Source organism: Paenibacillus mendelii (assembly GCF_024498075.1).
GTDB lineage: Bacteria > Bacillota > Bacilli > Paenibacillales > Paenibacillaceae > Paenibacillus_Z > Paenibacillus_Z mendelii.
Genome location: NZ_JANHOF010000001.1, coordinates 749,730 through 980,415 on the forward strand (window position 1 = coordinate 749,730; position 230,686 = coordinate 980,415).

Here is a 230,686-nt window from a genome sequence, read left to right on the forward strand (position 1 = left end):
TATACGTTCACTGCACGACGATCTTGACGATTCCCGCTGACGAATATCACTATTGCGTCCGATTGTGTCGACTCCTGCGCTTTCCCGGGAAATCCGTATTCATTCAGCGATTATTCCCCGCAGCTTCCGTTATGAATTAGTGCTATTGCCAATGACATCCGAGCAGGTACTATGAAAAATTGGTACTGTCTAAAATTCGCCAGTCTTGTACAATGAAAACGAGCCTTCAGAAAACTGCGCTGGTCAGACGAACAGGAGGGATATCATGAAGCAGCGTAATATAATCGTGCTCGGCACGGGCAAGTATTTACCGAAGAAGCGGGTAACCGATACCGATATGGATATACGTTTAGGGGTTAAGAAAGGTTGGGTTCGCAAAAAATCCGACGTTCACGTTCGCTACTTCGTCGAGGATGAAACCGCATCGGAAATGGGAGCGCGGGCAGCATACGACGCGCTTGAGGCAGCCGGACTTGCCTTTTCCGATATCGATTGCCTCGTCTGTGCAAGCGGTACGATGGAACAAGTCATCCCTTGCACCGCAGCACTTATTCAGAAAGCAATGGGCCAAGAAGCCTCCGGGGTCCCTTCATTCGATATCAATTCCACCTGCCTTAGCTTTGTCGCTGGGCTGGATGTTATGTCTTACTTGCTCGATGCTGGCCGATATCAGCGGATTCTGCTTATTTCCACGGAAATTGCGTCCCTCGGCCTGAACTGGAGCCAGAAAGAGAGTGCCGCCCTCTTCGGCGATGGCGCTGCAGCCGTTGTGCTCGGGCGGACCGAGCCGGGCGGAACATCAAAGCTTGTCCATGCCGATATGCAAACGTTCAGCGAGGGCGCACATTTATCGGAAATTCGCGGCGGCGGATCGAAGCAGCATCCGAAGTATTATAACGCGTTGAACATGGAGGATTATTTATTCGATATGAACGGAAGCGAAATTTTTCGCTTAGCATCGCGAAAATTGCCGGATTTCGTCGATCGTTTGCTTCAAGCTGCAAATACGCGAATGGAGGATTTCAAGCTTGTTATTCCCCATCAAGGCAGTGCGATGGCGATGCGGCTTATTAGCAGGAAGCTCGGGATCGCCGAGCATCAGCTGATGTACATTACGCCGGATCACGGCAATACCATTGCCGCCTCGATCCCGATGGGGCTCCATGAAGCTATACGGCAGAAGAAAATCGACCGCGGCGACCGCATCTTACTCCTCGGAACATCCGCCGGCGTGTCGCTTGGAGGCGCCATCCTTGATTACTAAGCCGCGCCCGGCAAGCAGCGGGGCTCGATTAAATATATTACTAACCGGTGGACGGGCACCGGCTGCCCTTGAGCTTGCACGGCAGTTCGCGGATGCGGGACACCGGGTATTCGTCGCGGAGAGCGCACCCTATCATCTGTGCCGGGTATCACGCGCCGTCGTGCACAGCTTCCGGGTTCCGATGCCCAGCCACGAACCCGAAGCCTATGTGGATGCGCTCAGGACACTCATCCTAACTTATCGAATCGATGTCCTGCTTCCGACTTGCGAGGAGATTATGTATATTTCGAAGGGGCTGGACCGGCTGCAGGATGTTTGCCGCGTATTCGCCGAGCCTATTGAAGTATTGAACCGGCTCCACAATAAACACAAGTTTATTCAGCTGGTCGAGGAGCTTGGGCTGCCGGCTCCGGCCACACAGTTGTTAACCTCCGGAGAGGAGCTGCAGCAATTGGTGTCTGCTTGGCGGGATGAAAGCTTCACCTTCTCTCCAGGCAAAATCGTGCTGAAGCCGGTTTATTCCCGCTTCGCAGCTCATGTCATCATACTGGATGCTGCGGACGATCCCGCCTTGATGGACAAGAAGCTGGCCGGTCTTGTACCCGGCCTATCCACCGCATATCCTTGGGTTGCGCAGCAGTTTATCGACGGTAGACAAATCTGCACCTATAGCGTAAGCCATAGTGGAACCGTAACCGCACATGCCGCCTATCAGACCTCTTATAAAGCCGGTCTTGGTGCCAGCATTTATTTTGAACCGATAGAGCATCCCGGAATTCGTCATTGGGTGCAAGCATTCGCTGGGCAGCTGCAGTTTAACGGGCAGCTTGCCTTCGATTTCATCGAGACGAATGAGGGCGTTCTGTGTCCAATAGAGTGCAATCCGCGAACCACGAGCGGCGTCCATTTATTCGGACCCGGGCAAGGGCTGGTAACGGCTCTTCTGGAGCCGGCAACAGCTGCAGCCATGCCTGCCGAGCCCCTTCCCGCAACCCGAACTATGCTTGCCATGGCCATGCTTTCTTTCGGTCTGTGGAGCGACCGTTCACTGCGGGGATGGAAACGATGGCATCGGGACTTCCGGCAGGCACGAGACGTCATCTACCGGCGTCATGACTCGCGCCCCTTTTGGGAGCAGCTTCGAACGTTTGGAGAAACCCGCCGCATTAGCAAGCAGCGCGGCGTCTCCCTGCTCGCCGCAACAACTTATGATATCGAATGGAATGGTGACTATGACAGAAGCTAGAGCACTCGTTACCGGAGGTACCGGATTTCTGGGCGGTCATCTCGCCCGCCGGCTGCAGACATCCGGTTGGGATGTAACGGCGGTTGGGCGTAATACGAAGAACGGAGCAGCATTAGCCGCGGATGAAATTCGCTTCAGAACTGTCGACCTGAGAGATCCGCAAGCTGTTGAAGCGGTTTGCTCCGGCATGGATACCGTGTTTCATTGCGCAGCACTTTCTTCTCCGTGGGGCCGGTACCAAGATTTCTTCGCGAGCAACGTCGAAGCAACGCGGCATATCATTCATGCTTGCCAGCGTCAAGGCGTCCGCCGTCTCGTGAACGTCTCGACACCCAGTCTCTACTTCGACTTCTCCGACCGGCTTGGGATCCGTGAGACTGACCCGCTCCCCGCCTCGGCCCCAAACGCTTATGCGGCTACCAAGCGGATCGCTGAAGAAGAAGTGCTCGCAGCCCATAACCCAAGCTTCGAGAGTGTAAGCCTAAGACCCAGAGCTCTATTTGGACCTGGCGATACGGCTATTCTGCCGCGGTTGATCCATGCTAACGACCGGATTGGCGTCCCCCTGTTTCGCAGAGGCGAAGCCATCCTTGACCTGACATACGTCGATAATGCCGTAGATGCGCTTCTCCTTGCTGCCGAAGCACCTCCGGCTGCCATGGGCAGGACTTATAATATTACGAACGGGGAGCCCGTCCGTCTTGCCGACGTTCTGCATAAGCTGTTTGATCGGCTTGGCGTTCCAATGAGAGGCCGGCCTATCCCTTATTCAGCCGGATACATGCTCGCCGGTGCCATGGAATTGGCGGCACGGCTGCTGCCCGGCCAACCCGAGCCGCTGCTGACCCGATATACGATCGCCTTGCTTGCCAAGAGCCAGACGCTTGACATCTCTGCTGCTCGGCAATGGCTGCGTTATTCGCCGCGCATTCCTAACGATGAAGGCATTGCGCGTTTCGCAGATTGGTGGCGAAACCCTCGATGACGAATCAGAAGCAAGTCGAGTTAACGCTTCACGCCACCGGTTATTGCACACATCCGGAATGGATCACCATGCGGGGAGGCTCCGTGCGGAGCATTCGTATTCCTGCCGGCTTTGCCCGGATCGTCCATCCCGAGCACGGTACAATCTTGTTCGATACCGGCTATGCCGCCCGCTTCTTCGACGCTGCATCCCGCTTTCCTTATTCCATCTACAGACGGGTGACACCTGTTGTACATGATCCCAGCGAAGGCGCAGCAATGCTGTTGAAACGGCAATTCAATCTCGATGCCGGTGAAGTGAATCTGATTATTCTATCGCATTTTCACGCCGATCATGTGGCGGGATTGTGTGATTTTCCTAATGCCCGCTTCATCTACCTTCCAGAGGCCTATGAAGCCGTTCGCGGACTCCGGGGGCTTGCAGCCGTGCGGGCCGGCTTTCTGCCTGATTTAATGCCGGAGGATTTCGGATTTCGATCATCGCCGGTCCCTCCTTCAGCCCGCGTGCCTCTGCCGGAAGGCTGGCCATTCCCGGATGACGGTTATGACCTGTTAGGTGACGGCAGCCTTATCGGTGTCGATGTTTCCGGACATGCCACTGGACAGATGGGGCTGTTGTTGTCCACCGCAGAGCATGAATACTTTCTATGTGCCGATGCGGCCTGGTCCGGTCAAGCCATACGGGAGAACCGTCCCCCTCACCCATTGGCAGGCCTGATCATGCCGGACCGCCGGCAATATCTTCAAACCTTCACTAGGCTGCGCCTGCTTGCGGAGCGGTTTCCCCAACTGCGCATCATTCCCTCCCATTGCGGCGAGGTGTGGAGAATGTATATACAAAGGAATGAGCGGCTATGAGCAGACTGAATCGAATCATAACGTTCCTGCGGCACTATTCCGCAGCGCGCTACTTCCGCCGCTGGACGGACCGGGAAGCATTCGAACGCTGGCAGGAACGCCGGATCGTCCGGCACCTGGACATCGTACGTAAAGATTCATCATTCTATCGGAATCATTGGAAGGATCTACCTACCAGCAGATGGCGTGAATTCCCGCTTATCGATAAGAAGACGATGATGGCACACTTTGATCAATTGAACACCGTAGGCGTCCGCAAGGAAGAGGCCTTTGCCATCGCCTTGAAGGCGGAGACCACACGGGATTTTGCGCCTACGCTAAGCGGTATAACCATCGGGTTGTCCTCGGGCACCTCCGGCAACCGCGGTCTCTTCCTCGTCAGTCCGCAGGAACAGCATGCGTGGGCGGGTACGATGCTCGCCAAGCTGCTGCCAGGCTCGCTCATGCAGCGTGAGCGCGTCGCTTTCTTTCTGCGCGCCGACAGCAATCTATACCAGTCCGTTCAAGGGCGGAGGCTGCAGTTCGCGTTCTTCGATTTGCTTGATCCGCTGGAACAGCATCTTTCCCGCCTTCAACGGTACGGACCCACGCTGCTAGTGGCCCCCCCGTCTATGCTGCGTATGCTGGCGGATAACATCGCAGCCGGCATGCTTTGTCTGCCGGACATGCCGCGCAAGGTCATCTCGGTCGCAGAGGTGCTTGACCCGCTCGACCGGCAGCATATCGAAGCCGCCTTCGGGCAGCCGGTCCATCAGGTGTACCAATGCACAGAAGGGTTTCTGGCGTCCACCTGCCGGTACGGCACCCTTCATCTGAATGAAGATCTCGTCGCCATTCAGAAAGAGTATGTAGACGTCAAGGCTGGCAAGTTCGTGCCCATCGTAACCGATTTCTCACGCTCCGCGCAGCCGATTGTCCGGTACCGGCTCGATGATCTATTGACCGAAGCGCCGGCCTGCCGATGCGGATCCGTATTTACCGCCATCCAGTCCATTGAAGGGCGCTGCGACGATTGTTTCTATCTCCAGGATTCGCTTGATCCAGAACGATTCGTACCGGTCTTCCCGGATTTCATCGCTCGGACGATTATTGCCGCTTCAACAGAGGTGACGGCCTATAAGGCCGTGCAGCACGCTTCGAGCCGCATCGAGGTGAGGCTCAGCGTCGCAGATGCGGCATGGCCGCAAGCGGTACAAGCCGTACATGCAGCTCTGGTTTCCTTATTCGAGCGGATAGGCTGCCGCCTGCCCGAGATTCAATTTCCCCCCTGCGAAGCCGAAGAAGCTACGGCTTCCTATCGGAAGCTGCGTCGGGTTGAAAGGAGATTCACCATCCATGACACCATCATCAGCAGCAACCGCGATAGCGCATCCGCAGGTTTCAGCGAAGAAATCCCGTCAAGCTTCCCGCATACAACTCTATGACCGTCATACGATTCATGACCTTCATTGGCCGGATACGGAAGCCGGAAGCTACGCCATGCGCTATCTGCTGCCTCTGATGACGCAATCCCCGGATGCCTATATTGCGAATGCCCATACGGAGCTTTATGCTCTCGTCCTAGATGACCTTGTCATTCCGGTGACCGTGAACGAGGATGAATACGACAATTCCTACGTCTGCTCCCCCTATACGCATTATGTCAGCTATGCGAAGGAAGAGCTTAACGTGCTTAACAACCGGATCCTCCGGAATACACTTTCGGGTCTTCTGTCCTGTACAGGCCTGCTGCTCAAGGCATCCAAAATAAACAAGACGGTCCACTTCAACAATTGGCTGCTCTCTACGAACCTGTATGCGAATCTGACGCCTGAACAAACGACAGCAGTGCTGCATTTTCTGAAAAAAAGGTTCCCGGCACATGCCATCGTGTTCCGTTCGCTTAACGCGGCTACGACCGGCATCATGCTGGAAACGCTTCGCAACGAGAGCTGCCGGTTGGTGCCTAGCCGACAAATTTATTTGCTCCGGCCCCATGATCCGGCCTCCATGAATGCCAAATCGCGTTGGCTGATCAAGAGAGACTACAGTCTATTGCGCAAGCATGGCTACGAAGTTTCAGGACCCGCCGCAATGAAAGAGAGCGATATCCCGCGGATATTGGAGCTATACAATGCCCTGTATTTGCATAAATATTCTTTCTATAACCCTCAGTTCCAAGAGTCCTATATTCGCCTGGCTTTGCAGGAAGGGACATTAATGCTCTATGGGCTGCGCAAGAACGGACGACTGGACGCCGTGCTTGGCTTCTTCAGCCGTGAAGGTGTGATGACAACCCCGCTATTCGGCTATGATACCTCGCTGCCTCAGCAGCTTGGCTTATATCGGATGCTCTCCGCCGTCCTGCTGCAAATTGCCGCCGAGAGGGGCCATCTTCTGCATGAGAGCTCTGGTGCCGCGCAGTTCAAACGCAATCGGGGCGCAGTCGTTGATATTGAATACAGTGCCATCTACGACAAGCATCTCCCTGTTCTCCGGCGATCAGGCTGGATACTGCTCAGCATGCTGCTCGAGGGCGTCGGTGTGCCAATCATACGAAGATTTAAATTGTAGCTTTTTGAATTGAAGAAGAAGAGGGGTTGGTCGAATGCAGGGCTTCAAGCAAGAGCCGAGAGGAATCGAGGGCAAAGTCGCTTTCGTAACAGGTACATCCAGCGGAATCGGGCTGCTGTCCGCCGTGGCTCTCGCACATGCGGGTTACCGGGTAGTGGCGTCCATGCGGGATTTGGACAAAAGCGGTCCGCTTTTGGAATCCGCTTCCAGACAAGGTGTTGCAGAGCGGCTAAGCTGCGTCCAGCTGGATGTGACCGACCATGCTGCAATCGATCAGACAATAGAGGAAATTGCCGGCAAGCTCGGCGGAATCGATCTGCTTGTTAACAATGCAGGCTTTGCCGTCGGCGGCTATGTGGAAGAGGTGCCCATGGAGGCTTGGCGGGCACAGATGGAAACAAACTTCTTTGGGCTTGTAGCGGTAAGCCGGTCCATCATCCCGATCATGCGCAGGCAGAGAAGCGGTCACATCATTAATATCAGCAGCTTGAGCGGCCGCTTCGGCTTTCCCGGCTATGCCCCTTATGCGGCGTCCAAATTTGCGGTCGAGGGCTTCAGTGAAGCTCTTCGTCACGAGCTGCTGCCTTTCGGCGTGCATGTGATTCTGGTCGAGCCAGGCGCCTTCAAAACCTCCATCTGGCAAAAAGGCTTTGAACAAATCTACGCTCAGCCGGATTCCCCTTATCAAGCCGGGATGGAGGCCGTGCTCCGCTATTCCAGGAAAGCGGCCGAGACATCTCCCGATCCACAGCAGGTCGCGGAGCTTATCGTGCGCATCGCCCGCACTGAAGCACCCCATTTGCGCTATCCCGTGGGCAATGGAGCGAGAATGTCTCTGCTGGGCAAAGCGCTGCTGCCTTGGAAGTGGTTCGAGAGAGTTACCGGCCGGATGCTGCGATAGACGAATTGCTGCAGCTATTCACCTAATAACGGATAACTGATGTTGCGCAAGATACTCCAAGCCGATTTATAGCAATGAGCAGCATCGAGCTCCCCGATGCCGGCCTGCTCGATCAGCGCCTCCGCGCGAGCCAGGTTATCCTCGAGCCCTGGATAATCCATACGGCGCGGCGATTGCTTGCACCTCTGCAGTAAATCCATCAGCTTGGCAAGGACCTCGCTTGCCGGTGCCGCCGGCGCTTGAGCTGCCGGAGCCGGCAGGCTCGAGGCAGCTGCTGCTTGTTCGGCTCCACTCATCGAACTCAAGCTAATCTGCGGCCGGCTCGCCTCCCGCAGCACGCGAATACGCTCCTCGAGCGCTGCCTGCCGCGCTTCTTCCTCAGCCCGTTCCTGCTCATCTTCCTGCAGAATCAAGCGCAGACGCTCGCAATAGTCCCGGATCGTATTCTGTTCCCGCGCCTTAAACAATTGGAGCATCGCCTGACCGTTCATATCCAGCCATTGTCCATCCACAGCGAGCAGATGATCCAGCGGCAGCTCTTGCGGTTCGAACAACAACCGTCCCCACTTGTCACCGCTCATCTGGAATCGGGCCAGCACGGCCTGCTCCTGGGGCACGTCCAGATAGATAAGACTGCAAACCGGCTCCCGCATCAGCAGCGGAGGCATAGCTAGTTCACGCTGCCATAACTCATCATAAGGATTTGCAGGCGCACGCATATCGAGCTCGGAGTGGTTGAACGAAATATAGGCCGATTCCGTTACCGCGAGCCAGAAACGATCGATGAGAAAGAGAGGCTTGAAGCCATGCGATCTGTAGCAGGCAAGCCGGTTCCGAAGCCGCTTGCGATAGGCCGCGTCACCTTTCAATGAAACGATATAGTCAATCGCCCATCGTTCCCCGTTCCTTGCCGTCAACAGAAAGTCAGGAACGAACCGCAGCTCCTTCTTGTACAAGTAACCGTCCTCTGCTTGATCTCCCTCATCCTGAAGCGATAGAAAGATGCGCCGCAGCAGCTCCTTGCCTTCCGAATGCTTGATGGCAAGCTCGCGAGCTTTTTCACGTCCGGCTGTATAGTTGATGTAATTCCTTTCCCCTGCGCACGCTTCGCTATCATAGTGACGGAATATCGCTCTGTCCGCATACAGCACCATCACGACACGGCTGCTGCAGCAGGCACAGACGAAAGCACCCTTCTCACGCGAATAAATCCGGTATTTGTCCTCCAATCGTTCACGAGCCGCTTCCGGCGTAAGTCCTTGCCGGAGCAGCTCCGATCTCTCCCGTTCCACTTCGATGACCTCGCTATGCAGCAGAGCTGATTCCATCCCCGTTCCCTCCGTCTGTCATCCTATCTTTGTTCTATTATATCATGGAAAGCACGGACCGCCCCACAGGAACAATTCAGCTAACCGGTGAAAAGAGACGATATGCGGAAGAAACAATCCCATTGCTTCTATATAGCAAACAGGCGCTCCCCGACTTGCGTCTTGGGTGCGCCTGCTGCTGTTCTTATTCGTTGTGTTCATGATCCGATTAATCTATGTTGCTGATACTTATGCTTTACTTCATGCGATTAACCGATTACCAAGCAGCCCCGTTCGCTGCTTCCGTGGTCACAACGGAAATTTTGCCCGTCATGCCTTCCGGTAGTTGAATATCAAGCTCGATATTAGCCGGAGCGGACACATCCAACTTCATTACGCTGTCTTCTACGCGCCAGCTCACTTCGATTAATCCGCCCTGCGGCAGCGGCACCTTGCCTCTTGCCCAGCTTAACCCGCACGGCTGCGGCTTGATCGCCGCATGGCTCCAGCCTTCCCCAGTCCTCGTAACCCCTAGTACACTCGTTCCGAGGAAATAGCCCGGGGCCGCCGACCAAGCATGACAATGGCTGCGCGAAAGAAGATCGGCATTCGCGCGATTTTCGGTGAAATTCGCATACATCTCCCAGCAGGTCGTCGCGTCATGCTCGATCATGAATCCGTAATTTTTGCGGATATCGGCCAGCATATGCTCATAGTTCCCCGTTTGTACCAATGCTTCGTAATAGAAGAATGACATGAACGGACTGCCGATTTGAACGAACGATTGCGGCGGGTTCAACAGATAGGATTGGATACGTTCCATACGCTCCGCTTCCGCAACCTCGCATAATACAGCGACAACCTGTGTCTGCATGCTAAAGTTATCCGATCTTCTGCCGTCTGCATGGATACAATCCAAGTAAGCTTGGCGCTCCTCATCCCACAGGTGCGTGTTGATTGCTTCCGTAAGCGCTTGGGCTGCTTCCTTGAAGCCTGCTGCCTCTGAAGCGGCGCCAGCGGTTTCGGCAAGCTCCACAGCTTTGCGCAGCGATTTGGCCAGGAACAAATTCTGATGGGTAACGATGCCGTCGCCAGGTTGATCGATCGGCGCCCAATCGAGCAGGTTCCACCCCTTCATGTTCAATAAGCCTGATCCGTCAAGCTTCTCAAGATAATGGGTTAGCGTGTGCTGGACCGCCGGCCAAATCGATGCCGCGAACGCTTGGTCACCCGTATGCTCGACATATTCTTCACAGGCAATCACCCAGAAGAACGTCCAGTTCGGAATAACGCTGTTCCATGCGCTCGGCACTTGATTGACGTACAGGGACGTCATGTCCTTGGAGCCCGGCACTAAATTCAAGCATCGTTTGACGATATCCAAGCTGCCGAATACATAATAATTGACCAGGGCTTCATTCCGGCTGTCGCCGACCCAGAAGACTTGCTCATAGGCAGGACAGTCCACGAAGGTGTCTTCCATACAGAGCTTAGTCGTATGACGGCTAATCTCCCAGATTTGATTCAGTAACGGATCGGAGCTTTGGAAAGCACCCGCCTCCGTCACAGGATAATTGCTTTGATTCACATATACTTCGAACAGCTTCACCGGCTTTACGGCACCCCGTATGGTCATGACCAAATATCTGAAGCCCCGGCGAACCGGAGAAAGATAATGCTGTCTTCCACCCTTGGCCACATAGCCGATCGTATTGTCCAGTCCGTACGTGTGCTGACGGAAGTCATCTCGCACATACTCCAGTCCGTATAGATCGATGGTTGTTCCAGCCTCGGCTTCGAGCTCGAAACCAATAAATCCGGACCATTCCTTACCGAAATCGATGAGCAGCTCGGTATCGTACCCTTCAGCAAGCGGAATAACCGCCGCATCAGGTGATGCCGTAATCCCGCGAATCAAATCAGGCGTTACATTCCCATTGATCGCTTCAGGCAGCCATATATTCGAGCCCATCACATCATGCTCGCAATACAATGCAGCGGATAAAGGCTTCGCCCAAGCCGCGAAAGGCTGCAATTCTTTGACATTGGCAATTCCAGCGGCTGCAAGATAGTCCGGCTGCTGCAGGTTAAGCGGAGGTTTTTCGATATAATCGATATCCATGGTTTCGTGGAAGGGCCCGATGATTGCAATCGGCGTCTCCGTTGGATGTTCGCCGGCCAGCGGCGATACAAGCTCGAACTCCCCTCTGCTGTCGATTGCGAAATGAAAGCTGCCTCCATGATCGTTCGCCGTGATATCCGCTAAGATGAAATGTTCGCCGGCCGTCAGCTCCAGATCGCAATAACGCTCCGGCAAGACACCATACCATTGTTCACATTTCACTCCATCTACCCATACCTTGCCCGTTCGAGCTCCTGTTGGAAACCCGATCGATACATGAGCCGCTTCTTTCATAATCAGTTTGGTTGCAATATAACCGGAATAGTTGACCTGATTCGCATGATTAGCCGTATCGGGCATGAAGGCTGCACGCAGATCTATTGCAGCTGTCCATGACGGCGCCTTCACTTTCCGTATGGATTGGATCCGGGAAGGATACACCTTCTCCTCGGTCAAGAACGGAATATCCCGCGGAACGAGCGATTTCCACGGTCCAGTTCCAACTGCGCCAATGGATTCTGCGCTTGCCCAGTCCGAATCGTCATAATCGGGTTGAATCCACTCCTCATCCCACTTCGAAGCGTCGATGACTTCAGCAAAGCCTTGCTGACACGACATTCTCGGGGAGCCCGTAAATTGCCCATCGGATTTCATCGTTTTCCATGTGGCATCGGTCGCTGTAAGCAGCTTCCTTCCGGTACCCTTATCATCAATCGTCAGCTCAGCAATTAATCCGCCGCGCCCACGGAGATAGTAGAAGTTTGATACGCCAAAATGGATGACAAGAACGGCTATGGCATTCTTCCGTCCTGGCCTCAGCAAATGCCCGATTTCATACGTGTCGTAGAACTGCTCGGCCGGCCATGATCTTACCGGGCCGCGGCCAACTTGAGTTCCGTTCACGTAGAGGACGTAACGGGAATCCGCGCTTATGCGAAGCTGCGTATCCTCCAGCTCCTGCGGCACGTCAAATGTTTGCCGGAACCACCGCCACTCGTTGCGCGGGCTTTCGACCTGGCCTCCCCATATCCATTCGGCCATCCATTGTCTTGTCACGATTAACACAACCTCTCCGTAGTATCCTGATTAGTGTAATGAAATAGGTTATAGGAACAATTTTAAGGGATTATTAGTGAGATTAAACGGTTGTTCCTGCCACATATAAGGGGGTATAATGACATACGGAATGCTACTTAGCCGCTTAACTCCATTGATTACCTCAAATGGCAGCAAGCGGCGGTCATTGGAGGCGTATGACTATGATTCAAACACCGGTGGACTTAACCTCGTGGTCTGTATTCGACGAGGCGTCGCTGCCCTTCTTTTTCAATCGCGTAAGCGAATCCTTTCACCTGCAGCTGCACCGTCATGATTTTATGGAGCTGGCTTACGTTGCCGAAGGATCCGGCTTTCATTATATCGATGAGTGTATACTCCCCGTCGCCAAAGGCGATTGGTTCATTGTGCCGCTCGGCACTTCACACGTTTTTCGCCCCACAAGTACCGGACCCAGCCATCCGCTTATCGTCTACAACTGTATCTTTCAACCCGACCGGCTGGCCGCTGAGCTGTCTTTCATGCCAAGCGCGGCATCCTTGACTCATGCGATGCGGCTTCTCCAGCTCACCCCGGACTCGGAACACGGCTGGCATCAGCTTAAAGATCGGGACGGGCAATACGGGGATTGGTTCCGTTTAGCTGAGCGCGAGTATATGCAGCGCAAGCCCGGCTTCGTCCCCCGCTTGTACGGGTTGTTTATCGAGCTAGCCGTTATGCTGGAACGGCAGCTTGCAGGGGATGCCGGAAAGTCAGCGGATCATAGCTTTGCAGCATCCGATTCGCTCGACGAGGCTATTCGTTATATAGATCGCTTGATCATGGAGCCAATAACTGCAAGCACAATTGCCAGTGCATTTCAGATGAGCGAAAGACATTTTCACCGCGTATTCAAACGCCAGATGGGTATGACCTTCACCACCTATATTCAAAACAAACGGATTGAAAAAAGCTGTAGGCTCTTGTTGACGACTCAACTCCCCATACAGGATATCGCCCAGCAAGTCGGCTATCAGGACAAGAAATTTTTCCTGTCGGTGTTCAAGAAGAAGACCGGACTGGCTCCTCGGGATTACCGCCGGCAGAACGGACAGTCCTGATCACATAAGAAAGCCCGCCTCATCCAAGGATGGGCGGACTTTCAGCTTAAAGCGTCATGTGAATATCATGAACGCGGCCGTCGTCGATCAATGGTACAATCGCTCCGTCACCTGCATCCGCTTCGTTCCGGCCGGTGTCGCGGCCATCGATAACAAGCCTCGAAAGACCGGTCGATCGCCGATCGGGATTCTCGACTGTAATGCGGTATTCCGCAGTGCCAAACCGGTAGTTCACCTTAAACGCTGGCCAATCTTGCGGGATACATGGACGGATGTGAAGCTGCCGGTCCCTTCGCTGTATGCCCAGAATCCATTCAAGCCCTACCTGGTACATCCAGCCGGAAGCCCCTGTATACCACGTCCAGCCGGCATGTCCTTTGTTCGGCGATGACGTGTAGACGTCGGCGGCCATCACGTAAGGCTCCGCTGCGTAACGCCGGACTTCACTAGGCGTCAGCGTATGCGAGATCGGGTTCATCATATGAAACAGCTCGAATGCCTTATCTCCTTCTCCGAGCCCGCACCAGGCCGCAACACTCCAGATCACGCCATGCGTATACTGGCCGCCGTTCTCGCGAATTCCGGGCGGGTAGCCCTGAATGTAGCCCGGACTTGGGTCACTTGTATCAAAAGGCGGCGTTAGCAGCGCAATGAGCGAATAGCTGCGGTCGACAAGCTCACGGTCAAACGAATGCATCGCCGTAACCGTTTTGTCCCGCGGAGCTGCGCCCGATATGACCGACCAGGATTGGGCAATCGCATCGATACGGCATTCAGCCGCTTGAGCCGAGCCCAGCCAGACGCCTCCATCATGAAATGCGCGGCGGTACCATTGCCCATCCCAGCCATGCTTGTCTTGAGCGGCAGCGAGTTTCTCGCAAACCGCCCTGTAATGGCTCGCAAGCCTATCATCGCCCCGCTTCTCGCAAACGAGGGCAAACCGTTTCAGTACATCGATGAGAAACCAGCCCAGCCAGACGCTCTCGCCGCGTCCTTCGACGCCGACCCGGCTCATTCCATCATTCCAGTCGCCTCCTCCAATCAGTGGAAGTCCATGCTCCCCGAACTGGAGACTCCGGTCCAGAACGCGCAGGCAATGCTCGTAGATGGAGCCTTCGTTGCCGGATCGAACAGTCGGTTCATAACGCTCATGTTCATCTAAAGGGCCGCTGTACAAATAAGGAGCAACCTCATCCAGTAAGCCTTCGTCCCCTGTATGCTCGACATATCGCGATACTGCATAAGGAAGCCACAGCAGGTCGTCCGAGAATCGTGTTCGGATGCCCCGTTCGGTCTCCTCATGCCACCAATGCTGCACATCCCCTTCCTCGTACTGATGCGAGGCATGGAGAATGATTTGCTGGCGAGTCAGCTCCGGCCGGCTGTGAAGCAGGGCGAGCGAGTCCTGCAGCTGGTCGCGGAAGCCGAATGCGCCCCCGGCTTGATAGAAGGCGGTTCGTGCCCACATCCGGCAAGAAAGGGTCTGGTACAACAGCCAATTGTTCAGCAGCAGGTCCATCTCTGGATGCGGCGTCGTGACCGTCACCTGATCCAGTAAGCTGCCCCAGAACTGTCCCAGCTTATCGTAAGCCTGCTCACAGGCTTCATTCAGCCTGTACTTATGAACAAGCTCTACGACTGCTTCATGGGAAGCCTCGCAGCCCAGCAGGATATACACCGTTTGTTCCGCATCGGGAGCAATTGTCAGCTCTTTACGAACGGCGCCGCAGCTGTCGTACATCGGTCCGGACTTGTTCGACAGGTGTGGCCTGCCCATAGCCGCAGGACTGTCCATAGAACCGTCCCGTCCCAAGAATTCGCGCCGGTTGCTCGTATAGGAGCAATCACCCGCAGGCGGCGTGCCGAAGGCCAAGAATGCCGTCGCATCGCGGAACGTTTCTTGGTAATGATTGCGGGCCGTCATGATGCCGTTCTCTTCTTCCCACTCCGACACAACGAACGGCGCATTGCCCTCGCGCCTAACCCCCATTACCCATTCGGCATAGTATGTGAGAGATAAGCGTCTCTCCTCCGAAGTCTGATTGCGCAGCCTCAGCCGTATGATTTTGATCGGGTCATCGACCGGAACATAGACGGTCATCTCCTGCTGCAGACCATGTGTTTCATGACTAAATCTCGTATAGCCACGGCCATGGGCAAGCTGGTAGGCCGGGATGCCTTCTCCTCGTTCTGTCGCAAACGGCCAGTATTCACCGCTTTGTTCATCCCGAAGGTAACAAGCCTCTCCCGGCCGGTCCAGAGCAGGGTCGTTCGACCATGGGGTAAGTTTACATTCGCGGCTGTTTCGCCACCATGTATAACCGGTATTCAGCTCCGATACCAAGCAGCCGAAGCGCGGATTAGCCATCACATTGATCCATGGCGCCGGCAAATAATGCCCATGCTTGATCGATATCCGGTATTCACGGCCGTCCTCCGTAAACCCTCCCCAGCTATTGAAGAACTGTAGCCCTTCCATCTCGTCATGCTGCGATGCAGCCTTGTGGACAGAAGCGCCAGCATGCCTCGATTCCGAAGAAGACTGTTCCTCGCCCGTGCCCGGCGAGTCCGCTGTCTTCCCCGCTTTTGCTGCTGAATTCGAAATCGATGACACCCCGGCAGGACGCAGTTCCACGACATTGTCGAGCGGCTCTGGCGCGGACTGCGAATCGTCCGGCAGCGGAGAGCGGAGCTGCGCTTTCAAGCTTGGGCCATCTGCTCTCAAGCTAACGCGGGCGACAGCGGCGAACAGGATTCGCTCTTCTTGCGTTAACTGGCTGGCAGGAACGATTGTGATCGTCCCCTGCCGTCCCTCTTGTTGGCCGCTAATGCGCTCACGCGCCCGCCGGAGGTTTTCTTGCAGATCCTGCTGATAGCCTTCTTCGGATTCATTGAGCACGACAAGATCTAGGAACAGCCCCATGCGGCGTAAATATTCATGACCTTGAAACAACTTGACGATAAAAGACAGTCCGACCGCATCTTCGATCCGGACAAGCACGATCGGACGTTCTCCTGATACACCGTGAGCCCAGAGGCCGGATTGCCCTTTGCGGTTCTCCAGAATACTAGCGGCACGTTCCGGACGGAAAGGCGCTGTAAACAAAGCTCGACCGGCCAGCTGCTGGTAGGCTAGCGCATCTGCAGCCGTTATTTGCAAGTGCCGCTGCTCAATCTGATTGCGTGTCCAAGCCAGCTGAAATGCCCGCTCGATTTGATGCGGCTGCGACAGAAGGCTTGCGGTTTCCAGCATATCCTCTTTGCTGATGCCCGCTCCCGTGAGTGCAAACAGCTGTACCGTTTCGCCTGGTGCAATTGCAATGCTGCGGCGCATCACGAATGCCGGATCTGCTACTGCACCTACCATCCCGGTCAGACGATGATCGATACCTGCCGGACGGGACAGCTTGTTTCCCCGGCCGATAAAGCGGCTTCTGCTCGTTTCGAATTCTGCCGGACCCAGCGAATCTCCAAAGGCCATCAGCTTATGAAACGCCCACACCGGCCGCTCCCCGTCATCGCGTGGACGTCTTCGTGCCAGCAGCAGCTCTTCGTCAGCTGAATACTCCGTTTCCACGAACAGCTTGCTGAAAGCCGGATGCGACTCATCGGCAATTGGGCTTGTCAGTACGATTTCTTGAAACGTCGTCACTTCCAGCCTTCGCTCTTCACTACCGGTATTCGTTAGTGTTATTCGGCGGATTTCTGCATTCGATTCTGTCGATACTCCAACATCCATTGACGTCCGAATAACGCCGTCCACCCGCGTGAAGGTCGCTTTATCGAGTGAAAACTGAACATGCTGCTCCGGTGAAGTCACGCGGCATGGCTGGAATGACGGGGACCACACACGATCCTCCAGAACGTCGCGAATGTACAGGAAGCTTCCCCAGTTATCCGCTATGGGATCTTCCCGCCAGCGGGTAACCGCAAGCCCTTCATACTGACTGAAGCCGCCCCCGCTGTTCGTGACCATCGTCATAAAACTGCCGTTTGCATATACGCCTACCTCCGGGGTCAGCGTATCCGGACCAGGATATTCCAAGGCGGGTTCCAGCTCGGACGGCCTCTTGCGCGGCAGCGTACGAAGGGGAACACGGCGTTTCATGAAGGCATCACGAGCAGGAATACGCTCTTTCAGCAGCAGCTCAGCAGCTTGAACACGCTTATCGCTGTGGAAGCGGTCGTACATCTTCTCTGGCAGCAGCAGATTGGCAAGCGTTAATAAGCTCATCCCTTGATGATGCGCCATATAGCTGCGGATCATCATGTAATGCTGGCCTTCGGGCAGCCGCTCCGGCGTATAATCAATCGCTTCGTAGAAGCCGTACTTGCCAAGGGCGCCGATGGCCTCCATATCCTTCAACGAATCGATCCCTTGCTCAATCGCAAAGGGGAGCGACATCACGGTTGCGTAAGGGGCTACAACTAAATCCTCTTCCAATCCCCGCTTGAATCCAAGCCCGGGCACGCCGAACGCCTGGTATTGATAATTCATCTGATGGTCAAACGCGTAATAGCCGGATTCCGATATGCCATACGGCACGCCGCGGTCGCGGGCATACTCCATCTGCCGCTTTACTACGCCGCGGTAAGTGCTGTCCCATATGGTGTCCCGGTAAGTCCGCATAAGCAGCCAAGGCATCAAATATTCGAACATGGTTCCCGACCAGGATATCAGCGTCGGGTAAGGTCCCTGCCTCATAACGGATCGACCTAACCGGAACCAATGGGAGACGGAAATTTGACCGAGCGCAATGGCAACGAAGCTGGTCTGCCTCGCTTCCGAGGCCAGAAGATCATACAGGATTTCGTCACGTCTGCCTGAATCCCCTTGATAGCCCAGTACAAACAGCTTTGCCCGTTCGTCATAGAGCGGACGAAAATCCGTTTCGACGATCAGCGATTCGATTCGCTTGACCAAATTTTCTGCGCGCTTCTTCATGTAGCCTTGCGGCAGATCCGCCGTCTGAGCCTGACCATGCACCAGCTCCACGGCAAATTCTGCGTTCGCCATTCCTCGAATCGGTGTTGCACCTCCGTTGAATGCCGCTCCGATCCAGTCAAGCAATCCCTGTTTAACCGCAATCAAGCTTGCCACAAAATTGCCGGAGTCCACCGTAGACACGTAGCGGGGCGGAAGAGGGGCCAGCGAGACCGTATCGTACCAGTTGTACAGATTGCCGTTCCACTTGTCCATGCGTTCTATGGTGCTAACCGTCTTCTCCATCCGGTCAATCATCTCGGGAGTGTCGATGAACCCAAAATCGCGTGCGCTCAAGATCGACGTCAGTAAGAAGCCGATATTCGTCGGGGAGGTGCGATGAGCTACCCCGTTCGGCGGATCGAGCTGTACATTGTCAGGCGGCAGATAATGATCCTGAGGACCGGCATAATCAGCGTAGAACTGCCAGATCTGTCGTGCCAATTGTGTCAGCTTCTCCCTGTTCTCCGGGGCTATCGGCTGTTCCTCATGAACGATCGGCTGATCCAGCCAGCGCGCGCATAGTGGCGCTAGCAGCCAGATCAGACAGAGTGCCCACCCCGTCCACCGCCAGCCGGCATGATCCTGAAGCGCAACCAGAAGAGCAAAGGCAGCGATCAACATATACCCGCCAGGCATGCCCAGCAGCACGGGATTGCCGGATTTTCGATTCTGCCTTTCGACATCTGCTGAGCTGACCCATTCTAGCAGCTTGCGTTTACTGACAAACAACCGGTATAGCGTTCTGCCGATTGCATCGATGAGCATCACGCTTTGGAACGGCAGTGTCCAGAATGTCACGGCCGCATGCGATAGACTCGCCGCCATATGGCGCGAGCGCCACGCACGGCCTGGTGATTGGGCCAACTGGCGAAAGACCGGCAGCAGGAGCGACAGCAGAATGAGCAGCAGCCAGCGGCCCGGAGTTCCAGGCAGAACGGTCAGCCCGAGCGCCAGCAGAACAAAGTATACGATTGGAAGTACGCTGCGGCGTAAATTATCGATCAGCTGCCAGCGTGCAACCGCAGACAAATCGACTGGCTGCGGCTTACCCTGACGGTCGCAGACGTTGGGCAGCAGCCAGCATAGCAGCTGCCAGTCTCCGCGGGCCCAGCGGTGCTGCCTTTTTTGATAGGAGCTGAATTTGGCTGGATGATCATCAATCAGCTCGATGTCCGACAGTAACCCCGTGCGCAGAAAACCGCCCTCCAGCAAGTCATGGCTGAGTACACGGTTCTCCGGAATGCGGTCGCAAAGCAGCTCGGCAAATGTGTCGACATCGAATATGCCTTTCCCTGTAAAGATGCCGTGCCCGAGCGCATCCTGGTACGGATCCGAAACGGCAAACGCGTAGGGATCGATACCCGGGGTGCCTGACCAAAGCCTGGTCAGCCTGGATTGCATCGCCCCCTCATAGCTAATGGCAATTCGAGGCTGAAGCATGCCGTACCCATCCGTTACCCGGGTTCGCGACTTATTCAATCTCGGACGGTTATAAGGCAGATACATCGTCCCGATCATCCGCTGCGCGCTTCCGATCGGAAGCTGTGTATCAGCATCCAGCGTAATAACATAGCGAATGGCAGCAAGCTCAGATACGCCGGCTGTGCGATAATGATAGCTCGTCGTATTACTGCCTGTAAGCAGCTCCACGAACTCAACAAGCTTCCCGCGTTTTCGTTCCCATCCCATATATACGCCTTCGGATTCATTGCGCTGCCTCTTACGCATAAACAGATGAAAGAGCGGTTTTCCATCGCGCGGATATGCGGCATTGAGCGCTTCGATTCTCTTCTTAGCCGCGTCAAGCAGCCACTCGTCTCCAGGCATGACAGCTTCAGGGGCATCCGCGTAATCTCCCAGAACAGCGAACTGCAGATTCTCATCCCGGTTGGCCAAATAATGCAGCTCCAATCGGTCTATCGTTTCCTGAACATCCTCGATTCGCGTCCAGATGATCGGAATCACAACCATCGTCCGCGCATCGTCCGGTATTCCGGCAGAAAAGTCATATCGAAGCAGCGGGCGCGGACGCGTAATGCAGCCAATGGCGTAATGCAGCCAGGTGACGGCCCACTCGCTTGCGGGTATCAGCAGGGCGATCAGGACGACCAATGCTCCTGCCAACGTATAGCCTATTCCACTGCCGATCCAAGCGGCAAAGATGGCAATGGCTAACACGGTCAGAACAGCAAGCATGGAGAAATAGGTTCCGGCCGCCCTTTCAGACATAGCGGAGCCGCGCAACCGGCGAGGACTGCTGCAGGATTGAAGGGATTGCTGCAGCTTCCTAAGACCAGCAGGCTCGCTCAGATAATAAGCCAGGAAGGCTTCGCGCGGCAGGGATTCCGCTAAGCTTGCCGCTTCCAGCCGATCAGGATCCGTTGTAAGTTCCCCTGCCTTCTCCTGCTCATGTCCTTGAGAAGCCCGAGCAAGCATGGAAGCCTGCTTGACCACAAGCGATTCCGGTACGTGCATCCGTCTGGCGGCCAGCTCAACGCGTTTTCTTATCACTTCCCGGCTTGATCCGTCAAGAAGCGGATAAATGCCCGAACTCTCACGGATGAGGGTCTGCTCAACCAAGCTGATCTGGCCGAGCAGCTCGCTCCAATCCAGCCGCTCCAGCAGCCGTAACCCCGTTATCAGGCTGCCGGCCTTTGTCTGATAGCTGGACTGAAGCCTAAGCTCATAGGTCATAATCCGGTTCAGATCGTCAGTGCCGTTCTCCAGCTTGCACAGCAGCCACTCGTGAACTCCGGAGGAATCCTCCGCCCATTCCCGCAGGTGACCGATCAAATGAACGATCCAAGGGCCGGACAACGGCGCCTGCTGCCCCGCTTCCTCCAGAGCTGCATTGATCTTGCCCTGGGCCATGTCAGCAGGATCAAGCCGTTTCAAGAAACGGTCGACCTCCATGCACACTTCCCGTCGTTCTCTTACAAGCGCCATTATGCCGGCTAATTGCCGGATTATCGTGACACGCATCATAAGCGGCAGCGACCAAGTCTCAGCCAGTGAAAGAACCGATATTTCCTGATAAGCATTCATATAGCTGATGAACGTATGCTCCGTAAACGTGTCATCGACCGATTCCAGATAGGCATCGCAAACCGACCCCACCCGCAGCATGGTCCCGCTCTGGCTGCGCAGGACGGGCAGATCGCGATGGGGCAGGTCGGCTAGCTCATCCTTGATGCCGATAGCCTGTTCCTCCAGAAACTCAGCATTGTCGAGCAGCCATTCTTCGGCAGTTTGGGCGCAACCCGGAGGACTTTCCTGCAGCAAGCGTACGAACGATTGCAAGCGATTCATGTCCTCGTCAAATACGCCGAACAGCTTTCTTGATAAGTTCCTGTGTTTAGACGGGGTATATTCCAGCGCTAGCTCTCTCGCTTTTTGACAGAGCTGTTCATTATAAGAAACCATAGGACCTCCGATAAAAGTGGTTTAAGGAAATATTAAGCAGTCTGCTTGATTGTTTCCTTTATGGACCGCTTTTATTCGATCGGAGGGGTTTTTACCCGTTCTCATACAGGTTTGGCGCTGGACGCAAAGAGGCCGTCGGTTCGAAACCGACGGCTTGCTTCCTACCCCTTCAGCGTGTTGAAAATCTGGTTATTGCCCTTTTTTAATCATGTCCGCAACCGATAATAGCCGCTTGGTTTGGTGTATGACGGCGCCCTTAACGTCTCCCTTGATGTTGCCGTCCTGATCGACGGTTGCGCTTGTCCCGTATGGGTTGCCGCCTGCCGCATAGATCGAATTATCGGTATAACCCGGCGATACGACAATAGCTCCCCAGTGAAACATGGACGTGTATAGGGACAGAATGGTCGCTTCTTGCCCGCCATGCTCGTTCTGCGCGGAGGTCATTGCAGACACTGCTTTATTGACCGTCTTACCTTGGAACCAAATACCTCCGGTCGTATCCAGAAACTGCTTCATCTGCGAAGCCATGTTGCCGAATCGGGTTGGCGTGCTGAACATGATCGCATCCGCCCATACGATGTCGTCATTCGTAACAACAGGAATATTCGCAGTCGCGTCGACATGAGCCTTCCAAGCCGGGTTAGAAGCAATAACCGATTCTGGAGCGAGCTCTTGCACCTTGAGTATTTTGGCCTCTGCGCCGAATTGCTGTGCGCCTTCTGCTGCCATCTGAGCCAGCTTGTAATTCGTTCCCGTCGAGCTATAATACACAATTGCCAGTTTTACATTGCCCATCGCTCTTCGTCCCTTTCTGAAATAAATTCATTCAACCGGCATATTGTTTCACATCAAACCTGATATTATGTTTGGCGGTTTACAGATCAGGACAACAGGGATCCCACGAAGAAACGTCGAAGAGCATTAATAACCTGACAAGCCGAATAAATGCAGGATTTACTCATTCCCCTTAAAGACGTCGTTCATTTTCTTGCGGCCATGAATGGCGACCTCTAAGGCACTTAATCCTTCATAGTCCTCCTTAAATAGCTCCAGCGATAAATACCCGACGTACTCCGCCCGCTCCAGCTGCTCTCTCAGTCTCTTCAGAGGAGCTTCGCCGTCGCCGGGGAACAATCGGTCCTTGTCGGCAACATCCGCTCTGGCAGGAATGGCTGGATAATCATTAATATGAACGATGCCGATTTGATTGCCTTGCAATTGTTCCAATGTGCTCCAATCGCTTCCCCCCTTGTACATATGGAAGGGATCCACCAGAATTCGCGAATCGTCAATCCCGCTCGCAGCTGCCACTGCCAATGCGGTTTCAAGCGTCGACAGCTGCTCTGCCATACCCCAGAACTCCAGGTAAGTCTCGATCCCGAGGGAACGACCAAGCTGAACTAATCTGTTGAAATGATCTCCCATCGTTCCAATCGAGACATGCTTCACTTGACCGAACGGAGGTGCGGCCACGGCCCGGCAGCCTAAGCTTGCCAGCATCCGCATTTCCTCCTCGGCCTGGCGAAAGCCCTCCTCCCTAACGTTCTCATCCTCGTCCGCCCATTTGAAGAAGGCGATCGCATTCACAAATTCAACCCCTGCCTCATGCAGCGCGTCCTTCAATTGCTCAGAGGTTCCCCCGCTGCTTAGGTAGCTCTGGATATCTGAGACCCACAGCTCAATGCCTTCGTAGCCGGCTTCGCCGGTGATCCGTATTTGTTCCAAGACAGGCAAACGAAAGGACAGCAAGGTAGAAGTATTCAATGCAAGCTTGAATGAATTCAATGAAAACACTCCTCTTCTCTCCATTATCCTGCAGCGTTCAGCAGGTCCATGTTTTCGTGTGAAAGGGTTACCGACGAAGCGCCTGCGCTGCTGGCAATACTTACGCCTCGGCTTGCGCCCGGAATAGGAATCATGACCGGGGAAAGCTGGAGCAGCCACGCGAGAGCCGCTTGCTGAGGGGAAATACCGTGTTCTGCCGCGACACGTGATAGAAGGTCATTCTCGCCGATCTGACCGGCCTTCCCCATCCCGTTCAAGGGACTATACGGCAAGAAGGCGATGCCAAGCTCTTCGCAGCGCTTTAGCACTTTCATCGAGGAACGGTCGAATACATTCATCCGGTTCTGAACGCTGGCAATAGGCACGATAGCGTTCGCTTCCTCCAGCTGCTCGACCGTAATGTTAGATAGGCCGACATGTACGATTTTCCCTTCCTTCCTCAATTCGGCCAGTAAGCCGATCGATTCTGCGAAAGGAACTTTCGGATCGTGTCGATGATATTGGTACAAGGTAATCGCATCCCGTTCTAACGCCCGGAGACTGGCTTCGCACGCCTCTCGAAGACGTTCCGGGCGACCGTCACACTCCCATCTGCCCTCCGGGCGGATCATCCCTCCTTTGGTCGCCACGACGATGTTGGGGTGCCCTCTGAGCGCCTTCGCGATGACGCGTTCATTATGGCCCATTTCGGATGTCTCCAGACAATAGGAGTCGGCCGTATCCAGCAGCGTAACGCCTGCTTCCAATGCGGCATGAATCGTTCTGATTCCCTCTGACTCGGAGGGCCGTCCGGTTACCGATATCGGCATGCAGCCCATTCCTATTTCTCCAACGCTAACTCCTGTATTCCCGAGATCTCTCTTCTTCAAGGCACTCATCCTCTCGTATTCGATATCACAGGCGCTTCCATATATTTCCCAACCTTATTCCATTTCGCTTTGACTGGCTGATTCTCCTGCTCGAGCATTCTTTCTCATTCGGTCTTATGCCTGAACAGCCTCCGGATACAAGTAACAAAAAAGACAGGCGCCGATCTCACCTGTCTGATTATATCGAGTATCTGATCTGATCAAAGCGGCATCAGCAAAGCGATATAAGCAACCTTCCCATCATCGAAATAGAGATGGAATTTCAAATAATCGCCGAGCCGATAGCTCCACTTGCTTGTCGTCTTGCTGTTCGGCTCTCCCAGCTTATCGATCACCTGGTCCGGTGTTAAACCCACCTTAACCCCGTCCTTCGTCGTATGGCGATCGCTTTCGAAGAACACATAACCGCCCAAGGCGATGATGTCGTCATCCTTCTCCTGTACGGATTCGATCTTCTGCAGGCTGTCGTCATAGTAGCTCAAGCTACTCCCGGCCTGCTGCTTGGACAGCTCTGCTTCCCATCCGTTGATGTCTTTCCCGTCTACGGCAAGACGATCACTCTTATAATTCACTTCGCTCTCCGTTGTCCCCTGCTCCATCTCCATACGCGCCTGTTCTTCCAAACGGTCTATTCGGCCAAGACGGGATTCCGGAGCAAGCAAGCCTTGCATCAATCGCAGCACCTGACTATCGGCATAGAAGTGGGACCCCCGCCATTCGAACGTATTGGTATTCGGCCAGTAGGGAATTTCGAAGGTATCGTCATTCTCCTGAATGCGTATGATTACACTGCTGTCCGAACGGGCAGCATCCGCCGTGGAATCCAGCCCTCCCGCTTTGGATTTCTCAAGATCCAGCCAATTAAAGTTTTGCAGGATCACATACTGCCGATTGGAAGGGATGGTGATGTCCTTATTGTTCAATTTGTCATGAATCGTAAGCGATAATGCGGTGCTCTCCGTACTGAAAGGCAGTTGATCCTTGAGATACCCAGTCAGCGGAACCTCCTCGTTTGGCTCTGGTTTATCATCCGGCTCCGGATCGGTCACAGGGGGTTTGGGCTGCGGAGTCGGCTTCGTCGATACAATGGGGTCTCCAGTCTTATCGAGAATGCCTCGAATCCATCCGGTGTAGGAGCCCTGCGGCAGGAGCCCCATCACGACAATGAGAACGGCAATGCCCGCAGTGATTGCAGGTATCCAGCGGGTTCTCCTTCCGGTTGTCTTCATTGTCATGCCGGCGGCCTCCTTCTCGATGGCTTGCATCTTTGCAGCTGTGAATGTTTTCTCCTTCAGCGGTTCAGTCTTTAATTTCGAGTACCATTCCGGTTTAAAATCATTCATATGCGGCCTCTCCCTCCTTCCAGTGAGCCGACACCCTTTGGCGCGCGCGCGACAATCGGGACTTTACCGTTCCCTCCGAAATACCAAGCGTATCCGCAATTTCTTTGACGGACAAATCGTATTTGCCATGAAGGATAAGCACCTCTCTGAATTTAAGCGGGAGTTTAAGAACGGTTCGCCAGATATCGTCTGATAGCGATTGCTCCACGACTTCATGCTCCGCCGAAGGGCTCGTCGCTTTGCTGCTGATCCAAGCGGTCAGCGTCACTCTTCGCATGAATGCCGTTCGCATATAATTGACCGATGTGTTGCGCGCCATGGACAGCAGCCATGTTTTTACAGAGGATTCGCCTCGGAATGATTCAAAATTCCGGTAAGCGTTCAAGAATACATCCTGCGTAACGTCATCAGCCAGATCATGACGCTTCGTCATTATATAAGCCAAGCTCCAGACATCCTGCCCATACTGCTCCATCAGGTTTCGCAAGAGCCCGGCATCCAGGTTCGTTAGATGCTTCCAATGGGATTCCTCCAACTCCAACATCATCACCTCCATAGATTAGACAATGCCTCCTGCAGATTAGTTCCCCCTTTTATGAAAGGCTATGTTAAACTTTATTGTTGATATTTGATATATACGAACAAACGTTCTATAATGAGGGTAATATCACTGTTCGGAGATGATTTATCCATGGATTTAAAGGAACTGAAAAAGTTTGCTGCTACGTTGGACGATAATGGTAAGCGAGAGCTTATTTACTTTTTGCAGTCACGAACCCAGGGAGTTTCGGTTCCAGTTCGAGCGATTGATGAAATTCAAGAGCAGAAGCATAAAGATGGGCTTGTTTGCCCGCATTGTAAAAACCATTCTGTCGTGCGATTTGGAAAGTACGCTGTAAAAACACGTACTGGAGAGGTTAAACGTCAACGTTACCGTTGTAAGTCCTGTTTCCAAACGTTCAATGACCTTACAAATACCCCTCTGCAACGAACGAGGAGACCTCATATTTGGGTTCGTTTTATTGAATGTATGATTGAGGGCTTCTCTCTGAGAAAATGTGCAGAGCAGTTAAACGGTGAAGTCACGCATGTCACTTTGTTTTACTGGCGGCATAAGATTCTTGCCGCTCTGAAGCAGATTCCAACCGAAGCATTTCAAGATATTGTTGAAATGGACGAGACCTACTTTCTGTACTCGGAAAAGGGCAAACGGAATATTGTCGAAGTAAGCCATGTAAACGTGGCGGGAAAGCCAAATATCGTGGCATTAGTAATGACCAAGTATGTGTACTCGTTGTCCGTGACCGTCAGAAAATGACGTACTCTGGCGTACTTGGGCGTGGACGTATTCGGACTACAAAATTGGATGAAGCGATTGGTGGTCATCTATCTGACTCAAACGTGCTATGCACTGATTCATGGAGAGCTTTCAGTTCCTATGCGAATTCAAAAGGCTTGGCTCATTACCGATTCAAGTCCGACGGAAAGCAACGTGTTAAAGGCGTGTACCATATCCAAAACGTAAACAGCTACCACAGCCGTTTGAAGAAATGGATGGATCGCTTTAATGGTGTTGCAACTAAATATTTGCAACATTATTTGGCTTGGTTTCGTTACTTAGACAGCAAGGAATATGAGAATACCGCATCGAATAAGAAAAATATGTTGGTCAAATCGTGCCTATTTACTGTGACCGACACGAACACCAAGCTTCGGCTTTCTGCTTATTCTTGTTAAGCTAAACGGAGTTTACTTCAATCCGCAAGTTTTATTTAGAACAATTTGATAAATGAACGGAAGTGACTAATGAACATTCGTCTGTTAAATGACTCTGATGCCCAAGTGTACAAGGAAGTAAGGTTGCGTGCATTGAAAAATGATCCTGATGCATTTGGATCAACGTATGAGCAAGAAGAAACTAAACCCCTGGGGCACATTATAGAAAGGATACACCATACAAAAGATCAATTTGCATTGGGATGTTTTGACGACAATAACACATTAGTTGGCATTGTCAATTTTTCACGTGAAAACAGGCTTAAGACGGCACATAAAGGAAATATTTACGGCATGTACGTAGAGCCTAAATTTCGAGGACGGGGGTTAGGTAAAGCCCTTCTATTAGCCTTGATTGAAAGAGCAACAAAAGAATGTGAAGGGTTGGAACAGATTCATTTGACGGTTGTGTCTAATAACAAATCAGCAAAACGCTTATATGTCTCGCTGGGGTTTGAAGTTTACGGTGTAGAACCACGTGCATTAAAGTTTGATGAACAGTATTTCGATGAAGACTTAATGATTTTAAGATTGCGACTTTAAACTAAAGGGCACGATAGCTCAATGAACCGCCTTTTCAGCAAGGCGGTTTTCTTATGGTTTATTATCAACATTAGAATTTAACATAGCCTTATGAAAAAAAGAAAAAATGGCTGAACAGGTTTGAGAGCCTGTTCAGCCATTCTACATCACAATCACGATTTATAGTTCGTGCCTCCATAAACCGATACAAACCGGTACGTTCCCGATGCGATACGATATACCGAGCAGCCATCCTCGCGGCCCAGAAGCTCGACGTTCCGGGCGGCAATAGCCAGTGTATCGTCTTCCAGCACATCCGATCCTTCTACGGAAGGAATATAGACCAGTGCCGATACATTCGCGGGGATGATGACTTCCAGTCGAAATTCACCCTGAATTAGCTGCCAATCCGTCTTAACCGGACCATATAACGAATCATACGTACAGCGTGCCGAAGTCAACCTGCCATTGATTCGCGGGCGAATGAGCAGCTTCCGGTATCCCGGCTCCGAAGGATCGCGGTCGATGCCTCCCACGTTCCGGTAGAGCCATTCGCCAACCGAACCGAAGGCGAAGTGGGAGAACGAGTTCATCCCGGGATCCTGGAATCCGCCATCCTTGGTCCAGCCATCCCATCGTTCCCAGATCGTCGTCGCACCTTGATTCACGGAATAGAGCCAGGAAGGGTAAGCTTCCCGAAGGAGCAGCCGGTAGGCAAGCTCCGCATGTCCGTTCTTCGTAAGCACGCTCATAAGGAATTTCGTTCCATGAAAGCCCGTTGTCGCCATACCGCCTGCCTGCTCGATCTTGGAGACCAGCTTCTCAAGTACGGCTGACCGCAAATAATCCGGAAGCAGATCCATCTCCAGCGCCATCGCATAGGCCGTCTGGGTATCGCCCTTAATGCTGCCTTGCTCATCGACGAATTGCTCGATAAAGGATTGACGAATCATAGCAAATCTCTTCGCATACAACGCTTGGTCTGCCGTCATGCCCAGCACGCCGGCAATGTCCGATAACAGCTTCGCATTATAGGCCATATAGGCGGTGGAGAAAATATCATAGGGCGTCGTTGAATGATGGCTGACCATCCGGCCGAACTCGGCGATCACTTCTTCAAAGGGACGTTCGTTCACCGACAGCCAATCCCCATATTGAGGAACGTCTTTACGAATCCCACCCGGAAACTGCTTCCAATTGAACCCGACCCACTTCTTCATCGCCTCGTAGTGCTTGCTCAATATCTTCTTGTCGCCATAGGTTTCATACATCGACCAGGCGACAATAATAGGCGCATCCGCCCAACCGGAAGATGCCGTATGGGTATACGTGAAATCATTATCGAATTCCGTCTTCGGCCCGAAGATGAATGGAGCGAAGTCGGTGAAAGCGCCTGTCGGCTGCTGGGCGTCTTCAAGATCGACGAGCCACTTGGCAAAGAAGGCTGCAACATCCATATTATATGCCGCTGTGGGGGCGAAGATCTGAGCATCTCCCGTCCAGCCATGCCGCTCGTCCCGCTGCGGGCAGTCGGTCGGCACACTCATGAAGTTGGCGCGCTGCGTCCAGCGGATGTTCGATATCAATTGGTTTACGAGCGGATGCGAGGTTTCCAGCTCGCCCGCCACAGGCAGGTCGGAATGGACGACGATACCCATGACATCGTCGATCGCAAATCCGGCTCCGCTGGCTTCTACATAACGAAACCCGTGGTATGTGAATGTCGGCTCGAAGGTTTCCGCCGTTCCGCCCCTGCACACATACGTATCGATCTGCCGAGCCAAGCGGAGATTATCCGTATACAATTGTCCATTGTCATCCAGTACCTCGCCAAACTTGAACGTACATCGCGCTCCCGGCTCACCAGTTAGGGTAACGGCAATCCAGCCTGCCATATTCTGTCCCATATCGATGATAACGCGCCCATCTTGAAGCGGGCGAATTTCGACGGGCTGACGTGTTTCTGTTACCCGGATCGTGCGGGACATCTGCGAAACGAGCCATCCCCGGTAATCGTACATGATATCAACGCAGACCCATGCCGAATCGTCGAAGGATAGCCCGTTCCAGCCCGGCATCTCCAAGCGCGCGTCTACGGTCTCGCCCATCTGCAGATCCGAGGAGACGATTGGACCATGAGAGGCTTTCCAATCTTCATCGGTGACGAGGCAATCTGTCGTCCCGTCCTCGTATTCAATGTTCAGCTGCAGCAGAAACGAGGGATCCATGCCATACTTTTGAAACCCGTACATCCCGATATAGCCGGCATACCAGCCTTGGCCGAGAGTGGCGCCTGCGGCGTTGTCGCCCTCCTGCAGCAGCCCTGTCACGTCGTAGGTCTGGTATTGCGTGCGGACATGGTAATCGGTCCATTCCGGCGAGAATACATCATTCCCGACCCGCTTTCCGTTCAGATACAGCCGATACAAGCCTAGCGCCGTTGCGTAGGCCGTTGCCCGCTTCACGCCCTTCCTCACCTGAAAATCACGCCTCAGATAGATGGAAGGCTTGGGCTGTTCCTTCGTCGGCTTATGGTCGTTCTTCAAGCCGATCCAGCTGCCCTGCCATTGATCCCGAGCCAGAAGCCCCATCGACCACATCGCCGTGCTGCTCCAATTTCCACCGTTTCCCGCTTCATCCCAAAGCTGAACCTTCCAATAAGCGCATTGCCCGGATACAAGCTCCGTACCCTCGTAGACAATATGCTGCGATTCCTCGGATTCTATCTTCCCGCTATCCCATAGGTTTCCCAGATCGAGGTCGAGTGTCTTCTGATCGGTTGCCACAAGCAAGCGATATGCGGTTTGCTTCGCTCCGCGGTGATTTGCAACTGCAATCCAGCCTAAGCGAGGTGCGCTCACATCAATGCCAAGCGGATCATCCAAGTATTCGGTGCGCAGCCGCCCTGCAGTTAATCGTTCCAAGTCTATCCCTCCATATCCATGAATAACGAAGCTCTTTCTTTAACCTTTGACGCCTCCGGAAGCCATACCTTCAAGCACCTTACCGGAGAAGATGAAGAATAGGATGAGGATCGGCACCGTGGCCATCACGGATCCGGCCATAGCCAGATCAAGGTTATACATCAGATTGTTCGAGAATTTCATAATCATCAGCGGTATCGTTCGATTACTGTCGCTTTGCAGCATAATAAGCGGCACGAAAAACTGATTCCAAATTTGAACCGACATAATAATGCAGATGCTGTAAATAACCGGACTCGCCAGCGGGAACATGACGCGGATAAAGGTGGTCCACTCGCCAGCTCCGTCGATTTTGGCTGATTCGTACAAGTCCTTCGGCAGCTTCTCGAAGAAGGTCGTCAGCAGAAATACCGGCAGCGATATGCCTGAGGCCAGTACGAGGACAACCCCCCACTGGGAATTAAGCAGCCCCAAATCGCGAATAAGCAGGAAGATCGGCACAATCCCGAGCTGCACCGGAAACATGAGTCCAATTAAGAAATAGAGCAGCACGACGCTCTTGAATCGGAATTGATAACGCCCGATTCCATAGGCGACCGTCGAGGACAGCAGAATCACGATGACGAGCGTCGCAACCAGAATCCAAGTGCTGTTGGCAAAATATCGTAGAAAGTCCGCTTCCACGAACAGCTTTTTGAAGTTGGCGAAATTAAACGTCTCCGGCAGGCCGAACGTATTCGACAGCAGTTCTTTCTTGGACCGGAACGCCTGATAGGTCATATAAGAGAGCAGGAATAAAGTGAATGATGAATAAACCCACAAAATGGTTGAGCTTACGTAAGTTTGCTTCGGTCTCAAGTTCATGTTCAGTCCTCCGTCCTGCGGTAGGTGAGAACCACCTGTATAAGCGCCACGATAAAGATAACGGCGAACATCACGCAGGCAATCGTCGTACCCATTCCCATTGCATTCACATTCATGGTCCCTCCGACGGCGCTGTTGTCGCCAAAGGCAATCCGATAGAAGAACAAGGCCATCACATCGACGCTGCGATTAATGCCGCCGGCAACGCCGCCTAATATAAAGCTGAAATCAAACATGGTCATGGCGAAAATATAAGTCAGAATCAGCATATTCAAGACCGTCGTCTTGATTTGGGGCAGGACGATGCTGAAAAATCTGCGCCAGTACGAAGCCCCTTCCAAATAGGCGGCTTCCATCACTTCATGAGAAATCATCTTCATCGCGCCCAGGAAGAAGATCATACCGACGCCGATTCCGGACCAGGCTACCATCATCCATACGACGAAGATCCCGAGCTCCGGCAGTCCCAGCCATGGACGGGTCCAAGACCCCAGCCCCACCGTCTCCAGCAGCTTGTTGAATACCCCGATATTACCGTCGAAGATCAGCGTGCCCATAAATACGATGACAGGCGTGGCAATGAATTGCGGGGAGAAGATCATCGCTTGGAAGAAGCGGTGCCCCCGGATTCCGCTGTACAGCAGATAGGCCATATACAGCTGTGCCGGAAGAACGGCCAATGCGTTAAGCAGGAATAATGTAACGCTGTTACGGAACGCGCCCGTCAGCTGGCCGAACAGCTCCTTGTTCGTGAATAGCTCGATATAGTTGTCAAACCCGACAAACGTTTTCTCGCCAATCCCATCCCACCGGTTAAAGCTGATCTGCAGCGCCGAAAAGATCGGATAGACGGAAAACAGGGTGTACAAGACGAATCCCGGTAATATAAACCATAGAAACGGCCTCTTCCTCATCCAAGTCAAACCCATGCACCCTCTTTGTTAGGAGAAACGGCCAAGCGACGTCAAACTCGCGTCTCTTGACCGTTTCTTCGTATTCTGTAGTCGTTTATTTCGCCGGGTAATTGGCCGCTTTGTCGAGAACAGCTGCCGCTTCTTCACCCGTTGTGGCTGCAGTCATCAGCTTCGGAATAACATCCTTCATCAGAATGTCAGCCGCATTCGATTCTTGCGTCGAAAGCGCCGTCAGCACCGAGTAGATGTTCACGCCGGCTTCGTCGAATACAGCAAGCTCTTTAATGCCTTCGTCTTTAGGCGTGATATCTTTAATCGTCGGCACCAGACCTACGGAATCTTCCAATATTTGTTGAGCTTCCAGCGAGTTCAGGAACTCCAAATATTTGACCGCTTGATCCGGGTGCTTCGATTCATTCGAAATCGCGTACGTCATGAAGTTGCTGTAGCTGGATTGAACGATCTTCTTGCCTTCTTTGTTCGGAATCGGGAAGCGGCCCAGATTCATGCCTGAATCGACATAAGTCGCATTCGCCCAAGTACCGTCAATGATGGCAGCAGCTTTGCCGTTCGTGAAGGCCAGCTGTGCTGCAGCATAATCCTGTGCCAGGAAGTCTTTGCCGAAGTAGCCTTTATCCGTGAAATCACGGAAGGTTTGCAGCATATGCGCGATCGCTGGATCAGTCAATTTGCCTTCGCCTTTCTGAGCTTTTACAAGCGCTTCATTCGACAGGGCAGGAGCCAAGGCGAAGATCGGCCATGCACGATCCCATTCGCTCTTGCCGGCAAGCGCGATCGGCGTTAAGCCGGCTGCCTTCAGCTTATCCAGCCCTTGGACGAATTCATCCCAGTTAGCTGGCGCTTGAACACCGTTCTTCTCGAACAGGTCCTTGTTGTAATACACGACGTTCGTATCGAAGAAAGAAGGAAGAGAGCAGTATAGCTTGCCGTCGATCGTGCAGTAAGCTTTCTCTGCATCGGCGAACCTTGACAGGTCCATGTTATACGGCGTCAAATCTTTAAGAAACCCGTTCTTAACCATTTCGGCCATCTTGGATGTCTTGTCGCCTTGTACCCAGAACAGATCCGGCAGCTCGTTCGCTTGCAGAGCAACGTTCAAGCTTTGATCGTTCTGCGCGAAATCGTATTCCAGTTTGATGTTCGGGTATTTGTCTTGGAAAGCCGCGTTTATCTGTTTGAACGACTCTTCCAGCGTTGCCTGGTTGCCCAGATCGCCCCAAACCTTAAGCGTGACTTTCTCGTCGCTAGGCTCTTCGCCCTTATTATTCGTCGTGCCGGCCGGCTCTTTCGTGCCGCTGTTTCCGTTGTTGTAACCGCCGCAGCCTTGCAGCAGTGCTCCGAACATGGCGACAAGCGCCAGCACAAGCACGAATCTCCGTAGCTTCACTTATAACCCCTCCAATATTCTCGGTTGTTAACTAGCTTCTTACGATCGCGATCAATTTCTATTGTAAGCGATATTATGAAGCAGACCCATGCAGGATGAAATGAAGAAGATGCCAAAAGAAACGGAAGACATCGCTGTCTTCCGTCCTATGTTCCATATCCTACGATCTTGATTCCATTACTTACGGCCTAGAAGCGCTGCTTGAATTGCTTGACCGTTTGTCCCGTTGCTTTCTTGAATACCTTAATGAAATAATTCGGATTGGTATAACCGACCCGGGCGGCGATTTCCTCCGTTGAATAATCCGTCTCGCGATACATGCGTATCGCTTCGCGAATCCGAATCCGCACGACATAATCCGAGAACGATTCACCGGTTTCCTGGCGGAAGCGTTGGCTGAAATGATTGGCGCTGAAGTTCACCTTCTCCGCCATCTCCTCCAAGCGGATCGGCTCCCCATAGAAGCTCTCCACATACTTCTTGACGACGAGCACCCAACCTCGGCTTGTCTGAATCGACGCGATCGTATCCTGGGTCTTTGCGGTCATGTCATATATAACCGCCATAAATTCGTGATGGCTGCGGACCCGCTTCATGGCCTCCGGCAGCGGCCATAAGGAACCGAAGCGGCTCCTGATCTGGTCGATGTCCAGATCATATCGCTCGATAAGCAGATCCGTCAGCTGAACAGCCACGGTTTCGCCCACACGAAGCCACTCGGAAGGGTACCAGCGGGTTCCCGGATCTTCTAATCGAGCTTCGAGCTCATCGGTTAATTCGGTGAAATTCAAATATTGAATGCGGTTCTTGATGCGTTTATACCATTCCAGCCATTCCTGCTCGGCAATTATTCCGAGATCATACTCTTCTCTGACATAGATGCCGGCTCCATGATAGAAAGATAGCGAAGCCGCTTCCTCCGCCTCATGCCTTAATTGCCCCATTCGGGTAAAAGGCGCGCTGGAGCTAATACCCGCAATAAGCCCGATGTTCAAATTTTTGGCCCAAGCCGCTTTCAATTCCTCCGCCATTTGCTGCAATCCCCACAGGCCTTCCTTTAACGAATCCGCAGCCGATACCACGCATATGCCATGAATGAAACCGGAGTCCTCTCCGATAAACTCCATATGCTTCAAGCGGCGGAATATCTCTTCTGCCTGCAGGGCCATGGCCTTCAGTTCGGCTTGTGAATACAGGACATCTCTTGGAATGGGACGAAGACATATCCAGCGCACGGTATCGCCCCACCGGTCGAATCGGCCGCTAATGGCGGGATAGTCCGATGCGGCCCGGAAGAGCCGTTCCCCGGCTGTCTGCTTGAGCAGCTGCTGCTTCTCTTCCAGCAGCCGCTCAGCCTCCTCCCGCACCTGATCCTGCTTTTCGTTCTGATCGCCTGAAGCTGCGGATGGTTCTGTGAATTGAAGGGAATCGAGTACCCGAAGCAGCTCCTCCGGTTCCATTTCATACTTAGAGATGTAGTCCTTCACGCCCAATTGAATCGCTTGCCGCATATAATCGAAATCGTTATAGCTGCTGAGAATAATGAATTTGAGCTGAGGATCGATGAGCTTCAGCTCCCTGATTAATGCCAGTCCATCCATGCCGGGCATCCGAATATCCGTCAGCACCACATCGAAGGCCTGCTGCCGCGCCGCGGCTACCGCTTCCTCCCCGCTCTTGAATACGCCGGCAATATGATAGCCGCGCAGCTCCCATTCGATAATGGACTGAAGCCCGATACGGACCAGCGATTCGTCATCGACGATCATTACTTTACGCATGCTGTTCTCCCCCGTTGTCATCTGCCCGAATCAGCGGGACCTTCACTGTAATTCGTGTACCCTCGTTTGCATCACTCTGTATGATTAGACCATATTGGGGTCCATAATGAAGCTGAATACGCTCATGAACGCTGTGAAGTCCAAAGTGCTGATCCGGATTCATCAAGCCGTTCGTCATTTCTTTCAATCGTTCCGGTGTCATTCCAATTCCGTTATCGCTGACCATGACCATCAATTTCTCGTCTTCTTCCCAGGCTTCGACGATAATTTCGCCGGGATGCTCGGATGGAGACAAACCATGAATCAAGGCGTTCTCGATCAAAGGCTGCAGTAAAAATTTCAACACAAGCGCCTTCTCTAAAGAAGCTGGAATAGATGTCGTGAATCCAAAATGCTGATAGCGCACCTTCTGAATCGCCACGTAATTGGATAGCATGGCGATTTCGTCTGCCAGCGTGACCGGATCACCCGACCTGCGAAGCGCATAAGTCAGAAGCTGATTGAGCGAATCCACCATCTCTTTGATGTTATCCTGCTTTTGAATCATGGCCATCCAACGAATCGAATTCAATGTATTATATAAAAAATGCGGGGACAATTGATTCTGAAGCACCCGGATTTCCGCATCCTTCTTCTTCTTCTCCTGCTTGGCGACCTGATCGATCAGATGCTCGATTTCATACATGACAGAGATGAACGTGTCGTTCATCTCCACCACTTCCACAGCCCCCTTGAGGTGCTTCAATTGCCCGGGACGGACACCCCTGATGCCCAATTTCATATTCACCATCAAACGGCGGATCGGAATAACCAGGTCCAGTGCCAGCAGGTGGGTCACGATGAGCCCGAGCAGGATGCAGACCAGGACAAAATAGACGGCTAGCCGCACATTATTATAGATCGGCTCGTACAGCTGCTTGAGCGGCAGCTGGGCTGACAATGTCCATCCATTCTGCAGCTTATCCTCCGAGAAGGTCAGCAGCTGCTTCTCCTCGGGGGCGATCACGACGCCGTTATCAATCAGAACGCCGCCGTCCTTCGCGAGCAGCTTGAGCGCGGCATCCTCTTGGAATCTCGTTTGGTTGAAAATATCCGTAAACGCTTCCACCTGAATCACGATCGTAAGCGTGCCAAGTTCATTCAGCTTGGAATCCCGGATGGTCCGCCCTAGCCGGAAGGCCTGAAATTCAATGTAACCGTCACCATATGTCTCCGGCTCGAACCACCGCGCAGCCCCTTTCATATCGCCGACCTGGCTGCGATATTCGGAATGGTTCACGCCATAATCGCCGTAGGCCGACTTGCCGTAAGTAAACAAGCTCTTCGGGGTTTCAACCATGATGGAGCGGATATATTCGTTCTGGTCGGCACCCAGCCATAAGACATTCAGCTTCTCGTTAATAATGCCCTCGAGCTGGAATCTGTCGTAACTGGAGACGGGATCGGCTTGAATGGCCCGTATAAGATCGCCATCGGTCATGATTTGTTTGCTTAGCTGCTGATAGCTGCTCATGCGGTCATTGATCTTCTGCCCCATTAGACTGAGCAGATCTGTCGCATATTCAGCCGTTCTCATTTTGGAGGCGGAGGTATAGCTGTCGGTGACATAGTAAATTCCTGCGAGTGCAGGCAGCAGAATAAGCGGCGTATAGACAAGCCCCAGCTTATACGGCAGGCGCAGCTTGCGCCAGATTGAGGATATCCGTTTGATCATCGATGTGCATTCCTTTTTCAGCCGAATGAGGTTTTTCCCATTCTAACACAAATCGCCGCCGCCATCTGATAAATTACCAGAGTGGCGGCGGCGATTGAACGGTGACTTAATCGGCCCTATTCATAACGGAGTTAATGGATTTCCATACCTTTACAATTCCGTCTACGATCTCCGTCACATCCTGATCCGTCAGCACCGGACTGACAGGCAAGTAAACGGTCCGCGGCATGAGATCGACGGCGGTCGGGCACATATCCGCCGTATAAACGACCGGATTGCGGAAGGGATAATCGAAGGGGAAGCCCGTTTTATCGACTGTTTTCTGGTGAAATATTTGCGGAAGCATATAGACCGGACGGCCCCCATAGAGCAGATAAGTGCCGATGTTCTCCGCATTCAGTGCCTGAATGAATCGTTCAGCCACAGCGGCGCTTGGCAGGAACATCCCCAGATTCGAGCCGATATCGCCATCAGGATCGCTTGATCTGCGAAACCGCAGGTCGGGCAGCTCGGCGGACAGCATGGATCGAATCGCTCTACACCGCTCCCTCATGCGGGTAATGACGCCCTCCAGCTTATTCCACTGTTCGACGAGAACGGCTCCGCTCAGGTCGCTCATCCGGTAATTTTGTCCAAGAAAGGCATGCGTCTCCTCGGGAGACTCCATTCCATAACGATCCTTATCGCGAAAAATCCCTTGGTCATGGTAACGAACGGCACGATCGAATAGGACCGGATCGCTTGTTACCACCGCGCCCCCTTCACCAGCGGTTAATATTTTGTTCATCTGGAAGCTGTATACGCCAATATCCCCGAGCGTCCCGGCATAACGGCCTTTGTAAGTCGTGCCAAGGGATTGCGCCACATCTTCAATGACCGCGATTCCGCGTTGCTTTGCGAAGGCAAGAATGGGATCCAAATCAACCGGGCTGCCCAGGATCGGTACCGTGATAATGGCTTTCACTTCGTCGTCCATGATCCGCTCCAGATCGTCTGGATTCATATTCAAGGTATCGTCGACATCGACAAAGACCGGTACGGCATGGCTTGCTACGACCGCGCCGGGCGTAGCCAGAAACGTATTGGCCGGAACGATAACTTTATCGCCGTAGCCAATTCCAAGCGCTTTGAGCGCGACCACGAGGGCGGCCGTACAAGAAGATACGCCGAGTGTGTACGGTACGCCGAGATCCCTTGCCATCAGCTCTTCCAGCTGCCGCACCGCGTTCTGAGGATGAGGGCCGTAATATCGGAACGGCGATTGGGCCTTTAGCGTTATCCCGGCCCGATCGGCTTCTTCCACGCCCATTACGGTTGCACCGGGATAGTTCGGCGGCAAAGGAACGCTGCGAGCGGGGGTGCCCCCGTCAATTGCCAGTTTGTTCATTGCTAGCATTCTCCTTTGTTTCGCCATGGGCAAGGGTCGTCATGCTCCCTTGCACATGCGCGTTTCTAGTCATCCTGAAGCTGCTTTAGACAGGGTTAGCCAGCTTTGCCGCCGATAATTTGCGGCATGTCACACCATAGTGAACCGCGAGCTCTTCGCCTTCCAGTTGTGTGTACGACTCCGGAACCGGAATCCAGATCACAGCTCCTTCCGGTGCCTCACCGGTCAGCATAATCGGATTGCCCCGGTCATCTGAAGGGCACAGGGCTATGTTACGCCGCACCCGCTCCCAGTTATTGATCTGCTGTCCTGTCCAGAAGACGAAGCCACGGTCTTGCGCTTCCTCCACCACCCGGCGGAAAGCAGCACGCACGGTCTCCGAATTATGAATATGAACCTGATGAAACAGAAAGTGGGCCACCCCGTTCACTCGGGCCACACCATCCAAGAAAGGCTTGATAATGCTGCTATCCGCCCAATACGAAGCGAGGTCGAGATCCTGTGTCAAGAATCCGATCTCGAGTACGTCATACATCCGGTTCCGATCCCCTGACCATGCAATCGGGAAGAAGGGGTGACAGGTTCCGAATAAGAATCCGACATTCCCCTTCTTGCTTGGCCCTCGCGTCTGGTCGCTCTGGATGCCGCCCTTCTCGCACCACGCGAACAGCTCCCCCCATCCCTCGAATCGCGTGTAATGATTTTTATTCGAGGCGACGGTCTCGAGTGCTGCGGCTTCTTTCAACCAGGCAAGCTGCCGATCGAATTCATTCTCCTCCCATTTTCCACCCTGCTCGTCGAGTGCGTTATAATGAAAAGCCAGCTCATGACCGGCTTCTTTCACTTGGTCATAGATAGCCGCAGAATAACCGGGCTCGATCATGCACCAGGTCGAATGGATTCCGCATTCGGCAAGGAGCTTCAGCGTAGATTCGGCATGGATGTCTTCATTAAGGTCGCTGTCATGGGAAATCATGGCGACCCGCTCGACACCCTCCGGCCATAAACCGACTACCGGCAGCGCAAGCCCCTTATCCAGAGCCGCTTGCAGCAGGTGTCCGATAAACAGCTCCCTCCAATAATCGGCATATGGATACGCAATGTAAGGCTGGCCTGTTTCCGTCAACAGCCGATCATGTCCCCAATCCACCGCCATCCGGTCGTCTGCCTTCAAGATTCCCTCGTTGATAGCAGCGGAACCGTCCGGAGCCGGCTCTCCGTCGCCCAGTACAGGGCCTGTGCCCTGCTGTAATTCGACGATCGTGCTGCACAGATCAATCGCCCAGCGCTCCAGCAGTCCCTTGCCGATCCGAAACGTCTGTTTGGCCGCCCCATGGACGGTACCGTCTGGCCGTTCCTTCCGCAGAACGCCGGTTTCGTCAGCGACATGCTCGTTATCCGTTCCCACCTGCCATGGATAAGCCCTTGAATAACGGATTGACGTAAGGTCCCCCTTCTCAAAAAACGCATAGCCTGGACCTGTTGGGGGGAGCGGTACCGCCCCAAGTCCAGCGGCCAGCACATTCAATCCCGAGCAGGCGATTACCGTCCCCCCTTGCTCCATATAGGATCTCAGCAGGGAAGCTGAGGCCGCATCGTCTGGGACGAGAGCCGCGATCACCAAATCATACGCTTGCTCCGGAAGTGATTCGATCTCATCCATGCGTTCGAACGGAATACCCGCATGCTGCAGCACTTCCTCCATATAGTAAGCAAAAGAGTTCAATCCGTATTGCCAGCGGCGCTCGGCAACCCGGCGGTCCAGTATGACACCAACGCGAGCCATTCTCATATCATCTGTCGTCCTTTCATATTCGGGTATCGTTACATCGGGCTTCTGCTATAGGTATCGTACTTGTACTTTCACAGTCCATCTTCCTGCTATATAATAAGTCTAGTCGTGAACCTGCGCTTTCTTATACTAGCAACGAATGGATGAATGATGGATGAGAAGAGAGAATGAATTTCGTTATTCCAAATTGGCGAACATCTTGCGTGAACAAATCTTGTCAGGCTACATCAAGCCCGGCCAGTATTTATTATCCGAGAATGAGCTGTGCAAGCATTACGGCGTGAGCCGCACCTCCGTCCGCAAATCGCTCGACGAGCTGTTGAAGGAAGGGCTCATCGTGAAGAAGATGGGACAGGGTACGATTGTCTCCCCGGATGTCGTCGTTCCGGATAATCCGCGCCGAACGCTTCGCATTGTAGGCACGGCCCCTTCATACTTTGCGGACCACTGCATGCAGATGATGATCGATGCCTTCCACCGGGAGAATCCGCAGGTTGAGGTCAAGTATTTGAGCTTGCCTGCTTATGATTTCTGGGATTCCGTCCAGGCAAGCATCGAGCTTGGGCTTCAACCGGATCTTATCTTCTTAGCAGACCGGCAATGCTTGGAAATCCACCATCCCGAGTCGTTCGTCGATTTGCGCGAACCGCTCGCAAGCAGCTTTGCCAAGCAGTATCCCCGGATCATGAGCGCCTTCCGCCGCGAGGAATCGGTTCTCGCCGCTCCGGTTACGTTCTCGCCCGTATATTTGGCTTACAACCCCGGGCTGTTCGAGAAGTGCGGGATAGCCTTACCGAAGCCTGGATGGACCAAGGAGGATTTCATCCGTACCGCCCAGAGGCTGACCGTCGATACCGACGGAGACGGGATCACGGACCAGTATGGGCTTTCCATGTCCTCGGCTTTCAGCAGATGGACCGTGTTCGCCCTGCAGAACGGCGTCCGTTTTGACGGCCCGACAGACCGTCAAGCTATCTTGAGCACATTGAACTTTCTTCATGATCTCCTGTATCGTTACCGGATTGCCAAGCTCTCTCCCATGCACCGGCATTCGTCGGAGGCATTCGTTCACGGGAAGGCCGGCATGGTTCTCACCACCTCCATCGAGCTGGCCGGTTGGCGGAATGAAGGATTGGGTTTCGAGCCTCAGGTTGCTGCGCTCCCCTTCGGAGACCATCAATCGACGCTGCTCATCGCGAACGCCTTCATGCTTCCCGCGGCATGCAGCGATAGGGAGCTGGCGCTCCAGTTTCTCGAATTTACACTCGGCGATTCAATTCAAGCCGCGATAAGCCGGGACCGGTACTTCCTGTCCGTCCAGCAATCGGTCAACGAGAGCCTCTGGGACAAACCTGCACTCGACTCGCTGAATATCGTCAACGACAGAATCGAGAACAGCCATTTCTTATCTGAGGTATTCGCAGCTCCCAGCCTTATGGATGACATGCATGCCGAGATGGGCTTGTTCTGGCTTGGACTGGAGTCCGCCGAAGCGACGACGGACCGAATTCTAGGCCTGCTTCATGATCAAGACCCCTCTTCTGCATAGCTCGGCTTATGCAAGGCAGCGAAGAAACTCTTCGCTGCCTTATTTATGTTTGCCGGTTATGAAAGTGATTCGCGACCTTCCGGATCGCCGAGCCGACTTCATCTATATCCTGATCGGTATAAAATTCGTTGATGGAGATCCGAACCGCCGTCCGAAGAATCTCCTCCGCATTCGGGCATATCCCGCTTTCATAGGTAACGCCAGTAAGGTCGAACGGGAAATTCGAGCCGGCATAGGCTTCCCGCCTCTGGAACATGGGCTGCATGTATACGACCTCCGGTATGTAACCGGGAACATTGGGAATACCTTCTGCTGCCAGCGCCTGGCAAAATAGCTCCCTGGGCGCGCCGAGACTTCCTTCATCCACACGCAGCATATAGAACCAGTAAGAGCTCTCGTTTCCAAGATGGACTCTTGGGGCGGCGATACCTCTCAAGCCTTCTATTGCCTCCGTCAGCCGCTGTCCATGCCTGCTTCGCGATTCGCAAATCGCGGGCAGCTTGCGCAGCTGTGCGATTCCGACTGCGCCTTGAAGCTCGGTCATCCGGTAATTGGGCGCAAGACCATGCAGATCGCGAATGACTTCAAGACCGAGACGCCGATAATTTTTGTCCGCAAAGGCATGAACGGTGTGATAGTCGGCTTCATTGCCGGAATTCACCGTCACAATGCCTCCGTCGCCGGTCGAGATATGCTTGAAGTCATTCGTGCTGAAACAGCCGTAATCCCCGATCGTACCGGCCAGCCTACCTTTATAACGGCACATATAGCTTTGCGCGCAATCCTCGATCACCTTCAAGCCGTGTTTGCGGGCGATCGCCATAATGGCATCCATCTCGCAAGGATTTCCGGCCAAATGAACCGCAATAATCGCTTTCGTCCGCGCGGTGATCCGCGATTCGATGGAAGCTGGATCCATGTTATACGTGTGCGGATCCAGATCGGCGAAGACCGGGATCGCGTTCTGGTACAGGATGCCAACGACCGTTCCTTGATCTGTGATCGGACTTGTGATGACTTCGTCGCCGACGCTGATCCCCGCCGCACCGAGGGCAATATGAATTGCAGCGGTTCCCGAGGATGCCGCGACACTATAGCGTACCCCGTACAGATCATTGAAGCGGGACAGGAAGGTCTTCACCTTCTGACCGTAATGATAGAACAGCGTGTTCTGTTCAAGCGCTTCCTTCAGCTCCTTCAGCTCTTCATCGCCGAATCGTTGACCGGTCCCGAAGGGGATTGTTTTACTCTTCGGTCCTCCATACATCGCAAGCAAGCTCTCCTCCACCGTCAATACCTCCTTGAGATTGCAAATACTTGTATCTAACTTGTATTATATTATGTAATCGATGATCTGAACAGAGAAATGTTTCTACCGCACCGTTCCGCCGCATAATTCAACCTCTAATTAAACAGGAAGAATCCCTGTGCGCTTCTCTTGCGAGGCGGCAAAGGGATTCCTGGTATCTTCCTAGTAGATCAACGTATTCATGTCATAATTCTCTAGTGTATGCTTGACGCTGTTCAGAAAAGAAACGCAAACCGGCGGATCGTGCATGTGATGATTCGTCGATAAACAGAGGTTGACGATAAACCGCCCGCCAATCATATCATTCTTGATAACCGGCCTTTGAACAACCGTGCCAATGAACAGAAGGGCCGATTGCGGCTCCTGCATAGCCGGATGTGCAATGACCGGCCCGGAAGGACCCGCAGCTTGGAACGCGAAGGTTCCTCCCGCAACCGCTGCCGGTTGCGGAACATCGTTCCTTCTCCCATTCGCCGCTTGCCGCCCAAGCTTGAACGCGAAGCCGGCAATGCTCATGCCGTCCGCATGCTCGATGAGAGAGGTGACCCCGCTATCTGCCGTTATCGTAATATGAATATCCTTCTTAATCGCGATCATACCGGATTCCCAGACGGCATTCATCGCCGGATATTCTTTCAAGCCATTCACGATCGCCTTCAGGTAGAACGGAACTTGGGAAAGCTTCACCCGCTCTTTCTGCCAGAAGGTCTCTTCCATCCCACGAAGCAGCTGCACCAGATTGGTAACATCTGCTTCGATCAGCATAGTTGCAGCCGGATTTCCCGATGGCACCTGAGGATTGTGAAACCCCGGCTGAGAGGATGACCCCAGATCCGCTTCGGCAGCCTTCATCAAGCTTCCCGAATCTGCTGGAATCTTCCCGGCTTCGCGCTGCCGGATCAGATCCAGCACATCCTTTCTCGTGATCCGGCCGTACAGTCCGCTCCCCTTAACCGCCCGCAAATCAATACCATGCTTCGCCGCTAGATGCATAACAGAGGGCGAGTAATACGGAATCCGGTTCTGTGCGTTCCCGACCTCCTGGATGATGGTGCCGCTCGGCTTCGGGAGAGCTTCCTTGCTGTCATACACATGAAGAAGCGCATCCTCAGGCTTCGGATATGCGGCCTGCTCTGCATAACGGGTCGACTCATTGAGCTCGTTCTTAATGGCATCATGCAGCAGAAGCTCCTGCTCCTCGTTAAGAATTCCACATTCCATTAAGTAGCTGCGAAACTTCTGTATCCCATCATTCTTCTTATTCCGCTCCACTTCTTCCTTAGATCGGTATGCCAAATCGTCATCTGACGTAGAATGTGGTGATAACCGGTACATCTTCGCTTCAATGAGCGTTGGCCCCCCGCCCTCCAGAGCGCGCTTCTTGGCCTCCTTTGTTACACGGTAGACGTCCAGCGCATCGCTGCCGTCGACGAGAATACCCGGAAATCCGTATCCGGACGCACGCCCGGCAACACTTCCGGAGACCTGCTTATGGGCAGGTATGGAGATCGAATATTGATTGTTCTCACACATGAATAAGACCGGAAGACGATAAATCCCTGCAAAATTAAACGCCTCGTGGACATCCCCCTGGCTGCTGGCGCCTTCCCCGAAGGTAACAAAGGAAAGGCGATCCTGCTGTTTGATCTTCATCGACAAGGCGATTCCAGCTGCATGAGGCAATTGGGTGCCCACCGGACTTGAGCCGGTCACGATCCGGAGCCGTTTGCTTCCGAAGTGTCCGGTCATTTGCCTTCCCCCGCTGTTCGGATCCTCTGCTTTCGCAAAGGCGGAGAGTATGAGCTCCTTCGTAGTCATCCCAACGGCTAATACGAATGCGTAGTCGCGATAGTAAGGCAAATAGTAATGGAGCTCTTGCCCCAAGGCAAAGGCTGCAGCCGTTTGAGCCGCCTCCTGTCCGATCCCGGACACATGGAAGACGATCTTTCCCGCTCGCTGCAGCAGGAGCAGCCGCTCGTCGAATTTTCTGGCGAGCAGCATGCAGCGGTACATCTCTAACGCTTGGTCGTCCGTTAACCCGAGCAGCCGGTGCTTCGGGAGATTCGTCTGGTCCGACATGGGGAATCCCCACCTTCACTTCGATCTGGATGAGAAGCCGAAAGAATCAGAGGCATCAGCTTATATGGCAAACAGATCGGTAAATGCTTGAACCGGCGTCTGTGACAGCCGCTCCCCGCTGCTCATGAGCTTGAATATTTCCTCTGCTTGTTTGGCCGGCAAGCGGCTCATTACATTCGATTCAAATTTCTGCTGCAGAAGCGGCAGGGCTTCAGCGCGTCTACGTCGATGACCGATCGGATATTCAACTTCAATTGGATCGGTTGCCGTGTGATCCTTGAACAAGACTTGAACCGCATTCGCAATGGAGCGTTTCGACTCATCCAGGTAATCGAGAGAGTAACGCTTCTCCTCTATGGTGACCATACGCTGTCTAAGTGCATCGATACGAGGATCCTTCGCGGCGGTATCCTCATAATGATCGGCGGTCAACGTCCCATACAGGAGCGCGATGGCTACCATATACTGCAGACAATGATCGCGGTCCGCCGGATTATGAAGCGGTCCCGTCTTATCGATGATCCGCAGTGCAGACTCATGCGTCGTGAGCTTGATATGGTCGATATCCTCCAGCCGGTCCTTAACGAACGGATGAAGCTGCATGGCGCACTCAACAGCCGTCTGAGCATGAAACTCCGCAGGAAACGATACCTTGAATAGGACATTCTCCATCACGTAGCTTCCGAATGAACGGTTTAATGTAAGTGGTTTCCCATGGAAGAGCACATCATAGAAGCCCCATCCCGGCGTGCTTAAGGCCGATGGATAGCCGGCTTCCCCCTTGATCGCCATCAGAGCTAGCCTCACCCCTCTGCTTGTCGCATCACCAGCAGCCCAAGACTTGCGAGGACCCGTATTGGGAGCATGGCGGTAAGTTCGAAGCGGATGGCCATCGAGCCAAGCGTTCGAAACAGCATTCATGATTTCATTCTTCGTGCCTCCGAGCATATGGGCAACCACGGCGCTCGTGGCGACCTTCACGAGTATGACATGATCCAGTCCAACGCGATTAAAGCTGTTCTCAAGTGCAAGGACACCTTGAATTTCATGAGCCTTGATCATGGCCGTAAGTACATCCCGCATGGTCAAAGGGGGCTTCCCTTCAGCGATGCTCTTCCTGCTTACATAATCGGCTGCCGCAAGAATGCCGCCTAAATTATCCGAAGGATGACCCCACTCTGCGGCCAGCCAAGTATCATTATAATCAAGCCAGCGTATCATGCAGCCGATGCTGAAGGCGGCGGTAACCGGATCGGTCTGAATCATTGTCCCGGGAATGCGCGCTCCGTTCGGTACGATGGTTCCGAGCACGATCGGCCCGATATGCTTCGCGCATTCCGGATAGCGAAGCGCCAGAAGCCCGCACCCAATCGTGTCCATCAAGCATAGACGCGCCGTTTCATAGGCTTCCATGCTTACGACTTCACCATGTACGACGTATTCGGCAATATCATCGAGCAGCTGATCGGGTTCCGGCCTGTCGTTGCTCACGCGCAAAGTCATAGGGGAATCTCCTTCCTAGCGTAATGGGCGGCTTAGCTGGCAATCCATCAAGGCCGCCTCCTGGCTGTGGGAGCACACGCATGCATCAGGTTCGCATGTCGGGCGAAAGCCACATCTTGGGCTCTGGACCGGAATAATAGGCATTCGGCCGAATGAGGCGATTATTGGCACGCTGCTCGATAATATGGGCCGACCACCCGCTTAGGCGTGCAAGGACGAATATCGGAGTAAACAAGCCGGTTGGGATACCCATCGACCGATAAGCCGACGCGCTGTAAAAGTCCAAATTAGCAAAGAGCTTCTTTTCCCTCTGCATGACCTGTTCGATGCGTTCGGAGATGACATACAATCTCTTATTCTCCGCATCAAGAGCAAGCGTCCTCGACCATTCCTTGATAATATCGGACCGCGGATCCGAGACCGAATAAACTCTGTGACCGAAGCCCATAATCCGCTTCTTCATGGCCAGCATCTGAAGGATGCCCGTCTCGGCATCGTCAGGATGCCGGTATCCTTCGATCAGCTCCATAGCCGCCTCATTCGCGCCGCCGTGCAGCGGACCTCGAAGCGTGCCGATGCCGGTTGTAATCGCCGAATAAAAGTCAGAGCATGTGGATGCCGTAACACGTGCTGCGAAGGTCGAGGCATTGAACTCATGCTCCGCATACAAAATAAGTGATACGTCGAGCGCCTTCTCATGGAGCTCGCTTGGCCGTCTGCCATGCAGCAGATGAAGAAATTGTCCGGCAATGCTCTCGCTGCTTGTCTCCGCTTCGATCCTTGCACCGCTCGCTTGATAATGATGCCAATACAACAGAATAGATCCACAGCACGCGAGCAGCCGGTCAGCTATATCCGCCTGGGTTCGTCCCTCTTCTTCCGGTTCAATCGCTCCAAGCGCTGAAATCCCGGTACGCAGCACGTCCATCGGATGGGTCGTGTCTGGCAGCAGCTCCAATATCGTGCGCAAACGGGGCGGCAATGACCTCAATCCGGCCAGCTTCGACCGATACTGCCGCAGTTCCGGCTCATTGGGCAGCTTTCCGTGGATAAGGAGATAAGCGGTTTCCTCGAAGGTGGCGAAGGCTGCCAAATCCTGAATGGAGTAGCCCCGATAGGTGAGGCCTATACCCTGCTTTCCCACCGTTGAGATCTCCGTCTGCCCGGCAATAACCTCGGCAAGCCCGCCGTCTTTTTTGATCGCCATTTACAGATCCCTCCGATCCGTACCGAACAGCTGATCCAGCTTCTGCTCATAGTCGTAATAGTGAAGAAAGTCATACAGCTCATCCCGCGTCTGCATGAGTCCGATCGCGTTTGTTTGCGTCCCTTCCCAGCGAACGAGCCGATAAACCTGCAAGGCGGCCTCGCACATCGCCCGGAAAGCCGATAACGGATATAAAGCCATACGAACGCCTGCGCCTCCCAATTCCTCCACCGTAAACAAGGGCGTCTTCCCGAATTCCGTAATATTGGCAAGCACCGGCACTTTCACCGCTCCAGTAAAGCGCTTATACTGCTCCAGATTCAGAACGGCTTCCGGAAAAATCATATCCGCACCGGCTTCGACGCAAGCGCATGCCCGGTCGATGGCCGCCTCGATGCCCTCTACAGCCAGCGCATCCGTGCGGGCCATTATGACAAACTGCGGATCTTCCCTTGCATCCGAAGCGGCTTTAATGCGGTCTACCATCTCACCCTTGCCGACGATCGCTTTATTCGGCCGGTGCCCGCATCTCTTGGCCATCACCTGGTCCTCGATATGGACGCCCGCAGCTCCCGCCCGCCCCATCTGCCGAATCGTACGCGCAATCTGGAGAGCGCCGCCAAACCCGGTATCGGCATCGACAAGCACCGGAAGCTCCGTCACGCTCGTTATCCGGCGGACATCCTCAAGCACATCCTGCAGGGTCGTCATGCCCAGGTCCGGCAGGCCGAACGAAGCGTTCGCGACACCCGCACCGGAAACGTACAAGGCACGAAACCCGACGCGCTCTGCCATGATTGCCGTATAGGCATTTATCGTACCAGCCACCTGAAGCGGCTTTTCCACCTCTAATGCTTCACGAAACCGCATACCCGGAGATTGATTCATATCGTCACCGCCTTCTTCTATCCCTTGCCTAGCAGCTTATTTCCGATTACAATCCGGTGAATTTCGTTCGTGCCTTCATAAATCTGGGTCACCTTGGCATCACGGTACAATCGTTCGGCCTTACGTTCCTTGGAGCATCCAGATGCGCCTAACATTCGGACAGCTTCTCCAGCTGCCGCGACAGCCGTATCCGATGCGAACATCTTGGCAATGGAAGCCTCCTTGGTGCAGGGGCGTCCTTCCTGACGAAGCCATGCCGCCCGGTAGACAAGCAGCCGCGCCGCTTCAACCTGGGCCATCATGCCAGCAAGCCTGTCATGGTACGGCTGCAGCCGCGTACGCGGAGCCATTAGCTTCAAGGATGAAATCAGATGCTGCTTCATCTCCTGAAGCGCCGCTTGGGCAATCCCGAGCGCTTGAGCGGCGATGCCGATTCTGCCGCCGTCGAGCGTTCCCTTGGCAATCGTAAGTCCTTCGCCTTCGGCACCCAGCCTGCGGCTTGCGGGGATCGCCATATGATCGAATATCAGCTCACATGTATTCGAGCCGTGGAGCCCCATCTTCTTTTCCTTTCTGCCAATTAGCAGCCCTTGCGTGTCCTTATCGACAATAAAAGCAGACATTCCGCGAGAACCCTTAGCAGGATCCGTCACGGCAAACGTAATATAGGTATCTGCTGCACCGGCGTTCGTAATGAACACCTTCGTTCCGCTAAGAATGTACTCCCGTCCGTTCCAAACCGCCGAAGTTCGTATGGATGCGGCATCCGAGCCTGCATGGGGCTCCGTTAAGGCGAAGGCGCCCAATGCTTCGCCGGAGGCCAGCCTACTTACATAGGTCATTCTCTGTTCATCCGTCCCATACTGTACAATCGGCAGCGTACCGACAGAGGTATGAACCGACAGAATCACCCCCACTGCCGCACTGATGATGGAGATCTCATGAATCGCGATAATGTAGGAGATGAAATCCGCACCTAAGCCGCCCAAGTGCCGCTCTATGGGAATGCCCATCAGACGATGCTGCGCCATGGCTCTAACAAGCTCGGAAGGGAATTCGTCACTGCCTTCCATCCGTGACACAGCAGGGGCGATCTCATGCTCCGCAAAATGACGAACCTTCTGCCGCATTGCTTCCTGTTCCTTCGTAAAACGGAGCTCCAACGTCCGACACTCCTTTTCCCGCCAGTTCGCCGCCGATCTTAATCGTATGCGAAAAAGCCCCGGCCCGCCTTGCGTCCCAGCCAGCCTCCCCTAACGTACTGCCGCAGCAGCGGGCACGGTCTATATTTGGAATCGCCGAATCCTTCATGCAGCGTTTCCATTATCGCCAAGCACGTGTCCAGGCCGATGAAGTCGGCGAGCGCAAGCGGTCCCATCGGATGGTTCATCCCGAGCTTCATCACTTGATCTACAGCTTCGGGAGACGCTACCCCTTCGTAAACCGCGTAAATCGCTTCATTAATCATTGGCATCAGAATACGGTTGGACACGAAACCCGGAAAGTCGCTCACCTCCACCGGAGTTTTCCCCATCGCCTGCGCCAATGATTGCACGCTGTTAAGCACTTCGCCTGACGTTGCCAGTCCCCGAATGATTTCCACAAGCGGCATAACTGGGACGGGGTTCATGAAATGCATCCCGATTACACGCTCCGGCCGCCTCGTCGCCCCTGCGATTTCCGTAATCGACAAGGACGAGGTGTTCGTCGCCAGGATGGCGCTGGGCAAGCAGATGCGGTCAAGCTCTTGGAAGATGGACCGTTTAATCCCTTTATCCTCCGGAGCAGCTTCGATTACCATGTCGGAATCCCGGGCCTCTTCCAAATCCGTTATCAAGCGGATCTGGGCAAACGCGCGATCCATCGCTTCTTTCGTTATGCGCCCTTTAGCGGCGGAACGTGTCAGGTTCTCGAAGATCAAGGCTTGCCCCCGCTTCGCAGCTTCCGGATGGGAGTCATATAACGTAACCACGAGTCCGCTCTGAGCAGCCGTTTGAGCAATGCCGCTGCCCATTTGTCCGGCGCCGATGACCGACAATGCCCGTATTTCCACCAACCTCACCTCGGTTTTGGCTAACTATCCACCCGAATCAATATCGCATCGCCCTGCGCGCCACCACTGCATATCGCAGCTATGCCGAGCCCCCCGCCCCGGCGCCTCAGTCCGTTGATCAAGGTAAGCAGGATTCGAGCTCCGCTTGCCCCGATGGGATGGCCTAAGGCAATGGCCCCGCCATGTATGTTGACCTTCTCATCATCCCAGCCGAGCATTCTGCCGGTTATAAGAAGAACAGCCGCAAAAGCTTCATTCACCTCGAATAAATGGATGTCTTCCATTGCAAACCCGGTTTGCACCAGCAGCTTGCGAATCGCCATAGCCGGCGTATCGGCAAGCTCCGGCGCCTCTGAACCGACGGCGGCGTGCCCGATAATCGTCGCGAGCGGCCGGTGTCCGCCCTTGACCGATGCCTCCCTCGACATCAGGATCATGGCCGCCGCTCCATCATTTACACCAGGGGCGTTGCCTGCCGTTATCGAGCCGCCCGGATCAAAGATCGGCTTCAGCCGCGCCAGCTGACCGGCATCCGTATCGGCACGGGGACATTCGTCGGAATCGATCAACAAAGCATGACCTGCGGAAGGACATGGAACGATTTCATCCTTGAAAATCCCCTGCTCAATAGCGGCCACTGCACGCAGATGGCTTCTTAACGCCCAGCCGTCCTGCTCTTCCCGGCTGATTCCGTATTTCACCGCACTGCGGCTGCCATGAACTCCCATGGGAACATTCGCGAATGCGCACCACAAACCGTCCTTAATCATGAGATCAACCAAGCTGGAGTCTCCCATCCGGCTTCCCCATCTCGCAGCAGGAACGGCATACGGCGCGCTGCTCATGCTTTCCATACCACCAGCCACCAGGGTATCTGCATCGCCTGACCGGATGATTTGATCGGCTAACGTAATGGCCCGCAATCCGGAAGCGCATACTTTATTAATCGTTTCCGACGGGACGCTCCAGTCCAGGCCGGCAAGCCTTGCGGACTGACGCGATGGAATTTGTCCTGCTCCTGCCTGAAGAACCATTCCCATCAGAGCGCCTTCGACCTGAGCGGCATCGACTGCCGCTTTATGCAGCGCACCTTGGATGGCGGCCGCACCAAGCTCGGCAGCACTCACGCCTTTAAACACGCCGCCGAACCTGCCAAAGGCCGTTCTGGCTCCTTCCACGATAACCGTCTCGCGCATAGCAAGCCTCCTGTACCCCGATACGTGAGGAATGCGGCCGGCGGTTCAGGGCTGACATTCCGCCAGCATCCGCTCAATCTCTTCAGCAAACCATCCGCCCATTCCGAAGTCTGCTTCCAGACATTTGGCATCCCGCATATAACGCTCTACCTGATACTCCTGCATATAACCGTAGCCGCCGAGCACTTGAACCGCGTCGACGGTTATGGCTGCCGCCATTTCTGCCGTGAATTTCCAAGCCAGTGCGGCTTCCTTGCGATACGATAGGCCCGATTGATGACACCATGCCGCTTGATAATTCAACAATCGTCCGGCTTCGACGCGCGCGGCCATATCCGCTAGTTTGAATAAAATTCCCTGATGACGGCCAATCAGCTGTCCGAATTGCTTGCGTTCCAGCGCATAGCCGGCCGCCGCTTCCATCGCCCCCTGAGCGATCCCGACAGCTTGAGCGGAAGCGCTCAGATGGGCGAGATCCAGAATTGATAAAGCGATCTCGGAGCCCTGACCGGCCTTGCCAATGCGATTCTGTTTCGGGATGCTGCACTGGTTCAGCCGGATGTCACCTGAGCTTCTTGACCGAAGCCCCAATGTACGATCCTTGCTCCCGATTTCCAAGCCCATTGTTCCTCGTTCAACCACGAAAACGCTGGTTCCCTTTCCTCCCCTCCTCCCTTCCCCTTTTGCGAAGACGACATACAGATCCGCTTCCTCCACATTCGGAACATGCCGGCATTCCCCATTCAAGACATACCGGCCATCCTCCGATCGATACGTAATACAACTAAAGTTAGCCGTATCATGCCGCCGAAATGATGGGAAGACGCCGGAGCCCAGCTTCGTTCCCCGTGCCAGCTCACTCAAATGCGCCAGCTTCAGCTCTTCTGAGCCAAATGCGAGAATGGGCCAGGCAGCGAATCCGACATGTGCGGACAAGATCGCCCCGGTCGATGCGCAGGCCTTGGAGATTTCCTCCATTGCTACCGTAAAGGTAAGCAAGTCGCTGCCTGCCCCGCCGTACTGTTCCGGCCATGGTATACCCACTAAACCCAGCTCGCCCAGCTGCGGCATCAGCCTACGGTCAAACCGCTCTTCCTCATCACGCTGGGTGGCTGACGGCGCGATTCTCTTCGCTGCAAAATCCGAGACCATGGAGCGGGTTAATTCCAATTCCTCGGAACAATGATAATCCATCTCCATCCCTTCTCTTCCGTTGAATGAAAGCCTGAAGCTGTTGGACAAAGTTCGACGATATCCGCGCGTACCCTAGTATATGAGCGGCATTGAGACTCCATGATACCTGTGGATGGGAGAAATAAAGCGCTTGTCATAAACGGGGGATCAATTCGTGAGCAAAGTGCCGATAACGAATAATGGCTGAACAGCCTTAAGGGCCTGTTCAGCCATTTCTTTATGTAAAGCTCTGTAAACAATTCATGGTCATGCCGTACCTTTAACTTCTTGAACCGTTCCGATTTCTTATGATTGAACATCTATTCCCAAATTATAACATTAACATTATACTGGGATAGGCAATTCTCAGTTGCATGACATCGAATAAGGGGGATGATTGAGTATGGAAAAAATCAGACTTCGGGCCGCCGCGCTCATTATTGAGAATGATGCTATCCTGCTCGTAGAATTTAACAATGACGCCGGCCAGGAAGAAGGCGTGCATTACAATCTCCCGGCAGGCGGAGTTGAACCCGGTGAAACCTTAGTGGAGGCCGCCATTCGGGAAGCCAAGGAAGAGGCTTCCGTTGATATAGAGGTCGGCCCGGTTGCCTTTGTTTATGAGTATCAACCCGCCAAGAATAATGGCCTTTACGGCGACGTCCACTCGGTTGGGATTACGTTCGAGTGCAGACGGAAGAATGGCTCGGTACCAAGGCAGCCGGACCATCCGGACTCCAATCAAACCAATGTGAAATGGATCCCCCTCTCGCAGCTGCCCTCCGTTCAGCTGTATCCGGAAATCACACAGGATATTCTAGATTACTGTGCCGGCGTGAAGTACAGGAACTATGTGGAAGAGCATGAAATTCAAGAGGAGAAGCGCTAATGCGCCCCTCCCCTTATCCTTCACCGGTCATCCTCTACGTCGCGCCGATTGCATCAAATGCTGCTTGCAGATCCGCCCTGATATCTTCGGGCTCCTCCAAACCGATATACAGCCTGACGTATGAGCCCCCCTCTTGCGACGACGCTGCATGAACAAGCGCTAAGCTCTCGTACCCTCCCCAGCTCACGCCTATCCGGAACAACGTAAGATGACCCGCCCATGCCTTCATTCGTTCCAGCGAAATATCCGTTTCGAAGGACAGCAGACTGCTGAAGCCGCTCATCTGGCGCTGTGACAGCTCATGCTGGGGGTGCGATAGGAGACCGGGGTGAAGCACCCGGCGGATGAAGGGCAGCCCCTCCAAGTACTGTGCGATCAACAGCCCGCTTGCTTGATGCTGCTTCATCCGGACCGGCAGCGTTCTTAAGCCCCGCATGACCAGCGCTGCCGACTGCGCGGTCATAATCCCCCCGATCAAGCTGAACTCATTCTGGAATATCCGGTCCATTAGATCTGCCTTTCCGGCAATGAAACCGCCAAGCGCATCGCTGTGTCCGGATATATACTTGGTAATCGAATGAATGACCAAGTCGGCTCCAAGAGCCAGCGGGTTCTGATACATCGGCGTCGACCACGTATTATCGATCAGCACCAGAGCACCCGCTTCATGGGCTATGCCTGCGCAGGCACTTATATCCTGCAGCTGGAAAAACAGGCTTGACGGGCTCTCCAAATAAAGCAACGTTGTATTAGGCCGGATTGCCGCGCGAACCGCATCAAGCGAGGTGCCGTCTACAAAGCTCGTTTCGATTTGAAACTTGTTCAGATAAGTGCCCATGAAGGCTCGCGCAGGGCCATAGGCTTGATCGACACATAGGATATGGTCGCCGCTTCGGACTGCGGATAGAATCGCAGCGCTGATCGCAGCCATTCCCGAAGCGAAGCATCTCGCTTTCTCTGCGCCTTCAAGCATTGCCAGCTTCTTCTCCAGCTCGTTTACGGTCGGATTATTGCCTCTCGTATACAGATGACGGTTCAGATGATCGGCTGAAGCCCGTTCGTATTCATCCATTCCGGGGAACGTAAATAAACTGTTCTGATAAATTGGAAACGTCACTGCGCCATGATGCCGTTCATCATGGACGTCGTGAACGATAAGCGTTTGCTTCGATGGTATCTCTTTCTTCACCCCACCCAACCTCCACAAATAAATTTTAGAACATCCGATAACAAGATCTGACGTGAAGAGGAACGCTTGTGATACAATAAGAAAATTAACTTGCAACCGCATGTCGAATATTGAGCAGACACAGTCATCCTGTTATAGGCAATTCCCGTGTCACCGGCTCCAACGGAGGAAACCTTCATTATGTATCATGCACAATCCTTGAAACAAAAACTGTTCTTATTCTTATCTATTCTCGGACCGATCATCGTAACCCAAATTAGCTATATCGCGATGAATGTCCTGGACACCATGATGTCCGGCCGCGCAGGTACGAATGATCTTGCCGGCGTCGCGATGGGCTCCAGTCTCTGGATGCCGCTCATGACTGGGATAAACGCGATATTGCTGGCTGTCACGCCGATTATCGGCCACCTCATCGGCCAAGGCAATAAAGACAAGATTGCGAATCCAGCCACGCAAGCCATTTATCTATCCACCTTGTTGGCTGTCCTTATTATTGGTATAGGGGTATTCGCCCTTGATCCGATACTTGCTGCGATGAACCTGGATCCAAGCGTCAGCTACATCGCTAAGCATTACCTTATCGGTATATCGTTTGGACTCGTTCCGTTGTTTGCCAGCTACGTAATCCGGTATTTCTTCGAGGCGCAAGGTTATCCGCGCATTACGATGATCATTATGCTCATCTCGGTCCCGATCAACGGGCTCCTGAATTACGGGCTCATTTTCGGCCATTTCGGGTTCCCCCGCTTAGGCGGTATCGGCTCCGGTTATGCAACGGCCATCACGTATTGGTTCATATTAATCGCTAGTATCTGGATGACGTTCAAGAAGAAGGAAATCCGGCATCATCAGTTATTCGTCCGCTGGTACAAGCCCTCTCTCAAGCTATGGAAAGAGCAGCTTGCCATCGGCATCCCAATGGGACTCTCCACTTTCTTTGAAGCGAGCATATTTGCAGTTGTAACGTTATTCATGGGCATGATGTTCAACACGGCGACAATCGCGGCTCATCAAGCGACCTTGAACTTTACATCCTTGCTCTTCATGATCCCGCTCAGCATCTCAATGGCTTTGACGATTCTCGTCTCCTATGAAGCCGGCGCTGGTCGCCGGGCACATGCCAAGCAATATGGCGTTCTTGGCGTCAGCATGGCCGTAGGTCTGATGGGTTTAGGCGCCATCCTGCTGTATTTCATGAGAGGTCCCGTAGCTTGGCTGTATACCGAGCAAACGGATGTCATGGAGATGATCAAGCACTTTTTATTGTTCGCGATATTTTTCCAGCTGTCGGATTCGGCCCAGGCCTCCCTGCAGGGCGTGCTTAGAGGCTATAAGGACGTGACGATTCCCTTTATCGTTGCCTTTGTATCCTATTGGATTATCGGAATTCCAGCCGGTTACGCGCTATCTGCCTACACGGACTTGGGTCCTTACGGTTTTTGGGTCGGCATTACGGCAGGGCTCACCTTTGCGACGATCGGATTTTTCATACGTCTGAGGAAGATACAGAAACGGCCATTGCCGGAATCTGTTTAGCAAGACTCAACAAAGCCGATGCCCCCTCGAGAGTGCATCGGCTTTCTTCATTCATGTTATCGATTATAGCAGCTGCTTTAAATTGCGCAGGCTGATTGCCAGACTTTCGAATGGATCGCGCTGGCAGGTATCCTGCTCGACTACGTACCATTCAACGCCCGTTTCCCGGCATGCTTGTATGATGTTGCGGAAGTTCATGCTGCCTTCCCCAATCTCCGCAAACACCTGTGTATCATTCACGATAGCCATATCCTTCAGATGAATGACGCTCATGCGCCCCTTCACATGGTGGATCCATTCCACGGGGTCGGCTCCTCCGGCTTGAACCCAGTAGGTATCCAATTCAAATCCGAATGCCTCCGGATCGCTCTCATCCCGCAAAATTTCCATGCCGCTTTTGCCGTTATACTTCTCATACTCGAATTTATGGTTATGATAAATGAACTGCAAATCATACTCCTTCAGCCGCTTGGCGACTTCCGATGCTTCCTTGGCAAACGCCGCATAGCCTTCGCCGCTGCGGAATTCGCCCGGGATCCCGCCAAGGCCGACATACCGGCAATTCCACAGCCTGTGCTGCTCTACGACGCTTTCGATATTGTTCTTCATTTCATCATAGCCTACATGCGTTGCGCAGATCGTCAGCCCGGCTTCATCGGCAAGCGCCTTCACAGCCGCCGGCTCGATCGGTCCGATTCCGGAAAGCTGCACAGATTCATAGCCGATCTCTCTCACTTTGTGTAACGTCTTCTTCAGGTCCTCTGCCGTTGTACAATAATCTCTCAACGTATAAAGCTGGGCAGCAATGTTGGATAATTTCATGGGACACCTCCATAGGAATCTGTTAATGATCGATTGCTCTGCCCTACCATTATTAACCTTATCCGCCTATTAGTAAAGCGCTTTCGATATAAATCCTAACAAAAAGAGCACCGCCCGGTGCCCCCTTTGCGAGATTATTTGGATTGATCCAGCACACGAATCAGTACTGCTTCGATCTCTTGCGCGACTGTCGTTAATTCCGCATCGTCCAGCATGCTCATGAATGCAGTCGGTTTGATTAAACCGAGCTTCGTGATCCCGGCAGATTTATAGACGGTAATTTTGCAGGGGAGAAAATAACCTGCCAGCTCATTGTGATTCAAGACGCGGGCAGCTTCCCTTGGGTTGCACACTTCAAGAATCCGGTACGGATTGGTGTAGGTGTCCACACCCTTTTCCTGAAGCTTTGAGGGGATATCCATTTGCCACAGAATGCCGAAACCTTCTTCCTTTAAATTCCCCTCCAGCGCCAAGATCGCTTCATCGACGGACTGAACGGTTTCTACCGTATAATGCTCGAGCATGCGCTTCGCCTCCTTGATTCATGTGAGCTTTCTAGCATGAGACGCTTATTTCGAAAGCGGCCCTTCCCATGACAGGATTCCACTTTGAAGGTTCGTTATATTCGCAAATCCGTTTTTCTTCAAAACCGCAGCAGCCTGCCTGCTCCTCATTCCGCTTCGGCAATATAAGAAAATCTGGCGATCCTTCGGAACTTCAGCCGACCAGCTTCTAATTTGCGATAAAGGGATGTTGACGGCTCCCGGAATGTAGCCGGACTTATATTCATTCTTCTCTCGAACATCCAGGAGCAGCTTATCGGTGCTGCTCGATAATTGTTTCTGGAACGCCGCGGCATTCACATTGTTGAGTCCTTTAACAGGAGCCATTCTCTTGTATACAAACCATGCCAGCGCCACGATGAAGATCGCGGTAATCCATTGATTGGTGTCCATGCATGTCCTCCTGTGCGATAATTACCGGCTCTTCACCAGCAGCTCGATGGCTTCTTGCACCATCTTGCTCGAATCCCTGCCGGCCGCTTGCTCTTCCAGAATGCACTGCTGCAAATTCTCGGCTACGATCTGCGCGATCGCCTTATCTGCTGCATTACGAACAGCAGACAATTGACTGACCACGTCCTTGCATGATTTCTCCTCCTCCATCAAGCGAAGAACACCGCGAACCTGCCCTTCAATTCGGCGAAGTCGTTTTTTAACATCGTCTGTGTAGTTATAGCTCATCCGAATCAAACCTCCTATAAGTTTTGTGGAGCGATGCTTCCATGAGTTTCTTCGCAACAAAACTCAATTCGGAAGCATAACTTCGTCTTGTGCTGCCAGGCCACGCAGATGTTCATCGCTATAATCGACATCGGAAGCGCGACTCTTATAATTCCTATACCTGTATAGGTATACTTTACACCAAAAAATAAGAGCCGAACAAGTTTATATGAATAAGTTCACTTTTGCGTCAACCGCATCGCCCAAATAACCGGCAACTCCGGCGTATTCCATTCCCGGTATCAACTCCTCCTGCTGGAGGCCAAGCAGATCCATCGTCATTGTACAAGCGACGAGCTTGACGCCCTGCTCCTGAGCAAGCTCAATCAATTGGGGCAATGTGAGCGCATTATGCTTTTTCATGACATGCTTGATCAATTTGGGCCCCATTCCCATGTAGTGCATATTGGAGAGCCCTAATTTCTTCGCTCCGCGCGGCATCATCCAGCCGAATGCCTTCTCGAGGAATCCCTTCTTCACCTTCACGACTTCATCTCTGCGCATCGTATTCAATCCCCAGAAGGTGAAGAAGATCGTCACCTCATGGTCGTAAGCGGCGGCACCATTGGCAATGATAAATGCTGCGATCGCTTTGTCCATATCGCCGCTGAAGAGAACAATGGTCGTTTTTTCTTTCTGCTCTGTCATGTTCGTCGCTCCTTATCCTAATATAGAGAACCAAATTTTAATTGATGTTGCAGCAATGAGCACAATTAAAGCGTAACGCAATAGCTGTACGTTCAACCTGGCACTCATTCGTGACCCTAATGGCGCTCCCAGCAAACTGCCGATCACCGTAAACATCGTGGGCATAATCGGAATGTGACCTGCTGCGATTTTTCCGAATATGCCACCGACTGCCGAAATAAAAACAATCGCCAGTGAAGAAGCTATAGTCGTCCGGGTTGGAATTTTCAATACGGTCAGCATGATCGGAATGAGAATGAATGCGCCGCCGGCGCCGACAATTCCGGAGACGATCCCAACCGTGAAGGCCGAAACAATCGCGATTATTTTGTTGAACGGCATATCCCCTTGGGGTTGAAGATCCTGGCCCTTATTCGGGATAAGCATTAGAATGACGGCTATGATCGCTAAGACGCCATACACGACATTAATGGCTGCGCTGGATAGAAACTTGGACACAACACCGCCGAACAAACTGCCGACCAGGATGCTGCTGCCCATATAGATGACGAGCCCTCGATGAATCAAGGCGCCGGATCCGGGATCCGCTTTCTTCCTTCGCTGGAAAGCCAGCATGCCGGCTAATGATGCGAAGAACACTTGAAACATACTGATCGAAGACACCTGCTGCCCCGTAAATTCCGCCAGATTGAGTGCCGATGGGACAAACAGAAGCATCGGATAATTGATGATGGCACCGCCTATGCCGAGCAACCCGGAGAAGAAGGAGCCTACGAACCCGAGCAGCACCATGACAAGATCGAGCATCCAGTCCATAACACCCTCCTTACCCTGCTTAGATATGGAGCACGACCCATCTCGATGGGAAAATTAACATTTGCATTTAATGAAAAAAGGCCTATAATCAATACCAAGTAAACTAATTGGATATAGAGGTGTTGGCGATGCTGTCTTACGTGAAACGTCTCCTTACGAATACTTGCCCGTGCTGCAACGATCCTCTTGCGCATGAACATCATCCGCTCGGTTACGTAAAGTCATGTGCCCGCGGCCATTATAAAGAAGAAACCTTCAGCTATCTGGGCGTTCGGATCGTATACAAGGATTTGGAATAAACGGACACGGGAGGTGTCCGAATTCCCTCCACTACTTCTTTCTTACGAAAAATTTATAAACGCCCTGTTCTTCCTCATGCTTCACTAATTCATGGTTCGTTTGCTTCACCCATGCTTGAAAATCATTCAATGATCCTTTATCCGTCGATTGAACCTCCATGACCTGTCCCGATTCCAGCGTATCCAAAGCCTTCTTCACCTTGACGATCGGCATTGGGCAAGCCATACCTTTGGTATCCACTACTTTTGTAATCTCCATGTGTAAACTCCTCCTTATTTATCATGAACCGCACAGCGGTTAGGTCCGATTTCCATCTCGCGCTGCTCTTCGTCATCCGGTGTAATCTTGCCCATATTCGTTTGGCGAATTTCCTGATAGGCATTCGGCTGCGGCGGCAGCTTCTCCGTTACGGCACTTCTGAACTCGGTTTCACTTGTCATGTTCAGTCCAGGGTTGTTGCGGAACAAGTCTGCCAGTTTTGCCGATACGCTCCCATCTTGCCCTAACTCAGCTATGCTGCCAAAATGGGCAGGAAGCACCGTCAAATCATCCGGCAGCTGCTTGTAACGCTCATAAAGCGTTTCGCGAAGATCGCCGACCCAATCCTCTGCTTTGCCGGCCAAATCCGGACGGCCGATCGAGGCCACAAACAGGATGTCGCCCGAAAGCAAATACTTTCCGTCTACGATCAAGGAAGTGCTTCCGATCGTATGCCCCGGGGAGTATAGCGGCTGAATGGTGATCCGGGTACGGCCGACGGTGATGTCTGCGCCATCCACAAGAGGATTAAAGTCGAATACCACTTCATCTGCATCCTTGGGCGGCAGCCAATACATAGCTCCAGCATCTTCCGCAAGCTTGCGTCCGCCAGAGATATGATCCGCATGGAGATGCGTATCCAGCGTGTGCTTGATCACAGCTTGATGCTCGGCGGCGAATCGTTCGAATTCACCGGTCATCCGCAAGGTATCGACAACAACCGCTTCACCTTCGGAGATAATCATATAAGAAAGGCATCCTTTACCGATGCGCACGAATTGATAGATCGAGCCTCCATCCGACAGATCGCCGATCTTGACCGGCTCCAGATGCTCACTCCACGCCTTCATACCGCCCAGCAGATAGGAAACCTTGCTTTTTCCTTGTTCAACCAGCTGCTCGGCAACAAATTGGGACGAGCCCTCTTTCGCACAGACGACCAACACTTCGGTTTCGTCCGGAATTTGATCGATGATCTCATCCACGCTTTCCAGCAATTCAAAATACGGCTTATTCAGGATTTGAATCTGCTTGCCTTCAATCTTCCAATTCATGAAATCGGACTCGTTCCTAACATCCAGTATAAATAACGGCTCATGATGAAATACCTTCACGGCCAATTCCCCTGCAGTCATTCCTTTAAGCTCGGTCTGATTCATCGATTTCACTCTCCATGAGGTTAGTTAGAAACGTAACGATGCGTCGGCATCGTAGGCAAAAACCAAGAAAGTCGCTTCTCCTGGCAGACCCCGTTAGCGGCAATAATTTGTACGATTAGTTTTTCTCTGTTGGACCGTTCCATTCCGACATGCCCGGGATCACATTCATGACCTTGTTGAAGCCTCTTGAGGACAACAGCTGCGCTGCCATGTCGCTGCGGTTTCCCGTACGGCAAACCATATAGATTTCTTGCTCCGGATTTAGTTGGCCAATATGCTGCTCCAGCTCTCCGAATGGAATCGATATCGCACCCGGAATACGGTTGAAAGCATATTCGGCAGGCTCGCGTACGTCGACTATGACCGGAGCGGTATCATTCGCTAGCTTCTGCAAGAGTTCGTCATTCGATATGGTATGGGGATAAGCTTTAGCTTCCTTCACTTCATTCGGATTGGACTTTCGTATGAAGTGATGAAGCACATCCTCTTCATGAGTGGATCCCAAATACTGATGACCGGTTGTCTTCGCCCAGCTTTGGATATCAGCGAGCGATCCTTTGTCTGTGGCCTGCAGCTCCAGAACTTGTCCAGCCTCCAATTCATCCAGTGCTTTCTTCGTTCGAACAATCGGCATCGGACATGCAAGACCTTTGGCATCCACCGTCTTGTCTACTCGGATCGACATCTGCGCAACCTCCTGTAATGTTCTTAGTCAATTTCGTTATACTAATACCCGTATGGGTATATGGATACTATAAATTGATTTCATGCTCGCGTCAAGTGCCGTATCAGATCCGGTTACGTTTACCAATTGAATTTTCACTTTTTCTCCAACTCATCTCCGCAACCAAAAGTTCTACTCCCATTCATCTCATGTGTCATCTCAAATTAACAACTGCGGGCTTATACCTTTCATGACGTCTTACCTCTTCGAAACGCAAACAAACCGCCTCCCCAATCGATAGGAAGGTCGGTTTGTTGAAGCTGATATCACTAGGTCTTCACTTTATTATTTCTTGTTATCGTAAGCGGCTTGGTAAATTTCCAGATAACGATTCAGGTTTAACCCGTCGAAGCCCTTCACGTATTTATCCCATTCGCCGTCATTCAATTTCCTGGATCCAGTCACGAATTGAGCCATGTTGGAACGGACGTATTCATTGATTTGAGTACGAAGCAGGTTGGCTTCCTTAGCGTCTTTGTCATCCATGAATATCGTTAGCGGGAATGTAACTTCCGGCTGCTTGTTCTCATAATTGTTCGCCGTCTCCATATACAGACGGTACTCATAGCCCACCTGCGAGAACGGATCTTCCGGCACAGCCCATGACTCACGGATATCTCGCGTTCTGCGGGTGATGCCCATCTGATCCCAGGTGTCGTTGAACGTCGTGCCAATATCCCAGTAAGCGGGCTTCAGACTGTACTTGGCCTGATTACCATGCACGTCCTTCTCGCCTTCCTTGGCTTTCTCCCAATACTTTCCTTCAAGTCCGTACTCGTTCGTGATCGCATGCTCCTCGGAATACAAGTAATCCGCGAGCTTGATCGCCGCAATCGCTTCTTTCTCTGAAGCTTTATTCGTAATCGCGAATTGACCGCTGCCATAAGCTTTATAGTACCCTGCGTAGGCGACTCCATTAGGCCCTTTGAGCGGCGGTACGGTGATATATTCTTTATGCCGGTTCTGGCCCTCCACCATGCTGAAATACATGCCGATATGTCCAGCAGTAACGCTTCCGGAAATATTGTCGCCCTCTTTGTTTCCGACTTGCATCATCTGATCGTTATTTTGCGTGAAGGCTTCTTTGTCAATCAGACCCTCAGCGTACAGCTTGTTTACGTACTCCAAGCCTTGACGCCACTCCGGCTGATTGGCAGCCAATTGGACCTTACCATCCTTCATATAGAAGAAATCCTCGTCATTGTTGTAGATAAAGGAGTTCATTAAGAAATTGGACGGTATACCGTGCCAGGTATTGAATGCGCCGGAAAGTGGAACCTCGTCCGCTTGCCCGTTGCCATTGGGATCCAACGTTTTGAACTTCTTTAATACTTCGTAGTATTCTTCCGTAGTAGTCGGCATTTCAAGGTTTAATTTTTTGAGCCATTCTTTGTTAATCCACAGCTTCTGCGAATACCAGCAGTGGAAGCAGTCGTTGATGTGCGGAAGCGCGTAAATGTTGCCGTCCGGCGCTGTTATCGCTGCTCTTAGATCAGGATCCTCATCGAATGCTTTCTTGATTTCATTGCCGTACTTATCAATCAGGTCGTTCAGCGGGACGAGAATGCCCTGCTTACCGTAATCGATTTGTTCCGCTTGGGTGAATCCTCCCGAGAGAAAAACGTTCGGATAATCGCCGCTGGCCATGATCAACTTCTTCTTATCATCCGCATTGGCTTGAGGTGTAGCATCGAACTTAAACTTAATATTCAACCGCTCTTCAATAAACTTCGTCACGGTATTCGTACTAATATCTTCAATACGTGGAGGAACGACAATATAGGCGTTAATCGTGACGGCGTCTTTGCTGTCTCCACCCGCATTTTCTGAGTTTCCTTCATTGCCGCCATTACCTGAATCGCTGCCGCTGCTGCAGGCGGACAATAGCATGGATAATGTAAGAACCATTGCAAATACGATTTTTCTAGTCTTTTTTCTCAACGCTGACTCCTCCTTCAAATGGTGTGCAGACATACGTAATCTTCATCGTTGTGATGGAAGCGAAAACGATTCCTCATCACAATCCATATGGTTCAACCACCCCCTTGACATAATGAAGCTTGGATCGATTCGGGAGCAGGACACATCATCCCTTGAGCGATCCGATCATGATGCCCTGGACAAAATACTTTTGCACAAAAGGGTACAGCGCCAATACCGGCAGCGTAGCAACAACGATTAGCGAGAATTTCAACAGGTCACGCAGTCCTTGCATAGCCGCCATCTGGTTGGCGTCGACCATCATGCTCGCATCGATCGAATTCAAGATGAGTATGTTGCGCAAAATAATTTGCAGAGGATACAGCTCCTGCGACTTCAGAAAGATCAGTGCATCAAAATAGGCGTTCCAATGCCCAACCGCATACATGAGAACCAGTACGGCCAAAATGGGCTTGGACAAAGGAAGCACGATCCGCCAGAGAAAGCCAAGGTCTGTGCAGCCATCCAATTCAGCGGCTTCTCCAAGCTCCTTGGGAATGGTGGATTGAAAGAATGTACGGGCGATAATGACCTGCCATACCGCCAGAGCGCCAGGGAGCAGCATCGCCCATCTTGTATCCAATATGCCAAGCGATTTGACTGTGAGATAGTATGGAATCAAGCCTCCGCTGAACATCATCGTAATGACGAGGAGCAGCATGATGAATCCACGTCCGTAGAAGGTGCTCTTGGATAGCGGATACGCCAGCATCACGGTCATGGTCACATTGATCAGTACACCGAAGAACGTATAGAATAATGAATTGGCATACCCCGTCAATATTTGCGGATTGTTGAAGATCGCCCTATATCCTGCCAAGCTGGGCTCCACCGGGAACAGCCAGACCTTCCCGCTAATGACGGCACGCGGAGAACTGAAGGATGAGCTTACAATATAGATGAGCGGATAGAGCACAATGATAAGAACGACGATCAGGAAGGCATATACCAGAAAGAGAAAAAATTTATCGCCGAACGATTCTCGGATTGCTATCGATTTATTCATATCGTTTCCCTTCCCTCCGTTACCATAGACTGTTGTCTGAAACGCGTCTGGCGAAATAATTGACGGTTAGCAGCAAAATGAGATTGATGACGGAGTTAAATAAATCGACTGCCGCAGAGAAACTGAAATTGGCTCCAAGCAGCCCTATTTTGTATACATAAGTCGAGATTACTTCTGAAGTGCTCGTATTCAATGGATTCTGCATCAAAAAGATTTTCTCGAAACCGACATTCATGATCTGCCCGACATTAAGAATAAGAAGAATAATGGCTGCCGGCATGATCCCCGGTATATCGATGTTAATGACCTTCTGAAATCGTGAAGCTCCGTCAACCTTGGCAGCTTCATATAACTCTGAATTGACTCCGGCAAGTGCAGCAAGGTATATAACAGCACCATACCCGATGCCCTGCCACACATTGGACAGCACGAAAATACTGCTGAAATAGCTCGGGATTCCCATAAAGTTTATCGATTCCATACCGAGCAGCTTCACGATCAGATCCACGAAGCCTAGACGAGGCGATAAGAATAGGATGATCATCGAAACCATGACAACCGTAGAAATGAAATACGGCGCGAACGTCACCATTTGAACTGCTTTTTTAAATCGCATACTTCGAATTTCATTCAACGCGAGCGCAAGTATAATCGGTGCCGGAAATCCAATAGCAAGCGAATATAAGCTAATAATCAAAGTGTTCTTAATGAGAACCCAAAAATTCGGAGAGTTAAAAAAGTCAGAGAAATTTTTGAGCCCGACCCATTCGCTTCCGGTGAATCCCTTGACCGGACTAAAGTCGCGAAAGGCGATCTGCGCTCCGTACATCGGTATGTACTTGAAAATAATGAGGTACGCGAGAGGCAGTAAAATAAGTAAATACAGCTGCCAATGCCGCTTCATTTTTTTGGATGTACCTTTCATTAGAAGCGGCTTGTTACTCCTCGCTAGCTTCGGCTTCTTTGCTTCCAGCGCCCCTGTTGACTGCATCCCTGAAAACTCACTCCCTTTCCAATATTTCGCCTTAAGATGTGGATTGGTGATAACGATAAGGGAACGCCGGAAGAGGGTCAACGATCAGTATTCAACCAGGAGACGATATTCTGTAATCGCTTACTTTTCAGGCGAGCGGACGGAACGCGCATTATTCTGTCAGCGCTCAAAATTCCGCCATCGCCCAGGAATGGGTTAAGCGCTGTTCCCCTAATATGAAAACGGCAAAAAAACCGATTTCCGGAATTATCGGAATCGGTTGTTGGAGCTGCCGCTAATTCATCTTCATGGCAGGACTTTGATGGTTCTCGTATAGTTGTCATACGCCTTCTGATAGATGTGTAAGTAACGATCCAGTTTCAATCCTTTGAAGCCCTCCAAATAAGCTTCCCATTCCTGATCAATCTGCTTGGCGCCCGTAATAAACTGAATCATGTGGGCTTCGATATATTCATTCATCTGTACCCGGAGGCGCGCTGCTTCGAACGCTTCCTTCGGATCGACATATACATTCTCGGGAAAAACCTCCGGAGGCTCCTTTCCCTGATAATTCTCCACCGTTTCTAAATACAGGCGATGCTCGTACCCTTCCTTTGTATTCGGATCCTTCGGCACGGCCCATGATTCACGCAGATCCCGGTTGCGATACAGAATTCCCATCTGGCTCCAGCCTTCATTCTGGGTCAGATGATCCCAATATTCCGGGTTCAGCTTGAATTTGGCCTGTCTGCCGTGTTCGTCAACCTCTCCCTGCGTTCCTTTCCGCCACCACATATTCTCAGGTCCGAATTCATTGCGGATCACCGCTTCCTCGGAATAGAGAAAATCAGCCAGTCGGATGGCCGCAGCCGCTTCGGTTTCCGTTGCTTTATCCGTTATCGCAAACTGCCCATTCCCTACCCGGTTGAAATAACCCGCAGCCTGGTATCCATCCGGACCGATTAACGGCGGGATTGTGCTGTATTCTTTATTCCGCTCATTATCCAATCCGCTGAATGCCATACGGATATGTCCCACCGTCGCGCTGCCTAGTATATTAGCTTCCGGATGGCTTGCCAATTGGATCATGCCATCCAGCGTCTGGGTAAACGAGGAGGGATCGATCAGCCCTTCGCGGTAAAGACGATGGATATAAGTGATCCCTTCCTTCCATTCCGGCTGTGCGGCAGCCATCCCTACCTTGCCGTCATCCATGTAAAAGTAGTTCTCGTCCGTGTTATAGATAAATGCGCTCATCAAAAATCCAGTAATTTTGGTATGCCAGGAATCGGTGGCACCAGACAGCGGAATTTCGTCCTGTATGCCGTTCCCGTTCGGATCCATCGTCTTGAAGGCCTTCAGCATCTGATAGAACTCCTCAGCTGTACGGGGCTCCGGCAGCTGCAGCCGTTCCAGCCATTCCGTGTTGACCCACAGCTTCTGGGAATACCAGCAGTGAAAGCATTCATTAATATCCGGCAAGGAATAAATATGATTGTCCGGGGTCGTAATCGCTTGCCGCAGCTTGGGATTCGCTGCGAAAATTCGTTTCATATTCACCCCATACCGGTCGATTAATTCATCCAGAGGCTGAAGAACCCCAGACATGCCATACTTGATTTGTTCATCCGGCGTGAAATCGCCGCTTAGAATAATAGCGGGATATTCACCGCTGGCAAATAGCATTTGCTTGCGTTCTTTTTTGGCTGCCGGGCTCGCGGTAACGAACTCTAGTTTGATATTCAGCCGTTCTTCTACATATGTGGTGAATAAATTCGTATTAATATCCTCCACTTCCACCGGAGGAACGGCATAGATCCTGAGGGTGACTGGCTTATCCGCAATCGGAAATTCTCCAGCAGGCCGTATATCAACCGCCTCGCTTGTTCCTTGATCCTTCAGAATGGGATTTACGAACAGCTGGGTGCAAGCCGCAGCGACGAGCGCCATAACGATAAGAGGTATCCCAATCATCCATGAAGCCTTCAATGGCTCATTTCCCCCTTCATTGACGAACAGGCTGACGATAAACACGAAAGGATCAACCTGTTTGTTCACTGGTATGATGCTTGCGATAATCCATAGGCGAGATGCCCTCCACCCTGCGGAATACTCTTCGGAAGGTAGCGGCATTGACATAACCTACACGCTCACCGATATTCTGAATGGAGTCTGACTGCTCCAGCAGCCACCGCTTCGCATGCTGAATTCTGACCTCAGCGAGAAAATCCAGAAAGTTCTCCCCGAATTCATCCTTAAACAGCTGGCTCAAATATTTGGCATTAATCGAGAATTGGTCGCTTAAATAATCGAGTGAAAGCTCGGGATTCGCGTAATGATGCTCAATATATTCCCGCACCTTCTTCATCGATTGATGATATTGCCGCCCTTCGCGAAGCACGGCCAGACGTGTGGAATAATCCTCTAATATCCCGCGGAGCACCTGCTGCAGCTCATCCAGCGTATCGAACTCTCCGATGATTTGCCGCACATACGGCAGTGCGGATGCCGTCCAGTTCTCATAGTAGTCCTTGGAGATCTGTGACATGTTCAGGTCCATATGCGCAATAAAATAGCGGCCTTGCTCAATAATTTCATTCTTGGATAAGCAGCACTTCCGAATCCCTTCGAACCAATGATCATAATTCGCAAGCCATTCCTGGTCATTGCAGCGGAAGGATTGCACGAATTGGTGGATGGCCTTCAGATGCTTACTCGGTTCTTTGTTGGAGAAATTGCGCGCCTCCTGGAGCCGGATGATCCGGTTGTTGCCCAGAACAGCTTTGAACTTCAAGGATTCCAGCGCTTCGATATAGGATTCCGGCACCCCGAGTCGCGAATCCGTTGATTCCCCGATTCCGATCGTGACCGTAAAGGCCAGGTTTTTATTTAGCCATGCCACGAGACCTTCGCAAACCTCGTCAACATCGGCCTCTGGATTCTCCAAAAAGACAATGCCGGTCAGCTGCAAGGAGGAGGTCCACTCCAGCCATAGGTGAGTGGTCGGCTGGGTCATCATTTCATGGGTGACGCTGCTGAGCACAAATTTAAATAAGGCTTGATCTCTGGTTTGATACCGGTAAAAGGATTGTTCTGCATGATCAATTTCGATAACGAGAACTTTAATGAGGCTGTGGGGAGGCAATGTCCATTCGGATGAACTCTCTTCACCGGAAAGCAGCTGTGTAAAGAAGGTTTTTCTTCGTTCGAGCGCAGCTTTCTCGGATTCTTTCTTGAATACTTTCGATTGCTCGGCAAAATTGTTGATGGCAGATTCAATAAATGCGAATTCGTCAATAGCCACCCTTCCTAGCGTGTGCTTCTCCTGAAAGAGGTTGTCATTAATCCGAACAACAAGCTCCTCCAGAGGTTTGTAATTTTTTCTGGTCACATAAATAATGGAGATGACGCCGGCAATAAACACTAGCAGTCCAAATAACAGCCATACGCTGGAAAAGTTCGAAACCACGCTAACAAGCTTGCCATTATATACGCCGCTCTCCGCGGTCCAGTTCGTATACTCCGATGCAACGCTAGCGAGAATTTCCTTTTTCCCGGGTAGATCATCCTGCTTGAAGAATGGATTCCCGTTTCGGTCATATAGGTTCACGAAAGCCGTCTGAGGATCGTACATATCCATGATATTGTCCTGCAGCGACGACACGTTGATATTGACAACGAAAAGACCTTCCGATCCAAGACTTACCGGAACCTTATGTACGAGGCTAACTACTTCTTTCTTCTTCTGAAAGGAAAACTCGCGGTACATCCTGACGTCCGTCCAAGGCGATTTGGAGTCGCTGCTCTGCATCTCGCGTATAAACGCAGCATCCTCGAATTCATCCAGGTTTCTAATCAGATTGCCGCTGTAAACCAATTGATCGCTGTATCGGACCAAATAGAACGAGGCTATGAACGGAACCTCCTGCTTCAGCTTCTCCAGCTTTTTGACCACCTGATAGTTCAAATAAACATTGCTGTCGTCCTTCTCGTCGAAGAAATCGCTAATCAGCTTATTGTTCATAATCTCCCGGATAATCATATAATCCACGGACTTCAAGGACACGTCGATGGATTGAAGCAGCTGACGCGTGAAGACTTTGCTTGATTCCTTCGTATTCTTGTTGTTCTGCTCTACCAGAGATTGAAAAAACATAAAAAAAACAAATGAGAAAATGATGAAGAAAATCGGGATATACGACCAGATCATTTTGCGCAGCCACGTTCTATTCATCGGAATCATCCCTTAACAGGCTATTTCGAACAAATAATGTAAGCGCATTCATAAATTTCTCTTCTTCATAGCTACACCTGATATTAAAACAAATGCACCTTTAAAAGACATGCAGGATATTATTATGTTTTTGTACAAAATTAAGATGATATAGGCAGGTTATAGATTGGTCCGATATTCGGTGGGGCTGTAGCCGATCTCACGGCGGAACGTTTTCGAGAAATGATTCGCGTCATCGAAGCCTGTCCGGGCACCGATTTCTTTGATGCTGAGCGAAGTCGTTTTCAAGAGAACCTTGGCCTTCTCCATCTTTTTGCGGATCACATACTTGAGGGGTGAAATACCGAAATGCTTTTTGAAATATTTAATAAAATAATTCGGATGCAGGTGCAAATGTGCCGCCATCCCCTCCAGGGTTACCTCGTCATGGAGATGGGAATCGATATACTGCTGAATGACAGTCAGCCGCTCGATCTCCGGCGTCCGGTTCTGATGGATCAGCAGTGGCGCTGCTGTAAGCAGCTGTGACAAAATATCCAGCAGGATGGCTTTCTCCTTCAACCTTGCAGGTATGGAGGCCTCTTGGTGGAGCAGGAACAGCTCATGGAACAACGCGGTCATCTGTGTTTGATCCAGCGAATCAAAGCAATAAGGGACGTCCAGCCATTGGAAAAAGTCCAGATCTCCCGCAGTCGCGGTGAAGTGGCACCAATACTTCAGAAAAGGCCGGTCGCTAATGGCGGAGTAAGACTGCTCGACATGGGCAGGCATGAGAAAAAGCTGTCCCGGCGTTGGCCAGAACGGTTGTCCGTTAATTTTTAACCAGCCCTCCCCCTCTACGATGTAATAGAGCTTGCTGTAGCTTGGCGTATAATCAAGCTCTCTCCACTCCGGCCAGCATTGGGTATACTGAGCATTGAGCACGTGAACCTGCATATTGCGAATGATATCGTGAATGGCGGTCTGGTTAGTAGGATCGGTCTGTTTGGGATTCATGGATTATCACCTGCAGAAGTTAATTTTATACCCGTCTAGGTTAAGAGTGGATCTGTTTATTATAGCATATCATTGATAAACTTTATTGCAGTTAGTCAAGCATTCCACGCATTGGAGGGTATTTAATGGAGAACATTCAACAAGATCTCATACAAGAACGAACCGAGCGCACGCGCTGGTTTCAAAACGACCGATTCGGCATGTTTATCCACTGGGGACTGTATGCCATACCAGCCAGAGGCGAATGGGTACGCAGTGTCGAGCGAATAAGCGTCGAGGACTATCAGCCATACTTTGATCAATTTGATCCCGATCGTTACAATCCCAAGGAATGGGCTAAAGCGGCCAAGGAAGCCGGCATGCAGTATGCGGTATTGACCGCGAAGCATCATGATGGTTTCTGTCTGTTCGACAGCAAGCTGACTGACTATAAAGCAACCAATACCAAAGCAGGCCGCGATCTCGTTACCGAGTTTCTGGAAGCGTTCCGCGCGGAAGGCATTAAAGTCGGTCTTTATTATTCCATCATTGACTGGCATCATGAAGATTACCCCGCTTACGGGGATAGGCATCATCCAATGAGAGAGAACGAAGCATTCAAGCGTGATCCCAATACATTCCACCGTTATCTCGATTATATGCACGGACAAGTCCGCGAGCTGTTAACCAATTACGGCAAGCTTGATATCATGTGGTTCGACTTCTCCTACGACAATATGGCCAGCGAGACATGGAAAGCAACCGAGCTTATGACGATGATTCGTTCGCTGCAGCCGCATATTCTGATCGATAATCGTCTAGAAGGTAGTGGTGAACAAGGCGGCAGCCTGTATACAAGCAACCCTTCCATCTATGCCGGCGACTTTGCTTCACCGGAGCAGATCATTCCTCCTGAAGGGGTAACCGATGATAACGGCAATCCTATTCCATGGGAAGCTTGCATCACATTGAATAATAACTGGGGCTATGCAGCTGCCGACCATTCCTACAAGACGGCAACAACCGTCATTCGGAAATTAGTGGAATGTGTCAGCAAGAACGGCAACATGCTGCTGAATGTCGGCCCGACAGCCAGAGGCGAGATTCCTCAGGAATCGCTCGATATATTGGCCGAGGTTGGTCAATGGATGAAGCATAATGGGGCAAGCATATACGGCTGCAGCAATGCGGATCTCCCTAAACCGGAATGGGGCCGCTACACGCAGAAAGGCAACCTCCTCTACGCGCATGTTTTCGAGGAAAGCATCGGTCCCGTCAATCTCAACGGACTTGCTGGAAAGGTCAAGAACGCTCGTCTATTGGCTGACGGATCTGAACTGTTCTTGATCAGACCTTGGAGTGCAGCGCTCTTCGAGAAGGATGCCTTTGTCAGCTTTGCCCGTCCCGAGCATCTAACCTACCCGCTGCCGGACAAGAGGAATACGGTCATTGAGCTTGAATTGAATTCATAATATAGCGGTCAAAGAGAATCCCGCCCTTCCCCGATGGTTATCGCTGAAAGGGCGGGATTCTCTTGTCTGATGCAAGCAGCCGATTGACACGGCCGTTTTCTGGTTGCAAGAGATAGCTTGCTAGCGCAGCCTTTGCTCGGATAAATTCCATGATGGCCATTGATCTCTCGACCGGGACCGCTCTTTCAATTGGTCGACTACCTGATTCAAGGACTCGATGTCCGGCTGCTTCTCCTGCAGCTTGAGCAGAGCTGGAGCCGCATCGGCCGATAACGTTCCCAGGTATGCTATATCGATGATGCCCGTCCGTTCATATCGGGCAATATTATTAGATGCGATTCGTGCATCAAGATTCACGTAATTCATCACCACGTAGGCGATAACCGCACAGCAGATATATGCTTTTGACAAAGACAGGCGCTCCTGCCAAATCCGGATGAAGGCTGTCACGAGCAGAACGCCAAGAAACAGCATAAAGCCATGTGCCAGCAGCCTCGTTTGCGTATAGCCATATGCGTCTTCGTATAAGGAAAGGCGGCTGTAGGCCGATACCAGCATGATGACTGTGCAGATAACCAGCATACTGAGCGAGACCTTGCGGACTCTTTCCATCCATACCCCTTCACGGCGAACGAAATGCAGTCCGCACAGCAGCAGTACCAGATTGATAAGCGCGACGAGAACCAGCTCTGTAAACCCCCTTCGCGCATATTCCGCATAGGCGGCTCCCTCAGGCAGCAAGCCGTTCGCCGCGCCGAACAAGTAAGAGAATTGAATGACTGCAAATAATATGTAGACCAGATTTACGCTTATCAGCAGCGTTCCCGCCGATATGGGATCCAGGGCCATCTGTGCCTTCTGCTGCGCCTCATTGCCTTCTGCCGAATTCGAGCTGTTAACAGCAGCAGAAGAGCCAATCGTTGAATCCGCCGGCTTATGAACTAATAATCCCCATATGTAGCAGAATGTATAGAGTGCAATACCTCCTGCAGTCATCACGCGTACAACACCTTCTCCAACGGAAAGCCCTTGGAACCATCCGGGGATTTCAGTCAACCAGGATTGAAAGATCCGGTCAGCTGAAGCCAGCAGCGCAATAACGACAATGAGGATCGGCGCAGCAAGCAGCAGACCCAGGGAAACTTTGCGTAAAGTCCCTCTGGCTGTACGGATGCCTTCACTGGGCAGCACCAAATTGCTGACAATGCCGAACGGGACGGACACATAAGTGAACGGCTTCACGATGCAGCGATGAACGAGATCCGGGAAAAATCCGGCCTTGTGCCAAGGCTGCGAGCCGCTGCGCGTAAGCAGGATCGTCTGGGCAGCGACTAAGATCATGATGGCCACCCCGTTCAGCAGATGGAAGAAACGGTTGGCGAATATGGCGTATGTCATGACAAGCAGCCCGATTGGCACCATAAGCAGCCACCCTGAACGCGATTGTCCCTGCCACTTATCGAAACCGCCCATCCTCCCATTCGCGGCATAGAAGAACAACCCATAGAAACCGAGTATGAATATAACAACCGAAATCCCAGCCGCATTCCCTACAAATAAATATTGACTCACGATGCCCAAAGCAAGAGCCAGAATCCACATTCTTACGTACCTCTTTTGCCATGGCGCTGGATCTCTCAAGAAAGCTCACTCCCGTGTTTAATATCATCGTCACATTTGTTTACTGCGCCTATTTATTGTAACCTAGAAAACAGGAAGAAAAAGTGCAAGTTCTTATGATGAAATTACATGTTTTATTTAGGAGGTCGCGTCCATGAAGATTCGCCGCCACTATTTGACTCTTCGGAATTCCTACCCGCTCATCTTGGAAGACGCCCCGTTCGAGGTTACCGTCGAGGAGCTCTCAGGCATGGTGGATTGCACCCATCGCAATATGGTGCTGCTGTTGAAACGAATGCAGCTTGAAGGCTGGATAAGCTGGACGCCAAGGAAAGGCCGCGGCAATCGGTCAAGCCTCGTCTTTCTCGCCCGCCGCGAACAGATTGCCCTGCAGGAAGCGCAGGAGCTGGTCGCCAAGCAGGATTTGCGCGCAGCCCTGGAGCTCGTTCAATCGATGGAACCGTCTGCTCTACTGAAGGAGCAATTTCAGGAATGGCTGGCCGGACGGTTTGGTTTCCATACGGAGCTCCAAGGCGCGCGGCGAACGGATACTCTGCGCTTCCCATTGCAGCAAACGATTCACACGTTAGATCCGGCAGCCATTCATTACACAGGGGAATCACATCTCGTTAACCAGCTGTTCGACGGATTAGTTCGCATGGACCCCAAAGGAGCCGCCATACTGCCGCATCTCGCCCATGCTTGGGAGGTGGACGCTTCCCGGACGTTATGGACATTTTATTTGTGCAAGGGCGTTCTATTTCATCATGGCAGGGAAATGCGTGCCGCGGATGTGAAATATTCGTTGGAACGTCTAAAGGGGCTTGCTCCGCGAGGATTATACAGCTGGGTTTATGCGGGTATTGCATCGATTGAAACACCGGATGACACGACGATCCATATTCGGTTGACCGAGCGCAACGAAGCCTTTCTAGCTTTCTTAACGACTAATCGGGCATCCATCGTCCCCCAAGACGTGTGCGAGGGTTCCGGTTTACAATTTGGACAGACTCCTGTCGGTACAGGACCCTTTCGTCTAACTAGCAAGGAGCAAGGCGTGTGGATCCTGGAAGCTTTCGATCGATATTTTCACGGCAGAGGATTTCTCGACCTTGTTGAGGTCTGGACGCTGCCCGAAGGGAATTCGAACGGACCTTCCGCCGAGCTCCCTTCATTCCAAGTCATGCACAATGTGCGAATGACCGATAACGCATCCGATCAATGGCAGCAGGTCCGGCAATCCGGCATGACATGCAAATTTGTAACCGTCAACGAATCGAAGAACGGCCCTCTTGCGGATGTCTCTCTGCGCGAAGCGATCGATTATGCGATTGACCGGCAATACCTCATGGAGCTGCTGTCCGGTGATGTCATCGAGGAAGCGAACAGCTTCTGGCCGGAAGTAGAAGGCGTACATGAGCACCGGACTCCAAGAGACTTGAATGATATCGCAAGGAGATTGCAGGCAGCCGGTTATCGGGGGGAGACGCTTATCTTGGCGACCATCCCTCAGTATGAGGCCGACGCTAAGCTGATCCAGGAGGTATGTGCGAGATCAGGTATAGCGCTTGAGCTTCAGCTCATTCCTGCGGAAGAATTCAAGGGTCATGCGCGCATGTCAGCAGATTTGCTGCTATTTGCGATCATGCTGGATGAGCACCGGGAGCTGCGGCTGGTGGATCTCTTCAAGAGCATGCAGCAGCATGCGCTGCCGGGCATGCAAACATTCTTAGACCACCATATTCGTCTGCTTCTTGCGGAGCCCGATGTCCACAGCAGAACGGCGATTTTCAACCAGCTTGAGCAGGAATTAACGCGCAGACACAGCTTATTATTTCTTTATCGGAAGCATCTAAAAACGGCATTTCATCCTTCGATTCGGGGAATTTCACTTGAATCCTTGGGGTGGGTGCGGTTCAAGGATCTTTGGTTTACTTAAAAGCAGGCAAAATAAAAAGGACATCCATATGCAGGACATCCTTGTGAATCGTATGTGACAGTGTTACTTGCGAGACTTGATCGCTTTGTTGGAATTCGCAAGCGAGGGAAGCATCTTAAAACTGCTCACCATCTGTGAATGGCATAACGGACAAGTCGGCATAAATTCGAATGCAAAATCATCCCGTATCCAGCCATTGCATTCATCCTGCGTACAAGTCCAAATCGCTGTGTTTTCTTGAGGGAGATCCTCTACTGATTTTCTTCGAAAATACATAGTTAACCCCTCCTGCTTGAAATAAAAAACTGCCCTTAACACTAGTTAAGGGCAGTGCATGTTGCGTAAGCTTACAGTTTTACAACGTTCTCAGCTTGTGGTCCGCGGTTGCCTTGTACCACGTTGAATTCTACACGTTGACCTTCGTCAAGCGTTTTGAATCCGTCGCCTTGAATTGCGGAGAAGTGTACGAATACGTCGTTTCCGCCTTCAACTTCGATAAAACCAAAGCCTTTTTCTGCGTTAAACCATTTTACTGTTCCTGTTTCCATTTGAAATGACCTCCAAAAATTTATTAACATGTTTTTTTTGATACAAACAAAAAATCACACATTGAGAAAGGTACCATCAGACAAATGATCACCTTTTTCAATATGTGAATTTAAGGTTAAGATTTGCTATAAACGTATCATAACACATCGATAATCATAAAGCAACTCGAATGCTCCATTATAATTAAAATATCATTCGATCGTGGACTAACATAAATAAGAAGAGACGCTGATAATAATGGAGCGCCCCTTCCTATTGCTGCGTGTCGGGTCGAGCAAGGACTTCACCTGTATCAAGCATCAATAAGCTGATGGATGAGCTCCTCAAGCTGCACATCCTCCATCGAGCTTAGCCGCCGTCTTACCTCCGGGAACGTTAACGCGCTCGTGGTCAAATTCGGCACAATGACGCAATGCAGCCCTGCTCTTACGGCCGCCAAGGCGCCCGTCGGCGAGTCCTCGAAAGCGATGGCTTCATTCGGCCGGATATTGAACTCGGCGATTACTTGTTCATATAGCTCTGGATCCGGTTTGGCTCTGCGAACATAGTCAAATGTGCGAATGCACTCGAAGAAGGGCGTGAGCTCCAGCCGATCCAGTATCGGCATCACCCAGTCCAGTGAAGAGCTCGATGCAAGACCGATTCGGAGGTCCAGCCGCTTGGCTGTATCTAAATAGTGCAGGACACCGGGTCTTACTTGCTCGCAGCTGAAGCGTTCGTTAAACAAGCTGCGCCTGAATTCCGACAGCACCCCGCGATCCATGCGGGGCTCTCCTTTGCGAATAATGAGGTCCTCGTAAGGATCGAAGTTGTCTCTTCCGCCTATTCGACCCAAGTAGACTTCAGCGGGGAAAGGTACGCTGTGCTCGGTGTACAATTGACGGTAGGACTCCATTTCGCATGTTTCCGTATCGATAATTAGACCATCAAAGTCGAAAATTACCGCCTTTATCATACCAGATCATCTCCCCTGCTGAACGGTTGTCAGCCTTCGGTTCAGTCCAATATTCCGATCGTCTCTTCCACCCTTGCTTTCAATAATTCAACAAGCTCTTCATCCATGTATCGATAATCGTCCGGAATGTCCAAGCAGACCATCTGCTTCTCGCTCAGTATGAAATCGAATTTACTACGAAGGCGGCGCAGATGCTTTCGTTCCATGACTAGAATCATATCCGCCCAGCCGATATGTCCGGCTGTCACTTTGATTCTCGCCTGCTCTTCCGTTCCGGCGGATCGCACGTCAAGGCCGTTCAAGCCGTGAAAGATATGCTCGGCTGTTAAGCTCCTCCATTTGTTCCGGCTGCATACAAACAATAGCTTTATGGGTCAGCACCTCATTATTTTATTTATTTCAAAGCTTGTTTAACGGGAGTTTGCCGCTATCCGGTACGTAGAACCGAAACGGTTCCCCCTCATGGAGTCCCAGCAGCTGCCGTCTTACGGGATCGGTGATTTGGCGCATTGTATCAGACACAGCATGATAATCGATCGGACGCAGCCACAAATAGCCATAACCCATAAACAGCTGACGACGCGTGAATTCAGAATAATTATGCGTAGGCGCATGCCATAGATTTTGTGCAAAGAGGCAGACGTCACCCGGCTTGCCGCAAACGTCGACACCCTCGGTCTGCGGGTCACTTCCGCTAAAGCCCGGATGGTAATGCGGAATTTTGTGGCTCTTCGGCATGACACGGGTGTTGCCCCGGCCAGGCTGTGACATATCGCTTAAGAAATATAAGGCTTTCATATAGAAAAGTGGTGTCAGTCCATTTACCGCCGGGAAAGAAGGCACCGGTCCGTCGGCATGCCAGCCGATGGGCGGCTGCGGCTGCCCGTTAAGACGAGGAAGCGGCTTCCGCACGGTCAGGTGGGACGTATGAAGCTGGATATTGCGGCCGAGGATATCCATGACGATCGGTAGAACCGTCGGTTCATCGATCAGCTCCAGAAAAGCTGCATGTCGTTCAATGGCATTGCGGATATCCAAATTCGGCTCACTGTCTGGATGTCCCTCCCCAACTTCATCGATCGCTGCGTTTAAGCGGTTTACTGTTTGGGAAGAAAGTACATTTTTCACGATCACATAACCGTACTCACGAAACTGCTCGACCAGCCGGTCACGGTCGAGTGTCTCTGTATCGAATGATTGCATCCGCCAGGCACCTCCAAATTTCTATGTATATATATGTTACATTTTACCTATACAATGAGTGAATAGAAATGAAGAATACAATCATTCTTGTATCTTCTATTTCATTTTGGGAGGCGTTATGGCGATGGAAGCTCTTCGATGGAATGCAACACACAGAATTGAAGTGCTCCATCATTTTGTATGGCATTTAGGAGATCGATTCGTGCATGAAGCCGATACGTATGAGCATATGATGATTTTCGCCGTCGAAGCCGGCATGTTTGCCTATCGGATGCAGGATCTGGAGGGCGTAGCATCCGCCGGAGACCTTGTCTGCTGTCCGCCAGGTATTACGCTGCATCGCAGAGCGTTGAACGATCTTACCTTCCATTATATACTATGCGATGTCGTGGATGAGCAGGGAGTGACTATACGCGATGCCGCATGCTTGCCGCTCGGGCGGATAAGCGTCAAGCATAATCAACGTTTGCACAATACATACGAGCTGCTGCGTGAAGCAAGCCGCATCCCTGCACCACAGCAGCCGTGGGTCGATCACCTTGTTAATGATATATGGCAATTAATCTGCTTCGAGACCTCTTCAGCGGTCACTCAGGGTGGGACCATATGGAGCGATCGGTGGAAGCGCCGGCTTCATGAAGCGGCATTCAACGGAGAGAGTCTGTCTGCCCTCGCGGATGAGGCTGGTCTAAGTCCTGTTCAATTTTCGCGGAAATTCTCGGCTGCAGCAGGGGTTTTGCCTTCCGAATACATATCCGGCCTGCGAATACAGCGTGCATGCGACCGCCTGCAGAATAGTGATGCCAGTATAGAGGATATTGCGGCAGATTGCGGACTATCCAACCGATATTACTTCACAAGGCTGTTCACCCGGCAGATGGGCATTCCGCCTGCGAAATACCGCAAGCTGCACCGGATATGAAACAGACATACCGTTCCCAAACTTAATAACCATGCACCCTGGCGATGGACGTTGGAATAGGAAGTTTCCCCATTCCATCCTTCATCGTCTGAGGTGCATGGTTTATTTGCGTTCGATTATTCAGGCTCCACTGTGCAGCGTTTTCTGGCCTCCTCCGAAATGAACGGACTCCAGTCCCCGATCGTATATAGATGCAGCTCATGCATTGCACGAGTACAAACCGTGTAGAACAGCTTTCTCTCTCGTTCCCTCCCGTAACCGCTAACCGAACCATCGTACACGATGACCGCATCGAACTCGACCCCTTTAGCTAAGTAGGAAGGAATCACGACAACGCCCTGTTCGAAATCAGACGTTTCTCTCTCCATCAGACGGATATCGATGAACTGCTGCAGCGCATCGTGAGCCGTTCGGCTCTCAGCAGCCGTCTTGCAGATGACCGCGATCGTCTGATAGCCCTCTTCCTTCAGCGCCGTAATCCGTTCAACTATGTGTGCATGAAGCGCTTGGCTATCTTTCACGGTTGTGAGCGTCGGTTTCTCGCCGCTCCGGTTAAACGGCTCGATACTCTCTCCTCCAGGAATGAGCATACTGGTAAATTCAACGATCGGCCGGGTCGATCGATAACTGCGAGTCAGCATGACTCTTTCCGTTTCTTCCGGATCATACAGCGCTTCGACTGCAGAGAACCCGCTGCCGCCGCTAGATGTATGCGCATTGATCGATTGATTCATATCACCTAGCGCAGTAACTTTGGCCCTCGGAAACAGCCGCTTCAGATAAGCGAATTGAAAAGCTGTGTAATCCTGCGCTTCATCGATAAGAATATGACGCACGGACACATTCGTCTGGAATCCGCGGATCCGTTCTACCGCATACAGAAACGGTGTTGCATCCTCGTAGGCCATCTCGCCTTCATCCAAACGTTCCAACGTCCGTGTGCAGATTTGGCTCCAGCGGGCCGGCAGCGAATCGCCTTCCTCCAGGTAAGCTTGAGCGAACGTCGGATCAGCAAACAATTGACGGTATACCGCCTTTAAATTGATAAAATTTAATCGTTTTACGCGATTACGCAACGGCTTAAACCGTTCGCGGACGACATACTCGGCCAGCATAGCCCTCTCCGCCTCGAAATCGTCGAAGGAATCCTTATTGAAGCGTTTCTTCCTTCTTAGCTGCTGATAAATCCTCAGATACGTATCCTTATCCAGCAGTTCGATATCATCTTCTACCCAACGTTCTTCAAGTGCGGCCGTTTGACGTTCCTTCAATCTCTCCATTAACCGCTCGGCAACGAGACGAAGCCGGTTCGGAATCGGAATCGAATGATCGAGTGAGTAGAAGTAGTCATGAATATCATCCGCTTGAATGAAAGGCTCCCCGCGAAACGACAGGCTTCGGAAGATGAGCCCCCCGTCTTTTAGAGAGGTTAGATAACGCTCCATCAACTCCACGAACGTGCCGGATGCTTTGTAGCGAATGCTCTCCATCCGGGCTTCATAGCCCGGATCTTCCATCGCGGACAAAGCGTACTCGAGCTGCTCGTAAGGGTTCTCCAATCGAAATGACTTGCTTAAGCGAAAATGCAAATAATCCTGGAACGTGGTTTGTTCCATATTATCTTCGCCAAGCTCTGGAAGCACGGTCGACACATAGCTATTGAACATCGGGTTTGGCGAGAAGAGGACGATCTGATCTGCGCTCAACGTCCCTCTATGCCGGTATAACAAATAAGCTACCCGCTGCAGTGCTGCAGATGTCTTGCCGCTCCCTGCGGCGCCTTGAACGACAAGCAAGCGGCTGCGGTCATTCCGGATAATTAAATTCTGTTCACGTTGAATCGTCGCGACGATGCTCTTCATCTGAGCATCCGAATGCTTGCCGAGAACTTCCTGCAGCATCTCGTCACCGATCGTAACACCCGTATCGAATAGGCTCGCAATGACACCATCCCGTATGACAAACTGCCGTTTCAGCTTCAGCTCGCCGCCGATCATGCCCATGGGTGTATCATACCGGGCCGGTCCCGGCGGATAATCATAATACAGACTCGAGACCGGCGCACGCCAGTCATAGATGAGATAATCCGTATCAGTGGCGTCACGCAGCGAGGCAATGCCAAGATAGATGGGCTCGGAGGCAGACTCCCCATTCTCCACAAAATCGATCCGTCCAAAGTACGGCGATTGTCTCAGCTTCTTCAGGGTCCGCAATTGCTTATCGCTTTGCCTGTGCGCATGCTCGCGGTCGAAGAGCATCTCGGCCTGCTGCCTTAAGCTTGCTGCAGTCTCGGCCAGCTCAGCTGCATCCTCGAAGTTGACGGTGACATCATCCCAGAAATTTTTGCGGATTTCGACCATTTCACTTCTGGCCTCAGATGTCTGGCGCTCTAATGTCGCCATTTGGCCGTCAATTTCTTGAACAACCTGATCGACCCGCAGCTGTTCACATTTCCAATCTTGAGCCGGTTCAGACATTCGACAACGTTCCTCTCACTATAATGTACATTCCTGAATTAACGGTTAGCGGGCATAACGGAAACCGTATGGAAATCAATGTTGACATCCCCGGATTCATTGTGCTATAATTATTTTGGGAAATTACGTTTTTTTCACACATCTTTGCCGACCATTTTCTATTGTACCAAACCTTTTACTAAAGTTCAATCTCCATATTGGATTCCGTTTGATCCATTATTCAACCTACGCGCCCCCTCAAGTTCATCACAGGAACTTGGGAGGGCGCTTCCTTTTTAACAGTAACACCACGAAAAGCAATGCAATAGCTGCTTCAACCGCGTTTGACCATGTATCGGTTCTCATCTAAGTCGGAGTCTTTTCCCCTACGCCGCTTAACATGAGTCCGCTGAGAAACAGCACGATTGAACCCAAGTAGAACATGACATCAAGCGTAAATAGATCGATAAGAACGCCTCCGGCCATAACGGCCAGCCCTGAACAGATCGACACGCCAATATGATAACGGCCGATCTGTTCGCCCCTGCGGCCTTCCTCAGTCATATCGGCCAAGAGCGCTTTCTCGCATGTTTTCTGCATGGCGCCGAAGACACCCATTAAGATTTGCAGTGCATAGATCTGCCAAATATCCGTCACGATCGGAAACACCAAGAACAGCAGCGCCGTTCCCCAAGCGCTAAGCAGCAGAAACCGCTTGCGCCCGTAACGATCCGACGATTTGCCAAACACGCCGTTCAAGTAAGCCGAGCATAGCGTGAACAAGCCGTATGCAATGCCGTACTCCGTGAAGTCCCCGCCAATTTCCTTCACGAATATCAGATAGAACGGAAATACGATGCCTCCGCCGAATGTCATCATGCTCTGTGAAAGCATCATCCATCTCAGCGCCGAGCGCTCCCGGCCTTCGTGTATCTGTTTTCTCATCGCCCATACCTCGCATAAAGTTCATTCATAAACAGCAGCCCCGGATCCCATACACGCTTCGCAACGTAGAATGCATCTATATTCGGATAGGCTTCCTTGATCTGCCGGGTCGTTCCATACAGCTGATAGGGCAAGTAATACGTTCCCCCTTGTTCTAATGCCAAGTCGATCAGCCGCCTGGTGGACAGCTCCATACGTTGAAGGGCTGGCGCCGTCCGCTTCGTGTTGAACAGCAAGACGAATGCATAGCTGTCATGGCCAGCATATGAGAGCATCGCTTCTTTGTTCTTAGGTACATAACGGATGGTTACGTTGAGCAAGTTCAATTCATCTTCACGAACAATACGACGCAATCCGTCCACGAAGGGCAGGAAGCGGTCCACCGGGATGAAATATTCCTGCAGAAGGTCGGTTTTCTGCGTGTCGGCATACTCCATGAAGGATGCAGCCGGACGCATCGCATTGTTCCGGGAGATTCGCTCTTCCTCCTCCACCAGATAGCCCTTCTTCTGCAATCTCCATACGGCCCCCTTCCCCCAATCGAATTTGCGGGACAAGCCGAATGCAAATTTAGTGATACCGACGAACCGCTCATCGTTAAGCTCCGCCAAGTCTTCCGTTAAAGCCTCGTCTGTCTTCAAATAGGCTGTTACGAACATGTCCTTCAAGAAAGAATCCGGGGCAACCGACATCCGTGCGATCGCCATCACCGAATCCGGGCTTCGAAGCACCTGCTCTCGAAAATACTCCGGAAAAGCTTGATAATCGAGGGGTACAACATGCTTCTTGTATACCGCATCGTCCGTTAGGCGCAAATCAGCATCGAGAATTATACCAAACAATCCGTAACCGCCTATCACAAGCGGGAACAGCTCCGCGTTCTCTGTCCGGCTTATCTGCAGCTTCTCTCCGCTTGCCAGCAGAAGACGGAACGATTCCACCGAATCGATCAGCGGCCCTTCTCCGAGGTCGCGGCCATGCGCGTTCACACTCATCGAACCGCCAACCGTAAACAAATTTTGCGATTGCATGATGCGCATCGCCAAGCCCAGCGGCTGGATCGCCTTCTGGATCTTCTCCCAGGTTGCGCCGCTCTGCACGCGGATCAGCTTCCGGTCTTCATCAATATGGAGAATGCGGTCATAACCCTTCATATCCAGGACGATTGCATTCTCGTATAAGGTTTGTCCGCCTTGACTATGACGCGCGCCTGATACCGATATCGGAAGCTTCTTGCGTTTCGCCTCCGCAAGCGCATCGACAATGTCATCCGTCTGTTCGATATGCACGACCTTATGAACGCGAATCTCCATTAAACGGCCCACATCGGATGCATACTCTCCTGCCGGCATCTTCATGCGCGTGAATATCGACAAGGCCAGCAGCAGCGCATAACTAACAATGGCGAGCCCCCATACACGGCGTCGCATCAAAATGCAGTCCCATCTCCGGTAATTTGCCTGGCAAAATGGGCGGCAATCGGAGGAAGCGGATCGTCAGCTCGCCATACGAGCACGATTGGATTAACCAATTTCGCATCGGTGACATCAACGCGGGCGATCTCCCCCCGGGCTGCAGCATCTTTCGCCTCCAAGGAGGAAACATACGCTGCGCCGAACCCAGCTGCCACATGGCGTACGGTTTCTTGCACACCGTCTACCTTTAATACTGCGGTTGGCTGTCTTACACCGCGAACCCTGCATAGGGAGAGCAGTCTGTCCATTGCGGCGCTCCCTGTTTCGCGCATCACAAACGGCTGCTCGATCATCGAAGACAACGCGAGGGATAGACCGGCAAGCGGATGCGCAGCCGGCACGACGAACCATAGTTCATCCTCAAGCAGAAGGCGATGTGACAACCCTTGAAATTCCTCCGAGCTGCCGCCGATCACCGCCAAATCTGCTTCATAGTGCAGCAAAGCGCGCCTGGCATCACGCGCATTGCCTGTGACCAGCTTCGCAACTACAGATGGATAAGCCTCCCGGAAAGTCATCAGCCAGCCGGGCAGCAGAAAGTTCGCAGGAAGCGATGTAGCCGCTATACGTATAACACCACTCTCGCCGGAACGGAAGGCATCGACATCCCGCTTGATATCCCGCTCCAATGCGGCGACTCTAGCCGCGTGGGCTGCAACCCGTTCTCCTGCGGCAGTAAGCAAGATCCCTCTGCCCCTCGGAGCGAGCAAGGTCAATCCAAGCTCATGCGATAAATTACGCACATGAGCGGTTACGGCAGGCTGGCTGATACGCAGCTCTTCGGCTGCCTTCGTCACGCTGCCCATAACAGCTACATGATGAAACACAATAAGCCCGTATAAATTCACCCAGCACCTCCGGCCAACAGATTCATAATTTAAAGTTATGATTAACGTAATTATTGGTATTAGAATTATGATTCAACTACCGTTATTGTAAAGCTAACCCACATGTGGAACAAGCGAACACATAACAAAATTAGGTTAAAGCAAGGAGTGGAATTAGGCCATGAAAGCAGTATGTTCAGAGTGTCGTAAAGAAACAGAATTGAAGTCTCCCATGCGTTACGAATGCGAATGCGGGGGGCTGCTCGAGATCGTCCATGATTTCAGCGGATTAGACCCGGATAAGCTTAAACGGCTTTTTCATGAGCGCCGTTCGGAGCGGAGCACGATCTACGCCAGCGGTGTCTGGCGGTATAAGGAGCTCATCGCGCCAGAGCTTGGGGAGCAATCGATTATAACGAAGCAGGAAGGCAATACGGGACTGTATGAGTCGAGACGGGCTGCGGAGTATGCATCGGTACGCAGGGTTTGGTTGAAAGCGCAAAGTGAGAACCCCAGCGGATCGTTCAAGGACAACGGGATGACGGCTGCCGTCTCGCACGGTTATGAGCTGGGCTATCGCCGATTCGCTTGTTCCTCTACGGGCAATACGTCCTCCTCGCTTGCCATGTATGCCGCAATCGGCAGTCAAGCTTCCGTCGTGCTTGTCCCTCGCAACGGCGTGTCGGATAATAAAGTGCTCCAATCCATCGCCTATGGAGCGGAGCTCCGCACATTTGAGGGTACGTATGATGACGGAATCGCTTTCTTGAAAGCCCATGCCGAGGAGCTCGGTCTATATGTGTGCAACTCGATTAATCCTCTGCGCATCGAAGGCCAGAAGAGCATCATCTTTGAAATCGCGCAGGATATGGACTGGAAGCTTCCCGAATGGTTCATCCTGCCCGGCGGAGCGCTCAGCAATGCGGCTGCGCTTGGCAGAGGGTTGTATGATTTGTTCTCACTGGGCTTCATTGATAAGCTGCCCCGCGTGGCCGTTGTTCAGGCCGAAGGCGCAAGTCCTTTCCACCGTCTAGTCGCCAGCTTGGCGGGACATGATACGCCGCACAGCCAACATGCCGCTTCTCCTCGTATTCAGCCGGAGCCTCAACCGCACACCCGGGCTTCCGCACTTAATATCGGCAACCCTCCCAGCTGGCGCAAGGCCCTGCATACACTGAATTTAACTCATGGCGTAACCGTATCCGTATCGGATTTCGATATTATGGAAGCCAAAGCGGTTATCGATCGCAGCGGTATCGGCTGTGAACCCGCATCCGCCGCTTCGCTTGCCGGTCTCCGCAAGCTGGTTCTGGATGGAATTATTCATCCGGAGCAGACCGCCGTATGCTTGCTTACGGGCCACCTGTTAAAGGACACGGAGGCGATTAAGGAATACCACATCGGGCAAAGATGGGGCAAATTCATGGCGAATGCACCCAGACATGTCGATTTGAACCGGATAAGTGGTTTGGAGATTCTTTAAAGCCTATTACAGATATTAGCCCACATCCGATTAATGTTTCCACAATCATGCATAATACCCAGGACACTTTGGAACAATATGACAACGTCATAATAATAATCCGGGTGATTGTGCAATGATAAACGCCGTAACTAAAATCAGTTTTTTTCAAGCCTGCTTGATTCTGATGCTCGCGATCGGATTGACGAATCATGTCATCATCAATCCCATGCTCTTGGATGCGTCCGGAAGAGATGCTTGGATTGCGGTGCTCTTGGCAGGAGCATGCTATCTTCCTTGGTGTGCGCTTCTTGTGCTGTTCATGCGCAACTCAGGCGGGCAGAAGCTTCAGCCTTGGCTGGCAAGCCGGACAGCCTCCTGGATTTCGTGGATTCTTGTTTTTCCGCTATGCGTCCAGGTCTACCTGATCGGATGTACAACCATTATCAATACGGAGACCTGGACCTTGACTTATTATTTGCCGGATACGCCTAAGTTTGTGCTGGTGATCACGTTAAGCCTGGTTTGCTTTTATTATGCCCGCTCAGGCATTCGCATGATTGCATACAGTTCCGGAATCCTGCTTCCGATCGTCATCGTTCTCGGTTATTTCGTTTCTTTCTCCAACAGCCCCAACAAGGATTACACCCTGATGAAGCCCATACTGGAACACGGATGGCAGCCCGCCTTGAACGGGATGCTATACGCTGGAGGGGGGTTCATCGAATTAGTGCTGCTGCTCACGATCCAGCACCGGTTAAAATCAAGGCCTAAGGTATGGCAGCTCGTATTATTAGCGGCCATTCTTGTCTATATCACAGTCGGCCCGGTTATCGGTGCAATTACGGAATTTGGCCATAAAGAAGCCGCCAAGCAGTTCGAATCTCCTTATGAGCAATGGCGCCTTGTCAAGCTGGGTAACGATCTCGAACACGTCGACTTCTTGTCTGTTTTTCAATGGATGTCCGGCGCTGTGATCCGGGTCAGCTTTGCCCAGTATATTCTGGCCGAACTCCTTCCCTTTCGCTCGGCCAAAGCACGTGACTGGTTCATCCTCTTCATTACGGTAAGTTACATCACCATCGCCATGTACCCGATCGAACAGCACGACTTCTACCGATGGATGACACTGTATTACTTCCCGGTATCTCTGCTTGTGGCTTTCTTTGTGTCTGCGGTGTATATTGCCATCTCACTAATAAGGAAGAAGAAGGGGAAGGAGCAGGTATGAACGATTCTATGCTTTGGCAAGGCCAACCTGAGAAATGGACATTTGAGAAGCTCGAAGAACTGTTCATTGACGCAGTAGATGTCAATATCAAACGAATACAGCTGAGCGCGGAGGCATCCTCAGAGGTTGTCCTGCTATATGGCGAAGGACTGACTGACACGTCCATGATCAGCAGAGTCGTTCTTCCGGAGCTGGAGCAGCTGTTTCGTAAGCAGGGCTTCTTGGAGCTGCTTGACAATCCGGTGCACGGCACCCTTCCGCTTATTTCAACCCCGGCGAAGGTCACAGTCAATGATCTGTCGGAATGGATCTTTCAGGGGGATCTTCTTCTCTTCTTTCCTGCAGCCGACAGCGCACTGTTCCGATTGAGCATCTGCCATCGTCCCGAACGCACGCCCGAGGAATCCAGCACGGAAATTACGATCAAAGGTCCAAAGGACGGATTTACAGAGGATATCCTGACCAATGTGGGCTTAATCCGCAAGCGGATTCGCAGCCAATCCCTGTGCAACGAAAATTTTGTGGTGGGACGGCGCACGAGGACGAAGCTGAGCTTAATCTATTTTCAGGATATCCTTAACCCCGGTATTCTTAATGAGGTTCGCAGTCGGTTAAATAAGATTGATATTGACGGATTGTACAGCATCAACCAGCTTGAATCGTTCATAAACGATACCAAATACTCGTTATTTCCTTTGCTTGACTTCACCGGACGTCCCGACAAGGTTGTCGCCAGCCTGCTTGCCGGCCGATTCGTCATCATCGTCGACGGCAACCCGATGGTCATGATCGGGCCGGGAAGCTTCTCTCTCTTAATGAAGTCGCCTGAAGATCTGCATTTCAATTTCGAATATGTGTCGTTCGCGCGCCTCATCCGATTGCTCAGCTTTGCTATATCGGTCCTGCTGCCGGGCGCATGGGTTGCGCTCTCTTCCTTCCACCCGGATCAGCTGCCCTTTCGATTGATGGCGACGATCGCCTCCTCACGCTTAGGACTTCCTTTCTCCGGGCAGCTGGAATTGTTTATCCTGCTCGTCCTGCTGGAAATCTTCCGGGAAGCCGGCCTTCGCTTGCCGAGCTCGATCGGCCAGACCTTGACTGTAGTCGGCGGATTGATTATCGGCGATGCCGCAATCCGGGCCGGTCTTGTTTCTCCGAGCGTCGTTGTCGTAGGCGCATTGACCGCTGTGGCCGGTGTCACGCTCGTCAATCAATCACTCAGCGGTACGGTGAGCGTTATTCGATTTGTCCTTTTCTTCATTGCTTCTTTTCTCGGGATGTACGGCCTGCTGCTTGGCATAGTCGTCCTTGTCGGTTATATGTGCAGCCTTCGCTCATTCGGTATTCCTTATATGGCTCCCGTATCGCCTATGTACAGCTGGAGCAGTATGTTTAAATCTGTTCTGCGATTCCCATGGCGAAAGATGAACAATCGGCCTGAAGGACTGCAGCCAATCGACAAGGACCGGTATAAGGAGGAGTAGCATGCATCGGATAATCAAGTTATATCTCGGATTGCTTCTTCTCTTCGTCCTATCCGGCTGCTGGAGCTCGAAGACGATTCAGCATATGGATTACGCAACGGCGATCGGCCTGGATTACAAGGATGGATTCTATATAACGTATATACAAGTATTAAGCTTCTCCCAGGTGGCCAAGACCGAAACCATGGAAATCGGGAAAAGCATTCCGGTCTGGGTCGGTAAAGGGCAAGGAAAAACCGTATCCGAAGCGTTATCCTCCCTTTATCGAACCTCACAGCTCCGCGTATATTGGGGGCACGTTAGAGCTATTGTGTTCAGCGATGCATTTGCCAGAAATAAGCAAGCCTTACAGCAAGCTTACGATTCAATCAACCGATATCGGGAGATCCGCTATAACATACTAGTCTATGGCACGAAAGAACCGCTGCCCAAAATATTAACGCAGCAGTCCATTCTGAATCTCTCCCCTCTGGATACGATCTTGGATTCGCCTCAAGACAGCTATGAGCAGCAATCCGAAATTGCACCCCAATATGCATTTAGAGTGATTTCGGAAATAAATGAACCTATGCGCGCTACCTATCTTCCTACGCTCGCTACAACCGACGAGAGCTGGACAGAGAATGAGAAGAAAAAATCCATGTTCCTTAACGACGGCGCCTACATTATGCAAAATAAGGAGTTCAAGGGCTGGTTCTCGCTCGATGATCTCATTGGCAGCAAATGGATGGAAAAGAGGACGAAACGGTTTCTGATCAATGTTCCTGCCGGCGACAATCCTCATATTGCGATTTCGCTAAACAATCCCCGTTATCGGATTAAACCATATATCGATAAGAACGAAGTTAAGTTCAATATCGATGTGCGGATAAAGGGCAATGTCGAGGAAATGACAGAAAACTATTCGATAAGCAAGCTGGAAGCCGAAGCGGCAGCAGTCGTTCGTAGCCAGATCCTTCACACCTACCGGAAAGGGCTTCCGAATCAAACGGATATCTTGAATCTATTAGGTGTGTTCTATCGTAATCAACCGCGTGAGTGGCAGCGGTTGAATAAAATGAACAAGATCGTGCTTAAAGAGGATACCTTGAATAAGATTTCAGTCAAGATTACGCTGATTCACACCGGTAAGTACAAGGCCAGAATATAAGACAAAAGCAGCTGACCGGCGTCCTAGTGACGTCAGTCAGCTGCTTTGCTATGCCTCACTTACAGAAGCGGATATAGAATCTCGGTCTGCAGCTTATACGGATCCTCATCCCAATGGCCGTAGATTTCCATGGACGGATAGGTCCGCTGCCTGCCTGAGGCTTGAATCGCTTGGCGAATACTGTCATGCGTGGCGCCTAACTGGCTGTATGGGCCGATATGTTTCCAGTACGCATAATGATGAAAGCTTACTTCCCTCTTCATCAGCACAGAGTCCGATTCTACCGGCGAAAGAAGCTCAACGCCCGCAAACAATAAATTATCGCAATCATAGAGGACATGATTGATACCGTTATGAGACAGCTTCTTCCCCCGAACTTCCGTCCAAACCTCATCCAGCAGCTTCTTGATCGCATCGCCGTAGCTTTTGCTAGGTTCAACCTGCTTCGTAACCCCATACAGCTGAAAGGTTCTTGTTTCATTCATAATCATCAAATTCATATCGATACGCTCTCCCCGCACTCTCATTGCAATTCGCCTTGAAGGCTGCCATTCTATGTAAACCGTACACTATCAATATACCGAACATATGATCTTGTGTAAACCATTAAGAAATCTTACGGTCACCAAATCGTATATGTCAGCTTTCCACATCATTTCATAAACCTTCGCTGCCCTCGCTTTTTCTCGAGCATTAGTTACGAGTCAGCTTGATTGTAAATTTCGGGAGGCCTATTGCTTGATTTCTCGTTACTGCGCCGACGGGTCAATGCCATCCTCTCAAATATTTGCGGCAGCTGGGAGCGATCACTGGGCAAAGAGACCCATGAACGGTTGTAACGTTCATGGGTCTCTATAAACCTTTTACCGATTGTACTGAGCGTGATGCAGCCGGCTGTAGATACCGCCCGAAACAACCAATTCCTGATGCTTGCCCTGCTCGGCAATGCCATCTTCATTGACGACAATAATACGGTCCGCATTCTTGATCGTAGTCAGCCGATGTGCGATCACTAGTGTCGTTCTTCCTACAGACAGATCGGACAAGGACTGTTGAATGGCCGCTTCCGTCTCCGTGTCCAGTGCAGAAGTTGCCTCATCCAGAATGAGGATAGGAGGATTCTTAAGAAACATTCTGGCAATCGACAGCCGCTGCTTCTGTCCCCCTGACAGCTTCACGCCGCGTTCCCCGATAATCGTGTCGATTCCTTCTGGCAGCTTATGGATCAGCTCTTCCAGCGAAGCACGCCTTGCCGCTTCCCAAATCTCTTCTTCCGTGGCTTTCAAATCGCCGTAAGCAATATTCTCGCGAATTGTCCCGGAGAAGAGGAACACATCCTGTTGAACGATACCGATATGCTTACGCAGCGACTCAAGCTCAATCTTCCGTATATCGACCCCATCAACAGTAATTCTGCCTGTATCCACATCATAGAATCGCGGCAGCAGGCTGCAAATCGTCGTTTTGCCGGCCCCGGATGGTCCTACGAACGCAATCGTTTCCCCCGCATGAATGGTCAGATCGATATCCTGCAAAATTTTCCGGTTCGGCTCATACCCGAACGTGACGCCTTCGAATTGAATGTCCCCTTTGACCGCATTCATCCGAATGGCATCTGGCGAATCCGCAATATCCGGCTCCGTATCGATGATCTCAATATACCTTTTGAAGCCCGCTATACCTTTAGGATAGCTCTCGATCACAGCATTTATCTTTTCGATCGGGCGGAAGAAGATATTGGACAGCAGCAGGAAGGCCATAAATTCGCCCATATCCAGCTTGCCTTTAATAAAGAACCAGGCGCCGCATATCATCACGAAGACCGTAATGAGACGCATCATCATATAGCTGACCGATATGCTCTTCGCCATCGTTTTGTACGCTAGCAGCTTCGTCTCGCGAAACTTCTGATTGTCGACCGCGAACAGCTTCTTCTCATGAGCTTCGTTAGCGAACGATTGAACCACGCGAATGCCGCCGACGTTATCCTCGATACGGGCATTGAAATTGCCCACGTCTCCGAATAAACGTCTGTACGTTGATGTCATCTTGCCGCCGAATACGATAATCAGCCAGGCCATCAACGGGATAATGATAAAGGTCAGCAGCGCCAGCTCCAAATTAATATAAGCCATGAGAGAGAATGCACCGACGAGCGTCATCACTGCAATGAAAACATCCTCGGGACCGTGGTGGGCTACTTCTCCGATATCGTTCAGGTCATTCGTAATTCTACCAATCAGATGACCGGTTTTATGATTGTCGAAAAACCGGAACGACAGCTTCTGAATATGCCCGAACATCTTTCTGCGCATATCCGTCTCGATGTTGATCCCCAGCATATGTCCCCAATACGTCACGACATAATTAAGTGCCGTGTTCAACGCATAAATACCGAACAATGCCAGACAAGCCAGCACGATGAGCGGCCAGTCCTCTCCAGGCAATAAGTCATTGATAAAGGTGCTTACCGCCAGCGGAAAGGCAAGCTCGAGCAATCCGGCAAGAATCGCACAAGTGAAATCTAAAAAGAATAGCCCTTTATAAGGACGATAGTATGAAAAAAAACGGCGCAGCACGCAAAATCACTCTCCAAAATCAATCCATAATTTAGTTTTCTTCGTTCGTCTCAACGAATGCATCTTGCTGCTCCGGCTTCATCCTGTCATCTTCCTGCAGCTCGAATAAATACATATAGTCGCTGATCACCTGCTCAATGGCTTTGAGTTCACCGCTGATTACCGGATGGATCGATTGAAACTCTGTTTCCCCAAGCTGTCTCGACAAGGTCGCGCGCTTAATATGCAGCTGCTCCAGAAAGGTCAGAATTCTCCCTCTTCTGTACGTTTGGGCACCGCCGCTTCCCGGTTCACCGCCACGCCTTCTATGATGCTCACCACGATGCTCTCCACGATGACCGCGACCTCTTCCTTTCCCACGGTCGTCTAGCGGCGAGACAATTGCAGGACGAGCTTCCGGTCTGTCAAATTGGCCTTGTTTCATTACAGCCTCCTTTCTGTATACATTCGTATACATCTGTTGATGTATACGAATGTATACAATCCCAAGGCGGTTGTCAATAGGCTCGCGCAAGATTTTCCGGATTATTTTGTAAACTTGCTCTTAAATCCCCTTTACAATTCGCTCTGCCCGTTGACGAACTTGCCTGTACAGCTCGTCTTCATTAATGGTCAACAGCTTTCTTCCCTGCATAAGGAGCCTGCCATTCACCATTACCGTGTCGACATCCGATCCGCTGGCTGCGTAAGCCAGCAGCGATTCGATATTATGAACCGGCTGCAGATGCGGTTTTCTCATATCGACGAGAATCAAATCCGCCTTCTTGCCCGCCTCCAATGTGCCAACCTCGTGGTCAAGACACAGCAGCTTCGCACTCTCCAGTGTCCCCATGCCGAGCGCATGGCTTGCAGGTAGTATCGTTGGATCACCGTAATCGAGCTTCTGCAGCCACGCTGCTGCCCTCACGGTTTCGAACATATCCAGCGTCGTTGCGCTGCCCGCTCCATCCGTACCAAGCCCCACCGTAATACCTTGGCGCAGGCATTCTGCTACGGGTGCAATACCGCAGCCCAGCTTCAAATTGCTAATCGGATTATGTGCGATACCGCCTCGCATACCGTGCAGCAGCCGAATATCCTTTCGCGTCAGATGAACGGCGTGTGCAAGCAGCACATGGGCGCGATCGAACATTCCTATGTGGGCCAAATATTCCGTTGGCGTCACACCGTACTTATCACGGATCTTGACGACCTCTTCCTTCGTCTCCGCCAAATGGATATGGATGGGAAGCTTCCGGGATTCCGCATAAGCAATCGTTTCCTTCAATGGCTCAGGGGGACATGTGTATGGCGAATGCGGCCCGATCATCGTCGTAATTCGGCCATCCGCCGCTCCCGACCATCGTTCGACCAAATCAATCGCTTCGCTCATTCGTCGCCCGCCGTCATCCTGCAGAAACACTAACCCGCGGGTTAACGATGCACGCATGCCCACACTCTTCACAGCTTCAGCGATTTGGCCCATTTGGATATACATGTCCGCGAAGCATGTCGTACCGCTCCGTATCATCTCCGCCATGGCCAGTTGTGAGCCCCAGTAAATATCCTCCGGCGTCATGTTCGCTTCCGCTGGTAGCATCTTTCGGTCGAGCCAATCCATCAGCTTCATGTCATCGGAGAAAGCCCGCAGCAGGCTCATCGGCGAATGCTGATGCGCATTAATAAAGCCCGGCATAGCGGTAAAACCTTCACCTTCGATCACCTGATCAACCTCTGATATATCAACAGATACACCCAGCTCCACGATGCGGTCATCCTCAATCAGAATATTCCCTTTATAGGGCGCTTCTCCTTCTATCATCGTAATGATCAGACCATTTCGTATCCCAGTTCTCATTCTCTCATCGTCCTCCCTGCAATCAGATGCTCCTGTTTTCTTGGACACATCTTCCAGCAATCATATTGGCAGCTAAGCGGCTACATATGGAAACGATAAGCGTTGACGCAGCGTCAACGTCAAGTCTTATTAGCTCACAGCATACACCTAGCTAATTTTAACTCCCAAGCGCTTCCTCTCTGTGAATATTTTCTTGATAATTTTCAGGACTGTATGTCACAAAATCAACCGTCCATCCGTCTTGTGTAGGAACGCTTATGAAACAACAGACCATTCAACAGGAGTGATGATGAAATGAGATTCAATTACCGTGACGCCAACCCGCAAGCCTTCCAAGCTTTGATCCGAATGGAACAGTACGCAAGCAGTACCGATATCGATCCCGCATTGAAGGAATTGATAAAAATCCGCGTCTCTCAGCTCAACGGCTGCGCCTTCTGCATCAACATGCACACCAAGGATGCGCGAAAACATGGTGAAACCGAACAGCGTCTATACTTGCTGAATGCATGGAGAGAAACCTCTCTCTATACAGCAGAAGAAAGAGCGGCATTGGCTCTAGCGGAAGCCGTCACCCGTATCGGTGACGCAGGCGTCACCGATGATCTATACGAGTCGGTAAGAGCGCACTTTAACGAGAAGCAGTTCGTCGACCTCATCTTTGTTATCAACACGATAAACAGCTGGAACCGGATGGGGATCAGCAGCGGCATGGAGCCTGGCGATTACGAATAAAGACTTAAGCTGCAATTGCCCAAAGAGGAAACCTCCGCTTCATGCGGGAGATTTCCTCTTTGGGCATTAACTTTAATGTAACGTTATCTACGGCTATATGAAATTATCCAACTTCCACAGCTGGTACAGACGGTACCTCGGGCAAGTGCGACACGACCACCGTATAAATCGTTACCTTGTTGCCGATAATCGGACCATGGGCAGCGGCATCACTGCCATGGGCCGAACCGGATGAGTGACTGCCATGGCCTGCGGTTGTGTCAGGATGGGGACTTCCATGAGCCATGTTCTCACGCTTCCCTTCACCGGCTGACGCCGAATGTGCCGACTCGTTGCCCGCTGCCCGTTCAGCTGCAGCCGCCTCGGCACGTCGTGCATGAGCATGCCGGAAAGAGTCGCTATTCGACCAGCCATGGAAGGCCTCCTCATTCTCCCATGTTGTGCACACACGGATTTCTTCGTTCCCTTGAGCATTCTTGGCATGGAGTACATCCATCCTGATGAATCCCGGGAAGGTATGTACGCTTTTGGGCGTCCGAAACCGCTCCATCACCCCTTCTGCATAGCCTGCACGCACTTCAATCACATTCTCAACTACGATCATGCCTTTATCGCCTCTCTCCTCCATCTTGTTAAGCGACTTCAGATAGTCAGCTACTTCCATGGCCTGCTCGCCGCCCATTAGAGCATGCTGCAGCAAAGGAATTCCATGAGGCCCTGCGGCAGCCGCCATACGCGGAAATCTGCCGATCATCGCCTTAACCAGCTCCAATTCACCCAACATTGCAGCGGCAAATACGTCCATCCGCGCTCCCTTGGAGAGCAGCCATTCCGCAATATCCCTCCTGCCGACATGCGATGCTGCGCCTAAAGCTGTCTCCCAATCATCACCGCCCCAATTCATAGAGGCATGCAGCAGTCCGGGTTCCTGCTCGAGAAGCGCTTGAACCTTATTCAAATCCGCGTGTGCCGCCCCTACAAACTCCCTTACTAAAGCCATATCCAGGCTCGCTCCTGCCATTATTTTCATTCCTCCCGATAATCCTTATTTGGTTTAAAATCATGCGGCAGCGCGCAACCGCTGAATAGCTGCGGGTATAAACGTCTATGTCCTCTTTACAGTGCCGCTGATGAGGCTTTCTCAGGATATGGTTGCTGTCTTACGACGCCGCAAGGGAGGTATACAGGCACACCCTCATCGTCGTAAACCTTCGCCTCGATGCCAAATACGTCACGAAAAAAATCCGTCTTGAACAACTCGGAGGGCCTTCCTTCCCGTACGACCGCGCCTTTCTTGACAGCGACGATTCGGTCGCAATAGCGGGCCGCCTGATTCAGATCATGCAGCACCATGATGACCGTAATTCCTTGCTCCCGGTTCAAACGCCGAATCAGCTCCATCAGCTCCAGCTGATGGGCAATATCGAGATAGGTTGTCGGTTCATCGAGCAGCAGCGTTTCCGGACTTTGAGCCATGCACATTGCAAGCCATGCACGCTGCCGCTCTCCGCCGGACAGCTCCAAGAGCGACCGGTGCTGCAGCGATTCCAGACTCGTCACCTGAAGCGCCCAATCCACCACGTCCTCATGCTTGCCCCTGCATTCCTCATACCATTTCAGATGAGGGTTCCGCCCCCTGCGAACGAGCTCGCGAACCGTAATATCGAGGGAGGACTCTTGGGTCTGAGCCAGCATTGTCAAGCGCCTTGCGATCTCCTTGGTGTTCATCCCAGCCATATTCTGTCCGCCCATCATGATGACGCCCCGCTCCGGAGGAACCAGTCTTGCCAGCATACGCAGCACAGTTGACTTGCCGGATCCGTTAGGCCCGACGATGCCGAGCCATTCGCCTGGGGCAACAGAGAGATCGAATCCGTCAACAACAGGCTCTGACCGGTAGCCGTATTTCAAATCGGATGCACACAGTGCATCGCTCATCTGTTAAGCCCCCTTCGAAGTAAGTAGAGAAAGAACGGCGCGCCGAGCAGCGCAAGCAGAATGCCAACCGGAAACTCAATCGGGTCAAACCAGCTGCGTGCAGCCGTGTCTGCCGCAATGACAAGCATACCGCCGCCTATAGCGGATATAGGCAATAAGAGCCGGTAATCGCTGCCTACCAACAGCCGCACGATATGCGGGACGACAAGCCCGACGAATCCGACCATGCCGACAATGCTGATTGCAGCTCCCGCCATGAAGGTCGAGAGCAGGATAATCCATAATCGTCCAGCTTCTACCTTGCTGCCCAGCACCTTCGCCGCATCGTCTCCAAGCACGAGCAGATTGGCCTGTTTAATTAAGAATATCGAAGCCATCATGCCTATTACCGTGTAGGGAAGCAGTGTCTCAAAGTGCGGCCAGCTTCGTCCATTCAGACTTCCCGACATCCACGGCAATACCGCCTGAACCTTCTCGCTGTTCAAAATCATTAATGCGGTCATTGCGGCTCCGAGCAGCGAATTCACAGCAACACCCGCCAGTATTAGCCGTAAGGGAGAGGCTCCCCCTTTCCATGAGAGCGCATAGACAACGATAGCTGCAGTCAGCGCCCCCGTGAATGCGGCGATTGGCAGAAAGGCGATTTGTTCGGGGAACAAAATCATGATGACGACAGCCGCCAAACCTCCGCCGGAGGATACGCCGATAATCCCGGGATCAGCCAGCGGATTGCGGAACACCCCTTGCAGGAAAGCACCCGCTGTCGCAAGGCAGATTCCTGCTAGCATGCCGGTTAAGATCCGGGGCAGCCGCAAGTTCCATACGATTTGCCTTGCTTCCGTATCCGTTGCGTGGAGAAGGGCGGTCCATACCTCTCCCGCAGGGATTGGTATGGAACCTGACATGAGACCAACAAGTACGGCGATAAGGAGCAGAGCTATACTACTGACACATACCGTAACATTGCGAATGAATCTAGGATTCCGTGCTCGCTCGGCTGCTGCTGGTTTCCATGCTACGATTGCCATCCTGTTACTTCACCTGAAGCAGCAGTTTATTCATCGTTTCGATTGCTTGCGGCGCCCTCAGGCCTGGATTCGCGGCGAACAAATCGGCAGGCAAGACCTCGAACTGCTCATTCTTCACGGCACCCAGACTCTTCCAAGCGGCATTTCCTTCGAACTGCTTCTTGAAGCTTTCCTTCACCTCGGCAGCATCACCGTGGGTAATCAACATAATGATATCGGGATTCGACGCAACGATGCGTTCCATGCTGAGCTCCGCATATTGGGGCATCGTATCCATCTTAGGGAATGAAGAAGCAACATTCTTACCTCCCGCTAATTCCAGGAAGCTGCCCGGATAACTAGTTGGCAGCGCCACGACGAAGCTGCCGGGCGAACCATAGACGATCAGCGTTTTCGGCTTCTCTTTCGGCTTGCTAAGCGAGTTCACCTTACTGTCCATTCCCTTGATCAGCTGCTCCGCTTTATTCTCCTGGCCTAGAATACGTCCATATAACCGAATGGAATTTTGGATTTCATCATACGAATTATGTGAATTGAACATCACTTGAGCGCCAAGCCGCTCGATCGTCGCCTGCTGAGATTTCAGGGATGGGCTGGCAATAACGAGATCGGGTTTAAGTGTCGCCAGCTTTTCGAACAGAATGCCATGTGTACTGCCAACCTCCGGGACAGATGCAGCCGCCTGAGGATACACAGCTCCGATGGCGGTTGGTCGCCCAACAACGGTGCTGCCGAGCGCGTAGATGATTTCCGTGTCTGATGAAGATAACGTCACAATACGGCTTGGTTTCTTCTTTAATGTAAAGGAACCCGAGCTCGTCTTAACGGTGAGGGTGCTGCTTAACTGCACCGTATTTATGCTTTTGTTATAGCTCACCCATTTGCCGAATGCCTCGGAAATAAGTCGGAGCGGCACGAAGGTTTTGCCGTTGATGAATACGGGTGCCGCATCCATCTGCGTTCGAACCCCGTTTATGTATGCGGAGGAAGATCCAACCGTAAGCTTCACATTCACGCTATCCCGGTCTGCCGAAATCGTCTTTGTTTTCGCATCCCATGAAGCCCTGCCTCCAAGCGCGCTAACGATTCCGCTATAGGGCACCAACGTCCGGTTGTTCACGATTCGCGGCTGTGTATCCAACGAAACCTCCCTTCCATCCAAAGTAACCTTAATCGGGCTGCTTGCCGCTGACGCCTTCGCGATCCCCCACTGTCCCGATGCAACTGGCGCAAGCAGCACCGCTGCAGCCAACAAACTATGAATCAAACCTTTACGCAACATTTCCCTGCCTCCTATTAATAATGATAATCAATATCATTTATGACTCCTTCATTTTATTGATAACGATTATCATTGTCAATGGATATTTTTAAATTTTTCCATATTCCTTTTTCCCTATTATTCTTGGTTTAGCTGCACCTCTTCTTACGATCATCTGTGATCCGCGATTCTCAGATTGAGCCATGCGCCATGCCTAAGCTATGCGGCTATTCGAACGCAAAAAAGCAGCTTTCGGCTGCTCATGCAGACAATTCCGCAATAAAGGGGGCCATTTTCTTCAAAATGGCTCTCCTGCGGAACGCCTTCATTCGATGCCAGAAGCTGCTTCATTCTATTCCTAAGACAATCCTGCAAGCCGCCGGGTTTCTTACGGCTAGTATCCCACTTCGACGGAAGCAATGACCACGTAGATCAAATCGTTCCGGTCCTGCTTGTCCTCCAGTACGATGCCGCTAGTGGTCAGCATCCCTCCATCCACTACCTCGATCGTCACTGAGCCATAAGGCAGCACCGCTCTGATGGCATCGAGATCAAGCCGTTCACGGTCGCAAGGGACCGCGAGCTTCACATTCACTTTCATCCGATCCAAGCTGCCCTCCGGAAGCACCGAAGGCAGGCCCGGCATTGAATTGTGGTGAATGGCATTCTGAACGGCGCGTACCGCTGCCTTGGTCACGTTCTGTCCATGCAGGTCGGTACCCATGCCGAGCTGTACAAAAAATAATTGTTCCATTCGTTACATGCCTCCCATGGCGATATTAATAAGACCGCTGCTCATGGCCGATCCATTCCTCATCTAGAACGGCGGCTCGTCATCTTCCTGCTTCTTCTTGCCGACCTGCTCCAAGACCTCCAGCAAATCGGGCGGCTGCAGCAGCTCGACTGGCAGCATGCTGCGGTCGAATTGAAAGCCGTCGCCTTCGATAAGAGCCACATAACGGCCGTTGTAGACGGCAAAATGAACCGAGTTTCCGAACTCGGCTAACGGCGCTTTCACCGATACGCCATCGAGCTTGAACGTCAGGCTCAAGTTCGGCTGCTGCTCCACAAGCCGCTCAGTCGCCACGGAGACCTGCTCTTGCGTCCACTGCTCCTGCAGCTCACGCTTCTCGCTATGCGCCCAGAGCTCATAGACATTCGCTTCCTGCTCCCGTTCTTCCCCCTCCTGCCCCTGCCACTTCTCCTCCATGTATTCCGATACGATGGTCAGCATATGCTCCGTCATAAGCTCAGGCATCGCCTTTTCGTAGCTGACGTAACGGAGAAAATCCTCGAAGTAGCGGGCATGGGAAGACTGATGGATTTTAAGCTCCCACGGCTCGAGAATGCCTTCCTCCGGCATGAATGGGTACTGGATTGATTTCATATTCCGGGCGCTGATGGCCATCTCGACATGCGATATCAGCTTTCTCTCGTCAGCAATGCGGGCAATCTTCGGCTCGAAATCGCATTTGAGAACAAACAGCAGCGGCTCGCTTGAAAACTTGACTGGTGTTGCCTGCACGACAATCAAGGCCCCGCCCCGAACAGCCGCCGCATCCATATACATCCGTACGAGCTCGTCCGCAAAGCCGTGGTACTCTTCCTTGCTGCCCGCTGATCTCAGCCGCTGCATAAGATTATAATTCGGGTTGCTATCCAGATCGTAGCCCGGCTCGGCGACGAACCGGCCAATCTTGGTCGGGGCCGCCTCCGTGTTCGGGTGACGCTCCGCCTTTCGCTTGCATATCCGTTGAAATTCCCCGTCAAGGAATGATTTCAATTCACTCTCGGCATACTCATCCTGGTCTAAGGTTTGAAAATGTTTGAACGTCTTCGCGGCTCCGTCAGGCCCTTCCGTCTGGATCACGAAGAACGATAAATAATGCACGGTAAAATCCATATCGCGGCTTCCCCTTTGCTCATGATCGATGACCATTAGCATAGCACATTTGCCGCCTGTGCGACACGCTTTGACAGGAAATGCATGCTCATCAGCGCATGGCTTGAAGACTACCCCCACTCATGAGCGCCCACCTTCCATGGGACTGTCTAACGCGAAGAAAGCCGCAATCCTCCCCGCGTCATGCGTCAGAAGATCGCGGCTTTCCGTTTGCTCGCTTGCCGTTTACTTGACCCCGGCTGCTTCGCCTAGCTTCAGTTGCTCCAGACGCTCAAGCAAGCGGCGCTTACTGTAGAGCATCCTTGCCGCCTCGGAGACATCCTGAAGCGTGCCCCGGTTGATAAAGGCACCGAACAGCATACCTGCGATCGGGATGAGCTGGAACAGCTTCTTCCAGCCGAAGTTGTCCCGGTAGGTCGTCATCACTTCGCGCCAGCCTTGAATTTGCGAGGCCATTTGGCCATGGGACTCCGGTTTCCCAAACAGTGCAAGCTGTTCCAGAATGGCTCGTTTGCCGACAATATCCGACGAGGCGAACTGCAGACATTTGACGGCGAAGACGCGCTCCTCTTTCTGCTTCGGATCATAACCGTAGCTAATCGCAATTTCCTGAATGACCTTCAGCGAAATACCGAGCAGCGCCGGGATATCGATAGCAAGCGTGAACAGTCCGCCAAAGCCCGTTGTCGCTCCTTGTACGGTCGCGAATTTTTTGCGGCTTTCGGAGAAATCTTCCGCAGTCTTGTTCATGCTCGCCAACGGCAGTCCTGCTGCCTCGTCAAGCGTCTGAACACCCAGCTTGCGCAGCACCTCCCGCTCGGAAATGATATATTGACCGCCGGTCTGCATAAAGCTGCCTACCTCGTCAAGCGCTTGTCCGACCTTCTGCTGGAGAAACCGCGGCGTCAGCTTGTCGAGCAGCATAAAGGGGATCCTCCCGAGCTTCTCCCAAAAAAAGATGTCCTTCTGCTCTCGTTCCCATTGCATAATCTTCTGCAGCGCTGCGTACAGCTCTTCCTTCGTCTCAGGCACCGGAATAGGAGCTCTATTCTGCTCTTCGTTCCGATCCTGGCCCGTCAAGATCTCAGCGGGTGCCAGCTGCTGGCTTGTCACGCGTATATCGTTGTTATTTATCGGCCTATTGTCAGTCAACATCACTCAACTCCTTCATCCTGTCTTCCTGATCGTACGAATGACTGTACCGTTAGGATGCACAAAAAGTGAAAAACCCGCCCTAAGTCGGGCGGATCGTTATAAAAAGCGCTGCTATGAGCAGTCACGGTTGTCATGCTACGATTGGATGAGAGTAGTCAGCGGGCCTGCATGCAGCAGCTTGAGCTTATGCAAAGCGCGGGTGCAGCCGACGTACAGGAGCTTAGCGTCATCGGGTCCATATTGATCCGCATCGGCATCGGCAATGAAGACGGCGTCGAACTCGAGCCCTTTGGCTAAGTAGACCGGAACAACCGTCAGCCCGCCGCCATACGCTTCCTGCTTGCTGCGCACCAGCGAAGCATGCAATCCCTCCGCTTGTAGATGCTCCCATATCGCTTCGCAAGATTTGGCCGTACGGCCCAAGATGGCTATCGTCCGGTATGATCCCTCTTCGATCCATTCTCTTACTGCCGCGCTTATATGGCTCAAGCGTTCTGTCTCGCTGCACGCTACGACGTCGACCGGCTCGCCGCTGCGGAATACCGGTGCCGCGGGCTTGACGTTGTCTCCCATGCCCCGAAGCACCTGGTTGGCAAAGTCGATAATTTCCATGGTCGACCGGTAACTGCGGTCCAGCTCGAAATACCCGCTGTCATCCAAATCAAACAGTGCCGTCAGTTCGATCCAGCTGTGAATACCAGCATAGCCGTGTATCCCTTGCTGGAGATCGCCAAGCACCGTCATGGACGGCTGGCGCTGGCATAGCCTTAGCGATTCAAGCTGGAATGGCGAATAGTCCTGGGCTTCGTCAATAACGACATGATCATACGTCGGTTGATCCGAGCCATACAATCGCAGCTGAATGTAAACAAGCGGCGCCAAATCCTCCGGAGCAGCCGTTCCCTGCTTCATCCGCTTCTTCGTCAAGGTCCGCACATCGGCCGGCAGCATTGCCGCGACTGACTCGTCGTCCATGAGCGAAGCATACAGCTGGGCAGCCGTGAAGGACGGAATTTTCTTGCTGTAGGCATTAAGCTTGGCGCCCGCTTTGGTCTTGACCTTGGAATCGGTCATCCGCCGGTTCTTCCACTCGGATTCGAACCAACGCTTCAAGCGGCTGACTAGACGTGTGCGGCGTTTCATTAACGGTTCATTGCTCTCATCCGTCAGCACCCAGCTCTTGATGACATCCGGCGTTAATACCATACCTTCAATCGGCTCGAACGGCTGCTGCGGCAGCAGTGTCGCTTCCATGCTCGCAAGCTTGGCGTCGACCGCCTGCTTGAAGAGCATGCTTCCCTTCAAACGGCCCGGAGCGCGTTCCATCTCCTCCCGCGTCCTTGGCTGCTCGAACCAGTAGGCCAGCGAATCCGAGCTTTCATCAATCTGGACTGTTTTTTGCAGCTGCTCGATGGCCCACTCCGTATACGTGGTCTGCATAATATCGCCTACGCCCAGTTCCGGCAGTACCCCGGAGATATAATCGAGGAACATTCGGTTCGGCGCAAAAATGACCATCCGTTCCGCCCGGATCCGGTCGGCGTATTGATAGAGCAGGAAAGCAAGGCGATGGAGCGCAACCGTTGTTTTACCGCTTCCGGCAACGCCCTGGATAAATACCGCTTTATTCTTCTCGGTCCGGATGATGCGGTCCTGTTCTTGTTGAATGGTAGACACGATATCACGCAGCCGGTTATCCTTGCTCTCTCCGAGCCGATAGAGCAGAAACTCGTCGGTAACCGATTCATCCTCCTGGCCTCTGACATAGCTGTCAACCAGACGGTCGAGCTTTCCCTCGCGGACCATCAGGTTCCGCTTCAGATGGATGGTGCCGCCAATTTCACCATCAGGAGAATCGTAGGCTACAGGGTCCTCCCCGCCGCTGAAAGCATAGAATAGGCTGGCAACCGGGGCACGCCAATCGATCACAAGCAATTCATTCGTTTTCTCGTGTGCGACGCCGGCTTTACCGATATAGAGCGGAGTCGGTTCCGTCTTCATGCCTTCTTGAAAATCAAGCCTCCCGAAGTAAGGCTCGCGATGGGAGACTTCCAATCGCTGCCTGCGCTGCTCCTTCTGCAGGTCGATCATTTGCTCGGTGAAATCGTCCCCCGTATACCGTGGACCAATAGCCCGAAGCTGAGTGCGAATATGCGACAGGACGTCCTCCAGCCGCTTCTCCTCGTGTTGAAAGGCACTTTGAATCGTCATTTCAGTTACCCCCCATTATGGATATGATTAGAAACCGATAGCCGCATTCGCATGCGGCTTAAGGTGTACATATAGGGTGAGCGCGGATCAATTCGCATTAAAACAAAGTCATCCGCGCTTCACGCGAATGACCAATATATCATACAGCATACGCAGCAGTCAATATCCCCCATATTCAGCCGGTCAATTCCAATCCCGCTGCCGCATTGTTATTCGAGCAGCCAGCGAAACAGCGCGATCACTGCACATATATGGATAATGAGCAGGACGGGCAATCCGACCGAAAACTTGGCATGCTTCGTTTTGTGACGGTATCTATGCATGGCAAGCCAAGCGCCTAACGAGCCGCCAACAGCTGCATAGGTGAGCAGCTGGCGCTCGGATATCCTTCGTTTGCGATGGAGCGCATAGGTTTTATCAATGCGCATCAAGGTGAATGCTGTAACGTTAATGATTACGAGATAGATGGCAATAACAATCATAGTTGTACTTCCCCTCCTGTATGGGTTCCGGCTACAAGCGCGGCTTGGCGCGGCTTGTCGGCGCGGCCTCCAGTGGATTGTCCGGCCAATAATGCTTCGGATAACGGCCTTTTAAATCTTTTTTCACTTCAAAGTAAGCCTGCTCCCAGAAGCTCGTCAAATCATTGGTAACCTGAACCGGCCGATGTGCGGGGGAAAGCAGATGAATCGTAATCGGCAGCTTTCCTCCTGCGATCCGCGGCGTTTGCCGCAGGCCGAACAGCTCCTGCAGCCGGACTGCAAGAGCAGGGGCTTCGGGATTGCTGTAATCGACAGGTATGCGTGACCCGCTGGGCACAGTTAGGTGCGTCGGCACTTCTTTCTCCAGCGTCTCCCGCTCCTGCCATGAGAGGCGGCTTTCCAGTATGGAGGTCAGATTCAGCTTGCCCAGATCGGCACGGCTTCGCATACCGCCGATATAAGGGCCTAGCCACTCCCGCAGCGTGTCGATCAGCATGCTGTCCGAAACATCCGGCCATTCCGGGTTATGATGATGCATCAGCTCTATCCGGGCCTGAAGCTGTCTCGATGCCTTCGTCCACGGCAGAATGGCGATTCCATGCGTCATGATCCCTTCCATCAAGGCTTGCATGACAAGCTCCGGGTCCGGGTCTGGGAGAGGTCCTTCCTTCAGTACGATCGCGCCGATCCGCAGCCTGCGGCGAGCGCGAACCGATTCGGATGCACGGTCCCACTTGACCTCCTGCTCGATATCCAGCTGCTCGGCGCAATGAAATTCCAGCTCCTCCTGCGTGATGGGAGCTGCCAGGCGGATCCGGCTGTCGGTCCCCCCGTCCTCAAGCTCCGCGACTGCCAAATAAGCCGCCCCGGATAAGGATTGGAGTTCTGGAACTACCGCGCCCCTGCCGCTGCGAAGCAGAAACCGGCCATCTCCGCGCCGCTGTGCAATCCGGTCCGGATACGCCATTGCAAGTAAAATCCCACAGCTATTCGAGCTGCCGCCTCCTGCGGCCTTGCGTACACCGACTGCCCGCATCCACTGACTAGCTTCATTCGCGATGCGGCGTATGGCGGTTTCATCTGCTTCTCCAGCCGAATGACCGCCATGCAGCGCTTCCTGGCGCAGCCGCACATCTACGCTTCGGCTGCCTGGCAGCAAATCACGATCGCTCAACAGGGCAGCAAGCTCGCAAGCCTCGGCCCCAATCCCGAGCTCCACAGCCTTCAGCACCATATGCGATAGACGTGGATGCATGCCCAGCTCCGCCATAGCTTTACCATGCGATGTCAGCTTGCCCGGGTGCAGCTGATCAAGTGCGCCCAGCTGGTTTAACAGCTCCACGGCATGCTTATATGCGCCAATGGGCGGCAGGTTCAACCATTGCAATTCCTCTGGATCGCCAACGCCCCATGCGGCAAGCTCAAGTGCCAGCGGCGCCAAATCCGTATTCATCAGCTCAGGATCACTCTGCGGCTGCAGTTGACGGTGCTCCTGCTCTGACCATAGCCGGTAACAGACGCCCGGTGCTTCACGGCCTGCGCGGCCTCGCCGTTGATCGGCGGATGCCGCAGATACCGGCACCGTCTCCAGACGCGCCATCCCCGTCCTCGGAGAGAATCGGGGTATTCGGCTAAGCCCGCTGTCGACCACGATTCGCACACCCTTGACGGTAACGCTCGACTCCGCAATGGAAGTAGACAATACGATTTTCCGTTCGCCGGGTGCAGATTCCGCCACCGCATGATCCTGCGCTTCGGGAGAGAGATTGCCGTATAGCGGCGTGATCCGGATTTCCGCACCCAAGGACATCGATGCCAATAGACTATGTACACGGCGTATCTCACCGGCTCCAGGCAAGAACACCAGCGCATCTCCATCATGCCGCTGAATGGCCGATGCCACCGTCCGCGCTGCCGCATCCTCGATCCGGCCCATACTCGGACCTGCCAAGTAATGCGTATCGACCGGGTATGCCTTCCCTTCGCTGATCACGATAGGAGCTCCCCCCAGCAATTCTGAGACGGAAGCGGTATCGATCGTAGCCGACATGACCAGCAGCCGCAGATCGTCCCTCAGCAGCGATTGGGTTTGCAGGCATAGGGCAAGACCCAGATCGGAGTGCAGATGACGTTCATGAAACTCGTCAAAAATAACAATGCCTATCCCTTCAAGCGCCGGGTCGGATTGGAGCATTCTCGTTAAGACCCCTTCGGTAATGACCTCGATTCGCGTCTTCGGTCCAATCCTGGTATCCAACCGAACCCGGTAGCCGACCGTTTCACCTACCTGCTCTCCAAGCTGGGCAGCCATATATCTCGCAGCCGATCGGGCTGCGATCCGTCTTGGCTCCAGCATAACGATACGCTGCCCGTCCAACCAAGGCGCGTCCAGCAGGGTTAGCGGCACGCGAGTCGTCTTACCCGCACCGGGAGAAGCTGCAAGCACGGTGCTCTTATGTTCGTTCAATCGCTCCATCAATTCCGGCAGTATTGCATCTATCGGTAAGTGTCCCATCTATTCTTCCCCTTAATCTATCGGCTGACGCCCAAGCCGCAGCTATATAGCCGCGGCAGCTGCATCCCTAATTATAGTAACGTTAGCGGACAAAAGAAAGTTGAGTTCAAACGGGCATCGTCTGCTGACTTTTTAATGGCAGTAGATAATCTATTTATATTAGACTCCTTTATCTATGATAAGAAAATAATAGTTGCACACCGCTCGTTATTCGTGGTAAATTCTTTATGTCTTTATTCGCGGAGCTGTGGTGTAGAGGCCTAACATGCCTGCCTGTCACGCAGGAGACCGCGGGTTCGAATCCCGTCAGCTCCGCCATTATTTTATTATATGAGCCGAATTTTAGGAGCAGGAGCGCAAGCGTCCCTGCTCTTTTTTGTCGGTTAAACCATACAAATACGTGTAAACTATACCTATGCTTCCGCAGCAAGTTTTGCTGCGTTGTCTATTCAGAGGAGTATCGCTTCACAAAACTAAGCCTATGCTTCCGTAGCGAGTTTTGCTGCGTTGTCTATACAGAGGAGTATCGCTTCACAAAACTAAGCCTATGCTTCCGCAGCGAGTTTTGCTGCGTTGTTTATTCAGGGAGTATCACTTCACAAAACTTTTAGGAGCTGGTAGACATGACGTTGACTCCGGTACGAGGACGATTTGCACCGACGCCTTCGGGGCTCATGCATATCGGCAATATGCGGACCGCCCTTATCGCCTGGCTGCAGGTCCGCAGCGCGGGCGGGCAATTCGTGCTGCGCATGGAAGATATCGACAAGCCGCGCTGTCGCCCGGAGCTTGCAGAGCAAGCGCTTGCCGACCTGAAGTGGCTCGGTCTGGATTGGGATGAAGGACCGGATATCGGCGGCCCATTCCCCTCTTATGTCCAGAGTGAGCGTGAATCGTTATATAGGGATGCGTTAGATAAGCTTGAGCAAGAAGGCAGACTCTACCCCTGCTTCTGCACCCGGGCTGAGCTGTTGATGGTTGCAAGCGCCCCTCACGGCTTGAACAGCGAAGGGCCGGTTTACCCCGGAACATGCAGGCTTCTCTCCAATGAACAGCGCGAAGAGCGAAGTCGTGATAAAACCCCTTCGCTCCGAATGGCTTCACCCGGCCATGATATTTGCTTCCAAGATCTTGCGGCAGGGCCGCAGCGCTTTCCTGCCGATGCGGTCAGCGACTTCGTCGTGAAGCGCGCAGACGGTATTATTAGTTATCAGCTGGCCGTCACGATTGACGATGCCGCCATGCGCATAACCGATGTGCTTCGAGGATACGATCTCCTTGACTCTACTCCGCGGCAGCTGCTGCTCTACGAGGCCTTAGGCCTCCCTGCGCCAAGATTCACCCATATTCCGCTTTTGATGGGGCAGGACGGCAAGCGGCTTGCCAAGCGGCATGGCGGCATGGCAATAGCCGCCATGCGGGCAAACGGCGTCCATGCCGAGCACCTTGTCGGATGGATAGCCGCGCACAGCGGTTTAATCGATAAGCCTGAGCCCGTCCGTCCCCATGATCTTATTCAGGAGTTCAATCTGGACCGTATTCCGAAGGATCCCGTGACCGTAACCGACCTTATGCTTCAATCGCTGCTCGGCTAGAACGAACCCTTTCTCTAAGGCTCGCTGCGAGTCGCGACGGACTCATATACCGTTTCGTACACGAGTCTCCCGATTGCATTGCCGATCGTTGTTGCCGCACCTGCATATAAGTGCTGGCTTTCGTACCGGTCGGATTGACTAACCGCAACGAGGATCGCATCAGTCGTTGTGCCTGTAGCATGGCCTCCAATCAGTGGATCGGCAATATCCAGCTCCTGCAGAGCAGCAGCTTTCGCTTCGGTAGCCATAATGACGGCATTCACCATAGCGGAGGATGACATTCTTCCGTCAATCATCAAGAAGATATTGATCGTTCCTGCCGTATACGCCGAGAAGGACGGCCGGCGAACGCCCGCTCTTGCGGCATTGCCTATTCCGGAAGTCGTCAGACAGACGATCGCGAACTGATCCCCTGCTTCTTCCAGGACAGATGCATGTGTTAGTTTAGCGGCTGTCATATAACCGACGGTTGTTCCTTCCGGATACCCCCATTCTGCAAACATGCTCCGAAAATCATGTACGGGATCGCCGCAATCATAATCTAACGGCACCTTCCAGTTAACGAACCGCTCTGCGAGACCAAGCCCGCCCCCATACACGGCACTGCTCAGCGATTGGAGCGGATTCTTGCTGCTGATTACGATCCGTTCTTCATGCCACTCGATCGTTAAGTCCGGCCATGCCTGCGATGTGTAGAAAGACGTTTTATTCCGAAAAGGCTGACTCACGACGGACTCCCTTCACTAATACCCATTGCTACTTTCAAGCGCTTGATGTCTACATGGCTGCGTACATGCTCAGATAGCCGCCGGAACGACTGCTCTCGCTGATCGCGGATGTGAACCGTTATGGGCAGCGGCTTCCAGCCACGAGCTTCCCGCAATCGATTTACCCACGCCCGCCGAAGCTCATCATTGTGCATGACTCCGTGAAGGAACGTCCCCCAGACATGACCGTCCGAAGATGATATCCCCTCTGCAGCAGCGTTCTCCTCCTCGAATGCCCGCAAGCGGAATGGCCTCGTCCAAGAATGTGAATGATCCAGCTCCCCATCAATCTTCTCTAGATGGTCTGAAGCCGTAAGATCGACGGATCCCATATGGATTTCATACCCTTCCACCTGGTACTCGCCGCCCAGCCCGGGGATATTTGCCCTCCCTTCCACTCGTACCGTTCTTTTCTCCGCTGCGAACACGACATTGAACGGAAACCAGCCGAGCCCATCCGACATGTCCAGATCCGATTCGGTATGGAATGGATCGAGAAGACGCTGGCCAAGCATCTCATAGCCACCGCAAATCCCGACGACATGGCCGCCGCTGAGGCGATAACGTTCCAATAAATCGGCCAGCCCGCTTTCACGCAGATAAAGGAGGTCGTCCACGACGTTTTTACTGCCGGGGATAATGACGGCATCCGGGGCTCCCCATTGCTGCGGGGTGGACACATAACGAATGCCAACATCCGCTTCCTTATAGAAAGGATCAATATCCGAGAAATTGGAGATATGGGGGAGTCGAATGACCGCAAGATCGATCCTGTTCTCATTCTTACCATTATTCATAGTCGGCTCCGCTCTAAGCTTGCTATCCAGAGACAGTGAATCCTCGTCCTCCAGGCCAAGCTCCGGCAGATAAGGAACAACGCCCAGCACCGGCTTTCCGGTTTTAGCCTCCAGCCAGTCCAGTCCTGGGGTAAGCAGCGATACATCGCCTCGAAACTTGTTGACGATAAACCCGCATATCCGATCCCTCTCGTGAGGCTCGAGCAGCTCCAGCGTGCCGACGATGGAGGCAAACATTCCGCCACGGTCAATGTCAGCGACCAATATGACCGGTGCATCCGCCCAGGCAGCGGCCTGCATGTTCACGATATCCCGGTCCTTCAAGTTGATTTCCGCCGGACTTCCCGCTCCTTCCAGGACGACAATGTCATAAGCCGCTCTCAAGTTCGCGAGCGATGCCGTTACAATCTCCTTTGCTTCAGCCAACACCTGCTCGCGGTATACCTTTGCTTCATAGTCGCCGAGCGGCTTCCCATGAATAATGACCTGTGAAACCATATCCTTCTTGGGCTTAAGCAGAATCGGATTCATATCCGTCGTCGCCAATATCCCGCATGCGTCGGCCTGCATGCCTTGTGCACGCCCAATTTCCTTGCCATCCCATGTAACATAGGAGTTCAATGACATATTCTGCGATTTAAAAGGCGCCACCCGGAACCCGTCCTCCGACAATATACGGCACAATGCCGTGGTGATAATGCTTTTGCCGACATCCGAAGCCGTACCCTGAACCATGATCGTACGAGCAAGAGCAATCCGCTGCTCATTCATCATTTACACACTCCTCTCGTTACCGGGTGTTCAACCGTTCAAAACCAGCTTCAATTCATCAAGCAGCCGGAGGTGGTCTTCACGAAAGCGAACGGCAATTCTGCAGTAGGTCTCGTCAAGTCCATCGAACCTTGATGCATCCCGGATCAGGACACCTCTAATCCCCATTTCATGCTGCAGCTGCTTCGAGGTCATATGGAATTTCGCCGGCATGGAGAAGAGAATATAATTCACTTCGCCTGGACAGACCTTCAACCCAAGCTCCGACAGCTGCGAGACAAGCCAAGGCCTTTCCACCTTCAGCCACTCCATCGTCCTCTCCCCATACTGTTTCTCATCCAGCACAGCTGCTCCAATTTGCTGTGCAAGCGAATTGACACTCCAAGGCACTTGGAGTTCACGAAGCGCGGCAATCGTTCGCGGAGCTCCTGCAATATAACCAAGACGTATACCCGGAACGGCATAGAACTTCGTCATCGACCGGACCACAAGCAGCCGCTCATTCACGGCAGCCTCCCTCAGAAGACTGTAGCGCGCCGCATCCGGCACAAAATCCATGAAAGCCTCGTCGACGATGACTCTTTCACCTTCGAACAGCAGCTCCCGCACAATCTCAGGATCCACAAGCTGACCGGTAGGATTATTCGGGGACCCCAGAAACCACAGTGCCCGGCCAGGATGCATTCCCTCTTCCCTCAGCTCATGCAGCGCTTGCCTCGTGGTCTCGACCGTCAGCCGAAACTGCGTCTCCGGGCTTAGAAGCAGGGTATGAATGGAACTGCCGCATTTGCGTGCTGCATCCGCGTATTCAACAAAACAAGGCGCCGTCACAACCGTGACCTCAGGTCGATACAGTCGTACCGCCAAATCGATCAACTCGGCAGCTCCATTGCCCACCAGAATACATGCTGGATCAAGATCGTGATGATTGCCTAGTTTATGACGAAGCTCACGTACAGATGGATCCGGATATTGAGTAATGGTATCCGCGTAATGGTTAAGCACATCCGCCACGCAAGCAGGCGATCCGAATGGATTCATATTCGCGCTGAAGTCGATGAACTGTTCGGTAGGAATTCCAAACAGCTCTTGTGCCGTACGTAAATCACCGCCGTGGCCAAACCGCTCTAACATGATGAACACTCCTCTTTTGCAGCTAACGGTAGTTTCCGTCCGTCTATCGTAACAAGATTACCTTTATTAGATCATCCATCTCCAGCTCTGCGCTTAGCTGTTATTCCGATTCCCTTCAGCTTCCCAGCCACATCATGGCAGCGAATAGCAGCACGCACTCGAGCACCTCGTTCATCGCGCCATAGGTATCTCCGGTTAACCCGCCAAGCTTTCTGCTCAACCATACGGCCAAGATCAGACCCGTTACGAGCATGACGGCAGCTCCACCGCCAATCAGAAGGCCGCTCACTGCCCAACTGAATCCAGATAACTTGAATAAAGCAAGCAGCAGCGCCAAATGAAGAATTGTCCCGAATAATAAATGCTTCGGCTTCACACTTGCGAACATTGAACCCATACCTTCATTCTTGCGGGCTTGCGGCCAGATGGCAATCGCCGCAACCATCCACATTCGACTCCATATGCAGGCTGCCGTTAGCAGCGGTGCAGCGCCATTGTGGAAGCCGCCGGTTTGCAGCAACTCGGATAGGATGGCAAATTTGAAGAGGAACAGACCCGCCGCGGCGATGACGCCCATGGCGCCGACCCGGCTGTCCTTCATAATTTCCAGCATACGCTCACGCGATCGATGACTCAGAACGCCATCAGCTGTATCCATCAGTCCATCCACATGAAGCGCTCCGCTTAGCGCGACCCAGAGCAGCAGCAGCATGACCGCAGCGGGCATTGACGGCACGTACGATTCTAGCAGCCAGCCCGCCGAAGCCGTTATCCCACCTATGACCAGACCGACAATCGGATAATAGATCGTGCTTCTCGCCAAGACCTGGGGGGTAAAGGGGATGTTGACCGGAATCGGAATCCGGGTAAGCAGCTGAAAAGCAGAGCCTACCGCCTGCAAGAAGCTGGTTAATGCACGCATAGCCATCCGATAAGCACCCCCATGAATACGATTATACTTGTGATATACAGCAATTGGACGGTACTTAGGATGTCCCGCCTCTCTAGCGGACGAAGCGGCCAACCCAGACGCGCCCGTTCGCTGACAGTGCCAAAATAAACGTTGCGGCCTCCAAGTTCAATTCCGATTGCGCCCGCCGCAGCCGATTCAGGTATGCCGCTGTTTGGACTCGGATGCCGATGAGCGAACTCACGAATGGACCGAAATGCCCGCTTAGAAGAAAGTCCTGGAATGAATATTGCAGCCAACGTGAGCAGAAGACCGCATAACCGGGCAGGAACATAATTTAACACATCGTCAAATCGCGCTGATGCCCATCCAAAATGAATATAGTTCTCGTTCTTATATCCGACCATCGAATCCAGTGTGTTCGCCGACCGATAGAACATGGCCAGTGGCGCCGCTCCCAGAAGTGCAAACAAGATCGGCGATACGAAGGCATCGACTGTGTTCTCCGCCACCGTTTCGATCGCCGACCGGGCCGTATCCCGTTCATCCATAACGGATGTATCACGGCTAACAATGTAACCGGCGTACTTTCTTGCCTCATTCAAGTTTCCTTCCGCCAGCGGTCGATACACGAGCATCGCGGCATCCTTGAGTCCTTTAACGGCAATGGTCGTGGATATAAACCAAGCGGACAGCGCGTACCCGATCCAAACATGAATCAGACTCCCCAGCTCCGTCACTCCCCATAGAATGCCAAAAGAGACGGCAGTCGTGACCGCTGTCAGCACGGCACCGCGTCTTCTTAATTGCCCGGATGAGAAAGATGCTCCACTTGGCCTCAACCTTACTTCTAATAGTCGGATGAACCGGCCGATATAAATGACCGGATGCGTCGGCCATTTGGGATCACCTACGATCCAATCGATGAGAATTGCGGCTGCAACGATTAGCAGGATTTCCTGCAGCGAGTAGAAGATCATTCGTTATTCAGCCGGAAGGAATGCGCCTTCAAATCAAGGGGGAAGCCCGCCACAACCAAATAAGCTTCTCCGCAAACGGCAGCCAGCTTACGGTTCATTCTGCCGGCAGCATCCCGGAAACGGCGGCCAAGCGCGTAGGCGGGCACAATGCCGCTGCCTACTTCATTGGTTACCAGCAGCAGCGGACCACGGTATGAGATTACTGCCGTGATGAATTCATCGATGACATCCTCAACAGACCGATCGTCCTGCGGCACCTGCAGGACGCCGTCTTCTTCCCACGGCTCAACACGCAGCATCCAATTGGTTAACCACAGCGTCAGACAATCCACGACTACGGCGGGCCGCTTCAATTCTTCATAGCCTGCCGCATCAAGCTCTCCCAAGCTTCGGGCAAGGTCATAAGGTTCTTCAATCGTCCGCCACGGGAAACCAGCGGCTTGCCTCGTTTGACGATGCTGCTCCACGCGCTGGGCCATCTCCTCGTCCCTGATCTGGGAAGTAGCGATATAGATGCCGCATTCGGACAGCTGCATCGCATATCGTTCGGCAAAGTCACTCTTGCCGCTTCGAGCCCCGCCCGTAATAAATACCGCCATTAGGCAATCCTCCTATTCAATGGTAGCTAGAGCCTTCGCAACGGCTTCCTTTGGCCCATATTCACTCGTCCTGCAGCCAATCCTATCCTTGCGAGACACCAGCACTTTCAAAGGTCGCCATCTCGCGCATGATCAGCAGCGCGGCGTCTACAAAGTGAAAGCATAATACCGCGCCTGTGCCTTCGCCAAGACGCATATCCATATGTATAATGGGCGATAATCCCACTGCTTGGAGCAGCTGACCATGACCCTGCTCATGTGATAGATGTGAGCCAAGCATGTAAGGCACTGATCGCGGCGTAATCTTCGAGGCAACCAAAGCAGCAGCGCTTGAAATAAATCCGTCTACGATAACCGGACAACGAAGCGCGGCCGCACCCAGAATTACGCCGACGAGCCCGGCAATTTCGAGCCCGCCCACTTTGGCAAGCGTATCGATCGCATCGGCTGAATCCGGACGGTTCCGATCGATTGCCCGATTCACGACATTGATTTTATGCTGGCGGCGTGCTTCATCGATACCGGTTCCCAGCCCAACCGCCTCTTCGATCGGCATGTTTGCCAGTACGGCGCACAGCGCGGCGCTAGCCGTCGTGTTTCCGATTCCCATCTCTCCGGTTGCGAACATCCGGTAACCCTGGTTGTAGAGCTCCTCTACCGTGTCGATACCCGCAATAATGGCCGCGACCGCTTCCTCTTTCTTCATTGCTGATTCCCGCGTCATATTCGCCGTTCCATACCGCACCTTGCGCCCGAGCAGCTTCGAATGCGAGAGATCGGCATTCACTCCGACGTCGACGCAAAACACATCGGCATTCGCCTGACGGGCGAGCACATTGACCGCAGCTCCGCCTGACAGAAAATTGTAAACCATCTGCGGGGTAACCTCGGAAGGAAATGCGCTTACTCCTTCCTCACATACGCCATGATCACCGGCCATAACGATTACCGCACGGGTAGATAGATCAGGTGTCAGTTCTCCGGTAATCCCGGCTGCCTGGCGCGCAATGTCTTCTAACTTCCCAAGACTTCCGGGAGGCTTGGTCAGATTATTCAAATGGCGCTCCGCTGCCTCGATAGCCTCGCGATCAGGCAGAAGAATACGGTCTATCGTTGCCGTCAGCTTCTGATCGTTCATCCTTGTTTCATCCTCTCGTTTCTACTGCTCCGCTCTCTGCAGACGGCTGCAGCAGCAGCTGCGGCACACCTGTGACCGGATGCGGCACGACAACCGCCCTCGTTCCATATACGCGATCGATTAACTCAGTTTCGATAATCTCCGCTGGGGCTCCGAACGCAACAAGCCGCCCTTCATGCAGGACCAGAAGCTTGTCGCAATAGTGCGCGGCCAAATTCAAATCGTGCAGCACCGCGACAACCGTGAGCCTCTCCTCCTGCTGCCAGCGTTTGACCGTATCCAGCAATCCCACCTGATACCCGATATCCAAGAAGGTTGTCGGCTCGTCGAGCAGGAGTAATCTGGGCTCTTGGACCATGACCTTAGCTAGCGCGACGCGCTGCCTCTCGCCGCCGCTGAGCCGGTCGATCTTCCGCTCCGCAAGATGAAGAAGCCCCATCTGCTCAAGTGCCCGGTCGATCAAGGGTCCCGTATCCCGCTTCTCTTCGCCCAGCCAGTTTTGGAACGGGTACCGACCCAGCGACAGCACCTCTTGCACCGTGAAGTTCGCCGGGTCGAGACCACCCTGCTGCAGTACCGCAACCCATCTGGCCAGCTCCTTCCGGCCATATGCCGATGCCGCTTTTCCTTCCAGGGTTAACTCGCCGGAAGTCGGCGCATCCACACCCGACATGAGACGAAGCAGCGTCGATTTACCAGCCCCATTCGGTCCGATAATTCCATACATCCCGCCATGCTCCATCGTAAAGGTTAACGCATCGAGAATAAGATTGCCGTCGATCGTTCTAGTCAACTCACGCGCTTCAATCATATCGCGCCTCCTTGCTTTGTCTTCCGCCGATATAATAAATACGCGAAGAACGGCGCCCCGATTAAGGCGGTTACGACGCCCAGCGGAATTTCCTTTGGACTTAACGCCGTTCTCGCCAGCGTATCCGCCCATACCAAGTAGATGCTCCCGCCGATTGCCGAGAGGGGAACGATCAGACGGTAATCTGACCCGACAAGCAGTCGCACTAGATGCGGGACGACGAGTCCGACGAATCCGACCACACCGGTCATCGATACGGCCACTGCCGTTAACAGCGTCGAGGTCAGGAGTACGATCAGCTTGGTACGCTCCACCTGGACGCCCAGATGCGCCGCATGCCTCTCGCCGAATACGAACAGGTTAAGCGGCTGTGCGAAGCGGATCAGGACAGGAAACCCCACAATCAGAAAAGGCAGCACAACCTTCACATGCTCCCACCCGCGGCCGCTTATGCTGCCCATCAGCCAAAACATAATTTCATTCACCACGCTGGAGGACATGGAAACCATAAAGGAAACAAAGGCCCCCAGAAAAGCTTGCACGATGACGCCCGACAGAATGAGCGTCTCCACATTCATCGCTCCCCGGGCACGGGCGAGCGCAAATACGACTATGAGGGTAATCATGCCGGTACCGAAAGCGACGACCGGTATCGTCCATATGCCAACGATGGTTTGATAACCGAACAGAATGAGAAAAGCGGCACCGACTGAACAGCCCGATGCCACGCCGAGCGTGAACGGATCGGCGAGCGGATTCCGCAGCACCCCTTGGAAGCCTGCTCCTGCGAGCGATAAGCAGGCGCCGACCAGCACGGCAAGCAGAATGCGGGACAGCCTTACCTGCGTCACGATCGCAACCGAGCTTTCATCCCATTTCGCGCTTCCATCGCCAAGCCACGGCAGCTGATCAATTAGAATTCCCCATACCTCACTAATCGGCAATGCGGCGGAACCGATTGACAAACTAATGACGATAGATGCGGCAAGGAGGAGCATGGCTGCTCCTCCGTAGACGTATAATTTCAGGCGCATCTATTTGAATAAATCCGGATGAAGCTTCTTCGCCACATCCTGCAGACCCTCTGCCAGGCGAGGACCGACACGTACGAGGGGATCCTGATCTACTTCAAATACTTGCTTATTTTTAATCGCTTGAATCGCATTCCAGCCCGGCCGTTTCTGAATCAGGTCCAGAATAGGATTGATTTCGCCTTCCTTCACGATCATGGATGCATAGATAATGACATCTGGATTGGTTTTGATAACTTGCTCGGGATCGATTTCGTACCATCCCTGCTGATCGGCGATATTGATTCCGCCAGCAGTCGCAATCAGCTCATCAAGAAATTCGCCGGCACCGACCGTCCAGCCCGGCGAGAACTCCAGGTATACATTCGGCTTCGCCGCGTTCTGCACAGCATCCTGCACCTGCTGCCTGACATCCTTCATATGCTGCGTGACTTCAGCTGCTTTTGCGGTTTTGTCCATGATGATGCCGATTTGATCAATTTTCTCGATGACGGCATCATATGTCTTCGGATCGGTCGCGTATACGTTCAGCTTCAGCTCCCTGAGCTTATCGATTGCCGGTTTACTCATGCTTGAGGAAGCCAGTACGAGATCCGGCTTCAAGCCAACGATCGCCTCGATATTCGCTTCCATTCCGCCGATCTTCGTCTTCGCTGCCGCTTCCTCCGGGTAGTTGGTATAGTCGTCCACACCTACCACTTGATCGCCTGCACCGATGGCGTACATAATTTCCGTCTCGCTTGGAAGAAGCGTGACTACCTTCTGAGGAGCTGCGGCAAAGGTCAGCTCAACATCCGTCGCATCCTTCACCGTGAGCGGATAGACCGTTGCAGAAGGTGAGCTGCCTTCATTGCCGCTTGCCGCGTTTCCGTCATCCGTATTCGTATCCGCAGGTGCATTAACCGCGCTACCGCCGCCCGTGGTGTTGTTCGTCTCCTCTGCTTTACTGCCGCAAGCTGCGGTCAGGAGCAGCATCGCAGTCAGCATGGCCAACATGCCTAACTTTAGCCAACTGTATGTTTGTCTTCGTTTCATTATTCTCAGCACTCCTTAAATATGTGGTGAGCTTGCTTGGAAAGCATAACTCCCGCTGCGTGAAGCCGTACATCATCCATCTAAAAAAGAACACTAAAAAAAGCATCCCCAGGCAAAGCGTGCCGGAAATGCTCTATGTTCCGAAGAACAGCGGCTGTACAGGGTCTCGCCCCACGGGCGGAATTCGTCCCCCAATTCGTATCACAGCCATCCCAACACCTCCTATACCACGTAGGTAGCGTTCTAACGTAACAGGCAGGTCTCCTGACTCAGAGCATCCGCAGTCGGCGTCTTCCCGAATGAAGCTTCCATTCAGTGACTTAGGCCGGTGCGGCGTCAACAGCAGGCTGGTCGTTCATGCTGCCTCGTATTGACGCTCCTTACAGTGGCGGGTCCGTGCCGGTCTTTCACCGGTCTTCCCTTTTAAGTCGAATCCTTCGCTGATCAATATGACAAGCAAACGAGCCGACACCTGAAACATATATGCAATTATGCATCTGTTACTATATCATCCCTCCATCGGGTTGTCTACTAAAATAGATGGTTCAACGAAGGTCTCGAGAGCCGTATACATGCATATTTCTTAAGGAGCGCCTGTCGCTCTTATGAACGCTTCTCCTGCTTTGTTTCTGGAATATCAGGTGAAGGAGCGATACTCATGAACAGTCCTTACAAGAAGGCAGCTGCAGGCATATCGGTCCTACTAGCCGTAATTGTCCTGATTGCCGCCATTCAGACACATGCTGGAGCGGACGAATCCCCGCCTGCGGTCGTCTCGCAAACCGTCAACGGGTTGAATGCGGAGATGCAGTTCGGAACTTATCCGGTCAAACGGCTGCAAAACAATGATTTTACAGTTATTTTGACGGATTCGGAAGGTAAGCCCGCAAGCCGCTATAATCTTCGTGTCCGTTTGTCCATGTCGAATATGATGTGCGGCGATGTTAGCTTCATGCTGAAGGAGACCGCGCCTGGCGTGTATACAGGAGAGGCGGTTCCACTAATGGCGGGGCTGTGGGATGCTGATGTAGAAGCGCATGATGGCGATCGCGTCGTCAACTTTTCTCGTACCTTGGAGGCTGAGGCCGCACATTAATTAAGCTTACTTATGACCGGGAGCACAACCGTTACCGACGTTCCGGTACCCAGCTCGCTGGTGAACGAGATTGACCCGTGATGGGCTGCAATGATTCGATTGCAGATCATCAGTCCAAGACCGGTTCCGCTGCTCTTCGTGGTATAGAAGGGTCCCCCTAATTTCTCGAGCTGCTCCTTGGGAATGCCGACACCGTGGTCCGTAATGGTAATGGCCAGTGAATCGTTCCGCTGAGGCGCAAGAGCAAGATCAATATCAACCTCACCGCCAAGCGGCATCGCATCAATGGCATTCTTCAACAAATTGATGAAGACCTGCTTGATTTGATTCTCATCGCATCGTGTTACGGTTGAATCGCTAATGATGCTTAAATTTATTTGAACATTGTTCATGACGGCCTGCGTTTCCAGCAGTGTCATCACGCTTTTGATGATTTTGGCCACATCGTGATTCCCATAAAATTCGTGAGCCTGAGGCTTGGCAAGCGCCATAAATTCTTGGACAATCCCATTGATGCGGTCAAGCTCCGTCAGCATAATGTCCAAATAGTCGTGATGCTTGTCGAACTTTGTTTTTAACAGCTGGGAGAAGCCTTTCAAGGAGGCAAGCGGGTTGCGGATTTCATGCGCGATTCCGGCCGCCATCTGTCCGGCTACAGAAAGCTTCTCGGAATTAATGAGCGCTTCCTCAGCTCGTTTGCGGTCGCGAATGTCCCGGAAGACCGTCTGAATAACGAGTTTCCTGCCGAGAAAATTATGAATGCGGATACTCGAAGCTTCGACTTCGATGGTCTGTCCGTCCAACCCGATCAGCACGGTTTCCATAAAATCAAGCGGTTCGTCTGAGAGCACGACCTTCGCTAAACGTTCTCTCATGCTTTCATGATGATCCGGATGCGTAATTTGATCATTCGTCAGACATAGGATCTGTTCCGGGCTATCGGCCCCAAGGAGCTTAAGGCCTGCATTATTAATGTAGATCATCTCACCTTTGTCATGTACGATAATCGGTTCGGGCAAATATTTGATAAGACGCTGATAGCGAAGATCATGCTCCACGATCAGTTCACTGGCATGTTTCTGGCTGGTCACATCAAGCACCGTTCCCATTAAGGCAGGCTTTCCCCCATATGTAATGAGTGAAGCATGTGTCTCATAATAAAAGATGCTGCCATCCTTCCGGACCCCCCGCAGCCAATATTGAGCAGTCCTCTTCATACCCTTGAGCCGTTTTCTTGTTTCTTCAAGCATCCGATTACGATCCTCCGGATGCACGAACTCCACAGGATGAATACTCAGCATCTCCTCCTGAGTATAGCCGAACATCTCGGCTAACCGCGAGTTGACGTACAAGACGCGCTCATCTTGAACCAGATACACGCCCGTTAAGTAGTTTTCCAGGAGACCGTTGATATTCTCGGTCAATAAGCAGTGCGGGCTAAATAGCACTTTTTCCTTTAATTTTTCGACTGGCTTATTGTTCAAATAGCTGACTCTACATCTCATGGCTCATCCTCCGCTACTATGAAAGGAACGATTCAACAGAAAATTCGCTACGATACGGTAAAATCCCTCCCTCCTTTAGAACCATTTTATCCTTTGCTCCTGTCTCACCACAGCCAAGGCGTTATGCTCGGAACCATTCCCGATGCCGCAAGGCCCCGCATAATGGCCAATAGACCGACAAGTGCCGCTGTCACGGTTCCGGCCTTCCCCATCGCCCGCCTCCAACGCCTGCCCGCGCGCCCCGCGAGCAATCCGACGAAGGCAAGTGCCGGGAAGGTCGACAAGCCAAACAAAGCCATGACTCCAGCGCCCCCCCAAGCGGTACTGGAAGCCGCAGCATTCATCTGCATGGCATAGGTTAGCCCGCAGGGCAAGAAACCGAACGATATACCGGTTGCCAGCACATGAACCGCCTCTTTGCCTGCTGCCCGATTAGGATTGCGGAGAAGCTTGCGGTGCAAGAATGAGGTCCATGCCTGCATGAAAGGCAGCTGAAACCTTCGCCACAGCCACAGAAGCAGGAAGAGGCCGCCAATAATAGAAGCAAGCCCTTGCAGCCCGGCAAGCTTGCCGGCCAGATCCACGAACGAGCCTACGATTCCCATAGCCGCACCCAAAATGGTATAAGATAGAATCCGTCCCGCATTATAGAGCGCAACCGCACGAATAGGCGCTGCCGTCGTCTGAAGCGTCACGGCAGAAACGATGCCGCCGCACATGCCCATGCAATGCGGTGCGCTCAGCAATCCAGTCAATACGATTAATCCCCATTCGGGCGCAGCCATGTACGTACGTCCTCCTTCAGGCTTGGGTCTGTCTCAATCGGACCGTTTCAACGCTCGCCGCATCTGTCCATTCAGACGCAATGAATTGCCCACAACCGAAACAGAGCTGAACGCCATCGCTGTACCGGCCATCCAAGGCTCCAACCCGCCGAATGCAGCGAACGGGATGACAACCGCATTGTAGACAAATGCGAAGGCTAGATTTTGCCGGATGTTCCGGACGGTTAACTTACTGATGCGAAGCGCATCGCTAATCCCCGTTAACCGCGGCCGCAGCAGAACGACATGCCCGGCGGCAAGCGCCACTTCGGTTCCATTGCCCATAGCGATGCCGACATCCGCCGCCGCAATCGCCGGCGCGTCATTCCAGCCATCACCCGCCATGCCGACCTGCCGGCCTTCGGCTTGCAGCTTGCGAACGAAAGCGGCTTTGTCTTCAGGCAGCATGGATGCTTCCACTCGTTCGATGCCCGCTGCAAGTGCCGCACCCCGAGCCGCAGCCGGATGGTCACCGGTTACGAGCAGCACCTGGACCCCCTCTTCCCTCAGCATTCGAACCGCTTCGCTGGAGGTTCGTTTGACCGGATCGTTCAGCGCGAAGGCACCCGAGCATCGTCCGTCTGTAAATATGTAGAGAACGGTCGATCCGGTATCCTCCATCCGCTGAGCGAATGCTGAGACGGCATGCGTGATCTGCCACTCCCGGTCAGTTATTAATTTGGCGCTGCCAATGGCAATCAGCTGACCATCGACGGCAGCCTCCACTCCCTTGCCCGGCGTAGACCGAAATCCTTCGGCAAGCGGGATAACAAGCCCTTTACGCTTCGCTTCGTCGACAATCGTCCTCGCATAGGGATGCGAGGAGTCCTGCTCTACAGCTGCCGCGAGTCGCAGGAGCATGCTCGGAGAAGCTGGAGCAATCGAGATCATCTCCGACAATACAGGCTTGCCTTCCGTAAGCGTTCCCGTTTTGTCGAGCATAATCGTATCCAGCTGAGCCAGCCCCTCCAGCGTCCCGGCTTCCTTCAGGACAATGCCCCTCCTTGCCAGCTTTCCGGAGGCAAGTACGAGCGATATTGGCGCAGCCAGACCGAGGGCGCACGGACATGCGGCCAGCAGCACGGCGAGCGCATGCACGGAAGCCGTGCCAACATCTCCAGGCTCCAGCACCAGCAGCCAGATCAGCAGCGTCAGACATGACATACCGATCATGACCGGAACAAATACGGCAGCCAGGCGGTCTACCTTTCGACCGATCGATGACTTCGTCGACTGCGCTTGGCGCGTTAATACCGCGATTCGGCTCAGCATGGTATCGCTTGAAGGGGTTTGAACCTGTATGGCGAGGATGCCGCCTGCGGGAACGGTTCCTGCATAGACAACATCACCTGGCCCCTTGACGGCCGGCATGCTCTCTCCGGTCAAGAATGACTCGTCCACTTCCGCATGCCCGCTGAGAATGATGCCATCGACAGGAATCGGCAGCTTAGGCTGAGCGATAACCGTTTCGCCAGTCCGCACCATTTGGACCGGCACCGATTGCTGCAGCCCGCCCCGCACGACGACAGCCTCTTTCAACAGAAGCGAAGCGAATCCGTCGCTTTCCCGCATCGCCCGTTCCGAAGCGGCGGACTCCAGCCATTTGCCAAGCAAGATTGCTGTAATGACGACCGCCGAGGTTTCAAAATAAAGCGGCTGGGACGTCAGCATCGCAAAGTAGCTGTAGGCGAATGCCGCCGTCGTTCCCAGCACCACCAGAACATCCATATTGGCCGTTCTTTCCCGCAGCGCATAATAAGCGCCAAAATAAAAAGGCATCCCAAGCCCGAATTGTACGATGGCGGCCAGGACGAACTGCAGCATCGGATCCTGAAGGAAACCCGGAACCGGAACGCCGCGCAACCAATCATAGTGATGGACCATTGCCCCTAACAAAGGAAGGGTCAGCAGCAAGGAAATCACAAACCTCAGCCTTAAAGCCGACGTCTCGTCAACATTCTTCTCGTTCCCATAAGGGAATGCTTGGAACCCAAGCTCACCGATGCGTTCCATAATCCGGTTAGGCGACACCCGTCCAGGCGCGTATTGAACGCTTCCTGATTTCGCCGCATAATGAACAGATATGCCGGAAACCCCATCCAGCTTGCCGATTGCTTTCTCGATTCGCGCCGCACATGCCGTACAGCTCATACCTTGAATCGACATATCGAGAACAGCATTGCCGCTATTATCGTCCATGACTGTCCCTCCGAGATGAACAAGATGTCCTTCTTTTCACTATATGACCAGATATCGTCGATCATGAATAGAAGCCGGACAAAGTTCGGGAACCGTTGTTATGCAAAAAAAAAAACACCTTCGCCTTCAGGCGAAAGTGTTGCATGTATGCACAATGGATCAGATAGGCGCTAATCTCCCTCGACAACCTCGCCAGGCCAGCTCATCATACCGCCCAGCATATTAATGACTTGATAGCCTTGTGCGGACAGGAAATCGCATGCTTTACCGCTGCGGTTGCCGCTTCTGCAGACCATATAGATCGGCTGATCGTTCTTGTCCAGTTCGTCGAGACGCCCCGTGATTTCGGATAAAGCGATATGCTTAGCTTGTGCGATATGCCCATCCTGCCATTCATCCAGCTCCCGGACATCAACGACTTGAAGCTTCTCGCCGTTGCGCAGCTTCGTTTCCAGCTCGCTCGCGGTTATTTCGTCGTACATCGGTTATACATCTCCTTCGAGTTTGTTTCGCACTTTCTGTTCATATTGGGCAAAAACAGCTGAATCGGCTAGCCCTTGCGATTCCAGCAGCATCCTAAGCCGGATCCGTTTCTCGTTCAGCTGCTTCTGCAGCGGCTCCCGCTCCGCATCGCTCGTGCACATCGCGATCAGATCCTGCAGGGACACCATCTCCTTGGAGATCTGCATTTCCACGGGAATTACGCCCGCGTTCTTAAGCAGCTTATAGCCGACGCGCAGTTCTTCGGGAACATGCGATAGATCCTCGAGCTCAAGCGGTTTCCCTTTGCCCGGAAGCTGTTCAAAATCGCCGCGTGCCATCGCATCCTTGATCCGGTCCTCCGCCATACGGGCATAAACATCCACTAGAGTGTCACCTTCCTTATCGGCAACTGCGCAATCCGTCCACTCACAGCCAAGCGGAGTGCCTCAACTTGCATTTTACCAATGGAGGATTGTTCATGTCCAGTGGACGGAACCTGCGTGATAACGCTTATCGCCTTGTGCGCTTCTTGGCCGCGAGGAGACGGTTGATGCCGCTGCCCGCTTCATGATCCTGAGCAGGTTGTTCCGTCTTGCCCGCTGCTGGCGACGGTCCGCTCTTCGCGGTTTGCTGAACTGGCGAAGAAGGGATGCTGCCGGTAACCGATCTTTTTCGTTCCGCCTGCCCGCTTGCTTGATCAACCGGTCGTGCCGGAATCGCTCGCTTGGCGACCGTCTCGGCTGTTTCTGCAGAAGGTGAGGAAACAGGCTTAGAAGGCTCTCGTTCCTCCGTGCTTCTGCCATAGAACGTATCCGCCCGCCTCTTTCGCTGCTGAAGCTGCGCTAATCGCGCCCCTTCTCTAGAAGCTCCTGTACGGCTTGTGGAGCTTCGGCTTAGCGAACGGCCAAAGGCTTTGAAGACTGCGCCTATTCGCTGCCATGGCAGCGCCAATCGACGCAATGCAATGTCGCACAGCCAGAGCAGCAGGGCCGCAATAAGCAGCTGCCGCGTAATATTCACATACTCACGGCTGTTTGTCGCATCGAAGAGCAGCGCTTCTTCCGGTTTGGCAGAATCCAGGATACGGCCGCCGGTTAAGGCAGCAAGCTTATTCAGCTTCTCCGTGCCGTCGCCTGCCGCGAGCCGATATTCCTGCGAATAGGGGATCACGAACCCTGCCATAACGCCCTCTCCCCCGTCTTCTCCGGAAGCACCGCCACTTGCTTTCGCGGCTATGCGCGTCATATAAGCGCCGGGCTCGGCTGCGGGTATCCGCACTTCGAACTCTCCTGGCTTGACAGGCAGAGCGGACAGCTCGCTTCTCTTACCTTTATCATCTGTTACACCGACTTGAATACCGCCTGTTAACCCTTCATCCGTCCCGGTCTGGGCAATTTGCAGCCGTGCCTCTCCACCTTCTAAGCTTGCTGTCACCTCATAAGGCTCAGAGACAAACTGGGGAAAGGTCCACTTGACCCACGAGGCAAATACATTCGGAAAATCGCTCCAAAGCGTCCAGTCATGCGACCATTTGCCGGTCAGATCACTCGTCCAGGCAACGGATCGGCCTGAGCCGAACTGCCAACGGGCAAGCAGCGGATCCCCTTCTGGCGTCAAAAGAGCCGTTTCTGCCGTTTCTTTCGCTGTTGTCGCTATATAGGCTTGTATCGCGGGTACGCCCTTCGCGAATAACGGCGACCAGCTGCCCGCCTGCCCGATTGCCGGGACAAACGGTTTATCGACAATATAAGTGCGTGACATCATAACGGCTTCCCGGCTGAAGATCGCCGGCAGCGTACTCTGATCATTGGTGAAATAGTAACGGCCTTTGGCTGCATCAGCCAGCCATTGAAGCAGCCTTGTATCCGATCCTTCACCGACAGCTACCGTAGAGAGCGTCATCTTCTCTTGTACCATCGAAGCTGTCAGCAACTCATAGCCCGGATTCGTCGCGGACTGCCCATCCGTCAACAGAATGATGTGCTTGCGTTCCGCTTGAATCCCGTGCAAAGCTTGATACGCGGAATCCAATGAGGAATAGATCTCCGTGCCGCCATCGGCTTGAATGCCTTGAATGCCGGCAATGACGGCATCACGGTCATCCAGCTTCGTCGGCTCAACGACCCACCACGGCGTGGAATCGAAGGCGAGAACACCGACCGTATCCTGATCCCGCATCAGCTCAACCGTCCGCATAGCGGCTTCCTTGGCCAGCTCGATCTTCCCATCGGACATGCTTCCCGATTTATCGATGACCAGAATCAGCCCGAGCGACGGAATTTGCCGTTTCCCCTTCAAGTCCATGTAGACGGGAAGCGCGCGTTCGACGGGTGTTTTAAAATAACCGCCGAGTCCATAGCTGTCCTCGCCGCCAACCATGACCAGTCCAACGCCGAAATCGGAGACGGCTTTGGACAGCCACTCCATCGGCTTCCCTGAAATACGTGTCGCGGGTACATTATTGAGCACGATACTGTCATAGCGTGAATAATCGGCCAGCTCCTGTGGGAGCTGCTCCGGGGGAATGGTCTCCGTCCCCATCAATGAGGCTTCCAGTGCGGACACGATATTGTCGGAGCTGCCCGGCTTGCCCTCCACGATCAGCACCTTGGGAGGACCGCTCACCCGGCTGTATGCAAAGCCGGCATTATTCTGCGCACGTTCATCGCCGGCCGCATAGAGCTCTGCCCGGTAGCGGTGAAAGCCCGGGGAGGCCGCTACGCTTTGCAGGGCGAACCGGTTCTCTCCCCGTTCCAGACGAACGGTCTGCTGCATGATCTCCGTGTTGTCCTCATACAGACGAAGCACGGCATCACCGGCGAACGTGCTGCTAAGCGTAATCTCGAAAGCGAACTTCTCCGCCTGATGCAAGCTCTTCGGCAGCTCCAGCCGCTCGACGGCCGCATCCTTCCGCTCGCGCGGAGCAATCGGCAGAACGTCGACGATGATGCCTTGATCGCGGAGCAGCCTGCCCTGCCGCAGCATGTCGCCTACGTTTTCTTCCCCATCGGATAGAAGAACGACACGTCCTCCTTGGCCCGGAAGCAGACCTGAGGCCAGCTGAAGCCCCTGAGCCAGGTGGCTGAACGAATCGCTAACGTTCGTACGGAATGCAAATGCCGAAGCATCTTCCATCACCGCATCCGCGATAAGCGGCTGCTCTACAGCAGCATTCAAGCCAACAGAGATGACGCCCGTACGGTCCTTATCCTCTTTATCCTTGACCGCCTGCGCAATCCAAGCTCCCATCGCGTCCTCCGCTTCCAAGCTGGCGGAGCGGTCCGCTACAAAAACCACATTGCGCTGCGTGATCTCCATATAGGGGTTTATCCCAGCCGCGACAACAATGACGAGCAGCATGATTAAGGCTCGGATGCCGACCGCTGCGGGCTTCCGCCAGCCGGTTAACCGGAGCGTTGTAAGGTACATCCACCAGAGCATAACAGCCCACGGCGCAAGCAACAGTAAAAACCAAGGGTGGTCAAATTGCGCGCCCACGACGGTACACCCCCCATTCCAAAGCAATGATGGCAAGCAGGAGAAGAGCAATCCAGCGGATCAGCGAATCGGCGGTTTGCCGATCCATACCAGCTGCATCCGAGCTTCCTGCAAGCGGCTGCTTGGATCCAGCTCCATCTGCAGCCGAAGCTTGCTTCAGGGTAAGAAGGCGGCTCGAATCGGCTGAAGCGAACTCCCTTGGATCTGCTGTAACGTGAAGCATTCGTTCAGAGACCAGAGCGCCTTTCGCATCCTGCTCCTTCAGACGGTACAAGCCCGGTACGTCTGGAACCGTCTGATTCGGCGAAACAATGCCGCCGTTTGCCTCCGGTTGTTTCAGCGGCGATGCTTCGGCATAACGTTTCATTCCGGGCGCGCTCTCGATAAGCTCCCACGAGGCGCTTGCGGCATTCGGGGAGAAATCAATATCGATCTGCGAGCCTGACACAGCCTCACCGAGCTGACTCTTGGCGCTGCCTCCCATCCAATCGGCCGCCTGCACGACAAGAACGGGAAATTCCGGCCGCAGCGGCAAATCGGAATCATGAAGATCGAATGCAAACAGAAGCATTGGACGCCCGCCCTCTTGTCCGGCATACACGGCCGGTATGCCGCCGAACGTGACGATGGCCTCACCCCAAGTTACGTTCGGCTGCTGGACGAGCTTAGCGATATGAATATCTTCGAAGGACAGATACCTTGTGACCGGATGCTCGACAATTTGAATGGACCCGTTCTTCGGCTGGACGCTCTCTGAACCAACTGGAGCCTGTGCTATGAATCTCCAGATCGGTTTAGCGGCAAGCAGCTGCTGCCAAGCCTTCGACTTCAGCTCTTCGTCTTGAATACCGTCCAGCACGATCCAATCAACGGTTTGCGCTGCTTTCTCTCCAGGCTCATATGTCTCGGGATTCGCAATAACCGTCTTGATCCCCGCAAGCTGCAGCGCTTTGTCCAGAAACAGATTGCCCCTCGTCACAAGCAGCGCTTGTTTCTGCTCGGTTGAGGCCGGGAATCGAAACAAGGCGTCATCTGCCGTGTATCGTTCATCCGGCTTCGACATCTGAGCTTTGTAGACATCTGCCTCAGGAAGACCTGGGACGGTCACGCTCTCCCATTCCCCGGGCTGGACGTTTGCCGTCGCTGTGGCAATCGGCTTCTTGCTGTCATCGGCATAAATATCCGCCCCCAGAACCGCCGGCTTCTTCCCGTCATTGCGAAGCGTAACGACGGCAATTTGCGTCCCAGACTTGGCCGGATCGCTTTTCACACCGAATGCAGCAACGGCAGCCCCCTCGGTTGAGACCGCATCCGCAATGGCCATCATTGTTATCGGTGATTGCAGCTTGAGCTGCTCTGCCGATGCTGCATCCGACCAATCACGGTCCGTCACCACGATGACGGATCCTTCCTTCTCTTCACGAAGCAGCGCATCCGCAAGGGAGACCGCTGCCGTGCCGTCACTCTCTCCGAAAGCAGGCTGCAGGTCCCCGATCGCTTGCTCGAGCTTGGATTTATCCCGTTCACGGAGTGCTGCAATGCTTGGTTCACTGCCAGTCGTAATGATCGAGACCGTCGTACGGCTGCCCATCTGCTCGTCCACCCACTGCAAGGCAGATGATTTTGCAGCTTCCAGTTTGGTTTCACCAGATGGCTTCCCGTCCTGACCGGATGCCGGCCCCGTCATGCTGGCGGATCGGTCGATGACAAGAACGACATGCCCTTCCGCTGCGGCACTTCGCCACCATCCGGGCTCCATGAGCGCCAAGACGAGCAGCAGGGCGGCAGCCAGCTGCAACAGAAGCAGCAGCGACCGGCGCAGCTTCTGCCATGGCCGGTTCGCTTCCTGCTCCTTAAGCACCCGGTTCCAGAGCAGGTGGCTGGATATTGGCGTATCGATGTACGTCCGTTTCAGCATGTACAGCAGCGCTATGGCAGGCAGCGATAACGCAAACCAAAGCGAGCCGAGCGATTGAAAGAACATGTCATTCTCCTCCCTTCCTCTATATGCAGCCGCCCTGTCCCGTTAACCACGCAGGAACCCCGCTGCCCTGAAAATGCTGTGCAGGGTCTGCTCCAGCGGTATGCCGGTATCGACGAATAAATAGCCTGCACCGCATTTGCCGCATAACGTGCGGATATCGCTCTGATGTTGTTTCAACGCGCGTAAATAGGATTCGATGACACTCGTTCCTAATGCGACGTCCTTGCCTGTTTTCAGCTCGCTATCAATAAGCCGCAGCTCGCCATTCAAGTCCGGCCGAAGCTCAGCGGGGGAAAGCAGATGCACGAACACCACCTCTTGCCTTGCTCCGATCAATGCGGAGAGAACGCGTTCCATCCCTTCCGCGTACAAGCCGTCGGTGAACAGCCACGTCTGTCCCGCTAGGCGCGGAAGGCTTGACGGTGACATGAAGGCATTGTACATGTCGTCGCTTCCAGCTGCCGCTGTTCCCTCCTGTGCTTGACGATTGGTCTGCCAGGCATCTGTCAAAAAATGAAACAACCGCCGCGCGCTCCCTCTTCCGCGAAGCGGCGGAAGCTCGCCTGTCACCGAGTTCGCGAACAGCTTCGCTGAGACGCGATCCTCACCGGCTAGAGCCGTGTAGCCCACGGAAGCCGCTAGCTGCAGCGCATAGTACAGCTTGTTAGCCGCATGATGCGCCGCGGCGGCTGCGCTTGCCCGTGCGGGATGATCTGGTTCTCCCACTAGCGAAGCCTGGCTATCGAAGCTCATCGACCGAGATACGTCAACCATCAGATGAACCTGGAGCTCCTGCTCATCCCAATACTGACGCACGAAAGCTCTTCCTGAACGTCCATACACATTCCAATCGATTCGACGGATATCATCGCCGGGCACATAGGGCCGAAAATCCGCAAACTCCAGCGAGCTGCCGAGCGAACGTGAACGCCGCTTTCCTTGCATCGTTCCACGAATGCGTCCTTTGGCCGAAACGGACAGCCGTTCAAGAAGACGAATGGTGGACGGATCCAGTAATGGATCCGTATGCATACCATGCGACTGCTGATTAGGCTTACCGCCGGAGCTGCTCCCGTTCATCGCCCGGCCTCCAGCGTCTCCAATATGGCGCTCACGACGTCATCGGTCCTAATCCCCATCGCTTGCCCTTCATAGCTGAGTACGATCCGGTGGCGAAGCGCAGGGACAGCCGTTACCCGGATATCCTGCCAGGAGACATGAAGTCTGCCGGAAGCCAGTGCGCGAACCTTGCTGGCGGCAATTACCGATTGAATACCGCGCGGGCCTGAACCGAAGCGGACATGCTGCTTCACGATCTCAGGCGCATCTGCTTCCTCCGGATGCGTCATCATGAGCAGCTTCACCGCACGGTCCAGCACATCGTCCGAGACGAGCACTTCCTTGGCGAATGATTGCAGCTCCGTGAGTTGTTCTGCGGATACGATACGCTCTGCCGCATCCTGGCTGGGTGATGTCGTCCGCTGCACAATCAGCTTTAGCTCTTCGCGAGTCGGATAGGTGACATCGATTTTGAGCAAGAAGCGGTCCAGCTGCGCTTCGGGTAACGGATACGTACCCTCCTGCTCGATCGGATTTTGCGTGGCCAGCACGAAGAACGGTTTGGGCAGCGTGTACGTTTCTCCGCCGGCCGTCACTGTCTTCTCCTGCATCGCCTCCAATAATGCGCTTTGCGTCTTCGGCGTCGCGCGGTTAATTTCGTCAGCCAGTACGATATTGCCGAATATCGGGCCTTGCTGGAACCGGTACGACGTCTGTCCTTGGGTACCGAACTCAACCAGATTCGTGCCTGTTATATCGGATGGCATCAAATCCGGCGTGAACTGAATCCGTGTAAAATGGAGGTCGAGCGTATCGGCTACGGTCCGGACGAGCATCGTCTTCCCGAGTCCAGGAATGCCCTCCAGCAATGCGTGCCCGCCCGCTATGATTGCCCATAGCAGCTGCTCAACGCTCGTCTCCTGGCCGACAATGACACGGCCTATCTCCCGCTTAATAGCGGTAATCGTCTCCATCGCTTCCTCGAGCTGCGCCTTCGTTTCAAGCATGCCATCACCTCTCCTAACCGCTAAATTACTGACCGAGCCTATCGATTCGGTTGGATTTCTTCAAAATAATCGCGCACCCGCTGCTGCATGCTTTGCGGGAGCTGATTGCGGGACAAGGCCTCTTTGGCTTCCGTCGCATATTCCGCATACACCTCCGCATAAGGCCGCGAAACGCCGTCGATCATCGGCGATTTTCCGCCGGTTTCGATCTGGCCGCCTGTCGTAGGGCCTCCATCCTGCTGAACATTCCCAGAGCCGGCAAGCGTGCGGGGAGTCGTCACGAGATCACGATTACCATTGCCGAAGCCTGCGCCTTGGCCGCCGGCGCCTTGACCCGTTCCACCTGTACCGGAGCCCGAGCCCGAGCCCGAGCCTGATCCTGATCCACCTGCGCCCCCGGATCCTCCTGAGCCTGATCCTGCACCTGCTCCTGCACCTTCTCCTGAGCCTTGACCGCCGGCGCCTTGTCCTTCTCCCGCTCCCTCACCTGCACCTTCCCCGCTGCTCCCGGATGCAGACCCCGCTCCTGCGGTTGGCGTGCCGGAGCCGCTCGAGCCGGCCGCACCGGCAATCGCTCCGCCTGACGGCTGATTGCCTCCGCCGAGCTGGCCGGCCATTGCGGCGGCCAATGCAGCGGCGTCGCCCTGCGACAGCTCGCCGGCCAGCGCCTGCTCCAGCGCCGCCAGCGCATCGCCGTCGCCTTCGCCCTCGCCCTCGCCCTCGCCGCGCGCTTGCTTCGCCGCATCCTCCAGCGCCTTGCTAAGCGCGGCGCTTTCGTCAGGCGTCTGCGCGGCTGCGCGCTCCAGTGCCGCCGCAAGCGCTTCGCCTTCTTGCGGCGACAGCCGCTTCATCGCCGATCGCAATTCGTCGATCGACGACTTCGCTTCCGAAGCGTCGCGCTGCTCTAACGCTTCGCCCAGTTTGCGCAGCTGCGGCTGCTTCTGCAGCGCAGCCGCTGTCTCATCAAGACGCTTGGCCGCTTCACCGGCCTCCGCGGCCAGCTTCTCCAGCTCACGCTTAGCCTGCTCCAGCGCCTCGAGAGCTTCCTTCGGATCGTCCAGCTTCGCAAGCCGCTCCTTAAGCGCCTTCACCGGTTCTTCGAGCTCCTGCTTCACCTGATCCGGCAGCTTCTCCGACTCCAGCTTGGCTGTCATGTCTTTCGCGGTTTCCTCCAGCTCGGCCAGCGCCTGCTTGGCTTCCGCAATCGCCACAGCCTTCTCGTCCATGGCACTCGGAAGAAGCCACAGCGCGGCAATAATAGCCCACGCGGCGATGACCCCGTATACGTAAGGCTGCCGCTTCCCAAGCTGCGGCAGCGGCAGATGCTCCTTCATGGAAGTCGTATACTCATCTGCTGCGGCTGCTGCATCCTCCCGCTGCATCGAGGCGATGCGTGAATCGCTATCCAGCAGCCCGAGCGCTGTACCGACCGCGTCGCCTGTGCTTCGATCCATCGTGCGCGCAGCTTCAGCGGGCGTAACCCGGCGCAGGAGGCCTGCAGCCGCACCGAGGAACGGTGCCGCGGCCAGCAGAGCCAGTGCAATCCAGCGAGCGTGCAGAAGCGGCACCAGACGGCTCAGAATGAGCACAAGAAGCGCTGCGGCACTACCGGCCAGCAGCCCGATCGCAGCATACCGGATGACGCGAAGCAGCCGTATCCGGCGCTGAACTTGCTTTATTCCCTCCAACAACCGCTGAGCTGATTCCACCGCAATTCCTCCTCCTGCTAACGGTTTAATTGTCTATTGCCTATGCTTGCTCCTCTTATAGACGGGACGAATATACCGAATGCTGAGTACGATCGCCACGATGGAGACCACGCTATAAATCAGGATAAATTCCTTCCACAAGTCAAAATGCGCTTGACCGCTGTTCAGGTGGAACACCTGCTTCGTAATGCTCGTATCAAAGATGCTAAGCAGCGCCGCTACCGGATTCCAGGCAGCGATGTGGCCCACCCAGCCATAGGAGGCAGGATTATAGGTAGCACTGCCGCGGTTCAGCTCCTGCAGCACCTGATTCACCAGCAAATAAATAAACCCGGTTCCGCCAAAGATGAACAGCGTCGTTCCGTACGTAACGATAACCGATACCATCGTTCGTTTGAACAGCGTGGAAAACAGTATACCCAGCGAACCGAGCGTCACCATCAGAAAAATAAAAAACAAAAATACGAGCAGCATCTGCCGCGGCGATATGCCGCCATACAAGAAGACGACGCTGTATACCGGCATCGTAGCCGTAACCAGCAGCAGCATGAAGCTGAGCGAGGAAGCCAGCTTGCTGAGGACAATCGTCGTCGAGCTCTGCTGCGTCGTCAGCAGCAGGCTGAGCGTTTGCTTCTCCCTCTCGCCGCTAATAACGCCGGCAGTTAATCCCGGTGCCATGAACGCGATCAAGCCAAGCTGAACAGCACTAATAAAGTAAAACATCATCCGGCTTTGGCCGGGGTCGAATACCGAGCTGCCCCGGTTCGTAAGCACGGTCGTTACATAGATGAAAGCGAACGCGAGCCCGCCGATCACCAGCAGGTAAAAGAATAGCGACCACATCGAACGGGGTGTCCGCATGCGCAGCCGGAACTCTTTATCGAGTACCGGATTAATCAATTTGTTACGCCACGTACGAAGGCCACCGCCTAGTGAGTTCCGGCTCATTGCGCACCGTCGCCCCCTTTCGTAATTTCAAGGAATACATCTTCCAGATTCGTCTGCGCCTCGCTGAACGAAACCACCCGGAAGCCGTTTTCCACCAAGCTTTTGATGAGTCCGGCCTGTTCCTCGTCCTGTCCCTCGTAATGGACATGGATGCCGCTCTCGTCGCGCATCAGCCTGCCAATATGCGGCTGATCTCTCAGGAAGCGCTCCGCCTCCTCCAGCATGCCGAGCAATCGGATATACAGCACCCGATTGACACGCAAACGGCTCTGAATATCGGCAATGTTCCCTTGGGCGACGAGCTGTCCGTGCTCGATGACGCCGATCTCGTCGACCATCTCGGCCAGCTCCGGCAAAATATGCGAGGAGATGATAATCGTTTTCCCCATCGACTTCAGCTCTTTCAATATCTCGCGCATCTCGATACGAGCCCTCGGATCAAGACCGGAAGCCGGCTCGTCTAGAATTAACAGCTCCGGATCGTGCACAAGGCAGCGGGCAAGGCATAAACGCTGCTTCATCCCTCGCGACAGCGTATCTACATAAGCATCCTTCTTGTCGCTCAAATTAACGAGCTCGAGCAGCTGAGGGATCAGCTCATCCCGTTCCGCTTTGGGAATGCCGTAGCTTGCGCCGTAGAAATGCAAATATTCCGTCGTCTTGAATTGGTCGTACACGCCGAAGAAGTCCGGCATGTAACCTATGCGCTTGCGCACCTCTTTCGGATGGGTGGTGACATCGTAACCGTCGACCTTCGCCGTTCCGGCCGTAGGCACGGCCAGCGTAGCCAGAATGGACATCGTCGTCGATTTGCCCGCTCCGTTCGGTCCGACAAAGCCAAATACGCAGCCTTTCGGAATAATGAGATCGATCCCCTTCAATGCCTGGAAGGTACCGAAGGTTTTCGTCAATCCGCGTATCTCTATCATCGGCCTATCCGGCTCTTGATCTATAGGGACATCTACATTCGCTCCCGAAGAAGTTTGCATCATTTCTTCACCTTCCCTTCCAGTGCGATTTGCGGCAGCACCGTCTCGACTCTCGCATCGGCCCCAACGGTATATTTCATATTCACCGTACCAGCAGCCGTCACGAAATCCGCAGCATTCATCTCCCAGGTCATCCCGCTGCCGGTCACCGCCGCCCATTTGCCTTCTCGTTCATTCCATATGCTAAGATCAGGCTGAAGCTGACTACCCGCCGCGGTTGCCGTGACGCTGAGCTTCTCGTACACAGCCCCCTGTATAGCAGGTAACGTATAATTAAATAGTAGATCGCCTTTCGTTAAAGCCATCCAGCCATCTGAGCGGCTCTCCGTTTGATTCATCGTCGTCGATTGAATCGTAGGTTGAAGCATGCCGTACGGCAGCGTGATGCGATCATCCTTCACAGGGTCGATTGTAATCCGCTGCACCCACATCGTTAAGGTGTCGCTCTTCACTTGCTTGCCGTTGACATCAAACCAAGGCTTCGCGCTGGCCGTATAGCCGATGATGACGGGCTGCGTTGATCCGAGCATGACTCCTCCGCGGTTCGAGGTGTCATTGATGTACGCATTGATCAGCCTGCGTTCTCGCTCATATTGATCCAGCCGGTTATTAACCGGGTAAGGGAACATGATCGAAGCATAGTCGACATACCCGCTCGTGTATGGCGTGGTCTTCGGCTTCACCGTTACGTTCCCGGATTCGCCAACCTTTAAATCGCCTACTTTATAGGCTTGTCCGTTCCAGAGCACGTGAATGTCGGTCATGTCCGAGACGGTGCTGTTCGTTAAAGCCATCTCCGTATTCTGTCCCGCTGAATCGATGGTCGTTTGAATTTGTCCCGTATCCGCGACCAATGCACGGTCTGTATATGTCTTGCGCGTCGACCAGAATGGAACCTCCAGCCACTTGATCTCTGCATTCTGCGGACCGGCATAGACCGTCTGGAGCGCTTCGTCGTCAACCCCGCCGCCCGATCCCCCAAACCCATTATCGTTCGAATAGGGTACGAGGGATTGCGGCTCATTAAACTTGACCTTCACCGTCCCACCCGTCGGCGCGAACACGGCCGTAACGCCTGATTGGATGCCATCTCCCGCACCCGTCAGCTCGACCGTTCGCACCGTATGCGTCATGGTGCTGCTCTTGTCCGATGCCCCGATGAAGAAGATCGCCACAGTGCTGATCACGGCAATCGACGGAATGATCCACCAGGCCCATTCCCGGCGGTCCAGCCGTTTCAGTACGATGAATAAGAGCGGAGCCACTATGAATAAATAAGCTAGAAATAGATAGAAGAGTATGGAGAATCGCGGCATCTTAATAGATGGAAACATGTCCGCGATCGTTTGCAGCTCCCAGAACGAGTTTCCTCCCATTTGGACGAATCCGACACCTGGCTGCATGAGCTGCAGATGGCTCTGCAGCAGCTTCGCCCATAAACCTGGGCTGCCGTTCCAAGAGGCCATCGGCTCGAGTGAAGGGTCGAAGGCCACGTATACGACTTCTCCACTGCCTACAGACCATTTGACAGCAAGCGGGATTCCCTCTTCCTGCAGCAGCGTCTGGCTGCCTTCCTTGGCCGCTCCGGCTGAAACGGTGAGTGGCGAAGACAGCTTAAGCGATTTTCCTGACGCCGCCTCCAGCGCGGTCGTTGAAGTAATGGTCTGCGTTCCGCTCGCGGCGACCGGAATGATCTCCGCGAATGGAGCGGCCGTCTTTCCGTATCCGGCACCGCCGGCTACGACCAGCGTTCCGCCTCGTTTGACCCAATCCGTAATCGCTTGGATCTGCGCTTTGCTCCAGCTGTCTGATGCTGCGTCATTGAGAACAAGCAGATCGAGTGTGTCGAGCATAAGCGCTTCATCCGGCAGCTTTGCCGGCTCGAGCGGAATGGTTTGAATATTATAGCCCTTCTGATTCAATGTCGGCATGAAATTAAGGGTGTCCGGATCCCTTGCGAGGACTCCGATTGTGTTGTTAGAGGTCATTGTGTTCGTTAAGTAATTTTTCGTGCCGGTCAGCGCAATCTCCTTACCGGACTCTGAAGTGCCTTCGTAATACCGGATGCGATGATTATTCTTCGCAAGCGACATCCCCGGCAGCGCAATAGATAGCTCGATCGGCGTCTCCTTAGGCAGCTGGGCTTTGATCGCATAATTAATCATTTGCCCGCTCCATGGCGACTTGACCGAGATAACCAGCTCTCCGTTCATATCACGTCCGGTCTGGTTGGTCAACGTGAAGAAGACAGGGAACCATCGCCCCTCCTTCACTAAAGCTTGATACCCGACGGAAGCCTGCATGTCAATGCCTTTCGCGGCGTCGTTCGTTTCCGCATATACCTTTCCTGTCGGCATGCCCGCAACCGGAAGTGACCAAATCGTCAGCAAGCAGACAAGTAAAGCTACAAAAGTGGTTCGTCTGAAAGACAACACGTGCGGTTCTCCTCTCTGCAATTGATTTCCTCTCTTTGACGACAATGACAATTGAAAAGTTTCGCCGGCAATCTATGCAACGAAAAAACAGCATCTGTCAGAAACAGATGCTGTTTGATTCGAATTATATACGGACTGCCGTACCGCTAACCGCAACCATGAGCATCCCATCACGGATGACCTCGTAGTCCACATCAATGCCTACAATGGCATTGGCTCCCATTCGGGATGCTTGTCCGCCCATTTCGTTGAATGCTACATCCCTGGCTTCCTTCAGCTTCGCTTCATATGCGCCCGATCGTCCGCCGACTATATCGGTAATCGAAGCGAACAGGTCACGTACGATATTGGCTCCCATAATGGCTTCCCCGGTCACGACACCCAGGTAATCGATAACCGGCCGTCCCTCAACAGTTGGCGTTGTTGTAAATATCATATTCAATTCCCCCTATCATAATGATTCATATACGCTGACGTTTGTTTCACGTTTCAAATGAATCGGTAGTGCGATCCGTAACGGCCAACCGACTTGCCATCCTCGGTAAATTGAATTTGGACGATGTGCTCGGAGTCCTTCTCGAACCAGATCTGTACTTTAACACCGAACTGGCGCGTTCCGCTATTGAGCAGCAGCTTGAAGGATTCTGATATCACGCCCGGACGGTCCGTTTTTCGGCCCAAATGCTTGTAGTCGACAATATCGGCCCGGTAGCGTTTGGCTGTTTCCTGCATCGCAATACGTCCCCACTTGGCATAGTCAGGCTCCGCCATAACCTCTCCACTATGCGAATAGCCAAGCCCTATACCGAACAGAACCAGAATGACGAGCGCTTTGACTCCCATCTTCATGTATAACACCTCCGCTAAATTGCGTAACGGTGGTATTGTTCCTCTGGTAGCATTTCCCTATTCATTCTCGCATACCGGAGTGGATTAGTCCAATCCGCCGAACTTATCGAGCGGCCACAACCGGAATATCGCACGTCCCTCGATGCTCGATATCGAGATCGGTCCCAGCTCGCGGCTGTCCGTGCTATGTTCCCGGTTATCTCCCATGACGAACAATTTGTCCTCCGGCACCTGATAAGGAACCTCCAGCCCGTTCGGATACGTACTGCCTTTCACATAAGACTCCTCCGTCAGCGTTCCATTCACGAAGATTTGCCCATCTTTCATGTCAATCACATCACCGGGCAAGCCTATGACCCGTTTGATCAACCGAAGCTCGCTCTCAGGACCGTTTATGATTACGATATCCCCCCGGTCAGGCTGTTCGAACCGGTACGTTATTTTGTCCTCGATCAGACGTTGTCCGGCGAACAGCGTCGACTGCATGGAGACGTTCCTGACCTCCGTCTGCGCAAACGCATAATTCTGGATGAGCAGCGCTGCAATAACAGCGACGGATAACGAAACGACCCAATCCCGGGTTTCTCGCAGCCAGCTTTTCTTGTTCTGTGTGATCGGTCCTTCGGTCTTCTTGTTCATGGGCCCATCTCCTTCCGCGATTTGAGACGATGCGGTCTCGCTTGATAGTACCCTTTCATACGCTGGATTTCGCTATAAAGTTTCTGATGCGGGTTCCTTTTTTAGAAAAATGATTGCTGCTCCACGCCGCTTGCGATAAAGTTAGGAGGCTTACGATTCTAATTTGAAGGAGTGGCATTCGTGCAGACTCAGCCCGCCGCCGCCCATAACCGCCCCTCAATCGTGACGGGCCGGGCGGATCATTTGATCTTTATCGCGGTTACCCTGCTATATTGGTCGACCTTATATGTTTATGTTCCTATTCTACCACCGTTTATGAGCGAAAGCGGCCATTCCGCGATGCTGATCGGAATCGTCCTGGGCAGCTATGGCTTCACCCAGATGGTGGTCCGCTTCCCTCTTGGACTCCTCTCTGACAAGCTGCATAAACGCAAACCTTTCTTAATTCTTGGCTTGCTCTCAGGAGCGTTGAGCTGCTTATTGTTCACGATCCCAGGCTCTTGGCTGTGGCCCCTTGCAGGTAGAATCATGTCCGGCGTTAGCGCATCGGCTTGGGTGGCCTTCACCGTCTTGTATGCCGCCTATTTTGCGACCGGTGAAGTGACAAGAGCCATGAGCAATATCAGCTTTATGACAGTTGCCGGCCAATTGTTCGGAATGACGCTAAGCGGATGGCTGGCAGGTGCCTACAGCTGGAACGCTGCCTTCATTGCCGGAATCGCTTTCGGCGTGGCCGGTCTCGTTCTTGCATTTGCCATCAAAGAACCCAAGGAGGGCGTTGCGCGGGCTCCAATATCACTCACCCTGCTCGGTGAAATCGTCCGTGAGCGGACGCTTGCCCAGGTCTCGACCTTATCCATTCTGGCTCATGGCATTCTATTCATTACGATGTTCGGCTTCACGCCGCTCCAGGCAACGGAGCTCGGCGCCGATAAAGGGGAGCTTACCCTGATCGTGATCGCATTCATGGTGCCTCATGCGCTCGTCTCGCTCATTACCGGACGCTATCTCGCGCCGCGGTTCGGCACTTGGAATGTTATCGCCGTCGGCTTCGGCTTAAGCGCCTTGTTCACGGTTGCCATCCCGTTCTCCCCTTCACTTGGCTTACTCGGTCTGACACAGGCCTTCAACGGATTGGCGCAAGGCTTGCATTTCCCTCTGCTGCTCGGTCTTGCGATACAGCCCTTCGAACCGGCCAAACGCGCAACGGCAATGGGGTTCTACCAAGCCGTTTACTCGACTGGGATGTTTGCGGGGCCGTTTCTTGCGGGCTTTATCAGCGATCGCTTCGGTCTGGAAGGCGGTTTCTGGTTGGGAGGCGCGATTGGCTTGGCGGCCCTGCTGCTCACACTCTGGTGGAAACGAGCTGCCCGCCTCCAGCAGCACGGGATCAGCCGATAAATTGTAAAAAGCCGTGATGTCTGCTCGGTGCAGGCATCACGGCTTTTACGTTCACCCTATGGCGGGGTTAGATACGTTGTAAAAAATTAGACGTCGCAGTTCTCCGGATCCTCTGAGGTCACGTCTTCCATATTGATTTTCTCAGCTACCGTATCACGGATAATGGAAACCACCGTTTGCAGCAGGTAGTTGATGTCCGCCTGGCTTTGTTGAAATTCCGTAATGATCGGGATACCATCAAGCTCGTCTTGGAGCGTCTCGATCTCGGCTTCGATTTTTTTGACCATATCCGCATTCTTGAAGGTCGTCTCGAAAGCTACGATTTCCTTCTGCTTCTTCTTGAGCTTGGCGATCATCTCTTGTATGCGGTCATTGCCTTGAATCTGCTGTTCAGCGCGGCGGTACTGCTGCACTTCCTCGGATGTGAAGAGCATCTCGGCCAGCTCTTTCGTCTTGGCCATGATGTCCTCGCGAACGATGATATCCTCCGTATTGAATTGCGGCACCCCGCATCCGTCCTCATGCCCATGCTCGTACGAATGATTCGCTGTTGTTGTTTGCTCGTTTGCCATCTGATTCCCTCTCCTTGCTTCGTTTAAGAAACGGCTTCTTCTCGTGCAGGCGCACTGACCGGCTCTGCTTTGGTATACCAGGTTTGCGGTTCGGTCAGCTTAACGTGAACGAATTCGCCGATCCACTCTTTCGGTCCTTCCAACAGGACGAGTTTATTCGTCCGTGTCCGGCCAGACAGCACATTTGCATTATTCTTGCTTTCACCTTCTACCAGAACCTCGACGATTTCGCCGCGCTGCTCCTCGTTCTTAGCCCGGCTCAGCTTCGCGATCAAATCATTGAGGCGGTAGAGACGTTCCTTCTTCACTTCGATCGGGATGTTATCCTCCAGGTTTGCAGCAGGTGTCCCTTCACGGAGCGAATAGATGAACGTGTACGCCGAAGCGAACCCGACCTCCTCTACAAGCGAAAGTGTTTCTTGGAACTGCTCTTCCGTCTCGCCAGGAAAACCTACGATGATATCGGTCGTCAGCAGCGCATCCGGAATCGCCTGCTTGATTTTCCCCACCAGCTCCAGATACATCTCCCTCGTATAATTACGCCTCATCCGCTTCAGGACGGCGGAGCTTCCCGACTGTACCGGAAGGTGGATATGCTCTACCAGGTTGCCGCGTCTTGCCAGCACTTCAATCAGATGATCGTCAAAATCACGCGGATGGCTTGTCGTAAACCGGATACGCGGGATATCGATCTTGTTGAGATCTGCCATCAGATCGCCAAAACGGTATTCGATATCAGCAAAATCCTTGCCGTAGGCATTGACGTTCTGCCCGAGCAGCGTAACCTCTTTAAAGCCTTGGCGCGCCAGCTCGCGGACTTCGGCAATCACATCCTCCGGACGGCGGCTGCGCTCCTTGCCGCGCGTGTAAGGGACGATACAATACGTACAGAACTTATCGCAACCGTACATAATATTGACCCAAGCTCGCATCCCTTCGCGCTTCTTGGGCAAGTTCTCGATAATGTCGCCTTCCTTGGACCATACTTCGACGACCATCTCTTTGCTGAACATCGCGTTCTGCAGCAAATGCGGCAGCCGGTGAATATTATGCGTGCCGAAGATCAGATCGACGAAGGAATGCTTCTGCAGAATGCGGCCGACAACCGATTCCTCTTGAGACATACAGCCGCATACGCCCAGAATGAGATCCGGCTTCTCGATCTTCAGATGCTTCAGATGTCCCAGCTCTCCGAACACCTTGTCCTCAGCATTCTCGCGAATCGCGCAGGTATTCAGCAGAATGACATCCGCTTGGTTCCGGTCTTCCGTCGACACATAGCCCATTTGCTCGAACAGGCCTTTCATGACCTCGGTGTCATGCTCGTTCATCTGACAGCCAAATGTATAGATTAAATAGGTTTTCCCATGGCCGAATGTCTTCATGTCTTCCGGAATAGCAAACTCATAATGGACCTGAACATCTTCTTTGCCCCGGCGTTTCTCGTCTTTGTAGCTCGGAGCAGAGCTGATGGTAATATCGCGGCCTTTGATTCGGTATGTGGTATTGCCGTCTTGTTCCTTAAGAATCTTCGCACCCGAGAAGTCAAAATATTTGGAGTAGTCCTTCTCGTTCTTAACGGGCTGCATGTCCGAAGAGTTGTTATTCCCCTTAGTCATTCGTAATAAGTCACTTCCTTTTACATGGCATCCATGAACGCATTATAACATTTTACCAACCGCTTATCCATTCGAAAGATCTAGAAGTCTGTGAAGAAATAACGGATCTTCTATGAATATATTCAAAAAAACCTCATCGAGGAAGGATCTGCTCTTAAGGCAGCTTCATCCTCGATGAGGTTGCAGCAACTAATTTCCGATAATTTCAGCCGAATCGCCTGTTTTGGCACCTGCCGCATTGGCTTCATCGGTATCGATATGCATATCCAAGGCATAGCTTGGCGAAACGCGGGCCACGACGTTCTCAAGCACAAGGCCGCGCTCTCCCTGCAGCCTTACCGATAAGCGCTGCTTGTCCGCAATCCCCCACCGCTCCGCATCACTCGTATGAAAATGGATATGCCGGGCAGCTACAATTACGCCTTCCTCAATCTGCAATTCACCCGCAGGTCCTTTGATCGTAATCCCGGCAGAGCCTGCTATATGGCCCGATTCCCTTACGGGAGGGTTGATCCCAAGCGAGAATGCATCCGTTCGCGATACTTCCAGCTGCGTCTCTTTCCTTACGGGTCCTAATATACGCACTTTGGGGAAGTTTCCCTTGGGACCGATCACTTCCACCGTCTCATTGGCCGCGAATTGGCCGGGCTGAGAGAGCGGCTTCATCTCCGTCAGCTCCGCCCCCTTGCCGAACAAAATCTCTACATGCGCTGTGGATAAATGGATATGTCTGGCCGATACACCGACCGGTACGATTTTCATATGCTGTCTCATCCTTTCTAGTTCCTCCACATTATATCAATGAAGCTGCATTGTTCAAAAACATAAAAAGGCATACGGCCCATTTGGTCCGTATGCCTTTAGAGGGGTCTTGAGAGGTACAATCTTATTTAAACTCAGTCAGCAGCTTATCAAACTGCTCTTGCGACATTTGGATATCCTGGTTGGCAAGACCTTGCTCTTCGAAGCCGACTACGAGATCCTCGTACGACTTGCGAACCGTGTTCTGGTAGATCAGACCTGTTAGCATACCATTCGTCTCCATGATTTTGTTCATGGCGGCGATGCGGTTTGACGGATCGTAATCAGGGAATTGATCCAGGTTAACGATATTCTCTTTAAACCAATCATACGTGTTCACTTTGTTGAACGTCACGCATGGGCTGAATACGTTAATGAGCGAGAAGCCTTTATGATTCAGTCCCGCTTCAATTAAAGCCGTCAGCTGCTTCAGGTCGCTCGAGAACGATTGTGCGACGAACGTCGCGCCGGCCGACATCGCAATTTCAAGCGGCGAAAGCGTCGACTCGATCGAACCCTCCGGTGTCGACTTGGTCTTGAAGCCTTCCGCACTGCGCGGCGAGGTTTGACCCTTCGTCAAACCATAGATTTGGTTATCCATGACGATATAGGTGATATCAAGGTTACGGCGGATCGCATGAACGGTATGGCCCATTCCAATCGCAAAGCCGTCGCCGTCACCGCCAGAAGCGATAACTGTCAACTCACGGTTGGCCAGCTTCACGCCCTGTGCGATAGGCAGTGCCCGGCCATGAATACCGTGCAGGCCATAGGCGTTGATGTAACCGGAGATACGGCCGGAACAGCCGATACCTGAGATAACAGCCAATCGTTCCGGCTCAAGTCCCACGTTCGCGGCAGCACGTTGAATGGACGCCTGCACGGAGAAGTCTCCGCAGCCTGGGCACCAGTTCGGCTTGACGTTATTACGAAACTCTTTGAATGTCGCCATCTTAGATCAGCTCCTTACAAGCTTTGTACACTTCGGAAGGAAGGAACGGGTTGCCGTCGTATTTAAGCACGCTCTCGATTTTGTCCGCATTGCCCGCATACAGCTTCACTTGGGAAGCAAGCTGGCCCGTTGCATTGTTCTCGAGTATGACGACTTTCTTCGCTTTCTCGAGCTCCGCTTGAACGATACTTGTTGGGAACGGATGAATTTGACGGATGGTAATGTGGTTCGTACGCAGACCGTCCGCATCCAAACGGCTGCGGGCCTCGTCGATTGTCCCGCCTGTCGAGCCCATGCCGATGATAAGTAGATCCGCATCATTATGAGGCGCATCCGTACGCACGGCATCACGGATTGTCATTCCATTAAGCTTGTTCAACCGTTTATCCATCATCTTCTGACGGTTGACGGCATTCTCAGATGGCCGGCCCACCTCATCATGCTCAACGCCTGTCACATGGTGAATACCGGATTTATCTCCAGGAAGCACGCGCGGCGAAACGCCGTCTTCCGTAAATTCGTAACGCTTGAAATATTGATTGTCTTCCAGCTCCGGCAGCTCGCGAACGAGCTTGCCCCGTTTGATTGGAATTTCGCCCAGATTCAGCGTACCGCATGATTGCTTGCCCAGCGAGAGCTGAAGGTCTGTCATGATAATAACGGGAACCTGATATTCCTCCGACAAATTGAACGCTTCGATCGTATCGTAGAAGCAGTCTTCGATGGATGCCGGCGAAATGACGATCTTCGGTATTTCACCATGTGTTCCATACACCATTGCATTCAGGTCGGATTGCTCCTGTTTGGTAGGCAACCCTGTAGATGGGCCCCCACGCTGCGTATTCACGATAACGAGCGGAGTTTCCGTCATTCCGGCCAGTCCGATTGCCTCCATCATCAGTGAAAGACCAGGACCTGCTGATGCGGTCATGGTACGTACACCGGCGTAGTTAGCGCCGATTGCCATCGTGACAGCCGCAATTTCATCCTCGGTCTGAACGACGGTTCCGCCGAATTTCGGCAGCTTCTTAATCAAATATTCCATGATCTCGGAAGCCGGCGTAATCGGATAGGCGGACATAAGACGGCAGCCGGCTGCAATAGAGCCAAGCGCAATCGCTTCATTGCCGATCATGAACAGCTTCTGCTTGCCGTCAGCCGGCTCCAGCTTGAACTCGTCGAGCGGACCTCCTGCTTGCTCCAGCACAAATTCCGAGCCGCGTTTAACCGCCTCGATGTTTTTTTCTACGATAGCCGGACCTTTGCGTCCGAATTCTTCTTCCACCGCTTTGTTAAACACGTCTACCGGCAGTCCCAGCAGCGCCCAGGAAGCTCCGGAGGCCACCATGTTCTTCATCAACGAAGTGCCGAGTTCTTCGGCAATCGCCGTGATGGGTACCGCAAACAGCTTCGCATTGACGCCTTCTGGCAGCGTCGGATTGAATTTTGCGTCCGCTACGACTACCCCGCCCGGGCGAAGCTCATGTGAATTTAAATCAATGCTCTCTTGGTCGAATGCGACCAGTATATCCAAATCATCGGATATCGCGCGAATTGGATTCGTGCTGATCCGAATTTTATTATTGGTATGACCGCCTTTAATACGGGATGAGAAATGACGATACCCGTACAAGTAATAGCCAAGTCGGTTTAATGCCGTCGAGAAAATACGGTCTGTACTTTCGACCCCTTCCCCTTGTTGTCCCCCGATCTTCCAAGACAATTGACTGATCAAAATGAACATCTCCTCTTTTTGACGAACATGCGATGACTTGCGGCATCTTTTAACTAATAAATAAAATTTTTCAACAGTCAAATAAATTTTATGACTGTAGGTCCTAAAAAGCAAGGTATAACCGTGAATTATACACATAGCGGTTTTCGATTGAACCCATATCGAAAAGAGATTGAATACAGCGGATTCAGCTCGGAAGATTATTCAATAAAAACCGGTTTGCGTTCCTGTGAAAGAACGAAGCTACTTGATCCTCTGCATATTGTTTCAGCAGCGCTTCATGTAGATTCGATAATTCACCTGGGTTGGATAAACCCTCTACATATGTATCGATCCCGTCGAAATCGGAGCCAAACATGATGTGCTTCTCGCCACCGAGCTCGCATACATGCTCGATATGTCGAATTATATCTGCCACAGCTGCCGATTTGCCTCTCACTACGAATTGCGGCACGAATGTAATGCCTATCATTCCGTCCATGTCAATTAATGCTCTTATTTGATCGTCGGATAAATTGCGAGGGTGATCACAAACCCCCTTGGCGTTAGAATGGGAAGCGATCAACGGCTTAACGGACCGGTCGGCCATATCCCAGAATGACCGCTCGCTTAAATGAGAGACATCTAATAGTATACCCAATCTATTGCATTCTTCTACAAATGCGAAACCTTTTCCTGTTAAACCGCCCTGCCTGGGCTCCATAACGCCATCCGCGCCCCAATTCGCCTGGTTCCAGGTTAACCCTATCGCTCTTACACCGAGCTCATATAGGATGCGCAGCATCCCCAAATTCCCCTGCAGACCGTCCGCGCCTTCCAGCGACAGCATAGCGCCGACCTCTCCGCTCGTCTGAATTCTTTGAATATCTTCGGCGGTTTTTACAAACCGAATACCAGGGGTAACAAGAACTTTTCTATGAAACAGATCGATACTTTGCAAGATCGGCGTCATCGACTTTTCCATTTTCTCCGAAATATAGATCGCGAAGGCTTGGAAGATCGCTCCTGATTGGCGGAGTCTCGTGAACGTTACGTCCAACTGGCCTGTTTGGTCATCGGCAAAACTTAGATTTCCCTGCTCAAGCAGCTTCCACAGCACATCGCAGTGAAAATCGACTGAAGCATGTCTATTCATCGCGTGTTCCTCCTTCTATATTACAGCTTGGACGCGCTAATAGGCGCAAAAAAACCTGTTTACGGCGACGTAAACAGGTTCACTGTTCAAAGAGTAGTGTCTTCTTATCCGACTTCCGCTATCTCGGCTCGACAATGAGCTTAATTGCGGTCCGATCTTCACCATCAATTACAATATCCGTAAATGCCGGAATACAAATGAGATCCACCCCGCTGGGTGCCACAAATCCACGAGCTATGGCGACTGCTTTGATCGCTTGGTTCAACGCACCAGCCCCGATTGCCTGCAATTCGGCAGCTCCGCGTTCACGCAGAACACCTGCAAGCGCCCCTGCAACGGAATTTGGATTGGATTTTGCTGAAACTTTTAAGACATCCATGGAAAGTACCTCCTCGGGAATGATGGATACCACTATTTAAATAGTATTCGAGAGCGGTAATAAAATTCCTGCTTTCTTCATGGAGACTTTGCAAATTTTTCCGAATTGCGAGAATTTTCAAAGTTTCATAACAAACGTTTACATCATCAGCCAATCTGTTTCCGTCAAGCGGATCTTTTGCGTGCGCTTCGCCTTACCCGTCGCTTCATCGATTTCGACAAGAATAGCGTGAACGTGCCAATCGCCTTCATCCACGACGAAACGTACAGGCAGCTGTGTCCGGAACTTGTGAATGACCGCATTGCGCTCCATCCCGAGCACGCCTTCCTTCGAACCGCACATTCCAACATCGGTTAAGTATGCTGTTCCGCCTGGCAGAATCGTATCATCATTGGTTTGAACATGGGTGTGGGTTCCTACAACAAGTGACGCACGTCCATCCAGATACCAGCCCATCGCGATTTTCTCAGATGTCGCCTCAGCATGGAAATCGACAAGAATGCATTTGGTCTTCGAACGCATCTCCTCGACCAGCTCGTCCGCCTTGCGGAATGGACAATCGATAGGCGGCAGAAAGACTCTGCCCTGTAAATTGATGATGGCTAATTCCTTGCCGTTTGCCTTGATAATGGCCGCGCCTTGTCCAGGTGCCTCTTCAGAGAAATTCGCCGGCCTAACCATGCGCGGCTGCTCATCGATCCATTCGAAGATGTCTTTGTTATCCCATGTGTGATTCCCCATCGTTATTCCATGTACGCCCGCTTCCAGCAATTCCTTCGCGATTGTAGAAGTAATGCCGCGTCCTGCTGCCGCATTCTCACCGTTCGCAATAATGATGTGTGGGTTATATTTGCTCTGCAGAGCCGGCAATACTTTCTTCACGGCACTGCGTCCGACATTGCCCACGATGTCGCCAATAAATAATACGTTCATGCGATCTGTACCCTCTCTTACGACTAGAAAAGTGGCTGCATCGCAGCCACTTTACGAGTGTCGTTCTATTCATTATTTGGCGTATTCCACCGCGCGAGTTTCACGAATGACGGTCACTTTAATGTGTCCCGGATAATCAAGTTCATTCTCGATTTTCTTCGTAATATCACGTGCAAGGCGGAATGCCTCCGTATCGTCGATTTTATCAGGCTGTACCATGACGCGAACCTCGCGACCGGCCTGAATGGCATAGGATTTCTCTACGCCTTCGAAGGATTCGGTAATATCCTCGAGTTTCTCTAGACGCTTAATGTACGTTTCGAGTGTCTCTCTTCTAGCGCCAGGGCGAGCAGCTGACAATGCATCAGCAGCGCCGACCAGCATGGCAATAACCGATGTAGCTTCGCAATCGCCGTGATGAGATGCGATGCTGTTAATGACAACTGGATGCTCCTTGTATTTCTTGGCAAGTTCCACGCCGATTTCGACGTGTGAGCCTTCCACTTCGTGATCAAGTGCTTTTCCGATGTCATGCAGTAAACCGGAACGTTTCGCCAACGTGATATCTTCCCCAAGCTCGGCTGCCATCAAACCTGTCAAGTAGGCGACTTCCATCGAATGCTTGAGCACGTTCTGCCCATAACTTGTCCGATATTTCAAACGCCCTAAAATTTTTATCAGATCTGGATGCAAACCATGGACTCCGACCTCGAACGTTGCCTGTTCGCCGTACTCACGGATACGCTCGTCCACTTCTCTACGCGATTTCTCGACCATTTCTTCGATTCGTGCCGGGTGAATCCGTCCATCCGCAACCAATTTTTCTAGTGACGTACGTGCGATTTCGCGGCGAATCGGATCAAATCCGGACAATATGACCGCTTCCGGTGTATCGTCGATAATGAGATCGATACCGGTCAACGTCTCCAATGCGCGAATATTACGGCCTTCGCGTCCGATGATGCGGCCTTTCATTTCTTCATTCGGCAGTGCGACAACGGAAACCGTCGTTTCTGCCACGTGATCCGCTGCACAACGTTGAATAGCGAGCGAGATGATGTCGCGTGCTTTCTTGTCCGCTTCTTCCTTCGCCTGCTGCTCGATCTCTTTAATCATTTGCGCTGTTTCATGTCTGACTTCTTGTTCAACGCTCTGCAGAATGATCTGCTTCGCGTCTTCCATCGTCAAGTTCGAAATGCGCTCCAACTCGCTAAGCTGCTGCTTGTAGAGTGAATCGATCTGCTCTTGCGTTTCCTCGATCCGCTTCTCTTTGTTGGCCACTTGTTCTTCTTTGCGCTCCAGCGCTTCTATTTTCTTATCCAACGACTCTTCTTTCTGAACCAGTCGTCTCTCAAGTCGCTGTACCTCATTACGACGTTCGCGAATGTCTCTCTCAGCCTCAGTACGGATCTTGTGGACTTCATCTTTCGCTTCGAGAACCGTTTCTTTCTTCTGCGCTTCAGCTTCTTTCTTCGCGTTGTCAACAATTTGACTAGCGGCTTGCTCTGCGCTTGAAATCTTGGCCTCAGCGATCGACTTTCGAATAAAATAGCCTAGCACAAAGAAAATCAAACCAACAAGGATCGTGATCGGGAGCCAGATATACCACTGCATCTTCTCACCTCCTCGTTGCTTTCACCAAGTCAAACGCTTGGGACATATTTGGTTTTCAGCCGGATTTCAATCCGATTTTCATCAATCAAACGTTTTTCAATAAAAATAATCATTTTCGAATCAATTTTTGGAAGGAAAATCGATTCAATAAAGAAGAATACAAAATCATTTTATCTTTTGTGAAAATCAATTGTCAAGCATATGCCCTTCTTCATCTAACTCCTCTTGTGCAATCGCAGCCTGAATCGCTTGTTTCACGATGCTCCCCGGGAACCCTCTGCGCAGCAAGAACGTAGCTAGCTTGCGTTTCCGGTCTGTGGGTTCTCCTTTTAAATAAGGCCATTTCTTGCAGGCAGCACGGATTGCAACTTCTGCTTCTTCGGACGTATCGATCCGGTCAATAGCTTCATTGACCGTCTCCTTGGCAATCCCCCGCTGTCTCAGCTCCTGCTGCAGCAGACGGCGTCCCTTCATCTGGCTGCGAAGCCGTCCGGACGCGAATTGCTTGGCGAAGGCCGCATCATCTACGAACCCCTCTCGAATGAGACGCTGTATCGCCTGCTCAGCCGACATCTCATCGATTCCTTTGCGTGCCAAATACCGCGCAATTTCTTTGTGCGTCCGCTGCCTGGCTCCCAAGTAGATCAATCCCAGTGCATAGGCACGATGCTGCGTGTCTTCCTCCGTAATTTGCTTGAGCTCGTCTACATGTATTTCACGACCCTTAAGCAGCCGGAAGCGGATCATAATATCTTCATGAACAGAGAGGAACGGTTCTTCCTGTCCGTTATTGACGAATAATTGGTAACGGTAACGCTCCTTACGGTCCTGCTCCACCGCTGTAATGGTCAGCATGCCCTCGGTATTCTCTTCATTCATAGTTTTCTCACACTCCCCTCCAAACTCGAAAAACAGAGAAAAGCACCCTCGCAGGTGCTTTAGATCCCTTATTCTCGAAACCGGGCTTAATTCAATTCGAGTTCCAATTCATCCTCGTCTTCATCGTCATCACTGCTGACTGCAGCACTGTTCAACGCACCAGCCGCAAGATTGTTGGCATCGCGAATTTGTTGTTCAATTGTATCGCTAATATCCGGGTGATCCTTCAGGAACTGCTTCGCATTCTCACGGCCTTGTCCCAAACGCTCACCATTGTATGAAAACCAAGCGCCGCTCTTCTGGACGATGTCCATATCAACGCCGATATCGACGATGCTGCCTTCCTTGGAAATCCCCTCGCCGTACATGATATCCACTTCCGCTTGTTTGAACGGAGGCGCTACCTTATTCTTGACGACTTTAATGCGCGTCCGGTTACCGACCATGTCGTTCCCCTGCTTAATCGACTCAATCCGTCGCACGTCAAGCCGAACACTGGAATAAAACTTCAATGCACGTCCGCCTGGTGTCGTCTCCGGATTACCGAACATGACGCCAACCTTCTCACGCAGCTGGTTAATGAAGATGGCAATGGTCTTGGATTTGCTGATGGCACCGGAAAGCTTGCGAAGTGCCTGCGACATTAACCGGGCTTGCAAACCAACGTGGGCATCGCCCATCTCGCCTTCGATTTCTGCTTTCGGTACGAGCGCTGCCACGGAGTCGACGACAATAATATCGACAGCGCCGCTGCGTACAAGAGCCTCGGCAATCTCAAGGGCTTGTTCGCCCGTATCCGGCTGCGAGAGCAGCAATTCATCGATGTTAACGCCTAGCTTGCTCGCATATAGCGGATCAAGCGCATGCTCAGCATCGATAAATGCAGCTTGTCCACCGGAACGTTGAACTTGTGCAATGGCGTGGAGCGCCACGGTTGTTTTACCTGAAGATTCCGGTCCATAAATTTCAATAATGCGGCCTTTCGGATATCCGCCGATCCCGAGGGCAATATCTAATGCTAGTGATCCGCTGGATGCTGTTTCGACATGCATATTAGCAGATTCACCGAGCTTCATAACCGAACCTTTACCAAACTGTTTCTCGATCTGACGTAGAGCCATCTCGAGAGCTGCGCGACGATCTGACAACGCATTCACATCCTTCACGGTTATTGTTTATATATTCATGATACCTTGTTTTGTTCGCGTTGACAAGAGTTTTTGCGAACATATATTCTTATTTATTTCTTCTCATTGGCCAATGAGCAAAAAAAGAACCGCAGCAAAGTTATCTTCGCCACGGTTCTTCCGTCAACTAAGGAAGATTATAGACGAATTCCCCTGTTCTGGCAAGCTATAAAATAATAGCACCAGATGCGCCGCAGGTGTTATTCGTGTTCGACTAGCTCCTGCCACAGCCGGTATAGAGCCGACTTAGCCGCCCGCAAACGAATGATGTCCCGGCTGCCGTTCAAGTTGAACGTGTGAACGACCGGAGGCTTGCCAGGCCTTGCGATTCCCATATAAACGAGCCCGACAGGCTTTCCTTCCGATTCTGAGGGACCTGCCACACCGGTGACCGATATACCATAATCGCTATCGGTCCGCTCACGGATCCGTTCTGCCATCAAGGCAGCGGTCGAGTCGCTAATTGCGCCAGGCGCCCCGCTGCCTTCCAGCTGCGACATCGGTATCCCAAGCAGCTTATGCTTCATTAGGTTCGTATACGTTACGACACCCCCGACAAACTCGCCGCTGCTGCCGGGGACGTTCGTTACAAGCTCAGCCAGAAGGCCTCCAGTGCAGCTCTCAGCGCTTGAAAGCGTACGGCCGGATGCTCGCAGCAGCCGAATGACCGCTTCCTCTAAAGGGATGTCTTCGCGCGCGTAGAGGTGCTTGCCGACAATAGCGTTAATTTGCTCTTCCGCCAAATCCAATCTGGTGTTGGCTTCTTGTTCCGTCAACGCCTTGGTCGAGATGCGGATCGCTACCTCGCCCTCCTTCGCGTAAGGCGCTATCGTAGGATCCGACTGTGCTTCGATCAAGCCAATCAACGCCTGCTCCAGGCTGGATTCTCCGATTCCGGCGAATTTCAATACTCTTGAGAACAACCGGCGGCTTTCTCCTGAGATTGTACGCAGCCAAGTCTTGCCGGGACCATCGAACATCGGCTTCATTTCGCGTGGAGGACCGGGGAGAAGCAAGTAATGGCTCCCGCCTTCCGAAATCCCGTTGCCGACCGCTAATCCAGCTTCATTCACAATCGGAACAGACCCTTCAATCATATGGGCTTGTCTGCGATTGCTTTCAACCATATGTATGCCGCGTGAAGAGAAGAGGGCTGCGATTTTGTCCATGGACGGTTCATGTATAACGATTGACCGGTTCAAATACGCGGCCAATGCATCTTTTGTGAGGTCATCCTGAGTCGGGCCGAGTCCCCCCGTAAACACGATGAGCTCCGCGCGTGATCGGGCGAGTTCGATGGCTTGGCCGATCCTTGCTGCGTTATCTCCTACTACAGTTTGAAAAAATACGTCAATGCCCATTTCAGCCAGCCCCTGCGACAAATAGGTCGCATTCGTATTAACGGTCTGGCCGAGCAGAAGCTCGGTACCTACTGCAATTATTTCAGCGCGCATGAGTACAACTCCTATGGCAGGATGAAATGAAAGCATCATTCCCTCATAGAGAATGATGCTTCATTAACGGGATAGACTCATTCCGACAGCGGAATGAGGTTTTTGTTTTTGACGAAATAATCGACTCCCGAATAGACCGTAATCAAAGCCGCAGCCCAGCTGGAGATGAGATCGAATCGGAAATCCAATAAGGCAAACGGAAAATTGTTAAGCAGCAGTGCAATAATCATCGTGATTTGCACAGCCGTCTTCCATTTTCCCCACTTCGATGCCGCCAGGACCCGGCCTTCAAGCAGCGCAATCTGTCTGAGGCCCGTAACGGCGAACTCCCGGCTGATGATAACGATTGCGATCCAAGCGTCTACCTTGTCCATTTCAACCAAAGAAATAAGAACAGCCGCTACTAGAAGCTTGTCCGCCAGCGGATCGAGCAGCTTGCCAAGGTTGGTCACGATCTTGTTCTTGCGAGCGATATAACCATCCAGTCCGTCTGTGCTTGCTGCAACGATAAAGATAAGTGCCGCCAGTATCTGGTTCCATGTGATCGAGAAATCTGAGAACGTGAGCGGCTTCAGATCAACATTAATCAACAGCAGAAACATAATGATGGGTACCAGAAAAATACGGGCGAGCGTTATTTTGTTAGCTAAATTCACGAGAGCCCCTCCCCGGACATATCAAATTCGTAGGCATGCGTTACTCGCACCCTTTGAATTTCTCCGATTCCCGCTTGACAATTCGATATGAAGACTTCGCCATCAATTTCCGGGGCATCGTATTCTGAACGCCCGATATAGATATCACTGCGTCCGTCATAACGCTCGACAAGCACGTCGATTTCGCGTCCTATATATTTGCCACTATTGTGTTTGGATACATCGCGTTGTATTTCCATAAGCGTATTGGAACGCCATTCTTTCACGTCATCCGGCACGTGATTCGGCAATCGTACTGCAGGCGTGTCCTCCTCAAGGGAATATGTAAAAACACCTAACCGATCGAACTTCATCTCTCGCACAAAATCACAAAGCTTGTTAAAGTCTTCGTCCGTTTCACCCGGAAAGCCGACAATGATGGAGGTGCGCAGCGCAACATCCGGGATACGGGATCGAATCTTAAGAATTAGCTCACGCGCATCCCTCTGCCGTCCAGGACGGCGCATTCGCTTCAGGATGATATCCTCACTGTGCTGAAGCGGCATGTCGATATACTTGCACACCTTCGGATTGGCCGCGATGGTTTCAATCAATTCATCCGTAAAAAACCCAGGGTACGCATAATGCAGCCGAACCCACGCAATTCCATCGACTTCGCTAACCCGGTTAAGCAGCTCGGGCAGCATAAATTTATCGTACAGATCTGTTCCATAATTCGTCGAATCCTGTGCAATCAAGCTAACTTCCTTCACACCCTGTGAGGCAAGCAGCTCAACTTCGGCCACAATAGAATCTATGGACCTGCTGCGGAACTTCCCGCGCATGATGGGAATGGAACAAAATGTGCATGCATTGTCGCAGCCCTCTGCGATCTTGACATAGGCCGTATAACGTGGAGTTGTTACAAGTCTTGGCAGCTTCTGATCGTAGTCGAAGGCGGGATTGCCGACCTTCATCGGTTTCTTGCCATTCAACGCCTCATCCACAATCGCATTAATGTGATGAAAATCTCCCGTGCCGACAATGCCGTCAATCTCGGGCATTTCGTCCATCAGCTGCTGCTTGTAACGCTGTGTCAGACAGCCAGACACAATGAGCGCCTTCAGACGTCCTGTCTGCTTAAACTCCGCCATATCCAGAATGGTGTTCACCGATTCTTCCTTGGCGGCATCTATAAATCCGCATGTGTTGACGATTATGACAGTCGCATCGTCGGCCTGTTCGACAAGCTGATATCCACGCTCGTGGATAAGTCCTGACATGATCTCCGAATCGACCATGTTCTTCTCACAGCCTAAGGTTACCACTTTAATTCGTTCTGTCATGGTCCCACAGATCTCCTCCGAAAAGCTGCTTTTTCAAGTATAATACAAGGCCTATACAGTGTCAAAACAGCAGAAAGTCCTGATTTGACGGAGCTATAGTCGTGGAGAGGGCCTTAGCCGTGCATGCTGCGCCCGGATTATTTGAAGTTCATAAACTGCAGGTCAATCGGCAATTCAGCACCGCGAAGCAGCGCCATTACAGCCTGCAAATCGTCCCGGCTTTTGCCAGTAACGCGGATCTGGTCGCCTTGAATTTGACTTTTCACTTTGAGCTTCGAATCTCGTATCAAAATGTTAATCTTCTTGGATATGTCCTGCTCGATCCCCTGTCTTAGCTTTAATCGTTGTCTAACCGACCGTGCAGAAGCTGGTTCGATTTTGCCATAATCCAGGTTCTTCGTTGGAACGCCGCGCTTAATCATCTTGGACGTCAGAATGTCGATAACGTTCGTTAGCTTCATTTCATCGTCTGAAACGATAACCAGCTCGCCTTTTTCAAGTTTGATGGAGCTGATGCTGTTCTTGAAATCGAAGCGTGTTTCAATTTCACGCTCTGCCTGTATAATGGCGTTCGACAACTCCTGCATATCGACCTTCGATACAATGTCGAAAGAATTTTCTGAACTCATGTAAGACCGACTCCTTTTCCATCTCTTTCATGTCACGTATTATAACCGATCTTAACGCACAAGAAAAGGCACACCCCCAAGTCGCCTTGGCCGGAATGCCTTTTCATGCTGTACCTATGTTGCTGCAGGAACCTTATGGGGTCGTTGTATTGGTTTCTGAATTTGAGCTTGTGTCCGTGTCTGTACCCGTTTCAGTGCCCGTTCCAACAGCTTCCGCGGGATCAAGCTGCATCTTACGGGAGCCTTTCTTGTTGCCATCGTCAATGAGCACACCGTCGATCGTAACGTCGGTTAAATTGGCATGGGCAATATTGATATAGACAGGGACGGTTACATCGATCGTTTCGGATTCGCCGTCCTTCAAGGTTTTGGTCAGAAGATACTTGCCTCCGACTTTATTCTCGCTCACACCGACCCAGCCGCTGCCTCCAACGACTTTCAGCTCGAGCTTATGCGTACCTGCTGCAGGCGAAACCTCGTAATAATTGGTTTTTCCGGTTGATCGTATGAACGTTACCGTTGTGGACGGCGGTGTAACAGGCGGCTCCGGGTCAGGAGTATCGGTGCCTGCATCCGGGGTATTGTCTGGTTCATTCGTATCCGGGGTATTGCCCTTGTTCTCCTCCGGCGGCTTCGTCTGGTCGGTTATCTTTGTACTGTCATCCGCTGTATCTACCTTTTTATTAACTGGATTGTTAATGTAGAAGACGTACACAATGACAACGATCAAGATGAAGAACAACCACATGAGGGACCGGAAACCCCAGCGGCTCCATCGATCCGAGCTTTGGGTTTGGGCTCGGCGTGGACGCTGAACGGTTTCGACGACCGGCTCGGGCGCAGGTGCGGGAATCTCTTTCTGATATAAGCGAAGCACCTCTTCGGCATCCAACCCGACATTCTCCGCATAATTCTTCACAAAGGCACGTACATAGAAGCTTCCAGGGAGCACAGCGTAGTTCCCTTCCTCGATCGCTTCTAAATAACGCTTTCGTATCTTGGTTAAATCTTGAATATCTTCAAGCGATAATCCGCGCTGCTCACGGGCTTTGCGGAGCAAAGCGCCTAAATCCGACATGACCACACCTCCCTTGACTTATAATTCGTTATAGTTAGCTGTAAAGTCAAAATTAATTTCTTCTTCCGGTGTATTGCGAAGCTCGATAATATAATCAAAAGTACTAAGGTCATAAGCAGATTCTTGGATAAAAATGTCCGGATGCTCGATTACCTTCGTTGAAGGCATCGCCATGATTTCCTGAAGAAGCGTATGATGCTTCTCGTTCGAGCGCACCGTGCTGACAATTCCGTCAATGATAAAAATATTATTAGGATTCATTTCTTCTTCAGACAGTTGACTGCGGACGGTTTGACGAAGAAGCGTCGAAGACACGAACGTCCACCGTTTGTTCGAGCAGACGCTGCCCGCAATGATGGATTCGGTTTTGCCGACACGCGGCATCCCGCGCAGTCCGATTACCTGATTTCCATCCCTTTTGAACACTTCACCCAAGAAATCGACAAGCAGACCCAGCTCGTCCCGCGTGAAGCGAAACGTCTTCCGGTCATCTGAATCCCGCTCGATATACCGTCCGTGGCGTACGGCTAATATATCGACCAGCTTCGGTTCGCGCAGCTTCGTAACCGTAATATTATCGACCTTTTGGAGCATTCTGCCGAGTACTTCGATTTTCTCATCGTCATTCGTTTGGAGCAGCATTCCACGGGTCCGATTCTCTACGCCATTAATCGTTAATATGTTGACTTCCAGCATCCCGAGGAGGGACGCGACATCGCCGAGCAAGCCCGGTCTATTCTTATGTATCCTATATTCCATATACCACTGTTTGTATTCCATAAGACACCCCGCTCTTGGGAATTTTTTTCCCGTCATCCACTAATGCTTCAGAAAGATTATTCTACAATATTCGTCATTTTCCTGCAACGTACTTCAGGAAAACATTGCAGAAAAGCCTCCAATTGGGAGGCTTTTCGCAAAGAGAGCTACGATTTACTTGACAAGCTTGACCATCAGCCTGGCGATTGTTTTCCGTTCTTCCTCGTCACCGACATCCCAAATATCCTTGAGCACGCGTTCCTGCTCATTCTTGGGATCTACCTTCTCATCTAAGAAGGAGCCAATTTCAAAGGCAAGATTGGAAATCGTGTCTTCACTTAAGCCCATTTTTTTCGCTTGGCCTACCCGCTCAGCCAAAAAGTGTTTCCATGTTTCGAAATTAGTAAGGACGGTTGACATTGTGTATGGCCTCCTTTTGCATGTTGACCGTTCTCGGCAACAGTCGTATTGTGCACGCAATAGGCTTTTCTTATTCGACGACACACCGTCCTAAAAAGTTTCAACGGTCCCTTCGGCCTCCATCAGGTGAGCCATCCGCCATTGGGACTAATGATCTGGCCGGTTATGTAGGCGGACTCCGGGAGCGACAGGAAATACACGAGTGAAGCAATTTCATCCGGCTGCGCGAACCGGCCGACCGGGATCTCGGATTCCAATGCCGTCTTCTCATCCGCGTCCAGGTTGTCCAGCATGACGGTATCAACCGCTCCCGGCGCAACGGCGTTAACCGTTACGCCCGAAGGAGCGAGTTCCTTGGCAAGTGCCTTCGTGAAGGCATTCATGCCGCCTTTGGTTGTGGAATATAGCACCTCGCAGGAGGCGCCGGACATTCCCCAGATGGAAGAAACATTAATGATGCGTCCGTATCGCTGCGCGATCATCTGTGGCATAAATATCTGGGTGCATAGAAACATACCCTTCAAATTGACGGACATGACATCTTCCCAATCCTCTTCGGTTACATCTGCAAGCATGCCGTAATGGGCGATTCCCGCATTGTTCACGATGATATCCGGAACCATCCCGTGCTGCTCCAATTTCTCGCGCATACGAAGCAGCTGCTCTTTGGACCTGATATCCGCTGTTACGGTCATGACGTTAGCACCCAGCTTCATACAACTGCGTGCCGTCTCATTAGCTGCTTCGTGAGATTTCATATAATGGATGACGACATTCATGCTCTCCGCGGCAAAGCGGCGCGCGATCGCCGCCCCAATTCCGCGGCTTCCCCCGGTCACGAGCACCGTCATCTCTTTCAGTGTTTTCAAATCGGATCTTTTGCGACGATCGAAACGGCCATACGATCCCAATTAAAATGTTCCCGAAGCCGTTTATTCGCTTCCGCAAGCGTAATATCTTCAAAAATCGGCACTAATTGAAACAGATCAGCACCTCTAAATCGATAGCGTGTAAACTCGCCGGCAATCGCTTCTGGAGAATTAAGCAGCCGGAGGTATCCACCGATTCGTTTGCGTCTCGTCCGCTCAAAGGACTGTTCATTCAAACCGCTTTCCTTAGCGGCTTCGATGGCCGCACGCACCCTGCCGAGCAGCTCATCGGGATTGCGCGTCTCACCGCCAATGATTGAGAATGCGTAGTCCGGACTGCTGTTGAATTCATGGCCGAACGAATCCGAGATCAAATTATCATCGTACAGCTCATGATAAATAGGAGAGCTCGATCCCAGCAGCGTATCCAGCATCAGCTTCGTCGTAATTTCTGTGCGAAGCAGCTCTTCCGGCGATAGCTTCGGCAATTCTTCTTTGAAGCCGAATAAACATTTGGGCAAGGAGACGGGAAGAACGGCTGTTTTTCGCTGCTGCTTGACCGAGGCCGGTTCCTCATCAAAGAATCGGTTTATCTTTCCCTGCTCTTCGAAGGTTTTACGGGCTTGATTGTTCCGTACAAGCTCGAATACCTTCTCAGGCTGTACGCCTCCTACAACAAACAAGAACATGTTAGAGGGGTGATAGAAGGTTTCGTAGCACCGGTAAAGCGTTTCTTTGTCGATCTGACGAATCGAATCTGCAGTACCGGCAATATCGATGTGGATCGGATGCACATGGTATAAAGCATCAATCAATCCATAATAAACCCGCCAATCGGCATTGTCGCGGTACATGTTAATTTCCTGCTCGATGATCCCCTTCTCCTTCTCCACATTCTCGTCCGTGAAATAGGGATGCTGGACAAAATCGATCAGTGTTTCCAGATTGGCATCAATCTGCTCCGTGGCCGAAAACAAATAAACGGTCCGGTCAAAGCTGGTATAGGCATTAGCAGACGCCCCTTGCGAGGCGAACGTTGCGAAAATATCGCCAGTCGGCTCTTCGAACATTTTGTGTTCGAGGAAATGGGCAATTCCGTCCGGTACCGACAACGGAGCTTGATCGCCGACCGCAAACCGGTTATCGATGGAGCCATAACGGGTTGCGAACGTCGCATAAGTCTTGCTGAAGCCTTCCTTAGGAAGCACGACGACTTCAAGACCGTTCGACATGATTTCGCGATACAATGTTTCTTGTACGCCAGGGTACGTTAAGGTTTCCATCGGTCACTCCTCCTTCCCGTCACGCAGGAAATAGATCGTATCCAGTTCGGTCTTGCGGGCGATAGCCGCGATTTGCTCGGCACTGACCGCTTGAACCTGCCGAAGCAGCTCATCGGCTGACCGTTCCTTGCCTGATAGCACCGTGTTAAAATCATAAGCGATCATCTCGTTTGCCGAGTCCTGCAGCTCCCGCAAATGATTCGCGATCATGGCTTTCGTCTGATTCAATTCCAAATCGCTATATTGGCCGGAACGCATACTTTCCAGCTGCTCTTGAATAATAGCCGTCGCACGCTCATAATTGGCTATTTCAATACCCGACTGAATGGTACAAATGCCCTTATGACCATCCAATCTAGAGGCCGCATAATAGGCCAGGCTTGCCTTCTCGCGAACATTCAGGAACAGCTTAGAATGCGGATAGCCGCCCAGTATGCCGTTATACAGAAGAGCTGCCGGGTAATCGTCATCCGCGTAAGCCGTATGTACGCGAAGCCCCATATTCAGCTTCCCTTGATTCACATCCATACGTTCCACAACGGTTCGAACTTCGTTAACAGGTTTCGAGACAGAAGGCATGACATAAGAGGCGGATTGCCCTTCTCCGATCCGGAAGGCATCAGACACAAGCGCTTGTACCTCTTCCAGCGTCGTGTCACCGACTACGTACAGGTCAAATGCCGCTTCTGACAGCCATTTGCGGTACATGGCCGTTAAGGATTCAGCCGTTATGGCCGGAATATCAGCACGTTGACCGAGCGCATGCAGACGGTAAGGATCGCCTTGACACATGACTTCGATGCATCGTTCCGCAGCATAGCGGATTTTATCGTTAATAATCGCTTCCATTCTTTTGCGAAGCGTTTCTTTCTCTGCATTCACATATTTGCTGCGAAGCTTCCCGCTCTCTGTTGCGGGATCCGTCAATACTTCGCCCAGCAGCTTCAGAGACTCCGCGAGCAGCGGCTTATCGAATGAAACAAACCGGTCGTTAATGACATCCATACGAAACTGAATAATTTGCGAATCGCCTCGTTTGTACACGTCGAACCCAAAGCCTGCTCCATACAATTCATCCAATCGTTCACGAAAAGCGATCGTCTCTGGTGTCGATGCCGTTCCGCGGCGCAGGACGAACGGAATCAGGGCAACCGGTGTCACCGTATCTTCGGCAAGCGGCAAGCCTGCAAACAATGAAATAGAAAACGTCTTAAACCGTTTAGTTGGCATGACATGCAGCCGAATGCGGTTTAGCTGTCCTCGTTCGAATCGGGATTTGATCACGTTTGGCTTCCCCTTCCGCTCAAGTTTATAAAGTAAATCTATTCCAATAGGCTTTAGTCTATTCCATTCTACCCGATTGGAAATGGAAGAAGCAACCCGCTCAGCAGCGGGTTGCTTCGGTTGCGGCGGCTACATGCAAAAAATATGTTTGCCGATCGTCTTGACCTGTGGACGCGTCCAAATCCATTTGGAGGTTGCCGTTACCGGATTAAAGTAATACTCGCAGCCGCCACTAGGGTCCCAGCCGTTGATGGCATCTTGAACCGCCCGGCTTGCCTTCTCATTGGGCGTTAACCAAATCTGACCGTCGGCTACCGCCGTGAATGCACCCGGTTGGAATATAACACCCGAAATCGAGTTCGGAAAGCTCGGTGATTTCAACCGGTTAAGGATGACCGCTGCAACGGCAACCTGACCTTCATACGGTTCGCCGCGGGCTTCCCCGTACACGGCGTTTGCCATAATCTTCAAGTCGTTCGCGGATAAACCAAGCTTGTTTGACTTTGGCAAGTTTGACGTATTCCCAGTTGGTTCTTTAGCAGGTTTCCCTGCATTGCCTGTTCCTCCTGGGTTAGGAGTGGTCTCATCACCAGTTGGCCGCCATTGCTTGGTTGCTTCCCAGAGCTTGAGTTTGGTCTTCGCTCCGACGATGCCGTCTGCTTTCATACCAAATTTCCATTGAAACCATTTGACTGCGTTCAATGTAGCCCAGCCATATTGGCCATCGACTTTACCATTGAAATAGCCGAGATACTTCAAACGACCTTGGAGCTCAAGAATGTCTTTACCGGAAGAGCCGACTTTTAAGGTTGCATTGCTGAACGTTTCGGCCGATTGGCCCCCGCCCGCATGCTTCAGCGTGAATGCGCCGAACAACAGAAGGACGATGACGAGAGTCACCGCAATTAATCGTTTTCTCATCCTTAGGATCTGCCTTTCTCCTGCATGTGGATTCTTAAGGGAGCAAGCAAGCTTAAACCTAGTATGAGAAACGAAGCTGCCTTCTATGCACGAATTTGCCTTAAGAGCTAATCTTTCCGGCATCATATTGATCGACAGTCAGGAGAACCTCGCGAGGCTTACTCCCTTCATATGGACCGATGATGCTTCGTGCCTCCATCTGATCGATAAGCCGGGCTGCGCGATTATAGCCGATTCTCATCCGGCGCTGGAGCAGCGAAACAGAGGCCTGCTTGGCTTCAAGCACGATGCGGACGGCCTGCTCGAAGAGCTCGTCTTGCATCTCGTGCTCCTCGTCGCTCGCCTCGTCCAACTCCGGAACGAGATCTTCCTTATATTCCGCCTCCCCCTGCCCCCGGGAGAATGCTACGACAGCTTCCACCTCGTGATCGGAGAGGAAGGCTCCTTGCACACGGATCGGCTTAGACATGCCTACAGGCAAGAAGAGCATATCTCCGCGGCCAAGCAATTTTTCGGCACCCGCCGAATCCAGAATAGTACGAGAATCCACTTGCGAGGATACACCAAAAGCGATCCGGGACGGAATGTTGGCTTTGATTACACCCGTAATAACATCCACTGAAGGGCGCTGTGTCGCAATAATCAGATGGATACCTGCGGCGCGGGCCATCTGGGCGAGGCGGCAGATCGCATCCTCGACATCGTTGGCAGCCACCATCATGAGATCGGCCAGCTCATCCACGATAACGACGATAAACGGCAATACCGCCGCCGGGTTATCGGCCACCAGTGTATTATACCCTTCAATATTTCGGGTTCCCGATTTCGAGAACAGCTCATAGCGTTTTTCCATTTCGACCACGATTTTCTTGAGGGCAAGCGAAGCGCGCTTCGGATCCGTTACGACCGGTGCGAGCAAATGGGGAATCCCATTATATACGTTCAGCTCGACCATCTTCGGGTCGATCATGAGAAACTTCACTTCATCCGGCCGCGCTTTGTACAGAATGCTCGTAATAATTCCGTTAATACAGACCGATTTACCGGATCCGGTCGCACCTGCCACGAGCAAGTGGGGCATTCTAGCCAGATTCCCAACGATGGTCTGGCCAGAGATATCACGGCCGAAAGCGATAGATACTTTCGATGTCGCATTTAAAAAGGACGGCGTCTCCATGACTTCCCGCATCGTAACCATGGACACCTCCGTATTCGGCACCTCAATACCTATCGCTGATTTCCCTGGTATAGGCGCTTCCATACGAATATCTTTGGCGGCAAGCGCAAGCGCGATATCGTCGGTTAGCCCCACGATTCGGCTTACTTTCACGCCCGTTGCCGGCTGAACCTCATAGCGCGTAACGGCCGGACCGCGCACAACATCAAGCACCTTTGCACGAACGCCGAAGCTTTCCAGCGTTGCTTCCAGCTTCCTTCTGGAATCGACAGCATCTGCGCCATCGCCCGACTTTCCGGAACTCACCGGTTTCGCCAATAAGCTCATCGGAGGCAGCTGGTACGGCTTGACTTCAGCCAGCTGACTGGCTATTGGCGACGACGAGGCTGCTGCATCCCCATCCGCTTGTTCGAATGCAGGACTTGTTATCGCTGTAGAGGCCGCAGGCTTGTCCAATTCGTTTTCTTGTTCATCCTTCATTACCTGCTTGGGTGGCATATCTATGTAGTCATCGTCGTCCGAATCCGGTAAGCTGCCTTCTTCCCTGATTGGAGGCACTTCCGACGGCTCTTCCTCTTCCCACGGCAAGCGCTCTCTCTCAGAGCCAGGGTTGACGGCACCGACTTCTTCGACGGCAGGATATGCCCGCCAATCGTCCTCGCCGGCCTCTTCATCCTCAATCCATTGATTGCTGCGGCGCTTATCCTTGCCGGTTTGTGCGGGCAGCTGCTCATCGTCATCCAATAACCATTCTCCGTCCCTGGACGAAGGATGCCCTTCCTGCACCGCGGCATCGTTAAACCACGAGAAAAAGGGCAATTTTTTTGCCTTTGTACGCGGTTTAGACGGCTGCTCGTAATCCTCGTCATCATCATCCAGAAGGCGGTCATCGTTCACGATCGGCCGTCCGCTGCTCTTGCTGACTGCCTTGACGGCCGAAGACGCTGCAAGAGATCTGCGGGAACCGGCGGTCATCCTGGCATGCAGCAGCGATAGAAGACGTCCACCGCGTCTTTTAAGTGTACCAGCTAGCTCTACATATGATTTGCCTGTCATGAGCATAAACGAAATCGCGAACATGACGATCATTACGAATTTGGAGCCGAAATAACCGAACAATAAGTACAAGAGGGTGTACTGGAATGCCCCTATATACCCGCCGCTGACCGGCTTACCTGCCACCTGCTCGACACTTCCGGGTGTCGGAGCCGGACTAAGCAAGGTTTCCCGTATGTCGCTGCCCAGCTCCTGCAGAATATAACTGGCATCCAGTCCACCGGTCGGTTCTGTCTTCTTGTCCATGACTGCTATGGAGCTGTACAAGGTCAGTGCGAGCACCAACAGAAGGAAACCGGATTTACGGTTGGACCACCCTGAGGGCCACGTCCGTTTAATCATGACCGCAAGGCCGACATAAATGCCGACCAGTGCGAGGACAAAGTAAAACTTCCCGAGCGCGAGACCGAACAGCTTCGATAACGAGCGTCCGACCGTCGCTTCTCCGGAAAGCGCAATAACCGAAAGTGTGATGAGCAGAATGCCATAAACTTCATATTTTAAATTCGCGCCGAGCGAGCTTTTTCTTTTCTTTTTTCGTTTCGCCAAAATCGTCACCTCTGGTTGTCATTATACCATAGGTTGGACAAATGTTCCTATTGCACGAATGCTCGAATTAAGAGTCTTGGGCGCCGTAAGCGATGACCGTTCCAGGTGTATAACCTGGGTGGAGATACGCATCCAGCGGACATTCCAATAACCGGACGATGCGTCCGATCCCCGGCGATAACGGCTCAACCTGCATCCGAATGCCTCCGATTGCGATGTCCACGAACGGACCGGGCTGTTCATTCAACCCATTCAACACGACCTCTAGAGGAACACTTGTGTATAACATCATTGAGGCAATACCACCGTTCTAGCCCGTTTGCTCTCTTCGACAAATCGATTCAGCTCGCGAAGCGCATCCCCAATCCCGCCTACGGCATCAATCAATCCATCTTTCACCGCATCGCCACCTATAACGGTTGTTCCGATATCTCGGGTGAGCTCCCCGGTTTTGAACATTAGCTCTTTAAACCGCTCCTCGGTCACATTGGAATGAGACGTGACAAACCGCACCACACGCTCCTGCATTTTCTCCAAGTATTCAAACGTTTGCGGAACTCCAATAACAAGTCCATTCATTCGGATCGGATGAATCGTCATTGTGGCGGTCGCCGCTATGAAGGATTTAACGCCCGCTACCGCGATGGGCACGCCGATGGAATGTCCGCCGCCGAGCACAAGCGTTACTGTCGGTTTACTCAATGAGGAGATCATCTCCGCAATCGCCAATCCTGCTTCTACATCGCCGCCAACTGTATTCAAGACGATGATGATCCCTTCAATCTTCGAATTTTGCTCAGCTGCCACCAGCTGGGGAATGATGTGTTCATACTTTGTCGTTTTGTTCTGCGGAGGCAGGACAATATGCCCTTCCACCTGACCGATAATCGTCATACAAAATATGTTTGATTCCGCCGCAGGCGTGGTCGTTTGTCCCAACTGCTGGATCGTCTCCACGACCGTATTGACCGGCTTCCGTTCGATGCCCGGATCCGGCTGTTCTGTATCTTCCGTAAATTGTAAGTCCTCTTGCATACTCTTGCCCTCCTCACAGATTGTCTGGTTTCTTTGACGTTATGACCTGTAGTCCCAGCTCTGCATAGTATGGAGTGGAGAAATGGATTTATGCAAAAGTAAGCAATGCAAAAGACGGTTTCCTCTCAGCCCATTGGTTGGGTGTGGAGAAAACCGTCTGTTTACGCATTCGCGTTATCTATACTTCCATAATGATTGGCAGAATCATTGGACGGCGACGTGTCTGCTCGTACAAGAAACGGCCGAGCGCATCCTTCACATTCGTCTTCAACGATGCCCATTCATTCACTTTGTCATTCATAAGTTTCTGAAGCGTCGACGATACGATGCGGTTCGCTTCTTCCAATAGGCCTTCGGATTCACGCACATAGACGAATCCACGAGAAATGATGTCAGGCCCTGACAAGATCGTTCCATCCTGCTTGCTTAATGTGACGACGACGACTAAGATGCCGTCTTGCGAGAGAAGCTTGCGGTCGCGGAGTACGATATTACCGACATCGCCAACTCCCAGTCCATCAATAAGGACATTTCCTGCAGGCACTTTATTGCCCTTGCGTCCAACGCCATTCTGAAATTCTACCGTATCCCCGTTATCGAGCAGGAAGATATTTTCTTTCTCGACGCCAACCGCCTCTCCGAGCAGCGAGTGCTGACGAAGCATCCGGTATTCACCATGAATTGGGATGAAGTATTTGGGACGAATTAGATTAAGCATCAGCTTGAGCTCTTCTTGACTGCCATGGCCGGATACGTGTACGCCCGACACAGAGCCTGGACCATAGATGACATTCGCGCCTAATCGGAACAGCTCATCAACCGTGCGTCCAACATAGCGTTCATTGCCTGGGATAGGTGTAGCCGCGATAATGACGGTATCACCCGGCAAGATATCGACTTTCCGGTGGGTCGAACGGGCCATGCGCGTCAGAGCGGACATCGGCTCGCCTTGGCTGCCTGTTGACAGGACCACGACACGGTCAGCTGCCATCTTGTTAATTTCCTCCGGCTCGATCAGCATCCCTTCAGGGATATTCAAATAGCCGAGCTCCGAGGCAATTGTAACCACATTAACCATACTGCGTCCAACGACGGCGATTTTACGGCGCGTAGCCATGGCAGCGTTGATTACTTGTTGGATACGGTGCACGTTCGAGGCGAACGTCGCCACTACGACGCGTTGTGTCGCCTTCCGGAAGATATCTTCCAGCTCCGTCCCGATATTGCTCTCAGAAGGCGTAAAGCCTGCGCGTTCTGCATTCGTACTATCGGAAAGTAGGGCAAGCACCCCTCTTCTGCCGATATCTGCCATACGCTGAAGATCAGCATATTGGTTATTAACCGGGGTGTGGTCGAACTTGAAGTCACCGGTATGAACAACGATGCCTTCAGGGGTTTCTAAGCAAACGCCGACGGAATCCGGAATACTGTGATTCGTTCTGAAGAACGATGCCCGAATCGTGCCCAATTGCACTTCCGAATCCGCGTTAATGAGAATGCGCTTGGTTTCGCCGAGCAGCCCGGCTTCCTTCAATTTACCTTCAATGAGGCCGAGGGTGAGCTTCGTTCCGTATACAGGAACGTTCAGATGTTTCAATACATAAGGCAATCCGCCGATATGGTCTTCGTGACCATGCGTAATGAGAATGCCTCTTACTTTATCGCGGTTCTCGGTCAAGTATGTAATGTCCGGAATAACGATATCGATGCCCAGCATGTCCTCCTCTGGGAATTTAAGTCCTGCATCCACGACTACGATATCGTTCCCGTGCTGAATGACGTACATATTTTTCCCGATTTCACCGACGCCGCCCAAAGCAAAAATAAGCAACTTATCCTGGTTGTTTTTTTTCGACAAGTGGATCTATACCTCCTATAATTTTCCAAAATATTATGGAATTTCGCCCTTTAAATGGGGGACAAATTCGTTTTTTATAATCCTATCGGATTTGATACCGCTCTAAACCTTACCCTTTTTCAAAAATTTGCCGCACACTGTCTCTTGAGAACATTATACATGATTGAAATTAAGAAACACAAGTAAGCGAAAAAAGGCGTTTACAAAAAGAAAAACCGATGCAAGCGCACCGGTTTTTCGCGGGGTGCAATTCGGAAGCTTACGCGAGCAAGTCGCGAAGCGCAGCCAGCTCGGCTTCCGTTGCGCCGACAAGCGGTAGACGGACACCGCCGACAGGCAGCCCGCGCAGCTCCAAAGCTGCCTTGACGAGTACAGGATTCGGCACCGGATTCGGCAGCTCGAACAAACCTTTAAATACAGGATGACATTTTGCGTGAAGCGATGCCGCCTCTTGAACGCTGCCATTCAAATAAGCTTCTATCATTTGCTTCATCTCTGCGCCGATCACATGGCTTGCTACGCTCACGATTCCATAACCGCCGACGGCCAGAACCGGCAGTGCTGCACTGTCGTCTCCGCTGTAAACTCGGAAGCCCTCTGGTGCACCTGCTACGATTTGTGTGACTTGATCTGTCGAAGCGCATTCTTTGGTTGCAACGATATTATCCACCGCCGCAAGCCGCAATGTGGTTTCGGCTGACATACTCGTTACCGTTCGCGATGGAACGTTATACAGCATAACAGGCAGCTCTGTTGACGCTGCTATCGCTTTGAAATGCTGGTAGATGCCCTCTTGACTCGGTTTGTTGTAATAAGGCACCACGAGCAGCACGCCATCAACGCCGCATTCCCCGGCGATTTTGGTCAGATGTATCGAATGAGCGGTATCATTGCTCCCCGTTCCCGCGATGATCCTGCAGCGGCCGTCAGCATGTTTAACGGCAAATCGAAATAACGCTTCCTTCTCCTCATCCTTCAACGTCGGCGATTCGCCTGTCGTACCGGAGATAACAATACTGTCGCTTTGTTGTGTTTCGATCAAATAATCGATAAGCCTTCCTGTCGCATTCCAATCAATAGCACCACTCGCGTCAAACGGTGTTACCATTGCGGTGATCAGTCTACCGAATTCCATTATGGCTCCTCCTATTACACTGCAACTATTTCGTTGCGGTATTTATCGCGTGCCGGTTGTCGTAGCATAGAACCGATCGTTGCGGAATATGCCGCGTGTTTCATCTATTCGTATCATTCATGGAGCGAAAATTTGGTGTGCAGCGCACGAAGAGCACCAGCCATATCCGACTCGCGGACAAGCACCCAAATCGTGGTGTTGGAATCCGCAGATTGAAGAATCGGTATCCCTTGTTCCGTCAATGCCTCTACGATTCGTGCCATGATACCAGGTACACCGTTCATACCGCCGCCAATAACGGATACTTTGGCGCAGCCGCTAACAGCAATCGGCGCATAACCAATCTCCTGCAGGACCGTAACTGCCTGAACAGCATCATGGTCAAATACGGTGTATACCGCTCCGCCAGGTGTAACATTAATAAAATCAACACTTATATGATGACGCGCCATCGCTTGAAACACTTGAAGCTGAACGTCTGTGTTTCCTTCCCTAGCGTGAACCGTAATCTGCGTAACCCCGCTCACATGGGCTACACCGGTCACAGGTCGATCCTTAACCGCCGAAGCCTGCGCCGGGCTTAATAGATCCGTGACCAGAGTGCCTTCATCGTCGGAAAAGGTCGAACGGACCCGGATCGGGATTCGTGCTTGTTGAGCGATCTCTACCGCACGCGGATGTATCACTTTCGCACCTTGCCGCGCCATATTGCATATTTCTGCATATCCCACTATAGATAAAGGCTTTGCATCCTCTACAATGCGCGGATCCGCTGTTAGTATTCCATTCACATCGGTATAAATATCAACCCGCTCTGCCCGAAGCGCGGCTCCAAGTGCTGTTGCGGAAGTATCGCTGCCGCCTCTTCCGAGCGTGGTCATATCACCGGTTTCAGTTATTCCCTGAAATCCGGTTACGATGACGACCTGGCCTTCTTCCAAAAAATGAAGCATCTTCTCGGTCCGAATCTCCAATATTCGCGCGCGCCCGAATTGATTGTCCGTCACGATGCCCGCCCCGCCGCCCGTTAGGACAACAGCCGGTATCGATTTGGATTGAAGGGCGCTGCACAAAGTGGCCGCGGAAATAATTTCTCCGCAGCCAAGCAGCAGATCCCGCTCCCTCGGGGGAAGAGACCCCCCGTCGTCACGGACCAATGTCAGGAGCGTGTCCGTAGCATACGGGTCACCCTGCCTACCCATCGCGGAAACGACAACGACTAATTGATAATGTCGTTGCCGTTCTCTTTCGATGTGCCGTAGCACATATTGTCGCGATTGTTGGGTCGACAGTGATGTCCCGCCAAACTTTTGAACGAGGATGGGCATGATCAAACCTCCGTATTCGACCGTAAGACACTGCCGAACCGTTACCGCCCTGACAATCTGCTGCTTTATTTATTATTTATTGTGTGCCATGTATTCTGCAATTTGAACGGCATTCCATGCCGCGCCTTTAAGCAGATTGTCCGAAACGATCCACATGTTCAAGCCTCGATCTGATCCTAGATCGCGACGCAGACGTCCGACGAATACATCCGGTTTACCGGCTGCTTCTGTAGCCAGCGGGTACAACTGGTTCGCCGGGTCGTCAACGAGAACAATACCCGGTGCGTCCGACAGCAGTTTTTTCACGTCTTCTAGGTCGTAATCGTTTTTCAATTCCACATAGACAGACTCCGAATGGCCGTGAACAACCGGGATCCGAACACAAGTCGCTGTCACGTCTATGGATTCGTCACCCATAATTTTTTTCGTTTCCCGAACCATCTTCATCTCTTCCAGCGTATATCCATTCTCGTGGAACTTATCGATCTGCGGAATCGCATTGAACGCGATCTGATGCTTAACCGGCAATGAGCCCACAGGCAGGATATCCGGTTTCAGATCATTACCTTCCAGCGCCTCGCGTGTCTGGCGGAGCATCTCGTCAATGGCACGGCTGCCCGCACCTGATACCGCTTGATAGGTCGACACGATAATACGAGCGATGCCATAACGATCTTGAAGCGGCTTCAATGCTGCAACCATCTGAATCGTAGAGCAGTTCGGGTTCGCGATAAGACCCTTATGTTCGCTTACTTTCTCAATATTCACCTCTGGCACAACCAGCGGTGTATTCGGATCCATACGGAATGCATTCGTGTTATCGATACATACGGCACCGCGCTCTATGGCGTGCGGAGCAAGCGATTTGCTTACATCCCCGCCTGCGCTGAACAACGCGATGTCAATACCATTGAAGCTATCCGGAGTGGCTTCCTCTACTGTATGCTCCTGACCCTTAAACATGATTTTCGTACCGGCTGAGCGTGCAGACGAAAGCAGCTTTAGTTCGCCGATCGGAAAGTTCCGTTTCTCGAGCAGACCGATAATTTGTTCTCCTACTGCGCCTGTCGCACCTACCACTGCGACGTTAAACAATTTCTGATTCGACATGTCGTCGTCTCCCCTCAAAAATGAAACTTATGTCAAGGATTGCTCCAATTGCATACATGCAGCTATGAGCGCGTTATGAATGTGAACGTTCGATGAGAAGCGGCTGCAGCTGCTGGCCCAACAATGCCGCTTCGCAGGCTTCGGGCACCAGATCCATCTTCGCTACGAGCGAATTGGGCTTCTGCTGCGGATTATCTTGGCCGAAGGGAACGAAATAGACGTTCTTGCACACGAGCAGCTTGGCGATATTGGCTGCATTCAAGCCCAGTCCATCATTGGTCGATATCGCAAGCACCAGCGGGCGCTGATTGCGCATCTGAGCCTTGGCCGCCATAAGTACCGGACTATCCGTTACGGCGTTCGCCAGCTTGCTGGTCGTATTCCCCGTACAAGGCGCTATAACCAGTACGTCCAACAGCTTCGAAGGCCCCAGAGGCTCAGCTTCTACGATCGTAGAAATCAAATCATTGCCTGTAATGGACTTCAATTGACGCTGCCAATCATCCGATGTTCCAAACCTTGTATCCGTCGTCAATAAAGTTTGGGTGACGATAGGTACCACATTGGCACCCTCATCCACAAAGCGCTTAATGACCGGCATTACCTCTGCAAACGTGCAGTGAGAGCCGGACAGCGCATAACCGACCGTTTTACCTTGCCATTTCATTGCTCATTCCCCCGCTTACTGGTCTCTTCCGTAATCAACCGACATAAACAATCCGCAATGATGCGTCCAGCGGTTTTAGGTGCGACGATTCCTGGGAGACCCGGGGCGAGCAAAGCTTTAATACCCCGCTTCTCGGCAAAGCGGAAATCCGTTCCGCCAGGCTTGGAAGCAAGGTCGATAATGACCGCTCGTGAGGGCAAATTTGCAATAATTTGCGCTGTGACTATCATAGTCGGAATTGTATTAAAAAGCAAGTCAATATTCCCCACATTCTGCAATAGCTCCTTGATATAGAAGGGCTCAAACCCCATTTCGTATGCCCTTGCATAATGCTCTTCGCGCCTGACTCCCACCTTCACCTTCGCACCTAGTCCCTGAAGCGTTCCAGCTAGTGTGAGACCTGTTCGTCCAAGCCCCAAGACCATGCAGGAAGATCCATGAATGGTAATATCCGTGTTCTGAATCGCCATCATGACCGCGCCTTCAGCCGTAGGAATCGAGTTATAAATCGCCACGTCATCCCTGTCGAACAGCTCGACCAGACGGATCCCGTGTTTGCTGCACATGTCACGTAAATATGATTTTGCCATGCCTGCATAGACCGTACAATGCTTAGGCAGCAGCGCTACTAGCTCTTCGGTTAAGATAAGCTCCTGGTCGCTAAACACCGTCATGATTCGGCCATCCTCATCCGTACCGACGGCCGGTAAGATTAACGCATCTGCTATCTTTACCAGCTCTTCGTTCATATCTGCCCGCACAGCACCGTCGAGCGGTGTATGCAATTGGTCAAAGCCGGCTATCGCTACTGAAGCGTCTAGCTCGGTCAGCTTGCGAATGACTTCAAGCTGGCGTGCATCTCCGCCGAGCAGCACGACCTGAACCCCTGTTAGCATCAGGGAACCACTCCTTTCCCACTGCAACCGTTAACGGCATCCCACCGCTATCCCGGCTGTCAGTCTGCGCACTTGGATATAGATCATAGTATGCGACCGCCCACAATGGGTGCTTCTCTTCCGCTATCTGAAGACAATGAAAAACCCGGAGCAAATTAGCCCCGGGTTGGTATCACTTATGCCGTCATTCTCTATACGCCAGTATGGCCGAATCCACCTTCGCCGCGGACGGTGTCCGGCAATTCATCCACTTCTTCGATCGTTACTTTCGGCACGACCTGGAATAACATCTGTGCAATCCGTTCACCGCGCTCGATCGTGAATGGTTCCTGACCTAGGTTAACGAGCAGCACCTTCACTTCCCCCCGGTAATCGGCATCGATCGTTCCCGGCGTATTCAAGCAAGTAATACCATGCTTGAATGCCAGGCCGCTGCGGGGCCGGATCTGGGCCTCCAGCTCGGCAGGCATTGCCATGGCGAAGCCGGTAGGAATGAGCTTCCGCTCTCCAGGCGCAAGCAAGACAGGCTCGTTGACGGCCGCATGAACATCGAATCCGGCTGCAAGCTCGGACATTCGACGCGGCAGCTGAATATCTTCATTACCGGGCAGCCGTTTAAAGGATACTTGATACAAGACTGTCCCTCCCCAATGTGGATGCCGCTTTGTCGTTGCTGCCGACCATCGCGACTGCGAATGGCACGGATAACATACGCTTGGTCACATCCTGAATATCTTTCATCGTCACCGAATCGATCCGCTCCAGCATTTCGTCTAACGTATAATGACGGCCGATCATCAGCTCGTTCTTACCAAGCCGATTCATCCGGCTGCTCGTGCTTTCCAGGCTAAGAATAAGGCTGCCCTTCAGCTGTTCTTTACCACGGTGCAGCTCGACATCCGACAACCCCTTCGCCGATAGTTCATGCAGCATCTCCATCGTCAGGTCGAGTACATCCTTCGTCTGCTTTGGCGCTGTGCCCGCATAGATGGTAAACAAGCCGCTGTCCGCATAGGAGGTATGATAGGAATAAACCGAATACGCAAGGCCGCGTTTCTCGCGAATTTCTTGGAACAGCCTTGAACTCATGCCGCCGCCAACCGCATTATTTAACAATATCATTGCATAAAGCTGCGGATCCGCGATGGAACAGCCCGGGAATGATAGACAAATATGATTCTGCTCTGTCTTTTTCTTATGGAATAAATAGGTTCCGTTGAAGGTTGGAGACGAAATCGGCTGTTCGGATCCGGAGTTCGCGAATCCGCCAAAATGATGCTCCAGCAATTCGAGCAGAGGACCCTCCTCCACGTTCCCGGCTACGCTGATAACCGTGTTGTCAATCCGGTAATGATCCGCCATATAGCCGCGAAGCGTATCGCTGGTCATCGATGTGAGGCGCTCTTCCAAACCGAGAATCGAATAGGCGAGCGAATGATCTCCGTACGCAGCCCGGGACGCTTCATCATGCACTTTGTCATCCGGCGTATCGTCGTACATTGCAATCTCTTCCAGAATGACATTCTTCTCTTTGCTAAGCTCGCCCGCGTCAAATTGCGATTCAAAAAACATATCGGACAAAGCATCAACGGCCAGAGGCAGATGCTGATCCAGCACTTTTGCAAAATAACACGTATATTCCTTCGCGGTAAAGGCATTCACGTTGCCGCCGATCCCATCGAACAAATCAGCGATATCCTTCGCCGAGCGGCGCGCGGTTCCTTTGAAGAGCATATGCTCGATAAAATGTGAAATCCCGTTATTGTCAGGCGTTTCGTTACGTGAACCCGTCTTGACCCAAATACCGAACGCAACCGAACGGAAGGTCGGGATATATTCGACTACTACACGCAGCCCATTGCTAAGGGTATAATTATTCACCGCAGTTCCTCCTGAAAGTTTTCTGCATCATCTCAAACCGGCTTCCCTTCAGAGCGGAAAACTAGCTTCGAAAGCATGCGCTTGATTCCCACCTCATTCATACGTGCTGAAAATCAATGATAACACTATAACAAAATTACAGCCCCGCCTCAACTAGCCTCACCCGGTCGGACGATAAGGTTTCGCTGACGGTACCCAGCACCAAGCCTTTTTGTTTGATTGCTTTAATCATTCCAAGCAAGGCCCCGCTAGCGGAATCGGTCGGATGCATGAGAATGAGAGAGCCCGGCTCGACGCGGGTACTTATCTTACGGACGATCGAATCTGGAGACGGGTGCATCCAATCGACGGTATCCAGCGTCCATAGCACCGTTTTTAAACCTTGCTCCGCTGCTACCTCCACCGTCATTCGATTGAAGTCACCGGAAGGTGGCGCGAAGAAACGGTTTGATACGCCGAGAGTCGATTTCAGGAGCGCTTCCGTCTTCGCAATTTGATTATACTGCGAGGTGCGGTCAAGCTTGCTCATATCTGGATGAGAATAGGCATGGTTGGATAGTTCATGCCCATAGGACTGAATGACACGAGCAGCGTCGGCATTCTTCTTCAGCCATGAACCGTCGAAGAAGAATGTCGCTTTCACGTTCTCTTGCTTAAGTGTTTTGAGCATGGGCTCCAAAAATTCATTCCCCCATGCGACGTTAATCATTAATGCTACCATCGGCTTCTCAGGATTCCCTTTGTAGATCGGCTCCGTACCGAGATCATCCAGTCCAATCTTCGGTTTGATCTCATTGAAAACATACTGAATCGGTGCTTGAGGCGATGCTTTTCGCATGTGCATATAGGTCTTGTTCACATCAACCTCTAGCCCGTTATAACCGGGGATGGCCTTCCATACCCGGTCCACCCGGGCATCTATCGGAGCAATTCGCCGCTTCGCGGCCTCTTCCTCAATCCGCAATCGCAAAGCCTGATCTTCGTTCCCGGATAATAAAGAAGCGCTGAAAGTGTCCATGGTCCTGCCTGATTTCATAACATCAACATAGCCCGATAGATCGCCGTTCAACCGAACGGCAAGAAGCAGCGCGCCCATGATTGCTACCATCGCAATCACCTTCTTCAGTCTCATCGCTTCGTCCCACCCTTCTCCTTCTCATCATATTATGGCTCGGCCAACAATATGAGAGATAACCTCATCTAAGGTCTTCGAAGTTGAGCGTTCGCATTTCGGGGCTGGATTATTCGCCCTTCATAAAAGAAAACTGATTGAATGGGTGCTATCTTCGCCATGGCATGCAGAAAGGCAGAAAGGCAAAACAAAAAGAGACAGATGAAATCTGGCTCTTTCTACTTACCCTATCGGGAGCTGATGTGCGCGTTTCGTTCTATGATTGTGCTGGCTCTTGTACCGCCAGAACGGCTTTACGTGACAGGTTGATGCGGCCTTGTTGATCAATTTCGGTAACTTTCACTGTTATTTGATCGCCAATTTTGAGGACATCCTCGATTTTGGCCACCCGCTCAGTGGAAACTTGCGAAATATGGACAAGCCCGTCTTTGTTTGGCAGGATTTCAACGAATGCGCCGAACTTCTCGATCCGTTTGACCGTTCCGAGGTAAACCTCGCCCACCATAACCTCACGAACAATGCCTTCGATAATTTGCTTGGCGCGCTCGTTCGCTTCTTGATTGGAGGAAGCGATGAACACTTTGCCATCCTGCTCAATATCGATTTTGACACCGGTCTCTTCGATAATTTTGTTGATGATCTTGCCCCCTGCGCCGATTACGTCGCGGATTTTGTCAGGGTTGATCTGCATGATGATGATCTTAGGCGCATATTGCGATAAAGTCGCTCGCGGCGTCTGCATCACTTCCATCATTTTACCGAGGATGTGCATGCGGCCTTCACGTGCCTGCTCCAGCGCTTCACCTAAAATTTCACGGCTGATTCCGTCGATTTTGATATCCATTTGGATCGCAGTTACGCCCTCAGCCGTACCCGCCACTTTGAAGTCCATATCGCCCAGATGGTCTTCCATCCCTTGAATATCGGATAGAACCGAAACGTGGTCGCCATCTTTGATTAGACCCATCGCTACGCCGGCTACCGGTGCCTTAATCGGCACGCCCGCATCCATCATCGCCAGCGTACTGGCACAGATACTGGCTTGGCTCGTTGAGCCGTTCGATTCCAATACTTCGGAAACGAGACGAATCGTGTACGGGAATTCCGCTTCGGACGGAATGACTTTGGCGAGCGCACGCTCACCAAGCGCGCCATGACCAATCTCGCGGCGTCCTGGCGGACGAAGCGGTCTTGCTTCACCAACGCTGAATGGCGGGAAATTGTAATGGTGCATAAACCGTTTGGTTTCTTCCAGATCGATGCCGTCCAGAATCTGAACATCACCGAGCGCGCCAAGTGTACAAATGCTCAGCGCTTGCGTCTGTCCACGTGTAAAGAGACCGGATCCATGGGTACGCGGCAGCAGAGCTACATCGCATTCGATCGGACGGATTTCACTCAATCCTCGACCGTCTGGACGCACTTTATCATGCGTGATCAAACGACGTACTTCTTCTTTCACAATGTCATAGAGTGCTTCTTTGACGTCGCCAAGCAGTTCAGGCGTCTCCGCATACTCCACTTCGAAGTGAGCTACCGTGTCTGCGTTCGTAGCGTCGATAGCATCTTGACGCGCATGCTTCTCATGGATGCGTACAGCTTCGACCAGACGAGCCGCTGCAAACTCGCGAACTTGCTTGTCCACCTGCTCGTTGACCGCATGGAGCTTGACTTCCATTTTTGGTTTGCCCGCAAGCTGCTGAAGCTCTTCAATCACCGTGACGATCTTCTTGATCTCATCATGTCCGTACATGATCGCTTCAAGCATGACGTCTTCGGAAACTTCGTTTGCTTCTGCTTCCACCATCATAATCGCGTCTTTCGTTCCCGCGATAGTTACAAAGATATCTGTCTTTGCTTCTTCTTCAACAGTCGGGTTGATAATGAACTTCCCGTCGATCCGACCGATGATGATACCTCCGATTGGACCGTTGAATGGAACATCCGAGATCGATAGAGCCGCTGAAGTACCGATCATGGCCGCGATTTCCGGCGGGCAATCTTGGTCAACACTCATGACGATATTAGCGACCTGAACTTCATTACGGAACCCTTCGGGAAACAAAGGCCGGATTGGACGGTCCGTCAGGCGGCTCGCCAGAATGGCTTTCTCGCTTGGACGGCCTTCTCTCTTGATGAAGCCCCCTGGAATTTTGCCGACCGCATACAAGCGCTCTTCATAATTCACAGTCAACGGGAAAAAGTCCAAGTTTTTCGGTTCATTGGACGCCGTTACTGTACATAGGATGACCGTTTCACCGTAGCGTACCGTAACTGCCGCATTGGCTTGTTTGGCTAGACGGCCCGTTTCCAAAATAAGCGGACGTCCGCCAAGCGTCATTTCTACACGATGCAACACTTAAATCCCTCCTCTTCGCCGCCATATGGTCCCTTATTAGTGCGAACCGTGCAGCATTATTCTGATTTCCATTCGACAACTTTCATGGTATTTCCTGCTGATTCCGATGATAAAAGAAAAGCTCCTGTAGATCGGAGCTGTTCGAAAGAAGGAACTGGATATGCGGAGTTCCGCCTCACCATGAGGCCTCTCTCTAACATGATCGCATTCATTCGTCATTATATGTAGCTTTTCATGTTTCACGGTTATGCATACCTTCGTTAAACATAAACGTCCCTTAGCGTTACAAAAGCAACCCAGTGCAGCCATATCCGGTAATTCCGGACAGCTGAACAACCGGGTTGCTCTTATCACCGCATCTTATCGGCGTAGGCCGAGTTTCTCGATCAATGCGCTATAACGTCGTACGTCTTTGTTTTTCAGGTAAGCGAGCAGCTTCCGGCGCTGACCGACCATTTTGAGTAGACCGCGGCGGGAGTGGTGATCTTTCTTGTGCTCCCGAAGATGATCTGTCAAATTGACGATGTTTTGCGTCAGGATAGCGATTTGAACTTCCGGTGATCCGGTATCGTTCGCATGCGTCTTGTGCTCATCAATCAGTTGATGTTTACGCTCTTGTGTAAGTGCCATCCTTGTTCACCTCCTTTATCATAATCGCCAATTGCCTCGCAAGCCGTCGGTGAGATCGAGCATGCCAAGCAAAGGTTCGAAGTGCGTATGCCATGAAGTGCATGAAAGAAAACACATCACCTACGCAACGTCTAGTAGTATAGCACATGGAACGCTAATAAGTAAATGCGGTTCAATTATTTAAATGCCGAAAGCACAGAACGGGCTCTGGCCGCATCCGCACCGATCTGCTCAATGAGCTCCTGAACGGATGCGAACTTCTTCTCCGAACGGAGAAACGTGATGAAGCTGATCCGAATCATCGCCCCGTACAGGTCTCCCTCATAATCGAACAGATGAACTTCCATAACGGGCATGGGCAACGAGTCATGAAAGGTCGGCTTGACACCAACATTCAATACACCGGAGTATCTCTCCCCGCTGCTCAGCTCGACCATTACGGCGTACACGCCCAGTTTTGGGGTAACATACGCCCCAGCAAGCTGTATGTTCGCGGTTGGAAACCCGATCTTACGACCTCTGCCTTCGCCTGGAACAACTTTACCCCGTAAGGAAAAAGGGGCTCCCAGCAGTACCTCCGCCGCTTCCGGCCGACCCTCTGCAAGCGCCTCGCGAACAAGAGTGCTGCTCACCTTATCTCCGTTCATCATCAGAGGCTCGATGATGTCCACCAACATGTCCGGATGACCAAGCTCGCGTAACGTTTCCGCCCTGCCTGCCCCTTTGGCTCCAAATGAAAAATCGAATCCGACTACCGCACGTTTAACATGCAGGGGACGAAGCATCTCATCGACGAAAGCTGCAGGAGACACGGAGGCAAACGTAAGGTCGAATGTGACGACATAAACGACATCAACCCCCAGGCGGCGAAAACGCTCGATCTTGTCCTCAAGCGGAGTCAGGCAGGTCACATATTGGCTGCCTCGACCGAGAACTTCCTTGGGATGAGGATGAAACGTCATGACGGCAGCGTCCAGCCCTTCAGCACGCGCACTTTCCACCGCTTGCTTGATGACACTCTGATGCCCCCTATGGACCCCGTCGAAGTGCCCGATCGCTAACGTCTTAGGTCGAATCGAACCATTCGAATCCTGTCCTTGCAGCGGGTATTTAATTGTAATGATTTCCACAGTTCTCACACCTGCTTTATGGTCTTCACTATATTTCGGTAGGTGTAAACACCTTCACCGGCTTTAACGAGTCGCTCGCTGTATCGAGTTCGAATAACCCTAGGAACCTGCCATCCTCCGTAAATAATCGGACTAGGCCTTCTTCATCGATCGTTTGCACCATATCAACACAATCCATGGAAATGGTTTTCCCCTGATACGCATGCTTCGCAGTCTCGTGATTAACATTCCCTCTGGGGAAATGATCCACAGCCGTCTCTGCAGGCAGCAGACGCGCCTCCAGGTCCCCGGAAGCGTGAAGCTCCTCGATTTGTTCCAGCGTTAAGCAATGCTCCTTCTTAAAACCGCCCGACATCGTCCTCACCAGCTCCGCCATCGTCGCCGGCAGACCAAGCGCTTGTCCAATATCGACGCACAGTGTGCGTATATAAGTGCCCTTGGAGCATACGACAGAAAATCGGATCTGGGGGTGCGGCTTGTCCAGTTCCATGCTAAGCAGCTTAAGCTCGTGAATGGTAACCTTGCGCGACTTTCGTTCGATAACCTGGCCTTCTCGAGCCAGCTCATAGAGCCGCTTGCCATCGACACGTACAGCCGAATACATAGGCGGAACTTGCTCGATCTCCCCGACGAAGGATTCGAGTACAAGACGAATGTCGGCCTCGGTAACATGTACCTCGGTTAATTCTTCTATGACGGTTCCGGTCATATCCTCCGTGTCGGTTGCAATGCCAAGCTGCAGCACGGCCTCGTACGCTTTGGGACGTTCCTGGACGTATTCAACGACTCTTGTCGAACGGCCGATACAAAGCGGCAGAACACCCGTCACTTGAGGGTCAAGCGTTCCCGTGTGACCGATCCGTTTGACCCGGACAATTCTTCTAACCTTGGCTACGACGTCATGTGACGTCCACCCTGCCGGCTTCCAAACCGCCAAAATGCCGTCCATCATTCCTTCAGCGCCTCTCTTGCCGCGTCAACAACCCGGGTGATTGCATCTGCTATCGGCCCGTCCATACGGCAGCCTGCGGCACGAACGTGACCGCCGCCGCCGAAAGACTGCGCAATGGCAGCAACATCGGCCATGCCCGAAGAACGCAAGCTAACTTTCACCTGGCCATTCTCCGTCTCCTTGAATAGAAGGCCAACCTCGACCCCTTCAACATTGCGCGCATAATTAACGAGCCCTTCCAGATCCTCTCCGGTCGCACCGGTGTCCAGCATGTCGGAATATGGGACATACAACCAGGCGATTCGGTTATCATCTGAGAAAGACAACCGGTTTAGCCCGCGCTGAAGGAGCAACAATTGCGCCTTCGTCATGCGCTCGAGCAGATGATCGGCCAATTCATGCCCGGATACGCCTAATGTCAACATCGTCGAGGCAATATGCATCACCCGAGGTGTTGTATTCGAGTACCGGAATCCGCCAGTATCGGTCAATAGGCCGGTATATACCGCTGTCGCTGCTTCCAGATCCAGCTCTAATCCGGCATACTCGATTAAATCATATAGAATCTCCACCGTCGCTGCCGCGTCGGTCCGAATGAGATTGGACGTACCAAAGGCATCATTCGTTGGATGATGATCGATATTCAGCAGCTGAGCGTCTTCCGCAAACCACTGAGATACAAGTCCAATACGTCGAAAATCCGCACAATCCACTGCTATGATCCGGTCAAAGGTCTGGCTCGCGGTCTCCTCGCTATAATTTATAATAGAAGACGCGGTCTCCATATAAGCCAGACGAGAAGGAACGGCTCCCTCGTTAATGAGAACCGTTCGCTTGCCCAGCTGATGAAGCATCCAAGCCATAACCACAGTGGAGCTGATCGCATCACCGTCTGGCTGAACATGCGAAACGACGAGATATTGATCGCCATCACGCATGAATGCCAATGCAGCCTCCAGCTTCTTTTTATAAGAAACTGGAGGCGTGTGTCCTACCGTCATTGGCTCTTGCTCCCGTTATTGATTTGCTCGAGGATCGTTTCAATTCGGCTGCCATACTCGATGCTGCTGTCGAATTTAAAGATTAGCTCCGGGATATGACGGAAACGAATTCGCTTGCCAAGCTCGGAGCGGATAAATCCGCTACCGCTTCCGAGTGCCTTAAGCGTGGCCTCTTTCTGTTCATCACTGCCAAGCACACTTAGGTACACCTTCGCTTGCGATAGATCGCCCGTAACCTCGACCCCCGTAACGGTAATAAAACCGATGCGGGGATCCTTCAATTCCGTTTGAATAATTTGGCTTAGTTCTTTCTTAATTTGTTCACCGACACGTCCTACGCGAATTTTCGCCATAGGGTTATCACCTCTCTACTTTCTCCATAACGAAGGCTTCGATCGTGTCTCCTTCTCTCATATCATTGTAACGATCAAGCGTAATACCGCACTCGTAGCCTTGAGCTACATCCTTGGCATCGTCCTTGAAGCGTTTCAGTGATTCGATTTCCCCTTCGAATACGACAATTCCGCCGCGGATCAAGCGGGCTTTTGCCGAACGGGTGATTTTTCCCGAAGTGACCATACAGCCTGCGATCGTTCCCACCTTGCTGACTTTGAAGATATTCCGGACTTCGGCTTGGCCAATAACGACCTCTTTAAATACCGGATCCAGCATCCCCTTCATAGCATGCTCAATTTCGTCGATCACGTTGTAAATAATATTGTGCTGACGAATATCAACTTTCTCCTGCTCTGCCGTTGCCAGCGCCTGCGGCTCTGGACGAACATTAAAGCCGATGACGATCGCATTGGATGCCGATGCCAAGTTGATATCGGATTCCGTAATCGCGCCTACGCCGCTGTGAATAATCTTCACGCGCACGCCTTCGATGTCGATCTTAGCAAGAGATCCCTTGAGCGCCTCGGAGGTACCTTGAACGTCTGCTTTAATAATGACGTACAAGTCTTTAATTTCGCCTTCTTTAATATGCTTATACAAGTCATCCAGCGTAACGCGCGAATTCGCGCCGAGCTCGGATTGACGATGTTTAATGGCACGACGGTCTGCAATTGCACGCGCTTTGCGTTCGTCTTCGAACACGAGGAAGGGATCGCCTGCAAGAGGCACTTCCGTCAAGCCGGTAATCTCGATCGGCGTACTAGGTCCCGCTTCTTTGAGGCGGCGGCCTTTATCGTTGACCATGGCCCGTACGCGGCCGAAGCAGTTACCTGCGACGAATGCGTCACCGACCTTGAGCGTTCCGTGCTGTACCAGAATACGGGCAACAGGGCCTTTGCCTTTATCCAGCTCGGCTTCAATGACTGTACCGCGTGCCCGTTTGTCCGGATTCGCTTTGTAATCATTGACTTCCGCAACCAGCAGAATCATCTCAAGCAGTTCTTCCAGTCCCATGCGCTGCTTCGCAGATACATTGACGAAAATTGTGTCTCCGCCCCACTCTTCCGGAACGAGTTCATATTCAGTCAGCTCTTGTTTAATCTTATCCGGATTAGCGTCCGGTTTATCGATCTTGTTCACAGCTACGATAATCGGCACACCAGCCGCCTTCGCATGGTTGATGGCTTCGACCGTTTGCGGCATGACGCCGTCATCGGCTGCGACAACGATAATCGTAATGTCCGTTACTTGAGCACCGCGTGCGCGCATGAGCGTGAACGCTTCGTGACCAGGCGTATCCAGGAACGTAATTTTCTTGTTGTTGATCTCAGCTTGATACGCACCGATGTGCTGCGTAATTCCGCCTGCTTCTCCGGTTGTAACGCTAGTGTGGCGGATCGCATCAAGCAGCGTTGTTTTACCGTGGTCAACGTGACCCATGATCGTAACAACTGGCGGACGTGTCATGAGATCTTCTTCTACGTCTTTCTCTTCAATCGTCTCGAACTGATCTTCCTCTACCGGTATTTTCACTTCGACTTCAACACCGTATTCGGATGCGATCAGCTGGACGGTATCGAGATCGACCTCTTGGTTAATGGTCGCCATAACGCCCAGGAAGATCAGCTTCTTAATAACTTCGGAAGCATCTTTATGAAGAAGTTTCGCCAAGTCGCCGACGGTCATTTCACCGCGAACGATAATTTTCTTAGGCGTGTTATCGATTTTTTCGCGGCGTTCCTGCTGCTGGCCGCCTCTGCCGCGATTGTTCTTACCTCCGCGGTTATTGCCTTTGTAGTTGCTGACTCTTGCATCATCAAAGCGTTTGCCCGCAGGCTTCGTCTTCTTGTTCGACTTCGATGCGTCTTCTCCACCTGTCGTTGGACGGGTATCGAAGGTGCGGCCTTGCGCTCCGCGGTTCTGATCCGATGGACGCGCACCGCCGCCAGGACGGTTCTGTGAAGCTCCTTGACCGGCTGGGCGTTGACCGCCCTGGCCGCCTTGGCCTCCTGGACGCTGGCCGCCTTGACTACCTTGGCCGCTCGGACGTTGTCCGCCGCCTTGACCTTGACCGGCTGGACGTTGACCGCCCTGACCTCCTGGACGCTGTCCGCCTTGACCGGCTGGACGCTGTCCCCCTTGACTGCCTTGGCTTGGACGTTGTCCGCCTTGGTTTTGACTGCGTTGTCCGGATTGACTTCCGGATTGGCCACTTTGGCCTTGACGCTGCTGTCCGCTTTGCTGCGCGGATGATTGATTATTGGATGGCGTATTCGATTTAGTTATGTTCATATTCCCCTGTCGATCCTGGTTTGTATTTTTGTTATCATGGGCTTGCGCCTGTGGTTGACCTTGCGGACTTGCTTGTGGTACCGAACGTGCTCCGCTTTCTTGCGCAGCAGCGTCATTGCTAGGTTGTGGCTTGGCTCCGCCCTGCTGAGCCGGTTTGCGGTCCTGTTGGTTGGATGGACGATTCGTCGTTGGCGCAGATGTAGATACGGTCACGTTCTCTTGTGCACGCTTAGCGGCTGCGCTCGCTTTAATGTCACGGAAGAATCCTTCGACTTTGTGTACCATCTCATTCTCCATCACGCTCATATGATTGTTAACCGGAAGATTAAGACGTTTCAAAATCGTAATGATTTCTTTACTGCTCATATTGAGCGATTTCGCATACTCATAGACACGCAATTTATCTTTATTGTCCTTGCTATTGTCTTGTTGTTTAGTCAATATACTCCACCTCCGAAGATTGGCTTAAGCTCCGTTGTATACTTGACGAAAACCCTGCGTCCGTTACGGCGATAAGCACCCTCTCCGCTTTACCGATGGCGTGACCGAGAACTGCCCGATCAAGCGCTTCGACCACCTTCACGCCGTATGTCCCGCATTTGTCCCGATACTTCTTCTTCGTATTGTCCGATGCGTCTCCGGCTATTATGACAAGCTTTGCTTTTCCCTGCCGTACCGCTTTCAACACCGTCTCGTCTCCCGTTACAAGCTTACCGGCGCGCATCGCCATACCAAGCAAAGACAAAGATTTATTCATCGTCATCATTCCGGTCCTTATTCGCGATGAACGTATCTTCAACTTCGATAAAGTCCTGTTCGAGCTGGTCGTAAATTTCCGCACCCACTGGTTGTTTGAGTGCCCGGTCCAGCGCCTTCGTCTTCTTAGCCAGTTTAAAGCATTCCACTTTCCCGCAGAGATAAGCGCCGCGGCCTGCTTTCTTGCCTGTTAAGTCGATGAGGATCGCTTCCTCGGGCGTACGTACGATACGAATAAGTTGCTTCTTGGGCATCATTTGCTGACATGCTACGCATTTGCGCAAAGGTATTTTTCTTGGTCTCACCATTCATCCCTCCTTCAAAACTTATCGAAGCCAGCTTCGCTTCGTAAGCTACGGCTCTAGCTTGACGCCGCTAGTCGATGGAGACGGAGTCCTGATGCATAGCGCTCATCGGCGACTTAGGCCGGCCGTATTCTTGTTCCGCTTGCGCTTCACTCTTGATGTCGATCTTCCAACCTGTTAGCTTAGCCGCTAGCCGCGCATTCTGCCCCTTGATCCCGATCGCGAGCGACAGCTGGTAATCCGGAACGATTACGCGGGCCATCTTCTCCTGTTCGTACACGATAACCTCGAGTACTTTGGATGGACTCAGCGCATTGGCGACATATTCCTCAACATTCTCCGACCAACGGACGATATCTATCTTTTCACCCTTAAGCTCGGTAACGATGGTTTGTACCCGCATCCCTTTTTGGCCGACGCAGGAACCAACCGGATCCACTTCCTCATTGCGCGAATGCACCGCAATTTTGGAGCGGAAGCCCGCTTCACGGGCAACGGAGCGAATTTCAACTACTCCGTCGTAAATCTCCGGAACTTCAAGCTCGAACAAGCGCTTGAGCAAGCCAGGATGTGTACGCGAGAGAAAAATTTGCGGACCCTTCGTCGTGTTCTCTACTTTCGTAATGAACGATTTCACGCGGTCCCCGTGCTTGAATTTATCCGTCGGCATCAGTTCTGTAAGCGGCATAACCGCTTCGACCTTGCCGAGATCGATGAATAAATTTCGCACATCCTGACGCTGTACGATTCCGTTAACGATATCTTCTTCTTTATCGATAAAGGCGTTGTATATAAGTCCGCGTTCCGCCTCGCGTATCCGCTGCGTTACGACCTGCTTCGCCGTTTGAGCGGCGATCCGGCCAAAGTCGCGTGGCGTTACTTCGATTTCAGCTACGTCATCAAGCTGATAATGCGGGTTAATTTCTCTCGAAGCTTCAACGGAAATTTCCAGCCTCGGATCAAATACTTCATCAACTACGGTCTTGCGGGCATACACTTTAATAACCCCGGTATGACGGTTGATGTCGACCCTAACGTTCTGGGCGGTGTTAAAATTACGCTTATAACTCGAGATCAGTGCAGCTTCGATGGCCTCTAGCAGCACATCCTTAGTGATGCCCTTCTCTCTTTCAATCTCCGATAGTGCTTCAATAAAATCCATGCTCATCGGAATGAGTTCCCCCTTTCGAATCATTTCCTCACTGCAAAGGCGGAAGCGTCAATGGGCATCTCCGTTTTAGAAAACGATAGCCAGACGGGCGCTTGCTGCTTTGGTATAAGGAATCGTATGTGTTTTCTTCCCGACTTCAATGACCATGTTTTCACCGTCGAATGAAATCAGTTTGCCTTCGAATTCTTTGCTCTTGTCGATGGGCTCGTAAGTGGTCACATAGACATGCTTGCCCACGGCTTTCTCCACGTCTTGCGGTTTTTTAAGCGGCCGCTCGGCGCCCGGCGACGAGACCTCGAGAAAATAGGCATCCGTAATCGGATCGTTCTCATCTAGCTTTTCACTCAAAAATTCACTGATTCGGCCGCATTCGTCGATATCGATGCCGCCATCTTTGTCAACGAACACGCGCAGGAAGAAATTGCTGCCTTCCTTGACGTATTCGACGTCAACCAGTTCAAATCCATTGCTGTCGAGAAAAGGTCGCACCGCTTCTTCGACAACGGTTTTGATTTTTGCTGTGTTCAAACTTGTTCCTCCCTACTGCAGCCGTGACCCGGATATGCGCCGAAGACGGTTGTCAGTCTTGAATACAACCCCGATTTCAAATTATTACTGAAACGCGCAGGGCGCTTATGACGCCGTGCGCGATAGCAGACTTCGTGTCTGAGCGTACAGATAAAGCCGATCACACCTAAAAAGGTGCGGACAAAACGTAAAGAGTGGGTTTCCCCACTCTTCTGCGAAAGGTCGTATCATCAGCATTGCCAGAAATATTATACCATAACCATGATGTGGTGACAACAATGAGTTTGTTCTAGACCCTCGCGCCGCGCTTAGTTTATGCATAAAAAATGCCAATGTTAGAACAAGGAAAGCTGATTCGATTCCGGTAATCCGCGGAAGCAGCCCATCGAGGTGAGAACCTCGATGACGGTCTTGGTCGCCTTCGATTTTTGTTGAAAATCTTCGATCGACAGGAATTCCCCATGATCGCGAGCGCCCGCAATATTCCGGGCCGCATTGTCCCCAATGCCCCCAATAGCGGCAAATGGCGGAATTAATGAGCTTCCGTCGACAATGAAGCGCGTGGCTTCCGAACGGTATAGATCAATCGGCTTGAATGTAAAGCCGCGCGCCGTCATCTCGAGCGCCATCTCAAGCAGCGAGACCGAGTTCTTCTCTTTCGGCGTTGCGTTGAAGCCTTTGCCTTCGATCTCGATCAGTTTACGCAGAATGGCATCATAGCCTTGGCAGAGCAGCTCCAAATCGAAATCCTCCGCACGGACGGAGAAGTAGGTTGCATAATATTCAATCGGATGATAAAGCTTGAAGAATGCGGTCCGTACAGCAGAAATGACGTATGCAGCGGCATGCGCTTTCGGGAACATATACTCGATCTTGAGGCAGGAATCAATATACCATTGCGGTACCTTGCACTGCTTCATCTCCTCGATCCATTCCGGCGTAAGCCCTCTGCCCTTCCGCACGCTCTCCGTAATTTTAAACGCCAGCCCCGCGTCCATGCCGGTTTTATAGATCAAGTAGAGCATAATGTCATCCCGGCAGCCGATAACGGTCTTAATCGTACAGGTGCGGTTCTTGATCAATTCCTGAGCATTCCCGAGCCATACACCCGTTCCGTGAGACAAGCCGGAAATTTGCAGGAGATCGGCGAACGATGAAGGCTTCGTCTCCTCAAGCATTTGGCGGACGAATTTCGTCCCCATCTCAGGTACGCCATAGGTGGCGACAGCAGACCGAATTTTCTCCGGCTGCACGCCGAGCGCATCCGTTGAGTTGAACATGCTCATAACCTTCGGATCATTCATCGGGATCGTCGTCGGATCGACGCCGGTCAAATCCTGCAGCATGCGCATCATCGTCGGATCATCGTGGCCGAGAATATCAAGCTTGAGTAAATTTTCCTCGAAGGCGTGGTAGTCAAAATGGGTCGTTTTCCATTCGGCATTGACATCGTCAGCCGGGTACTGCACCGGGGTCACATCTTCAACCTCGATGTAATTCGGTACGACAACGATACCTCCGGGATGCTGCCCGGTGCTGCGCTTGACGCCCGTACAGCCGCCCGCGATCCTTGAAAGCTCAGCGCCCCGCCACTTTTTCCCTTGATCCTCTTCGTATTTCTTGGCATAACCATAGCCTGTCTTCTCCGCCACGGTTCCGATTGTCCCCGCTCGGAAAACATTTTCAGGGCCGAATATTTCTTTCGTAAAGTTATGCGCAACCGCTTGGTACTCCCCGGAGAAATTGAGGTCGATATCCGGAACCTTGTCCCCTTTGAAGCCCAGGAAGGTCTCGAACGGGATGTCCTGGCCCTCCCCCTTGAGCGGCTTGCCGCAGTTCGGGCATAATTTGTCCGGAAGGTCAAAGCCGGACGGATAGCTGCCGTCCAGAAACCATTCGCTATACTTGCATGCTTCATCCAGACAGCTGTAATGGGCCGGCAGCGGGTTAACCTCCGAGATGCCCAGGAAGGTGGCAACGACCGAAGATCCGACGGATCCCCGCGATCCGACCAAATATCCATCCGAATTGGATTTCTTTACCAGCTTCTCGGAAATGAGATAGTTCGCGGAGAAGCCGTATTTGATAATCGGAACGAGCTCCTTCTCGAGCCGCTGGACTACGACATCCGGAAGGGGCTCGCCGTAAAGGCGCTTGGCCGTGTCGTAGCAGGTGTTGCGGATTTCTTCGTCCGCCCCTTCGATAATCGGCGTGAAGAGTCCGTTGTCGCCAGGTCCGCCCTTGCTCGGGAACAATTCGAAAGGCTCGAAGCGGTCGACCAGCTCGTTCGTGTTCTTCACGACGACTTCATAAGCGCGCGCTTCACCCAAAAAGGCGAATTCCGCCAGCATTTCCTTCGTCGTTCTGAAATGTGCGTCTGGCTTCTTGAGATCCTTGAGCGGGCTGAACCCCGTTATGCCATGGATCGTAATATCTCTGAACATCTTATCGCGCGGCTTCAAATAATGGACATTGCCGGTCGCGATGATCGGTTTCCCGAGCTTGTCACCAATTTCGCATACGCGGCGAAGCGCTTGCTCCACCTCTGCACGGCTGCCGACGAGTCCCTTGTCTACCAGATGCATATAGAACCCTACAGGCTGGATTTCCAGAACATCATAGAAACGGGCTGTATCTTCAGCTTCCTCGAATGATTTGTTGAGCACCGCTTCGAAAAACTCGCCCTTCTCACAGCCCGAGATGACGAGCAGACCATCGCGCAGCTCGGTCAGCTTGCTCTTAGGAATGCAAGGAACCCGCTTGAAGTGCTGGGTATGCGACAATGAAATGAGCTTGAACAGATTTTTTTTGCCGGCCGCATTCAATGCATAAATACAGCAGTGGAACGGCCTCGTATTGGAAATATCCAGTCCTACATAATCATTTAACATATGAAGTCCGGTAATGTTGCGTTTGGCGGCATCGCCGATAAGTCCGTATAATACGCCGCCTAGCGCTAAGGAGTCGTCAACGGCGCGGTGATGGCTTTCCAGGCCGACTTTATATTTGTCCGCGAGCGTATTCAAGCGGTGGTTTTTCATGGCCGGGTGGATAAATCGCGCAAGCTCCAGCGTATCGAGTACCGGATTATTAAGCTCCGGCATCCCGATCGCCTTGTATGCCGCTTGTATAAAGCCCATATCAAAACGGGCGTTGTGCGCGACTAGAATCGAATCGCCGATGAACTCCGCAAACTCCCGAATCTTGGGTTCGAGCTCCGGTGCGCCCTTCACCATTTCATTTGTGATGTTCGTCAGCTGTTGAATATGATAGGGAATGTCTTCGTGCGGATCGATGAAGGTGGCGAATCGGTCGATTTCTTTACCTTCCTTCATTTTTACGCCTGCTAACTCGATAATCTTGTTGTTAATGACGGATAAACCGGTGGTCTCGATATCAAACACCACATATACGGCGGTCTGAAGGGGTTCTTCACGCGAGTTCAACACCATCGGAACCGCGTCGTTCACCACGTTCGCCTCAACGCCGTATAGCATTTGGATCCCGTTCTTCTTCGCCGCTTTGGCTGCATCCGGATAGCAATGAACACCGCCATGATCCGTAACGGCAATCGCCTTATGCCCCCATTTGGCCGCCTGCTTGACATAAGCATCAATAGGCGTCACCGCATCCATCGTGCTCATCGTCGTATGAAGATGGAACTCGACCCTCTTCTCCTCCGCATCATCCTTCGGCTCAGGCGGAGCTACCACCTCATGCAGATCGGACGGCATCATCACGAGCTCGGGTTCCATCATAAAGCGGTCATATTCGACCCGGCCGCGCGCCTTGATCCATTTGCCGTTAGAGAGCTGGTTCAGTACCTTGACATCGTCTTTCGTCTTGGCAAACATCTTCATGGCAATCGAATCCGAAAAGTCGGTCACGTTGAACGTGAACAAGGTGCTGCCATTGCGCAGCTCCTTCACATCAAGGCCGAAGACCGTCCCCTGTACGGTAACCTTCTTCTCTTCCTCCAGGACATTCATGATCGGTACAGGCTCTTCACGGATATCATAGCCGACCACAAGGCGGACCTCGCCTTCTTCAACCGGCGGCGCCTCTAACGCGGCGCTGTTCATCATTTGCTCTACAACCTCGCGTTCTGCCTGATCCCGTTTTTGGGCAAATTGCTCATAGAACTCTTGGTTGGATTGCATGACGCTCAGCTTCACGCGACAAGCCCGTTCGAACTGCTGCTGATAGAAACCGATAGCAAGCTCGTCAAGGCGTTTCTTACGCGCCAGCTCCAAGCTCATCTCATCCAGCATGGCCAGTGTAATAAGCCCGTCCTTAACTTCGATCATCGCTTTCCCGAGCCATCCGTTCACCGAAGCGTTCTGCTGCTGAACCCATTCGACGAAAGCCGGCCAATATTCAGTCAAGATATCGTCTGTCTGCACCTGAGCCTCATATTGGACCACAAATGAAACAGAGGCTATATGCGCAAATTTCGCCTGAACGGAACGGCAAAAAACTCCATATGCAGCTAAAGATATTAAAGACGTTTTGCCAATGCAAAACGTCCACTCCCGGTTGTTCCGGCTAACAATTACCTTCTCGATATATCCATCTTTGAAATGTTCGTCTGTCAATTGCTGCGGCAGCTCCGCCTGCTTCATCAGAAGCTCGAAGCGATGCCGTTTTTCCCCGGTGTGGCTCATCATTTCCTCCCCCGAAGTAAGTATAGAGACGTCAACAGACCCGCTGCTCTTCTCTGGAAGCAGCGGCTCGCCGTTCCATGGCGGGAAATTTTGCTGATTCCCTGGCATTTATTGAATTAGATTTCATTCGATAAGGCAGAAAAAGCGGTGCCGCGATTCTCATCGCGGCGCCTCTACCTGCTCTATTAATTAGTACGCTCTTGCAAATACGACGGTGTGCTCTGCTTTCTCGCCGCAAACGAGACATGTGGTTTTCTTCTCCAACGGCTCGAACGGAATATTGCGGCTGGTTGCGCCTGTTTCTTCTTTCACTTGCTTCTCGCAAGCGGCAGAGCCGCACCAGCCTGCCAGCGTGAATCCGCGCTTCTCTTCCTGCAGCGATTTCATCTCGTCCAGCGTTTCTACCGAATTCGAATGATCGGAGCGGAATTGGCCAGCCCGCTCAAACATATCGCGGTGGATCTCTTCCAGCATCTTTTCGATTTCAGCTACGATATCGCTTTGGGCGACGACACGCTTCTCGCCGGTAATCCGGGAGACGAGAACAGCTTGTCCATTCTCCATGTCTCGAGGGCCGAGCTCCATGCGGATCGGCACGCCGCGCATCTCGTACTCATTAAACTTCCAGCCGGGGCTGACATCGGCGCGATCGTCTACCTTGACACGAACCCCCGCCTTCTTCAGCTCTGCATACAGCTCATCCACCCGGGCAATCACCTGTTCACGCGTCTTCGGCGGTCCGATCGGAATCATCACCACTTGCGTAGGAGAAATCTTCGGCGGGAGCACAAGGCCGCGATCATCGCCATGAACCATGATGAGCGCGCCAATCAAACGAGTGGATACGCCCCATGAAGTGGTGTGCGCGAATTGCAGAGTATTGCCGCGGTCGAGATACTTAATATCGAAGGCAACGGCAAAGTTGGTACCCAGATAGTGCGATGTCCCCGCTTGCACGGCACGCCCATCCTTCATCATCGCTTCGATAGAGTACGTATCCACAGCGCCTGCAAATTTCTCAGATGGCGTTTTCTGTCCGACTATGACGGGAATCGCCAAGAAGTCTTCAACAAATTCGCGATAGATGTTCAGCATTTGCATCGTTTCTTGACGCGCTTCCTCTTCATTCTCATGAGCGGTGTGGCCTTCCTGCCACAGAAACTCGCTTGTACGCAGGAATGGCAGCGTCCGCTTCTCCCAACGGACAACGTTCGCCCATTGATTAATGAGGAGCGGGAGATCGCGATACGATTGGATCCATTTCGAATACATGTGGCCGATGATCGTCTCCGAGGTTGGACGAATGGCAAGCCGTTCCTCGAGCTTCTCACCGCCGGCTTCCGTTACCCAAGGCAGCTCCGGATTAAACCCTTCAACGTGCTCCTTCTCTTTCTGAAGGAAGCTTTCAGGAATAAACAGCGGGAAATAGGCGTTTCTATGGCCCGTTTCTTTGAAGCGGCGGTCCAGCTCGCGCTGTATGTTCTCCCATAGCTCGAAGCCCTCCGGCCTGAACACGATACAGCCGCGAACCGGCGAGTAATCCATGAGGTCCGCTTTTTTGATTACATCAATGTACCATTTCGAAAAGTCTTCGCCCTGTGGCGTAATTTCGGTCACAAATTGTTTATCTTTCGACATGAACGACTACTGCTCCCCTCTAACCAATCGCAAAATATCGTTATACGTGACGGCCAGCATGAGCAGCATCAGCATCGCAAAGCCGATGAAATGCACCATGCTCTCCCGGTTCGGATCAACCGGCCTGCCGCGCACGGCTTCCACGCCCAAGAATATGAGACGGCTACCGTCAAGCGCTGGTACCGGCAGCAAATTAAAGATGCCCAGATACAAGCTTAACAGTGCGGCCCATGAGGTCAGCTGCGTAATCCCTTGCTTCGCGATTTCGCTGGTTACCTGTGCCGTACGTACTGGACCTCCTAAATCATCCAGCTTGAATTCACCGAAAATGAGCTTTTTGAATCCTTCGAAAATACTGATTGTCATGTTCTTCATAGCCATGCCAGACAGGGAGAATGTCTCTCCAAACCCAGCTGCCCGAGTCGGAAATGCCGCCGAAATGCCCAATTTACCGTCCCCTGTATCCTTCTCAGGTTCCGGTGTTATCATCATCGTAATTGGCGTTCCGTCACGAATGACCTTGAATTCAATCGGTTTGCCCGGGGATTTGCTAATTAACGAAATCATCTTATCAAAATCCGTGCCGATCTTGACGCCATTGACGGAATCAATGACATCGCCCACTTTAATGTCGGCCTTGGAAGCCGGCATGCCTTCCGATACATTGCCGATTAACAACCGGTCGGGCGTTTCCATAGGTACGCCTGCCAATTGAAAGTAGACAAAAAACAAGACATAGGCAAGCACGAAATTCATCAGCGGCCCGGCTACGATCGCCATGGCACGCTGCCCTACGGTTTTGCTGCCGAATTGACGATCCTTCGGTGCAATTTGCGTTTCTCTTCCTTTGGCGACCATGAGCGCCTGCGGATGTACATCATAGGTCTCACTGACGCCGTCAGCCGATAACGTGACCTTCAGCCGGTCCTCGATATCGATTGTTTCAACCTCACCGCGAATAACATTGGAGCGCTCATCCAGTCTGTCCAAGTATAGACGTGTTACCCGATTGTCGTTCAAGCGGACGGCTATCGTCTGTCCAGGCTGTATTTCCACCAGCTCGGGATCTTCCCCCGCCATCCGGACGAATCCGCCAGCCGGTATTAATCGAAGCGTGTAACGCGTTTCGCCACGTTTGATTGATATCAGCTTGGGTCCGAATCCGATGGCGAATTCTCTAACCAGAATGCCTGCGCGCTTCGCGAAATAAAAATGACCCCATTCATGGATCGTTACGATCGCGAAGAAGACCAGCACGGTCATAAAGACGATTTGTATCGTATGCATCGTTATAGAGCCTCCTGTTCGTAACGGCCTGTACTTAGATTATCATTATTCTCCCGTCCGTTACAAGAGAACCAGTCGTTCAAACAGCTGCTGCTTCGATCCTGGCCCATGCATCGATTTCCATAATCGCCGCCACATCAGGCACCGCGGTTACTGAATGCCGCTCAAGCACGTTTGCAATGACCCGCTCGATATCAAGGAACGTAATCGCTCCTTCAAGAAATCGTGCTACTGCAACTTCGTTTGCCGCATTATAGACGGTTGTGGCAGAACGTCCGATCCGGCCGCTCTCATACGCCATCCGAAGACAAGGATATCGATTAAGGTCCATCTCGCGAAAATGAAGAGCTCCCTGCTTCGCTAAATTTAACGATGGCGTAGGCGAAGGCCTTCTATCCGGATACGTGAGAGCGTATTGGATCGGTACCCGCATATCCGGCAGTCCGAGCTGAGCAATGATGCTGTGATCAACAAACTCCACATAAGAGTGAATGATGCTCTCGGGATGTATCAGAACATGTATATCCTCATAATCAAGACCGAAGAGCCAATGCGCTTCAATCACTTCCAGCCCTTTGTTAGCCATCGTTGCCGAGTCTATGGTGATCTTAGCCCCCATGGACCAGTTCGGATGGCTAAGCGCTTGTTCAACCGTAACTCCAGCCAGCTGGTCTCTCGAGAGGTCGCGGAACGATCCGCCCGAAGCGGTTAACGTGATGCCTTTGAGAGCCGAAAGGGTTTCTCCGTTCAAGCATTGAAATATGGCCGAATGCTCGCTGTCTATCGGAAGAATCGAAACCCCTTTTTCAGCCGCACGCTTCATGACGAGATGACCGGCTGTAACGAGCGTCTCCTTATTCGCAAGACCAATATGTTTGCCCGCTTCTATAGCCGCAAGCGTCGCTTTCAGACCTCTGCTTCCGACTATAGCCGTCACGACAGTATCTGCGTCGTTATCGGCTGCAATCTGAACAAGCCCTTCTTCCCCGTAAAGCACCTGCGTTCCTGCAGGCAAATGAGGGGCAGCTTCCTCAGCTAACGCCTTGGTCGATAAACAAACGGATCGCGGCCGAAAGCGATTTGCCTGTTCAATCAACAGAGCCGCATTATTGCCGGCGGCGAGTCCTTGTATCTCGTAACGATCCGGCTCGTTAGCAACAACGTCAAGCGTTTGTGTTCCGATTGAGCCCGTAGAACCGAGTATCGTCAGTTTTTTCGTCATGCCCGTTTCTCCTATCCCTCTAATTCAGCGGCAGCAGCCCGGTCATGAGCAGCAGCGGGAATACGACCAGCCAGCTGTCGCATCGATCCAATACGCCGCCATGCCCCGGAAGAAGCGTCCCTGTATCCTTGATGCCCCTCACACGCTTATAAGCGGATTGGATCAGATCGCCGAACTGTCCGGCAACGGCCGCTATTAGTCCGATCAACAGCGCTCTTCCGATTCCGATCACATCCGGAACCGCCAGTGCGAAGGCGACCGCAACGAGCAGCGACAGCAGGATACCGCCAAGCGAGCCTTCTATCGTCTTGTTCGGACTGATCGATGGCCACAGCTTGTGCTTACCGATTGCCCGTCCCGTGAAATAAGCGCCGATGTCCGAAGCCCATATCGCTCCAAAAGCCATCAAGCTCGTTATCAGACCATGCGAGTCCGCATTGCGGACTTCGAACATCGCATTGAATCCAAAACCGACATACAGCACCCCTAGAAGCAGCAAGGCCGCACCGTCGATGGTCATCTCATTCTTTGTAACAACCGTAACCGCCAGCAGAAGAAACATCAGCAGCCACAGCATATGTAAGGCCGAAGGCGAACTCATCCCGAGCTCCTGCCAAGGTACGATAAGCACAAGCATCCCCGCATACCCGAGCAGCGCTGCTGGATGCGTGCGCTTTACCCCGTTCATGCGAACATACTCGGAGTACCCGATAAAGGATAGTGCCAACAGAAGTCCATAATAATACCATGTTCCAAGAACCGTTAGCAGTATAAAGACTGTACCGCCAATAACTCCGGTTACGATACGTTGTTTCAATGTACCTAACACGCTCCAGATGAAGCCGGTGGCAAGCTACAATCCGCCATAGCGTCGTGCCCGCCTCTGGTATTCCCTTACGGCTTCATGAAAATGGTCTTCCGTAAATTCAGGCCAATAGACATCCGTAAACCACATCTCGCTATAGGCAAGCTGCCACAGCATGAAATTACTTAGCCGCAGCTCACCGCTCGTTCGGATGAGCAGGTCAGGATCCGGCAGTCCGCAGCTGAGCAGCTTTTCCGCAAACTCTTGTTCCCCGATCTGATCCGGGTCCATCTCTCCGTCCCGAACCGATTCCGCGATTAGCTTCACAGCTTCAATCATTTCTTTGCGGCTGCCGTAATTCAGAGCAAAGTTAAGTACAAGCCCGGTGTTATTCGCCGTTTGCCTAATGGCTTCTTCCACCGCCTCGAGCGTGTAAGAAGGGAGATCTTCTTTATGGCCCATCATGCGGACCTGCACATTCTTCTCAACCAATTCATTCAACTCGATGGAAAGGAACTCTTGAGGCAGCTTCATCAAGAATTCCACTTCCGCTTTAGGGCGTTTCCAATTCTCGGTCGAGAACGCATACAGCGTCAAATATTTGACCCCAAGGCGGTCAGCGGCCATCGTGATCCGCTTCACCGCCTTCATTCCTGTATGGTGGCCAGCGATCCGCGGCAATCCGCGGTTCTTCGCCCATCGTCCGTTGCCGTCCATAATAATGGCAATATGCTTCGGTATATTATCGGTGTCCAGCGCCAAAGGCGACGCCGCCGTTGCTTTACCGAATTTCGCTTTCAGTCGCTTAAACATACGCCTGCCCTCCCACCGTAAATGTCGATTTATGCAACAAACCCCACCTGTCGGAGGGGCGGTGAGCACGCATTATACTTCCATGATTTCCTTCTCTTTGGCAGCCAAAACTTTATCGACTTCCGCGATAAATTTATCAGTCGTCTTCTGAATGTCATCCTGGTAGCGTCTTGATTCATCCTCGGAAATATCCGATTTCTCTAGCTTCTTGATGTCGTCGTTGGCGTCGCGGCGAATATTGCGGATCGCGACTTTCGATTCCTCGCCCAATTTGCGGGTCAGCTTGACCAATTCGGCACGACGCTCTTCGGTCAATGCAGGAATCGAGAGACGGATCATGCTGCCGTCATTGGAAGGCGTTAATCCCAGATCGGATTTCATAATCGCCTTCTCGATGGAAGCAAGCGACGATTTATCCCAAGGCTGGATCATCAGCGTTCGGGAATCCGGCGTATTAATGTTCGCCAATTGATTAACCGGTGTCATCGCTCCGTAGTATTCCACCTGAACACGGTCAAGCAGCGCTGGTGTTGCACGACCTGCGCGCAGCGAAGTCAAATCGCGTTTCAATGCGCCAATTGCTTTATCCATACGTTCTTCAGCATCTTTTTTAATGGATTGAGGCACTAGTCGACACTCCCTTTCACAATGGTTCCGATTTTGTCACCTAGAACGACACGTTTAATATTTCCTTGCTCCGTAATCGAGAACACGACTAACGGTATATTATTATCCATGCAAAGGGACGATGCAGTTGAATCCATGACGCCCAAATTACGGTTGAGTACATCTAAATAGGTTAGGGTCTCGAACTTCTCGGCCGTGGAATCCTTGAATGGATCCGCGGAATATACCCCGTCCACTTTATTCTTCGCCATCAGAATGACTTCAGCTTCAATCTCAGCGGCCCGCAGTGCAGCGGTCGTGTCCGTGGAGAAGAACGGATTGCCCGTCCCGGCGGCGAATATGACGACGCGTCCCTTTTCAAGGTGACGGATCGCGCGGCGCCGTATGTAAGGCTCCGCAATTTGCTGCATAGCGATAGATGTTTGCACGCGTGTCGGAACATCAATTTGCTCCAGCGCGTCCTGCAGTGCCAGTGAGTTCATGACCGTAGCCAGCATCCCCATATAGTCGGCAGTCGCGCGGTCAATCCCTTTTGCCGTCCCGGCAATACCACGCCAGATGTTGCCTCCGCCACAGACAATGGCAACTTCAACATTCAGCTCTACAACTTCCTTTACTTGCTCTGCAATCGATGAAATCATCGTAGCATCAATTCCGTATCCGTTATTGCCTGATAGCGATTCTCCGCTTACTTTGAGTACGATCCGTTTGTATACGGGATTTTGCAACGTGGTTTCCCTCCATCTGTAACCTCTTATGAGGCCTTATCCATTTTTTCTATCATCTATAGGTATAATAACATAAAAGGCGGGGCGGAAGCCCCGCCCCGCCTAGCGTGTTCGGATTACAGTTTTGCTTGAGACATAACTTCAGCGACGAAGTTGTCTTCTTTTTTCTCCAAGCCTTCGCCCAGCTCATAACGTACGAAGCGACGGATCGAAATGTTTTCGCCGATTGCGCTGACTTTTTCGTTCAACAGCATCGAAACGGTCTTGTCTGGATCTTTAATGAAAGACTGCTCGAGCAGGCAGAACTCTTCGTAGTATTTGCCAAGACGGCCTTCAACCATCTTCTCTACGATGTTAGCCGGTTTGCCTTCGTTCAACGCTTGAGCCTTCAGGATCTCGCGCTCTTTATCCAGCTCGTCTTGGGATACTTCTTCACGACGAACGAATTTCGGATTAGCTGCAGCGATTTGCATCGCAATGTCACGGGCAAAATCACGGAATTGATCGGTTTTGGCAACGAAGTCGGTTTCGCAGTTAATCTCTACGAGAACGCCGATACGGCCGCCAGCATGAATGTACGATTCTACTACGCCTTCAGTTGCGATACGGCCTGCTTTGTTAGCTGCTGCCGCAAGGCCTTTCTCACGAAGCAATTCACCCGCTTTAGTCAGATCACCGTTTGCTTCTTCGAGCGCTTTTTTGCAATCCAGCATACCTGCACCCGTTTTTTCACGCAATTCTTTAACTGCACTCGCATTAACCGCCATAATATAGAGACCTCCTGAGTTCATCGTATGTTTACATTCGAAAAAAGGGCGGTGAGAGGTTATACACCTTCAGACCACCCTTTCTTGCTGACTATACATTAACGACTTACGCAGTCGTTTGCTCGCCTTGGTTCGCTTCGACAATAGCGTCGGCCATCTTAGCAGTCAACAACTTAACTGCACGAATAGCGTCGTCATTGCCTGGAATGACGTAGTCAATTTCGTCTGGATCACAGTTAGTATCTACGATACCGACGATAGGAATACCCAGTTTGCGAGCTTCTGCAACAGCAATGCGCTCTTTGCGCGGGTCGATGATGAACAGCGCGCTAGGCAAACCTTTCATGCCTTTAATGCCGCCGAGGAATTTCTCAAGACGATCTTTCTCTTTGCGGAGAATGATGACTTCTTTCTTCGGAAGTACGTTGAATGTACCGTCTTCTTCCCACTTCTCAAGAAGCTTCAGACGATCGATACGCTTTTGGATCGTTTGGAAGTTAGTCAGCGTGCCGCCGAGCCAACGTTGGTTGATGTAGAAGTTTCCGCAACGTTCAGCTTCTTCTTTCACCGAATCTTGCGCTTGTTTTTTCGTGCCGACGAAAAGAATCGTACCGCCTTCTTCCGCTACAGAGCGAACGAAGTTGTAAGCCTCTTCGACTTTCTTAACTGTTTTTTGCAGGTCGATAATGTAAATGCCGTTCCGTTCAGTGAAGATATAACGATCCATCTTCGGATTCCAACGACGAGTCTGGTGACCGAAGTGTACCCCAGCTTCAAGAAGCTGTTTCATGGAAATAACCGCCATCCTCACAACACCTCCTAGTAAATGGTTTTTTGTGTTTTCCTCCGCCAATCTCATTTTTCGGCAAAACTCCGGCCGGGCCGAAGCACCCTTGTCGAAATTAATCGGCGTGTGATTTTAACACCGTCAATTACTATACCATAACTAATTCCAGCACGCAACAGCAACCGGCGGGCGTATCGACAAGTTTCTGTCCTGCCCGCACTCAGCCTTGTCCGAGCGAAATTTCTTTCTTTGCTTCCTCGGGCGAAAGCGGTTTGCTCGTGATGATCGCCTTAACCTCTTTAACGGTCTTTTTTCCTTCAAATGGAAAATAACCCGCGCGTATTTTGGTGCTTCGCATCAGGCTCGTAAATGTTTTTTTATCACTGATAATACCTTTGTCCGCAAGCAGGTCCGCTATTTCCGTAACACTGGACCCGGGTTCAATGCGAACGATAATGCGCTTAGCTGCCGGCTCGGTCTTCTTCACAGCTTGATCGATCGCTGCGCCAGTACCGTTTCCAGCTGCAGCCTTCTTATTTGCTTCGGGGTCTGCTTGGCCAGCTGCGGGTTTGCTCGCAGCCGGAACTTCCTCCGCCGGCTTCCCGCCGGCAGGCTCCTGCTTCTTCTGGGCCTCCTGCAGCTCTTTTGTAATGCGCTCGCGTTCCTCCGCGATTCGTTGATCCAGCTCTGCCTGGCTATAGGAAGGCGCATCCGCCTCGGTTTGCTCGTCTTGTCCTCGGTTCACAAGCCTGTCCTTCTGCTGCTGGCCGACAATCATCAACTGGAGGAGCATGGCGCCCACAATGAGACCCGTGCCGAGTCCCAATAAAAATGGCCGTTTATTCATCGTGTGTTTGTTTCCTCCTGCTTGGACAACTGAAGAATAAGCTGAACTTCTCCCTTATTCAAATTCAGTTTTTTCGCAATTGCCTCCACCGATTTGCCGTTATCATAGAGCTCGAACAGCTCCGAGTAACGGGCGCGAATGGTCGGCGGTGTATCCTGAACGGAGATATCGCTCTGTACCTCCAGCACCGCTTCTGGCGCTTCTGCAATAATCGGAAGCGGCTCTGGGCTGCTGAATGAATCAGACCGTGCTGCCGGTGTCTGCTTATTCGATTCTAATAACGATTGTTCAAGCTCGGCACAGCGTTTCTCCAATTGATCGATACGCTCCTCGCGAAGCATAGCTTGCGATTTGTGCTCTTGCTGCACCTTGGCTACTAGATTTACCATATCGCGATTGTCTGCTTCCATGTTCTCCATGAACGTTTCTAACGCTGTCTCCATATTACGCACGGCCAAGTTACCTTCCGCTGGCGCATGCTTTCTAGGCTGTATGAAACCAAATACGATCACTACCGCACCCAGTAACACGATGTAAAGCCATGGATCCATTTTAACTGTCACCTACAATCTTATAACGAAATGTCAATATGCTGTCCTTTATAGGGATGTACGGCGGGTTGCGAGGAGGCCTCTTGAGATTCGTCGCCGCGCTTCCCCTTCTTATTGCGCTTATTCGGATTGTAGGAACCGCCTTCACGCTGCTGATGCTCGTGAATATCCAGGTGGCTGCTTTCCTCTACCGCTGCGTTCTGTGTACGCTGCAGCTCCGTTTGCTTGGCGGCCTCGTTTTCCAACTTCGTTTGCTCGATCATGGTTTTTTGCAGCAGCTGATTATGCAGCGTGCTGGTTTCAGGTGAACGCTGAACCGATACCTGCAAATCGATTGACCGGTAAGGCATCCGCTATTCCCCCTCACTGCTCGGACAGATACGCCGGGCTTGTGATCAGATTCATGCTTATTTAGTAGTAGGGCAGCATCACGATATCGCCTTCCGAGAACCGGAATGATACACGCTGGGTAGGGTCCTTCACAAAACGAGTGTAGCGTCCGATTACGATCTTGGTCCCTCCGTAAATCAAACTGACGGCATCTACCTTAGCGGAATCCGTGTTTTCGAGCGATTTCTCAATCTCCAGCATTCTCTCCTTGGACGCGGCTATTTCATCCACAGCTTGACGCTTCGTAGCGGTAAGTTTAATTCGCAATGCCATCTTATCCGATGAAAGCTGCCCTGCTGCGGCAAGCTGGTCTAACAAGACAAGCGCCTTCTCGGTCTTGTCCAGATTTCCCATTGTTGTCTTCAGCTGCTGTCTAAGCTCCTGCAGCTCTGCTCTTAACTCCGGACGGACGCCAACCTCAATAGATGTAGCCGTTGACATCGTGTTCCCGATCGTGCGGGCCGAGACGCCCTCGCCGGCTTGAATGGAGCCCCCAACGATCAAGCCCTTGGCTCCGATGCAAATCACTTTCCCGCCTGCACGAACATGCGAATGCATGATGCTCTGCGAGACGAGAACATCTTCTGCAGCCGAAACATTGCCGTCTTGAATAAAGGAGCTCTTCACATTCTTGCCTGCCCGGACATAGCCTTTATTGCTGGCGAGAATGCCTCCGGTGACTTCGACAGAGCCTTCTGCCTCCAGCTCCGCTCCTTCTACACCGCCGATGACCCGAATATCGCCGGAAGCTTTGATTCGGAACCCCGTCAGCACATTGCCGCGTATAACGACTGTTCCTACGAAATCGATATTGCCGATATTATAATCCACGTCGCCGTTAACCTCATAGATCGGAAATACATTGATCTTGCTCTTATCCGTCATCGTAATGAGCCCGTCAATGGCGGCATATAGAGCCGTTTTTTCCGGATTCATCACGACATTCTTGCCCTGCTTGAAGTAGGCTTCCTTGCCGTTTTTCCCGGGGGCGATATCGCCAGTCACCAGCTTGCCCGGCTTGCTTTCCGTCGCGGGGATTTTCTCGGCTATGAGCTGTCCTCGTTTGACGTTTTTCAATTGCGAGATTTCTTTAAAATCGACTTTGCCATCCTCAAGCTCTGTTGGGCGGCGGTTCTCTTCATTCATATTGTACGCGAATCGGATCTGTCCATCTTGACCGTTCACAGCGGGATCTCCTTGAGCGATAACCGTTTGACTGTAAAAGAACAATTTTGGCTGCATCGCGATTCTGGCCAATACGTCTGTATCGATCCCAAAGTGCACCCCATTACTCCTGACGAATGCTTCTAACTCGTTCAACGTGCACGAAAATTGTTCGTCCGCGACGTTAAACTGTAAATAGGCTGTTAGCTTGTCTTGAGATGTTTGGATAACTATGCATGATTCCAATGTACTGGAAATCGTCATTGCCGCCCCTCCTTATCGAACGATTAGTGTTGCATCAACTGATCCTTCTGCTTATCCAGCGCACCTCGCAGTCTTAATATCGCTTTCGAGTGCAGCTGGGAAATGCGCGATGGCGATAATGACATAACTTCGGCAATTTCACTGAGCGATAATTCTTCGTAATAAAATAAGGAAATAACCGTCCGCTCCTTGGCAGTCAACCGTTCAATTCCGCGCGTGAGCGATTCTTTCAAAAAGAATTCATGAACCTTGTAATCCGGGTTCTTGGCCTTCTCATCGATGAGCAGAGACAGCCTCGTCTCCGACTCCTCTTCACGAATGGGATCCTCGAGCGAGCAAACGGTCGTTACGGCAATTTCTTGGATCATATGCTGGAATTCCTTCTCGCTCACATCCAAGTAAGCACTGATTTCACCATCGGACACAGATCGAAGCAGGTGCTGCTCCAAATGCTGATACGCTTCTTCGATTTTTTTCGCTTTCTCGCGAACCGAGCGGGGAACCCAATCCCCCTGCCGCAGCCCATCGATGATCGCACCGCGAATCCGCCAGGACGCGTAGGTTTCAAACTGCAAACCGCGCGTATAATCAAATTTTTCGATCGCATCAATAAGTCCCATCACGCCATTGCTTGCCAAATCGTCTTTCGAAACATTCTTCGGAAGTCCAATGGCCATGCGGTTGCTTACAAAATCGACCAAAGTCAAGTAATACTCAATCAACCGCTTCTTAGCATCAATATCTCCGTCTTTTTTCCACTTTTGCCAAATCTCGATGTTAGATAAATGAGGCGCCTTCGACTCAATCATCATCTCACCCTCCTGTCAGGTGACGTATTGCTTTGGCCAATTCATCAGGCTCTTTGTTCGGTGTCGAAACTAATTTCTCCGGCTGCAGCGGTTTGAACGGCGCCTGTTCCTTCGTATCCTCGGCAGGCCTGCCATCCAACTGCTGCTTTAACATCCCGCTCAGCTCATCGCTTTCATCCGGGGTCGACAAATCAACACGGGTTCCCTTTTCTTCGGGAACATCCGTAACCATTTCATTCGGCAGCTTATCTGCTGGCGTGTGCAAAATAAAAGCCAATATCGCGCGAAACAGATAAGCGAGTACAAAAAATACGACGAAAGCATACACGCACCGCATGGCGGTGATAGCCAAGCCATTGCTGCTTAACGAGAACAACAAGGTAAGCAGCCCTCCGCTTATCCCGAGCACAGCATTCCAGCGCCATGTTCCAATCATCATTAAATCTCCTTTACGCCAAACTGAACGCTTCGGATGACCAGCAGGCCGCTTAAGCTGCTGAATTCAATCGTTCGCCCGTAGTTGCCGCCCGTATCCTCTGACAGAATCGGAATCGAATAGCGGGTTAACTCCTTTTTGCATGCCTCCACGTTCCGAGGACCGATCCGCATCGCCTCGCTTTGCGTGGCGAAAGCAAACATTTGCGCCCCCCCTGCGAGCTTGGCGATCAATCGATCGGTTACAGCTCCCGCTTTCTTCATCCGCTCGATCAGATCCGGGATGGCGGTGTCTGCATATTTCGCAAGATTAATTGAAGTCTCACGGGCGATACTTGACGAAGGCAGCATCACATGCGCCATTCCAGCTACTTTGCTTCGTTCGTCGAACAGCGTCAGACCGACGCACGAACCCAGTCCGGTTGTTTTCAGCACGGCTCCTTCTATCGCGATATTCAGATCCGCCATGCCCACTTTCACCAAGTTTTGCTGTATCATTCGGTAGGCACTCCCAAGGCGCTGAAAATTTTATCAAAGGAATCCGGATCGGGAATGAGGAAGAAATGACCTTCAAGCGACTCCCGGTCTTCCATGAATTTGGTATCGATCAACAAGGCTGAATCTCCCATCTCGCCATATTGCATCAAGCCGTAGCTCAATATGGCACCCGCCATATCTACCGCAATGGCGGGAACTGTCGGCGACATCGAAAGACGGGTGAAGTCGGCCAACGAGGACAGATAGGAGCCAGCCAATATATTGCCGATTTCGGATAAAGCCGAAAACTCCATTTCCGAATAGCTTGCATCGTCCTGCACTTCTATGGATAACAGGTTTTTCAGCAGCTTCTTCGCGGAATCCTCATGGATCAGAAAAAACATATTGCCTGGGGCGTCCCCTTCTACCCGCAAAAAAATCGCAACGACGACCTGCTCGAAGCCGCCCACCTTATCCGCGATTTGTTCAAAGGGAATCAGGCTGACCGTCGGCACCTTCATATCCACCGGCTTGTCCAAGAGACAGGATAGTGCGGTAGCTGCATTGCCTGCCCCTATATTGCCAACTTCTTTGAGCACGTCTAGTTTGAATGCCTCGAGCTTATCTAGTGGATTGTTCACCGCTTATCCCTCGAGCTGCTCAAGCTGGATGATCTCATTCTTATTCAACACTTCGGACAGGTTCAGCATAATGAGCAGGCGATTGTCGCCTATCTTAGCTACGCCGCGCAAATACTTAGCCTTAATGCCTCCGACAACTTCTGGTGGCGAATCGATGCTGTCGCTGTCTATATCAATAACATCGTTAGCCGCATCGACGATAAAGCCCACTTCCAGATCATTGGCTGCAACAATGATAATCCGCGAGTTTTCCGTCGGCTCCGACTCACTCAGCCCAAAGCGTCCCCGTAAATCGATGACCGGGAGAACAACACCGCGCAGATTAATGACCCCTTTAATGAAAGCGGGCGTTTTTGGAACACGCGTAATGGGTGACATCCGTTCGATCGTGCGTACCTTGTCCACTTCGATGCCATACTCTTCGTTAGCCAAGCCAAAGACAATGACTTTCATTTCCTCTCCCATATGTAACCCCTCCTTATTTAATAAGTGCGTTTGGATCGATAATTAAGGCCACTTGGCCGTCACCTAGTATCGTAGCTCCGGATATAGCTTCAATGTTTGTTAAATACTTGCCTAACGATTTCAGAACAATATCGTTCTGGCTAATAAACTCGTCTACCATCACAGCTACGAGCTTATCTCCTTTGCGGATGACGACAATTTCGGTCTCCGCTTCGTCTGCCTCGTTATATGATGTAGATTCAAGCACCTGGCTGAGGGAAATGATCGGGATCACCGTGCCGCGGAATTCCATCATGAGATTGCCATGGATTTTGCGGATATGCTCTCTGCGTATGATGCTCGTTTCCACGATCGACGAGAGCGGAATCGCATATTTCTCAGTTCCGAGCTTAACCAGCATCGCTGATATGATAGACAGCGTAAGCGGCAATTGGATGGAAAATTTGGAGCCCTTGCCTTCTACGGAATCAACGGTAACATGTCCGCCCAGCGTGGAGATTTTGGTTCGAACCACGTCAAGCCCGACGCCGCGTCCGGAAATATCGGAAATTTTATCAGCCGTACTGAATCCAGCAGCGAAGATAAGCATGTTGATTTCTTTATCCGTCAGGCGCTTGGCTTCGTCTACGGTAATAACGTCATTCTTGATGGCAATCTGTTTCACCTTTTCTTTATTGATCCCGCGACCATCATCCTCGATTTCGATGAAGACATGGTTGCCGCTGTGGAAGGCGCGCAGATGAACGGTTCCAATCTCCGGTTTGCCAGCCGCAATACGGTCTGGAATCGGCTCGACGCCATGGTCCAGCGAATTGCGCAGCAAGTGTACGAGCGGATCTCCAATTTCATCGATTACCGTACGGTCAAGCTCGGTTTCTGCACCTGTAATGACCAAATCGATTTTCTTATCCAGCGACTTGGCCAGATCGCGTACCATACGGGGGAAGCGGTTGAATACCGACTCGACCGGTACCATGCGAAGCTTCAGAACAATGTTTTGCAAATCTCCGCTCACCCGGGACATATGCTCGACCGTTTCGGTCAATTCCGTACGCCGAATCTCTGACGCAAGCTGTTCGAGACGCACGCGGTCAATGAGCAGCTCGCTGAATAAATTCATCAAGGCATCTAACCGTTCAATATCGACGCGAATGGTGCGTGACAGAGCTGTTGATCCGCCTTGTCCGGATGAGGCTACTGCAGGGGCAGCAGCCGGTGCACTCGCGGGCTTCGCTTCGGCACTTGATGCTGAAGCCGCGACCTCAGCTGCGGCCGATATGTTATGAACGTTAGAAGGCGTTGATGCACCCGCCGGACGCCCGCCAAGCTGGAATAACGATTCTCCGTCCAGCTGCGTGACGACAGCACTCTCGATCTCAGAAACCGATTCGATCCCCTTCTGGAGTTCGTCTTGGCTCAAGGACGTTATCGTAAAGACAGTAAAGGAACGGTCGAACTTCTCTTGTTCGATATCTTGAACGCTGGGTTGCGATTTCACCACTTCTCCGCTGCGTTCCAGGAAGTCAAAGACCATGTAAGCCCGTGCCGCCTTGAGCATGCAATCCTCTCGAATCGTTACGACGGTATGGAAGACGGAGTGGCCTGCTTCTATGGATTGGAGCAAGACGGAGGATTGGAATTCATCCAGAATCCCTTCTGCCCCTGAAGATCCTTCAGCCGAAGCAGCGGAAGCGGATGGAGCCGATTCCGCTTTGTACTCCCCCTTGAAGATTGACTGCAGCGAGACGACGATGTGCGAAACGTCCGCTCTGCCCGTACCGCCGCCAATGATATCCTGTACCATCGACTCCAGTGCATCCAGACTCTTAAATAACGTATCGAAGATGAAGTTATCCATCTTCAGCTTCTCGTTGCGCACGAGATCCAGCACATTCTCCATTTCATGGGTCAAGGATGCAAGATCCTCGTATCCCATCGTTGCCGACATCCCTTTGAGCGTATGAGCGGAACGAAAAATGACTTGTACGATGCTTAAATCAGCAGGATCGCTCTCCAATCGCAGAAGATTTTCATTCAGCGACTGTAAATGATCATTGGATTCGTCGATAAACATTGAGAGATAGGCATTCATATCCATATTCATGCACCTCCTGCATATTAGTTGCCTTGTTTCGAGTGCTTCATTTACTTCATTACCTGATCGACCAATGTTGAGGCGATTTTCTTCAAGGGAACAACTGATGTTGCAACGCCTGCTTCAATGGCCGAACGGGGCATCCCGTATACCACACAAGATTCCTCAGCCTCGGCTATCGCACTCTGGGCTCCACTGTCCTTCAATGCCTTCATTCCCTTGACGCCATCGCTCCCCATCCCTGTCATAATGACGGAGTGGCGCTGCAATTCAGGATAAGGGACGCATGACTCGAACATCACGTCCACGGATGGCCGGTGTCCGCTTCGAGGTTCACTTTGTGTAAGCTTTATGTAATACCCGGATGCGTCCTTGGCTAGCTCCATATGAAAACCGCCCGGAGCGATATATACGATGCCGGCATATACCCTTTCGCCCCCCTCCGCCTCCTTCACATGCAAAGCGCTGAATGTATTCAACCGCTGTGCCAAGGAATGCGTGAATTTGGGGGGCATATGCTGGACCACGAGCACCGGTGCAGGAAAACTACCAGGCAGTGACGATATGACCTCATGCAGAGCACGTGGTCCGCCCGTTGACGTGCCAATCGCAACAAGGTGGCGGAAAGAAAGCGTCGGCTTTGGTTTGCTGCTTGACTTCGGAGGCTCTGCCTGCTCGGCGAATAGTTCTTCAGGACTAGTTACGGCAGGCTTGGACGGCAATACAGCTGGCTTTATGCGTTCTTTCTTGAGAACCGGTTCTAACTTCGGACGTACAGGTTTCGTTTCCGCCGCTTCCTTCTTGCCTGGCTTTAACGGCTTCTCTTTCCCGTTCTGCTTATGAAGTTCGGCAGGAGCGAGCGGCCGAGTAAAGATGCTGTCCGCCGGTATCGACGGCCGCCTTGTAAGTACGGCAATTCGCAGCTTCTCCAGCAATTGCTCCCCGACATTCTGAATATCAGGAGAGAGCGGACCAGCCGGCTTGCGAATAAAATCAAACGCTCCGTACTGAAGCGCCTTAATCGTTTCGCGTGTCCCATCATCGCTGGTGCTGGACATCATGATGATGGGTGTAGGCCGCTTGCGCATAATGTGGCCGAGCGCTTCGAGACCGTTCATCTCCGGCATTTCCAAATCCAATGTAATGACGTCCGGCTTCCATTGTTCGACGGCGTCGATTGCTTCTTGGCCATTCGTCGCGGTAGCAATAATCTCGAATTGCTTGTCCGCTGTAATGAGATCGCTGATGATCTTTCGCATAAAGGCGGAATCATCCACTACAAGTACGCGATAAGAGGTCATGGGCCGCTGCCTCCTACTCTTCAAAGGATTTATTTCGATAGCCTGAACATCTTATGCAAGAATCCTTTGACGCCGCTTGCGCCTGCCGCAGGTTTAGGCACGTCGCAAAATTGTTTGGCAATGGTCATCACGTCTCGTGATGCATCCGATCCCGGATAGGACAGCAGGAACGGGGATTGCCGTTTCACAGCTTTTGTTACATGAGAGTCATCGAGGACGATTCCCAGAAGCGGCAGCGGGGTCTGCAGAAACCGCTCTGCGACGAGCGCGATCTTGTCAGCCGTCGCTTTCCCTTCCCTGCGGTCCTCAGCCCGGTTAACTATAAGATTGAACTGAACATCATGGTCCATGGCCTTCACCATTTTGATTAATGCATACGCATCTGTTATCGAAGTCGGTTCCGGTGTCGTGACGACGAGCGTCAGCTCCGCGGAGGTAATAAATTTGACGGTTTCTTTCGACAATCCCGCTCCGGTATCAAACAAGATAAAGTCATATTCTCCATGCAGCTTCCCGATTTGATCGGTGAAATACGTAAGCTCCTCCGGTGATAACTCCAGCAAATCTTTGAATCCCGAACCGCCGGCTATAAAATGGATGCCCGTCGGCCCCTCTTGAATGATGTCCCAAATCGTTTTCTGCTGCTTAAGCAGATGATACAGGCTGTATGGGGATGAAATCCCCATAAGCACATCGATATTCGCCATCCCGATGTCGGCGTCAAACAAGAGCACCTTCTTGCCGAGCTGACGAAGCGCCAGCGCAAAATTCAAGCTGAAGTTTGATTTGCCGACTCCGCCTTTGCCGCTCGTAATGGTAACCACGCGGGTAGTCTTCTCCACTTCTTGCCGCCCGCGGTTACGAACGAGATGACGAAGCGCCTCCGCTTGATCATTCATTGATTGGGTGCCCCCAGTAACTGCTTGACATAGGCAGCCTTACGAAAAGGCGCGATATCGTCAGGAACTGTTTGTCCATATGCAATGTAAGCTGGTCTCATCCCTTGCTGCAAGGCCAAATTCAGAACAGCTCCGGAAGCGTGTGTCTCGTCCTGCTTCGTGTACAGCACTTTCTGCACCCCGTATTTGGCAAAGTGTTCCGCAACGACGGACATGTCGCTGAACTTCCCGGTCAAGCTAAGGACCAGATAGGTTTCGGCACGATCCTTTGTCTGGAGCAGGCTGTTTACTTCCGAAACATAGAGCTCATTACGGAAATTGCGTCCTGCCGTATCCATGAAGATTAATTCGCGATCCTCGAGCTGATGGAAGGCGCGAGTCACCTCAGCCGGAGAGAAAACGACCTCAAGCGGAACATTCAAGATCGTCGCATACGTTCGAAGCTGATCGACGGCTGCGATCCTGTACGTATCGGAGGTAATGAACCCCACTCTCTTCCCTGCTTTAAGCGTCTGCTCCGCAGCCAGCTTCGCAATGGAGGTGGTCTTGCCTACACCGGTCGGACCTACGAAATGGACAACACGCGTATCGCGATGGATCCCCTCGTCTTCAAGTCCTTCCAACCACTCCGCCAGTATTTCGGCTGCAGCTGTCCATACCAGCTCCCGATTCACGAGTTCAGCGTCCTGACCTTCAAAGCGGGCTTCAACTTCCGTTATCAACTTTTCAGTGATGTCACCGTGAACCTCTTGTTCATCTAATCTCGTTTGCAGAGCTTGAATCGATTCCGGCTGCTGGGCGGCATGCTGCTGTTTGGACATTCGAACAATCCATTGCTTCATATCTCTGATTTCATTCAGCAGCTCGTCCTCAGACATCTTCCCCGGTTTCTCAACCGGCTGATTGGGTCTTGCCGTCGCTGACGCGGCTTCGCGTTGTGCCCGATAAAGCTCCGAGGCTTGTCCGCCAATAGAAGCGGAAGTTCCATTCGTATTGGATTCAGCCTGCTGCTGCGGAGGGACGGAGGAAGCGACGGCTTGCTGCAGCGAAGCCGCGAACGCGGCCGCAGCCGTAGCAGATATCTCATCGCCTCTGGCTAACGCAGGTTTAATTTTGGCTTGCGGTACCGACTTTGCAGCCGGTTTGGCAGCCCCTGCAGCCCCTGCCGCTTCAACGGCGGCAATAACTTCCATCTTCTTCTTCCCAAACATGCCCAGAAATCCGCCTACTTTGATTTCCTTCGTATTCAAGATTATGGCATCCACGCCAAGGTCGCTGCGAATCATCGGCAGCGCCTCAGGCAGCGCATTTACGACATAGCGTTTTACCTTCATAGATTCACCACCCCAATGCTTTGAACTTCTACACTAGGCTCAAGCTCGCTGTACGATAGCACCGGGATGTCCTGCATCGTCCGTTCAACGATTTGCCGTAAATACATCCGAATCGTCGGAGAAGCCAGAACGATCGGCTGATAGCCGGATTGAATCTGCTTACTCACCTGTTCATTCAGCTTCTGGTAAATCGTCTGTGTGGCGATGGGATCAAGCGCCAAATAACTGCCTTGATCGGACTGCTGGACAGACTCGGCGATTTTCTTCTCCAATGAAGGCCCTACCGTAATAACCCGCAGCGTATCGCTGTTTTGCGAGAATTGCTGCGTGATTTGTCTGGATAGCGCTTGTCTGACATACTCCGTCAGAATATCGGGGTCTTTCGAATAGGCGCCATGATCGGCCAACGTTTCGAAGATGGTGACCATGTCGCGAATCGATATTTTCTCACGCAGCAGCTTGGCAAGCACCTTCTGGACATCACCAACCGTAAGTATGGAAGGAATAAGCTCGTCCACCAGCGCAGGGTATGTTTCTCTGACATTCTCAACAAGCGTCTTCGTCTCCTGCCGGCCGATCAGCTCGTGTGCATGACGCTTAATGATTTCCGTCAGGTGTGTGGCTACGACGGATGGAGGATCAACGACCGTATACCCGGACAGCTCCGCACGCTCTTTGGTCTCTTCGTCGATCCAGATCGCCGGTAGTCCGAAGGCAGGCTCCGTTGTTTCTATGCCGATGACCGAATCATCATCGAAGCCCGGACTCATAGCCAGATAGTGATTAAGGAGCAGCTCGCCTCTGGCGACCGTGTTTCCTTTGATTTTGATTACATATTCATTCGGCTTTAACTGAATGTTGTCCCGTATTCGAATAACGGGAACGACAAGACCAAGCTCAAGGGCGCACTGCCTGCGAATCATGATGATACGGTCCAGCAGGTCTCCGCCCTGCTGCGTATCGGCCAACGGAATCAACCCATAGCCAAATTCGAATTCGATAGGATCCACCTGCAGAAGGCTGATCACACTTTCCGGGCTCCGCACCTCTTCGATTTGCTGTTCCTCCTCCATCTGCTCCTCTTGCTGCTGACGCTTAGCCAGCGTGTTCTGCATGCGGTAACCAGCGAATATGAGAAGTCCTGCAAGCGGTAGCGTGGACAACATCCCGATTGGAGTTCCGATACCCAGCAGTGCTATCGTTCCAGCTACAATATAAAGCAGCTTCGGATAGCGGAACATTTGGGATGTCATATCGTAAGCCAGGTTGCCTTCTGAAGCAGCCCGCGTAACGATAAGTCCAGCCGCCGTGGAAATTAACAAGGCCGGAATCTGACTGACCAGACCATCCCCGATTGTTAGAACGGAGAATGTGCTGAGTGATTCGCCGAAAGCCATGCCGTGTATAGCCATGCCGATTACAAAACCGCCGATTAGGTTAATGAGCAATATAATGATCGAAGCGATCGCATCACCCTTGACGAATTTACTGGCACCGTCCATCGAACCGTAGAAATCAGCTTCCCGTTCGATTTTTTGGCGGCGGTCTCTCGCTTGCTGCTCGTTGATGAGTCCTGCGTTCAAATCCGCATCGATACTCATCTGTTTACCAGGCATCGCATCGAGCGTGAATCGCGCCCCGACCTCGGCTACGCGCTCCGAGCCCTTCGTAATGACGATAAACTGGACGACGACCAGAATTAAGAACACAACGAAACCAATCGCGATCTCACCGCCGGCAACCCAGTTCCCGAACGTTGCCACGACATGACCCGCTTCCCCGTACTGCAGAATGTTACGTGTGGTCGAGATGTTCAAGGCGAGCCGAAATAATGTCGTGATGAGCAGCATTGCCGGAAAGATGGAGAAATCCAGCGCATCCTTCGTATTCATAGAGATGAGCAAAATCATAAGCGCCGTGGAGATGTTTATGATGAGCAGCACATCTAGCAACCAAGTGGGAATCGGAATGACCATCATGAGTACGATGCCGATAATTCCTATTAATATGGTCAAATCCTTTGCCTTCAACTTAATCCCTCCTCCAGTGCATATGACATCTTACTTCGTTCTTCCTTTTAACTTATATACATGAGCCAATACTTCAGCCACAGCTTGGAATAAATCTGCCGGAATCGCATCACCGATCTCCGACCTTTGATATAACGCTCTGGCTAGAGGCTTGTTTTCCATGGTTATAACGCCGTTTTCTTTCGCAATTTCCCTAATGCGAAGTGCCACGAGATCCATTCCTTTGGCGATGACGGTCGGCGCTTCCATCTTAGAACCGTCATATTGCAGTGCGATTGCAAAGTGTGTCGGGTTGGTAATGACGACATCAGCTTTGGGCACTTCCTGCATCATGCGCTGCAATGCCATTCTCCGTTGTCGTTCACGGATTTTTCCTTTTATCAGCGGATCCCCTTCCGACTTTTTGTACTCATCCTTGATGTCCTGCTTGGACATCCGGATGCTTTTCTCATGCTCATAGCGCTGGTAGATATAATCCATAATCGCTAGCACAACGAGCAGCGACCCTATTTCAATACCGAGCTTAACCGAAAGTCCTGCCGTATACGAGAACATCGTTTCAACAGGAACACTCGCCAGCTGCATGATATGATGCCTTTCGTTCCAAAGCGTTAAATATACGATCACGCCGATTACGATGAGCTTAATAATATTTTTCAAAAACTCCACGACAGACCGCATCGAAAAAATTTGCTTAAAACCATTGATCGGATTGAGCTTGCTTAATTTAGGCTTGATCGGGTCACCGCTAAATAAGAATCCAATTTGTACCATGCTGCCGATCAAAGCAAGCAAGACCGTTATGGCAAAAATAGGGGCCAGCAGTATGAAGCACTGCATCATCAGCTCTGTAAATAACGTAATCAGATTGCCTGTTGACAGCTGCAGGTTAAGCTTGTGTTCAAATATGAAGGCGAACAGCTTGATCAATCGTTCCTTATAGTAGCCTCCCAGCATCATGAAGCTTAAGAACGTGAACAGCAGAATGAATGCGCCAGGAAGCTCTGCACTTTTGGCCACCTGACCCTTTTTCCGGGATTCTTGCCGTTTCTTTTGCGTTGCAGGCTCCGTTTTTTCCTGGGAGAACATCTGCAAATCGAGCGTCCATCGGTATGCTCGCATGTCAGCAGTCCTCCTATTGAGTCCCGGAACCTTGCACGATTCCGAAAAGCTTCTCGACGGCGGTAAACATTTGAGCAAATAAATGCTCGAATACGGTCACAAGTCCGGGCATAATCACAGCCAGCATCAGAAAGCCGACGATGATTTTTAGCGGAATACCAATTACGAATACATTGTACTGAGGCGCTGTCCGTGCGAGGAGACCGAGCCCCACATCGGTAAGAAACATGGCCACAACCAGCGGTGCCGAGATTTGCAAGGCAAGCATGAATGTATCGGCAAAAGTTCTTGTTAGAAATTCAGAAATGCTGCCATTGTAAATTTGACTAAAAAGAGAGTTTGATAATGGTATCCATTCATAGCTCTTCAATAGCGCCAACAGCAGGTAATGATGTCCGTTGATCGATAAGAAGATCAGCGTTAGGATCATATATTTGAAATTACCTAGCAGTGGCGACGAAGCCCCGGTCATCGGGTCAATAATGTTCGCCATGCCAAAACCCATCTGCAAATCAATGAACCCGCCGGCGGTTTGCACGATGGTGAAAAACAAGTACACGACAAAGCCCAGCAGCACACCAGCCATAATTTCGCGAATAATCGCCAGGATGAATTCGGCATCAGGAACCACGGTTTGTTTTAACCCATAGGTTAGAAAAACAAGCAGCGATATCATGAAGCTGAATCCGATCTTAAACGCAGTCGGCACGTTTCGAGCCGAAAAGATCGGTGCGACGACGAAAAATGCAGTTATTCGACAAAATATAAGCAAAAAAATAGGAAACCCCTGTAAAAAAAGCGCCATCGATTTCTACCCTCAGCTTATCCAATGTATTTATACAGATTGTTCAGCAGATTGTACGTAAAATCGACGAGCGTGTTTAGAATCCATGGTCCAAACAGTAGAATGGAAAGTAAAACCGCCACAATTTTCGGAACAAACGCCAACGTCTGTTCCTGGATTTGGGTAGTGGCTTGGAAAATACTAACCAGCAAGCCGACTACAAGACCGAGCACAAGCATTGGCGCGCTCGCCTTTAACACGGTGTAAACCGCTTGTCCTGCTAAACCGATGATAAAGTCCGAACTCATGCTTGCATACCTTCCTTCGCGGTCGTCACGTGTTGAAACTGAGCAATAGCGACTTAACGATTAAATACCAGCCGTCCACCATCACAAAGAGCAAAATTTTGAATGGCAGTGAAATCATAACCGGCGGAAGCATCATCATCCCCATCGCCATGAGCGTACTCGATACCACCATATCGATGATAAGAAACGGAATGAAGATCATAAAGCCCATTTGAAAGGCAGTTCTCAGTTCACTAAGCGCAAAAGCAGGAACCATGACCGTAAGCGGAATATCTTCATACGTTTTTGGCTTTTCCGTCTTGGTATAGTTCATGAACAGAAGCAGGTCTTTCTCCCGTGTCTGATTGAACATAAACTTCTTCATCGGATCTGCTGCTTTATCCAGCGCCTCTGTCTGGGTGATTTGCCCCTTCAGATAGGGCTGAAGCGCAACCTCGTTTACTTGGCCTAATGTAGGCGCCATGATGAAGAAGGTGATAAACATGGCCAGCCCGATTAGGACTTGATTGGGCGGCATCTGATTCGTACCTAGAGAGGTACGGACAAAGCCGAGTACGATTACGATCCGGGTAAAGCTGGTCATCAGCACGAGAATAGCTGGCGCTATGCTGAGTACCGTAATTATGAGCAGCAGTGACAACGCGCTTGTTCCCGGTTGCTCCCCTTCACCGCCAATATTCACGCTGACATTGGGCAGAGGCTCTGCAAACGAATGGGAAGCCAGTACCAGTGCGACAAGCTGAAGCACGACAAGGGACAGCACGATTTTCTTATTCATTCGTCCAACAACCGATCGTTTTGATTTTGCTCGTTAAGAAGCTCTTTCATCTTCTGCTTCCGCTCCGACTGACGCTTTAACCGGTTATTCAGCAGCGTCTCGAACGACTCCGCCTCCTGCCAGCGTTCAGCGTTAGGCTCGGAAGAAGAATCCGTATTACGCTTACGGAATCGGCCCACCATCTCTTTCAAGGATGATGCGTTCCATGCAAGGCCTGTTTGCTGTTCCATATCATCCAGTATCATCTGAGCTTCGACTGGATCATCAATTTTGTCGAGCAGGGACACACTGTCGCCAACTCCGACAATATAGACACGTCCGGATAATTCAACGACCTGCAGAGACTTGTTCTGGCCCAGAGGTATACCGCCGAGGGAACGCAATGCGCGATTGGCTCCCCATCCGCGATTACGCTTCGACAGCAGCTTGATGACGAACACAATGAGGCCAATGACGAGCAGCAGGGCAAATATTACCCAGATCAAGTAACCGGTCATACTGGAGGCGGGTATAACCGGTGGCTTGTCATTCATTGTGGAATCCACAGTTTCTTCTGCTGCAGCCCATCCTGCCGTCATCAACCAACCGATTGAAGCAAGTCCTGCAAGCCGCAAAGTTTGCCAATGTTTCATCGCTCGTTAACCGAGTGTTTTTTTGATGGCCTCGATAACGCGGTCGGCCTGGAATGGTTTGACGATGAAATCCTTCGCTCCAGCTTGAATCGCGTCGATAACCATTGCCTGTTGTCCCATAGCGGAACACATAATGACCTTAGCGTTACCATCAATTTTCTTAATCTCTTTGAGCGCGACGATACCGTCCATCTCAGGCATTGTAATGTCCATCGTCGTCAGATCCGGCTTGAGCTCCTTGTACTTCTCGATCGCTTGAGCGCCGTCCGATGCTTCCCCCACTACCTCGTACCCGTTCTTCGTCAAAATGTCGCGAATCATCATTCGCATGAAAGCTGCATCGTCTACGATCAATATGCGGTTTGCCATCGTTGTGTTCCTCCTAGATTCCTATCTAATGTGTTGTAGAGCCTAACTCCCCTGAACCAATGCCGCTTCAAAACTCGTTTTTCGAAGCTTGTGCTTACTCACTAAGCAAGCCCCCATGCAAGCATGAAACTTACAACGGAAGCGCTCGCTCAGTTTGCGCAGCTGTATCGCCAAGCCCGTACGGGAATGAACCGGTAGGGTGGAACCAGCATACGCGCGTTTTACTGCAGTTTTTGGATCCGATCCCACTGACTGACAATATCCGTAACCCGGACACCAAAGTTCTCATCGATAACAACAACCTCGCCTTTGGCGATTAATTTGTTATTGACCAGAATGTCGACCGGTTCCCCCGCCAGCTTGTCCAGCTCAATGATGGATCCTTGTGACAACTCAAGAATATCCTTAATTTGCTTTTGAGTTCTTCCTAATTCTACCGTGACCTTAAGCGGGATGTCGAGCAATAAATTAAGGTTTGATTCTTCTGCTTGAACGTAGGGCGCGCCTTGAAAATTCGCGAATTGCACGGGCTGCACATTAACGTTGCGATTCGGAAGTCCGCCGTATGTTTGCGGTCCGCTCGGGGCTGCCGCATACTGCTGCTGCATGGCTGGCGGATAGGGTGCCGGCGCTTGCTGGGCATGAGCCGGAACGGCCGCTTCCGCATATACCGGCGGCGCTGCCGGAGCGCTTGCAGCAGGAGCTTGCACACTTGGTGCCGGCGCTTCGATTGCGCTCGGTTCGGAAGTGCCGCCCATCAGCGTATCCACCATTTCTTTGGCGAATTTAATAGGCAGCAGCTGCATGATCGTAGAGTCAATCAGCTCCCCAATCCGCAAGCGGAAAGCGATTTTTATAAACTTATCGTCGGGCGGAAGGCTGTCGATGCCCTCACCGTTCGAAACATTCAGTATGTCAATGCCCGGTGGCGAAATGTTGACAAAACGGTTGAAAATCGTTGACATCGATGTTGCGGATGACCCCATCATCTGGTTCATCGCTTCCTGTACAGCACTGATATGAATATCGTTTAGTTCATCACTCAGCGCCTTGCCTTCTCCACCAAGCATCAAATCCGCGATCGTTTGGGCATCTGCGGTTCTGATTACGAGTGAATTAATGCCTTGGAATCCATCTACATAATGAACGGAGACAGCCACATGCGGCTTCGGAAACTCATTGTCAAGCTCGCTTCTTCTAATCAAAGATACTTCTGGAGTCGTAATGTCGACTTTCTTACCTAACAGGGTGGAAAGTGCCGTTGCTGCACTGCCGAATGTAATGTTACCGATCTCACCGAGTGCATCTTGTTCCATGGAGTTTAAATATGTATTCAGCTCCTCGGTCTTTCCTAACGACGGCATATCTGGCTCGTCGGAGGATTGACGCAGCAAGGCATCGATTTCTTCTTGCGACAAGTAGTCTTTACTCGTCATAATCTTCTTCAACTCCTTCGCTGACTACCTCATCGATCTGTATGGCCAATCGTTCCTTGACCGATCCAGGGCTGCCCTTGAATTTGAGCTTCTCCCCAAGTTTAATGTCCAAACCTTCTGTAATGGGTTTGTTGAGCGAAATGACGTCGCCAACAGCAAGCCCCAAAAATTCGCGGATCGATATACTGGACTGACCAAGCTCGGCAACTATCGGAAGCTTTGCCTTGCTAACGCGTTGTTTCAATACTTCCATTTCTTCAGGAGCACGCGTCTTCTTCTGCGATACGAACCAATGATGGACAGACAGACGCGGCATAATCGGCTCGATGACGACATGAGGTATACATAAATTAATCATCCCCGTCGTATCGCCAATCTTGGTACTGAGGGATATTAATGCGATCGTTTCATTCGGCGAGACGATCTGCATAAACTGCGGATTCGTCTCCAGCGAATCCAGCCGAGGCGAAATATCGATGACCGTCTTCCATGCCTCCTGCAAGCTCTCGAAGGTACGGCTGAAGATCCGCTCCATAATATTCGTTTCGATTTCAGTCAAGGCATTAATTTTCGAAGGCGCCATTCCTTGTCCGCCAAGCAAACGATCGAGCATGGCATAAGCGACGTTCGGATGAACTTCGAGCACCATCCGTCCTTCTAAGGGCTCCGCCTCGAAGATGTTCAGAATGGTCATCTTAGGGATGGAACGAATAAACTCATCATACGGCAGCTGTTCGACTTGAACGACGTTGATTTGGACGAACGTGCGAAGCTGCGCAGAGAAATAGGTTGTCAGATATCGCGCGAAGTTTTCGTGTATCCGGGTTAAGCTGCGGATATGATCCTTCGAGAACCGTACCGCGCGCTTGAACTCATAAGAGCGAATCTTTTTCTGCGTATCTTCTTTTTTCAGTTCTTCAGCATCCATCTCGCCGGATGATAAAGCAGCAAGCAAGGCGTCGATCTCATTCTGCGATAAAACATCAACCAATTATCTCACCCCCTTCGAAGGAATGCGGCATGTTCTTACATTTGTGCAATAATGATGTTCGTGATGTCAACATTGACCAGCTTACCTTCCGTTGTTTCCAGCAGCTTCTGGTTGATTAGATTCAAGAGCTTCGATTTCAATTCGTCTTTGCCCTTCGAACCGTTCAGCCCCTCAGGGGTCATATCACCCAGCGTACTGATGATGATTGGTTTAATGACAATATCTTTAATTTTGTCGAAGTCTTCCTTTGTCTTCTTGTTTTCCAGCTGGAAAGCGAAATCGACTTTGACAACGAATTCAGCGTCAATAAGATTCGTACTGATATCTTTAATCTCACTGGTTACACCAACGCGTTTATCCGCACTGATGCGCTCGGCTTGAACATTCTTCACGCTGTTTGCGGCTTTGGATTGCGGATCGCTGTTCTTATCATCACCCAGTATATTGTTCAAGAGGATGATGGCCACGATGGCAATCAACGTGATGGCGAGCAATATCGTAATTAACCAGGGTAACATCTTTTTCATGTTGAAGGTCCCTCCGTTTGTCCGCTCTTGATGGTCGCCACATTGACGCCGATCGAGCGAAGATAGTGCTGCATGGAGGAAATAACTTCCGCCGCTTTTTCCACAACTATTAGCTTTTTGCCCGTCGTCAACGTCAGCAGCGTATCTGGCGTCTCTTCGATTGTTTCGATGAGCAGCGCGTTGATATGCAAAGTGCTGCCGTTCAAACGCGTTACAGCAATCATGAGTTACCTCCTAAACCTTGCCGGGAGGCCGCTTAAGCCTCCCTGGCGGTTAATGGCCTATCGTTTCAGGTTAACGACTTCCTGCAGGATTTCATCGGAGGTCGTAATGATGCGGGAGTTGGCTTGGAAGCCGCGTTGTGCCACGATCATCTCCGTAAACTCGGATGTCAGGTCGACGTTGGACATCTCTAGCTGTCCGGAAATAATGGCGCCGGTGCCAGCTTCAGGATCGCCTGCTGTCGTGATTGCAACCTCACCATCGAGATTCGCATTCGGCGTTACACGGTAAAGGTTACCGCCTAGTTTCTCAAGGCCCGCCGGATTGACTACTTTAACGATACCAAGCATAATGCCTGTCGGCGCGCTAGTCCCATCAACGCCTACAGCGATGATTTGACCGTCTTGAGCGATAGAGAATGCTTTCACTTCCGCAGGATCAAGGACAATTGGGGCTCCGCCTGAATCAAGAACGAACAATCCGTCTCCATTCACAAGCTGTCCGGCAGCATCCAAAGTAAAGTTGCCTGCACGTGTCAGATACGGAACCTCGGCTCCGTCTCCAGACGAGACCGCGAAGAATCCGTCACCGTCAATACGAACATCCGTCGGGTTGTTCGTCGTCATCGCACTGCCTGGCGTATGCACGGTATCGATGGATGCAATTGCTACACCCAGACCGATCTGCTTCGCATTGACACCGCCTGTGGTCCCTTCTTCGGGACTGGTGACACCGGAAACCGTCTGGCTCAAAATATCCTTGAACATCACGCGTCCAGCTTTAAAGCCAACCGTATTGACGTTGGCAATGTTATTACCAATAACGTCGAGCTTCGTTTGAAACCCGCGCATACCCGAGACACCGGAATACATCGATCTTAACATGCGTTATTTGACCTCCTAAAAGTTTTGCGAAGCAAAACTCGCTTCGTAAGCATAGACCTAAAAGTTTTTGCGTGGCTTCGCCCGACTTGGTCGAGCAAAAACTCACTTCGTAAGCATCTGCTAAGTTTTTGCGTGGCTTCGCCCGACTGGGTCGAGCAAAAGCTCAATTCGTAAGCATCTGCTAAGTTTTGCGAAGCAAGACTCTATAAGAGCTGTATCAGTCGATCCACAGCTCATGGGCTTCCTCATCCGAGGTCCAGCCGATTAATTAACGATTACAGCACTATCAATTTGGGTGAACACATTCCCTTGCAGCGACTTACCGTCCATTGCCGTAACAACGGTTCTGCTGGGGATGTTTACAATCATCGCTACATCACGGTAGACAACAAGCGAGTCCTTCGCCCCCTTGGCGGCGGCTTGATCGATTGCATTCACGATTTCATTGATGGTTTCTGGTTTGAATGAAATTCCCCGCTGCTGCATGCGAAGCTCCGCGTGCTGGCTGAACTTGAGCACATTGCGGTTTAATACTTCTTTAAATGAAGCGGGGCTGCTTGAGCTGTCCGCTTGCGCCTGAACTTGTTTACGGAGCTGCGCATTCGCGCTGGTCAGACGAAGCTGGGCAATGGTCATCCGGTTATCCATCTGACTTCTCACCGCCTTCAGCGATCGACACGATCTTATCAAGCGGTATTTGACTATCGCCCACGATGGCATACTGTACGCTATCCTTGATAAGGATCGATTCGACTTGGCCGGAATAAGGAACCAGCTCGCCCGTTTCAGTGTAGTCGTACCAAGCGATGTCTTTACCGATCATGCTCGAGGCCATACCGAGATTCTGCCGGAGCATCGTCATTTCATTAGACATATTCATCAACTGCTCGACGGATGTAAACTGCGCCATCTGTGCGATAAAGTCGCTATCCTGCAAAGGCTGCATCGGGTCTTGATTACGCAGCTGGGTGACCAGGATGCGCAAGAAATCATCTTTACCGAGCGTTTCTTCTTTCTTTTTTGCAGCTGCCGTCTGTACATTGCTTTTATCGTAATACGGCCATACGTTACGCGTGGATACGCTATCTGACGCCATTACACGCTTCACCTCCATTCTTGCAACGGTGCTAAGAGCAGGCCGGGCTAAGCTCTTGCGTTAACGCCTCTTCCGAAACCGAGCGTTCGATCAACCGCTTGCTCGATAGCCAATTCTTCTTGTTCGGCATCTAATTGAACCCTGTCGAAGGAGGAATCATCCTTCGATTTATTACGCTTGGTCGCTTGTTGATCACGGTTGCTTGAGCCGCCCCGATCGTGAAACAGGTTCGCTTGATCCGCGTTCTGGTTCTGGGAAACCTCCAGCTTATCTACTTGCAGCCCTTGTGCTTGAAGTGCCGACCGAAGTTGAGTCATCTGATTCTCCAGCATGTCTCTCGCTGAAGCCGTATCAGTAAGGAACATCGCCGTCAATTGACCGTTATGAACCGTTATACGGACGTCTACTTGACCCAAGCGCTCCGGATACAAGGAGATCCGCGCTTCCGAGATCCCATTGGCGGACGATACTTGCAGCTGCTTCACGACTAAGCTCTCCATCGTCTCTGCGAATTGTTGAACTGGAACCGCATGAACAAGGGTTGGTTTCACCGGCTGCTGCCGTTGAACCTCTTGTGAGCCTACCGCTTGTTGAAGCACGGCTGTCGGTAAGGTTACCGGTTCCACCGTCAATTCGGCGCCAGCTTCGTCCTGGGTAGGAACGAGCGAAATGAGCCCTGCATGAAGAAGCTGATTACCCAATCGCTGTAAATGCGAGCTTGCGGCCGACTGTGAAGTCATTGAACGAACCAAGTCGGTTAATTGCGCCTCTGCCTCTGTCAGGTCGGCAGAAGGGATTGCTGCACCTTCCAGCACTTGTTTGACAGCCTGCAGCTGCTTACCGATCATGGCATTCTGCTCGATTCCGGCGGAAGAGCCCTTGCTCCCTTGCAGGAATGAACGAAGATCCGCCAGTGCGCCTTCCAAAGCTGACTTCATCGCTGCAAAATTTTCTCCCGACTGATCCAGTTTTACCCCGGTTTGCATCTGTACAGTCAGGTTCTCAATAACCGCTGCTGCTTGGGCCTTTAGCAGATCAGCCTTCACGACGGTAGCTTGAGCGAATGCAGCAGCTTCGGCAGCATCGCCTTGCAGCGACAAATCAGGTTGAACCATCGTTTGATCAAGCATAGGCTGCATCGCCGGTACGGCACCAAGATAGGCCAACAGATTATCGAGCTCGGCGATCGCGGTGTTCAGATCGGCTTCCGTCACATTCGTTTCAACGTCTTCACCACTCAGTTCTTCCACCTGTTTCATAAGTGCCTCGATAGCAGCTAGAAGATCGGCAGTTGTTACGCCCGCTCCGATAAGATTGGTCAACGCAGACGTTGCTGCAGACGTATTACCCGCGCTAGCTTGATCGGCTTGTCCAGCATTGCCGCTTACGCCGGTAATTGTTTGGCTCAATGCTTGGCCGAATGCTTGACCGTCTGCTCCTTTAGCCGCCTTACCGCCAGATGGAGCTTGTACGCCGGTAGCGGAAGCTTGGGAAATTGCCATTTGCATATATTTTCACCTCCTTTCCATACCAACCGATACACCGTCTACTTATTTGCCAGCCATTAATTTAGATACCAGCTGCGCTGTTATGCCCTTGTTAATCTCGGACATTTCTGCCAGAATCGCCGATCGCGACGTACTGTCAACCGCGTTCAAGATTCGCAGAACTTTACTCGGGCTGACGTCCGACATTTTAATCAACAGCTCGCCCGCGCTTTTCGCATTCATTTTTGCGAACGTATCTTTCAATTGTGCCGTATCTAATACCGATTGCGGCTGCGTTTGCGCCGACTCCTGCTTCTTGATCCGCGCTTGAAGCGCTGCGATCTGACGATCCTTTGCCGATGTAGCGTCCTTCAGCATAACGGTTGCGTCCGCAGCTTTCTTCGGCGTCATCTTCTCCAGGATGCGTACCCGGTCATCAGGACGCATGGCATCCAATACAAGCACCGCTTCCGCGAGTTCCATGCTTTCGAGTATCGGCGCCGCTTTGCTAGGCGTAATCTTGGCGTACATACCCGCAAGCTCGCCTATTTTCGTCTGGTATTGATCGTCTTCAAGCTGCTGCTCGCTATTGACTCGCTTAAGCTGATCCACCTGTCCCTGCAGGTCTTTGATTTGCTGCTCCTGCCGTGCACGCTCATCCGTCGCCTTTTTCAAATCAGCTTCCTTCGCGGTCAGCTGTGCTGTTAGCTGGGCTACTTTAGCCGACGTATTCTCGCTTTTCAGCTTTTCTTCGTCGAGTGATAGCTCGGGCGATGCCGGATCCGGCAGAATCTGCTCCAGAAAAGGAATCGAGTTGCCGACGCTCAGCAGTTTATTGCGTAAATCAAAGTCAAATAGCGTCAAAAGCACGCCAAGCAGGATGAGCGTAAATAAGATTGGCGTCACGAAAAACATAAATCGTTCAAATCCGCTATAGCCTTGCTTTTCCATTTCTAAGTCCGCCATGATTATCCCCTCCTCGGGCAGCTTCACCCGATTCGTCAAACCTAATTTCTTTT

At 52.1% G+C, this 230,686-nt stretch carries 200 protein-coding genes, 1 tRNA gene, 3 pseudogenes and 1 riboswitch (1 of these 205 running past the window's edge); of the genes and pseudogenes, 26 read left to right on the plus strand and 178 right to left on the minus strand.

Annotated elements, in window-relative coordinates:
• The first annotated feature begins 265 nt into the window (after positions 1-265).
• Genes NNL21_RS03260 through NNL21_RS03290 form a run of 7 tightly spaced genes read left to right on the plus strand, consistent with a single transcriptional unit; the run spans position 266 to position 7,806 of the window.
• A complete protein-coding gene (locus NNL21_RS03260; RefSeq protein ID WP_204816011.1) occupies positions 266-1,264 on the plus strand; it encodes a beta-ketoacyl-ACP synthase III in 999 nt (332 codons plus the stop codon).
• Positions 1,254-2,510 carry an ATP-grasp domain-containing protein gene (locus tag NNL21_RS03265; RefSeq protein ID WP_204816012.1) on the plus strand — a complete coding sequence of 419 codons (1,257 nt, stop codon included), beginning with the start codon at positions 1,254-1,256 and terminating at the stop codon, positions 2,508-2,510. Before NNL21_RS03260 ends, NNL21_RS03265 begins: the two co-directional genes overlap by 11 nt.
• Positions 2,497-3,495, plus strand: a complete 999-nt coding sequence (locus NNL21_RS03270) for an NAD-dependent epimerase/dehydratase family protein (protein WP_204816013.1) — start codon at positions 2,497-2,499, stop codon at positions 3,493-3,495. Before NNL21_RS03265 ends, NNL21_RS03270 begins: the two co-directional genes overlap by 14 nt.
• Entirely contained in the window at positions 3,492-4,352 is an 861-nt protein-coding gene (locus tag NNL21_RS03275; RefSeq protein ID WP_204816014.1) for an MBL fold metallo-hydrolase, read from the plus strand. Before NNL21_RS03270 ends, NNL21_RS03275 begins: the two co-directional genes overlap by 4 nt.
• On the plus strand, positions 4,349-5,776 hold the full coding sequence (locus tag NNL21_RS03280) for a F390 synthetase-related protein (RefSeq protein WP_204816015.1): 1,428 nt from the start codon (positions 4,349-4,351) through the stop codon (positions 5,774-5,776). The genes NNL21_RS03275 and NNL21_RS03280 overlap by 4 nt, the downstream gene beginning before the upstream one ends.
• On the plus strand, positions 5,688-6,905 hold the full coding sequence (locus NNL21_RS03285) for a GNAT family N-acetyltransferase (RefSeq protein WP_204816016.1): 1,218 nt from the start codon (positions 5,688-5,690) through the stop codon (positions 6,903-6,905). Before NNL21_RS03280 ends, NNL21_RS03285 begins: the two co-directional genes overlap by 89 nt.
• A gap of 34 nt (positions 6,906-6,939) precedes the next feature.
• Positions 6,940-7,806: an SDR family oxidoreductase gene (locus tag NNL21_RS03290; RefSeq protein WP_204816017.1), complete on the plus strand. Its 867-nt coding sequence runs from the start codon at positions 6,940-6,942 to the stop codon at positions 7,804-7,806.
• A 14-nt stretch (positions 7,807-7,820) separates the two neighbouring features.
• Here NNL21_RS03290 and NNL21_RS03295 read toward each other — a convergent pair whose 3' ends face one another.
• Together NNL21_RS03295 and NNL21_RS03300 are read right to left on the minus strand one after the other, a co-directional pair.
• Positions 7,821-9,134, minus strand: a complete 1,314-nt coding sequence (locus tag NNL21_RS03295; RefSeq protein WP_204816018.1) for a hypothetical protein — start codon at positions 9,132-9,134, stop codon at positions 7,821-7,823.
• A gap of 256 nt (positions 9,135-9,390) precedes the next feature.
• Entirely contained in the window at positions 9,391-12,291 is a 2,901-nt protein-coding gene (locus NNL21_RS03300) for a family 78 glycoside hydrolase catalytic domain (RefSeq protein WP_256555031.1), read from the minus strand.
• 203 nt (positions 12,292-12,494) lie between these two features.
• Here NNL21_RS03300 and NNL21_RS03305 point away from each other — a divergent pair, with 203 nt between their 5' ends.
• Positions 12,495-13,391, plus strand: a complete 897-nt coding sequence (locus NNL21_RS03305; protein ID WP_204816019.1) for an AraC family transcriptional regulator — start codon at positions 12,495-12,497, stop codon at positions 13,389-13,391.
• A gap of 46 nt (positions 13,392-13,437) precedes the next feature.
• Here the strand turns inward: NNL21_RS03305 and NNL21_RS03310 are convergent, their stop codons facing one another.
• The 6 genes from NNL21_RS03310 to NNL21_RS03335 all read right to left on the minus strand — a co-directional run bounded on the left by NNL21_RS03310 (position 13,438) and on the right by NNL21_RS03335 (position 26,357).
• Positions 13,438-21,801 carry a GH36-type glycosyl hydrolase domain-containing protein gene (locus NNL21_RS03310; RefSeq protein WP_204816020.1) on the minus strand — a complete coding sequence of 2,788 codons (8,364 nt, stop codon included), beginning with the start codon at positions 21,799-21,801 and terminating at the stop codon, positions 13,438-13,440.
• Between the two features lie 189 nt (positions 21,802-21,990).
• Positions 21,991-22,599, minus strand: coding sequence for an NAD(P)H:quinone oxidoreductase type IV (wrbA, locus tag NNL21_RS03315; protein WP_204816021.1), 609 nt, complete (start codon positions 22,597-22,599; stop codon positions 21,991-21,993).
• Between the two features lie 159 nt (positions 22,600-22,758).
• Positions 22,759-23,589: a sugar phosphate isomerase/epimerase family protein gene (locus NNL21_RS03320; RefSeq protein ID WP_204816022.1), complete on the minus strand. Its 831-nt coding sequence runs from the start codon at positions 23,587-23,589 to the stop codon at positions 22,759-22,761.
• Positions 23,590-23,612: 23 nt separating this feature from the next.
• Positions 23,613-24,458: an aldo/keto reductase gene (locus NNL21_RS03325; protein WP_256555032.1), complete on the minus strand. Its 846-nt coding sequence runs from the start codon at positions 24,456-24,458 to the stop codon at positions 23,613-23,615.
• A gap of 200 nt (positions 24,459-24,658) precedes the next feature.
• Positions 24,659-25,801 (minus strand): hypothetical protein, encoded by a 1,143-nt coding sequence (locus NNL21_RS03330; RefSeq protein WP_204816024.1) that lies wholly within the window; start codon positions 25,799-25,801, stop codon positions 24,659-24,661.
• On the minus strand, positions 25,794-26,357 hold the full coding sequence (locus NNL21_RS03335) for an RNA polymerase sigma factor (protein WP_309145299.1): 564 nt from the start codon (positions 26,355-26,357) through the stop codon (positions 25,794-25,796). Before NNL21_RS03335 ends, NNL21_RS03330 begins: the two co-directional genes overlap by 8 nt.
• Before the next feature lie 135 nt (positions 26,358-26,492).
• Between NNL21_RS03335 and NNL21_RS03340 the strand changes: the two are divergent.
• A pseudogene (locus NNL21_RS03340) lies at positions 26,493-27,538 on the plus strand (IS1595 family transposase).
• A 69-nt stretch (positions 27,539-27,607) separates the two neighbouring features.
• Positions 27,608-28,120 (plus strand): GNAT family N-acetyltransferase, encoded by a 513-nt coding sequence (locus NNL21_RS03345; protein WP_204816025.1) that lies wholly within the window; start codon positions 27,608-27,610, stop codon positions 28,118-28,120.
• 152 nt (positions 28,121-28,272) lie between these two features.
• Here NNL21_RS03345 and NNL21_RS03350 read toward each other — a convergent pair whose 3' ends face one another.
• The 8 genes from NNL21_RS03350 to NNL21_RS03385 all read right to left on the minus strand — a co-directional run bounded on the left by NNL21_RS03350 (position 28,273) and on the right by NNL21_RS03385 (position 40,883).
• A complete protein-coding gene (locus NNL21_RS03350) occupies positions 28,273-31,023 on the minus strand; it encodes a glycoside hydrolase family 78 protein (RefSeq protein WP_204816026.1) in 2,751 nt (916 codons plus the stop codon).
• A gap of 39 nt (positions 31,024-31,062) precedes the next feature.
• Entirely contained in the window at positions 31,063-31,887 is an 825-nt protein-coding gene (locus NNL21_RS03355) for a carbohydrate ABC transporter permease (RefSeq protein WP_204816027.1), read from the minus strand.
• 2 nt (positions 31,888-31,889) lie between these two features.
• Positions 31,890-32,801, minus strand: coding sequence for a carbohydrate ABC transporter permease (locus NNL21_RS03360; protein ID WP_256555090.1), 912 nt, complete (start codon positions 32,799-32,801; stop codon positions 31,890-31,892).
• A 94-nt stretch (positions 32,802-32,895) separates the two neighbouring features.
• Positions 32,896-34,209, minus strand: coding sequence for an ABC transporter substrate-binding protein (locus NNL21_RS03365; protein WP_204816029.1), 1,314 nt, complete (start codon positions 34,207-34,209; stop codon positions 32,896-32,898).
• Between the two features lie 188 nt (positions 34,210-34,397).
• Positions 34,398-35,990, minus strand: coding sequence for a response regulator (locus NNL21_RS03370; RefSeq protein ID WP_204816030.1), 1,593 nt, complete (start codon positions 35,988-35,990; stop codon positions 34,398-34,400).
• Positions 35,983-37,704 carry a cache domain-containing sensor histidine kinase gene (locus NNL21_RS03375; RefSeq protein WP_204816031.1) on the minus strand — a complete coding sequence of 574 codons (1,722 nt, stop codon included), beginning with the start codon at positions 37,702-37,704 and terminating at the stop codon, positions 35,983-35,985. The genes NNL21_RS03370 and NNL21_RS03375 overlap by 8 nt, the downstream gene beginning before the upstream one ends.
• A 106-nt stretch (positions 37,705-37,810) precedes the next feature.
• Positions 37,811-39,091: a DegT/DnrJ/EryC1/StrS family aminotransferase gene (locus tag NNL21_RS03380; protein ID WP_204816032.1), complete on the minus strand. Its 1,281-nt coding sequence runs from the start codon at positions 39,089-39,091 to the stop codon at positions 37,811-37,813.
• Between the two features lie 85 nt (positions 39,092-39,176).
• Positions 39,177-40,883 carry a polysaccharide deacetylase family protein gene (locus NNL21_RS03385; protein ID WP_204816033.1) on the minus strand — a complete coding sequence of 569 codons (1,707 nt, stop codon included), beginning with the start codon at positions 40,881-40,883 and terminating at the stop codon, positions 39,177-39,179.
• 154 nt (positions 40,884-41,037) lie between these two features.
• On the opposite strand from NNL21_RS03385, the gene NNL21_RS03390 reads away from it, so the two are divergent.
• Positions 41,038-42,432, plus strand: coding sequence for an extracellular solute-binding protein (locus NNL21_RS03390; RefSeq protein ID WP_204816034.1), 1,395 nt, complete (start codon positions 41,038-41,040; stop codon positions 42,430-42,432).
• Positions 42,433-42,475: 43 nt separating this feature from the next.
• Here the strand turns inward: NNL21_RS03390 and NNL21_RS03395 are convergent, their stop codons facing one another.
• The 10 genes and pseudogenes from NNL21_RS03395 to NNL21_RS03440 all read right to left on the minus strand — a co-directional run bounded on the left by NNL21_RS03395 (position 42,476) and on the right by NNL21_RS03440 (position 53,861).
• Positions 42,476-43,720 carry a DegT/DnrJ/EryC1/StrS family aminotransferase gene (locus NNL21_RS03395; protein ID WP_309145300.1) on the minus strand — a complete coding sequence of 415 codons (1,245 nt, stop codon included), beginning with the start codon at positions 43,718-43,720 and terminating at the stop codon, positions 42,476-42,478.
• A 183-nt stretch (positions 43,721-43,903) separates the two neighbouring features.
• Positions 43,904-44,833, minus strand: coding sequence for a 2-oxo acid dehydrogenase subunit E2 (locus NNL21_RS36445; RefSeq protein WP_256555091.1), 930 nt, complete (start codon positions 44,831-44,833; stop codon positions 43,904-43,906).
• Positions 44,816-45,820 (minus strand): annotated as a pseudogene (locus NNL21_RS03405) (thiamine pyrophosphate-dependent dehydrogenase E1 component subunit alpha); the annotation flags it as partial. The gene NNL21_RS36445 and the pseudogene NNL21_RS03405, both read right to left, overlap by 18 nt.
• Before the next feature lie 60 nt (positions 45,821-45,880).
• The gene (locus NNL21_RS03410; protein WP_204816036.1) at positions 45,881-47,323 is read right to left on the minus strand and encodes a bifunctional 2-methylcitrate dehydratase/aconitate hydratase; all 1,443 of its coding nucleotides are present in this window, start codon (positions 47,321-47,323) and stop codon (positions 45,881-45,883) included.
• An 85-nt stretch (positions 47,324-47,408) separates the two neighbouring features.
• Positions 47,409-48,530: a bifunctional 2-methylcitrate synthase/citrate synthase gene (gene prpC / locus NNL21_RS03415; protein ID WP_204816037.1), complete on the minus strand. Its 1,122-nt coding sequence runs from the start codon at positions 48,528-48,530 to the stop codon at positions 47,409-47,411.
• A complete protein-coding gene (gene prpB / locus NNL21_RS03420) occupies positions 48,531-49,418 on the minus strand; it encodes a methylisocitrate lyase (protein WP_204816038.1) in 888 nt (295 codons plus the stop codon).
• Positions 49,419-49,435: 17 nt separating this feature from the next.
• Entirely contained in the window at positions 49,436-50,581 is a 1,146-nt protein-coding gene (locus tag NNL21_RS03425; protein WP_204816039.1) for an acyl-CoA dehydrogenase family protein, read from the minus strand.
• A gap of 38 nt (positions 50,582-50,619) precedes the next feature.
• A complete protein-coding gene (locus tag NNL21_RS03430) occupies positions 50,620-51,471 on the minus strand; it encodes a 3-hydroxybutyryl-CoA dehydrogenase (RefSeq protein ID WP_204816040.1) in 852 nt (283 codons plus the stop codon).
• 20 nt (positions 51,472-51,491) lie between these two features.
• Positions 51,492-52,667, minus strand: a complete 1,176-nt coding sequence (locus NNL21_RS03435; RefSeq protein WP_204816041.1) for an acetyl-CoA C-acetyltransferase — start codon at positions 52,665-52,667, stop codon at positions 51,492-51,494.
• A gap of 45 nt (positions 52,668-52,712) precedes the next feature.
• The gene (locus NNL21_RS03440) at positions 52,713-53,861 is read right to left on the minus strand and encodes an acyl-CoA dehydrogenase family protein (RefSeq protein WP_204816042.1); all 1,149 of its coding nucleotides are present in this window, start codon (positions 53,859-53,861) and stop codon (positions 52,713-52,715) included.
• 382 nt (positions 53,862-54,243) lie between these two features.
• Here NNL21_RS03440 and NNL21_RS03445 point away from each other — a divergent pair, with 382 nt between their 5' ends.
• A complete protein-coding gene (locus NNL21_RS03445) occupies positions 54,244-54,729 on the plus strand; it encodes an NUDIX domain-containing protein (protein ID WP_204816043.1) in 486 nt (161 codons plus the stop codon).
• A gap of 34 nt (positions 54,730-54,763) precedes the next feature.
• Here the strand turns inward: NNL21_RS03445 and NNL21_RS03450 are convergent, their stop codons facing one another.
• Positions 54,764-55,918 (minus strand): trans-sulfuration enzyme family protein, encoded by a 1,155-nt coding sequence (locus tag NNL21_RS03450; protein ID WP_256555033.1) that lies wholly within the window; start codon positions 55,916-55,918, stop codon positions 54,764-54,766.
• A gap of 180 nt (positions 55,919-56,098) precedes the next feature.
• Between NNL21_RS03450 and NNL21_RS03455 the strand changes: the two genes are divergently transcribed.
• Positions 56,099-57,457, plus strand: a complete 1,359-nt coding sequence (locus NNL21_RS03455; protein WP_204816045.1) for an MATE family efflux transporter — start codon at positions 56,099-56,101, stop codon at positions 57,455-57,457.
• 63 nt (positions 57,458-57,520) lie between these two features.
• Here NNL21_RS03455 and NNL21_RS03460 read toward each other — a convergent pair whose 3' ends face one another.
• From NNL21_RS03460 to NNL21_RS03485, 6 genes are all read right to left on the minus strand, one after another.
• Positions 57,521-58,279, minus strand: a complete 759-nt coding sequence (locus tag NNL21_RS03460; RefSeq protein ID WP_204816046.1) for a sugar phosphate isomerase/epimerase family protein — start codon at positions 58,277-58,279, stop codon at positions 57,521-57,523.
• Positions 58,280-58,413: 134 nt separating this feature from the next.
• Positions 58,414-58,803 carry a DUF302 domain-containing protein gene (locus NNL21_RS03465; RefSeq protein WP_204816047.1) on the minus strand — a complete coding sequence of 130 codons (390 nt, stop codon included), beginning with the start codon at positions 58,801-58,803 and terminating at the stop codon, positions 58,414-58,416.
• Between the two features lie 45 nt (positions 58,804-58,848).
• Positions 58,849-59,235, minus strand: a complete 387-nt coding sequence (locus tag NNL21_RS03470; protein ID WP_204816048.1) for a rhodanese-like domain-containing protein — start codon at positions 59,233-59,235, stop codon at positions 58,849-58,851.
• Positions 59,236-59,256: 21 nt separating this feature from the next.
• On the minus strand, positions 59,257-59,523 hold the full coding sequence (locus tag NNL21_RS03475) for a metal-sensitive transcriptional regulator (protein ID WP_204816049.1): 267 nt from the start codon (positions 59,521-59,523) through the stop codon (positions 59,257-59,259).
• A gap of 204 nt (positions 59,524-59,727) precedes the next feature.
• A complete protein-coding gene (locus tag NNL21_RS03480; protein WP_204816050.1) occupies positions 59,728-60,210 on the minus strand; it encodes a DsrE/DsrF/DrsH-like family protein in 483 nt (160 codons plus the stop codon).
• A gap of 12 nt (positions 60,211-60,222) precedes the next feature.
• Entirely contained in the window at positions 60,223-61,026 is an 804-nt protein-coding gene (locus tag NNL21_RS03485) for a sulfite exporter TauE/SafE family protein (RefSeq protein WP_204816051.1), read from the minus strand.
• Positions 61,027-61,154: 128 nt separating this feature from the next.
• On the opposite strand from NNL21_RS03485, the gene NNL21_RS03490 reads away from it, so the two are divergent.
• A complete protein-coding gene (locus NNL21_RS03490; RefSeq protein WP_204816052.1) occupies positions 61,155-61,325 on the plus strand; it encodes a hypothetical protein in 171 nt (56 codons plus the stop codon).
• Positions 61,326-61,356: 31 nt separating this feature from the next.
• Here the strand turns inward: NNL21_RS03490 and NNL21_RS03495 are convergent, their stop codons facing one another.
• The 9 genes from NNL21_RS03495 to NNL21_RS03535 form a co-directional block, all read right to left on the minus strand.
• Positions 61,357-61,584, minus strand: coding sequence for a sulfurtransferase TusA family protein (locus NNL21_RS03495; RefSeq protein WP_204816053.1), 228 nt, complete (start codon positions 61,582-61,584; stop codon positions 61,357-61,359).
• Between the two features lie 14 nt (positions 61,585-61,598).
• Positions 61,599-62,744: an MBL fold metallo-hydrolase gene (locus tag NNL21_RS03500; RefSeq protein ID WP_204816054.1), complete on the minus strand. Its 1,146-nt coding sequence runs from the start codon at positions 62,742-62,744 to the stop codon at positions 61,599-61,601.
• A gap of 115 nt (positions 62,745-62,859) precedes the next feature.
• Complete coding sequence (locus NNL21_RS03505; protein ID WP_204816055.1) at positions 62,860-63,429, minus strand: sulfurtransferase TusA family protein; 570 nt, start codon at positions 63,427-63,429, stop codon at positions 62,860-62,862.
• Between the two features lie 324 nt (positions 63,430-63,753).
• Positions 63,754-65,409 (minus strand): type 2 periplasmic-binding domain-containing protein, encoded by a 1,656-nt coding sequence (locus tag NNL21_RS03510; RefSeq protein ID WP_256555034.1) that lies wholly within the window; start codon positions 65,407-65,409, stop codon positions 63,754-63,756.
• Between the two features lie 145 nt (positions 65,410-65,554).
• Positions 65,555-66,454 (minus strand): carbohydrate ABC transporter permease, encoded by a 900-nt coding sequence (locus tag NNL21_RS03515; RefSeq protein ID WP_204816057.1) that lies wholly within the window; start codon positions 66,452-66,454, stop codon positions 65,555-65,557.
• Between the two features lie 19 nt (positions 66,455-66,473).
• A complete protein-coding gene (locus NNL21_RS03520) occupies positions 66,474-67,445 on the minus strand; it encodes an ABC transporter permease (protein WP_204816058.1) in 972 nt (323 codons plus the stop codon).
• Between the two features lie 288 nt (positions 67,446-67,733).
• Positions 67,734-69,461 carry a type 2 periplasmic-binding domain-containing protein gene (locus NNL21_RS03525; protein ID WP_204816059.1) on the minus strand — a complete coding sequence of 576 codons (1,728 nt, stop codon included), beginning with the start codon at positions 69,459-69,461 and terminating at the stop codon, positions 67,734-67,736.
• A 7-nt stretch (positions 69,462-69,468) separates the two neighbouring features.
• The gene (locus tag NNL21_RS03530; RefSeq protein ID WP_204816060.1) at positions 69,469-71,661 is read right to left on the minus strand and encodes a helix-turn-helix domain-containing protein; all 2,193 of its coding nucleotides are present in this window, start codon (positions 71,659-71,661) and stop codon (positions 69,469-69,471) included.
• A 159-nt stretch (positions 71,662-71,820) separates the two neighbouring features.
• A complete protein-coding gene (locus NNL21_RS03535) occupies positions 71,821-72,657 on the minus strand; it encodes an AraC family transcriptional regulator (RefSeq protein ID WP_204816061.1) in 837 nt (278 codons plus the stop codon).
• A 125-nt stretch (positions 72,658-72,782) separates the two neighbouring features.
• Here NNL21_RS03535 and NNL21_RS03540 point away from each other — a divergent pair, with 125 nt between their 5' ends.
• Positions 72,783-74,108 (plus strand): alpha-L-fucosidase, encoded by a 1,326-nt coding sequence (locus NNL21_RS03540; protein ID WP_204816062.1) that lies wholly within the window; start codon positions 72,783-72,785, stop codon positions 74,106-74,108.
• A 120-nt stretch (positions 74,109-74,228) separates the two neighbouring features.
• Here NNL21_RS03540 and NNL21_RS03545 read toward each other — a convergent pair whose 3' ends face one another.
• Complete coding sequence (locus NNL21_RS03545; RefSeq protein WP_204816063.1) at positions 74,229-75,710, minus strand: DUF4153 domain-containing protein; 1,482 nt, start codon at positions 75,708-75,710, stop codon at positions 74,229-74,231.
• A 172-nt stretch (positions 75,711-75,882) separates the two neighbouring features.
• Between NNL21_RS03545 and NNL21_RS03550 the strand changes: the two genes are divergently transcribed.
• Complete coding sequence (locus NNL21_RS03550) at positions 75,883-77,667, plus strand: ABC transporter substrate-binding protein (RefSeq protein ID WP_204816064.1); 1,785 nt, start codon at positions 75,883-75,885, stop codon at positions 77,665-77,667.
• 63 nt (positions 77,668-77,730) lie between these two features.
• Here NNL21_RS03550 and NNL21_RS03555 read toward each other — a convergent pair whose 3' ends face one another.
• From NNL21_RS03555 to NNL21_RS03575, 5 genes are all read right to left on the minus strand, one after another.
• Positions 77,731-77,943, minus strand: coding sequence for a cold-shock protein (locus NNL21_RS03555; RefSeq protein ID WP_204816065.1), 213 nt, complete (start codon positions 77,941-77,943; stop codon positions 77,731-77,733).
• 71 nt (positions 77,944-78,014) lie between these two features.
• A complete protein-coding gene (locus NNL21_RS03560) occupies positions 78,015-78,215 on the minus strand; it encodes a cold-shock protein (protein WP_204816066.1) in 201 nt (66 codons plus the stop codon).
• Positions 78,216-78,508: 293 nt separating this feature from the next.
• On the minus strand, positions 78,509-79,171 hold the full coding sequence (locus NNL21_RS03565; RefSeq protein WP_204816067.1) for an HAD family hydrolase: 663 nt from the start codon (positions 79,169-79,171) through the stop codon (positions 78,509-78,511).
• A 41-nt stretch (positions 79,172-79,212) separates the two neighbouring features.
• Positions 79,213-79,542: a low molecular weight protein tyrosine phosphatase family protein gene (locus tag NNL21_RS03570; RefSeq protein WP_204816749.1), complete on the minus strand. Its 330-nt coding sequence runs from the start codon at positions 79,540-79,542 to the stop codon at positions 79,213-79,215.
• A 28-nt stretch (positions 79,543-79,570) separates the two neighbouring features.
• Positions 79,571-80,374, minus strand: a complete 804-nt coding sequence (locus NNL21_RS03575) for a phytanoyl-CoA dioxygenase family protein (protein ID WP_204816068.1) — start codon at positions 80,372-80,374, stop codon at positions 79,571-79,573.
• A 124-nt stretch (positions 80,375-80,498) separates the two neighbouring features.
• Between NNL21_RS03575 and NNL21_RS03580 the strand changes: the two genes are divergently transcribed.
• Positions 80,499-81,296: an AraC family transcriptional regulator gene (locus tag NNL21_RS03580; RefSeq protein ID WP_204816069.1), complete on the plus strand. Its 798-nt coding sequence runs from the start codon at positions 80,499-80,501 to the stop codon at positions 81,294-81,296.
• Positions 81,297-81,412: 116 nt separating this feature from the next.
• On the opposite strand, the gene helD is transcribed toward NNL21_RS03580, so the two are convergent.
• From helD to NNL21_RS03600, 4 genes are all read right to left on the minus strand, one after another.
• Positions 81,413-83,773, minus strand: coding sequence for an RNA polymerase recycling motor HelD (gene helD, locus NNL21_RS03585; protein WP_204816070.1), 2,361 nt, complete (start codon positions 83,771-83,773; stop codon positions 81,413-81,415).
• 345 nt (positions 83,774-84,118) lie between these two features.
• A complete protein-coding gene (locus tag NNL21_RS03590; RefSeq protein WP_204816071.1) occupies positions 84,119-84,697 on the minus strand; it encodes an MFS transporter in 579 nt (192 codons plus the stop codon).
• A complete protein-coding gene (locus NNL21_RS03595) occupies positions 84,694-86,127 on the minus strand; it encodes an FAD-binding oxidoreductase (protein ID WP_204816750.1) in 1,434 nt (477 codons plus the stop codon). Before NNL21_RS03595 ends, NNL21_RS03590 begins: the two co-directional genes overlap by 4 nt.
• Positions 86,127-87,020: a LysR substrate-binding domain-containing protein gene (locus tag NNL21_RS03600; protein WP_204816072.1), complete on the minus strand. Its 894-nt coding sequence runs from the start codon at positions 87,018-87,020 to the stop codon at positions 86,127-86,129. Before NNL21_RS03600 ends, NNL21_RS03595 begins: the two co-directional genes overlap by 1 nt.
• Before the next feature lie 160 nt (positions 87,021-87,180).
• Between NNL21_RS03600 and thrC the strand changes: the two genes are divergently transcribed.
• From thrC to NNL21_RS03620, 4 genes are all read left to right on the plus strand, one after another.
• Positions 87,181-88,482, plus strand: a complete 1,302-nt coding sequence (gene thrC / locus NNL21_RS03605) for a threonine synthase (RefSeq protein WP_204816073.1) — start codon at positions 87,181-87,183, stop codon at positions 88,480-88,482.
• 115 nt (positions 88,483-88,597) lie between these two features.
• Positions 88,598-89,692, plus strand: a complete 1,095-nt coding sequence (locus tag NNL21_RS03610; RefSeq protein WP_204816074.1) for a GerAB/ArcD/ProY family transporter — start codon at positions 88,598-88,600, stop codon at positions 89,690-89,692.
• Positions 89,689-91,176: a spore germination protein gene (locus NNL21_RS03615; RefSeq protein ID WP_256555035.1), complete on the plus strand. Its 1,488-nt coding sequence runs from the start codon at positions 89,689-89,691 to the stop codon at positions 91,174-91,176. The genes NNL21_RS03610 and NNL21_RS03615 overlap by 4 nt, the downstream gene beginning before the upstream one ends.
• A gap of 1 nt (position 91,177) precedes the next feature.
• A complete protein-coding gene (locus tag NNL21_RS03620) occupies positions 91,178-92,326 on the plus strand; it encodes a Ger(x)C family spore germination protein (RefSeq protein ID WP_204816075.1) in 1,149 nt (382 codons plus the stop codon).
• 59 nt (positions 92,327-92,385) lie between these two features.
• Here NNL21_RS03620 and NNL21_RS03625 read toward each other — a convergent pair whose 3' ends face one another.
• From NNL21_RS03625 to NNL21_RS03640, 4 genes are all read right to left on the minus strand, one after another.
• Positions 92,386-92,826, minus strand: a complete 441-nt coding sequence (locus tag NNL21_RS03625) for a GyrI-like domain-containing protein (RefSeq protein WP_204816076.1) — start codon at positions 92,824-92,826, stop codon at positions 92,386-92,388.
• A 363-nt stretch (positions 92,827-93,189) separates the two neighbouring features.
• Positions 93,190-94,905, minus strand: coding sequence for an ABC transporter ATP-binding protein (locus NNL21_RS03630; protein ID WP_204816077.1), 1,716 nt, complete (start codon positions 94,903-94,905; stop codon positions 93,190-93,192).
• A gap of 31 nt (positions 94,906-94,936) precedes the next feature.
• On the minus strand, positions 94,937-95,329 hold the full coding sequence (locus NNL21_RS03635) for a hypothetical protein (RefSeq protein WP_256555036.1): 393 nt from the start codon (positions 95,327-95,329) through the stop codon (positions 94,937-94,939).
• Positions 95,330-95,449: 120 nt separating this feature from the next.
• Positions 95,450-96,742 carry an amidohydrolase gene (locus NNL21_RS03640; protein WP_204816078.1) on the minus strand — a complete coding sequence of 431 codons (1,293 nt, stop codon included), beginning with the start codon at positions 96,740-96,742 and terminating at the stop codon, positions 95,450-95,452.
• A gap of 294 nt (positions 96,743-97,036) precedes the next feature.
• On the opposite strand from NNL21_RS03640, the gene NNL21_RS03645 reads away from it, so the two are divergent.
• Positions 97,037-97,477: a carboxymuconolactone decarboxylase family protein gene (locus NNL21_RS03645; RefSeq protein ID WP_204816079.1), complete on the plus strand. Its 441-nt coding sequence runs from the start codon at positions 97,037-97,039 to the stop codon at positions 97,475-97,477.
• 103 nt (positions 97,478-97,580) lie between these two features.
• Here NNL21_RS03645 and NNL21_RS03650 read toward each other — a convergent pair whose 3' ends face one another.
• The 11 genes and pseudogenes from NNL21_RS03650 to hrpB form a co-directional block, all read right to left on the minus strand.
• The gene (locus NNL21_RS03650; protein WP_309145310.1) at positions 97,581-98,105 is read right to left on the minus strand and encodes an antibiotic biosynthesis monooxygenase; all 525 of its coding nucleotides are present in this window, start codon (positions 98,103-98,105) and stop codon (positions 97,581-97,583) included.
• Between the two features lie 3 nt (positions 98,106-98,108).
• A pseudogene (locus tag NNL21_RS03655) lies at positions 98,109-98,498 on the minus strand (ankyrin repeat domain-containing protein); the annotation flags it as partial.
• 95 nt (positions 98,499-98,593) lie between these two features.
• Positions 98,594-99,415 carry an ABC transporter ATP-binding protein gene (locus tag NNL21_RS03660; RefSeq protein ID WP_204816081.1) on the minus strand — a complete coding sequence of 274 codons (822 nt, stop codon included), beginning with the start codon at positions 99,413-99,415 and terminating at the stop codon, positions 98,594-98,596.
• Positions 99,412-100,443 carry a FecCD family ABC transporter permease gene (locus NNL21_RS03665; protein WP_204816082.1) on the minus strand — a complete coding sequence of 344 codons (1,032 nt, stop codon included), beginning with the start codon at positions 100,441-100,443 and terminating at the stop codon, positions 99,412-99,414. The genes NNL21_RS03660 and NNL21_RS03665 overlap by 4 nt, the downstream gene beginning before the upstream one ends.
• Before the next feature lie 4 nt (positions 100,444-100,447).
• The gene (locus NNL21_RS03670) at positions 100,448-101,725 is read right to left on the minus strand and encodes an ABC transporter substrate-binding protein (protein ID WP_204816083.1); all 1,278 of its coding nucleotides are present in this window, start codon (positions 101,723-101,725) and stop codon (positions 100,448-100,450) included.
• Between the two features lie 373 nt (positions 101,726-102,098).
• The gene (locus NNL21_RS03675; RefSeq protein WP_204816084.1) at positions 102,099-102,458 is read right to left on the minus strand and encodes a Lin0512 family protein; all 360 of its coding nucleotides are present in this window, start codon (positions 102,456-102,458) and stop codon (positions 102,099-102,101) included.
• 63 nt (positions 102,459-102,521) lie between these two features.
• Positions 102,522-103,607 carry a DUF3900 domain-containing protein gene (locus tag NNL21_RS03680; RefSeq protein ID WP_204816753.1) on the minus strand — a complete coding sequence of 362 codons (1,086 nt, stop codon included), beginning with the start codon at positions 103,605-103,607 and terminating at the stop codon, positions 102,522-102,524.
• A 225-nt stretch (positions 103,608-103,832) separates the two neighbouring features.
• Positions 103,833-104,762 (minus strand): EcsC family protein, encoded by a 930-nt coding sequence (locus NNL21_RS03685; RefSeq protein WP_204816085.1) that lies wholly within the window; start codon positions 104,760-104,762, stop codon positions 103,833-103,835.
• Between the two features lie 135 nt (positions 104,763-104,897).
• On the minus strand, positions 104,898-106,973 hold the full coding sequence (locus tag NNL21_RS03690) for a HelD family protein (RefSeq protein ID WP_204816086.1): 2,076 nt from the start codon (positions 106,971-106,973) through the stop codon (positions 104,898-104,900).
• A 209-nt stretch (positions 106,974-107,182) separates the two neighbouring features.
• Positions 107,183-107,455: a DUF1294 domain-containing protein gene (locus NNL21_RS03695; protein WP_305880621.1), complete on the minus strand. Its 273-nt coding sequence runs from the start codon at positions 107,453-107,455 to the stop codon at positions 107,183-107,185.
• A gap of 31 nt (positions 107,456-107,486) precedes the next feature.
• Positions 107,487-109,970, minus strand: a complete 2,484-nt coding sequence (gene hrpB / locus NNL21_RS03700; protein WP_204816087.1) for an ATP-dependent helicase HrpB — start codon at positions 109,968-109,970, stop codon at positions 107,487-107,489.
• A gap of 241 nt (positions 109,971-110,211) precedes the next feature.
• On the opposite strand from hrpB, the gene NNL21_RS03705 reads away from it, so the two are divergent.
• Positions 110,212-110,288: transfer RNA gene (locus tag NNL21_RS03705), tRNA-Asp, on the plus strand.
• A gap of 305 nt (positions 110,289-110,593) precedes the next feature.
• The gene (gene gluQRS, locus NNL21_RS03710; protein ID WP_204816088.1) at positions 110,594-111,565 is read left to right on the plus strand and encodes a tRNA glutamyl-Q(34) synthetase GluQRS; all 972 of its coding nucleotides are present in this window, start codon (positions 110,594-110,596) and stop codon (positions 111,563-111,565) included.
• Between the two features lie 14 nt (positions 111,566-111,579).
• On the opposite strand, the gene NNL21_RS03715 is transcribed toward gluQRS, so the two are convergent.
• The 10 genes from NNL21_RS03715 to NNL21_RS03755 all read right to left on the minus strand — a co-directional run bounded on the left by NNL21_RS03715 (position 111,580) and on the right by NNL21_RS03755 (position 121,538).
• Complete coding sequence (locus NNL21_RS03715; protein WP_204816089.1) at positions 111,580-112,293, minus strand: adenosylcobinamide amidohydrolase; 714 nt, start codon at positions 112,291-112,293, stop codon at positions 111,580-111,582.
• Positions 112,290-113,903, minus strand: coding sequence for a cobyric acid synthase (locus NNL21_RS36450; protein ID WP_309145301.1), 1,614 nt, complete (start codon positions 113,901-113,903; stop codon positions 112,290-112,292). Before NNL21_RS36450 ends, NNL21_RS03715 begins: the two co-directional genes overlap by 4 nt.
• A 27-nt stretch (positions 113,904-113,930) precedes the next feature.
• On the minus strand, positions 113,931-115,034 hold the full coding sequence (gene cobD / locus NNL21_RS36455) for a threonine-phosphate decarboxylase CobD (protein WP_309145302.1): 1,104 nt from the start codon (positions 115,032-115,034) through the stop codon (positions 113,931-113,933).
• A 115-nt stretch (positions 115,035-115,149) separates the two neighbouring features.
• Positions 115,150-115,962: an adenosylcobinamide-GDP ribazoletransferase gene (cobS, locus tag NNL21_RS03725; RefSeq protein ID WP_204816090.1), complete on the minus strand. Its 813-nt coding sequence runs from the start codon at positions 115,960-115,962 to the stop codon at positions 115,150-115,152.
• Positions 115,944-116,924, minus strand: coding sequence for an adenosylcobinamide-phosphate synthase CbiB (cbiB, locus tag NNL21_RS03730; protein ID WP_204816091.1), 981 nt, complete (start codon positions 116,922-116,924; stop codon positions 115,944-115,946). Before cbiB ends, cobS begins: the two co-directional genes overlap by 19 nt.
• Positions 116,921-117,523 carry a bifunctional adenosylcobinamide kinase/adenosylcobinamide-phosphate guanylyltransferase gene (cobU, locus tag NNL21_RS03735; RefSeq protein ID WP_204816092.1) on the minus strand — a complete coding sequence of 201 codons (603 nt, stop codon included), beginning with the start codon at positions 117,521-117,523 and terminating at the stop codon, positions 116,921-116,923. The genes cbiB and cobU overlap by 4 nt, the downstream gene beginning before the upstream one ends.
• Positions 117,524-117,605: 82 nt before the next feature.
• Positions 117,606-118,661: a nicotinate-nucleotide--dimethylbenzimidazole phosphoribosyltransferase gene (gene cobT, locus NNL21_RS03740; RefSeq protein WP_204816093.1), complete on the minus strand. Its 1,056-nt coding sequence runs from the start codon at positions 118,659-118,661 to the stop codon at positions 117,606-117,608.
• Between the two features lie 7 nt (positions 118,662-118,668).
• On the minus strand, positions 118,669-119,472 hold the full coding sequence (locus tag NNL21_RS03745) for an ABC transporter ATP-binding protein (protein WP_204816094.1): 804 nt from the start codon (positions 119,470-119,472) through the stop codon (positions 118,669-118,671).
• Positions 119,469-120,506 carry a FecCD family ABC transporter permease gene (locus NNL21_RS03750; RefSeq protein ID WP_204816095.1) on the minus strand — a complete coding sequence of 346 codons (1,038 nt, stop codon included), beginning with the start codon at positions 120,504-120,506 and terminating at the stop codon, positions 119,469-119,471. Before NNL21_RS03750 ends, NNL21_RS03745 begins: the two co-directional genes overlap by 4 nt.
• Positions 120,507-121,538, minus strand: a complete 1,032-nt coding sequence (locus NNL21_RS03755; protein ID WP_204816096.1) for an ABC transporter substrate-binding protein — start codon at positions 121,536-121,538, stop codon at positions 120,507-120,509.
• 237 nt (positions 121,539-121,775) lie between these two features.
• Positions 121,776-122,029: riboswitch (cobalamin riboswitch) on the minus strand.
• A gap of 167 nt (positions 122,030-122,196) precedes the next feature.
• Between NNL21_RS03755 and NNL21_RS03760 the strand changes: the two genes are divergently transcribed.
• Complete coding sequence (locus NNL21_RS03760; RefSeq protein WP_204816097.1) at positions 122,197-122,634, plus strand: FixH family protein; 438 nt, start codon at positions 122,197-122,199, stop codon at positions 122,632-122,634.
• On the opposite strand, the gene NNL21_RS03765 is transcribed toward NNL21_RS03760, so the two are convergent.
• The 16 genes from NNL21_RS03765 to lepB all read right to left on the minus strand — a co-directional run bounded on the left by NNL21_RS03765 (position 122,631) and on the right by lepB (position 142,762).
• A complete protein-coding gene (locus NNL21_RS03765; protein WP_204816098.1) occupies positions 122,631-124,139 on the minus strand; it encodes a PAS domain-containing sensor histidine kinase in 1,509 nt (502 codons plus the stop codon). The genes NNL21_RS03760 and NNL21_RS03765 overlap by 4 nt on opposite strands.
• A 104-nt stretch (positions 124,140-124,243) precedes the next feature.
• Entirely contained in the window at positions 124,244-124,924 is a 681-nt protein-coding gene (locus NNL21_RS03770; RefSeq protein WP_204816099.1) for a sulfite exporter TauE/SafE family protein, read from the minus strand.
• A 33-nt stretch (positions 124,925-124,957) separates the two neighbouring features.
• The gene (locus NNL21_RS03775; protein ID WP_204816100.1) at positions 124,958-127,162 is read right to left on the minus strand and encodes a heavy metal translocating P-type ATPase; all 2,205 of its coding nucleotides are present in this window, start codon (positions 127,160-127,162) and stop codon (positions 124,958-124,960) included.
• Positions 127,163-127,332: 170 nt separating this feature from the next.
• Positions 127,333-127,644 carry a rhodanese-like domain-containing protein gene (locus NNL21_RS03780; protein WP_204816101.1) on the minus strand — a complete coding sequence of 104 codons (312 nt, stop codon included), beginning with the start codon at positions 127,642-127,644 and terminating at the stop codon, positions 127,333-127,335.
• A gap of 3 nt (positions 127,645-127,647) precedes the next feature.
• Positions 127,648-128,028: a DnaJ family domain-containing protein gene (locus NNL21_RS03785; RefSeq protein ID WP_204816102.1), complete on the minus strand. Its 381-nt coding sequence runs from the start codon at positions 128,026-128,028 to the stop codon at positions 127,648-127,650.
• A gap of 127 nt (positions 128,029-128,155) precedes the next feature.
• Positions 128,156-131,143 (minus strand): VWA domain-containing protein, encoded by a 2,988-nt coding sequence (locus NNL21_RS36460; protein ID WP_204816103.1) that lies wholly within the window; start codon positions 131,141-131,143, stop codon positions 128,156-128,158.
• On the minus strand, positions 131,127-133,127 hold the full coding sequence (locus NNL21_RS03795; RefSeq protein ID WP_204816104.1) for a BatA domain-containing protein: 2,001 nt from the start codon (positions 133,125-133,127) through the stop codon (positions 131,127-131,129). Before NNL21_RS03795 ends, NNL21_RS36460 begins: the two co-directional genes overlap by 17 nt.
• A 42-nt stretch (positions 133,128-133,169) precedes the next feature.
• Positions 133,170-134,207 carry a DUF58 domain-containing protein gene (locus NNL21_RS03800; protein WP_256555037.1) on the minus strand — a complete coding sequence of 346 codons (1,038 nt, stop codon included), beginning with the start codon at positions 134,205-134,207 and terminating at the stop codon, positions 133,170-133,172.
• The gene (locus NNL21_RS03805) at positions 134,204-135,193 is read right to left on the minus strand and encodes an AAA family ATPase (protein ID WP_204816105.1); all 990 of its coding nucleotides are present in this window, start codon (positions 135,191-135,193) and stop codon (positions 134,204-134,206) included. The genes NNL21_RS03800 and NNL21_RS03805 overlap by 4 nt, the downstream gene beginning before the upstream one ends.
• 38 nt (positions 135,194-135,231) lie before the next feature.
• Entirely contained in the window at positions 135,232-136,902 is a 1,671-nt protein-coding gene (locus NNL21_RS03810) for a DUF8809 domain-containing protein (RefSeq protein ID WP_204816834.1), read from the minus strand.
• Between the two features lie 33 nt (positions 136,903-136,935).
• The gene (locus tag NNL21_RS03815) at positions 136,936-137,850 is read right to left on the minus strand and encodes an ABC transporter permease (protein WP_204816106.1); all 915 of its coding nucleotides are present in this window, start codon (positions 137,848-137,850) and stop codon (positions 136,936-136,938) included.
• The gene (locus tag NNL21_RS03820) at positions 137,847-138,779 is read right to left on the minus strand and encodes an ABC transporter ATP-binding protein (protein WP_204816756.1); all 933 of its coding nucleotides are present in this window, start codon (positions 138,777-138,779) and stop codon (positions 137,847-137,849) included. The genes NNL21_RS03815 and NNL21_RS03820 overlap by 4 nt, the downstream gene beginning before the upstream one ends.
• 59 nt (positions 138,780-138,838) lie before the next feature.
• Complete coding sequence (locus tag NNL21_RS03825) at positions 138,839-141,274, minus strand: DUF8725 domain-containing protein (RefSeq protein WP_256555038.1); 2,436 nt, start codon at positions 141,272-141,274, stop codon at positions 138,839-138,841.
• A gap of 124 nt (positions 141,275-141,398) precedes the next feature.
• The gene (locus NNL21_RS03830; RefSeq protein ID WP_204816108.1) at positions 141,399-141,710 is read right to left on the minus strand and encodes a heavy metal-binding domain-containing protein; all 312 of its coding nucleotides are present in this window, start codon (positions 141,708-141,710) and stop codon (positions 141,399-141,401) included.
• Between the two features lie 53 nt (positions 141,711-141,763).
• The gene (locus NNL21_RS03835; RefSeq protein WP_204816109.1) at positions 141,764-142,123 is read right to left on the minus strand and encodes a DUF3889 domain-containing protein; all 360 of its coding nucleotides are present in this window, start codon (positions 142,121-142,123) and stop codon (positions 141,764-141,766) included.
• A gap of 84 nt (positions 142,124-142,207) precedes the next feature.
• On the minus strand, positions 142,208-142,762 hold the full coding sequence (gene lepB / locus NNL21_RS03840) for a signal peptidase I (RefSeq protein ID WP_204816110.1): 555 nt from the start codon (positions 142,760-142,762) through the stop codon (positions 142,208-142,210).
• Positions 142,763-142,942: 180 nt separating this feature from the next.
• Between lepB and NNL21_RS03845 the strand changes: the two genes are divergently transcribed.
• Positions 142,943-144,163: an MFS transporter gene (locus tag NNL21_RS03845; RefSeq protein ID WP_256555040.1), complete on the plus strand. Its 1,221-nt coding sequence runs from the start codon at positions 142,943-142,945 to the stop codon at positions 144,161-144,163.
• Positions 144,164-144,249: 86 nt separating this feature from the next.
• On the opposite strand, the gene NNL21_RS03850 is transcribed toward NNL21_RS03845, so the two are convergent.
• The 85 genes from NNL21_RS03850 to fliJ form a co-directional block, all read right to left on the minus strand.
• Entirely contained in the window at positions 144,250-144,735 is a 486-nt protein-coding gene (locus NNL21_RS03850; RefSeq protein WP_204816111.1) for a YlbF/YmcA family competence regulator, read from the minus strand.
• A gap of 23 nt (positions 144,736-144,758) precedes the next feature.
• Positions 144,759-146,354 carry a tRNA (N6-isopentenyl adenosine(37)-C2)-methylthiotransferase MiaB gene (gene miaB / locus NNL21_RS03855; RefSeq protein WP_204816112.1) on the minus strand — a complete coding sequence of 532 codons (1,596 nt, stop codon included), beginning with the start codon at positions 146,352-146,354 and terminating at the stop codon, positions 144,759-144,761.
• A gap of 189 nt (positions 146,355-146,543) precedes the next feature.
• Positions 146,544-147,128 (minus strand): phosphate propanoyltransferase, encoded by a 585-nt coding sequence (pduL, locus tag NNL21_RS03860; RefSeq protein ID WP_256555041.1) that lies wholly within the window; start codon positions 147,126-147,128, stop codon positions 146,544-146,546.
• 112 nt (positions 147,129-147,240) lie between these two features.
• Positions 147,241-148,107 carry a 2-oxoacid:ferredoxin oxidoreductase subunit beta gene (locus NNL21_RS03865; RefSeq protein WP_204816113.1) on the minus strand — a complete coding sequence of 289 codons (867 nt, stop codon included), beginning with the start codon at positions 148,105-148,107 and terminating at the stop codon, positions 147,241-147,243.
• A gap of 1 nt (position 148,108) precedes the next feature.
• Positions 148,109-149,842 carry a 2-oxoacid:acceptor oxidoreductase subunit alpha gene (locus NNL21_RS03870; protein ID WP_204816114.1) on the minus strand — a complete coding sequence of 578 codons (1,734 nt, stop codon included), beginning with the start codon at positions 149,840-149,842 and terminating at the stop codon, positions 148,109-148,111.
• A gap of 187 nt (positions 149,843-150,029) precedes the next feature.
• Positions 150,030-150,977 (minus strand): dipeptidase, encoded by a 948-nt coding sequence (locus NNL21_RS03875; RefSeq protein ID WP_204816115.1) that lies wholly within the window; start codon positions 150,975-150,977, stop codon positions 150,030-150,032.
• A gap of 118 nt (positions 150,978-151,095) precedes the next feature.
• On the minus strand, positions 151,096-151,356 hold the full coding sequence (locus NNL21_RS03880) for a stage V sporulation protein S (RefSeq protein WP_025335291.1): 261 nt from the start codon (positions 151,354-151,356) through the stop codon (positions 151,096-151,098).
• Positions 151,357-151,494: 138 nt separating this feature from the next.
• On the minus strand, positions 151,495-152,289 hold the full coding sequence (locus NNL21_RS03885; RefSeq protein ID WP_204816116.1) for a TIGR00282 family metallophosphoesterase: 795 nt from the start codon (positions 152,287-152,289) through the stop codon (positions 151,495-151,497).
• Between the two features lie 72 nt (positions 152,290-152,361).
• Entirely contained in the window at positions 152,362-153,903 is a 1,542-nt protein-coding gene (rny, locus tag NNL21_RS03890; RefSeq protein WP_204816117.1) for a ribonuclease Y, read from the minus strand.
• A 186-nt stretch (positions 153,904-154,089) separates the two neighbouring features.
• Positions 154,090-154,782, minus strand: coding sequence for a regulatory protein RecX (locus NNL21_RS03895; RefSeq protein ID WP_204816118.1), 693 nt, complete (start codon positions 154,780-154,782; stop codon positions 154,090-154,092).
• Positions 154,783-154,868: 86 nt separating this feature from the next.
• A complete protein-coding gene (gene recA / locus NNL21_RS03900) occupies positions 154,869-155,930 on the minus strand; it encodes a recombinase RecA (RefSeq protein WP_204816119.1) in 1,062 nt (353 codons plus the stop codon).
• A gap of 239 nt (positions 155,931-156,169) precedes the next feature.
• Positions 156,170-157,423 carry a competence/damage-inducible protein A gene (locus NNL21_RS03905; RefSeq protein ID WP_204816120.1) on the minus strand — a complete coding sequence of 418 codons (1,254 nt, stop codon included), beginning with the start codon at positions 157,421-157,423 and terminating at the stop codon, positions 156,170-156,172.
• Positions 157,424-157,500: 77 nt separating this feature from the next.
• Entirely contained in the window at positions 157,501-158,079 is a 579-nt protein-coding gene (gene pgsA / locus NNL21_RS03910) for a CDP-diacylglycerol--glycerol-3-phosphate 3-phosphatidyltransferase (RefSeq protein ID WP_204816121.1), read from the minus strand.
• The gene (rimO, locus tag NNL21_RS03915; protein ID WP_204816122.1) at positions 158,076-159,404 is read right to left on the minus strand and encodes a 30S ribosomal protein S12 methylthiotransferase RimO; all 1,329 of its coding nucleotides are present in this window, start codon (positions 159,402-159,404) and stop codon (positions 158,076-158,078) included. Before rimO ends, pgsA begins: the two co-directional genes overlap by 4 nt.
• 137 nt (positions 159,405-159,541) lie before the next feature.
• Complete coding sequence (locus tag NNL21_RS03920) at positions 159,542-160,033, minus strand: YajQ family cyclic di-GMP-binding protein (protein ID WP_204816123.1); 492 nt, start codon at positions 160,031-160,033, stop codon at positions 159,542-159,544.
• A gap of 133 nt (positions 160,034-160,166) precedes the next feature.
• Entirely contained in the window at positions 160,167-161,111 is a 945-nt protein-coding gene (locus NNL21_RS03925) for a helix-turn-helix domain-containing protein (RefSeq protein WP_204816124.1), read from the minus strand.
• Between the two features lie 18 nt (positions 161,112-161,129).
• Positions 161,130-161,891 carry a DUF3388 domain-containing protein gene (locus tag NNL21_RS03930; protein WP_204816125.1) on the minus strand — a complete coding sequence of 254 codons (762 nt, stop codon included), beginning with the start codon at positions 161,889-161,891 and terminating at the stop codon, positions 161,130-161,132.
• 153 nt (positions 161,892-162,044) lie between these two features.
• The gene (locus NNL21_RS03935; RefSeq protein ID WP_204816126.1) at positions 162,045-162,290 is read right to left on the minus strand and encodes a DUF3243 domain-containing protein; all 246 of its coding nucleotides are present in this window, start codon (positions 162,288-162,290) and stop codon (positions 162,045-162,047) included.
• Positions 162,291-162,412: 122 nt separating this feature from the next.
• Positions 162,413-163,141, minus strand: coding sequence for an elongation factor P 5-aminopentanone reductase (ymfI, locus tag NNL21_RS03940; protein WP_204816759.1), 729 nt, complete (start codon positions 163,139-163,141; stop codon positions 162,413-162,415).
• Positions 163,142-163,155: 14 nt separating this feature from the next.
• Positions 163,156-164,442: an EF-P 5-aminopentanol modification-associated protein YfmH gene (gene yfmH, locus NNL21_RS03945; RefSeq protein ID WP_204816127.1), complete on the minus strand. Its 1,287-nt coding sequence runs from the start codon at positions 164,440-164,442 to the stop codon at positions 163,156-163,158.
• Between the two features lie 3 nt (positions 164,443-164,445).
• Positions 164,446-165,726: an EF-P 5-aminopentanol modification-associated protein YfmF gene (yfmF, locus tag NNL21_RS03950; protein WP_256555042.1), complete on the minus strand. Its 1,281-nt coding sequence runs from the start codon at positions 165,724-165,726 to the stop codon at positions 164,446-164,448.
• Between the two features lie 129 nt (positions 165,727-165,855).
• Positions 165,856-166,647, minus strand: a complete 792-nt coding sequence (gene sleB / locus NNL21_RS03955; RefSeq protein ID WP_204816128.1) for a spore cortex-lytic enzyme — start codon at positions 166,645-166,647, stop codon at positions 165,856-165,858.
• 100 nt (positions 166,648-166,747) lie between these two features.
• Positions 166,748-169,429, minus strand: a complete 2,682-nt coding sequence (locus NNL21_RS03960) for an FtsK/SpoIIIE family DNA translocase (protein ID WP_256555043.1) — start codon at positions 169,427-169,429, stop codon at positions 166,748-166,750.
• A 67-nt stretch (positions 169,430-169,496) separates the two neighbouring features.
• Positions 169,497-169,721 carry a YlzJ-like family protein gene (locus NNL21_RS03965; protein ID WP_204816129.1) on the minus strand — a complete coding sequence of 75 codons (225 nt, stop codon included), beginning with the start codon at positions 169,719-169,721 and terminating at the stop codon, positions 169,497-169,499.
• A complete protein-coding gene (locus NNL21_RS03970) occupies positions 169,718-170,464 on the minus strand; it encodes a ClpP family protease (protein ID WP_204816130.1) in 747 nt (248 codons plus the stop codon). Before NNL21_RS03970 ends, NNL21_RS03965 begins: the two co-directional genes overlap by 4 nt.
• 178 nt (positions 170,465-170,642) lie before the next feature.
• A complete protein-coding gene (locus tag NNL21_RS03975) occupies positions 170,643-172,322 on the minus strand; it encodes a ribonuclease J (protein WP_204816131.1) in 1,680 nt (559 codons plus the stop codon).
• A 259-nt stretch (positions 172,323-172,581) separates the two neighbouring features.
• Positions 172,582-173,457: a 4-hydroxy-tetrahydrodipicolinate synthase gene (gene dapA / locus NNL21_RS03980; RefSeq protein ID WP_204816132.1), complete on the minus strand. Its 876-nt coding sequence runs from the start codon at positions 173,455-173,457 to the stop codon at positions 172,582-172,584.
• 113 nt (positions 173,458-173,570) lie between these two features.
• On the minus strand, positions 173,571-174,785 hold the full coding sequence (gene dapG / locus NNL21_RS03985; protein WP_204816133.1) for an aspartate kinase: 1,215 nt from the start codon (positions 174,783-174,785) through the stop codon (positions 173,571-173,573).
• A 72-nt stretch (positions 174,786-174,857) separates the two neighbouring features.
• Complete coding sequence (locus NNL21_RS03990; protein ID WP_204816134.1) at positions 174,858-175,895, minus strand: aspartate-semialdehyde dehydrogenase; 1,038 nt, start codon at positions 175,893-175,895, stop codon at positions 174,858-174,860.
• A gap of 73 nt (positions 175,896-175,968) precedes the next feature.
• On the minus strand, positions 175,969-176,562 hold the full coding sequence (locus tag NNL21_RS03995; protein WP_204816135.1) for a dipicolinate synthase subunit B: 594 nt from the start codon (positions 176,560-176,562) through the stop codon (positions 175,969-175,971).
• Positions 176,559-177,458 carry a dipicolinate synthase subunit DpsA gene (dpsA, locus tag NNL21_RS04000; RefSeq protein WP_204816136.1) on the minus strand — a complete coding sequence of 300 codons (900 nt, stop codon included), beginning with the start codon at positions 177,456-177,458 and terminating at the stop codon, positions 176,559-176,561. The genes NNL21_RS03995 and dpsA overlap by 4 nt, the downstream gene beginning before the upstream one ends.
• 191 nt (positions 177,459-177,649) lie before the next feature.
• The gene (dut, locus tag NNL21_RS04005; RefSeq protein WP_204816137.1) at positions 177,650-178,093 is read right to left on the minus strand and encodes a dUTP diphosphatase; all 444 of its coding nucleotides are present in this window, start codon (positions 178,091-178,093) and stop codon (positions 177,650-177,652) included.
• Positions 178,074-179,339 carry a M16 family metallopeptidase gene (locus tag NNL21_RS04010; protein ID WP_204816138.1) on the minus strand — a complete coding sequence of 422 codons (1,266 nt, stop codon included), beginning with the start codon at positions 179,337-179,339 and terminating at the stop codon, positions 178,074-178,076. Before NNL21_RS04010 ends, dut begins: the two co-directional genes overlap by 20 nt.
• Before the next feature lie 136 nt (positions 179,340-179,475).
• A complete protein-coding gene (locus tag NNL21_RS04015; protein ID WP_204816139.1) occupies positions 179,476-180,471 on the minus strand; it encodes a polysaccharide deacetylase family protein in 996 nt (331 codons plus the stop codon).
• Between the two features lie 256 nt (positions 180,472-180,727).
• Positions 180,728-182,830 (minus strand): polyribonucleotide nucleotidyltransferase, encoded by a 2,103-nt coding sequence (gene pnp, locus NNL21_RS04020; RefSeq protein WP_204816140.1) that lies wholly within the window; start codon positions 182,828-182,830, stop codon positions 180,728-180,730.
• A 360-nt stretch (positions 182,831-183,190) separates the two neighbouring features.
• Positions 183,191-183,460, minus strand: a complete 270-nt coding sequence (rpsO, locus tag NNL21_RS04025; RefSeq protein WP_204816141.1) for a 30S ribosomal protein S15 — start codon at positions 183,458-183,460, stop codon at positions 183,191-183,193.
• Between the two features lie 176 nt (positions 183,461-183,636).
• The gene (locus tag NNL21_RS04030) at positions 183,637-184,590 is read right to left on the minus strand and encodes a bifunctional riboflavin kinase/FAD synthetase (RefSeq protein ID WP_204816142.1); all 954 of its coding nucleotides are present in this window, start codon (positions 184,588-184,590) and stop codon (positions 183,637-183,639) included.
• 28 nt (positions 184,591-184,618) lie between these two features.
• Positions 184,619-185,539, minus strand: a complete 921-nt coding sequence (gene truB, locus NNL21_RS04035; RefSeq protein ID WP_204816762.1) for a tRNA pseudouridine(55) synthase TruB — start codon at positions 185,537-185,539, stop codon at positions 184,619-184,621.
• The gene (locus NNL21_RS04040) at positions 185,539-186,543 is read right to left on the minus strand and encodes a DHH family phosphoesterase (protein ID WP_204816143.1); all 1,005 of its coding nucleotides are present in this window, start codon (positions 186,541-186,543) and stop codon (positions 185,539-185,541) included. The genes truB and NNL21_RS04040 overlap by 1 nt, the downstream gene beginning before the upstream one ends.
• A complete protein-coding gene (rbfA, locus tag NNL21_RS04045; RefSeq protein WP_204816144.1) occupies positions 186,540-186,896 on the minus strand; it encodes a 30S ribosome-binding factor RbfA in 357 nt (118 codons plus the stop codon). Before rbfA ends, NNL21_RS04040 begins: the two co-directional genes overlap by 4 nt.
• A gap of 7 nt (positions 186,897-186,903) precedes the next feature.
• Complete coding sequence (infB, locus tag NNL21_RS04050) at positions 186,904-189,672, minus strand: translation initiation factor IF-2 (protein ID WP_204816145.1); 2,769 nt, start codon at positions 189,670-189,672, stop codon at positions 186,904-186,906.
• On the minus strand, positions 189,665-189,988 hold the full coding sequence (locus NNL21_RS04060) for a L7Ae/L30e/S12e/Gadd45 family ribosomal protein (protein WP_204816146.1): 324 nt from the start codon (positions 189,986-189,988) through the stop codon (positions 189,665-189,667). The genes infB and NNL21_RS04060 overlap by 8 nt, the downstream gene beginning before the upstream one ends.
• Positions 189,981-190,292 carry an RNase P modulator RnpM gene (gene rnpM / locus NNL21_RS04065; RefSeq protein WP_309145311.1) on the minus strand — a complete coding sequence of 104 codons (312 nt, stop codon included), beginning with the start codon at positions 190,290-190,292 and terminating at the stop codon, positions 189,981-189,983. The genes NNL21_RS04060 and rnpM overlap by 8 nt, the downstream gene beginning before the upstream one ends.
• Before the next feature lie 70 nt (positions 190,293-190,362).
• Positions 190,363-191,460 carry a transcription termination factor NusA gene (nusA, locus tag NNL21_RS04070; RefSeq protein WP_204816148.1) on the minus strand — a complete coding sequence of 366 codons (1,098 nt, stop codon included), beginning with the start codon at positions 191,458-191,460 and terminating at the stop codon, positions 190,363-190,365.
• Positions 191,461-191,529: 69 nt separating this feature from the next.
• The gene (gene rimP, locus NNL21_RS04075) at positions 191,530-191,991 is read right to left on the minus strand and encodes a ribosome maturation factor RimP (protein ID WP_204816149.1); all 462 of its coding nucleotides are present in this window, start codon (positions 191,989-191,991) and stop codon (positions 191,530-191,532) included.
• Between the two features lie 335 nt (positions 191,992-192,326).
• Positions 192,327-196,655 carry a PolC-type DNA polymerase III gene (locus NNL21_RS04080; protein ID WP_204816763.1) on the minus strand — a complete coding sequence of 1,443 codons (4,329 nt, stop codon included), beginning with the start codon at positions 196,653-196,655 and terminating at the stop codon, positions 192,327-192,329.
• A 189-nt stretch (positions 196,656-196,844) separates the two neighbouring features.
• The gene (gene proS / locus NNL21_RS04085) at positions 196,845-198,293 is read right to left on the minus strand and encodes a proline--tRNA ligase (protein ID WP_204816150.1); all 1,449 of its coding nucleotides are present in this window, start codon (positions 198,291-198,293) and stop codon (positions 196,845-196,847) included.
• Positions 198,294-198,299: 6 nt separating this feature from the next.
• Positions 198,300-199,580 carry an RIP metalloprotease RseP gene (gene rseP / locus NNL21_RS04090; protein WP_204816151.1) on the minus strand — a complete coding sequence of 427 codons (1,281 nt, stop codon included), beginning with the start codon at positions 199,578-199,580 and terminating at the stop codon, positions 198,300-198,302.
• Between the two features lie 79 nt (positions 199,581-199,659).
• Entirely contained in the window at positions 199,660-200,802 is a 1,143-nt protein-coding gene (locus NNL21_RS04095; protein ID WP_204816152.1) for a 1-deoxy-D-xylulose-5-phosphate reductoisomerase, read from the minus strand.
• Between the two features lie 19 nt (positions 200,803-200,821).
• Positions 200,822-201,619, minus strand: coding sequence for a phosphatidate cytidylyltransferase (locus tag NNL21_RS04100; protein ID WP_204816153.1), 798 nt, complete (start codon positions 201,617-201,619; stop codon positions 200,822-200,824).
• 36 nt (positions 201,620-201,655) lie between these two features.
• Positions 201,656-202,420: an undecaprenyl pyrophosphate synthase gene (uppS, locus tag NNL21_RS04105; protein ID WP_204816154.1), complete on the minus strand. Its 765-nt coding sequence runs from the start codon at positions 202,418-202,420 to the stop codon at positions 201,656-201,658.
• Positions 202,421-202,492: 72 nt separating this feature from the next.
• Complete coding sequence (gene frr, locus NNL21_RS04110) at positions 202,493-203,047, minus strand: ribosome recycling factor (protein ID WP_204816155.1); 555 nt, start codon at positions 203,045-203,047, stop codon at positions 202,493-202,495.
• Complete coding sequence (pyrH, locus tag NNL21_RS04115) at positions 203,047-203,775, minus strand: UMP kinase (protein WP_204816156.1); 729 nt, start codon at positions 203,773-203,775, stop codon at positions 203,047-203,049. Before pyrH ends, frr begins: the two co-directional genes overlap by 1 nt.
• 116 nt (positions 203,776-203,891) lie before the next feature.
• Positions 203,892-204,542 carry a translation elongation factor Ts gene (gene tsf / locus NNL21_RS04120; protein WP_204816157.1) on the minus strand — a complete coding sequence of 217 codons (651 nt, stop codon included), beginning with the start codon at positions 204,540-204,542 and terminating at the stop codon, positions 203,892-203,894.
• A gap of 106 nt (positions 204,543-204,648) precedes the next feature.
• Entirely contained in the window at positions 204,649-205,347 is a 699-nt protein-coding gene (gene rpsB / locus NNL21_RS04125) for a 30S ribosomal protein S2 (RefSeq protein ID WP_204816158.1), read from the minus strand.
• A 202-nt stretch (positions 205,348-205,549) separates the two neighbouring features.
• Entirely contained in the window at positions 205,550-206,176 is a 627-nt protein-coding gene (locus NNL21_RS04130) for an endolytic transglycosylase MltG (RefSeq protein WP_204816159.1), read from the minus strand.
• Positions 206,173-206,727, minus strand: a complete 555-nt coding sequence (locus NNL21_RS04135) for a DUF6115 domain-containing protein (protein WP_204816160.1) — start codon at positions 206,725-206,727, stop codon at positions 206,173-206,175. The genes NNL21_RS04130 and NNL21_RS04135 overlap by 4 nt, the downstream gene beginning before the upstream one ends.
• Positions 206,728-206,747: 20 nt before the next feature.
• Positions 206,748-207,077 carry a hypothetical protein gene (locus NNL21_RS04140; RefSeq protein WP_204816161.1) on the minus strand — a complete coding sequence of 110 codons (330 nt, stop codon included), beginning with the start codon at positions 207,075-207,077 and terminating at the stop codon, positions 206,748-206,750.
• Positions 207,078-207,138: 61 nt separating this feature from the next.
• On the minus strand, positions 207,139-208,545 hold the full coding sequence (locus tag NNL21_RS04145) for a flagellar assembly protein A (protein WP_204816162.1): 1,407 nt from the start codon (positions 208,543-208,545) through the stop codon (positions 207,139-207,141).
• A gap of 23 nt (positions 208,546-208,568) precedes the next feature.
• On the minus strand, positions 208,569-209,354 hold the full coding sequence (locus NNL21_RS04150) for a FliA/WhiG family RNA polymerase sigma factor (protein WP_204816764.1): 786 nt from the start codon (positions 209,352-209,354) through the stop codon (positions 208,569-208,571).
• A 4-nt stretch (positions 209,355-209,358) separates the two neighbouring features.
• Positions 209,359-209,793 (minus strand): hypothetical protein, encoded by a 435-nt coding sequence (locus NNL21_RS04155; protein WP_204816163.1) that lies wholly within the window; start codon positions 209,791-209,793, stop codon positions 209,359-209,361.
• Entirely contained in the window at positions 209,793-210,287 is a 495-nt protein-coding gene (locus NNL21_RS04160) for a chemotaxis protein CheD (RefSeq protein WP_204816164.1), read from the minus strand. The genes NNL21_RS04155 and NNL21_RS04160 overlap by 1 nt, the downstream gene beginning before the upstream one ends.
• On the minus strand, positions 210,284-210,907 hold the full coding sequence (locus tag NNL21_RS04165) for a chemotaxis protein CheC (RefSeq protein ID WP_204816165.1): 624 nt from the start codon (positions 210,905-210,907) through the stop codon (positions 210,284-210,286). The genes NNL21_RS04160 and NNL21_RS04165 overlap by 4 nt, the downstream gene beginning before the upstream one ends.
• Before the next feature lie 3 nt (positions 210,908-210,910).
• The gene (locus NNL21_RS04170) at positions 210,911-211,372 is read right to left on the minus strand and encodes a chemotaxis protein CheW (protein WP_204816166.1); all 462 of its coding nucleotides are present in this window, start codon (positions 211,370-211,372) and stop codon (positions 210,911-210,913) included.
• Positions 211,373-211,385: 13 nt separating this feature from the next.
• Positions 211,386-213,470 carry a chemotaxis protein CheA gene (locus NNL21_RS04175; RefSeq protein ID WP_204816167.1) on the minus strand — a complete coding sequence of 695 codons (2,085 nt, stop codon included), beginning with the start codon at positions 213,468-213,470 and terminating at the stop codon, positions 211,386-211,388.
• 47 nt (positions 213,471-213,517) lie between these two features.
• Positions 213,518-214,768 (minus strand): protein-glutamate methylesterase/protein-glutamine glutaminase, encoded by a 1,251-nt coding sequence (locus NNL21_RS04180; protein WP_204816168.1) that lies wholly within the window; start codon positions 214,766-214,768, stop codon positions 213,518-213,520.
• 29 nt (positions 214,769-214,797) lie between these two features.
• Positions 214,798-215,667, minus strand: coding sequence for a MinD/ParA family protein (locus NNL21_RS04185; RefSeq protein WP_204816169.1), 870 nt, complete (start codon positions 215,665-215,667; stop codon positions 214,798-214,800).
• Positions 215,664-217,001 (minus strand): flagellar biosynthesis GTPase FlhF, encoded by a 1,338-nt coding sequence (flhF, locus tag NNL21_RS04190; RefSeq protein WP_204816170.1) that lies wholly within the window; start codon positions 216,999-217,001, stop codon positions 215,664-215,666. Before flhF ends, NNL21_RS04185 begins: the two co-directional genes overlap by 4 nt.
• Positions 216,998-219,031 carry a flagellar biosynthesis protein FlhA gene (gene flhA / locus NNL21_RS04195; protein WP_204816171.1) on the minus strand — a complete coding sequence of 678 codons (2,034 nt, stop codon included), beginning with the start codon at positions 219,029-219,031 and terminating at the stop codon, positions 216,998-217,000. Before flhA ends, flhF begins: the two co-directional genes overlap by 4 nt.
• A gap of 30 nt (positions 219,032-219,061) precedes the next feature.
• The gene (flhB, locus tag NNL21_RS04200) at positions 219,062-220,153 is read right to left on the minus strand and encodes a flagellar biosynthesis protein FlhB (protein ID WP_204816172.1); all 1,092 of its coding nucleotides are present in this window, start codon (positions 220,151-220,153) and stop codon (positions 219,062-219,064) included.
• A gap of 13 nt (positions 220,154-220,166) precedes the next feature.
• Positions 220,167-220,958 (minus strand): flagellar biosynthetic protein FliR, encoded by a 792-nt coding sequence (gene fliR, locus NNL21_RS04205; protein ID WP_204816173.1) that lies wholly within the window; start codon positions 220,956-220,958, stop codon positions 220,167-220,169.
• A 17-nt stretch (positions 220,959-220,975) separates the two neighbouring features.
• Positions 220,976-221,245 (minus strand): flagellar biosynthesis protein FliQ, encoded by a 270-nt coding sequence (gene fliQ, locus NNL21_RS04210; RefSeq protein WP_204816174.1) that lies wholly within the window; start codon positions 221,243-221,245, stop codon positions 220,976-220,978.
• A gap of 25 nt (positions 221,246-221,270) precedes the next feature.
• Positions 221,271-222,023 carry a flagellar type III secretion system pore protein FliP gene (gene fliP, locus NNL21_RS04215; protein ID WP_204816175.1) on the minus strand — a complete coding sequence of 251 codons (753 nt, stop codon included), beginning with the start codon at positions 222,021-222,023 and terminating at the stop codon, positions 221,271-221,273.
• Positions 222,020-222,655 carry a FliO/MopB family protein gene (locus tag NNL21_RS04220; RefSeq protein WP_204816176.1) on the minus strand — a complete coding sequence of 212 codons (636 nt, stop codon included), beginning with the start codon at positions 222,653-222,655 and terminating at the stop codon, positions 222,020-222,022. The genes fliP and NNL21_RS04220 overlap by 4 nt, the downstream gene beginning before the upstream one ends.
• 6 nt (positions 222,656-222,661) lie before the next feature.
• Positions 222,662-223,024, minus strand: a complete 363-nt coding sequence (locus NNL21_RS04225) for a response regulator (RefSeq protein ID WP_204816177.1) — start codon at positions 223,022-223,024, stop codon at positions 222,662-222,664.
• 221 nt (positions 223,025-223,245) lie between these two features.
• Positions 223,246-224,460 (minus strand): flagellar motor switch phosphatase FliY, encoded by a 1,215-nt coding sequence (fliY, locus tag NNL21_RS04230; protein ID WP_204816178.1) that lies wholly within the window; start codon positions 224,458-224,460, stop codon positions 223,246-223,248.
• On the minus strand, positions 224,450-225,451 hold the full coding sequence (gene fliM / locus NNL21_RS04235; RefSeq protein WP_204816179.1) for a flagellar motor switch protein FliM: 1,002 nt from the start codon (positions 225,449-225,451) through the stop codon (positions 224,450-224,452). The genes fliY and fliM overlap by 11 nt, the downstream gene beginning before the upstream one ends.
• A gap of 35 nt (positions 225,452-225,486) precedes the next feature.
• Positions 225,487-225,978, minus strand: a complete 492-nt coding sequence (locus tag NNL21_RS04240) for a flagellar basal body-associated FliL family protein (RefSeq protein WP_204816180.1) — start codon at positions 225,976-225,978, stop codon at positions 225,487-225,489.
• A complete protein-coding gene (locus tag NNL21_RS04245; RefSeq protein ID WP_204816181.1) occupies positions 225,975-226,202 on the minus strand; it encodes a flagellar FlbD family protein in 228 nt (75 codons plus the stop codon). The genes NNL21_RS04240 and NNL21_RS04245 overlap by 4 nt, the downstream gene beginning before the upstream one ends.
• Before the next feature lie 57 nt (positions 226,203-226,259).
• Positions 226,260-227,084: a flagellar basal body rod protein FlgG gene (gene flgG, locus NNL21_RS04250; RefSeq protein ID WP_204816182.1), complete on the minus strand. Its 825-nt coding sequence runs from the start codon at positions 227,082-227,084 to the stop codon at positions 226,260-226,262.
• A 264-nt stretch (positions 227,085-227,348) separates the two neighbouring features.
• Positions 227,349-227,732, minus strand: coding sequence for a TIGR02530 family flagellar biosynthesis protein (locus tag NNL21_RS04255; protein ID WP_256555044.1), 384 nt, complete (start codon positions 227,730-227,732; stop codon positions 227,349-227,351).
• The gene (locus NNL21_RS04260) at positions 227,725-228,180 is read right to left on the minus strand and encodes a flagellar hook capping FlgD N-terminal domain-containing protein (RefSeq protein WP_204816183.1); all 456 of its coding nucleotides are present in this window, start codon (positions 228,178-228,180) and stop codon (positions 227,725-227,727) included. The genes NNL21_RS04255 and NNL21_RS04260 overlap by 8 nt, the downstream gene beginning before the upstream one ends.
• A gap of 47 nt (positions 228,181-228,227) precedes the next feature.
• On the minus strand, positions 228,228-229,688 hold the full coding sequence (locus tag NNL21_RS04265) for a flagellar hook-length control protein FliK (protein WP_204816184.1): 1,461 nt from the start codon (positions 229,686-229,688) through the stop codon (positions 228,228-228,230).
• A gap of 42 nt (positions 229,689-229,730) precedes the next feature.
• On the minus strand, positions 229,731-230,633 hold the full coding sequence (locus NNL21_RS04270; protein WP_204816185.1) for a MotE family protein: 903 nt from the start codon (positions 230,631-230,633) through the stop codon (positions 229,731-229,733).
• 51 nt (positions 230,634-230,684) lie between these two features.
• Positions 230,685-230,686, minus strand: partial view of a flagellar export protein FliJ gene (gene fliJ / locus NNL21_RS04275; RefSeq protein ID WP_204816186.1) — a 2-nt sliver only. Its footprint extends 445 nt past the window's final position; just 2 of its 447 coding nucleotides fall inside the window; its start codon lies beyond the right edge, outside the window; only part of the stop codon is in view: it crosses the right edge, with 2 bases visible at positions 230,685-230,686.

What these genes read in the sequence shown, in the direction of transcription:
- NNL21_RS03260 (WP_204816011.1), top strand. Translation starts at nt 266, where the DNA reads ATGAAGCAGCGTAATATAATCGTGCTCGGCACGGGCAAGTATTTACCG.
- NNL21_RS03270 (WP_204816013.1), top strand. Translation starts at nt 2,497, where the DNA reads ATGACAGAAGCTAGAGCACTCGTTACCGGAGGTACCGGATTTCTGGGC.
- NNL21_RS03275 (WP_204816014.1), top strand. Translation starts at nt 3,492, where the DNA reads ATGACGAATCAGAAGCAAGTCGAGTTAACGCTTCACGCCACCGGTTAT.
- NNL21_RS03280 (WP_204816015.1), top strand. Translation starts at nt 4,349, where the DNA reads ATGAGCAGACTGAATCGAATCATAACGTTCCTGCGGCACTATTCCGCA.
- NNL21_RS03285 (WP_204816016.1), top strand. Translation starts at nt 5,688, where the DNA reads ATGACACCATCATCAGCAGCAACCGCGATAGCGCATCCGCAGGTTTCA.
- NNL21_RS03290 (WP_204816017.1), top strand. Translation starts at nt 6,940, where the DNA reads ATGCAGGGCTTCAAGCAAGAGCCGAGAGGAATCGAGGGCAAAGTCGCT.
- NNL21_RS03295 (WP_204816018.1), bottom strand. Translation starts at nt 9,134, where the DNA reads ATGGAATCAGCTCTGCTGCATAGCGAGGTCATCGAAGTGGAACGGGAG.
- NNL21_RS03305 (WP_204816019.1), top strand. Translation starts at nt 12,495, where the DNA reads ATGATTCAAACACCGGTGGACTTAACCTCGTGGTCTGTATTCGACGAG.
- NNL21_RS03310 (WP_204816020.1), bottom strand. Translation starts at nt 21,801, where the DNA reads ATGGTTTCTTATAATGAACAGCTCTGTCAAAAAGCGAGAGAGCTAGCG.
- wrbA (WP_204816021.1), bottom strand. Translation starts at nt 22,599, where the DNA reads ATGGGCAATGTAAAACTGGCAATTGTGTATTATAGCTCGACGGGAACG.
- NNL21_RS03330 (WP_204816024.1), bottom strand. Translation starts at nt 25,801, where the DNA reads ATGAATGATTTTAAACCGGAATGGTACTCGAAATTAAAGACTGAACCG.
- NNL21_RS03335 (WP_309145299.1), bottom strand. Translation starts at nt 26,357, where the DNA reads ATGGAGGTGATGATGTTGGAGTTGGAGGAATCCCATTGGAAGCATCTA.
- NNL21_RS03345 (WP_204816025.1), top strand. Translation starts at nt 27,608, where the DNA reads ATGAACATTCGTCTGTTAAATGACTCTGATGCCCAAGTGTACAAGGAA.
- NNL21_RS03355 (WP_204816027.1), bottom strand. Translation starts at nt 31,887, where the DNA reads ATGAACTTGAGACCGAAGCAAACTTACGTAAGCTCAACCATTTTGTGG.
- NNL21_RS03360 (WP_256555090.1), bottom strand. Translation starts at nt 32,801, where the DNA reads ATGAGGAAGAGGCCGTTTCTATGGTTTATATTACCGGGATTCGTCTTG.
- NNL21_RS03370 (WP_204816030.1), bottom strand. Translation starts at nt 35,990, where the DNA reads ATGCGTAAAGTAATGATCGTCGATGACGAATCGCTGGTCCGTATCGGG.
- NNL21_RS03375 (WP_204816031.1), bottom strand. Translation starts at nt 37,704, where the DNA reads ATGATCAAACGGATATCCTCAATCTGGCGCAAGCTGCGCCTGCCGTAT.
- NNL21_RS03380 (WP_204816032.1), bottom strand. Translation starts at nt 39,091, where the DNA reads ATGAACAAACTGGCAATTGACGGGGGCACCCCCGCTCGCAGCGTTCCT.
- NNL21_RS03385 (WP_204816033.1), bottom strand. Translation starts at nt 40,883, where the DNA reads ATGAGAATGGCTCGCGTTGGTGTCATACTGGACCGCCGGGTTGCCGAG.
- NNL21_RS03390 (WP_204816034.1), top strand. Translation starts at nt 41,038, where the DNA reads ATGAGAAGAGAGAATGAATTTCGTTATTCCAAATTGGCGAACATCTTG.
- NNL21_RS03410 (WP_204816036.1), bottom strand. Translation starts at nt 47,323, where the DNA reads ATGACTTTGCGCGTGAGCAACGACAGGCCGGAACCCGATCAGCTGCTC.
- prpC (WP_204816037.1), bottom strand. Translation starts at nt 48,530, where the DNA reads ATGGCGATCAAAAAAGACGGCGGGCTTGCCGAGGTTATTGCCGGGCAG.
- prpB (WP_204816038.1), bottom strand. Translation starts at nt 49,418, where the DNA reads ATGAATCAATCTCCGGGTATGCGGTTTCGTGAAGCATTAGAGGTGGAA.
- NNL21_RS03435 (WP_204816041.1), bottom strand. Translation starts at nt 52,667, where the DNA reads ATGCGCGAGACGGTTATCGTGGAAGGAGCCAGAACGGCCTTTGGCAGG.
- NNL21_RS03440 (WP_204816042.1), bottom strand. Translation starts at nt 53,861, where the DNA reads ATGGATTATCATTGTTCCGAGGAATTGGAATTAACCCGCTCCATGGTC.
- NNL21_RS03445 (WP_204816043.1), top strand. Translation starts at nt 54,244, where the DNA reads ATGGAAAAAATCAGACTTCGGGCCGCCGCGCTCATTATTGAGAATGAT.
- NNL21_RS03455 (WP_204816045.1), top strand. Translation starts at nt 56,099, where the DNA reads ATGTATCATGCACAATCCTTGAAACAAAAACTGTTCTTATTCTTATCT.
- NNL21_RS03460 (WP_204816046.1), bottom strand. Translation starts at nt 58,279, where the DNA reads ATGAAATTATCCAACATTGCTGCCCAGCTTTATACGTTGAGAGATTAT.
- NNL21_RS03465 (WP_204816047.1), bottom strand. Translation starts at nt 58,803, where the DNA reads ATGCTCGAGCATTATACGGTAGAAACCGTTCAGTCCGTCGATGAAGCG.
- NNL21_RS03470 (WP_204816048.1), bottom strand. Translation starts at nt 59,235, where the DNA reads ATGGACACCAATCAATGGATTACCGCGATCTTCATCGTGGCGCTGGCA.
- NNL21_RS03475 (WP_204816049.1), bottom strand. Translation starts at nt 59,523, where the DNA reads ATGAGCTATAACTACACAGACGATGTTAAAAAACGACTTCGCCGAATT.
- NNL21_RS03480 (WP_204816050.1), bottom strand. Translation starts at nt 60,210, where the DNA reads ATGACAGAGCAGAAAGAAAAAACGACCATTGTTCTCTTCAGCGGCGAT.
- NNL21_RS03485 (WP_204816051.1), bottom strand. Translation starts at nt 61,026, where the DNA reads ATGGACTGGATGCTCGATCTTGTCATGGTGCTGCTCGGGTTCGTAGGC.
- NNL21_RS03490 (WP_204816052.1), top strand. Translation starts at nt 61,155, where the DNA reads ATGCTGTCTTACGTGAAACGTCTCCTTACGAATACTTGCCCGTGCTGC.
- NNL21_RS03495 (WP_204816053.1), bottom strand. Translation starts at nt 61,584, where the DNA reads ATGGAGATTACAAAAGTAGTGGATACCAAAGGTATGGCTTGCCCAATG.
- NNL21_RS03500 (WP_204816054.1), bottom strand. Translation starts at nt 62,744, where the DNA reads ATGAATCAGACCGAGCTTAAAGGAATGACTGCAGGGGAATTGGCCGTG.
- NNL21_RS03505 (WP_204816055.1), bottom strand. Translation starts at nt 63,429, where the DNA reads ATGTCGATCCGAGTAGACAAGACGGTGGATGCCAAAGGTCTTGCATGT.
- NNL21_RS03515 (WP_204816057.1), bottom strand. Translation starts at nt 66,454, where the DNA reads ATGAATAAATCGATAGCAATCCGAGAATCGTTCGGCGATAAATTTTTT.
- NNL21_RS03520 (WP_204816058.1), bottom strand. Translation starts at nt 67,445, where the DNA reads ATGCAGTCAACAGGGGCGCTGGAAGCAAAGAAGCCGAAGCTAGCGAGG.
- NNL21_RS03530 (WP_204816060.1), bottom strand. Translation starts at nt 71,661, where the DNA reads ATGAATAGAACGTGGCTGCGCAAAATGATCTGGTCGTATATCCCGATT.
- NNL21_RS03535 (WP_204816061.1), bottom strand. Translation starts at nt 72,657, where the DNA reads ATGAATCCCAAACAGACCGATCCTACTAACCAGACCGCCATTCACGAT.
- NNL21_RS03540 (WP_204816062.1), top strand. Translation starts at nt 72,783, where the DNA reads ATGGAGAACATTCAACAAGATCTCATACAAGAACGAACCGAGCGCACG.
- NNL21_RS03545 (WP_204816063.1), bottom strand. Translation starts at nt 75,710, where the DNA reads ATGTGGATTCTGGCTCTTGCTTTGGGCATCGTGAGTCAATATTTATTT.
- NNL21_RS03550 (WP_204816064.1), top strand. Translation starts at nt 75,883, where the DNA reads ATGAAGATTCGCCGCCACTATTTGACTCTTCGGAATTCCTACCCGCTC.
- NNL21_RS03555 (WP_204816065.1), bottom strand. Translation starts at nt 77,943, where the DNA reads ATGTATTTTCGAAGAAAATCAGTAGAGGATCTCCCTCAAGAAAACACA.
- NNL21_RS03560 (WP_204816066.1), bottom strand. Translation starts at nt 78,215, where the DNA reads ATGGAAACAGGAACAGTAAAATGGTTTAACGCAGAAAAAGGCTTTGGT.
- NNL21_RS03565 (WP_204816067.1), bottom strand. Translation starts at nt 79,171, where the DNA reads ATGATAAAGGCGGTAATTTTCGACTTTGATGGTCTAATTATCGATACG.
- NNL21_RS03575 (WP_204816068.1), bottom strand. Translation starts at nt 80,374, where the DNA reads ATGCAATCATTCGATACAGAGACACTCGACCGTGACCGGCTGGTCGAG.
- NNL21_RS03580 (WP_204816069.1), top strand. Translation starts at nt 80,499, where the DNA reads ATGGAAGCTCTTCGATGGAATGCAACACACAGAATTGAAGTGCTCCAT.
- helD (WP_204816070.1), bottom strand. Translation starts at nt 83,773, where the DNA reads ATGTCTGAACCGGCTCAAGATTGGAAATGTGAACAGCTGCGGGTCGAT.
- NNL21_RS03590 (WP_204816071.1), bottom strand. Translation starts at nt 84,697, where the DNA reads ATGAGAAAACAGATACACGAAGGCCGGGAGCGCTCGGCGCTGAGATGG.
- NNL21_RS03595 (WP_204816750.1), bottom strand. Translation starts at nt 86,127, where the DNA reads ATGCGACGCCGTGTATGGGGGCTCGCCATTGTTAGTTATGCGCTGCTG.
- thrC (WP_204816073.1), top strand. Translation starts at nt 87,181, where the DNA reads ATGAAAGCAGTATGTTCAGAGTGTCGTAAAGAAACAGAATTGAAGTCT.
- NNL21_RS03610 (WP_204816074.1), top strand. Translation starts at nt 88,598, where the DNA reads ATGATAAACGCCGTAACTAAAATCAGTTTTTTTCAAGCCTGCTTGATT.
- NNL21_RS03615 (WP_256555035.1), top strand. Translation starts at nt 89,689, where the DNA reads ATGAACGATTCTATGCTTTGGCAAGGCCAACCTGAGAAATGGACATTT.
- NNL21_RS03620 (WP_204816075.1), top strand. Translation starts at nt 91,178, where the DNA reads ATGCATCGGATAATCAAGTTATATCTCGGATTGCTTCTTCTCTTCGTC.
- NNL21_RS03625 (WP_204816076.1), bottom strand. Translation starts at nt 92,826, where the DNA reads ATGAATTTGATGATTATGAATGAAACAAGAACCTTTCAGCTGTATGGG.
- NNL21_RS03635 (WP_256555036.1), bottom strand. Translation starts at nt 95,329, where the DNA reads ATGAAACAAGGCCAATTTGACAGACCGGAAGCTCGTCCTGCAATTGTC.
- NNL21_RS03640 (WP_204816078.1), bottom strand. Translation starts at nt 96,742, where the DNA reads ATGAGAACTGGGATACGAAATGGTCTGATCATTACGATGATAGAAGGA.
- NNL21_RS03645 (WP_204816079.1), top strand. Translation starts at nt 97,037, where the DNA reads ATGAGATTCAATTACCGTGACGCCAACCCGCAAGCCTTCCAAGCTTTG.
- NNL21_RS03650 (WP_309145310.1), bottom strand. Translation starts at nt 98,105, where the DNA reads ATGGAGGAGAGAGGCGATAAAGGCATGATCGTAGTTGAGAATGTGATT.
- NNL21_RS03660 (WP_204816081.1), bottom strand. Translation starts at nt 99,415, where the DNA reads ATGAGCGATGCACTGTGTGCATCCGATTTGAAATACGGCTACCGGTCA.
- NNL21_RS03665 (WP_204816082.1), bottom strand. Translation starts at nt 100,443, where the DNA reads ATGGCAATCGTAGCATGGAAACCAGCAGCAGCCGAGCGAGCACGGAAT.
- NNL21_RS03670 (WP_204816083.1), bottom strand. Translation starts at nt 101,725, where the DNA reads ATGTTGCGTAAAGGTTTGATTCATAGTTTGTTGGCTGCAGCGGTGCTG.
- NNL21_RS03675 (WP_204816084.1), bottom strand. Translation starts at nt 102,458, where the DNA reads ATGGAACAATTATTTTTTGTACAGCTCGGCATGGGTACCGACCTGCAT.
- NNL21_RS03680 (WP_204816753.1), bottom strand. Translation starts at nt 103,607, where the DNA reads ATGGATTTTACCGTGCATTATTTATCGTTCTTCGTGATCCAGACGGAA.
- NNL21_RS03685 (WP_204816085.1), bottom strand. Translation starts at nt 104,762, where the DNA reads ATGTTGACTGACAATAGGCCGATAAATAACAACGATATACGCGTGACA.
- NNL21_RS03690 (WP_204816086.1), bottom strand. Translation starts at nt 106,973, where the DNA reads ATGACGATTCAAAGTGCCTTTCAACACGAGGAGAAGCGGCTGGAGGAC.
- NNL21_RS03695 (WP_305880621.1), bottom strand. Translation starts at nt 107,455, where the DNA reads ATGATTGTTATTGCCATCTATCTCGTAATCATTAACGTTACAGCATTC.
- hrpB (WP_204816087.1), bottom strand. Translation starts at nt 109,970, where the DNA reads ATGGGACACTTACCGATAGATGCAATACTGCCGGAATTGATGGAGCGA.
- gluQRS (WP_204816088.1), top strand. Translation starts at nt 110,594, where the DNA reads ATGACGTTGACTCCGGTACGAGGACGATTTGCACCGACGCCTTCGGGG.
- NNL21_RS36450 (WP_309145301.1), bottom strand. Translation starts at nt 113,903, where the DNA reads ATGATGAATGAGCAGCGGATTGCTCTTGCTCGTACGATCATGGTTCAG.
- cobD (WP_309145302.1), bottom strand. Translation starts at nt 115,034, where the DNA reads ATGTTAGAGCGGTTTGGCCACGGCGGTGATTTACGTACGGCACAAGAG.
- cobS (WP_204816090.1), bottom strand. Translation starts at nt 115,962, where the DNA reads ATGGCTATGCGTGCATTAACCAGCTTCTTGCAGGCGGTAGGCTCTGCT.
- cbiB (WP_204816091.1), bottom strand. Translation starts at nt 116,924, where the DNA reads ATGATCTTCTACTCGCTGCAGGAAATCCTGCTAATCGTTGCAGCCGCA.
- cobU (WP_204816092.1), bottom strand. Translation starts at nt 117,523, where the DNA reads ATGGCGGTATTTATTACGGGCGGGGCTCGAAGCGGCAAGAGTGACTTT.
- cobT (WP_204816093.1), bottom strand. Translation starts at nt 118,661, where the DNA reads ATGAACGATCAGAAGCTGACGGCAACGATAGACCGTATTCTTCTGCCT.
- NNL21_RS03745 (WP_204816094.1), bottom strand. Translation starts at nt 119,472, where the DNA reads ATGATTGAAGCGCGTGAGTTGACTAGAACGATCGACGGCAATCTTATT.
- NNL21_RS03750 (WP_204816095.1), bottom strand. Translation starts at nt 120,506, where the DNA reads ATGCGCCTGAAATTATACGTCTACGGAGGAGCAGCCATGCTCCTCCTT.
- NNL21_RS03755 (WP_204816096.1), bottom strand. Translation starts at nt 121,538, where the DNA reads ATGAAACGAAGACAAACATACAGTTGGCTAAAGTTAGGCATGTTGGCC.
- NNL21_RS03760 (WP_204816097.1), top strand. Translation starts at nt 122,197, where the DNA reads ATGAACAGTCCTTACAAGAAGGCAGCTGCAGGCATATCGGTCCTACTA.
- NNL21_RS03765 (WP_204816098.1), bottom strand. Translation starts at nt 124,139, where the DNA reads ATGAGATGTAGAGTCAGCTATTTGAACAATAAGCCAGTCGAAAAATTA.
- NNL21_RS03770 (WP_204816099.1), bottom strand. Translation starts at nt 124,924, where the DNA reads ATGGCTGCGCCCGAATGGGGATTAATCGTATTGACTGGATTGCTGAGC.
- NNL21_RS03775 (WP_204816100.1), bottom strand. Translation starts at nt 127,162, where the DNA reads ATGGACGATAATAGCGGCAATGCTGTTCTCGATATGTCGATTCAAGGT.
- NNL21_RS03780 (WP_204816101.1), bottom strand. Translation starts at nt 127,644, where the DNA reads ATGTACGACGAAATAACCGCGAGCGAGCTGGAAACGAAGCTGCGCAAC.
- NNL21_RS03795 (WP_204816104.1), bottom strand. Translation starts at nt 133,127, where the DNA reads ATGTTCTTTCAATCGCTCGGCTCGCTTTGGTTTGCGTTATCGCTGCCT.
- NNL21_RS03800 (WP_256555037.1), bottom strand. Translation starts at nt 134,207, where the DNA reads ATGAACGGGAGCAGCTCCGGCGGTAAGCCTAATCAGCAGTCGCATGGT.
- NNL21_RS03805 (WP_204816105.1), bottom strand. Translation starts at nt 135,193, where the DNA reads ATGCTTGAAACGAAGGCGCAGCTCGAGGAAGCGATGGAGACGATTACC.
- NNL21_RS03815 (WP_204816106.1), bottom strand. Translation starts at nt 137,850, where the DNA reads ATGAGCCGGAACTCACTAGGCGGTGGCCTTCGTACGTGGCGTAACAAA.
- NNL21_RS03820 (WP_204816756.1), bottom strand. Translation starts at nt 138,779, where the DNA reads ATGATAGAGATACGCGGATTGACGAAAACCTTCGGTACCTTCCAGGCA.
- NNL21_RS03830 (WP_204816108.1), bottom strand. Translation starts at nt 141,710, where the DNA reads ATGATATTTACAACAACGCCAACTGTTGAGGGACGGCCGGTTATCGAT.
- NNL21_RS03835 (WP_204816109.1), bottom strand. Translation starts at nt 142,123, where the DNA reads ATGAAGATGGGAGTCAAAGCGCTCGTCATTCTGGTTCTGTTCGGTATA.
- lepB (WP_204816110.1), bottom strand. Translation starts at nt 142,762, where the DNA reads ATGAACAAGAAGACCGAAGGACCGATCACACAGAACAAGAAAAGCTGG.
- NNL21_RS03850 (WP_204816111.1), bottom strand. Translation starts at nt 144,735, where the DNA reads ATGGCAAACGAGCAAACAACAACAGCGAATCATTCGTACGAGCATGGG.
- miaB (WP_204816112.1), bottom strand. Translation starts at nt 146,354, where the DNA reads ATGACTAAGGGGAATAACAACTCTTCGGACATGCAGCCCGTTAAGAAC.
- pduL (WP_256555041.1), bottom strand. Translation starts at nt 147,128, where the DNA reads ATGAGACAGCATATGAAAATCGTACCGGTCGGTGTATCGGCCAGACAT.
- NNL21_RS03865 (WP_204816113.1), bottom strand. Translation starts at nt 148,107, where the DNA reads ATGGCGACATTCAAAGAGTTTCGTAATAACGTCAAGCCGAACTGGTGC.
- NNL21_RS03875 (WP_204816115.1), bottom strand. Translation starts at nt 150,977, where the DNA reads ATGAATAGACATGCTTCAGTCGATTTTCACTGCGATGTGCTGTGGAAG.
- NNL21_RS03880 (WP_025335291.1), bottom strand. Translation starts at nt 151,356, where the DNA reads ATGGATGTCTTAAAAGTTTCAGCAAAATCCAATCCAAATTCCGTTGCA.
- NNL21_RS03885 (WP_204816116.1), bottom strand. Translation starts at nt 152,289, where the DNA reads ATGAACGTATTATTTATTGGCGACATCGTGGGCAATGTCGGACGCAGT.
- rny (WP_204816117.1), bottom strand. Translation starts at nt 153,903, where the DNA reads ATGCAGTGGTATATCTGGCTCCCGATCACGATCCTTGTTGGTTTGATT.
- NNL21_RS03895 (WP_204816118.1), bottom strand. Translation starts at nt 154,782, where the DNA reads ATGAATGAAGAGAATACCGAGGGCATGCTGACCATTACAGCGGTGGAG.
- NNL21_RS03905 (WP_204816120.1), bottom strand. Translation starts at nt 157,423, where the DNA reads ATGCGCGCTGAAATAATTGCAGTAGGTACCGAGCTTCTGCTCGGCCAG.
- rimO (WP_204816122.1), bottom strand. Translation starts at nt 159,404, where the DNA reads ATGACAGAACGAATTAAAGTGGTAACCTTAGGCTGTGAGAAGAACATG.
- NNL21_RS03920 (WP_204816123.1), bottom strand. Translation starts at nt 160,033, where the DNA reads ATGAGTTCAGAAAATTCTTTCGACATTGTATCGAAGGTCGATATGCAG.
- NNL21_RS03925 (WP_204816124.1), bottom strand. Translation starts at nt 161,111, where the DNA reads ATGTCGGATTTAGGCGCTTTGCTCCGCAAAGCCCGTGAGCAGCGCGGA.
- NNL21_RS03930 (WP_204816125.1), bottom strand. Translation starts at nt 161,891, where the DNA reads ATGGAATACAAACAGTGGTATATGGAATATAGGATACATAAGAATAGA.
- NNL21_RS03935 (WP_204816126.1), bottom strand. Translation starts at nt 162,290, where the DNA reads ATGTCAACCGTCCTTACTAATTTCGAAACATGGAAACACTTTTTGGCT.
- ymfI (WP_204816759.1), bottom strand. Translation starts at nt 163,141, where the DNA reads ATGACGGTGCTCGTGACCGGGGGAAGCCGCGGAATTGGGGCGGCGATC.
- yfmH (WP_204816127.1), bottom strand. Translation starts at nt 164,442, where the DNA reads ATGGAAACCTTAACGTACCCTGGCGTACAAGAAACATTGTATCGCGAA.
- sleB (WP_204816128.1), bottom strand. Translation starts at nt 166,647, where the DNA reads ATGAGAAAACGATTAATTGCGGTGACTCTCGTCATCGTCCTTCTGTTG.
- NNL21_RS03965 (WP_204816129.1), bottom strand. Translation starts at nt 169,721, where the DNA reads ATGATGTTATACACAAGTGTTCCTCTAGAGGTCGTGTTGAATGGGTTG.
- NNL21_RS03970 (WP_204816130.1), bottom strand. Translation starts at nt 170,464, where the DNA reads ATGCAAGAGGACTTACAATTTACGGAAGATACAGAACAGCCGGATCCG.
- dapA (WP_204816132.1), bottom strand. Translation starts at nt 173,457, where the DNA reads ATGGAATTCGGTAGACTGATCACCGCAATGGTAACACCGTTTGACGCG.
- dapG (WP_204816133.1), bottom strand. Translation starts at nt 174,785, where the DNA reads ATGCCCATCCTCGTTCAAAAGTTTGGCGGGACATCACTGTCGACCCAA.
- NNL21_RS03990 (WP_204816134.1), bottom strand. Translation starts at nt 175,895, where the DNA reads ATGTCGAATCAGAAATTGTTTAACGTCGCAGTGGTAGGTGCGACAGGC.
- NNL21_RS03995 (WP_204816135.1), bottom strand. Translation starts at nt 176,562, where the DNA reads ATGAAATGGCAAGGTAAAACGGTCGGTTATGCGCTGTCCGGCTCTCAC.
- dpsA (WP_204816136.1), bottom strand. Translation starts at nt 177,458, where the DNA reads ATGCTAACAGGGGTTCAGGTCGTGCTGCTCGGCGGAGATGCACGCCAG.
- NNL21_RS04015 (WP_204816139.1), bottom strand. Translation starts at nt 180,471, where the DNA reads ATGAGACTGAAGAAGGTGATTGCGATGGTAGCAATCATGGGCGCGCTG.
- rpsO (WP_204816141.1), bottom strand. Translation starts at nt 183,460, where the DNA reads ATGGCACTTACACAAGAGCGTAAACATCAACTGATTGATGAGCACAAG.
- truB (WP_204816762.1), bottom strand. Translation starts at nt 185,539, where the DNA reads ATGGACGGCATTTTGGCGGTTTGGAAGCCGGCAGGGTGGACGTCACAT.
- NNL21_RS04040 (WP_204816143.1), bottom strand. Translation starts at nt 186,543, where the DNA reads ATGACGGTAGGACACACGCCTCCAGTTTCTTATAAAAAGAAGCTGGAG.
- rbfA (WP_204816144.1), bottom strand. Translation starts at nt 186,896, where the DNA reads ATGGCGAAAATTCGCGTAGGACGTGTCGGTGAACAAATTAAGAAAGAA.
- NNL21_RS04060 (WP_204816146.1), bottom strand. Translation starts at nt 189,988, where the DNA reads ATGAATAAATCTTTGTCTTTGCTTGGTATGGCGATGCGCGCCGGTAAG.
- nusA (WP_204816148.1), bottom strand. Translation starts at nt 191,460, where the DNA reads ATGAGCATGGATTTTATTGAAGCACTATCGGAGATTGAAAGAGAGAAG.
- NNL21_RS04080 (WP_204816763.1), bottom strand. Translation starts at nt 196,655, where the DNA reads ATGAGCCACACCGGGGAAAAACGGCATCGCTTCGAGCTTCTGATGAAG.
- proS (WP_204816150.1), bottom strand. Translation starts at nt 198,293, where the DNA reads ATGTCGAAAGATAAACAATTTGTGACCGAAATTACGCCACAGGGCGAA.
- rseP (WP_204816151.1), bottom strand. Translation starts at nt 199,580, where the DNA reads ATGCATACGATACAAATCGTCTTTATGACCGTGCTGGTCTTCTTCGCG.
- NNL21_RS04095 (WP_204816152.1), bottom strand. Translation starts at nt 200,802, where the DNA reads ATGACGAAAAAACTGACGATACTCGGTTCTACGGGCTCAATCGGAACA.
- uppS (WP_204816154.1), bottom strand. Translation starts at nt 202,420, where the DNA reads ATGTTTAAGCGACTGAAAGCGAAATTCGGTAAAGCAACGGCGGCGTCG.
- tsf (WP_204816157.1), bottom strand. Translation starts at nt 204,542, where the DNA reads ATGGCGGTTAATGCGAGTGCAGTTAAAGAATTGCGTGAAAAAACGGGT.
- rpsB (WP_204816158.1), bottom strand. Translation starts at nt 205,347, where the DNA reads ATGGCGGTTATTTCCATGAAACAGCTTCTTGAAGCTGGGGTACACTTC.
- NNL21_RS04130 (WP_204816159.1), bottom strand. Translation starts at nt 206,176, where the DNA reads ATGAATAAACGGCCATTTTTATTGGGACTCGGCACGGGTCTCATTGTG.
- NNL21_RS04135 (WP_204816160.1), bottom strand. Translation starts at nt 206,727, where the DNA reads ATGGATCCATGGCTTTACATCGTGTTACTGGGTGCGGTAGTGATCGTA.
- NNL21_RS04140 (WP_204816161.1), bottom strand. Translation starts at nt 207,077, where the DNA reads ATGCCTTACCGGTCAATCGATTTGCAGGTATCGGTTCAGCGTTCACCT.
- NNL21_RS04145 (WP_204816162.1), bottom strand. Translation starts at nt 208,545, where the DNA reads ATGACGATTTCCAGTACATTGGAATCATGCATAGTTATCCAAACATCT.
- NNL21_RS04150 (WP_204816764.1), bottom strand. Translation starts at nt 209,354, where the DNA reads ATGATTGAGTCGAAGGCGCCTCATTTATCTAACATCGAGATTTGGCAA.
- NNL21_RS04155 (WP_204816163.1), bottom strand. Translation starts at nt 209,793, where the DNA reads ATGATGATTGGAACATGGCGCTGGAATGCTGTGCTCGGGATAAGCGGA.
- NNL21_RS04160 (WP_204816164.1), bottom strand. Translation starts at nt 210,287, where the DNA reads ATGATACAGCAAAACTTGGTGAAAGTGGGCATGGCGGATCTGAATATC.
- NNL21_RS04170 (WP_204816166.1), bottom strand. Translation starts at nt 211,372, where the DNA reads ATGGGAGAGGAAATGAAAGTCATTGTCTTTGGCTTGGCTAACGAAGAG.
- NNL21_RS04175 (WP_204816167.1), bottom strand. Translation starts at nt 213,470, where the DNA reads ATGGATATGAATGCCTATCTCTCAATGTTTATCGACGAATCCAATGAT.
- NNL21_RS04180 (WP_204816168.1), bottom strand. Translation starts at nt 214,768, where the DNA reads ATGACCTCTTATCGCGTACTTGTAGTGGATGATTCCGCCTTTATGCGA.
- NNL21_RS04185 (WP_204816169.1), bottom strand. Translation starts at nt 215,667, where the DNA reads ATGAATGATCAAGCGGAGGCGCTTCGTCATCTCGTTCGTAACCGCGGG.
- flhF (WP_204816170.1), bottom strand. Translation starts at nt 217,001, where the DNA reads ATGAAGGTAAAACGCTATGTCGTAAATGCGCTGCCTGAGGCGCTGCCG.
- flhB (WP_204816172.1), bottom strand. Translation starts at nt 220,153, where the DNA reads ATGCGAGCATACCGATGGACGCTCGATTTGCAGATGTTCTCCCAGGAA.
- fliR (WP_204816173.1), bottom strand. Translation starts at nt 220,958, where the DNA reads ATGGCGCTTTTTTTACAGGGGTTTCCTATTTTTTTGCTTATATTTTGT.
- fliQ (WP_204816174.1), bottom strand. Translation starts at nt 221,245, where the DNA reads ATGAGTTCGGACTTTATCATCGGTTTAGCAGGACAAGCGGTTTACACC.
- fliP (WP_204816175.1), bottom strand. Translation starts at nt 222,023, where the DNA reads ATGAATAAGAAAATCGTGCTGTCCCTTGTCGTGCTTCAGCTTGTCGCA.
- NNL21_RS04220 (WP_204816176.1), bottom strand. Translation starts at nt 222,655, where the DNA reads ATGAAACATTGGCAAACTTTGCGGCTTGCAGGACTTGCTTCAATCGGT.
- NNL21_RS04225 (WP_204816177.1), bottom strand. Translation starts at nt 223,024, where the DNA reads ATGGCAAACCGCATATTGATCGTAGACGATGCAGCTTTCATGCGAATG.
- fliY (WP_204816178.1), bottom strand. Translation starts at nt 224,460, where the DNA reads ATGACGAGTAAAGACTACTTGTCGCAAGAAGAAATCGATGCCTTGCTG.
- NNL21_RS04240 (WP_204816180.1), bottom strand. Translation starts at nt 225,978, where the DNA reads ATGAAAAAGATGTTACCCTGGTTAATTACGATATTGCTCGCCATCACG.
- NNL21_RS04245 (WP_204816181.1), bottom strand. Translation starts at nt 226,202, where the DNA reads ATGATTGCTGTAACGCGTTTGAACGGCAGCACTTTGCATATCAACGCG.
- flgG (WP_204816182.1), bottom strand. Translation starts at nt 227,084, where the DNA reads ATGTTAAGATCGATGTATTCCGGTGTCTCGGGTATGCGCGGGTTTCAA.
- NNL21_RS04255 (WP_256555044.1), bottom strand. Translation starts at nt 227,732, where the DNA reads ATGGATAACCGGATGACCATTGCCCAGCTTCGTCTGACCAGCGCGAAT.
- NNL21_RS04260 (WP_204816183.1), bottom strand. Translation starts at nt 228,180, where the DNA reads ATGGCGTCAGATAGCGTATCCACGCGTAACGTATGGCCGTATTACGAT.
- NNL21_RS04265 (WP_204816184.1), bottom strand. Translation starts at nt 229,688, where the DNA reads ATGCAAATGGCAATTTCCCAAGCTTCCGCTACCGGCGTACAAGCTCCA.
- NNL21_RS04270 (WP_204816185.1), bottom strand. Translation starts at nt 230,633, where the DNA reads ATGGCGGACTTAGAAATGGAAAAGCAAGGCTATAGCGGATTTGAACGA.